Here is a 230686-nt window from a genome sequence, read left to right on the forward strand (position 1 = left end):
GGTGGCAAACTGGCCAAAGGCTTCATTGCGCATGTGTTCGGGCTCGTTCCAGGCGCGCGCCAGGTATTCCGAGACCCGGTACAGCACGGCGCCGGCCGGGCCGAGCGGCATCAGGACCCAGAAAAACACGCCAAACACATTGCGGTGGGTGGTGATCAGGGACTTTTCCACGGCAATGCGCGAAATTTCCGAGACATCCATGCCGACCGTGTCGATCTTGACCCATTCGGCCAGCAGGCGCCGCGCCTCGGCCTCATTGCCGGCCGACAGGGCCAGCTGGATGGAAGTGAAATAATGGCTATAGTGGCGAAAGCCCAGCGTCAGGTAGATGATGAGCACGTTCCAGGCAAAGGCCACCAGTTCCCAGCCCAGGTTCATGAACACCCAGTAGATGAGCGCGGTGGGGATCATAAGGCCGGCGATCAGCAGGAGCCAGCCCATGCGACCGTTGGCGGCATCACCGGCGTTGAACCAGCCTTCCATCTTCATGGCAAAGGCCTTGATCTCGGCATAAATCAGATTGTCTGCGCGCAGGGGCTTCAATTGCTCGATGAGGAGCGCGCAAAGAATGGAGAGAAATGTCATCAATGGTCCTTTTCGAGTGCTGCGAGACGGCGTCGCTCGCTACGATAGCGCAGAGCCAAGGCAGAATCAAACTTATTGGGGTAATTAACTGTAATTGCGCCCTGCCCGGCCCGCACCCGACTCAGCCGGCGCGCAGGAAGTGGAACAGGTTGCGCAGCATGCCGGCCGTGGCGCCCCAGATGAAAAAGCGCTCGAAGGGCATGGCATAAAAGCTGCGCCGGCCCGAGCCGTCCGGCAAGTCGACCGACAGGCGGCGGTGATTGGCCCCGCTCATCAGGAAGGCCAGCGGCACTTCAAACACTTCGGCCACTTCATTGGGGTCGGGGGCCAGCGTGAACGGTGGCTGGACCAGGGCCACCACGGGGGTGACGCGGTAGCCGGTGCCGGTGACGTAATCGGGCAAGGTGCCGATCACCTCGATATGGCTGCGCGCCAGCCCGATTTCTTCCTCGGTCTCGCGCAGCGCCGTGTCCACGGCCGACAGGTCGAAGGCTTCGGCACGCCCGCCGGGAAAGCTGATCTGGCCGGCATGATCGGTCAGGTGCGCCGTGCGCAGGGTCAGCAGCATGGTCAGCCCCTGCTCCCGCTCGACGAGGGGAATCAAGACCGAGGCCGCCGTGATCTCCTTGCGCGAAGAAAACCATTCCGGCTCGGTTTCCGGCTCCCACTGGGGCGGGCTGGCGAAACAGGCGCGCAAGGCGGCCGCCGTCATGCGCTCGGGCGCCAGCGGCGCTTCGCTGCCGTAGGCATCGATGGGAAGCTGTTCCGGATCGAAGGGTAGTTGTGCCAATTCTCTTGTCCTGTCAATAAAGCCGCATGCAATATCAGCCTGCCCTTATAAAAAAAGGCACCCGGGAGGATGCCTTTCTTGAGAGTCGCAGTCGCCGATATTACTTGGCAGCAGCGCTTGCGGCGCGGCGGTTTGGCAGCTTCTCTTTGATACGTGCCGACTTGCCCGAACGCTCGCGCAGGTAGTACAGCTTGGCACGGCGGACATCACCACGACGCTTGACTTCGATCGACGCGATCAGCGGGGAATACAGCTGGAAGGTACGCTCGACGCCTTCGCCGGACGAGATCTTGCGAACGATGAAGTTCGAGTTCAGGCCACGGTTACGACGGGAGATGACCACGCCTTCGTATGCCTGGGCGCGCTTGCGGGTGCCTTCGACGACGTTGACGTTGACGATGACGGTATCGCCTGGTGCAAAATCAGGAATCGTCTTGCCCAGACGGGCAATTTCTTCCTGCTCAAGTGCTTGAATCAGATTCATTTTATAACTCCAATAACCATCGTGCTGGCGCGCTGCCCGGCAAGCGGGTTGCCCAGTAGAGGATGGGGTTCTAACCACGCGGGCAACATGCCTGCGCTTCTTTACTGCCTTGCTACTGCTGCTGCGCAGGTTTGACCACACCTGCCAAAAACTGTTCATCGGCTTTCGTCAGCTGCCCGGCGCTGCGCGCACGGACCAGCAAATCGGGCCGCTTGCTGGCGGTCGCTTCGAGCATGCGCTCGCGCCGCCACTTGACAATCTCTGCATGGTTGCCGCCCATGAGTACTGGCGGCACGCCCACACCTTCATACATGTCGGGCCGGGTGTAATGGGGCGAATCGAGCAGGCCGTTGACAAAACTGTCTTCGAGCGCCGATGCGTCGTCACCGAGCACGCCCGGCAATTGCCGGATCAGCGCATCCATCAGCGCCATGGCCGGCAGTTCGCCGCCGGAAAGGACGAAATCGCCAAGGCTGATTTCCTCGTCAACACAGCGGTCCAGCAAGCGCTGGTCGACCGCTTCATAGCGACCGCACAGCAAGACCAGACCCGCCTCGTCCTTGAGCTGCATGACCTTGTCGTGGGTCAGCGGCTTGCCTTGCGGCGACATGAACAGGACGCGCGGCACCGGCAATTCTGCCATGACCTGGCGTTGCTTGGCCGCGGCAATGGCCGCTTCCAGCGGTCTGGCCAGCATCACCATCCCCGGGCCGCCGCCGTACGGGCGGTCATCCACGGTGCGGTGGTTGTCGGTCGTGAAATCGCGCGGATTCCAGGTCGACAGCTCCCAGCGCTTTTGCTCAAAGGCGCGCCGGGTGACCCCGGACTGCGTCAATGCGGCAAACATTTCGGGAAACAAGCTCACGACATCAAAGTGCATCGCAACCCCGCTGGGCAGACCCGGCCTTAATAATCGAGGCCCCAGTCCACCGTAATGGTCTTGCCCGCCTGGTCGACCGTCTTGACGAACTGGTCTACAAACGGGATCAGGCGCTCGGGCGCCTTGTCACCTTCCGCTGCCACCGGCGTGATCCGCAGAATCGATTGCGCGCCGTTGTGCATCATGTCGGTGACCTGACCGAGGGCTTCGCCCTGCAGGTTCACCACTGCCAGGCCGATCAGATCGGCCCAGTAAAATTCGTTGTCCTCGAGCTGGGGAAACTCGCTGCGCGGAACCGAGACAGCGGCACCCTTGAGCGCCTCCGCAGCATCGCGTCCCAGCACATCGACCAGCTGCGCCACGACGTCGCCGCCGTGAATTTTTGCAGTCCGTACCTTCACAGCCCGCAGGCCCGGTTTGTCGAGCCACCAGGTCTTGACGTTCAGCAGCGCATCCGCATCGGTCGAAAACGGGGTGACCCGAATCGAACCGGTGACCCCGAAGGGACCGGATACGTACCCGACTTGCGTCAGGTCGTCAGGGACTTGCACCCCGGATGCTGCCAAATCGCTCAAACCTGGTTCAGACGAATCAAGCAGCTGCTTTTGGCTGGCTGTTAACCAGACGGGCAACGGTTGGCGACAGTTGTGCGCCAACGCCTTGCCAGTAGGCCAGACGGTCAGCGGTAATACGCAGGCCAACTTCCTGGCCGGCGGCCATCGGGTTGTAGAAACCGATGCGCTCGATGAAGCGGCCGTCGCGGCGATTGCGCGAGTCCGTTGCAACGATGTTGAAGAACGGGCGCTTCTTGGCGCCTCCACGAGCTAAACGAATAACGACCATAATAATTCCAAAAAGTTGTGCTGGGCGGAAAAAGCCGACAATTATAGCGCGCTATGCCGCGCAGCAGCAAGCGTTAATGACAACAGGGCGCGCACATCGGGAAGAATCGACGATTATCGCCGATTTTGGCATTCCCCGCCACCGTCAATTCGCTGCCACAATGCTGCGGCCGCAGCGAATATGACCGATACTGCCCACTTTCATTCCATTAGCCGCTTACTGACTGCTCTTTCATGCCGACCATCCACAAAAACAAGACCTTTGCCACCTTCCTGGCCCTGACCCTGGGCGGGCTGGGCGTTCACCGTTTTTACTTGCGCGGGCCGTTTGACAAGCTGGGCATGCTGCATGCGGCCAGCGTGCCGGTGTCCGGCCTCGTCATTGGCCTGGCGCCGGACGTGCATGGCTTTTACCAGGTGCTGCCGGTATTGATATCGTACGTGGTGGGGTTTCTGGAAGCGCTGATTGTCGGATTGACACCCGACGAGAAATTTGATGCCAGCTTCAATGCCGGCTCAGGCAAGACCAGCGCATCGAGCTGGATTCTTGCAGTACTGCTGGTGACAACCATGTTGGTGGGAACCACCGCCCTGATTGCCACCATGTCACGCCTGAACGACCTGCTCTACACGAGCGGCTCGTTCGGCTGAACCGAACGGACCGCCCGCCAGAACGGATCTTAATGCGCGTGACGGCGTGAAGCGACGTCTTCGCGGGCACGGCTGGTTTTCTCGGCCATGCTGCTGAGATTAAAGCTGAAGCGGGCCGGCTGCGGCGCACCCAGCACCAGGTTGGCATCCCAGCTCACGCCGGTACGCATCTGAATCGGGGCCGGCAAGGCATCGACTTCGGCCTGGTTGATCCACGGTGCAATGCGGGCCACGACCGGTTTCAGGCGCGCCTTGATGGCAGGGGTGCCGATCCGGCCACGCTGGCCCCAGGCCACGATCAGCTGGTCGCTGGTCATGCCTTCGGTGTAGCGGTTGGTGTAGCCAACGTCGTAGCGCACCCCATGACGGTAAGCCATCATGAACTCTTCAAACAGCATGGCCAGGTCTTCCCGCGAATTCGATGGCGCCTTGGTCACGTCATCGATGTACAGCGAGTAGGCGTAGTCGTCATTGGCAATATCGGACTCGAAGAAGCTGCCGACCTGGGCTGCCGTATAGGCTTTCTGGGTCGCCGTCGCCGTGGCGCCCTGGTACAGCACCTGGCCGAGACCCCGCATTTCCGCCGAACGCAGCGGGAAGTTCGCTGCCAGGTAATCCGATGGCAGCGACAGTGCATTAATGCGTGGCACCACGTTCATCAGGATCGACTTGTTCGGGTCGAGCGCGCGCTCGGCCGGCGGGAAGAAGTCTGCCGCGTGGGCCAGCTCGTGATACATCAGGCGGCCCAGGCCAAACAGCAGCTGGCTTTCAGGCCGCACCACGCGCTCGGTGGGCGAATAGCTCTCGCGTGCGTAGTCGTTGTTGATGACCTGGCGGCCAACACCGGTAAAGTTGAGCTGCTCGGCAAAGGCTGCGCGGTAGTCCGGCACTTCCGTCACCACATCGCGTTCCTTGGCGTTGAGCCACAGGTAATCGGCGTCGAGGTAGATGGCGCCCGTGTGCGGCTGGTAGAAGCTTGGACGCACGTGCGAGCCGATCACGATCGCCGTCACGCTGCCGAGCATGCGGCGGAAGTCGCCCTTGGCATCCTGGTTGATCAGGAAGGACTCAAAGTTCTTGCCCAGGAAATCATGCGAGACCAGCACACGGCTCATCACCTGCGCCACGGTTGGGATATTGCCTTCGCCAACGGTGGTGGCCAGCAGCGGCAGCTTGCTGGCGGTGCACAGGTTGGTGGCACCGGTACTGTTATTGAAGAACAGCGACACGTCATAGGTGCAGCTGGCCAGCACGCCGGCAAACGGGCCACCGGCCACATACGGATGCACGCGGGCGGACTGCTCGAAAATATAGCCATCCGGACGCACTGCCTGGCGGTCAATGCTCACGATCACTTCATCGGAATCGACCCGGCCACTGCTGGTGGTCATGGTGGCGCGGAACTTGAGGGCCACGTCGGCAGGCGGCGTGTCGACCGGGGTGGGCGAGGCCGGGGACCTGAAGAACAGGACCTGCGGATCGCGCGTGTCCATGGTCACGTCGGGACCTGCAATTTTTTCCCACACAATCTTGCTCACTGTCTCGCCATTGAGCAGGACTGGCCAGGCACGCACGGATGTATCGGTGTTCACGCGCAGCGAGTGGTCGGCGCGCAGCGTGATGAAGCTGCCGGCAGGTGCCGCGGTGACGGCAATGCTGGTGGTGGCGCTGGAGGCGCGGCCATCGGTCAGAACTGCGTCGGCACGCAGCACCACCGTGCCGGTTTCGGCAGGCTCGAACGACACGGTCGGGTTGCGCGCCGCTGCCAGGGTCACGCTCGGACCACTGACCTGGGTCCACAGGACGCTGGCAATCGGTGCCGAGCAGCCGGACAGGGCAGCGGCGCCGGCGGTCTTGCCCGCCGCAACCGAGGCATCGGACACGATGGAGATGCACGGTGCCGGCGTGGGTGTAGGCGTCGGGGTGGGCGTTGGAGTTGGAGTGGGTGTCGGCGTACTGCCGCCGCCACCGCCACCACCGCCGCCACAAGCGGTCAGCAGCAGAGCCAGGGTCAGGGCAGCGGGCTTGCAGGCAACGCGAATGAGATGTTTCATGAAGTTATTCCCGAAAAAATGTTGAACTACAGGCGAACTCTGCCACAACGCATTATGAGCAGGCGCGCCGCAATCCGGCGATCAAGAGCGAAAGTGTTTCACTGGTTACATGTCGATTACAATAGCCCAACTTAGCCCCCCGCACGATTGACCAGGAGAAAAATAATGTTAAAACGTCACCATATGCTTGGATTGTTGTTTGTTAGCGTCATGACAAGTGCGGCAGCGGGCGACCAGCGCACCCAGTATGCATACGACACGCGCGAAGTGGCGGCGCGTTTTGCGGAAGACCGGGCCATTTGCGCGGAAGAGCGCAATCACGGCCAGCGCAAGAAATGCCTGCGCACCGCCGGCGCCGAGCGTGATCGCGCCATGGCACAGCTGCGCGCGCAGCATCGGCCGGGCCGGCAGCATGCCAGCGTGGGATGCCATGATTGCGCCCGCGTGACGGCAGTCAATGTCAGTGAGCAGCGCGGCGACAGCAATGCGCTGGGCGTGGTGGCCGGCGGCGCGGCCGGCGCCCTGCTGGGCAGCCAGATCGGTGATGGCTCGGGCAAGACGGCCGCGACGATTGCCGGCGCGGTGGGTGGCGCTTACCTGGGCAAGCGCATCCAGGAAAAATCGGGCCGCAGCAAGGTCTGGCAGGTGGAAGTCGAATACGAGAACGGACGTCGCCGTTCGTTCTCGTTTGATCGCGATCCGGGCATCGTGCGGGGCGATCGGGTGCGTAACGCAGGCACGTCCATCACCCGCATCTGAGCGGGACGGTCCAGCGGCAAGGCGCCGTCCACAAAAAAGCCCCCGGGTGATGCCGACCGGGGGCTTTTTGTTAGCTCATCTGGTCTACCGTCAGAACTGGTCTTCGGCCAGCGCCAGCACGCCGGCGCTGCCTTCGACGATGGCGGTGCGCATGCCGCTCGCCTGGGTCAGGATGTGGTCGGCAAAAAAGCGCGCGGTGGCGATCTTGGCCTTGTAGAAGGACGCATCGCCCTCGCCCGCATCAAGCTTGTTCTGTGCCACCAGTGCCGCGCGGGCCATCACCCAGCCGCCGAGCACGATACCGGCCAGCTTCAGGTACAGCACGCTGCCCGAGAACACGCCCTTGATATCGGACTTCATATTGGCTGCGGTGAATTCCACCACCGCCTCCAGCGCCGCGCTGCCTTCGGACAGGGCGCGGTGGATGGCCTTGAAGTCGTCACCGGCGGCCGCCGCCAGTTCGGCCTCGGTGGCACGCACCTGGGCGATGATGCCCTTGGCGACCGCGCCGCCGTCGCGTACCGTCTTGCGGCCGACCAGGTCATTGGCCTGGATGGCGGTGGTGCCTTCATAGATGGTCAGGATCTTGGCATCGCGGTAGTGCTGGGCAGCGCCGGTTTCCTCGATAAAGCCCATGCCGCCGTGGATCTGCACGCCGTCGCGCGTGACATCCTGCGACATCTCGGTGGACCAGCCCTTGATGATCGGTACCAGGTATTCGTACACGGCCAGATTGGCCTTGCGCGTCTCCGGGTCCGGATGGTGGTGGGCCACGTCGCTGATGCCGGCGCCCACATAAGCGAGGGCACGCGCCGCCTCGGTCTGCGAACGCATGGACATGAGCATGCGGCGCACGTCCGGATGATGGATGATGGAGACGGGACCTGCGGAACCGGCCAGGTCGCGCGACTGCACGCGGTCCTTGGCAAAGGCGACCGCCTGCTGGTAGGCGCGCTCGGCCAGGCCGATGCCCTGCATGCCCACGCCAAAGCGGGCCGCGTTCATCATGATGAACATGTATTCCAGGCCGCGGTTCTCTTCGCCCACCAGGGTGCCGATGGCGCCGCCGTGGTCGCCGAACTGCAGCACCGCCGTCGGGCTGGCCTTGATGCCCAGTTTGTGCTCGATCGAGACGCAGTGGGCGTCATTGCGCGCGCCCAGGGTGCCGTCGGCGTTGACCAGGAACTTGGGCACGATGAACAGCGAGATGCCTTTCACGCCCGGGGGCGCGTCCGGGGTGCGCGCCAGCACCAGGTGGACGATGTTCTCGGCCATGTCGTGTTCACCATAGGTGATGAAGATCTTGGTGCCGAACACCTTGTAGGTGCCGTCGTCCTGCGGCACCGCGCGGGTGCGCACGGCTGCCAGGTCGGAACCGGCCTGTGGCTCGGTCAGGTTCATGGTGCCGGTCCACTTGCCCGAGATGAGGGGCTCGAGGTAGGTCGCCTTTTGCGCGTCGGAGCCGGCCGTCAGGAGCGCTTCGATGGCGCCGTCCGACAGCAGCGCCACCAGCGCAAACGAGATCGAGGCGGCGTTGAGCATTTCGATGCAGGGCGTAGCCACCAGCTTGGGCAAGCCCTGGCCGCCAAAGTCCTGCGGGTGCTGCACACCCTGCCAGCCTGCTTCGGCAAAGCTCTTGAAGGCTTCCTTGAAGCCCTTGGCGGTGGTGACCTGGCCGTCGTGCCAGAAGCTCGGGTCCTTGTCGCTTGGCCAGTTCAGGGGCGCCACCACGGAGGTGCAGAATTTCGCATTTTCTTCCAGTACCGCTTCGACCGTGTCGGCGGTGGCGTCTTCGCAGCCCGGAAGCGCATTGACGGTGGACAGTCCGGCCAGTTCGTTCATCACGAACAGCATGTCTTTCAGTGGGGCTTTGTAGCTCACCTTGATCTCCTGGTCATTACAAAAAAAGCGCACTCACCGGAGGTGAAATGCGCCCTTGGGTATGATCGCCCGCTGCGGGCAATTAACCGAGTTGTTTTACGAGGTCGGGTACGACTTCGAACAGGTCGCCCACGATGCCGTAGTCGGCCACCGAAAAGATCGGCGCTTCCGGATCCTTGTTGATGGCGACGATGGTCTTCGAGTCCTTCATGCCGGCCAGGTGCTGGATGGCGCCCGAAATGCCGACCGCGATGTACAGGCTCGGAGCGACGATCTTGCCGGTCTGGCCAACCTGCCAGTCGTTGGGCACAAAGCCTGCGTCCACGGCCGCGCGCGAGGCGCCCATGGCCGCGCCCAGCTTGTCAGCCAGCGGCTCGAGGATCTTGAAGTTGTCGCCCGAACCCATGCCGCGGCCACCGGAGACGATGATCTTGGCGGCGGTCAGTTCCGGACGGTCCGACTTGGCCAGCTCGCGGCCGACAAAGCTCGACTTGCCCGAATCGGCAACGGCGGCCAGCGCTTCGGTGGCGGCCGAGCCGCCGGTGGCGGCAGCCGAATCGAAACCGGTGGTGCGCACGGTGATGACCTTGATCTTGTCCGACGACTGCACGGTGGCGATCGCGTTACCGGCATAGATGGGGCGCTCGAAGGTGTCGGGCGCATCGACCTTGGTGATTTCCGAGATCTGGGCCACGTCCAGCTTGGCGGCCACGCGCGGCAGGATGTTCTTGCCGTAGGCGGTGGCAGGCGCGAGGATGTGCGAGTAATTGGCGGCCACTGCCAGGATCTGCTCGGCCACGTTTTCGGCCAGGCCGTCGGCGTGGTGCGGGGCGTCGGCAACCAGTACCTTGGTCACGCCGGCGATCTGCGCCGCTTCCGCGGCAGCGGCGCCGCAGTTGCTGCCGGCGACCAGGATGTGGACTTCACCGCCGCACTGCGACGCTGCGGTAACGGTGTGGTGGGTGCTGCCCTTCAGGGAAGCGTTGTCGTGTTCTGCGATGACTAATGCGGCCATGATCAATCCTTAAATTAGAGTACTTTGGCTTCGGTCTTGAGCTTGGCAACCAGGGTCGCGGCGTCCGGGACCTTGATACCAGCGGAGCGCTTCGCAGGCTCGACCACCTTGAGTGTCTTCAGGCGCGGGGCAATGTCCACACCCAGGTCTTCCGGCTTGATCACTTCCAGCGGCTTTTTCTTGGCCTTCATGATGTTGGGCAGGGTGACGTAGCGCGGCTCGTTCAGGCGCAGGTCGGTGGTGATGATGGCCGGCAGCGACAGCGCCAGCGTTTCCAGGCCGCCGTCCACTTCGCGGGTGACGGTGACCTTGTCGCCTTCGAGCACAACCTTGGAGGCGAAGGTCGCCTGTGGCCAGCCCAGCAGCGCTGCCAGCATCTGGCCGGTCTGGTTGGAATCGTCGTCGATGGCCTGCTTGCCCAGGATGATCAGCTGTGGCTGCTCCTTGTCGGCCAACGCGCGGATCAGCTTGGCAACTGCCAGCGGCTCCAGCTCACTGGTCGTTTCCACCAGGATGCCGCGGTCGGCGCCAATGGCCATACCGGTGCGCAGGGTTTCCTGGGCTTGCGTCACGCCGCACGAGATCGCCACAACTTCGGTGACCTTGCCGGCTTCCTTCAGGCGCATCGCTTCTTCGAGGGCGATTTCGTCGAAGGGGTTCATCGACATTTTGACGTTGGCGATATCGACGCCGCTGCCATCGGACTTGACGCGGACTTTGACGTTGTAGTCGACTACGCGTTTGACGGGAACCAGGACTTTCATAGGTATGCCTTTGGGAAATGGAATAAGGTGACGTTACTAAAGTGGCCTAGATTATAAGAGCAAAATCGTTTCAGCACTAAATTAAAGCACGATCGTGCGATTTTTAGGTAGAGGAAATCCTCGAATCGTCGGCCATTTGAGTGGAAGTAACAGGAAGGCGAAGCGCGCGCTGGGGCACCCCGCCCGGGACAGGACAAGGCAGCGTTTTATTTGCGGCGCATCAAAAACGTGAATTCGTAACCGTTCTGGCTGTGGGCCAGCAAGGCATTGCCGGTCTGCTTGGCAAACGCCTGAAAGTCACGCACGGAACCGGAATCGGTGGCGACGATCTTGAGGACTTCGCCCGTCTCCATCTCGGCCAGGGCCTTCTTGGCCTTGAGAATTGGCAGGGGACAGTTGAGACCGCGGGCATCGAGTTCTTTGTGGAATTCCATGATTTCGCTGTCGAAAGTTGTTTCGCTCATCGAGTGCTCTACTGGGTTGGTTGTACTCACGCGCCCAATATACTCCAAATATAAATATATGACGCACCGCACCAATATTTAAGTTTTTTGTTGCATGATCACAACGACAATAGACATGTTGGAAAAGCCACGTTCTATTGGAGAATGAGGGTGTAAAAATGAACATCCCCGCGCGCGGCGGGGATGTTGGTACTGCAAAAACGACTTGTGGTTTACATGCGCTGCGCGACCCAGGCTGCAACGCCGGCCAGGGCGTCAGGCAGGCCGCTCGGGTCCGTACCGCCGGCCTGTGCCATGTCGGGACGTCCGCCACCCTTGCCGCCCACCTGCTGGGCCACAAAATTGACCAGTTCGCCCGCCTTGACCCGGGACGTGGCATCCGCCGTCACGCCCGCAATCAGGCTCACCTTGCCGCCGTCAACGCTGGCCAGCACGATGGCCGCGGTCTTGAGCTTGTCCTTGAGCTTATCCATGGTTTCGCGCAGGCGCGCCACGTCGGCGCCGTCCAGCGTGGCGGCCAGCACCTTGATGCCGTTCACGTCCACGGCCTGGGTCACGAGTTCATCACCCTGCCCCGACGCCAGCTTCGACTTGAGCGCGGCCAGTTCCTTTTCCAGCGACTTGACCTGATCCTGCACCTGGGCGATGCGGGTGGTCAGTTCTTCCGGATTGGTCTTGAGGGCGCCGGCCGCTTCCTGCAGGCGGCGGTTGAGCGACTGCACCAGCGCCAGCGCGCCCTCGCCCGTCACCGCTTCCACGCGCCGGATGCCGGCAGCCACGCCGCCTTCGCCCACAATCTTGAACAGGCCGATGTCGCCGGTGCGGGTCACGTGCACGCCGCCACACAGCTCCTTGGACGAGCCGATATCGAGCACGCGCACCTCGTCGCCGTATTTTTCGCCAAACAGCGCCATGGCGCCATGCTTGACGGCGTCGTCGAACGACATGTGCTGCGCCTTTGTTTCATGGTTCTGCAGGATTTCGCGGTTGACGATCGCTTCCACCTGGGCGATCTGCTCGGCCGTCAGCGGGGCATTGTGCGAAAAGTCGAAGCGGGTCTTGTCCGGATCGACCAGCGAGCCTTTTTGCGCCACGTGGCCGCCCAGTACTTCGCGCAGGGCCTTGTGCATCAGGTGCGTGGCCGAATGGTTGCGGATGGTGCGCGCGCGCTTGGCTTCGTCCACATTGGCGTCCACCGTGTCGCCCACCTTGAGCGTGCCGGAACGCAGCACGCCGTGGTGGCCATACACGTCGGCCTGCACCTTGAGCGTGTCTTCCACTTCAAACTGCGCGCCGGCGGACGTGAGCACGCCCTGGTCGCCCACCTGGCCGCCCGACTCGGCGTAGAACGGGGTGGTGTCCAGCACCACCATGCCGGCCTGACCGGCTTTCAGTTCCTGCACCGAGACACCGTCCGCGTACAGGGCTGTCACGTGGCTGCCGTGAACGAGCTTGTCGTAGCCGACAAACTTGTTCTTCTCGCCGCTGTATTCGACCTTGGCGATCGACTTGAACTTGCCGGCCGCGCGTGCGGTCTTTTGGTCTTCTTCCATGGCGGCCTTGAAGCCGGCTTCGTCGAGCGTGATGCCGCGTTCGCGGCAGATGTCGGCGGTCAGGTCGAGCGGGAAGCCATAGGTGCTGTAGAGCGTAAAGGCGGTGACGCCATCGAGCTTTTTGGCATCCTTTGCCAGCTGCGCTTCCAGGATCTTCATGCCGTTTTCCAGCGTCTCGCCAAAGCGCTCTTCCTCGGTCTTGAGCACCTGGGCCACGCGCTCGGCGGCGTCAGCCAGTTCAGGGTAGGCAGTGCCCATCTGCTCGTTCAGGTCCTGTACCAGCTTGTAGAAGAATGGCTTGGTCTGGCCCAGCTTGTGGCCGTGGCGCAGGGCGCGGCGGATAATGCGGCGCAGGACATAGCCATGGCTCTCGGGCGCCGGAATGATGCCGTCGACGATCATGAACGACGCGGCGCGGATATGGTCGGCGATCACGCGCAGCGACTTGTTTTCCAGGTCGGTGGCACCGGTTTCGCGGGCGGCAGCGTGGATCAATGCCTGGAACAGGTCGATCTCGTAATTGGAGTGCACGTGCTGCAGCACGGCGGCCAGGCGCTCCATGCCCATGCCGGTATCGACGCACGGCTTGGGCAGCTTGTGCATCACGCCTGCTTCGTCGCGGTTGAACTGCATGAACACCAGGTTCCATATCTCGATGAAGCGGTCGCCGTCTTCGTCGGGCGAACCGGGAGGGCCGCCGGCGATGTCGGCGCCGTGATCGTAGAACACTTCGGTGCACGGGCCGCACGGGCCGGTATCGGCCATCTGCCAGAAGTTGTCCGAGGCGTAGCGCGCGCCCTTGTTGTCGCCGATGCGGATGATGCGCTCTTTTGGCACGCCGATCTCGTTGGCCCAGATGTCGTAGGCTTCATCGTCTTCCTGGTACACGGTGACGGTCAGCTTTTCCGGCGGCAGGCCGTAGACCTGGGTGAGCAGCTCCCAGCAGTAGGCAATCGCATCGCGTTTGAAGTAGTCGCCAAAGCTGAAGTTACCGAGCATCTCGAAAAACGTGTGGTGGCGCGCGGTGTAGCCGACGTTTTCCAGATCATTGTGCTTGCCGCCGGCGCGTACGCAGCGCTGCACCGAGGTGGCGCGCGTATACGGGCGGCTGTCGGTGCCGGTGAACACATCCTTGAACTGGACCATGCCGCTGTTCGTCAACAACAAGGTGGGATCGTTACCCGGCACCAGGGAGCTGGAACGGACAATCGTATGGCCCTTCGATTCAAAGAATTTCAGGAATTTGTCGCGAATTTCGGATGATTTCATGTCGTTTGGGCGAGTGAGAGCAGCATGCTATAAAAAGACGATTATAGCCTAGTCGCCCGGCCCCATTGTAGAGGGCAGGCTCGCCATTTCAGCGCGGGCCGTGGGGGCCGATCAGGTCCAGCCGGTCGGTACACAGGCCGTCCACGCCCCACGCCACGATCGTGCGCGCGCGCGCCGGATCGTTGACGGTGTAGCAAAACAGCCCGAACCCGGCCTGCTTTACCTGCTGCGCCAGGGCCGGCGTCAGGAACTTGTGGTTGGTGTGGATGGCAACCGCGTCCAGGGCGCGGGCGTCGGTTTCCCAGCTGCCTTCGAGCCGGTCCACCAGCAGCGCGCGCGGCAGGCCGGGGGCGGCGGCGCGCGCGGCGGCCAGCGCCTCGCGGCTGAACGACGACAGCAGCGGCAGCAGCGCTGCGTCATCGCGGGCCAGCTCAGGGCCAAACATGGCGGCCGTGAGGCCCGCCACGACGGTGCCGGTCTGGCTGTCAAATCCCGGGGCCGGCTTGATTTCAATGTTCATCCAGATGCCGTGGGCACGGCAGGCAGCGGCAAAGTCGGCAAACAGGGGCACGGTCTCGCCGCGATAGCGCTCACCGAACCAGCTGCCGGCATCCATGGCCGCCAGTTCCCCGGCATCATAGTCAAACACATTGCCGGTGCCGGCCACGGTGCGGCCAAGGTAGGGGTCGTGCATCACCACCGGCACGCCGTCGCGCGCCAGCATGACGTCAAATTCCACGGCGTGAAAACCGTGTTCCAGGCCGCAGCGCAGGGCGGCCATGGTGTTTTCAGGGGCGAGCTTGCCGCCGCCCCGGTGCGCGAGGTAGGTTGGATAAGGCCACATGGCGGCACGATACCATCTTTACGCGGGCCCCGTCCGGAAGCGGCGCCGGTACTCGGCCGGGGTGTGGCCCACCAGGCGCTTGAACAGGGTGCTGAAGGTGGCCACGTCGCCGTAACCGACCTGTCCGGTCACCTGCGCCACCGCCAGCGTGGTCGATTCCAGCAGCAGCCGTGCCTTGTCCACACGCGCGCGCTGCAGGTAGCCAAGGGGCGTGGCGCCGGTGTCGTCCTTGAAGCGGCGCAGCAGGGTGCGCGGGCTGACATGGAAGCTGTCGGCCAGGCGCTGCAGATCGTAGGGCTCGGCCAGGCGATGGTCGATCCAGGCACGCACGCTGGCGCCAAAGCCGGCCGCCGGCGGCGCCATCATGCGCGCATCGATGTAGGGCGCCTGGCTGGTGCGGTTTTCGTCGAGCATGGCCATGCGCGCCACGGCGCGCAGCACCCGCGGCGGGGCCGACTGGCGCACCAGGTCCATGGCCAGGTCAAAGGCGGCGCTGAAGGAACCGGTGGTGGTCACGCCGCCATCGCTCACCAGCATGGCGGCCGCCTGCACGTCGGCATGCGGGAAACGCAGCGCCAGGTCGGGAGCGAACAGCCAGGAAGTGGTGGCGCGCCGGCCGTCGAGCAGGCCCGCCTCGCCCAGCAGAAAGGCGCCAACACAGGTCGCCGCAACCGGTATGCCGCGGGCGAACATGGCATCGAGGTAGGCCGCTTCCGCCGCCAGGTGGGTGAGCGGGCGCAGGCAGCTGGCGCGGTCGGCCAGTTCCATGCCGGGGACGACGAGCAGGTCGGCCTTGAGCCGGCGGCTGGCGCGCCGGGTGCCGATGCGAAAGCCACCGGCGGCAGCGACGCTCTCGCCCAGCATGCCGAGCACGGCTACCTGAAACAGCGGCCCCGCGTGGCCCAGCGCCGCGGCCACCCGGTTTGCCATGAGCAGGGTGTCGCACAGGCCGAACACTTCCATGCCCATGCAGCCTTCGTAAGCGAGAATGGCAATGTGTTTTGTCATCTGGCGATAATGCCATAGTTTATGGCGATAGCGCCACTTCATTGTGGCGCGTGGCAGGACCACAATGGCTTGTCGCCACTACCGGAATTTCACCGTGCAGATTACCCAGCTCCGCAACGCCACCATCATCGTCCACACGCGCCATCACCATGTGCTGGTCGACCCCATGCTTGCCCCGCGCGGCGCCCTGCCTCCGCTGCGCGTGTTTGACGGCAAGCGCCAGCGCAATCCGCTGGTGGACCTGCCGGAGGGCACCGAGGCCTTGCTCGACCAGGTCACGCACTGCCTGATCACGCACTGCCAGAAGGGCCACTTCGACCACCTGGACCGGGCCGGCAAGCGCTTCCTGCGCGAACGCCAGATTCCCATCATTTGCAGCGCGCACGATGCCCGGTACCTGCGCAGCCGGGGACTGAACGTGCAGCCGCTGCCGGCCGGCGCCGGCCCCCACCCTTTTCTGGGCGGCAGCATCGAGACGGTAGTCTGCACCCACGGACGGGGCCTGGTGGGCGCGCTGATGGAACACGGAGTAGGCTTTTTCCTTGATCTGCCGGGCGAGCCGACGCTGTATATCAGCGGCGACACCGTGCTCACGGAACAGGTACGCTCGGTCGTCATCGCACGCCAGCCCGCCATCTGCGTGGTGCCGGCCGGCGGAGCCCGGTTTGACCTGGGTGGCGAGATCATCATGGGTCCGCCCGACGTGATCGCGCTGGCGCGCCTGGCGCGCGGCACGGTCATGGCCAATCACCTGGAGGCACTGAGCCATTGCGCACCGACGCGCGCCCAGGTGCTGGCGCTGGCACAGGCGAACGCACTGGGCGGGCGCATCCTGGCACCGGCCGATGGCCAGACGCTACACTTCAACACCGTGGAGGCCTGTCATGCAGCTTAGCATTGTCTTGTTCGATGGTTTCACGGCGCTCGATGTGGTGGGCGGATATGAAGTGCTGCGCAACGTGCCGGGAGTGCAGGTGCAGTTCGTGGCCGCCGCCAGCGGCATTGTGGCATCCGACAGCGGCGCCCTCGGCATGATGGCCGCCAGCGCATTTGCGCAGGCGGCGCCGGCCGATATCCTGTACGTGCCGGGCGGGCCCGGCGTGCCTGGGGCGCTGGACGACGCTGCCCTGCTTGACTATGTGGCGCGCAGCGCGGCGCGGGCAGCGTGGATGTTTGGGGTGTGCAACGGGGTCGAGATCCTGGGCGCGGCCGGCTTGCTCAAGGGCCGCTCGGTCACCACCAATATGTTCAGCCGTAATGCCGTTGCAGCCTACGGCGCCACCGTCCTGCGCGAGCGCTATGTGCGTGACGGCCAGCTGGTGACCGGCGCCGGCGTGTCCAGCAGCATCGATGCAGCGCTGTACCTGGCAGGGCTGATCGCGGGCGACACGGTGGCGCGCACCATTCAGCTTGGCATCGAATACTACCCCGCACCGCCACACGGCAATGGCTGCCCGGATGAACAGCCCCTGCCCATCCGGGCCATCGTCGGGATGATTGAAAAGACGCGCGAAAAGCGGCTGGCGGCACGCCACATCCCGTATCCGCACGTCACGTCGGGCGCAGGATCGAAACCGGCGACACCAGATACATAAAGATGGCGCTGTTGGCCAGCACCGTGACCCAGAAGCGCGCGGCGAACGAGCGCTTGTGCGACTTGTGGCGCAGGAGTTGCTGGGCCACGACCGCGCCCGGCCAGCCACACGCCAGACCCATGAGGAGCAGCAGGTTCTCCGACGTGCGCCAGCGTCCGGCCTTGGCCGCTGCCTTGTCCACCGCATACATGGCAAAACACGCGGCGCTGGCCGCTGCATACAGGACCGCGAGCGCGGGCGGCACCGCCCACCAGTGCACGGCGGCGCCGAACATCGCAGCGAACAGGACAAGGGCGAGGACACGCATGGCGGCACGAATGATCTCAAAAGCACAGTCTATGTCCTGCAGGAAATAAAGTCCAAGGATTCTTGCGAAGCTGTCAGCAATCCCGGCGCTTCGTGCGGTGCCGAACAGATCACGCGGCGGCGTGCGCCTATTCTCCACCATCGGCATTGCTCATGTGGCAATGGCTGCTAACACTCATCCGTGGAGGTTTTATGGCTTTCGATCTTGGCAGCGTGCTGCAGCAGTACCTGAGCGGCGCCGCAAACATGAACAATGGCCGCGCGGTCGATGACTTCGACCAGGTGGCACAAAATGCCCCCCGTTCCACCATGGCCGAGGGTGTGACTGAGGCCCTGCGCTCGGACCAGACGCCACCCTTCCCGCAAATGGTCGGCCAGATGTTTGACCAGAGCGACGCGACCCAGCGCGCCGGCATGCTCAACCAGCTGCTGCGCGGCATCGGGCCAGGACTGCTGAGCTCTATCGCCGGGGGCGCACTGGGCAATATGTTCCGCGGCGATGCGCCGCCTGCCGTCACGCCGGAACAGGCGGCCGCCATGACCCCGGAACAGGTGCGTCAGATCGCGGAAAAGGCGGAGCAGGAAAACCCGGGCATTGTCGAGCGCATGGGCGACTTCTATGCCGAGCATCCAACACTGGTCAAATCCATCGGCGGCGCCGCGCTGGCGATCGTCCTGGGCCGCGTGGCCCAAAACATGCAGCGTCACTAATCACTAATCACTGAAGGAGTCATACATGGGCATTCTGAGCAATATTTTCCGCAAGATCTTCCCTTCCTCGCATCCGGCCGTGCAAAGCCCCAAGCCAGCCACCCCGGCCCCGTCGATGCAGTCGACCCAGGTCGCGCAGGCCGCTCCGGCACCCCAGCGCACCGCACCGCCGCCGGTAGCGCCGATGGAACAGGTAGACGTGGAAGCCATTCTCAACGGCATGCCGCAGGCGTCGAGCCTGAACTGGCGCACGTCGATCGTGGACCTGCTCAAGCTGCTCAACCTGGACAGCGACCTGGCGTCGCGCAAGGAACTGGCGGCCGAGCTTGACTACAAGGGTGACACCAGCGATTCGGCAACCATGAACATCTGGCTGCATCGCCAGGTCATGAACAAGCTCGCCGCCAACGGCGGCAAGGTGCCGGCTGACCTGCGCGACTAGGCGCCGTCCGCCACGCTGGGCGTGCCACATGCCGTACAAAAACGCGCGAAAGCAGTTTTGCGCGTTTTGCATTTACCGCAAGAATTGAAGAGGCGCGTACCGCAATGGGGGCAATAGTCCTGTTCCTCAGATTGCGCCGTGGGACGGGCGCACGCCGGGCAGGCAGCAGGTGCAGAGCCGGCGCCAGCGGCATCGCCGGCCTGCAGTGACAGGATGGCGAAGCGCCCCACCAGCACGGTGATGACGATGCCCACGATATAGCGTACATAACCGCTGTAGGCCGGCACATGTGGCACCAGCTCGACAAAAAACGTGAATGCGGCAAAAAAGATGTAGCCCCAGATAAATGGCCACCAGTGGCTGCCGCGTTTTTTGATGAACAGCCAGCAGGCCAGCAGCACCAGCGGCGCGGTGATGGCCAGCCGGTACAGGAAAGCCTGCATCTGCTGGTGCCAGCGGGCCTGTTCCAGGGCGGCCAGGGCCGCCCGCTCCAGGCTGCTCCAGTGACGGCTGGCCTGGTCGCGTTGCTCGATGGCCTGCAAGAGGGCTTGCTCCTGGGCCCGCACGGCGGCCAGGGTGGCCTGCTCGGCCGCGCGGACCTGGTCCAGTTCGCTGGTGCGGATCAGCAATTCCGACTCCTGGTCGGGACGGGCGGCGGCGTCGCGGGAGGCAAGCCACAGGTCAAAGTTTTGCCTGGCCAAAGTGGTGTTGGTTTTTGCAACGCCGAGTTTGTGGCGAGCCTGCTCCAGGTGCATGCGCACGCTCTGGACCCGGGCTTCGGCCAGGTGCAGCTGGTGCTGGGCATTGCTACTACGGGTCGGATCGGAAAATTGCTGCAGCGTCAGGGGTCGCTCCGCTTCCCACAGCTTGTCCAGCAATTTGCCGCCCAGTCCGATCAGGAAGGCGGCAAAGACGGCGGCCACGAGCCACAGCGCGGCCTGCACCCAAGTGTTTGTCAAGCGCAATAGTTGCCCCATGATTGCCTCCTGAAACGGGGGTTGAGAAGGAAATCATGCACGGGAACAGGGCCGGCGGTGTGCTGCTGGCGCAAGGCTGGCCGCTTTGCCGGCGAGCGGCAAGGGGCGCGCCATGCAGGCGGTCGTTCAGTGCGCCAGCGCCTGGCCAGGCGCCGAAGGAATGCATCCGTGAACTTTCTGTAACTGAGCTTTATCTAACAATACAAGTTGATGTTCCATTACATCGGGAAAAAAATATGAACACAGCAAAACCGGATCCGCTGCAAGCCCCCCTGGAACTATGGGGCGGGCTGGAATGCACAGTGAACCGCGTCGGCGACGAGTTTTACAGCCAGATCGAACGCAACGGCCATTGCCACCGGGGCGATGACATTGACCGCTTCGCGTCGCTCGGCATTCGCGCCATCCGCTACCCCATTCTGTGGGAACGCACCGCACCCGAGGGCCTGGACAAGGCCGACTGGAGCTGGCCGGACGAGCGCCTGCCGGCCCTGCGCGCCGCCGGCATCACCCCCATCGCCGGCCTGGTGCACCACGGCAGCGGCCCGCGCCACACCAGCCTGGTTGACCCCGGCTTTGCACAGGGACTGGCGGCCTACGCGCAGGCCGTTGCCACCCGTTATCCCTGGATTGAGTACTACACGCCCGTCAATGAGCCACTGACCACGGCCCGCTTCAGCGGCCTGTATGGTCTGTGGTACCCGCACGGGCGCGACGACCGCACCTTCATCCAGGCCCTGCTGGTGCAGTGCAAGGCCACCGTGCTGTCCATGCAGGCGGTGCGGCGCATCAATCCCAGCGCCAAGCTGGTCCAGACAGATGACCTGGGCAAGACGTACAGCACACCGGAGCTGCATGAAGCGGCCGACTTCTACAACGCGCGCCGCTGGCTGGCATGGGACCTGCTGTGTGGCAAGGTCGACGAGCAATACCCGATCTGGCCTTATCTCATCCGCTCCGGCATTGACCCGGCCGAGCTGCTTTGGTTCCGTGACAATCCCTGCCCGCCGGACATTATCGGCGTCAACTATTACGTGACAAGCGAGCGCTGGCTTGACCACCGCGCCGACCGCTATCCCGCCCATTTCCGCGGCAGCATTGGCGGCCAGCCTTGCGCCGACATTGAAACGGCGCGCGTGCTGGCCACGCCCACGGCCGGGATCGGCCCCCTGCTGCACGAAGTATGGGACCGCTACGGCATCCCGATTGCCGTCACCGAAGCGCATATCGATGCCAACCGCGAAGACCAGCTGCGCTGGCTGCTGGAAGTATGGGATGCCAGCGCCCGGGCCCGCCAGGCCGGGGTGGACGTGCGCGCCGTGACCGTGTGGTCGCTGCTCGGCTCCTTCGACTGGAACAGTCTGGTCACCACCAACAAGGGCTACTACGAGCCCGGTCCGTTCGACATCCGTTCGCCGCAGCCGCGCCCCACGGCGCTGGCGGCCATGATGCGCGAACTGGCCGGGGGCAAGCCACTGTCCCATCCCGTGCTGCGTGGCCAGGGCTGGTGGCGCCGTCCGGGCCGCTTCCTGTGCCCACCCATTGCCACCCCCGAAGCGCTCAGTTCCATCTCGGCCGACGGCCACCTGAGCGTGGGCACCCATGCCGCGCCCATCCTCATCACCGGCGCCACCGGTACCCTGGGCCGCGCCTTTGCCCGGGTGTGCAAGGGCCGCAACCTGGCCTACCGGCTCCTCAGCCGCAAGGACATGGATATAGCGGACCAGCACTCAGTGGAGCAAGCCATTGCCCAGTTCCAACCCTGGGCCATCATCAATGCCAGTGGCTACGTGCGCGTGGACGATGCCGAGCATGACGTGGAACGGTGCTTCCGCGAAAATGTCCAGGGGCCATCCGTGCTGGCCGCTGCCTGCGCCCGTCATGGCATCCATCTCACCACCTTTTCCAGCGATTTGGTGTTTGACGGCCAGCAAGACAGCCCTTACACGGAAAACGACAGCGTGGCCCCGCTCAATATCTATGGCCAGAGCAAGGCGGCGGCCGAGCAGATCGTGCTCGATCAGCACAGCGGCGCACTGGTGGTACGCACCAGCGCCTTTTTCGGGCCGTGGGACAGCCATAATTTTGTCACCATCGCCATCGACACGCTCGGACGCGGCGCACCGTTTACCGTGGCCAGCGACCTGACCGTGACCCCCACCTATGTGCCGGACCTGGTGCATGCCTGCCTGGACCTCATCATCGACCGCGAATGCGGCGTGTGGCATCTCACCAATGGCACCGCCCTCACCTGGGCGGCGCTGGCCGAGAGCGCAGCCCGGCAAGCGGGGGTGGACGCCAGCCGGCTCGAACTGCGCCGCGCCGCCGACTTTGGCTACCAGGCCCAGCGGCCCGTCTACAGCGCCCTGGGCAGCAACCGCGCCATCCTGCTGCCGCCCCTGGACACGGCCATTGCGCGCTTCCTGCACATGCGTGCGGAACCCGCGGAACTCGAAGAGCTCATCCACACCACGGAAACGCGCCAGGTGCCGGCCGAGCCGGAGCGCATGGTGGTGGCGCCCTGAGGATTGCGATCCTGCCGCCAGTTCCGGCCCCGACACACCCGCCTGCCCGGGTGTGGCCGGTGGCCGCTGGCACCCTGGCGTACTATAGAATGACACGGCTTAGCATCCATCCCGGGACAACTCGTGCAAGAGCAACACGCCTTTCCATTTCTGCGAGAAATACTGCTGTTTCTGGCCCTGGCCGGCATCCTGATTCCCCTGCTGGCTCGCCTGCGCGTGAACCAGGTGCTCGGCTTTCTGGCAGCCGGCGTGCTGCTCGGACCGTTCGGCCTGGGCTTGCTGGCCGGTGACCTGCCCTGGCTTTCCTACCTGACCTTTCCGAGGGAAGAAGGGGTGGTGGCCCTGGCCGAGCTGGGCGTGATCTTCCTGATGTTCATGATCGGCCTGGAACTGTCCGCGGCACGCCTGTGGTCCCTGCGGCGCTGGGTGTTTGGCGCCGGCAGCGCCCAGGTGCTGCTGTCGGCAGCCGCCATTGGCAGTGCCATCTGGTGGTTCACGGGCCGCCTCGACACGGCCATCATTCTTGGGCTGGTGCTGTCGCTCTCCTCGACCGCGGTCGTCATGCAGCTGCTGACGGCGCAGCACAGTACCGCCACGCCGCTGGGCCAGGCCGCGTTTTCCGTCCTCATGCTGCAGGACCTGGCCGTGGTACCCCTGCTGATCCTGGTGGGCGCCATGAGCGGCGGTGCCAGCGCCAGCCTGGGCGTGCTGGTGCTGGCCGCCATGGCCAAGGCAGCGCTGGCGATCGCCGTCATTTACCTCGTCGGTGGACGCGTGGTCCAGCCCATGTTCCGCGCCTTTGCCAGCCACCGTCAGCCCGACGTCTTCATGGCGCTGACCTTGCTCACCACGCTCGGCATTGCCGCGCTGTCGGCCGCAGCCGGCCTGTCGATGGCGCTGGGCGCCCTGATCGCCGGCGTCCTGCTGGCCGAAACCGAGTTCACCCACGAAGTCGAACTGATGATCGCGCCGTTCAAGGGCTTGCTGATGGGACTGTTTTTCATGACGGTGGGCATGGGCATGGACGTGCGCCAGATCGTGGCCCATCCGTGGCTGCTGCTCTCGGCCGTGCTGGCCCTGATCGGCGTCAAGGCCCTGATCGTGGCCATGCTGTTCCGGCTCGGCGGCCTGCCGTGGGGCCGCGCGGCCGAGGGCGGGCTGCTGCTCGGCCAGGGCGGCGAATTCGCATTTATCGTCATCGGCTACGCCACCCAGGGCGCGCTCATCGATACCAACCTGGGCCAGATGGTGCTGCTGGCTGTGGGCCTGAGCCTGTTTGCCACCCCGCCCCTGGCAAGACTGGGCCGCATCATCGGCGAGCGGCGCCAGGCGGCCGACGATGCCGCCGCCGCCCTGCGCGACCAGGCCGACCTGGAAGCGGCGCGCGGGCGCATCATCATTGCCGGCTTCGGCCGCGTGGGGCGCCAGCTGGCCAAGCTGCTGACGGAACAGGGCATCGCTTTCGTGGCCTTCGAGACCGAGGCGAGCCTGGTGGCACAGGCCCGCGCCGAGGGCTACCCCGTGTTTTTCGGCGACGCTTCGCGCCCGGAACTGCTGCGCCGCGTCGATGCCGGCAGTGCGCCGGCCATCCTGCTGACGATGGACCATGCAGCGTCGGCCGTTCATGCAGTGCGCGGGATTCGGCGCGAATTTCCGCAGGTAGCCCTGTATGCGCGTTCGCGCGATGAAAAGCACGCCTGCGACCTCAAGCTCGCCGGCGCCACCATCGTGGTGCCGGAAACGCTGGAGGCCGGCCTGCAGCTGTCTGCCTTTGCGCTCGAGGCGGGCGGCCTGGAGGTGGCGCATGTGGACCGCCTGATCGACGCCGAGCGCAAGCTGTTCCTGGCGCGCCTGTCGGAACAATCGGTCCGCGCCGCAGCGCAGTGATATGATGGCGCCGTGAAAACCATTGCTTCCCGCCTCCTGCTCACCTGCGCCTTGCTGCTGGCCGTCGTGGCGCGCGCGGAAGTGGTCAACGTCTACACCAGCGCTAACTTTGCGCCGCTCATGCTGGGCCACGGCGGCGGCCTGTATCCCGACCTGATCGCCCACCTCAACAAGCACTCCGGCAGCCTGCAATACAAATTGTTTTACCTGCCGCGCAAGCGCCTGCAGGTCAAGCTGGAAGACGGCAGCCTCGATGGCATCGTCATCGGCATGATGCCGGAATGGCTGGACGACCCTGACCAGAGCAAATACAAGTGGACGGCCCCCTTTGCGACCGACCGTTTCGCCCTGGTGTCGCTTGCCTCCAGGCCGGTCGACCCCAACCGCTCGGCCATCCTGGCACCGGGTACCATTGGCGTGACCACCGGGTACGTGTATCCGGGCCTGGACAGCTGGTTTGCGCGCGCGGGCCTCAAGCGCCTGGGCAGCGTGAGCGACGAAAAGAATATCGAAAAGCTGCTGCTGGGGCGCGTGGACTGCGTGCTGGTGGCCGAATCGATGGCGCGCTACTTCGTGCGCCGCCATCACCTGGGATGGAAGCTGCGGATCTACCCCATGCCCGGCGAACCGACCGAACGGCGCTTCCTGGTCCAGCAGCGCGACGCCCGTCTGTTCGAGCCGCTCAGCGCGGCCGTGCGCAAGCTGCGCGACGATCCGGCTTGGCGCCGCGCGGCAGCTGCCTACGACTAGGCGGCCGGCATCAGCGCGCCAGGATCTTGCGCGCCGCTTCCATGCCCCACCACGCCGCCTCTTCAAACACTGAAAATCCCGTCAGGTCGCTGTGGGCGAAGACGACCGGACCGTCCACTGCCCGCAGGGCCGCCAGTCCCGCGTTGCTGCGAAAGCCCGGCAGCGGAATGGCCATGGCATGGCCGCGCAGGGTGATCTCCACCCGCTCCACGTACAGGCCGAACTTCCAGCCGTAAGCCGCTTTCAGGTCGGCGCTGGCCAGCGCCACCAGATCGTCCGCACTGGCCGACTGCATCCAGCGCCGCGCCGCCAGGGGCGTGCGGTCCGACAGCGCCACATAACTGCTGAACACTGTCTTTTCCGGCGGCGTGACCCGGATATCCTGATGGGTGGAGACCACGTAGCCCAGGCCCGGCTCCTGGTACACCACGTTGTCCCAGGCCAGGGGCGCCTCGGGCAGCTCGGGCGGAAAGCGGCGCATCAGGAAGTTGGCCACCATCCAGGGCGCATACTGCGGCATGTCGCGCCGCGCATCGAAGCCGTACGCGCCCATGTCCTGCACCACGCGCGCCGCCACATGCAGCGGCATGGCGCACACCGCCTTCCTCGCCCGTACCAGGTAAGTGCGGGCCACGCCACCGTCCAGGGTAAAGCACAGCGCTTGCACGCCGCCGGCAGTGCGGCGCAGGCTGACCACGCTGCCCGCCTGGCGGCGCGCGCCAGAGCGCGCGGCCAGCTGCTCGGCCACCGGCTGCATGCCGCCCGGCCAGGTCAGCCACGCGCCCGGCTCGGCATTGGCGGCCTGCCCGCCGCGGCTGCAAAAATAGTGCAGGCCCGCCCAGGCCGACACCTGGTCATAGCGGCTGCCGTAATCGTCGCGGCAGCAGTAATTGAGATACCAGTGCAACGTCGGCGAGCGGTAGCCGCCCTGCTCCAGCCACTGCCTGAAGGTGATGCGGTCGAGCTGCGCCAGCGCCGCGTCGCTGGATGAATGCAGCGCCGGGAACACAAAGGCGCGCCTGCCATCGCTGCCGCGCAGCTGGCGCAGGCGCTCCACTTCGGCAAAAAAGCGCTGGTGCTCGGCCAGTTCATCCGGCCCCACGCCCTCGGCCGGCATGCCGCCTTCGTGCCACGCGCCCCGGAACAGCAGGCGCTCGTGGGGCCCGTGCAGCAGGAAGCGCTCGTCGTACACGGGCCGCTCGCCAAACGGATCGCGCGAAATGATGCCTAGGTCGAACAGCATTTCGCGCACGTGGGCCGACTCCTGCGACGGCAGCGGCAGGTAATGGGCGCCGGTGGGAAAGGCCAGGTCGCCAAAACTGCCGCCGGCCGCATTGCCAAACGGTTGCGGGCCGTCGACCATGACCACATTGCGCTGCCCTTCCTTGCCCAGCTTCCAGGCCGCCGTCAGTCCGGCCACGCCGGAGCCCAGGATCACCACATCGGCGTCGATCACACTTGATGGTGGCGGCAGCGGGCGGCGGTCGCGCAGGTAGTGGCCTTCATCGCGCCCCGGGTAATGCAGCGTGGGCGTGATCTCCTGCCAGCGATGCAGGCCCGCGCCCGACAATGCAGCGGTCCCCGCGGCGCCGGCCAGCGACAGGAAGGAGCGGCGGTCCATCAGCGGATCACCTGCTGCCAGTCCTGCTCGAATTCCTTGACCAGCGACTGCGTGTTGAGGCGGTTCGGCGCCATGGCGCGCGGCTGCATGTCAGGCGGGAAGGTGAACATTTCGCGCGTGGTTGCCTCATTCAGGAAGCGCATCGGCAGCCGGTAGCTTGCCGGCGGCGCAAAGGCATGCTCGGGTGAGGCCATGATGAACCCCCATTCGCCGAATGATGGCACATACACGTGATAAGGCCAGGTGCGCATGCCCACTTCGCGCAGCGTGGCGTCGATGGTCCAGAAGGCATTGGGCGCAAAGAACGGCGAGGTGGACTGCACCACCACCAGGCCCCGGGCCGCTACGTGGTTCTTCACCACCGAATAGAACGGCACCGAATACAGCTTGCCCAGCGCGAAACTGGACGGATCGGGGAAATCGATCAGGGCGACGTCGAACATCTCGCTCGTGTTCTTGAGCCACACCGCGGCGTCGGCGTTGACGACGGTGACGCGCTTGTCGGCAAAGGCGCCGCCATTGAGCCGGACCAGCTCCGGGCGCGTGCTGAAGACACCGGTCATGACGGGATCGAGGTCGACCACGGTAACGTGGCTCACGTTGGGATAGCGCAGCACTTCGCGCAGCGCCAGCCCGTCGCCGCCACCCATAATCAGCACGCGCCGCGCCCAGGGGAGCGACTGCAGCGCGGGATGGACCAGCGCCTCGTGATAGCGGTATTCGTCGCGCGAGGAAAACTGCAGGTTGCCATTGATGTAGAGGCGCGTGTCATCCTTCCAGCGCGTGATCACCAGCCGCTGGTACGGCGTGCTGGTGGCATACACGATCTGGTCGCCCATCAGGCCCTGCTCGCCCCACTGGACCAGCCGGTCCGACAGGATGAAGCCGAATACCAGCGTGGCCATGACGGCCGATGCCCGCAGCACGCGAGCGCCGCCATCCATCAGCTCATGGCGGAACACGTACAGCGTCCACATGCCCACGCCCACGTTGAGCATCCCGAACAAAAAGCCGGTACGGACCAGGCCCAGGGTAGGCGCGAGCACCAGCGGAAACAGCAGCGACACGGCCAGCGCGCCCAGGTAGTCAAAGGTGAGCACGCGGCTCACCACCTCGTTGAAGGACGTGTCGCGCGCGTTCAGGGCGCGCATCACGAGCGGCACTTCCATGCCCACCATGGCGCCGATCATGAAGACCAGTATGTATAACAGCGTGCGGAACGGTACTTCCATCCACGAAAACGTCATGAACAGGATGGCCGCCGACAGCCCGCCAATGAGGCCGACTGCCAGCTCGATGTCGACAAAGCGAGCCAGCACGTCTTTGTCGCTGACGTACTTGGACAGGTGGGCGCCCACGCCCATGGCAAACAGGTAGCAGCCGATGATGGTGGAAAACTGCATGATCGAGTCGCCCAGCAGGTAGCTCGACAGGGCAGCGGCGATCAGTTCATAGGCTAGGCCACAGGAGGCGACCACAAAGACGGAAAGTATAAGAATTCGTTTGGTCATGTCTCGTCTTTTGATCTAAGATTCCGTGGTGCTGTCATTTTGACTATCTTAACCGGGGAGGAACGCGTGCCCGCCATCCTAAACTATCTGCTCCACCTTGCAACAGCGGTCGCGCTGGTCATGATCTTTTTCGCGCTCTACACGCGCATGACCCCGTACGACGAAGTGAAGCTGATCCGCGAAGGCAACCACGCCGCTGCACTGTCCCTGGGCGGCACCCTGATCGGCTTTTCCCTGCCGCTGGCATCGGCCCTGCTCAACTACGGCGACTACTATCTGTTCCTGGGCTGGGGCGCAGGCGCCATGCTGATCCAGGTACTGGTCTTCCACGGCACCATGCGCCTGCTCAAAATGTCGAAGGACCAGATCGAATCGGACAACTCGGCCTTTGGCGTGCTGCTCGGCTCCATCTCGATTGCCATCGGCCTGGTCAACGCCGGTTCGGTATCCTGATCCTCGTTTCACCTTTTATATCTGCATACACAGGAGGTTCACCATGTCCATCGGCTCATTCATCAGAAAGCAGTTTATCGATGTCCTGCAGTGGAACGAGGAGACCGAGGGCGTGCTCGCCTGGCGCTTTCCGATGCAGGACTTTGAAATCCAGAACGGCGCCATCCTCAATGTGCGCGAGTCGCAGATTGCCGTCTTCGTCAACGAAGGCACCATCGCCGACGTCTTCGGGCCCGGCACCCACAAGCTCACCACCCAGACCCTGCCGGTGCTGACCAACCTGCGCAACTGGGACAAGTTCTTCGATTCGCCGTTCAAGTCCGACGTCTACTACTTCAGCACCCGCGTGCAGACCGGCCGCAAATGGGGCACGCCGCAGCCGATCACGATCCGCGACAAGGATTTCGACATGATCCGCGTGCGGGCCTTCGGCATGTTCTCGTACCGCGTGGCCGACCCGCGCAAATTCTTTACCGAACTCTCCGGCACGCGCGAAGTCTACACCCGCGACGACGTGGAAGAACAGCTGCGCGGCCTGCTCATGGCCACCATGGCCTCGTCGCTGGGTACGTCCAACGTGGCATTCCTGGACATGGCCGCCAACCAGGCCCTCATGGCCGAACAGGTCAAGGGCGACCTGGCCGAAGCCTTCCTGCGCTACGGCATCGGCCTTGACGAATTCAATGTCGCCAGCGTCAGCCTGCCGGAAGAACTTCAGTCGGCGCTCGACGAGCGCATCTCCGCCGGCATGAAGGGCGGGCTTTCCGCCGACAAGATGGGCGGGTTCACCAAGTTCCAGGTGGCCAGCAGCATTCCGCTGGCGGCGCAGAACGAAGGCGGTCTGGCCGGCATTGGGGCTGGCCTTGGCGCCGGCGCCATGATGGGCCAGGCCATGGCGCAGAGCCTGGGCGGCATGATGGGCCAGGGCCAGCCGGCCGCAGCCGCAGCCCCAGCGGCTCCGGCGGCGCCGGCCGAAGTGCCGATCGAGGAACGCCTGGCCAAGCTCAAGGGCCTGCTGGACAAGGGACTGATCTCGGCTGCCGATTACGACAGCACCAAGGCAGAACTGCTCAAGAAGCTGATCGGCTGACCGGCGCACGATGCAGACAGTTTCCTGCCCGAGCTGCGGCGCCCCGGTCGAATTCAAGTCGCACGCCTCCGTCATGGCGGTGTGCGAGTACTGCCGCGCGGCCGTCATCAAGGATGCCGACAGCGTCAAGGACATGGGCAAGCTCTCTGCGGTGCTGGAAGACTATTCGCCGTTCCAGGTCGGCACTGCCGGGAGCTACGGCACGCGCGGCTTCACCGTGGTTGGCCGTATCCAGCTGCGCTACGAACAGGGCATGTGGAATGAGTGGCATGTGCTGTTTGACGATGGCAGCAGCGGCTGGCTCAGTGATGCATCAGGCATGTACACCCTCACCTCTGCGCATCCGGCCCCGCCGGGCGTGCCGTCCTTTGACCAGCTTGCGCCGGGCAAGGTGTACAACATAGGCGGGCGGCAGTTTACTGCCGCCGACCGGCGCGAGGCGCAATGTATCGGCGGCCAGGGCGAGCTGCCGTTTCGCGTCGGGGATGGCTGGCGCGTACGTGCCGCCGACCTGCGCTCAGGCAGCGCCTTCCTCACGCTCGACTATACCGACGGCGACACGCCGCTCATGTACCACGGCGAGGCAGTCACCCTCGACCAGCTCAAGCTGCAGCTGCTGCGCGATGACGATGCCATCAAGGCCAGCGCGGGCCGCTATCGTGGCAAGCTCGATACCCTCGATTGCCCCAGCTGCGGCAGCGGCATCAGATACGTTCCCGGCGTGACCACGACCGTGGTGTGTCCGGCCTGCGCGGCGCAGCTGGACGCGGGCAATCCCAAGGTGCAGGTGCTGGAAGCGGGCCGCCGCGCCCTCACGCCCAAGTGGACGCTGGAACTGGGTGCATCGGCAGCCATCCAGGGTCAGAAATACACGCTGATCGGCGCCATGGTGCGCGCCGACGAAGAAGGCGAAGAGTGGAACGAGTACCTCCTGTTCAGCGCCAGGCGCGGCTTTCTGTGGCTGATCGAGAGCAGCGAAGGCTGGTTCCAGTCCAGTGTGCAGCCGGAGTGGCCACAGTGGCACTCCCTGCACGCTACCAGCGCAACGCTGCAAAACACCCGCTACGACAAGACTTATGACTACGAGAGCCGCGTGGTGCACGCGGCCGGTGCGTTCAACTGGCGCGTGGCTGCCGGCGACAAGGCGCACGTGTACGAGTTTGAAAGCGGCAGCAACTCGCTGGCGGCGGAACTGACGGCGGACGAACTGACGTGGTCGCGCTCGTCCCCGGTGTCCGAGAGCCAGGTGCAGGCCTGGTTCGGCAAGCGCGCGGCTCCCGGACGGGCACCGGCGCCGGCACAGGATGACCGCGGCAAACTGTATTCGACCCAGATGAAGTTTGTCTGGTGGATCCTGGGCCTGAACGCCATTCCGCTCCTGATTGCCTTTGGCGACACCTTCTTGCTCACCGTGGGCGCGCTGATTGCACTGTTTTATCCGGCCAAATCCCTCCAGGGCGACAAGGACTCCGAATGAATACCAAATACTTCCTGTACGCGCTGGCACTGACGATCGTGACGACCGTCATCAACTGGTCCAACGCGATCAGCCATATATCCAGCTCCGGCTCGGGCAGCAGCTACAACCGCACTGGCGGCAGCAGCACCGGCGGTGGCTTCTATGGAGGCGGCGGCCACAAATGACCGCAGGCGCGCACCGCCCTGCGGGCACCCACCTGCTGGCAGACTTTTACGGAGTCGACCCGGCCCGGCTGGTGGCCGCGAACGACATCGATGCGCTGCTGCGCGCGGGCGCGCTGGCCGCGGGCGCGCGCATCCTGCACAGCCACTTTCACAGCTTTGGCGAATCCCAGGGCGTGACCGGCGTGGTACTGCTGGCAGAATCCCACATCTCCATCCACACCTGGCCCGAATACGGCTTCGCCGCGGCCGACATTTTCATGTGCGGCGACGCCCAGCCACGCCTGGCGCTCGAGCTCATTGAACGCGTGCTCAAGCCCGCCTCGTCGATTGTGCAGCATATCGCGCGCGGCCGCGCCGTAATTCCAGGCCATATTCCGGAACCTGCGCCGCTATAATTGCTTCCTTTTGCCACCGCTTCCGCCAACATGACAACTGCTATGCAAGGCATGCCCAAGGCCCTTGGCCATATTCGTGTACTCGACCTCTCGCGCGTGCTCGCAGGCCCCTGGTGTTCACAGAACCTGGCCGATCTGGGCGCCGACGTGATCAAGATCGAGCGCCCCGGCGCGGGCGACGACACGCGCGCCTGGGGCCCGCCCTACGCCAGGGATGCCGAGGGCAAGGACACCAGCGAAGCGGCCTACTACCTGTCGGCCAACCGGGGCAAGCGTTCCGTCACGGTCGATATCGCCAGCAGCGAGGGCCAGGCCATCATCCGCGATCTGGCCAGGCATGCCGACGTGGTCCTGGAAAACTACAAGGTGGGACAGCTCAAGCGCTACGGCCTCGATTACGACTCGCTCAGGCAGGTCAAGCCGGACCTGGTGTACTGCTCGGTCACCGGCTTTGGCCAGGATGGCCCGTACGCGCACCGCGCAGGCTACGACTTCTTGATCCAGGGCATGGGCGGCCTGATGTCGGTGACCGGCGAGCGCGATGACCTGCCCGGCGGCGGTCCGCAAAAGGCGGGCGTGGCGCTGACCGACATCATGACCGGGATGTACGCCACTGTCGCCATCCTCGCCGCCCTCACCCACCGCGACCGCACCGGCACCGGCCAGTACATCGACATGGCGCTGCTCGACACCCAGGTGGCCATGCTGGCCAACATGGGCAGCAACTACCTCAACAGCGGCAAGCCGCCCAAGCGCTGGGGCAACGCGCACGCCAATATCGTCCCGTACCAGACTTTTGCCTGCGCCGATGGCTACATCATTGTCGCCACCGGCAACGATGGCCAGTACCAGAAATTCGTCGAAGCGGGAGAGCGCGCCGACCTGGCGTCCGACGAGCGCTTTGTGACCAATCCGCTGCGCGTAAAAAACCGGGAGGTCCTGGTGCCGCTGCTGGCGGAGATGGTCAAGACGCGCAGCCGCGACGAGTGGATCAGCAAACTCGAAGCTGTGGGCGTGCCGTGCGGGCCGATCAACGATATCGGTGAAGTGTTCGAGAACCCGCAGGTGAAAGCACGCGGTACTGCATTCGAGATGGATCACCCGGCAGCGGGCAAGGTCAAGCTGGTACGCAGCCCCATGAAGCTATCGGTCACGCCGGCGCAGGCCGAGCTGCCGCCACCGATGCTGGGCCAGCACACCGACGAAGTGCTGCGCGACGTGCTTGGCCGCAGCGGCGACGAGATCGCGGCCCTGCGCGAGAAGGGTGTGCTCTAGGGCTGCTGCAGGCCATCGCAATCAGCGGCTCTCCAGCGCGAGCAGCTGTTTGCGGCGCTCCGCGTTCTGCGGTTCCAGCTCCAGGCCGCGCCGGAAACTCCGGGCTGCCTCGTCGCGCTGGCCAAGCGCCAGATGGGCGGCGGCCAGGCCATCCATCATTCCCGCATCGGCCGGGTACAGGTGTACTCCCAGCGCGAAGATATGGCGCGCATCCTGCGCCTTGCCACGTTCCAGCAGCCCGCCGCCCCATTGGCTGATGGCGCGCGGTGCAAGCGTAAATGCCGGCTGGCGCGCCGTGATCCGGTTGTACGCGGCTATCGCATTGGCAAAGCCGGTGCGGCCCAGTTCCGCGGCCAGGCTTTCCAGTGTCGGCGCAGGGCTGGCCGCGAGACGGATATCAGTCACCATCAGGCGCGGCGGCACGCCATTGGCCACCGGTTTGTTCATCAGGAAGGCCTTGCCCGTCGGGTCGCCCTTCAGATAGGTGTCCAGGAAGCGCCGCACATAGCGCGCCGCCCAGCTGTACGCGAGCGTGGCCTCTTCCCGCGTGTACTGGTCAAACGATTCATCCGGGGCAAAGCGCAGCATGAAGGAATCAAAGTCCGAATGCGACATCGGGTTCATGGTCAGGATGTAGGTGTCGGCATGGACCATCTTGTTCAGCAGGCTGTAGCTGATGTTGAGACCATGTTTGTTGATCGTTTCGGCCGAATGCGGGCGCGCCCCCACATACAGCATGGGCGCCGTCAAGCGCTCCGGCAAGACATAGCGCGCGGCAGTACTGCTGCCGTCGACATACTGCGAATGCGCGCGAACGGAGCCGTCCAGGCTCACCACGGCGCCGATGCGGTCATCGCGCGCGGCAGCCAGCACGTTGGCCAGCCCTCCCCAGCTGTAACCCATCACGCCGATACGGGCCGCGTCCACATTCGGCAGCGAGCGCGCAAATCCCGCCAGGAAGGCCATGTCGGCGGCCTGCGCTTCCAGTCCGTCAAGGTCCTTGGTCATCGCACGCGACCTGGCACCCACCGACGGGCTGGCGATGACCACGTAACCATGGCTGGCCAGATACTCGCACAGGTCGGCATTATCCATGGCCGCCGTGCCGAAGCTGGGGCCGTAGACGACCGCCGGGAAGCGCCCCTGGCGCGCAGCAGCGTCGCGCGAGGCCGTCATGGCGGCGGCCAGGGCCTGCTGCGCCGGCGCAGCGCGGGGCCCGGCCGTTGCCATGTCCAGCTCCGCCTTGATGCGGCGCGCCTTGTCCGCCGCGCTGGCACTGAAGTCGTCTTCTGCGCCAAGCGTGTCGAAATAGTCGCGATATGCCATCGGCCTGCCTTGCGCAGCGGCGGGGTACCAGATCAAGGTTTGCACCGGCCTTGCGCGCTCACCTGTATATGGCTGGCCCGTGACCAGGTCCGTCGCGCTGCGGTAAGCGCGCGAGTAGTCGTACTGCTCCACCACCCGGAAGCCCACCGGATATTTCCCCGCCCCCGCCAGGCCCAGGGCTGCCGCGTGCGCGGCGCAGCACATCCCGGCCAGGATTAACAAAACCAGTTTGATCATGAATACCTCACTAGAAGCACAGCGATGGGAATGATGGCGGCTTACTTAGGCTCGCCTTTGGACGACCAGAACACGCTGGCGATCTTCCACTGCCCATCCTTGTTCTTCATCATCTGCCACGTTTCCAGGCCGTGGTTTTCGATTTTGCCGTCGAAGCGGAAGTCGAAATCGAACATCACCACGGCCGTGTTGTCATCCTGCGTGATGCGCACATTGTAGAAGCGCTCTTCGATCGTGCCTTTCTTTTCGCGGGCGATCATGGATGCAAACTGCGGGTAGCCTGCCGGATTGATGCCGTTGAAGTTGGCGTCCGCCTTGGCCTGGACATTCTTGATCGCCTGCGGCCGCGCCGGATTGGCAAACAGGATGTCGGACGAGATCATGAGCGACGACAGCAGATGCGCATCCCCGGTCTTCAAGGCCGTCTGGAAGTCCGTGATGACCTTGTTGATGGCCGCCGTGTCTTCGGGCGTACTGATGTATTTGCCGACAAAGGCCGGATCGGCGGCGCTGGCCAGAGGCGATAGCGAGATGGCAGTAGCCAGGAAGAGGGATTGAACGAGGGTGCGCATGGTGTCTCCTTATTGTTGGAAACACATACTAGCCCAGAAAATCAGAGAATTGCAACTACAAGGAAGTTATTTTTGCTAGGAGATAGCAAAAACAACTTCCCATCGCAAGAAGGCTAGCCGTAATCGGCTTCCAGCTCCGATCCCGCGTAGTTTTCAAACTCGGCAAAGAGCGTCTTCATGGCCGTGCGCGAGCGAATTTTCTGGATGACGGTGCAGTGGGTGCGGTAGGACGCGATGCGCTCGGCGATGACCGGCTGGTGCTGGGGCGGGATCTGCGCCATGAGCGCGGCCCAGCCCTCTTCAAAGTCCGGCTTGTTCTTGCGCACCGACTTGACCAGGCGCTCGAAGTCCTTCTGGCTTGAACGCGCAACGATCCGCCCGCCTCCCTCGATGGCGGAAATGATGGCCACGGCGATCACGCCCTCGGCGTTCAGGTCCGGATCGTTGATTGGCCCGGCATAATGATGGCGACGCAGCCAGCCGGCGGCACGCACGATCGCCTGCACTGCCTTGCGCTGGCGATGCTGGGTGGCGTAACGCTCAAAACCGGCCCAGTTCTGGGTCGGATCGGCGTAGCAGATGTCGACGAACAGCTCCTTGAGGCGCCGCTGCAGGTACACCGGGTCCTGGTCGTACTCGCCCACCAGCGAATCCTCGGGCAGTGCTGCGAGCTCGCGGATCATGCGAAAACCCGTCTGGAAGACGTGTTCGGCTCCCTGCTCGATCAGGTAGTGCATGGCCGCTTCGTCATCCTCGTCCGGCTCCAGGTCGTGGTCCAGGCCCAGCGACACGCAGCCCACCGTCAGGTAGTAGGCGCGCACGATGCCTTCGGCCGTTTTATCGTTGGTGAATTTTTCCGCCACCATGGCCGTGATGCCGGACAGTTCGTCGGCCATGATCACGGCGTGGTCTTCCACGTCGTGCCTGGCCAGGCAGCGAATTGCCAGCACCAGCCGTGGCAGGCGCTCGACGACGAGCGCGGGCAGCATGCCTTGCGACTCGTCCATCACGAAAAGATACCCGTGCCGATGCTCTTGCGCGCGCCGCGCTTGGGAATGGCGCTGCGCTGCGACGGCACCTGCTTGCGCAGGCGGTACAGCAGCTCCTTGGTCGAGCGCTGCAGGAATTTGGGTTCCTCGTCGGGATCGTCCGAGTATTCGGCGTCGGCCAGGTCGCCGCTATGGCGAAAGTCCGGGAACAGCTCGAACAGCGCGCGGTCCCAGCCATCTTCGCTGGCGCGCACCAGTTCCACCGCCAGCGGCACCACGTCGCTGTCGGACGACGACTGGGCGGTGATGTACTGGCCCTTGGCCAGCACTTCGCCGGCCAGTTCCAGCATCTCTTTTGGTGCCATCGAAAACAGGATGGCAAAGATGGTGGCCCCGTAATCGGTGGCCGAGGCTTCGGCCAGCAGCTCGTGGCGGCGCTCCACGTCGTCGGTGGAAAACACGATGCCGTGCACGTGCGCGAACAGCGACTCGGCCACGCGCTCGGGATCGTCCTCGATCATGTCGTCGGACCAGGTGGCGGCAAAGAACGCCAGGCTGTCGGCCCATGCCTTGGGCGGCACCAGCAGGGTGGCCAGCGAGGTTTTGCCGCCGTCAAAGCCGGCCAGGTGCAGCGCGGTGACCTGCGGCGCCAGCTGTCCCAGTACTTCAACCACGGCCAGGTCGCCATGCTGCTCCACTGCTTCCGAAAACGCCTGCTCGGCGTGATGCAGGGAGCCGGCCAGTACCAGTTCGCTGACCTGCTTGCTCAGTGCGGGAAGATTGGCTTTTTCACTCATCCTCAGTCCTCCTGGTCAAACATCTGCGCAAAGTCGTCGGACACGCCATCGTCGTCTTCCACGTCGTCGCCGTCATCGTTCTCGCCCAGCTGGTCGAAGGACTGGTCTTCCTCGTCCCACATGCGCGGGTTCTTGAAGAGGAAGGCGGTGATGATGGCCTGGCGCGCCAGATCGGGATGGTTTTCCGTCATGGCCGCGTACATGGCCGCGGCGTCGCCTTCGCAGGCTGCCATGGTGAATACCTTTTCCGGGTTGCCGCCATCGTATTCGCCGGCTTCTGCCAACAGGCCCTTGGCATTGCTGAAGGTGATGTGGTCCACCAGCGCAAAGCTCATCATGTTGACGTCTTCGATGCCGCCGCCGGCAGCGTACTCGCTCACCAGGGCCGACTGCATCATTTCGTAGTTCTTGCGGTTGGGCGGGTCGCCCAGGATGCCGTCGATCTGGCCGCCAAGCTCGCGCGACTGGTAGGCAAATTCGGGGTGTACTTTTCTCATGTCGTGTCCTGTAAATGGGTGCTGTTGCTGCTGGCCGGGACCGCGCTTACGCCGGCAGGCTCACGCCGTTCAAGGCAAACAGGGACCGCCACAATTCGAACGCCTCGGCCTCGGCATCGAGAATGATGCGGTGGTTGATGCTCTGGTTGTATTCGTCCCTCCTGGCCCGGTCGGACAGGATTTCGTAGGCCTTGGTGATGCTCTGGAAGCGCGCCTTGGCACCCGGCGCATCGTTGCGGTCGGGATGGTAGCGCATGGCCAGGGAACGGTAGATCTTCTTGATCTCGTCATCGCTGGCATTGGGCGCGACGCCGAGGACGGCGTATAAATTTTCCATTTCAGAAACTCCCGGTGACAGCAAAAAACAGTAAAGAGGGATTATCCTATAGAAAGCGCGGCGGCGGGTAGCGGCGCGGGGCGCCTGCCCCTGTAGGAGTGCCTCGCGTACGGTAAAATGCTGCGATCTGATCCTTTCTAGGCATTTACCTGATGAGCAACGACAAAAATAACGTCCCGGCACCGGCCAATGCGCCCTCGCCCAACTTCCTGCGGGCCATTGTCGAGAACGACCTGGCCGCCGGCACCCATGTGCGAGCCGGCCTGCCACCGGTGATCACGCGCTTTCCACCGGAGCCGAACGGCTATCTGCACGTGGGCCACGCCAAGTCGATCCACGTCAATTTTGGCCTGGCGCGCGACTATGGCGGGCGCTGCCACCTGCGCTTTGACGATACCAATCCGGAAAAGGAAGATACCGAATACGTCGATACCATCAAGGACAGCGTGAAGTGGCTCGGTTTCGACTGGGAGCAGGATGGCCAGTCGCATCTGTACTTCGCGAGCGACTATTTCGAGCAGCTCTATACCATGGCCGAGTACCTGATCACGTCCGGCCACGCCTATGTGGACAGCCAGAGTGCCGAGGACATGGCAAGGAACCGGGGCAATTTCGGCACGCCCGGCACCAATTCGCCCTTCCGCGACCGCCCGGCCGCGGAATCGCTGGCGCTGTTTCGCGCCATGCGCGCCGGTCAATTCAAGGACGGTGAGCACATCCTGCGCGCGAAGATCAGCGAAGACGGCATGGCCTCGCCCAACATGAACATGCGCGACCCGGCCATCTACCGCATCCGCCACGCGCACCACCACCGCACCGGCGACGCCTGGTGCATCTATCCGATGTATGACTACACCCATCCGATTTCGGACGCGCTGGAGAACATCACCCATTCGGTGTGCACGCTCGAATTCCAGGACCACCGCCCGTTCTACGACTGGCTGCTGGCGACCCTGGCCGAAGGCGGCTTCTTCAAGCAGCCGGTGCCGCGCCAGTACGAATTCGCGCGCCTGAACACCACCTACGTCGTCACCAGCAAGCGCAAGCTGCGCCAGCTGGTCGAGGAAGGCATCGTGTCGGGCTGGGACGATCCGCGCATGCCGACTCTGGTCGGCCTGCGCCGGCGCGGCTTCACGCCCGACTCGATCAAGCTGTTCTGCGACCGCACCGGCACCTCCAAGAGCGACGGCTGGATCGACATGAGCGTGCTCGAAGGCGCGCTGCGCGACGACCTCGATCCCAAGGCGCCGCGCGCCACCGCCGTGCTGCGGCCCCTCAAACTCATTATCGACAACTTCCCGGCCGACCTGTCGGTGCCGTGTTCGTGCCCCGTGCACCCGCACTTCCCCGAACGCGGCGAGCGTACTTTCCCGATCACGCGCGAATTGTGGATCGAGCAGGAAGACTTCATGGAAGTGCCGAGCAAGGGCTACTTCCGCTTCTACCCGCCCATTGGCGACGCGCCGGGCAGCCGCGTGCGCCTGCGCCACGGCTATGTGGCCGAATGCGTGGGCTACGACAAGGATGCCGACGGCAAGGTCAGCGCGGTCCACGTGAAGTATTTCGAGGACAGCAAGTCGGGCACCGAAGGCTCGAATGCGTACAAGGTCAAGGGCAACATCCACTGGGTGAGCGCGGCGACGGCCCTTGAAGCGGAAGTGCGCCTGTACGACCGCCTGTTCCTCGATCCGCATCCCGATGCAGGCGGCAAGGACTTCAAGACCGCCCTCAACCCTGCGGCGCTGGAAGTGGTGACGGCCTACCTGGAGCCGGGGATGAGCGCGGCCGAACCGGAACAGCGCTTCCAGTTCGAGCGCCATGGCTACTTTGTGGCCGACCGGGTCGATTCGGCACCGGGCAAACCGGTGTTCAACCGGGTCACAACGCTCAAGGACAGCTGGGGCAAATAGCTGACATACGGCGTCGCCAATGTGCGACGCTTTCGCCCTCACGATCCCGCTCCGGCCCGCGCTGCAGCGGGATTTTTTGATATTCATCAACTTAACAATATGCAAACCTAGCAGGACGGATAGGTAGGCGGTTAAGGTCCTATCGGTTAACTTAGATCAAACCATGCAGCGCCATTTGCGGCTACCGAAAGGATTGCAACGCGCAATGCGAACCCACCATTCCACGACCAAGAGCTTCTCGACCACACGGCCGGCCATGTGGATCGGGGTGCCCTTGTCGATCACGGTTGGCCTGGCGCTGTACGTGATGACGGCCGGCTCGATTGAAGCCGATTCGCGCCAGCGTTTTTCGGCCCACGCGCAAAACGCCCGCAACATCATTGTCGCGCGCATCAAGTCGTATACCGATGTCCTGCGCGGCACGGCCAGCCTGTTCCAGACCAGCTATCCGCTCACGCGCCGCCAGTTCCACGGTTACGTGCAGGGGCTGGAGCTGGCGCGCCACTTCCCTGCCATCGAAACGATCAACTTTGCCGAATTCGTCAAGGACGAGAACCGCGAAGCATTCGAGCGGCGTATCCGCAGCGAGCTCAATGCCGACATCGACGGCGTGACGCGCTTCGAGATTCGCCCGCCGGGCCGGCGTGCCGAATACAGCGTGCTGACGTTCATCGAGCCGATCGAACCGGGCAACAAGGCTATCGGTTTCGACCTGCAGGCCAACCCGCTGCAGCAGGTCAACCATGTGGCCTTGCGCGATGGCGGCCAGCTCATTTCCTCAGGCATGCCGGTTGCTGCCATGTCCGGCCGCAACCGCACCGGGCTGGCCATGCGCTTGCCCATCTATCTGCCGCACGCGCCCACCAGCACCGTCAAGGAACGGCGCGCAGCCTTTGTCGGCTCGGTCGGCATTGCCTTCAGCGTCGACAAGCTGGTGCTGGGCGTGATCGATGAAATGCCCGTCAAAAACGTGCGCATGACGCTGGTGGACAACGCCATTGGCGTGGACCGCAAACGGGGGCGCGTGCTGTTCGATACCCAACCAGGGCTGGCCGCGCGCCGCACCGGTGTCAACCTGCTCAGCGACCGTTTCAGCAGCACGCTGCCGATAGACTTCAATGGGCGCCAGTGGGATGCGACCTTCAGCATCGCTGCGCGCGACCTGTACACCGGCTTTGAGGAATTCGTGCCCTGGCTGGCGATGGCGGCCGGCTTTACCAGTTCGATGCTGCTGTACGCCCTGTTCCACGCGCTGACGTCGTCGCGCCGGCGCGCCATCAAGATGGCCAAGGGGATGACGCGCGAGCTGCGCGAAAGCCAGACCAAGCTGCAGCAGTCGCACCAGAACCTGCGGCGCCTGGCCGCGCATGCGGATCAGATCAAGGAAGGCGAACGCAAACGCATCGCACGCGAAATCCACGACGACCTGGGACAGAACCTGCTGGCACTGCGCATCGAGGCCGACATGCTGGCCACGCGCACCCGCGACAAGCACCCGCGCCTGCATGCGCGCGCGCGCGGCACGCTGCAGCAGATTGACGCGACCATCAAGAGCGTGCGCCAGATTATCAATGACCTGCGCCCGAATGTGCTGGACCTGGGCCTGTCGGCGGCGGTGGAGTGGCAGATCGCCGAGTTCCGGCGCCGGACCGGGATCGCCTGCGAGCTCATTGACGAGCCCAAGGACGTCACCCTCAACGACCATGCCGCCACGGCCTTTTTCCGCATCCTGCAAGAGTCGCTCAGCAACATCGTGCGTCATGCCCATGCCACGGCGGTGCGCGTGCAGCTGTGCTCCGACGGGCGCCAGCTCACCATGACCGTCACCGACAACGGCATCGGACTGGGAGCGCGCGAAAGGGGCAAGGCCGGCTCCTTTGGCCTGGTCGGCATCGAAGAACGCATCAGCATCCTGGGTGGTTCGTGTTCCATCAGCAGCGCCGACGGCGAAGGCACCACGGTGTGCGTGTCGGTGCCGCTGCAGGAACCCGGACGTGACGCCAGCTCCCCTCCGGCTGGCCCGTCCTCACGGCACCCGGCGCTTGTCTGACACCGTCTTTCGCATTGTCCTATACAGCGCCTGCGGCAGCAGCTGAAGCCGTCGTCAGCCCAGGCGTCATGGCTTAGGAATACGTGAAAGTGTTTGTTGAGTGAAATCAACAATGCCGGGACGCAACGGCGCAACATCCTCATCTAGTAACGCAAATCAATGCTTTTAGGAATTTGATTTCTTACTGGATACAGAAAGGAGCACGCCGAGCTGGGCTTTACCGTCATTCAAACAGGGATGTCTCACCACAAACTACACTCTACAAAGAGGAAAAATCATGAAAACCAATAACATCTTCGACGCCATCAATGCACTGAACCTGGAGCCAATCAAGACCAAACTGATGCACGCCGCGTCGGGCGAAGGCTGGAGTCGCGCCAAAGCCGATGCCATCGCCATCGAGTACTGCCGGTTTTTGTTTTTGATGCACAGTTATCCCCATGAGCAGGTGGCCCCCACGGTCGATGTCGATACCTTCTGGCATTACCACATCCTTGATACGATGAAGTATGCGGCCGATTGCGAACAGACCTTTGGCTACTTCCTGCACCACTATCCGTACGTTGGCCTCGACACCGATGAACAGGATGGCGCCGATGCGCGCGGCGGCAATCGCATGAAAGAACTGTACGAGCACACTTTCGGCGAGCCGTACATTCGCGCTGAAGCCTATGGCACTGATGCCGCCCAGGCCGCCAGTGCCTACTGCATGCTGCAACCAGGCATGAAGGCAGGGACCGATGGCGCGTACTGCATGCTGCAGCCGGGGTTGAAAGCCGGTACCGATGCAGCTTACTGCATGCTGCAGCCGAGCGTGAAAGCCGGTACCGACGCAGCGTATTGCATGCTGCAGCCACAGGCAAAACACGCTGGCGCCGAAGCTGCATACTGCATGCTGCAACCGGGCGTGAAAGCCGGCACCGACGCAGCCTATTGCATGCTGCAGCCGAGCGTGAAAGCCGGTAGCGACGCCGCTTATTGCATGCTGCAGCCACAAGTAAAACAAGCGGGAGTAAAACAAGCGGGGACCCGGATTGCTGACTGCATGCTGCAGCCACGGGTCAAAGCCGGCGCCGAGGCTGCTTACTGCATGCTGCAGCCACAAGTGAAACAAGGAGCCGCCACGGCTTACTGCATGCTGCAACCGCAAGTGCAGCAGGCAGGTACAGAGTCAGCCTATTGCATGCTGCAGCCGCAGGCTCGCGCACCGCAGCGCTGCGCAGCACCGATATTGCCGGCCTGATTGTCTCGCCTGGCCGGCGAGAGCCGGTTCGGGCACGCTACGACGCGCTCGCGTCATCAAACGCACTACGCCGTCTTGCCCCGCCTGCCTCCGGCAGGATGAAGGAGCAAGACGGCGTGTCACTTCAGCGTCCCACGGCGCGATCGCCGCCAGCCTGGAGCGGCTTAAGCCGCCACCGAGTGGAATGGTGTGACCTGCACACCCATCAAAGACTTCAGTTCCCGGATGCTGAATTCGCTCACTTCATGCATACGCAGCAAGATCGTGGCGCCGATTGGCAGCGTGCGGTGGCGAATCTTGCTGATGACCGGTGGCGCCACTTCCAGGGCGCGCGAGAGCGCTGCATCATTCTTGAGGTTCAGCCGCTCCATGATCGCGTCAAGAACGCGGTTGGGATCATAGGTTGCCTCTGTGGGCACATGTCTTGTCGTCATGACTACATTCTTTCAAAAATTCACATTCCGCAGCATGTTTGCCGCGGGCTCGTCGCTACCAGCAAAAACACCGCTCCCCTCACCTTTCAGGCACATTCGATACGGTCATCAAACGCGTCCGAACAGCTTCGGTAACATTGACATTTGCTTAAGCTGTGACATTCTCACACAAAATTGGTTTGTGTTTAAGTAAATTTTGATGTGTTTGTGTCGCGACACAGGAAATTTTCATAGCGGCGAGGAGGAAGTCGCATGCCAGCGTCGTGGCCAGACGGGTATAGGCGGTGGGAATTAGATAGAATTGCAGCGGCAGACACTGGACATCGGCCCGCATGAGGCGCCAGCCCAGCAAGGCCCGGATTTCTTCAGGCGACGGCGGCGGACGGCGGCCGGCCCGGCGCGCCACGAGCCGCGCTGCCATATAGGCGCGGACCTGTTCCTTGGTAGGTTGTGTGATGCGGTGTGGCATGGCAGGCTCTAGCACAAGTAAATAATCCGGGATGGACATTACTCACCATATGCCTGCGCAGAAATTGCCCTTTGAGGAAGCTCAATCGGACAATGGTGCGCCGCATCAAGCTTTTTGGCTGGCCATAAAAATGGTCTTGGCATCCTTGTGGGCGCGATCGATATTGCGCAGCGCTTCCTGCTCGTCGTGCTGCACGAAAAATTCCGCGTCCTGGGCCTTGACCACGAGCTTGATGGCGGCGGCATCGCTGAGATTGTATTTCTCCACGATCAGCGTCGTGACTTCATCCAGATATTCTTCGTAGGTCATCGTTGTTCCCATCGCATAGTCAAGCCCCTCATTCTACCAGTGCCATGGCCGTGAGCGATGTGCAGACATCGGGGTGCCGCAGGCGCACACCCAGTTCGCGCTTGATGCGCGCATTGCGCATGCGGCGCGATTCCGACATGAACGACAGCAGCATGGGCGATACTTGCAGGACCAGTTGCTCTCTCGCGACGCGCGGCGGACGCGCCATACCGAACGCATCAGCCACGGCATCGAAATAATCAGCCATCTTCATCTGCGTGTCATCGACCGCGTGGTACACCCGTCCAGGCCGCCCCTTGAACAAAGCTTGCACCACAATGCGGGCCAGGTCGTCGGCATGGATGTGGTTGGTGAAGACGTCTTCCTGCGCCAGCAAGGCAGGCGTGCCCTGCTGCAGACGGCGCAGCGGCAGGCGATCACGGGCATAAATGCCCGGCACGCGCAAAATGGCCAGCCTGGCCCCGCTGGCGCGCGCCCACTTGCGCAAGACCTGTTCCGCATCCACCCGGCGCATGGCGCGGGCATTGCGCGGCGCTACCGGGCGCGTTTCATCGATCAGCGCGCCGCCGCAGTCACCGTACACGCCCGTGGTACTCACATAAACCATGCGCGCGCCCTCAGGTAGAATGGCGCACAAGTTGCGCGTCCGCTGGTCCCGCACGCCTTCGGACTGGGGCGGCGCCAGGTGCACGACATGGTGCGCCAGGCCCGCCAGGCGCTTCAGCGTCGCCGGCCGGTCAAGGTCGGCCAGGATGGGAATGGCCCCTGCCGCCCGCAGCTCGGCGCAGCGCTCGGGCGAACTGGTGACGGCAACAATGCGGAAACGGTGGCGCAGCAGCGGCAGCAGGCGCATGCCCACATCGCCGCAGCCCAGCACCAGCAGGCGTGGCCGCTTGAGTGTATGTTTGATGTTGTTCATTTTGAGGATTGTATGACGTTCCAAGTTACTGTTCAGCCTAGCGGCCATCAATTTGACTGCGAAGCCGACGAAACCGTGCTGGCGGCGGCGATTCGGGCCGGCATCGGCCTGCCTTATGGCTGCAAGAACGGCGCCTGTGGATCGTGCAAGGGCAAGGTAGTGCAAGGGGCGGTGTCTCATCGCGCCCACCAGCAGCGCGCCCTGAGCGAAGACGAAAAGGCCCAGGGCTTTTCCCTGTTCTGCTGCGCCACCACGGCGGCCGACCTCGTGATCGAAGCGCGTGAAGTGGGCGGCAGCAGCGAGTACCCGGTGCGCAAGATGCCCTCGCGCGTGCTAGCCATGGAAAAAGTCGCGCCCGATGTGATCGTGCTCACCTTGCAGCTGCCGGCCAACGAAGCCCTTGCCTACCGCGCCGGACAGTATATCGAATTCATGCTGCGCGATGGCAAGCGGCGCAGCTACAGCATGGCCAACGCGCCCAGCCTGGACGCCCCGCTCACCCTGCATATCCGCTACATGGCGGGCGGCATGTTCACCGAACACGTGTTCAATACCATGAAGGAGCGCGACATCCTGCGCTTCGAAGGGCCGCACGGCAGCTTTTTCCTGCGCGAAGAGTCGGACAAGCCGATCGTGCTGCTGGCCTCGGGAACCGGCTTTGCGCCCATCAAGGCGCTGGTTGAGCACATGATCCACCTGCAGTCGACCCGGCCTGTCAGCCTGTACTGGGGCGGACGCCGCCCGCTCGACCTGTACATGAACAGCCTGTGCGAGCAGTGGGCAGCGACGCTGCCGAACTTGCGCTACATTCCCGTGGTCTCACATGCACTGCCGGACGACCAGTGGACCGGCCGTACCGGCTTTGTGCATGCCGCCGTCCTGCAGGACTTGCCCGACCTGTCCGGCCACCAGGTGTATGCCTGCGGCGCGCCGGTGGTGGTGGAATCGGCCCAGCGCGACTTTGTCGAGCGTTGTGGCCTGCCGCCGGAGGAATTCTTCGCCGATGCCTTTACCAGCGAAGCAGATCTGCACAACTAGCCCCGCCGCTAGCGGCGCCGCACCGTGCTGGCATCGAACTTGTCACGGTGCTTGCCGCTGATGCCGCTGTAGAACTGCTGGATTTCGGCCATGTCGGCAGTGATGTCGCCCGTGGTCACAAACATGCGCCCGATGCCGCCGCGTTTGCGCGCGTAATCCAGGTAGGCCATGGCAATGGGGACCCCGGCGCCATGGGCCATATGGTAGAAGCCGGTTTTCCAGTGGGTCACCTTGCCGCGCGTGCCCTCGGGCGCCACGATCACGGCCAGCCGTTCGCGTTCCTGGAAGGCCTTGATCGTGGTCTGCACCGTATTGTTCGATGCGCTGCGGTCGATGGGAATACCGCCCAGCCAGCGCGACAGCCAGCCGATCGGCCAGCTGAACAAGCTCGCTTTCGCCATCCAGTACACGCGCAGGCGCAGCTGGAAGCACAGCATGAGCGTGATTGGAAAGTCCCAGTTGCTGGTGTGCGGGGCGGCAATGAGCACATACTTGGGATAGGCCGCGATCTCGTCCGGCGACATGCCCTCCGTACGCCAGCCCGTGCTGCGCATGGCAAACCGTGACACGCCAAGCATCAGGCGATTGATCAGGGGCGTTTCAAAAATAGTCCGCTGCATTGCTGGTTCCGGTAAATATGCTTCCACAAGGCACTATTTTACCCCGCCTGCATATGCGAAACCGTTGTTTGCCAGCCCTGGCGGCCCTTATTTTGTCCGCCCGGCGAGCGCGGCGCGGAGCGGCAGGCAGACGCCACATCAGGCACAATGTCGTTCCTTCAAGAATTTTTCCGCGAATCTGCAATGTCCTTCATGTCGCCCACCAATGGCTTGCGCGTCTTGCGTAACCGCAATTTCGCCTGTTACCTGTCGGCGCGCGTCCTGGGTACCCTTGCAGTGCAGATGCAGAGTGTGGCCATTGGCTGGCAGGTGTACCAGATCACCGGCAGCCTGTTCGACCTCGGCTTGATTGGCCTGGCGCAATTTGCCCCCTTCCTCGTGTTGATCTTGCTGGCCGGCCATGTGGCCGACCGCTACAACCGGCGCACCATCATCATGCTGTGCCTGGCGGTACAGCTATTGTGCGCATTCCTGCTGCTGGCCTTTACCTACAGCGGTTCGCGCGTCGTCTGGCCCGTGTTCGCAGTGCTGGTGCTGTTTGGCAGCGCCCGGGCCTTCATGATGCCGGCTACCCAGGCCGTGCTGCGCAACATTGTGCCCATTGAGCAGTTCAGCGAAGCGGTGGCCCTCAGCTCTTCCGCCTTTCACGTGGCGGTGATTGCCGGCCCGATCCTGGGCGGTCTGCTGTACCTGGCCGGCCCCTCCACCGTGTACCTGGCTGCCGTGACACTGCTGGTGCTGTCGGTTGTGCTGATGGGTTGGACGCGGGCCGCACCCCAGGCGGTCAATACCGAGCCGGCCACCTGGCACACGGTGCTCGAAGGCCTGCGCTTTGTGTGGTCACGCCCCATCATGCTGGGCGCCATTTCGCTGGACCTGTTCGCGGTCCTGTTTGGCGGGGCCACCGCCTTGTTGCCTGCCTACGCGCGCGATGTGCTGCAAGTCGGTCCCACTGGCCTGGGCTTTCTGCGCACGGCACCGGGCGTGGGCGCGGCCATCTGTTCCATTGCCCTGGCTTTCTTTCCGCTGCAGCGGCGCGTGGGGGCATGGATGTTTGGCGGCGTGGCCGTGTTCGGACTGGCCACGCTCACGCTGGGCCTGACCGACAGCTTTGCCGTGGCGCTGGCGGCCCTGTTGCTGCTGGGAGCGGGTGACATGGTCAGCGTGTATGTCCGCCACCTGCTGGTCCAGTATGAAACGCCCGATGCAATCCGCGGCCGGGTCAGTGCCGTCAATGCGGTCTTCATTGGCGCTTCCAACGAACTGGGCGAATTTGAATCCGGTATCACGGCCGGCTGGTTCGGCCTGGTGCGCGCCATCGTCTTTGGCGGCGCCGCCACCCTGGCCGTGACGGCCATCTGGATGGTCAAGTTTCCGGTGCTGTCGAAGATGGATCGCTTTCCTCATCATGACAAGCCGCCGCTGTGACCCAGGCTGCGCTCCGCTTGAAACTGACCAGGAAGTATGAAAGGTGTAAGATCAAACCGTGCGCAATGTCGTTGCCAGCGCCGGCGCGGCAGTTTTGACTGCCGCGGCGCACACAGCGCCGGCCTGGAGCAATACCTTTATGAACAACCGGGAGTGAGCTTATGCAAATTAACATCAATACCGACAAGACGATCGAGCGTCACCAGGGCCTGGACGACCATGTGCAGTCAGTGGTTGCGGCTGCGGTGCAGCGTTTTGCCGATCACATCACTCGCGTCGAAGTTCACCTCAGTGACGAACTGAGCCAAAAGTCGGCTGACGGCGGCAATCGCTGCCTGCTTGAAGCTCGCGTGACGGGCTACCAGCCAATCGCCGTCAGCGCGCATGCCGAGTCGCTGCACCAGGCTATTTCTGGCGCGGCAGACAAGCTCAAGCGTGCAATCGACAGCGCCCTGGGCCGCCTGCACGACAAGCAGATGCATGCCACGCCAACCCTGGTGGCCGAGCCTGACGAAGTGAACGAGTAAGATCCGGGTATCCTGGCGGCCACGGCTGCCAGGTGGGGACCGGCAAGGCCCATGCCTGTTGACCGGATTGCCCCGTATTCCCCTGTTGCCCCATACTGCCCCTGCCTGACCTACACCCAGCCCTTGCCGGCCAGCTCGCGCAGGTAGCCCAGGCCCGCCAGCGACCGTGTACCGTACCAGGACAACATTTCGCCATCGACCAGATACACCGGCTTGCCAATCTGTTGTTCCAGCGCGTCCACATGTGCTTCCTGGAAGCGATAGGGCTCGGTGGACAGCAGCACGCAATCGAGCCCGGCCACCAAGGACTCGCTCCATGTAAACGCCGGATAGCGCGCACTGCCCAGCACTGGCGTGGTCCAGCCAATCTCGGCCAGCATGCGGGCAATATAGGTGTCGGCTGAAATGCTCATCCAGGGGTCTTTCCAGATGCAATAGAGCACCGTTGCCGGCCGGCCGCGGGGCGCCGCCTGCAGGCGCGCATACGCCTCCTCGAACCGGGCACACCATTGCTGCGCGGCCGGCTCGACGCAAAAAATGCCGCCAAGCAGGCGCGCCAGACCCAGATTGTCGCGCGGTGCCATGGGATGGGTCACGACCAGGTGGGGGACGAATTCGGCAAGCAAGTCCGCCGTCGGCTTTTCATTCTCATCGATATTGACGATGACGTGGGTGGGCGCCAGCTTGCGGATCTTGTCCACATTGACATCCTTGGTACCGCCGACCTTGGCAATGGCTTGCACCGTGTCACGCGGGTGGATGCAAAAGCCGGTACGGCCCACGATTTGCGGGGCCAGGCCAAAATCGCACAGCATCTCGGTAATGGAGGGCACCAGCGACACGATGCGCGCATGCGGGTCGGGAAGGTGGGTGGTGCCGAGGGCGTCGGTGAGGAGCATGGGATGGGAGCGTGGCGAGCGAAGCTGCCATTGGAACACTGTTATGATGCGATTGCCAAGTGGTCAGGGCGACAATCTACGAGTGAGGACAACTTTGGAACAGACAGGCATCTTTGCACAGTCCACGTATACCATCGACGATCTGCAATTGTTTCAGGACTGCGACCACGGGGCGCTGGCACCCCTGCTGGCCAACTGTGCCATCCTCCGGCTGGCCGATGGCGAATTGCTTGAAGACAGCGCCCGGGCGCGGCTGTTCATCGTCCTCTCGGGCGCACTGGCCGTCTCGGCCGATGTGGAGGCCGGCGCGGGCGACGGCGTAGCCAGCCGCATCTTGCCCGGCGAAAGCGCGGGCGAGCAGGCAGTGCTGGACGACAGCGCCAACCTGTCGGCCATGGCCGCCGTGGGCAGCACCGAACTGCTGGTCATTGACGCAGAACTGGTCTGGACGCTCATTGACAAGTCCGGTGGGCTGGCGCGCAACCTGCTGCGCATGCTGTCCTTCAGGGTACGCGCAGCCAATGCGCAGCTGCGCCGCGGCCAGAAGCTGGGCGAGTTCTACCGCAAGATGTCGATGAACGATGGCCTGACGGGCCTGTACAACCGCACCTGGCTGGCCGACATGCTGCCGAAGATGGTGGCCACCGCCCAGCGCGCCGGCACACCCCTGTCGCTGCTCATGATAGACCTCGACCACTTCAAAACGTTCAACGATACCCATGGCCACCTGACCGGCGACGATGCCCTGCGCGCGGCCGCCGGCGTGGTCGGCGTGGCCCTGCGCCCGTCCGACTTTGCCGTTCGCTACGGGGGCGAGGAAATGATGGTGCTGCTGCCCGAAACAAGCGAACTGCTGGCCGTGATGGTGGCCGAACGGCTGGTGGCGCGCATGCGCGAAACCATGATCTTCCCGGACATGCGCCAGCCCCTGCCCCACATCACGGCCTCGGTCGGGGTGGCCGTACTGGCCGAAGGCATGGATGATCTGGGCCTGATTGCCGCCGCCGATGCCGCCTTGTACCGCGCCAAGAATGGCGGGCGCGACCAGGTGGCGCTCTAGAACCCGCGCCGCAATTGCGCGCCAAGGTTGACAGCGGCGCCGGCCTTGGTCAGCATAGGCGCCGCGCGGCGGCATTTCCGCCCGGCGTACGCACCCACTGACCATTCATGAGCACGCATACCTTTCTCTGGCACGACTACGAAACCTTTGGCGCCCAGCCGCGCCGCGACCGGCCGGCCCAGTTTGCCGCCATCCGCACCGATGCCAGCCTCAACGAGATTGGCGAGCCGATCATGCTGTATTGCCAGCCGGCGCCCGATTTCCTGCCCGACCCGCAATCCTGCCTGATCACGGGGATCACGCCCCAGGCCTGCCTGGCGCAGGGCGTGCCCGAGCACGAATTTGCGCGCATCGTGGAGGCCGCCTTCAGCGAGCCGGGCACCATCGGCGTGGGCTACAACACGATCCGCTTCGACGATGAAGTCACGCGCTTCCTGTTCTGGCGTAACCTGATCGATCCCTACGCGCGCGAATGGCAAAACAATTGTGGACGCTGGGATTTGCTGGACGTCATCCGCATGACTTACGCGCTGCGCCCGGAAGGCATCGAGTGGCCGCGGCACGAAGACGGGCGTCCCAGCTTCAAGCTTGAACACCTGAGCCGGGCCAACGGCCTGGTGCACGAGGCGGCCCACGATGCCCTGTCCGATGTGCGCGCCACCATTGCGCTGGCACGCCTGATCCGCGACAAGCAGCCCAAGCTGTTCGATTTCTGCCTGGCCCTGCACAAGAAGGAGCGGGTCGCCACCGAGATTGGCATGCACCTGCCGGCGCCCCAGCGCCAGCCATTCCTGCACGTGACCGGCATGTTCCCGGCCGAATACGGCTGCATCGCTCTGGTCTATCCGCTGGGCACGCATCCGACCAACAAGAATGAAATCCTGGTGTGGGATTGCCGGCATGACCCCTCGGAACTGTTCGGTCTGGACGTGGAAACGATCCGCCTGCGCTTGTTCACCCGCTCGGCCGACTTGCCCGAGGGCGTGACGCGCCTGCCGATCAAGAGCATCCACCTGAACAAATCGCCAATGCTGGTGTCGAACCTGAAAACCCTGTCCGCCATCCAGGCCGAACGCTGGGCACTGGACCTGGAACAGTGCCGGGCCCACGCAGCGCTGGCGGCGGCGGGGCCGGACATGAGCCAGATCTGGGCGCAGGTTTACCAGCGCGCCGCCAGCGTGGAAGAGACCGATGTGGACGAAGACCTGTACGGCGGCTTTGTCAGCAATAACGACCGGCGCAAGCTGGCCTCGCTGCGCGCCGAGTCACCGGCGCAGCTGGCGGCGGCACGGCCATCGTTTGAAGACGAGCGCCTGGCGGAACTCGTGTTCCGCTATCGGGCACGCAACTTTCCCCACACGCTGACGCAGCAGGAAGCGCAGCAGTGGGACGCGCACCGCGCCGCGCGCCTGTTCGACGGCGCCGCCGGCGCACGCACCATCGAGCAGCTCTTTGCAGAGATCGACACCCTGTCCGAAGACGCGGACGAGCGCGCCGAAAACATCCTCGGTGAACTGTACGATTATGCGGAAATGATCGCCCCACCGAGATTGTGACGCCACCCTATGCCGGTGCTACAATCGTTGGCTTACCAACCAACCAAGATTGCCATGCGCTCATCTGCTCCCCTGTGGTTTGCTTCCCTTCTTGCCCTGTCGCCGCTGGTATCGGCCCAGGGAGGCAGCGCTCCCGCGGCGGCGCCGGTCATTGCGTCCGCGCCGCTTGCCTGCAAGGCCGGCCAGGCCATCAGCGAGGAAGGTTTCGTCAAGCTCGGCGGCATCGAGCAGTGGGTGACCATCAAGGGCAGTGACTGCCGCAATCCGGTCATCCTGTTCATCCATGGTGGCCCGGGCAATCCCAACACGCCCTACGCCAACCTGCCGTACAACGCGTGGGAAAAGGACTTCACGCTGGTGCAGTGGGACCAGCGCGGTGCCGGCCGCACGTTCACGCGCAACCCGGCCACGGCCGACGCCAAGCTCACGGTCGAGCAGATGGCAAAGGATGGCACCGAGCTGGCCGCCTTCCTGCAGACCCGCCTGGGTAAAAAGAAAGTGATCCTGTTCGGTGGTTCGTGGGGTTCGCTGCTGTCGGTACACATGGCCAAGATGCGCCCCGAGCTGTTCGGCGCCTACCTGGGCACGGGCCAGATGGTCAAGACACCGGACAACCAGCGTGACGGCTACAACAAGCTGCTGGGGCTGGCACGCGCGGCGGGCGATGGCCCGACCGTCACGGCGCTTGAAGCACTGGGCGACCCGCCCTGGGTCAGCCCGCGCAGCTTCGGCATCATGCGCCGCGCCTCGCGCAAATACGAGGCCATGAGCGCCGAGCCGACGCCCAAGGCCTGGTTTGCCCCGGCACCTGCCTATGCAAGCGAACAGGCGCAGGCGGAGTACGAGCGCGGCGAAGAGTATTCCTTCCTGCAGTTCGTGGGCATGAAGGGTGACGGCATGCTGTCCACGGTGGACCTGCCCAAGCTGGGCTACGACTTCCGCATGCCGGTATTTCTGGTGCAGGGCGAGCACGATCTGATCACGACGCCGGCGATGGCCAAAGGCTATTTTGACGGCATCAAGGCGCCGCACAAGGAATTCTTCCTGCTGCCACGCGTGGGCCACGATCCCAATCCTGCCATGGTGGCGGCCCAGTACGACATCCTCAAAAACAAGATTGCACCGCTGATGAAGTAAATGCCGCGGCGCTGGCGCCGGTCGTCAGTCGCGGTAGCGATTGATGGCGTCGCGGGTTTCCAGCGCCACGCGGCGCGCGGCGTCGGCAAAGTCTTCGGCACCTTGCGGGGCCGCATACAGGATGGCGCGCGAGGAATTGATCATCATGCCCGCGCCCGCTTTGCTCTTGCCGGAGCGCACGGTCGCTTCCACATCGCCGCCCTGGGCGCCCACGCCGGGCACCAGGAGCGGCATGTCGCCCACGATGGCGCGCACCTGCGCCAGTTCTTGCGGGAACGTGGCGCCGACCACCAGCGCGCATTGTCCATGCTGGTTCCACTGGCGGGCCACCAGCGCGGCCACGTGCTGGTACAGGGGCATGCCGCCCACATCGAGAAACTGCAGGTCCGAGCCGCCCGGGTTGGAGGTGCGGCACAGCACGATCACGCCGCGCTCGCGCCACTCCATGTACGGCTCCACGGAATCAAAGCCCATGTAGGGATTGACGGTCACGGCATCGGCCAGGTAGCGGTCGTAGGCTTCGCGCGCGTACTGGCGGGCGGTGGCGCCAATGTCGCCGCGCTTGGCGTCGAGGATGACGGGAATGTGGGGATAGCTGGCCTTGATGTAGGCACACAGCTGCTCGAGCTGGCGTTCCGCCCCGAGGGCGGCGAAATAGGCGATCTGCGGCTTGAACGAACAGGCCAGGTCCGCGGTCACATCGACGATGGCCTTGCAAAACTGGTAGATGCCATCGGGCTCGTTCTGGAACCGGGCCGGCATGCGCGTGACATCCGGGTCCAGACCCACGCACAGCAGCGATTGGTGGGAAGTCCAGGCGGCAGAGAGCTGGTCGATGAAGTTCACGGGGGCCTTTTTATCATGCATTTGACAGGCCGACATTGTACCCCGAGCCCATGCACGGTTGAAAAGACGCTTTCTACGCATTTCGGGTATATTTTGTTCATTCGACAACTTGTTACGGACAACCAATCATGACCACAACCGCTTTCTCGCGCTGGCCCCAGCTGTTCCTGGCCACGCTGTTCGCCACCCTGCTCTCCGGCTGCGGCTACAATGAATTCCAGACCAAGGATGAAGCCACCAAGGCTGCCTGGGGCGAAGTCGTCAACCAGTACCAGCGCCGCGCCGACCTGATTCCCAACCTGGTCAATACCGTCAAGGGCTATGCCGCCCACGAAAAGGAAACGCTGGAAGCGGTCACCCAGGCGCGCGCCGCCGCCACCAGTTTCCAGATCACGCCCGAAGTACTCAACGACCCGGCCGCCTTCCAGAAGTTCCAACAGGTGCAGGGCCAGCTGTCGAGCGCGCTGTCGCGCCTGATGGCCGTGTCCGAGGCCTATCCCAACCTCAAGGCCGACACCAGCTTTCGCGAACTGCAGTCGCAGCTCGAAGGCACGGAAAACCGCATCACGGTGGCCCGCCAGCGCTATATCACCACGGTCCAGGACTACAACGTGCAGGTGCGCAAGTTCCCGACCAATCTCACGGCGATGATGTTCGGTTATGAAATCAAGCCATCGTTTACCGTGGAAAACGAAGCCGCCATCTCGACCGCGCCTGCTGTCAACTTCGGCAAATAAGCCATGGCCATGCTGCGCACCCTGCTGACGCTGGCACTGGCCCTGGTGCTGATGGCCGGCGCCCGGGCCCAGGACCTGCAGAGCGTGCCGCCCCTGACCGGCCACCTGATGGACCAGGCCGGAATGCTGACGCCGGACGAGCGCGCCCGCCTGGAAGCCTTCCTCACCGAATACGACACCAGGACGGGCAGCCAGATTGCGGTGTTGACCATCAAGACCACGGCCCCGGAACAGATCGAGCAATTCAGTATCCGCGTGGCCGATGCCTGGAAGCTCGGGCGCAAGGGCATTGACGATGGCGTGCTGCTGATTGTGGCGCCGGATAACACCAGCGCCATGCGGCGCCTGCGCATCGAAGCCGGGCGCGGCGTCCAGGGTGTGCTCACCGATGCCCAATCGAAACGCATCCTGTCCGACGTGATTGCGCCCTACTTCCAGAATGAACAGTACTACGATGGCCTGTACTCGGGCGTGGCGGCCATTGCCCACCTGCTCAACAAGGAACAGTTCCCGGCACCACCGGTCCAGGCCCAGGTTCCCTATTCTCAGCAGCAAGGCGATGGCGGGGGCGGTTCCCTGCTCATCCCCCTGCTGGTGTTTGGCGCCATCATCGTGATGCGCATGTTCCGGCCGCGCCGTTCGCGCCTGGCAAGGGGTGGCTGGGGCAGCGGTGCTACCGGCTTCATCCTGGGAAGCGCACTGAGCGGCCTGGGACGGGGCGGTGGCGGCGGCTTTGGCGGCGGTGGTGGCTTTGGCGGCGGTGGCTTTTCCGGCGGTGGTGGCAGCTTTGACGGCGGCGGCGCCTCGGGAGACTGGTAATGAGCATGCATTTTTTTGACCGACTCAAGCGGCAATGGCGCCACTGGATGTCCACCACCAGCAAGGGCAAACAAGCGTTTTCCGACGACACCCTGGCCCGGCTCGGGCAGGCCATCGGCGCCGGCGAGCAGCGCCACCGGGGCGAACTGCGCCTGATTGTGGAGCATGCCATGCCGTCCGACGCCATCTGGGACGACATGAGCTGCCGCCAGAGAGCCATTGCCCTCTTTGCCGAGCATGGCGTGTGGGATACGGAAGACAATTGCGGCGTGCTCCTGTACATCAACCTGGCCGAGCACAAGGTGGAAATCGTGGTCGACCGGGCCATTGGCCGCAAGATCGACCATGGCACCTGGAAGCAGGTTTGCCAGGGCATGACCGAAGGCTTTGCCAGGGGCGAATTTAGCGCCAGCACCCTGGCGGCAGTCGAGCAGATCAACACACTGCTGGCCCAGCACTTCCCGGCCAGTGGTGCCCGTGCCAACGAGCTGCCTGACCATCCGATCGTGCTGTAAAAAAGCCAGCGTCGGGTCCGGCCTGTAGGTAGAATTCGCATTTCAATCAGTTGAAAGCAATGCATGAGACTTGAGAACAAAGTTGCCATCGTCACCGGGGCCACCCAGGGTATTGGCCTGGCGTGCGCGCGCCGCCTGTTGCAGGAGGGCGCACGGGTGATGCTGGTCGATATCAAGCCCGAGGGTGAGGACGCGGCGCGTGAACTGGGCGAGCAGGCCCGCTTCTTTGCGGCCGACGTCAGCCTGAAAGTGGACGTCGACGCCATGATGGCGGCCACGCTCGCCCAGTTCGGGCACGTCGATATCCTGGTCAACAATGCCGGCGTCACCCACGCCGCTGATTTCCTCGACCTGTCCGAAGACGACTTCGACCGCGTACTGCGCATCAACCTCAAGTCCATGTTCCTGTGCGGGCAGGCGGCCGCCCGCCACATGGTCAGCCAGGGCAGCGGTTGCATCATCAATATGTCGAGCGTCAACGCCGAACTGGCCATTCCCAACCAGGTGCCCTACGTGGTATCGAAGGGGGGCATCAACCAGCTGACCAAGGTCATGGCGCTCAACCTGGCGCCGCACGGCATCCGCGTCAACGGCGTCGGTCCCGGAACTATCCTGACGGAACTGGCGAAAAAGGCGGTGCTGGCCAGTGCGGAGGCGCGCCACACCATCCTGTCGCGCACGCCCGCCGGGCGCTGCGGCGAACCGGAGGAAATTGCTTCCGTAGTGGCCTTCCTGGCCAGCGAGGACGCGTCCTACATGACGGGCCAGACCATGTATGTGGACGGCGGCCGCATGGCCCTGAACTACACGGTGCCGGTCCACGAATGAGCGAAGATAGCAAGCAGGCGCTGCCGGCAGACGTCAACCCGCTGGAACTGGACCTGCAGTTCTGCTTTGCCTTGTATTCCGCCTCGCATGCGATGACGCGGCGCTACAAGCCACTGCTCGACAGGCTGAGCCTGACCTATCCGCAATACCTGGTCATGCTGGTGCTGTGGGAGCAGGACGGGATCCTGGTCAAGGACATCGGGTCACGCCTGTTTCTCGATTCCGGCACCCTGACGCCATTACTCAAGCGCCTGGAAGCCAATGGCCTGGTGACGCGCAACCGCGACCCGCAGGACGAGCGCCAGGTGCGCATCCTGCTCAGCGATGCGGGCCGGAAGCTGCGGGAACGTGCCGGTGTCATTCCCCAACAGGTGCTGTGTGCCAGCGGTGAAGAACTCGCATCGCTGTGCCTGTTGCGCGACGATCTGGCGCGGGTGCGGGACCGGCTGTTCAAGGCCAGCGAAGATGCGTCCTGATCCTTGCCACGCCACACATTACGGCAATCAAATTGTGCGCAATTAAATTGTGCGATCTTAAATTGTGATATATTTACTTCTCAATGCTTGTTCACCCACCTGCCGAGGAGTTTTCTATGACTACACTGTATACCGCCCACGCCACTGCCACCGGAGGCCGCGACGGCCGTGGCGTATCCGACAACAAGGCGCTTGATGTAGCCTTGTCCACCCCAAAGGAACTGGGCGGCGCCGGCGGCCCGGGAACCAACCCTGAGCAATTGTTTGCCGCTGGCTATGCAGCCTGCTTTCTGTCGGCCATGAAACTGGTTGGCGGCGCGCTGAAAACCCCGATTCCGGCAGACAGCAGCGTGAACGCCTCCGTTGGCATCGGCCCCAATGACAAGGGCGGGTTCGCCTTGAGCGTCAAACTGAATGTGACAACGCCTGGCATGGCCCCGGAGGCGGCCCAGGCGGTAGTCAACAAGGCACATGAAGTCTGCCCTTATTCGAATGCAACCCGGGGCAATATTGATGTGGAAATCGCCGTGAATCAGTAAGTTATACGGCGCATGAATGTCTGGTATCCGAAACAACAATTAGACATATATTTTGCTGCGCACCATAATAGTGCCTGTCTCCACTATTCTCCTCCAAGAAGATAGTTTAAGCCCGCTTTCACCAGCGGGCTTTTTTTTGGCTGATTTACCGCGCGTTCAGGTTCGGCAAAACAAGGAGTTTTTTGATCCATGTCATAGAGAAGACACACTGTTTCGCTAAACTTTGTTCCAGCTTCCATACACGCAACCGATATGCCTGATGGCAGTCAGGTGTGCCAGCCCCGGTGCGGCACACCACTCCGAATTTTCCGAATTGCGCGATTGCATCGCACCAAAAGCGAGCGCAATCGCGCCTGTGCTGCACCATTCCGGTTCCGCTTGTGCAGGTGATAAAAAAGCGGATTTCCCCTTGAAGACAGGCGCCGATCTAGTATCATGAATGCCCCGACGTCTTTCCGAACCCTTTTGCATTATTGCCAAGCGGAGTATTCGAATGAGTCAACATCTTCTTGAACCAGAAGCCCGGGAACATCATCATCACGCCGCGCCCGGCCGCCGCCATCATCCCGACGACGAGCAACTGATCCTCACCGAGTTCGATCCAGACAAGGTGATCGATCACCTCGAGCCTGAAGAATCGGCCATTGACCTCATCACCTTCGGCACGGTACGCGAGACCTGTCCCAAGTGCCAGCACGCCCACCTCAAGCTCGTGTTGCGCCAGCGCCGCGTGCGGCTTGCCCACCTGTTCTGCGCCGATTGCCTGAGCTGTTTCGATGCCCATTACAGCAATGGAAAGTCGGCGCTGACCATCTAGTACCGCGCCGCAAGTGGCGATTGCATGGTAAGGTGGCCGTTTTAGGCTGCCTCACCTTCATGTCTTCCCTGCTGAATCTTCTCGTGCTGGACGAGCGTCTGCGCCGCCAGCGCTTTTATGTTGCCCTCCTGCTGTTTACTGTCATCCTGATCGTCGGCTCCATTCCCGGTGCGCGTCAGGAAATTGGCGTGTTCGCCAGCGGCATCATTTTGCACAGCGTTGCCTATTCGACCCTGACCGTGCTGATGTTCACCGGCGTTCAGGGCAGCCGCAAGCGCCGCGCCATCGTGGCGTCCCTGGCCGTCATTGCCATGGGCGCACTCGACGAACTGGTCCAGAGCGCCCTGCCCTACCGGGTCGGCTCACTGGGCGACTGGCTGGTCGACAGCGTGGCAAGCCTGATCACGGCCGCCACCATGTGGGCACTGCTGCCCGTGCCCCAGCCGGCCGCGGGCGCATCGCGCAGCGACTGAGTACACGCGGCCGATCACCCCGGCCCCAGTGCCGGTTCAGCGCCAATCTCCCATCTTTGACAAGCCTCAAGTGACCCTCAGTCTGCTGGAACGCGGCTGGGCATCGACTCTCTTACTCGGGTGGCACGCGCGATTCTCACGCATGGCAAAAAACACCCAAACAATAAGGAGTTGATCATGAAGGGCATGAAACTTAGCGTGCTCCTGGCAGCCCTGCTGGCAATCGGCCTGGCAGGGTGCAGGTCCACCGGCATGACGGATGACAACGCGGCTTCCACCACGGTCTCCAGCGACAGCGACACACCCATGGCCAGCGGCAGCGGTACTGCGGCAGGCACTGGCACAACGGCGGGCACCTCCACAAGCGCTGGCACCGGCACCAGTGCAAGCAGCGGCGCGGGCACCTGGAGCGGCAGCACTGCCAGTGGCGCGACGGGAACGGCTGGCGGGGCGGGGAGCATGGCAGGCACCGGTACGGGCAGGGCTTCCGCGAGCACTGACCCGGCGCAGGCGTCCACCGCGCCTCCTCCCGGTATGGCACAAGCCTACGCTGCCGCGGCAACCGGTGCACCCAACAGCACCGTCACCAGTATAGAAGTGGTGCCGCGCCACAGCAGCGGCGCCGCTACGGCAGCCGGCGCCACAGCTGGCCAGGGCGCAGTCGGCGGTTCGTCCACCGCTGGCACTACGGGCGCTTCCGTCACGGGGGACAGGTCGTATCGCATCACCTTGCGCATGGACGACGGACGCACTCAGGTCATCACGCAAGACTGGGCACCGGCGTTCGGCACTGGTGAGCGGGTTCGCATGATAGATGGGGTGATCCGGCGCTGAGCATCTTCGAAGAGGTGCATTGAACTGGCAGCGATCACGCAATGCATGCCTCCTCGCACGCCGGTCATTCTGCCTTGTGCCATAGTGCCATAGTGCCATCGTGCCAGCGCCCCGTCCCGCTCGGGAAGTGGCCGGGTGCGCTGCGGGTTCCTATTTGGCCAGTTCGACCAAGGCTGCCGTGTACATCTGCAGGTTCAGCAGCAGCTGGCGCATGGTGATGAATTCATGCTCGGAGTGTCCCGTGTAGACCTTGCCCGGCATGGCCGGACCAAAGCTGACAGCGCTTGGAAACAGGCGCGAATTGGTGCCGCCGCCCACCGACACCGGCTGGGGATTCCTGACCCCGGTATAGTGCGAAAACACGGAAAGCAAGGTGGGCACCTGGGGCGCCGAAGCTTGCACCCATGGCTCGCTGATGTACAGCGCCAGCTTGTCGAGCGCCACGGCCCGCCGCTGCTGCCATGCGGCCAGCGCGGCGCGCAGCTGTGCTTCTACCTCGGCATTGCTCTTGCCGCGCGGGCGGCGCAGGTTGATGGTCAGCTCAGTGCCGTCGGGATGATCCTTGATCACCGTCGGGGCCAGGGTCATGGGCCCCATGAAGGGGTCGCGGTAAGCCACGCCGCCAAACTTTTCCGCGTGGATTCCGGTGCCGATCATGTCATTCAAGAACGTCACCAGGGTAGCGGCGGTGGTGGCGGGCCATGGCTGCACATCAAGGGCGGCCGCCAGCATGCTCACGGCATTCAGGCCATCCTGCGGCTTGGACGAGTGCGCCGATATGCCACGCGCCTCGATGCGCAGGTGGCCGCTGCCCTGGGGCGTGAAGGTGTAACGCATCCCGGCCTGGGCCGCCGCCCGGCGCCGAATCGCCGCCTCCAGCGGCGCTGGAACATTGGCCAGTACGGCCCTGGCGTCTTCCGGGATCTGGCTGCCGAAAAAGCCGCCGCCGAACTCACTGATATAAGCCCCGCTGTCAGGTAGCGGCAGGCGCGGCACGGTGAAGCGTATGCTGCCGTATCCTTTCTCGGCCGTGACGACGGGATACTCGGCATCAATGGTGATGTTGATTTGCGGCGGCACATGGGTCTTGAGGAACTCCGACAGCGGCGTCCAGTCTGACTCTTCGGCCATGTAAACATACAGCTCAAGGCGCTTGCTCAGCGCGATCTTCTGATCCTTGATGGCCTTCATTGCGTACATTGCCGTAGCGATGGGTCCCTTGTCGTCTTCCGTACCGCGACCGATCAGGCGTCCCGGTTCGCTGGTCCGATCAAGCACAAAGGGCGATTTCTTCCATTTGGTCGGATCCACCGGCTGGATGTCGCCGTGGGTAATGATGCCGACCCGCTCGCTGGCGGCACCGAGGCCGATGATCACAATGTAGCCGTGGTCGGCATAGTCCAGCCCAAGCCGGGCGGCATGGTCTTTCAGGTACTTTTTAAATCCCAGGTGCTGGGGATTGCTCTCAAACGGCACGTCTTTGTCGGCCACTGTATTGAAACTGACCATGGCCGCCAGGCTGTCGACCACGTCCTTGCGGTAAGTCGTCACGGCATGGCGCGCTGCCTTGATGGCTGCCGGTCCCGGAACCTGGGCAGCAGCAGGTGCGCCGGCGGCAGCGCCACCTTGAAGCAGGCACAGCAAGGCCGCGGCCACAAGGGGCTGGAAAAACGTTGAAGTAAGCTGCATGGGAATCGACCCTGGAACATGACCGCATGAGTCTAGCACTTATTGCCTCGCAACATTCCACCTGCGACACCGCCACCGATGCGGTATGGTGAGGTCTACAAGGAGCCCTGCATGCATGCAAAAACGGTAAAGCGCGTCCATCCCGCGATGCGCGACGACATTGGCGACCTGCTGACCCAGCGGCCGCTGCCCGGCCCGGACACCAGCCAGATCGATCCCTATCTGTTCTTGAACCATCACGGTCCCCAGGTGTATCCGCCCGATAACGACGGCTTGCCCTTCGGCCCCCATCCCCACCGGGGATTCGAGACAGTCACCTTTATCATCGATGGCGCCCTCATGCACAAGGACAGCGCAGGCCACGCCAGCACGATCGGTCCCGGCGGCGTGCAATGGATGACGGCCGGCAGCGGCCTGGTTCACGCGGAACTGTCGCCCCAATCCTTCATGCGCGACGGCGGGCCGCTGGAAATCCTGCAGCTGTGGGTCAATCTGCCGGCCCGCCTCAAGATGAGCGTGCCAAAGTACATGGGACTGCAAGCAGCAGACATACCGGAAATTGAGGAAGATGACGGCAGGGTGACCATCCGCCTGGTTGCCGGGCAATGGCAGCAACAGCACGGTCCCATCAGCTCGCTCACCGGGCATTTCATGAGCACCATCACCATGGCCCCGGGCGGGCAGTTGCGAATCGACGGCCTGGCCGCGCGCAATGTGCTGCTGTACGTGATCCGCGGCGCGGTCCATATTGGTCCGGACCGGGTCGGTGCCCTGCACCTGGCGGAACTTGGCAGCGAAGGCGGCCATATCAGCCTGTCCAGCGACGAGGGCGCCATGCTCCTGTTCGGCCATGCCAAACCGCTCGGCGAACCGGTGGTGGCGCACGGGCCGTTCGTGATGAATACGCGCGAAGAAATAGCGCAGGCCGTGGCGGACTACCAGGCGGGGCGCTTTGGCGCCGCCCCGGCCTGACGGGCAGCCGACGCCGGGCCGGGCAAAAGCGCGACCTGGATCAAACCAGGCCGTAGAACCAACCTCGTCCAGATCCATCGAACTCAGGCGATGCAAGCGCGCCTGCCGGCGCGCCCGCCGGAGCCATTCATGGATAACAGGAAGCTGATCTGCGTCGACCTCGATCACGCCCACCCCACCCTGCCCGAGGGCTGGGAATACCACCACTGCGCCAGCCTGCGTGAAGCCGCTACCTTGCTGCGCAGCGCGCACTTTCCGCTGGGCCTGCTGTGCCTTGGCGCGCGCAGCGACGCGGCCGTGCTGGGCCGCTTTCTGCGCCAGCACTGGCACACCCGCTGGGTGGCGCTGGCAGTGCCCGGGGTGCGCGACACGCCGCTGGCGGCGCTAATTGCCGAGCACTGCAGTGACTATTGCACCAGTGGCACCAGTGGCCCAGACCCGGCTACGCTGGCCCTGGTGCTCGGGCACGCCTGGGGCATGGCCAGCCTCGCCGCGGCGCCCCCTGCAGCCGTGCGCAGCACCGATCCGATGGTCGGCACCAGCGATGCCATGACGCTGCTGCGCTCCCAGGTGCGGCGCATGGCACAGGTGGCAGCGCCGGTGCTCATCTGGGGCGAGAGCGGCACCGGCAAGGAATTGGCAGCGCACGCCATCCACGGCCTGTCGGCGCGCGCGCGCGGCCCTTTTGTTCCCATCAATTGCGGCGCCATCCCCGCTGCACTAATCCAGTCCGAGCTGTTCGGCCACGCGCGCGGCGCATTTACCGGGGCCGCGCGTGACAAGGCTGGCCTGATTGAATCTGCAGCCGGCGGCACCTTGTTTCTCGACGAAATTGCGGATCTGCCGCGTGAATTGCAAGCCAATCTGTTGCGCTTTTTGCAGGAAAAGACGATCTACCGCATCGGTTCCACGCGCAGCATGGCGATCGATGTCCGCATCATTGCCGCCTCCCATGTCGACCTGCAGCAGGCCGTGCAAGCCGGCCAGTTCCGCGAAGACCTGTATTACCGCCTGAACGTCTTGCCACTCACCGTGCCACCCCTGCGCGCGCGGCGCGCGGACATCGTGGCGCTGGCCGAGCATGTCTTTGACAGTCACGCGGCAGATAAGGCGGCACGCCTGAAAGGCTTCAGCCAGGCCGCGCGCCAGGCCATGCGCGAGTATGACTGGCCCGGCAATGTGCGCGAGCTGATCAACCGGGTACGGCGCGCCATGGTACTGGCCGAGGGCAGGCTGGTGTACCCGGATGACCTGGGCCTGGGCGGCGACGCACCCCTCGCGGACACGGCCGCCCAGCTGCACGACAGGCGCAGCCTGGCCGAGCGCAGCGCCATCCTGGCCAGCCTGGCCAGAAGCGGCGGCAATGTGACACATGCCGCGCGCGAACTGGCCGTTTCGCGCATGACCCTGTATCGCCAGATGGCCAAGCACGGCATCGGGTCCTGAGTACCAGCGCGATCACTCCACCTGTCACAGCCATGCGACAAGCCGCAAACGTCACGATGCAGCCGCGCAGGCCCGCAGAGAACGGCCGGCAGCGGCGCTGTGCCGGCTGTTGCCGTCACAGGGGCGCGACAGTTGCCGACCAGGCGTGCAGGCAGCGTAGCGCCAGCGCCGCTCTGGCGCCACACCGGCACCGCTTTTGCCTGCCAAATCAAGCACTTGCCCCAGCCCGGCGACGCTGGCACCAAGTTTGCAGTAAGCCTCACAACCGGCCAGGCGTGCCGGATCAAGGTCAACCACATCAAACAAGGGGTACATATGAAACAAACCATTCTGGCCACCGCCATTGCCCTCGCGTTTTGCGCAGGGGCCCATGCCGATCCTGTGAATACGGCCACCAATCCTTCGGGCAGCAGCGGCGGCGCGCTCACCCAGACCGCCACCGCGACGGCCACCCAGAGCGGACCCGGGCCGCAGGCGAGCGACGATTCCGTGGCCACCCAGCTGTCCGATACCAGCAACGACAAAAGCAGCAACCAGAACAATAGTGCCGGCGATGCGCTGGGCATGGGACCGGGCGTGTCGGCGGCCAACAATGCCTCCACCGCCACTTCGAGCATGGACAACAGCTATAACACTTCCACTGCCACGGCCAGCAGCAGCCTGACCGGCATAGTCACCGGCAACGCCATCGACACCATCGGCAATACCGCCAGCCATGCGGGCAGCAACGGTGGCGGCAGCGGCGCAGGCGGCGCGGGCGCGGCCGGCCTGGGCGGCAACGCCACCGGCGTGGGCGGTAGCGGCGCGGCCGCCGCAGGCGCCGGCGGCGGCAGCGGCGCCGCCGGCGGCACCGGCACCAATGGCAGCGCGGCCAACGGCGGTCCGCTGGCCGCAGGCTCGACAGGCGGCAATGGCGGCGCCGGCGGCAACGGGGGCGCAGGCGGCATGGCGCTTGGCGGCAATGGCGGCGACGGCGGCACGCCCATCGGTGGCAATGGCGGCAACGGTGGTCCTTCGCTGGGCGGCACCGGCGGCACCGGCGGCAGCGGTGGCACAGGCGGCCTGGCATTGGGATCGACCGCCACGGGCAGCAACCAGGCCACTGGCGGGGCCGGCGGCACGCCCGGCACTGACATGGCGGCCGGGGCAGGTGGCGCCGGGACCACGGGCGACAGCAGCACCATGGCCGGCGACACCACGGTGGGCGACACCGGCGGCGGCGGCAGCGGGGAGGCCGGCGGCAGCGCCACCGGGGGCGCGGGCGGTGCGGGCGCGGCCACTTCCAGCAGCGGCGGAGCAGGCGCGGCTGCCACTGTGGGCGATGGCGGCAGCGCCGGCGCCGGTGCGGCAGGCGGCGGTGCCACTGGCGGCACCGCCAGCAACGGCTCGCCTACCGTCGGCAACGCCAGCGGCGGCGCGGGCGGCATGGGCGGCGCGGCCGGCAGCAATACCGGCGGCGGCGGTGGCGCCGGTGGAGCCAACGTGGCGGGCGCCGGCAGTGGTGGCAGCGGTGCTGCCGGCACCGGGGGCGCGGGCGGCACCAGCACGGTCGATGCCGGCACTTTCGACATGTCCAACACCATGAGCAATGTCGGCCAGTCGGCCGCGGGCATCATGGCGACGGTGCAAAACAATGGCTTCTCGTCGCTGATCCAGCAAAGCGTCAACGTGCAGTCCAACCTGAGCCTGGGCCGCTGATCCTGCGGCCGGCGCGGTGGCAGGCGCCGGCCGTAACATCCATTTTGCAAGGAGAAACCATGGCAGTTCCATCTACCCGCATGCGCCGTCCGCGCCTTGTGGCAGGCCTGATCTGCGCCATGCTGGGCGCGCCGCTGGCCGCGCGCGCGCCTGACCACGTTCAGTCAAGCCTGGGACCACCCATTACGGCCGGACAGCTCGCAACGGCGCGCGGCACTGGCGGCGTTAGCCTCAGCACCACCCTGGGCGGCGCCGTGACGGGCAATACGGCAAGCGAACTGGTCACAGGCGCCAACACGATCGCGGGCGGCGCCCTGGCCGGCGCCAGCGGCGTGCCGGTGGTCATTCAAAACACGGGCGCCAACGTACTGATCCAAAACGCCACCGTCATCAACCTGCAGCTGCAATGATGAGAAACCCGCTTCTCCTTGGCGCGCTCCTGGTGGCGGCCAGCCCTCCGGCGATGCCGCTTGAGCTGGCCGTGGGCGGCGCGCGCTTTCAGCTGCCCGTCGGCAGTGTGCAGGCGGCCCGTTTTGGCCACACGCTGCGCCAGCAATACGATTTCAGCTGTGGCTCGGCCGCGCTGGCCACCCTGCTCAGCTACCACTACGGCTATCCCATCTCGGAGCAGGAAGTGTTTGCGCACATGTACCAGCAAGGCGACCGGGCCAGCATCGGCAAGGCCGGCTTTTCGCTGCTCGACATGCAGCGCTTCCTCGCGGCGCGCGGCTTCAAGGCGGACGGCTTCCAGCTGCCGCTGGCCAGATTGGAGCAGGCAAGGCTGCCCGCCCTGGCCCTCGTTGCAGAGAAGGGCTATCGGCATTTCGTGGTCATCAAGGGCATCGCCGGCAACCGCGTGCTGCTGGGTGATCCCTCGCGCGGCACGCGGGCGCTTTCGGTGGCCGACTTCACCCGCATCTGGATCGGCAGCCTGCTGTTTGTCATTCACGGACCTGGCAGCGAGCGCGTGCGTTTTAATGACGCGGCCGACTGGCGCGCGGCCCCGGCGGCTCCCGTGGCGGCGACCGTGCCCCGCGACATGTTGCACAACACCACCCTGCCGCGCCACGGACCGGGTGACTTTTGACAGGAATTCCATGAAGTTACGCAATCATTTATGCATGGTGCGCTGCCTGCCAGGCCTGATCCTCACGCTGGTGGCGCTGCAAACGCCCGTGGCAGCTGCCACGCCGCACGACTGGCAGCCCGTTGCGGCAGCCCGCCTGGCCGCCCTGCGCGGCGGCTTTACCGTGGCGCCAGGCTTGCACCTTTCCTTCGGCATCGAACAGCGCGTGGCCATCAACGGGGTCATGGTAGCGCGCAGCGCATGGACGGTGCTGCACGGCCGCCAAGGACATCCGGGACCCGGCGCCCCGGCCATGCTGCTCGTGCAAAATGGCAGCACCCAGGCCATGCCGGCTGGGTTGGCGCCTGACGTGGGAGCCGGCATGCTCATCCAGAATACGCTCAGTGATCAGCACATTGGCAGCCAGACCACCATACACGCTGCCGTCAACAGCGCAACCCTGCTTGACGCAATCAATTTTCAAGGGCAGTTGAGCGACGCCCTGGCGCGCGCTGCAGCGGCGAACTGATGAGGGCCAGGATGATGCCCAAGCTGCCCCGGCAACTGCGCTACGCCGCGCTGGCAGCCCTGCTCCCTGTGTCGCTGGCACATGGCCAGACACCGGCAACGCCACCCGTGCAGGCCCAGCTTGCTGACCTCCAGCGCCAGCTGACCGAGCAGCGCGAACTGATCGATGCGCTGCGGCGGGACCTTGCCGGGCGCGCGGCGCCCCCCGTGCTACCCGACGCGCTGCAGGCCAGCCGGGGCACGGGCAAGCCGCCAGCCACGGACCCTGGCATCCAGGGGGCGCAGTCCTTGCCTTTGCCGTTCCCGGCAGCGCCCGCCCGCCCAGCTCTTGCCCTGGCCCAGGGGCCCCGGCAGGCTCGGCGCTCCCCGACCGCTGCCCCCCGGCCGCCCGCGGTGGCGCCCCTGTTCGAGCAGCCTGGTGTCCTCACGCCACAGGGCAAGCTTGTCCTGGAGCCGGCACTGCAGTTCGGGTATTCATCGAGCAACCGCGTGGCCCTGGTCGGTTACACCATCATTCCCGCCCTGCTGATCGGCCTGGTGGATGTGCGCGAAGTCAAGCGCAATACCACCACCGCCATTTTCGGCGCCCGCTATGGCGTCAGCAAGCGCCTCGAGGTGGAAGCCAAGCTGCCTTACGTGTATCGTTCCGACGCCACGGTCAGCCGCGAAATATTTACCGGCACGGCAGTGGAGAATGTATTTTCCACCAGTGGCAAGCATGTGGGCGACGCGGAAGCCGGCCTGCGCCTGCAGCTAAACCGGGGCGGGCCGAACCAGCCCTTTTACGTCGGCTCCCTGCGCTGGAAGTCGCGCACCGGGCGCGACCCCTTCAGTGTCGTCACCGATTGTGCGCGGCGCTGCATCGGCCCCAATGCCAGCGGTACCGGCCTGCCCCTGGACTTGCCAACCGGCTCGGGCTTTCACGCAATCCAGGCCGGCCTGACCTGGCTGTTTCCCTCCGATCCCGCCGTGTTCTTCGGCAGTGTCAGCTATCTGCATAACTTCCGGCGCAACAATGTCAGCCGCACGGTGCTGGGCGGAGAAAAGGAATTTCTGGGCGACGTCAAGGCCGGTGACATTGCCGGCTTCAATATCGGCGTGGGACTCGGCCTGAACGAGCAGGCGGCGCTGAGCCTGGGTTACGACCACAGCACCATTGGCCGAACCCGCCAGGACGGGGTGCCGGTCGCCGGTTCCGTGCGCACCCAGCTGGGCACGCTGCTGCTGGGCATGTCCTACCGCAGCAGCGAGCGGCGCAGCATCAACGTGTCGGTGGGCGCCGGGCTCACGCGCGATACGCCCGATGTCTCGCTCACCGTGCGCATGCCCACCAGCTTTTGACGCTGCCGCCCATTCCCGGCTACCATGGAAGCTCCTGGTCTCTATGGCGGCGCCACCATGCATCCTGTTCCCCTGGTCCACACCACGCGCGGCTATGCCGACACCGGCTATACCACCGAAAACGTGCACATGGGTTCGGTGGCCGTGGTCGATGCCGGCGGCAAGCTGCTCTGGTACGCGGGCGACCCGGACTTTCTCACCTTTACCCGTTCGGCGCTCAAGCCCTTCCAGGCACTGCCCTTCCTGCTCAGCGATGGGACGGCACGCATGGGCCTGACAAGCGGGGAACTGGCCCTCATGTGTGCCAGCCATTCGGCTGAAGAAAAACACTTGCAGGTGGTGCAATCGATCCTGTCCAAGACCGGCCTGGACGAAACCCATCTTGCCTGTGGCTGCCAGGTGCCGCTGTATTACGACAGCATGGGGGTCACGCCCCCGGTGCAGGCATGGCGTTCAGTCCACCACAACTGTTCCGGCAAGCACAGCGGTTTCCTTGCGTGGTGCCGCCTGCACGGCGTGCCCACCAGCGGCTATGTCCAGCGCGACCATCCGCTGCAGCAGGCAATCCGGCGCACGCTGGCCGCGGCCGTGGGCGTGCCGGAGTCAGCCATGCCGGTGGGCATGGATGGCTGCTCGGCGCCCAATTACGCCCTGCCCCTGTCCACCCTGGCACAGCTGTTTGCCCGCCTCGCAAGCGGCAGCAAGGATCCCGTACTGGGCCCGGCGATGGGCGAGCTGTACCAGGCCATGACGCGCTTCCCGGACCTGGTTTCGGGCGAAGGGCGCTGCGACCTGGCCTACATGCGGGCCGGCGAAGGCGACTGGGTCAGCAAGGTGGGGGCCGATGCGGTGCAAACCATCGGCGTGCGCTCCGCAGGCCTGGGCATTGCCATCAAGATTGCCGACGGTGGCGTGCGGGCGCTGCACGTGGCAACCTGCAGTGTGCTTGATCAGCTCGGGCTGCTGGGCCTGGAGCAGCGGGCGCAGCTGGAGTCCTTCCGCCAGCCACTGATCAAGAATGCCCGGGGCATGACGGTGGGCGATGTGCGGGCCGTGCTGCAACTTCAGCCAGCCTGAGCACCGGGCGGTGGGCACGCCTTACTGGGTTGCCAGCACCAGCGTTTCCTTGATTTCTTCCATGACCACATAGCTGCGCGACTGGGCCGCACCCGGCAATTCCAGCAGCATGTCGCCCAGCAATTTACGGTATTCAGCCATTTCGTGGATGCGCGCCTTGATCAGGTAATCAAAGTCGCCCGACACCAGGTGGCATTCCTGCACTTCGGGAATGCGCAGCACTTCGCGCCGGAACTGCTCAAAGGCCGAGGCTGATTTCTGGTTGAGCGTAATTTCCACGAACACCAGCAATTTGGCCCCCACGGCGGCGGGATCGACCCGCGCGTAATAGCCGCTGATCACCCCGTCGCGCTCCATGCGCTTGACCCGCTCGATGCAGGGGGTGACCGACAACCCCACCCGTTCCCCCAGCTCCTTCATCGAGATGCGGCCCTCCTGTTGCAGGATGTGCAGGATATGCCGATCGAGTTTATCGAGGGTACGGCTTGATTCTTTCTGGATTCTCATTAACTTCCACCAAATAGGCGAGCTTTTACGTGAACAAACACTGGTGAAAACCCAATAATATAGCCGATATTCTCGAAAATCCATCTAATTAAGGGGCAAGCATGCGTGTAGTGATTCTCGGTAGCGGCGTCATCGGCGTTACCAGCGCTTACTACCTGGCAAAAGCCGGCCATGAAGTGACGGTCATCGACCGCCAGCCGGCACCGGCGCTGGAGACCAGCTTTGCCAATGCGGGCCAGATTTCCCCTGGCTACGCTTCCCCGTGGGCCGCGCCCGGCATCCCGCTCAAGGCCATGAAATGGATGTTGCAGCGCCACTCGCCCCTGTCGATCACGCCGGACGGCACCGCCGCCCAGCTCAAGTGGATGTGGGCCATGCTGCGCAATTGCACGGCCGAACGCTACAGCGTGAACAAGGAACGCATGGTGCGCCTGGCCGAGTACAGCCGCGACTGCTTCAAGGAACTGCGCGACGAGGCCGGCATCAGCTATGAAAGCCGGCAGCGCGGCACCATGCAGTTGTTCCGTACGGAACAACAGTTTGCCAGCGCCGCCAAGGATATCAAGGTGCTCCAGGATTCCGGCGTTCCCTACGAACTGCTGACCCGCGACCAGCTGGGCAATGCCGAGCCGGCCCTGGCCTGGGTCAAGGACAAGCTGGTCGGTGCCCTGCGCTTGCCCAATGACGAGACCGGCGACTGCCAGCTGTTCACCACGCGCCTGGCCGCCATGGCAGAACAGCTTGGCGTGAAATTTCGCTACAACGTCGCCATCGACCGCCTGGCCGCCAGTGGCGGCAGCATAACGGGCGTGCATTGCGGCAGCGAACTGGTGCAGGGCGACGCGTATGTGGTGGCCCTGGGCGCGCATTCGACCACACTGCTCGGCTCGCTGGTCGACATCCCCGTCTATCCGATGAAAGGGTACTCGATCACCGTCCCCATCACGGATGCGTCCCGGGCGCCGGTCTCGACCATCCTGGACGAGAGCTACAAGATTGCCGTCACCCGCTTCGACGACCGCATCCGGGTCGGTGGCATGGCGGAAATTGCCGGCTTTGACCTGCGCCTGAACCCGCGCCGCCGTGCCACGCTGGAAATGGTGGTCAACGACCTGTTCCCCGGCGCCGGCGACACGGCCCAGGCCTCGTTCTGGACCGGCCTGCGTCCCATGACGCCGGACGGCACCCCCATCGTCGGCCGCACCCCGCTGAACAATCTGTTCCTCAATACCGGCCATGGCACGCTGGGCTGGACCATGTCCTGCGGCTCGGCCCAGATGCTGGCCGACCTGATGTCGGCCCGGCGCCCCGCCATTCCGTTCGACGACCTGTCGGTGAGCCGCTACGCCGGGCGCCGCCAGGGCGCCAGCCTGGACCTGGCCAACGCCTGATTTCCCAGCACCAGCGATCCCGGCGTGTCCGGGATTTTTTTCGCCCGCGCACGTGGTCCTTGCAATTCGCGCCCATTCGTGGAGAATCAGGCCAGCCTCTTACTGAACTGCGCAAGGAAGCCATGAAGCTTGTCCGTCACGCCCTTGCCTGCGCCATCCTTGCCAGTACCGCACTGGCCCCGGCCGCGGCCGGCTGCTCGCGTCCCATCAGTGTCCCGGTGGCAGCGAGCGGCCACAGCGTCACGATCAGCCGGAACGGCGTGGGCGGCCTGTTCCCGGAAATGCTGACGCTGGTGGGAGCCCGCGCCGGCTGCACCTTTGTCTGGTCAGTGGCGCCGCGTGTGCGCCAGGAAACCATGTTCGCCAGCGGCCAGGCCGACATCCTGGTGGCCGCCACCCAGGTCGAGCGTCGCGATCGGCACGGCATCTTCATTCCCATGTTTGAAACCCGGCCCGTCATGATCTCGGTCAATTCGACGCGCGCCCGCCTGCGCTCCATTGACGACCTGCTGGCGCGGCGCGACCTGCGCGTGGTCCTGGTACGCGGTTACGACTACGGCGATGCCTACCGCGCCATGCTGGCCACCCTGCAGGCGCAGGGCCGGGTCTACCTGCAGCCCGACCCGCAGACCGTGGCCCGCATGCTGGCCGGCTCGCTGGCCGACGTCACGATCATGCCGGCCAGTGTCTTCATTGCCGGCGCCAGCGATGATATACGTACCGCAGACCTGGTTCGCCGCCTGCGCGTGGAACCGCTGGTGGAGCTGCCGTGGATCAAAAGCGGCATCTACCTGTCGCGCACATCGCTGCGCGACGACGACCGCAGCGTGCTCGAACGCGAGCTCCGGGCATCGGTCAGGTCGGGCCTGTGGTGGCAGGCCATGCGGCGCTACTACCCGCGCGACACCCTCGCCCGCAGCACCCGGCCCATCGGCATCAGCCCTCCACCACGGTAATGGGCAGGTCGCGCCGCTGCACCGCCTCGTTGCCCGCATAGTCGGCCGCCAGGATGCGGATCACGTAGTCGCCCGGGGCCAGCTGCGCCGCGCTCCAGCTGCCGGCGCGCGCCGCGCCATCGCGCACCACGTTGGTCACCACGTACAAAAAGCGCGTACGCGCGCTGCCATACACGGTGATGCCGCTGTCCCTGGCATACGCCACCTGTACGCTCTCGCGGTCCGGCGGCAGCCGGTTGAATTCGATGTTCACCACCGGCTGCTCGTAGCCCGCCAGGGGCGTGCCATCTGCGCCCAGCAGCTGATACCCAACCCTGTACAGGCCAAGCTTGCGCCGCGCCGCGTTGCCGTCGGCCTGGTCATAGGCCTCCACCACAATCGACAGGGGTCCGGCACTGCGCGGCACCAGCAGGCGCTTGCCCGCCCGCGCCTTGAGCGTGGCGCCGCCCGCGTCGCGCAAGGTGACGGCATCGATGGTGGGAATCACGCTGTCGCGAAAGCCAGGCAGCGGCAGCATCTGGGCATTGGCCACCCTGCCCGCGGCGTGGTACACCAGGTGCACGTGGTACATGCTGTTGACGGTACCGAGCGAATCGCCCACCTCAAAGCGCGTGCCGCGCCGCACCCGCACCTGTTCCGGCTTGCCCTTGTCGTCCTTGACGATGGCAAACCGCGCCGGATCGAGCGCCGCATTGCTGGCAGTGCGCCCCACGCGCAGGTGGTAGTAGGTGAAATTATCGAAGCCAATCCCCTCGCCCACCGAATTGACGCCGCCCACGGGCAGCGGGCTGCTGACCTTTTCGCGCGACACCGACAGCACCGGCACGCCCATGGCGCCCTGGACGTCGAGGCCATTGTGGAAGTGATGCAGGGCCTCGCCGTCATAGCTGCCGCGCGCCTCGCCCACCACGCCCACCACTTCGTGCGCCCGGTCTTGCGGCGCCAGCGGCCACGGAAAGGGCGCGGCCGGTACCACCGGTGCCGGCCCCGCAATGCCCCCGGCGGCAGGACCGGGCCGCCCTGGCGCCACCTTGCGCACCAGGCGCGCACCGGCATCGGCCACAATCAGCGCACCGCGCCTGTCGAGCGCAATGCCCGCCGGCCGTGCCAGCCGCGCCGACCTGGCGTCGCCAACGTCGATGTCGATGCCGATCCCGGTCAGGCCGCCCAGCTGCCCTGCCGGCGAAATCTGCAGGATGCGTCCGCGCGCCATGTCGCCCACATACAGGTAGCCGTCGGCCGTCAGCGCCAGCGCAAGGGGCCGGCGCAGCAGGGGATCGTCCACATCGGGCACGCTGTGTGCCACCGTGGCCACCTGGCCGTCGCGTCCGATGCGGCGAATGGCGCCGTTCCTGATATCGGCCACATACAGCACGCCGTCGGCACTGCTGGCAATGGCCACCGGCGTATCGAACATGGCGGCAGCGGCCGGGCCATCGAGCTGGCCCGGCGTTCCGCTGCCGGCCACCGTGCTGACCATGCCATCGGTACCGATGCGGCGGATACGGTCGTTATAGGTGTCGGCCACATAGATATTGCCGGCCTTGTCCAGGGCCACGCCGATCGGCCCATTGAACTGTGCCTGCCCACCCGGCCCGTCGGCAAAGCCGGCGCTGCCCGTGCCTGCCAGGGTGGTCACCACGCCGGCGGGCGTGACCATGCGGATGGCATGATTGCCGGTATCGGCCACAATCAGGTTGCCGCGCGCGTCAAAGGCGATGCCCGATGGGGTATGGAAGCGCGCCGCCGCCCCGGTACCATCGGCAAAGCCCTCGATGCCGCCGGCCACGTCGGCCACCGCGGCGTCCGGCCCGATGCGACGAATCCGGTTCTGGTCCCCGGCGTCGGCCACATACACCACGCCGGCGGCGTCGAGCGCCACGCCGTAGGGGTCATCGAAGCCGCCTGCCAGATCGGTGATCCCGGCCTGCCAGCCCATGACAGTGGGCGGCGCCCTGTCCGCCAGGCGGGTCACTTTGGCCACCAGTGATGTTTGCGGGCGCGCGCCCAGGTACCAGACGGCGGCGCCTGCGACGGCCAGCGCCAGCACCACGGCGGCGACTTTTTTGTGCTGCAGCTTCACACGGCACCCCTGCTTGACTTGAGAGATGGGAGCTTACCGCATCGCCTGCTACACTACCAGCCAGCAGCTGTTCAACCCAATCGAAAGCAGCAATGCACACACACCCAATCAATGCCATGATCGCCGCGGCCAACGACGCGATCAACCGCGAAGACTTCGATGCGGCCATGGACTTTTATACCGACGACGCCACGCTGGTGGTGGTGCCGGGAAGGGCCGCCAACGGCAAGACCGAAATCCGCAAGGCCCTGGCGGCGCTGGCCGAGCACTTCCAGCACACGCTGTATGTCACCCAGGGCGACACGATCGTGATCGAAGCGGGCGACACGGCGCTGGTCATTGCCCAGACCAATGTGCGCGCCAACATGAAAAGCGCCTCGCCCAGCCTGGAAACGCGCAATGCCAATTATGTGTTCCGGCGTGGCGCAGACGACAAGTGGCGCTGCATGGTGGATAACTCCTACGGCGCGGCCCTGCTGGCACTGCCGCCGGTGTGAGAGGCTGCCGCGCCTGCCGCCTCAGGGACCGGTCTCCGGCAGAAAGGTCACCAGTTCGTCGCCCCGCTCGACCGATACGGGCTCGGTGCCCAGACAGCCGCGCACGCGGACCTGGCGCGGCGCCGCATTGGCCACCGGCACGGTGCGTATCCGCATGCGATGATGCAGCACGGTGCCCGAGGGTGAAATGAGGGAGGCCGAGGCAAGCGGCCCCTGCACATAGATTTCCACGTATTCCGGCTGGGCCGTCGCTGACAGCACATGGGTCAGGCCCAGGCTGTCGCCGGTGCCGAATTCTATCTTGCCACTGCCCCGTACCAGCGCATACTGGCGGCCGCCCACCGGCATGCCGCTATCCTCGTCAATAAGCTGGAATTGCCCGGCGTACACCTGCCCGGCAGTGCCGCGCTCGGGATGAGGGGGCAAGGGATTGGACAGTGCCCTGCCACTGTCCTTGATTACCTGGCTGCGCAGGACCTGGCTGGTGAGCAGGCGTGGTGGGGAATCGCAGCGGCAAATACACAAATCATTTTCCAGCGCTACATTGCGCCCGTTCCAGGTTTCCGGGATCCGGGGCCCGACACAGCCGATTTTCCCGGTGGTATTACATACGGGACAAGCGACCAGGTCGCCCTCGAGCGCGATGGCCGCCCCTTCGATATGGCTGGCGCTGCTGGCGGAAATCACGCGCCCGCCTGCACTGGTGGGTGCGCCCAGCGTGACAAAGTAGCGCCTCATGGTTCCCGGCCCGGAACGGGAGGTGGCCGCAGCAGCGGCAACAATGGATCAGCAAACATACAGTCTCCCCAATTGACTCAGCAAAAGGCCGAGATGCTAGGTTACGTGCTGCACTCTTTGAGTATTTGATATCGCTCAACTGTAGTCCAATACAAACTTGCGGCACCCGGATACGCCGGCGCGCCGCCCGTGGCACCAATTGTCCAACAGATCACTGGAAGAGAGCACGTCAGGCGAAACAGAATCAATCTGAGTCGCGGTAAATACAAATATTCTCTTTTCATGCACACTGCATGGCGCAAGCGCCGCAATCAGTGCTATCGTGGGCAATCAATTAAGCCATCAACAGTTACAAGGCGAATGCGCCCAACCCCCGCGCCGCTGTCCTCTGCCATTTATATGTTTGCCTGAACTTTTGCGTACAGCTAACAAACTCAAGAGAGATTGACGCGTGCATCAGCAAGACCGAAACGACACCAAAACCAGGCTCATCGTCGAGCAAGGCATTGCCTGCGACACCAGCCACGGCTCGGTGGCCGCATGGCGCTTCATGAGTTCGCAGGGCTTGCCCGAGCCCCTGATCCTGCGCGTGCTGTCCGAGCCATCACGCCGCCGTGCTACCGATAGTCACGCTGCCGCGTCCGGCACCAGCGCGTCGGACGGTGGTGCTCCCGCTCCGGGCCCGCCCGGGGCGCCGCCATAAATACTGCATAGCGTTAAGCACCACACGCATGCTGGCCGCGCCGCGGCGGATAATCATCTACTTGCTCATGACGAAGCCCCTGATGATTAATCTACATGAAACAGCCGCCATCATCGTCCACGGTGGCGTTGGCGGATTTGAACGCGACAGCGATGGCTGCGCCAGTGCAGCCGGCTGCGCCCGCGCGGAACTGGACCGTGGCAATGATGCACTGGCGGCAGCGATAGCCGCCGTAGTCGCCATGGAAGACGATGGCCGCTTCAATGCCGGCAGCGGCGCCATCCTGGGCCTGGATGGCGAAACCATCGAAATGGACGCGGCCGTCATGGACAGCCAGGGCCGTCTGGGGGCGGTGGCCTGTCTCCGCCGCGTCAAGAACCCGGTCCTGGTCGCGCGCGACGTGGCCGCCAGCCCCCACCGCATGCTGTGTGGCGAGGGCGCGCTGCGCTTTGCCCGGGTGGGCGGCCATGCCGACTATTACCAGCCGTCCGACAAGGCCGGCATTGTCCACCGCGCCCTGATCAGCGCCCTGGCCCCCGACGCCGGCCCGTTCGGCATGCTGTGGAATTACCAGCTGCCGCCGCCGGAACCGGTGCGCTACGCCTGCGACACGGTGGGCGCGGTCGTGCGCGACAGCAATGGCCATTTTGGCGTCGCCGCCTCTACCGGTGGCAGCGCGCCGGCCCTGTCCGGCCGGGTGGGCGATACGCCGCTGGTAGGCAGTGGATTTTATGCCGGCAAGGCTGGCGCCGTCACCGTCACCGGACAGGGAGAACAGATCATTCCGCACCTGCTCGCCCACACGGTCTACCAATGGCTGGCAGAAGGCGGGGCCATGGAAAATGCCCTGCAGCGCGGCCTCGGCCTGTTTGCCTCCGACCTGGATATCGGCATCATCGCCATTACGGCCGGCATGGCCGGCAGCGCCAGCCGGCGCGGCATGCCGGTCACCTTGCTCTGACGCCTTTGCTCTGAAGCAATAGCTGGCGCACGGCCCGGACTCGGCCCTGTTAAATATTAAACTCGCCTGCCAGCCCGCCGACACACGGTCGTTCGTAATCGTTGTCTTACACGAACACAGCTCCGCTGCCGATAGGTCAAGAATGTTGACACGGGCATAATAAGTTTTTCGATGTGAAATGACGATCCCATGCTTACTTCATGCCCTTACCAGCAGGACGGCAGCGCTACCCTGAATGCGCCCAGCCCGGTCCTGGCCAGCGGCAGCCCGTCGCGCACCCTGTACGAGCAGCTTGCCCACGGCATGGCCGAAGACTGCGAGCGGGACATTGACGCCTATCTCGAACGTCAGATTGGCGCCAGCCTGGCCCTGCCCTGCGACCTGCCGGAAAACCCCGCCGAGCTGGCCGGGTGGGCCGCACCGCGCAGCGCCGCCATTGGCAAGCTGTATCGCGACTATCTCGCCGAACGCAAGGCCGGCGCCCCGCGCCGCTATTTCTCCAACCGTGCGCACGCCCTGTACTTCCTGCGCTGCGTGGCGCCCACCAAGCTGGTCGATGGCGCCTGGCTGTTCAGCTGCCTGCGTCGCTGGCATGAAAACGAATTTCGCCCCCTGATCAAGACCTACGTCGAAGAGCTGGGCGACGGCCTGCCGGCCAAGAACCACGTCACGCTGTACCAGCGCCTGCTCGACACCCATGCCTGCAATGACTGGCATGATCTGGACGACGCCCACTTTGAACAGGGCGCCATCCAGCTGGCCCTGGCCTACGGGGGTGAGCGCTTCCTGCCCGAGATGGTGGGCTACAACCTGGGCTACGAACAGCTGCCCCTGCACCTGCTGATCACCTCGTACGAACTCAATGAGCTGGGCATCGACCCCTATTATTTTCAGCTGCACGTCACGGTGGACAATGCCGCCACCGGCCACGCGCATGACGCGGTGGACGCGCTGCAGCGGCTGATGGCGCGCGCGCGCGACCCCAGGGATTTCTACCGCCGTGTCAAGAATGGCTACCGCCTCAATGAGCTGGGCGCCAGCACCAATTCCGTCATCAACGACTTTGACCTTGAAACCGAGTTGGTGCGCATCATGGCCAGCAAGGCGGCAGTGGGCCAGGACATGCATGGCGACTATTGCCGCGTGGCCGGCAAGACCATCAATGCCTGGCTGGCCGACCAGTCGCAGATTCCGGAATTGCTGCGCGCCTTTGAGCGCACCGGCTGGATCAAGCGCGGGGCCCCGGCCGAGGAAAGCCGCTTCTGGCGCCTGATCCAGGGCGAACGTGCTGAAATGTTCGGCGTCTTTTCACCCTACGAGCAGCAGATCCTGTCGGACTGGATCAATACGCCGCAAGACGCTTCCGCCGCTGCCGTCACGACAAGAATTCCCTCGTTCCGCGCCCGCCAGCGTGCCCTGGAACCGGTGGCCGCCCCGCGCCCGGCGCCGCATGCACTGCGCACCCTGATCCGCTATCCCTACCAGGGCCTGGCCGGTGAGCACGCGGCCGAGGACGACCAGCTGCGCGCGCTGGAACAGGCCGTCGCCCTTGCCCCCACCAAGGCCGATGCCATGAACCTGCTGATTGAACAGATGTCCCCGGCGCGCCACCACAGCGCAGCAGGCCTGATGGCCACCCGCATGTTCGTGCGCCTGCTGGGTTGAGCCATGAGCGCAGCCGTCATCTCCATCGAAGAACACCGCATCGAGCAGGTGCTGCCCCAGGGCGCCGCCAGCGACGAGTGCAAGGCGGCGCTGGTCAAACTGGGCGTCGCGCTCAAGCAGCATGCCTATGAATTCACCACCGTCACGCCGCTGACGCACAAGCGTGTCAATGAGCGCGCCAGCGCCGCGCTGGCGCACGACCTGCCCGCCATCTTTGGCTGGAACCGTCCATTCCGGTATGCCGTCCCCGGCCCCTACATCCTGGACCTGATGCGCGCCGCCGGCGTGGTCGATGGCGATGCCGGCGAAGGCATGCAGCGCGCCACGGTGCGCGCTTCCACCCTGGGCGGCCAGCTGTACTTCCACTCAAGCTGGCCCACCACTGCCAGCGATTCCGTGTTTTTTGGCCCCGATACCTACCGCTTCGTGCGCGAACTGCGGCGCGCCCTGCCCGCGCTGGCGTCGTCCGTCAGGCGCGCCGTCGATATCGGCTGCGGCGCCGGTCCGGCAGCCATCGCCATCGCCCTGGCCTGTCCCGAGGCGACCGTGTTCGCCGCCGACATCAATCCCGCCGCCCTGGTGCTGGCCGAAGTCAATGCGCGCATCGCCGGCGCCGGCAACGTCGTCACCGTCAACAGCAATATGCTCAACAACGTCGACGGCCAGTTTGACCTGATTGTGGCCAACCCGCCCTACCTGGTCGACAGTGAGCAGCGCACCTACCGCCATGGCGGTGGCGACCTGGGCGCCGCGTTTTCGCTGGCCGTGGTCAGCGCCGCCATCGAGCGGCTCGCGCCCGGCGGCACGCTGCTGCTCTACACGGGCGTGGCCATGATTTCCAGCGCCGACCCGTTCCGGGTCAAGTTCGAGCCGCGCCTGCGCGAGGCAGGTTTCGAATGGACCTACGAGGAAATCGATCCCGACATCTTTGGCGAGGAACTCGATACCGACGCCTACGCCGGCGCCGACCGCATTGCCGCGGTCTGGCTGCGCGCCACCGCCCCGGGGGCAGCATGAGCGACGGCGCCGCTGGCAAACCCGGAAGCCTCCTGATCATCGGGGGCAGCGAAGACCGCGAGGATGCCCGTCATATCCTGGAGCGCTTCGTCACCCTGTGCGGAGGACCGGCCGGCCGCATCGCCGTCCTCACCGCCGCCAGCAAGATCGGTGAACTGGTGTGGCAGGACTACCAGAGGGCATTTGCACAACTCGGCGCGCATCACTGCGTGCCGATTCACATTGAAAGCCGCGCCGCCGCCAACCATCCTGCCATGGTGGCGGCCATCGACAGCGCCGACGGCATCTTCATGACCGGCGGCGACCAGAAGCGGCTGCTGTCGCTGGTGGGCGGCACCGCCGTGGCGCAGGCCCTGCATGCGGCCCTGGCCCGCGGCGCCTGCGTGGCCGGCACCAGCGCCGGCGCGTCGGCCATGTCGGACGCCATGCTCACCTACGGGCGCGCACGCCTCAAGCCGGTCAAGGGCACGGTCGGCATGGGCAAGGGCCTGGGCTTCCTGCACGGGGTGATCATTGACCAGCATTTTTCGCAGCGCCGCCGCCTGTCCCGCCTGCTGACCGTGGTGGCCCAGAACAGGAGCCTGATCGGCATAGGCATCGATGAAGATACGGCGCTGCTGATCGGCGCCGGCGAAGGCATCGAGATCATCGGCGCCGGCACCGTTACCGTGGTTGACGGGCGCTCCATGGTCACCGACATCGACAGCATCGACCCGCGCGCAGTACCGGAAATGCTCGACGTGCGCCTGCACATTTTGCCGGCAGGTAGGAGCCACCGCATTGCAGGCGGCGCACAACCCGGCGCGCTGAGCGACTTCCTTCACCTCGCTACCCGGATTGTCCAGCCATGAAAATCATCGAACAGCGCATCCTGCGCGGCCCCAATCTCTGGTCCAGGAAGCGCTGCCTGCAGACCGTGGTCGACATGGGCGAGCTGTCCGGCACGCTCAGCTGCGACCTGCCCGGCTTTGGCCACGATCTGCTCTCCACCTTTCCCGGCCTGCACCAGTTCGCAGCGCCCCTGGCCAACGGCAGTTTCGTGGCCGAGACGGTTGCCCAGGTCACGCTCGAACTGCAGCGCATGGCGGGCGCCGCGCCCGACCACCGCTTTGCCGCCATCATGCAGGGCAAGCAGCAGCAAGTCAAAATCATCGTCGCCTACCAGCTCGAAACGCTGGCGCAAAAGGCCTTTGCCATGGCGCTGGACGTGGTGGCCCGGCTGGCCCGGGGCGAGAACGTGGCGATCGAGGACGATCTGGCCGAGCTGACCGCACTGGCCCAGGGCTGCGCCGTGGACCCGCAAACGGCCGTGGTGGTCAACGCCGCCCTGGCGCGCGGCATTCCGGCCATCCGGACCGGGGGCGACAGCGGCCAGTTCCAGCTTGGCTGGGGTAGCCGCCAGCAGCGTCTTGATGGCAGCGGCGGCGTGATCTGCCTAGACGCCCTGTTCGGCGCCGGCGACGGCCGCATTCCCGTCATCGCCGTCACCGGCACCAACGGCAAGACCACCACGTCGCTGATGATCGCGCACTGCGCGCGCCTGGCGGGGCTGGGCACGGGCGTTACCACCACCGAAGGCATTTACATCAACGGCCAGCGCGTGATGGCCGGCGACTGCGCCGGTTTTCACTCGGCCCGCCTGCTGCTGTCTTCGCCGGAAGTCGACCTGGCGGTCCTGGAAACGGCCCGCGGCGGCATCCTGAAGCGCGGCCTGGCGTTTGACCGGTGCGCGGTGGCGGTGGTGCTGAACGTGTCAGCCGACCATCTGGGGCTGGACGGGGTGGAGACCGTGGACGACCTGGCACGGGTCAAGGCGGTGGTGGCCAGGAGCGCATCGGAAGCGGTGGTGCTCAATGCGGACGATCCATTTTGCATGGCCATGGAACCGGCGCTGGACGCGAGCGTTCAGCGCATCTATTTTTCCATGTGCGCCGACAGCGCCATCTTGCTGCGCCACCTGGACGGGGGCGGCCGCGCAGCCTGGTACCAGGACAGCACGCTGATGCTGGGCGATGGCGCGCGCCGCATCGAGCTGCTCAAGGCCAGCGCCATGCCGGCCGCCCTGCATGGCCACGCGCGCTTTAACGTAGCCAACGGCCTGGCGGCAGCGGCAGCCCTGTTGGCGGCGTCCTTCACGCCGGCGCAGACCGCTGCCGGCCTGGCCAGCTTTGTGTCGGACCAGGATAACAATCCGCTGCGCGCCAACCTGCACTACCGGCGCGGCATTGCGGTAATGGTGGACTATGCCCATAACCCTGCGGCCTACGCTGCCCTTGGCCAGTTGCGTTCCCTCGCGCGCGGGCGCTGCGTGGGCGTGGTCACCAGCCCGGGCGACCGGCGCGACGCCGACCTGCGCGCCATCGGCCGCGCCTGCGCCGGCGCATTCGACGAACTGTTTGCATACGAAGCCGATCCGCGCGGCCGGGAACCCGGCGCCACTGCGCAGTGCATCCTGGACGGCGCCCGCGACGGCGGCATGCACGGCGCCACAATGCACCCGATCACCAATGTGAGCGACGCCTTTGGCGCGGCCATGGCCAGCTGCGAAGCCGGCGACATGATCATCTTCGCGTGCGCCTCGATCGACACGGCCTTGCGCGAACTGGCCCGCTTCGACGATCAGCACGCCCTGCCCCGGCCCGCGCGCACCTACGTTCCCAGCCTGGCGCGCTAGGCGTGGCGCCAACGCGGCTGCCCCGAAAGTGCTAACCTGTCGGTTCACCTACCGCAAAGGAGCGCCATGAATATTCTGATCGTACTGACATCGCACGACCAGCTCGGCAGCACCGGCAAGAAGACCGGCTTCTGGCTCGAGGAATTCGCCGCGCCGTACTACGTGTTCCGCGACGCCGGCGCCAACGTCACCCTGGCCTCGCCCGCCGGCGGCCAGCCGCCGCTTGACCCCAAGAGTGACGCCGACGACGCCCAGACCGCGGCCACGCGCCGCTTCAAGGACGATCCCCAGGCCCAGGCCGCGCTGGCGAGCACCGAACGCCTCGACAAGATGGCGCTCGCCAGGTTCGACGCCGTGTTCTACCCGGGTGGCCACGGCCCGCTGTGGGACCTGGCAGAAGACCCGGCTTCCATCGGCCTGATCGAAGCGGCCCACGCCTCGGGCAAGCCGCTCGCCCTCGTGTGCCATGCACCGGGCGTGCTGCGCCATGCCAAGGGAGCGGGCGGCAAATTCCTGGTCAGCGGCAAAAAGGTCACAGGCTTTACCAACACCGAAGAACAAGCCGTGGGCCTGACCGACGTGGTGCCGTTCCTGGTCGAGGATATGCTCAAGAATAACGGCGGCCTGTATTCCAAGGGCCCGGACTGGGCATCCTACGTGCTCACCGACGGCAACCTGATCACGGGCCAGAACCCGGCATCGTCCGAAGAAGCCGCCAAGGCGGTACTGCACTTGCTGGCATAAGCATGGCGATCACGATCTCGCGCATCCTGCATGCAGGCTACGTGTTTACATGCGGCGAGACCGTGATCGCGTTCGACCCGATTGTCGAAAATCCCTTCAGCCGCAACTGCCATGCCTTCCCCGACGTGGCATTCGACCACGCGCAGATTGCCCGGCTGCGCCTGGCGGCGGTATTCATCTCGCATTACCACGACGACCACTGCTCGCTCGACAGCCTGGTGCACCTTGACCGCGCCACGCCCATCTACATGTACTGCCTGTTCGAGGAAATGTTCGACATGATCCGCGCGCTCGGCTTCACGCAGGTGCAGCAGGTGCGCACCAATGAGCCGATCCGCGTGGGCGCATTTGACGTCATTGCGCGCCAGGCGCTAGACGCCGACGTCGACTCCATGTTCCAGATCCAGGCCGAAGGCCTCAATATCCTCAACGTGGTCGACGCCTGGATCGACAGCGACTGCCTGGCGCGCTACGCCGACAGCGTGCGCTGGGACATGGTGCTGTGGCCATTCCAGACCATGCGCGAACTGGCGGTCCTGTCGCCCGGCCGCGCGCAGCCGGTGCCTGAGGCGCTGCCGGAAGAATGGTTCGAGCAGCTCGCCATGCTGGCCCCGCGCTATCTGGTGCCAAGTTCCTGCCAGTTCGTGCAGGAGCCATGGTCCTGGTACCGGCATGCCTACTTCCCGGTCAGCTACCGCCGCTTCGCGCGCGAGATGGCGGCAGCGCTGCCCGGCACGCAGGTGGTGCGGCTCAATCCCTCGGTGTCCGTCACGCTCGACCAGGACGGCGTGCGCCCCGCGCCGCCGCTGCCATGGGTGCAGCCGGTGGGTGAGCAGGATGTGGACTACCATTATGACCCGCTCCTTCCGGTGCCTTCCACCGCCAGCATCGCCCGTCGATTCGGGAAGCTGACCGACGACGAACAGGCACTGGTCGATGCATATTGCAGCGCGGGGCTGCTGGAAAAGTACCGCGCCATGCAACTGGACGAGGAAAGCTACTTTGCCCGGCCCCGCGTGTGGCAGCTGTCCGTATTCGACCACGAAGGCACCGCCAGACCATACTGGTACCGGGTCCATGGCGACATGATCACGTCCATCGCGCCCGGCAGCGCGGCGCCCGCGTGGACCACCGAGGTTCCCGCCGCCAAACTGCACGGGGCGCTGGCGCTGGGCGAATCGCTCACCACCATGTACATGCGCATCAACGGCGGCACGTTTGACGACGCCATCGAGGCCGACCTGCAGCACGCCGACCTGCTCGACGACCCACTGGTGCGCACCCTCTTCAACGACATCTTCGGCGCCTACCAGGCAGCCCAGCTGCGGCGCCTGCAAGGGGCGTAGGTGCTCACACTGCGGCGCGGCACCGTCGGCTACAATGGCATTTTCGACACAGCGCCATCAGCACGGCAGGGGCGGCACGTTGGCACCACTACAGCAAGGCTTTCTCCTCACACGCCACTGGCGCGACACGCCCGCGGGCACCGAAGTGGACCTGTGGCTGGCCACGGACGATGGGCCGCGCCACCTGCGCCTGCCGCTGCAGCAGTCGGTGGCATTCATCCCCGCTGAACACCAGGCCCAGGCCGAACAGCTCCTGCACGGTGAACGGGGTGTGGAATGCAAGCCGCTGGGCCTGCGCGACTTCCGGCAGCGCCCCGTCGTCGGCCTGTACTGCCGGCAGTACCGCCAGCTCCTGAAGATCGAGAAGCGCCTGCGCGAATACGGCATCGACGTATTCGAAGCGGACGTGCGCCCGCCCGAGCGCTACCTGATGGAGCGCTTCATCACCGCCCCCGTCTGGTTTGGCGGCACGCCTGCGCCTGACGGCAGCGGCATCCTGCTCGACGCCCACATCAAGCCCTGCCCCGGCTACCGGCCGCGCCTGACCATGGCGTCGCTCGACATTGAAACGACAGCCCATGGCGAACTGTATTCCATCGCGCTTGAGGGCTGCGGCCAGCGCGTGGTCTACATGCTCGGGCCACCGAACGGCAACGCTGCCACGGTCGACTTTGACCTGCAGTACTGCGACAGCCATCCGCAGCTGCTGCACCGGCTTAACGACTGGATGGCGCGGCACGACCCCGACTGCATCATCGGCTGGAACGTGATCCAGTTCGACCTGCGCGTGCTGCAAAAGCACGCCCAGCGCCACGACATTGCCCTGCTGCTGGGACGCGGCGGCAGTGCCATGGAGTGGCGCGAGCACGGCAGCAGGCAGCATTTTTTCGCCGCTGCCGCCGGCCGCCTGATCATCGACGGGATCGAGGCGCTGCGCTCGGCCACCTGGAGCTTTCCGTCATTTAGCCTGGAGAACGTGTCGCGGACCCTGCTGGGCGAAGGCAAGGCCATCGACAATCCGTATGACCGCATGGCCGAAATCGACCGCCGCTTCGCCGAAGACAAGCCGGCACTGGCGCGCTACAACCTCAAGGATTGCGAACTGGTCACCCGCATTTTCGCAAAGACCGAACTGCTCACCTTCCTGCTCGAGCGTGCCAGCGTGACCGGCCTTGCGGCCGACCGCAGCGGCGGCTCGGTGGCCGCGTTCGAGCATCTGTACATGCCCATGATGCACCGCCAGGGCTACGTGGCGCCGAATCTGGGCGATGTGCAGGGCGGCAACAGTCCCGGCGGATTTGTCATGGATTCGCAATCCGGCCTGTACGACTCGGTGCTGGTACTCGACTACAAGAGCCTGTACCCCTCCATCATCCGTACCTTCCTGATCGATCCGGTCGGCCTGATCGAAGGCACGCATGCGGCAAGCGAGACGGACACCGTGCCCGGCTTCATCGGGGCGCGCTTCTCGCGCCACAGGCACTGCCTGCCCGCCATCGTCACCCGGATCTGGCATGGGCGCGATGCCGCCAAGCGCGAGAACAACAAGCCGCTCTCGCAGGCGCTCAAGATCATCATGAATGCGTTTTACGGCGTGCTCGGTTCCAGCGGCTGCCGCTTTTTTGATCCGCGCCTGGCCACGTCCATCACCCTGCGCGGGCACGAAATCATGCACCACACGCGCCGGCTGATCGAGGCCCAGGGCTACCAGGTCATCTATGGCGATACCGATTCCACGTTTGTGTGGCTGCGGCATGCCCATTCGGATGAACAGGCCGCGGCGATTGGCCGCGCGCTGGTGGGGCACGTCAACGCCTGGTTCGACCAGTACGTGCAAGAGCAATTCAAGCTGAGCAATGCGCTGGAGCTGCAGTACGAAACCCACTACCGGCGCTTCCTGATGCCCACCATCCGCAACTCCGAAGAAGGCAGCAAGAAGCGCTACGCGGGGCTGGTGACGCGGCCCGATGGCAGCGACGACATGGTGTACAAGGGCCTGGAAACGGTACGCAGCGACTGGACGCCGCTGGCCAAGCAATTCCAGCAGGCGCTGTACCTGCGCATCTTCAAGGCCGAGCCCTATCAGGACTATGTGCGCGATTACGTCAAGCGCACCATCGCCGGCGAGTTTGACGACCTGCTGGTGTACCGCAAGCGCCTGCGCCGCTCCCTGGACGACTACGAACGCAATGTCCCGCCACAGGTGCGCGCGGCGCGCATTGCCGACGACTTCAACCGCGCCCACGGCCGTCCGCTGCAGTATCAAAATGGGGGCTGGATTCAGTACGTGATGACGGTGGCCGGTCCCGAACCGCTGGAAAACCGGCGCGCACCGATCGATTACGAGCATTACCTGAGCCGCCAGCTGCAGCCGGTCGCAGACGCGATCTTGCCGTTCGTGCGCGACGACTTCACCCGCCTCACCAGCGGCCAGCAATCGCTGTTCTAGCGCTAGCGCTGGTACTAGTAATAAACCACGTACTCGTTGTACGGCGGCGGGCTGATGCCGGCAAAACGCACGGCCTGCATCTGCTCGTCCCAGACAAACGGCTTGCCGGTGTAGGGATTGCGCAGTGCCGACGCCGCCACCTTGCCGGCCATCGCCGCCGGCTCCGGATCGTCACTGCGCAGCTGCGCCGTGAGCAGGGCTGCGCGCCGCAGCGCTTCCAGGTCGGCCACGCGGCTGGCAAAGAATACGACTTCATGCATGCGCGGCCCCGGCAGCGAGCGCCCCGCCAGGTTGTACAGCCAGCTGTCGACGACATCGTCGCCGTCCGTGCGCGCGCCCGCCAGAGCGCTTGCCGCCTGCGGCAGGCGTGCGTAGTCGGCGCCGAAGGCGTCGGCCGTGGCCACCAGCGCATCGGCATGCGGGTTGAGGGTATGCTGCACCTGGAACAGGCGGTCGTTGAGCTTTTCCAGCGGCGCCCACAAGCCGGCACGGTGCTTGTTCTTGACCACCATCACACTGCGCCGCAGCGTCTGGAACTCGCTTGCCGCATTGCGCAGAATCGCGCGTTCGGGCGCACTGAGCGCAGTGCGCCACGCCGGCGGGATGGCCTGCAGGCGCTGTTCGGGCGGCATGCTGCGCATCACCAGGCTCGACCACGTGAAATGGCGGTTGATGGCCACCGTCGCCGCCCGTTTGGCCGTGAAATTGTCGGACGAGGCCAGCACCATGCGCCAGAACGCCAGGTCGCGCTGCAGCAGGTCGGCCACGGCCTGCGCCTCGCCCTTGCCGGCCGTGATCCAGGCATGGACAAAGAACAGGCGCTGCATATCGAGCGCGGCGTTGTAGGGCGCCAGCGGCAGTTCCGGATCAAATGGCCGCGCTTCGCTCCAGGCGCCATGGTCGAGCAGCGCGAGATAGCGATCCAGTATCCACTGTTCAGAATTGACCCATGCCACGGCCTGCACCGGGTCCGCGTCCAGCGCTTCGGCGCAGTTGCCGTCGATCTGGCGGCAGGAGGCATACAGTGCCAGGAATGCCGGGGCCCGCTCCGGCGTAGCGCCGTCGAGCCCGTCCGGGAACACGCGCGCCGCGCCGTTGGCCTGGGCCTGCTGCTGCAGCCAGGTAAAGCGGGCCCTGCCGATAACGCGCGGGTCCTGGCCCTGGGGCGCGTCGATGCCCAGCAGATAGATGAAAGCGTTATCGGCCGGCGCCACCGTGGGCAGGCTCTGGCTGACCTGCTCCAGGCGCCGCGCCCCGGCCGAGGGCGCGCGGTCGTGCCAGTTGACAGCCAAGAACACGAGAGCAATCGCCAGCAGGGTCGCCAGCGCCGCGGCGAGAAACCAGGAAAGGATGTGTGGTACGGAGAGGGGCTTGGTCATGATCGTGATCGGTTCGGTTGTCAGGCGGCACGCCCTGCGCCTTGATCATACCGAACCTTGCACGCTGGCGGAAAGTATCGGCACCGCGCACGCAGCGCGATGCCGTCCCTGCCTATTTTTGCGAAGGCACGAATTCTTCCATCACGGCCTTGCGCAGGAGCGGCGGTGGCACCAGGCCCTGGGCCAGCACAAAGTCGTTAAAGGCAAGCCGGTTGAATTTGTCGCGCAGTGCCACCTGGGCCAGCTGGCGCGTTTCCATCAGGCGCTGATAGCCATAAAAATACGAGGTTGCCTGGCCCGGCGCACGGAAGGTGTAGCGCTGCACTTCCTGGGTTGCCATGCCTTCCGACAGGCCCACATCTTCCATCAGGACCGCCTTGGCCGCCTCGGGCGTCAGTTCGCCCTGGTTGACCATGGGGTCAAGGAAGGCGCGGGCCGCGCGCAGGGCCCGGTGCTGCAGGGCAAACAGCTGGCCGTCGAGCGGCTGGTAAGGCTGCATTTCCGCTTCCGCGTACAGGGCCCAGCCTTCCACGTTGACACTGTTAAAGGCAAACACGGCGCGCGCGGTCGAGACGCCCGTTTCTATCATCTTGGCGAACTGCAGTTCGTGCCCGGGACGCGCTTCGTGCGCCGTCAGCGTCCAGGCGCCGGCCTGGTGCGTGAAGTCGTCAAAGGTGAGCGTCTTGCCGGTGGCGTCCGGCGGCATGGCCGAGGTCAGCACGAACTCGCCGTACTCGCCCGTATTGCCCACCAGGCGCGGCGGATTCATGTGCGGCGCCGGCTGCTGCGCGTTTTCAGCGGGCGACGCCAGGCGGATCACGGCCTTGCGCGTGGGCAGCGTGACCACATGGTTCTTGCGTACCGCGTCTTCCAGCTGCGCGAGGCGCTCGGCATACAGCGGCATGACCTTGTCGGCGTCGAGCTGCTGCTTTTTCAGTTCGGCCATCACGGCGCGGTAGTCGGCATTGGGCAGCTTGCGTTCACGCGCCAGCAGGCCGGCCGTGATGTTCATCTGGTTGCGGATTTCGGCAAACGAGGTCAAGGCCTTGGACTTGAGTTCTTCGGGGCTGATATCGACGCCATACTCACGCAGGTTATTGGCATACACTTCCGGCGGCAGGCGATGATCGGTACGGGCGCGCGGCAGCACTTCCTTGCGGATCAGCTCATTGTAGGCGGCCAGCTGGGTCTCCAGCCTGGCAAACAGCGGTTCCCAGCCTGAGAGTTCACTCTTGGCCAGCAAGTCGCGCATGCCCTTGATGGTGACCGGGGCGCGCGCCAGCGACTGCTCCACCTGGCCCTTGAACGGTCCCAGCAGGTTCTTGTTCGCTTTCAGGCGCTCCTGCAGGCGCTCGTAGGCCAGCTCGGTAATGGGACGGTAGCCCTTGGCCGTGCCCGTGTATTTTTCCAGGCGGGCCAGCAAGGCGCGCTGGCGGTCCTTGGGAATGCGCGGGTCGAGCAGCTGGCGCGTGACGCCAAACATCATCCCGGTCAGGTCGATAAAGGGCATGAAATACTTGCGGTTCAGGGCGGCGGTATCGATGCTTTCCCTGGCCGAGGCAATCAGGATTTCCAGGTCCTGGCGTACCTTGGCGTCCTTTTCGCTTGCCAGCCGCTTTTCCAGCTCCGCGATCACGGCGCGCGTATCGCGCGTCATGGCGTCGTGCTGGTCACGCGACAGGTCGCTGATCTTGTCATCGTAGCCGTCAATACCAAGGCCGCTGGCCTGCTCGGGCGAATACTTGGCAGTGACGTTGAGCAGCAGTTTGGCATTGTCGTTACTGCGAGCGACCCAGGCCGGCTCGGCCGCCGACAGCGGGACCGACAGCAGGGCCAGCAGCAGTCCGCTGAACATGACGCGATAGTTTTTCATGCAGTTCCTTTAATGGCGTTGATGAAGCGATCACCAAGTATAGGGGCAATGGGCTTTCCGTTTCCACTGCCGATTGATGCATACACTCTCCACGAGCGCGCATTTGGCGGCGCCGAAAAAACTGTCATTGACGTGATGCGACACTTGTCGCACAATGGTGACATTCGTAGCAAGGCGGATCCATGACCATTCCCTCGATCACAGAACTGACCATCCTCAAGTCCTTATGGAAGCAGCACCCTCTTTCGGCGCGGGAAATCCATGCCCAGGTGGAGGCCGAGCTGGACTGGTCCTACTCGTCCACCCGCAAGACGCTTGAGCGCATGCTCGACAAGGGCTATGTGCGCCAGCAGCTCGTCCATGGCGTGCAGGTCTACGGCGCCGCGCTGGACAAAGTGGAAACCCTGGCCGCATTCGCCCACGACTTTGGCAAGCGGGTGATGGAAATGGATTTGCCGCTGCCGGTCAACATGTTCACTGGCAGTAAGCTCGTCGACGGCGCAGAACTGGCCCAGCTCGAGCAGCTGCTCAACGATTGGCCGGACGGCCGTGAAGGCGGCAAATGAGCCCGCTCGACCATTTCCTCATCCGGCTGCTGTTGGCCAGTGCAGGATGCCTGGCTGCCGGCCTTGGCGTGGCACTGCTGATGCTGCTGGTGCGGCGCCTGCCGCGCTTTGGACTGCAGCGCTCCACATGGCTGCTGGGGCAATTGACCATTGCCGCGGCCTTCCTGGTCATGCTGCTGCCGCACAGCGAGCGCCTGCGCCTGGTGCCACCGATCGAAATCGACGCGCCCGCCGCTGCCGGTGGCCAGTCTCCGCTTGCCGCGTCCAGCCCGGGGCCTGCCTCAACTGGCAAGGCGGCGGCCGCAGTCGCGGCGCAGCATCCCTGGCAGCTGCATGCCGCGCGCGCGTGGTTGGCCATTTACTTGCTGGGCCTTGCCTGGATGGTGCGCCGCCTGTTCCTGGCCCGGCAGATGCTGCATCGCCTGGCCCGTACCGGTTCTCCGGCCGGGTTGCCAGGCACGCTGGCGCCGGGGCTTGACGTGATTGAAGTGGACGCCCCCATTTCTCCCATGCTGTTCGGCCTGTTCCGTCCGTGCCTGCTGCTGCCGCGCCACCTGCACCAGTTCGATCCTGCCCAGCAAGCCATGATCGTGGAACACGAACTCACGCATCTGCGGCGGCGCGACCTGCACTGGATGAGCGCCGGGCTCGTGCTGGAAACACTGTTCTGGTTCAACCCCGTCATGCGCCTGCTGCGCTGCCGGCTGTCCTGGGCACAGGAGCTTGGCTGTGACCGCGACGTGCTGGCCGGCCGCGCGCCCGCACATCGGAAAACCTACGCCGCCGCCCTGCTCCTCCAGCTGCGGCTGCAGCACCGTCCCCTCCATGCAGCGCTGGCATTCGGCGGCGTCGATGCCAGCACGCTGGGCGCCAGGATTTCGCTCATGCGTGAGCCGGTCGCGGCAACTGACAGCCGCCGCACGCGCCTGGCTGCCGCCGGCGCGCTGGGACTGGTCCTTGCGGGCAGTCTTGCATTGCAGCCGGCGCTGTCACTGCCTGGTGCCGCCGCGCCGCAAGCGCTCAGCTGCACCGCTATCAGCGATGCGGCCAGCGGCGCCTGGCTGATGCACGCCGGACAATGCGATCAGCGCGTCACGCCCGCCTCCACCTTCAATATCCCGATCAGCCTGATGGGCTACGACAGTGGAGTGCTGGTCGACGCCCATGCGCCCGTCCTGCCCTTTGCGCCCGGCTACCCGGACTGGATTGCCTCCTGGCGCCAGCCGACCGCGCCCACAGGGTGGCTGAGCAACTCCGTGCTGTGGTACGCGCAACAGATCACGACCCGCCTCGGTGAGGCGCGCTTCGGGGACTACGTGAGCCGGTTTGGCTACGGCAATCAGGATGTCTCGGGCGACCCGGGCAAACGCAACGGCCTCACCATGTCCTGGGTCGGTTCCAGCCTTGCCATTTCTGCCGATGAACAGGTTCGCTTCCTGCGCGCCGTCGTCAATCGCCAGCTCCCGCTGTCACCGGCCGCGTACGACATGACGTCGCGCATCATGCCATCCCAGCGGCTTGCCAACGGCTGGACCGTGTATGGCAAGACCGGCACGGCTCCCTACGTGGGTCCCGATGGCAAGGACGACCCGGCGCTGCAGTACGGCTGGTACGTGGGATGGGCCAGCCAAGGTGCGCGCACCGTGGTCTTTGCACGCCTGGTGCTCACCAGGCGCCACGGTGACGACCATGCCGGACCCCGTCTGAAAAAAGCCTTCCTGGCTGAGTTGCCGCGCCACCTCGACGCCCTGTAGCCATTTACCGGTCCATGCCACGCCCCTGCCCCGGCAGGGGCGCCGCACCCGTTCGCCCGTCCTACTGACATCCAAAAGGAGTTCCCATGCTTTCCCGATCATTCCTCTCCCGTAGTGCCGCTGCTGCCGCCTGCCTGCTGTCCATCAACGCCCTTGCGGCCGAAGACAGTGCGAAGATCCGCACCATGGTCGACGCCATTGTGCAGCCGTTGATGGCGCAACAGGATATTCCCGGCATGGCCGTGGGAATTGCCGTTGGCGGCCAATCCTACGTCTTCAACTATGGCGTGGCCTCGAAGGAGCCGCTGGTACCGGTGCGCGACGCAACCATGTTCGAACTCGGTTCCATCAGCAAGCCCATTGCCGCCATCCTGGGATCGCATGCGCAGGCGAGCGGCAAGCTGTCGCTTGACGACCATCCCGGCCAATACATGGCGCAGCTCAAGGGAACTGCCATCGACAAGGCCAGCCTGCTGCACCTGGCCACCTACACGGCAGGCGGCTTGCCGCAGCAATTTCCCGATGACGTAGACGAGGCGCGGCTGCTCGCGTACTTCCAGAAGTGGAAGCCGGATGCCGAGCCTGGCGTGCAGCGCCGCTATTCCAATCCCAGCCTCGGCCTGTTCGGCCATCTCGTTGCCCTGGCAATGGGGGGCGACTATGCCGAGCTGACGGCAAAGCACGTGTTCACACCACTGGGATTTACCGGCACCTATTTTGCGGTGCCCGCTGCCGCCATGCCCAATTATGCCTGGGGCTACGACAGCAGGAACCGGCCCGTGCGCATGCATGCCGACGTGCTGGCAGGCCCCATCTACGGCGTGGTCGCTACCGCCTCGGACATGCTGCGCCTGGTGCAGGCCAACATCGATCCCGGAGCGCTGCCGGCGGCCACACGCCGCGCCATCGAAGGCACCCATGTCGGCTACTTCAAGGTGGGCCCCATGGTGCAGGGCCTGGGGTGGGAACAGTACCCCTATCCCTTGCCGCTGGCGACGCTGGTGGCCGGCAACTCCCCGGCCATGAACGCGCAGGCCAATCCGGCCCAGCACATCACGCCGCCGCGGCCGCCCCGCCCATCGGTCCTGTTCAGCAAAACGGGGGGCACCCGCGGCTTCAACAGCTACGTCGGGTTCGTGCCCGAGAAAAAGATCGGCGTCGTCCTGCTGGCCAACAAATCGTATGAAATGAAGGCGCGCATCACGGCTGCCCACGCGCTCCTGGAACAGCTCTCGAAAGCGCCCTAAGCGCGCAAGGCCAGGGGCAGGCCAGGAGGCGAATCCGGCTGCCCCCGGCTGGCGGCGTCAAGCTGGAACACACTGACCACGGTCGCGAGGGTGGCCGCCTGGTCCTGCATCGATCCTGCGGCCGCTGCTGCTTGTTCCACCAGCGCTGCGTTTTGCTGGGTAATGCCATCGATCTCGCCAATGGCCTGGTTGACCTGTTCGATGCCGCGCTCCTGCTCGGCACTGGCCACGCTGATTTCCTGCATGATCGCACTGACGCGCTGCACGCTGGCCATGATGTCGTCCATGGTCGCCCCTGCATCGCGCACCAGCACGCTGCCCTGCTCCACCGCCTCGGCCGAGGCCCCGACCAGCGCCTTGATTTCGCGCGCCGCGCTGTTGGAGCGCTGGGCCAGTGCCCGCACTTCAGAGGCAACCACGGCAAAGCCACGGCCCTGCTCGCCCGCACGGGCCGCTTCCACCGCGGCATTCAAGGCAAGGATATTGGTCTGGAACGCGATGCTTTCGATAACGCCGATGATGTCGCCGATACGGGCCGACGCCTGGTCAATCGCGCCCATGGTGGCCACCACCTGCGACACCACGGCGCCGCCCTTGGTCGCCACGGTCGAGGCTGAACCGGCAAGCTGCGTTGCCTGGCGCGCATTTTCTGTATTCTGGCGCACCGTGGCGGTCAGTTCTTCCATGGTCGAGGCGGTTTCTTCCAGCGAGCCGGCCTGCATTTCCGTGCGCGACGACAAGTCCATATTGCCTGACGCGATCTGGCCCGAGGCGGTGGCAATGGCGTCGGTACCCACCCGGACCTGGGACACAATCTGGTGCAGGCTGGTGCGCATATTGGACAGGGCCAGCAGCAGGCGCCCGGTTTCCGTGCCGGGATCGGCCTGATCATGGCCGGCATCGGCGCTCAGGTCGCCCCGGGCGATGCGGGCGGCAGAGGCGATGGCAGCGTCGAGCGGGCGCACAATGGCGCGGGTATTGACCATGGCCAGCGCCAGCGCCACCAGCATGGACAGCAGCGAGACGCCGATAATCTGCAGGCGGGCGCGCCCGGCCGTGCTGTCGGCCGCCACACCTGCCGCCGCCGAATTGCGCTCGATATGTTCGCTCAGCTCGCCCATGCTGTCTTCGAGCTTGCGAAAGCTGACCAGAAATGCCGGGTAGGCGGCCTGGGCGGCATCCTTGTCCACGGCGGCGCCCTTGATCATGGTGGCGGCACTGGCCAGATAGGCTTCGGCGTCCGGCAGCACGCGCGCCATATCCTGCTTGAGCACGGCGTCGTCGGTGTTGTCGTCCATGCTGGCCAGGCGCGCGCGCAGGAGCGCCGCATGCTCGGCGAAATCCTTGGCCGCTTCCTGCGCCTGCGCCTGGTCGCCATTGGTGGCGCCCAGCAGCGCGCCCAGCACGTCGCCGCGGATGGCATCGTGCATCATGTCCGCCTGCAGCTGGTCCTTGATGGCAGAACCGTTGCTGGCAATATCGTCCATTGCCCCGTTCAAGGCCCGGACTGCGTGGAAACCGATGAACCCGCAAATGGCCACGAACAAGAGCGTGGCGATATTGGACAGGAGCAGGCGCTTGCGAATGGAGGTCTGGTTCATGGCCGGCCTACAGCTTGAACGAGAGCCCGACGGTCAGGCTGGTCTCCGGCGTGCGATGGTTCAGTCCGCGTGAAAGTGCGGCATCGAGCTGGCAGTTGTTGGTAATCAGGTAGGCCGATCCCACGGTCAGGCTCGCTTCGGTGCCGCCCCTGGACGCGCGCGCCAGGCGCGGCGACGAGACTTCGACAAAGCTGCGCAGGCGGTCGGTCCAGGACTTGCCTGCCACCACCCCCAGGATGCCAAACACGGTGCCCTCGCCCCTGTCGTTGCCCTTGTCATAGCCCAGGCCCGGCATGATGCCGAACGACACATCGTTGGGCAGCTCCCATTCCGCGACCACGCGCAGTGACGGACGGGTCCCCTCGTCACGGAAAGCGCGGCTGCCCGTGGCCAGGTCTGCATGCAGCAGCACGCCCACCGACGGCAGGCTGTCACGGGCATCCATCGCATGCCACTTCAAGCCCAGCGAGGCGTCGGCATACCCGCGCTCGGTGCTGATGGCGCTGCCCACGGCGCTGCTGCGCTGGCGCACGGCGCCATCCGATTCCACGCGCAATTCCACATTGTCGGTAATGCCAAAACGGATCAAGGTGGGCGTGGACCAGACGGTGTCGCGGACGCCACCACGGCTGTCGCGCTCAAGCGCCACACTGCTTTCCACCTGCATGCGCCCCTTGCCTACCACATTGCTCGACTCGACAAAATCGGGGCGATCGGTGGCGATGGGTTCGGCATCGGCGGCGATGGCTGGCAAAGCGCACGCGCAAACGGTAGCGGCCAGGGCATGGCGCACAAAATGGAATGAAGAAATGGTCACGGCGACGCTCCGGAGATGGAAGGATGGGGACAGCTGACTGGTGTGAATCCATTCTCATGCAAAGCGCATGAGAAAGCCCTGAAAACTATCCGCTTGATAACGCCCGCATCGCGCGCCTGTGTCCACAGCGCAACAGAGAAAGTCAGCTGGCTGGCGCGCTGCCTTCCTCGTGCCGCTTGTCAGAGCGCACGGCGGCCAACGCCTCGGTCTTGATCAAGCCTTCGGCGGCCGCGTGGGCGGCGGCCGTGACGCTGTCGGCCGCCAGGACCAACTGGGCACCGCTGGCACTGACCTGCTCGGCCAGCTGGTCCACCGCGTCGACGCGGGCCGGGTCCGGGTTGACATTGCGAATGTAAATGACGCGCACCGACTTGGGGTGGCGCCTGAGGATTTCGGCATAGATTTCCGGGTCGCGTTCGCCGCTGTCGCCAATCAGGACGAAGGGCAGCGTCGGATAGGCATTGATGATGGCTTCGATCTTTTCCCGTTTATGATCGCGCGACATGTGGGGCTTGACCAGGGCGCGCAGGCTCAGCTCGCGCAGCATGAGCGGGCCCACGGGAATGCGCTGCAGGCGCAGGAAGGCCACCAGCGGGTCGTACAGATGCCAGGGACTGCTGGAGACATAAAACACGGGATTGGCTTCGTTGCCGCCAAGGCCTTCGTGCAGCGCCCGGTAAAAGGCGGCCACCCCCTTGAACGGCTTGCGCGTGAAGGGATTCGAGCGCGACAGCATCATGGCCATATTGATCTTGTTGGTCACGTTGGTCCACAGGACCGTGTCATCGATATCGCTGATGACACCGAATTTGGCGGACGCGGGCGGCACCAGGGCTTCGGCAACGGCACGCACGGGGGCCGCACCGGGATGGTCCGGCACAATTTCCAGCGCCACCGGATGCCAGCCGCTGCGCGCCAGCGGCGTGGCCAGGTCAATGTCGACCCGGAAATAGCCGCCCTGATCGGTCACAACATCGCGCTCGCTGCCTTCAAAGCGCGCCCGCACGGTGATGCCGCGCACCTGGTCCGATTCAAGGCGCTGGTAAAAGGCGGCAAAGTTGCGCCATGCGCTGTCCTGCTTGCCTTGCTCGGCGAACGGATTTTCATTCAGGACCCGGCCACGCACATGCAGCGTGGTGGCGTTGCCGTAGCCCATGTAGGGCACGATCATCAGCGACCGTTCCCGACCCAGCGACTTGCCAATGAAGCGCCAGGCGCGCCCTGCTGCGCTGCGAATATTATCGCGGTAATCCTGCGTATCTTCCATGGGCACTGCGGGGGCGGCCGCGGGCCGGGCGGCCGGACGGCCCCGCTCCAGCCACACCACGCCGGCGGGGGCCGGGAGCGCCTGCAGGGCTGCGGCGACCTCGGCATCGTCCTCGGGATTGACCGCTTGCCCCAACATGCTGACCGTGGCACCGGCCGCTTCCAGGCGCGCCAGAGCGTCCGCATCGGCAAGGGCCGGGTTGACGTAAATGGTTGTGCCGGCAGTGAGCGGATCGGCCAGCAAGGCTTGCAAGCCGGCGTGGGTAAGGACGAGAAAAGCCATGGCGCGGGTACCTGTCAGGAAAGCGTTGTATTGTTGACATTGTGCCGCAACGGTGTACGGATGCCAACGCAGCTGACGAGGTGGAGCGCCTGATGGCCGCGTGTTCATTCGCCCAAGAAAGATCGTCGGAGTTGTCCCACCCGCATCCGGTCGTGCGACCTACTTGCCGCGAGGGCAAGACGCCTTATGATGGCTGCAAGTCAGTGATTCACTGTTCACCAACCTGCTCGGCCAGCGGCCCAGAACTTTGCACTGGCGCGGCTGGTCCAACTACATGCTAGCCCTGTCTAGCCAGGAGAAGATGATGCGTAAAATGATATTTATGGCAGTTGCCGGTTACCTGTGGCGCAAATTCCAGGAGCGCGGTGTCCGGCGTACTGCCGGGCGGGCCATGCGCCGTCCGTACTGATCTGCTCAAGCTGGCCACCTTCGTGGCCAGCCCGCGCCTCGCCTGGCTTGTCCCTTGCGGGATCACACCCGCGCAACTGCCGGCTTGCGCCTGCGCGCCATTGCCAGCCCGGCCGCGCATGCACCGAGCAGCGCCAGCGAGCCTGGCTCGGGGACCGTGAAGTCATCCATGGCCCATTGCGTGCCACTGCTGTTGTAGATGGCCAGCGTGTCGATACCGGCCCAGCCAAGCTGAATCCAGACCGGCGTCATGGTGTCGATCACATACGATACGCTGGTGGAAACCACCAGTTGCCCATCGCGCCAGCCTTCAAACGCCAGTTCCTGATCCAGCCAGGCAGAAGTAAAGTAGGCTCCCACGAAGTGGAATCCACCGGTTTTGCCGATCATCACCGTGCCACCATCGCGGTTGTATGCGACGTTGCCGGGCGAAACCACGCCGGCCGCATAGCCGCTGTCCGGATACGTATCGGCCCGCAGGGCGCCCACATTATCCCAGGTAAATCCCGCATAGCCGTTGGCCACCACATCAGCCTCATCACCGGGCAAGTCATCAAAGGTGACCACGTCGGCTGATGCACTGAAGGAAGCGAGCATCAGCAAGACGGAGAGCATAGTTTTTTTCATGTTACATCCTCTATTCAAGAAAATCGGTCAGCGGGCCAGCGCCGCGACTTCAGCGTCGCTCAGCGCGCTGCCATAGATACGCAGCTCGTCCATGGAACCCTTGTAGGGCACATCCCACCAGTTCACACCGAGCGAAAAGACACCGCTGGCATTGGTAAAGATATTGGGAAAATTCGTGCCGCTAAATTTCTTCATGCCATCGACGTACACATTGATGGCGCCGTTGTTGACCGTGAAGGCCACATGCGACCAGCGTCCGACGGGGATGTTCATGCCCACGCCGGCGTCATACCAAGCCGTGCCCGACCACAGCATGGACGCGCCATTGACGAAGTCATGTCCCTTGGGCAGCAGGCTGATCCAGGCATCAGTGGAACGGGCGCCAAAGAAGGTGGTGGTAAAGGCGGTCAGCTGCGCCGGCTTGAGCCAGAGCGACACGGTGTAGGTATTGCTCGAGATCAGCCCGTTGGGAAGACGGATGCCGCTGCTGCCATCGAACACGGCGGCATTGCCCCGCATGCCAGCCTCGTAGCCGATACTGCCGCCGGCCGTATCAATCTTGCTGCCAATGACTGCGCCTGGCGCGAAAACGCCGGCGGAATCGGCCAGGTTGCCATCGAAAGCATAGTGCGCCAGCACCCCGCCGGCCCTGCGGACCGTGACGGCAAAGGTCTTGGTGGCGGTCGCGCCGCCCTTGGTAATGCGGGCTGTCAGCGTGAGGCTGACGTCGCTGTTGAGTGGCCGCGTCACCACGCCGGTATTGCTGACAATGGCTGGATTGGACGAAGTCCACGTGATGACCGTATCGCGGGCTGCGGACGTGGGCAAGGTCAGGTTGGCGCTGACTGCGGCGAGGTTGCCGAGATTCAGTTCGGTGTACACCGCGCTGACGACTTGCGCATCGGTACGGGGAATCAGGCGGCTGCCGAACACGGCCACGCCTTCACGCGAGAGCGCGGAGAACGTCATGACATAATTTTTCGCCGTTTCATCCCACTGGCGCAGGAAGGCGCCCTTGTAGGGCGATGGTGCGCCGGCAATGCGCAGCTCGACCTGGTTGGCGCCATTGAGGGTCCAGTTGCCCGCCACGGCGCCGCTGATGGCGCCATTGCTGCCCAGCTTGATGTAGCGCGACTTTTTGATATTGGCCGAAATATCCTTGCCATGATTGACCAGCAAATAGTCGCCGACGACGAATTCGGGCCGCACCGCGACCGCGCTTTCCTTGGCGTAGCGATAAGGGGCAACGACAGGCCAGCCGTCGGCATTCATCTGCATCAGGTGCGAACGGATTTCGTACTGTTCGCCACGGCCGGGAAAGCGCGCGTGGAACACGAGGAAGTGCTTGCCCGTTGCCGCATCGTAGTAGGCTGAATTATGGCCGGGCGACACGTAACCCGTACCGATGCCGGTGCCCACCTCGCCCAGCTTGCGCTCGAACAGGAAGTTACCCATCAACTTGACGCCGAAAGGCGCGATCGAGGCATCGTCAAACAAGGGCTTGGAAGGATCGGACTTGACGTTGGCCATATCATTGCCCTGGGCATCGAGATACGGGCCGTCCGGATTGAGCGAGCGCGCCACGCGCATATTGTAGCCACCGCCCGCGTCCAGGCCGCCGAACGAGGTGAACATGTAATAGTAATTGGTGGCGGGGCTGTACATGACAAAGGCGCCCTCGATCCGGCTGTGGTTGCCGCCCATCAAGCGCTTGCCATAACCCTGGCCTGGCAGGGGCATGCCGTTGGTCGGGTTCATCTTCATGATGAAAATGCCGCCCGAATAGGAGCCATATACCATCCACAGGCGCCCGGCGGTATCGGGGAAGACGTGGGGATCGACGGCGTTGGGATGCTTGAGCGCGTCGTAGATGGTGCCGTCGTGGCTGGGCTGCCCCCACATGCCGGAGCGCAGGATGATGCCCTTGTCCACATACGGGCCTTCAACGCTGTTAGCCACGGCAATACCGAGCGCCGAGCGCGGCGAATCGCCCTTGCAGGCGTTGTAATACATGTAGAACTTGCCGTCGGCCAGCTGGCGCACGTCGGCTGCCCACAGGGTATTGGACTGGGCCCAGGCAAATGTTTCCGACAGCTCCGTGAAGACATTGGCCGAGCCGTTGAGGAACAGGTGATTGGTGGCGGTCACACCCTCGCTGACCTGCTGCCAGTTCATCAGGTCGGTCGACTTGGCGGACTGCAAGTGGGAGCCGAACACATAAAACGCACTGCCGACCTTGATAATGGAAGGATCGTGAACAGACGCGTTCTTGAAGGTGATGGGGGTAAAGCCGGCCTGGGCGGCGGCGTTCAGGGAAAGCAGGGACGAGGCCAACAGCGCCCCCATCCCCCATAAGGTGGATAATTTTTGCATTGCATGTCTCCGTTATCGTTATCGATGGTCGTACCCGTTCATCGCGCAGCGCGGTGATGGGCGGGTCGCAGTGTTGTTGTCTACGGTCTGGCGATAGAGTGAAGAAATTTTTGCTTTTCCGCCAATCACTTTAAATTGGCGAGCGATGCTGATAACGGTATCGGGATTGCTTGCTCCGGCCCGTCGTGCGGGGCTGGCGGGTGGTTGGAAGCGGACCTTGCGGGTTTGTGTGGCCTCCTTTGGAGGAAATGAGGCATAGTCAAAACACCATCATCAGAAAGGCGCCATCATGAACAACAGTACAACTCCGCACAATGAAGACTTGAGCGAGCAGATCGAGCACGCCATCGAATCGGTGCTGGACCTTGCCAATCCGCCACATGAGCAGGACAGTGCCACCGGCGCGCCCTTCTCGCCTGAAACGACGCCGGCCGAAGAAATCCCGGCGGTGTCAGAAGCGGAACTGGAGCAGCAAGCGCTAGCGCATCCGGGCGCAGACGGGGATCCCTCGACGCCCGAGTAAGCCGGCGCCCGTTCAGATCGCACGGGCGACGGCGGCCAAGCTTTTCTGCGGCGAGCGAGCCAGGATCAGGCTCGTCGGGAGGCCTTGCTTGTCAGCTATACTGCCCGGTATGAAAACATCACTTCTTTGCGCACTGGTCGTGCTGGTGGCGGGCTGCTCCCCATCTGAGTATGGAGAACCGGGCCGCAGCACGGGCATGGTGGCCGAGCAGGGTCCGGGGGCCGGGCAAGCGCGGGGCACGGGCGCGACGAAGGCGGCCAAGCGGTTCCTTGCACTCAAGCATAGCGTCAGCCTGCTGGTTCCGGCGTCGTCATTGGCACGGCACTTCGGCACGATCCAGGCCGAGTGCCTCAAGCTTGGCTGCGAGATTATCAGTGCGTCGCAACAAGCGGACAGCGCCGGGCGCGAAGCCAGCGCCAACCTGACAGCGAGAGTGCCACCGGCTGCCTTTCCGGGATTTTTCAGCGGTATCCAGACGCATGGGAAGCTGCTGTCCCACCACAGCGAAAGCGCGGACAAGACGGCGGAGGTGATTGACGTCGAAGCGAGGATCAAGAATCTGGAGGCGCTCAAGGCGCGCGTGCTGGAACTGCTGGCGAAGAACACGGGCAACCTGAAGGACACGCTGGACGCGGAAAAGGTGCTGACCGATACCCAGGCGGCGCTGGACAGCATTCATGGTCAGCGCCGCATGCTCGCTGAGCAGACGGACATGATCCGGGTCGACATTGAACTGCGACCGCAGACGCCGGGCAGCTCCGGGAACTGGAGTGCGCCGGTAGCGCTGGCGGCGGCCGACGCGGGAAGCGTGCTGATGCAAAGTGTCGCGGCATTGCTGACGGCGGCGGTAGCCCTGCTGCCGTGGGTGGTGGTGCTGGGGCTGGTGGGTGTGCCGTTGCGGCGGATGTGGCGGCGGCGGCGGGCGGCGCAGCGGGCGGTGGACGTGGCGGATAGCTGAAGGGGACGGGGAACGAGATTTTGCTGGTGCATCCGGCAATCTCTGCTATACTATGCGGCTTCGTGAAAGCGAAGACCATCAGGAGAGGTGGATGAGTGGTTGAAGTCGCACGCCTGGAAAGCGTGTATAGGTTCATAGCCTATCGGGGGTTCGAATCCCCCTCTCTCCGCCAGAACAAATAAAAACGGCCACCCCTGCGGGTGGCCGTTTTTATTTGTTGGACGGAGAGAGGGGGATTCGAAAGCGGACGCCCTGCAGGGCGCCGCGGGGCCGCGGAACGTGGCCGAATCGCCCATCTGCCACCGCTTGCGGTGGCGCGCCGGAGGCGCAGGCGCGAAGCGCCAAAACATTTCCCGACGGATCTAACCCCAGCACAACGTGCAACGGCATGACGATGTGCGACAATTGACCTGCCACCGCTTGCTATGGCTTCTCACTCGCCTGGCGAAATATCGGGAAGGACTTCCAGTATGCTGCTCCCGATTTGCGCTTGTTTGCTACCTCCCCGAGGAACGTCGCTGAGCGCATGACACTCCGCGCTCCTTTCCAAGTGCAATCAGGCATCCATCAACTGTTCGGCGCAGTTGTCTTGCGCTTTCTATGGCAAGCGCACGCCGGCGCATTCGACAGAATGCTTAACCCTGCGCAACACTGCCGCGCAGCCAGCCGCCACCATTGCCCTATCTCGCAACCGTGCGAGCTAAGGAGAGCACATGGGGTACATCCTGCATGACGCAGATTCGTGGATCGGCGAGCCGCAGGTGGGCGACAAGGAATGCGTGGCGCTGATCAAGGTACTGGTGCCCGGCCTGATGCAGATCGGGACAATGAACTGGAAGCAAGGCGCACATGTCAAGAGCACGCCAAACCTCCTGCGCGGCACTGCGATCGCCACCTTTGTCAATGGCCGATATCCGAAAGGGCCGGTTCCTAAGCACGCATGCATTTTCCTCGCGCAAGCCGGCGCGGGGATCTGGGTCATGGACCAGTACCAGCGATCCGTTACAATCATTCGTAGGCTCATCCAGGTGCCCCGGGATAACGTTCGGAGCGCCGATGGATCCTGGCCACAGGCGAATAACAATGCCCAGGCCTTTTACGTAATCGAGCGGTGACCATGCGCCCTTACCCTTACGCCTTCGTCCTGTATGCCATCGGTATCGCCGCTGCATGTTGCTTGCCCGGGCGCGTGGCTGCAACAAACCTTGCTGCGGAATGCCCTGTGCGTATTCCAGCAGCATCCTTCACCGCCGGCAAACCGCCAGCCGGCTGGACCGGTTTCGTGCCGGCGCCTTTGCGCCTGACGGGGGCCGGGATGATGTCGGGACCGCCGGCATCCCTGCAATACCTGGTGCCCGACAAAGAGGGGCAGGAGATGCAGGCTTACGATTTTCCGAAAGGTGATGGCCAGCGTTGGCTCTGGTGCTCTTACAACGGTGGTGTGCAGCTTTCGCGACGCCTTGACGACAAGGCGACACACTGCACCATCGTCGAGAAACGGCGCGATAAAGAACTGCTCGGGGCCGCTGTTACCTGCCGCTGACCTCGTGTCCCGAGTGATCAAATCGTTGATTAAATGCGGCAAAATCACCCCAATTCGGCTTCAAACATGTTCGCAAGGCCTCGGGTTTACTAAGCGCCGTGTCGCGCCCTGCTGGTCCTCTATCGCGCCAGCATGAAAAACGGAATGCGGTCGTCCCTGCAGTCACGGCGAGGTCGCGTAACGTGGCCGAGTCGTCCATCTGCCGCCAATTGCGAAGTGCCAAAATATTCCCGATCGATGGATCAAGCCGCTTCAGAGCGCCGCACGCTCAATACAGGATCCGCCCATCCCCCAGCAAATGCACATGACATTTCCCGCCGGTCTTGTTGCAGTTTGTCATCAAGGCATTGCGAATGTCAGGGTTCCAGCCATTAAACCAGTTTGGGTGCGACGAGTGCCCGGCAGGCAGAGTCATCTGGATCGTAGTAAAGGATACGGATGATCGCTACGGGAAATGACGAGATTGGCGGCCAGGGATGGCTATATGATTCACACCCAAGAGGTAAATCGCACCGGACTGCATTATGGAAGTTCCGTAGCCCGTGGAGGTGGCCGCGGAAAGAAAGAAATTTAACGACTGACAGCCATAAAACCACATGCAAACAATACCTGAAGAGGAAGCACGTGCTCTCGTTAGCAAGCCGCTGTTTTGCGAAAATATCGGGGAATGGAATCCGCTAAAAATCCAGCCTGGCACCAGAATTTGCGGCAATGGCATCCTTGACGCGGACGGTCAGTCTGTACGTATGTTTGTCGAGTTATCGTACCGAAATTCCCCGCGCACTAAAATTACCAAATACGTATTTACTCTATTTAAGAGGCTCGCTCGCGGAAAAGAAAGAGTGTATCAACTTGAGGTTACGCAAACTCCGAAGCGCGTAAAGGATTTGCACAAATTGTCACATGAGCACGTGGGCGCGTTACGCGTAGATGGGGGTGCTAATTGGGACGATTGGGGCTATGATGAAGTCTTAGCACACTTCTGTGCCGCAACCAATATCACCTTCGTGCCGAAGCCCGCTCACCCGGACGACTTCCAGCTCAAGGGGAACTGATGATCTGCTCAAAAATATCCGAACTGATTGGCTTCGAGTGCCACCCGCTCAGCGATGACGGCAGCGTGGCGATGATCGACACGCCATTCGCCTTTGCGGATGGTGATGGGGTTCCTGTGTACGTGGAGAAGTTAGCTAACCAAGTGCGGTTCTTTGATGATGGTAATGTAATCCTTCATTTCAGGGGGCGTGGCGTCACACTTGATGATCATCGGCACACGCGATTTCTGCGAAACCTTGCAGAGCCAAATGGTGTTCAGCTGAACGCCATGGGTGAACTAGAGATTTGGGCAAAGGCTGATGAGGCTCCGGCAGCGTTTGCGCGCTACATGTCCACCTTGCTAGCAGTATGCGCATGGGAAGTTGATCAAACGGGCGCCTCTACTGACACGTCACTCTTTCTTGATGAAGTGACCATGTGCTTGCGTGCTTGGAAGCCTCATGCGTCTATCGGTGAGGGCGCGGACTACGTGGGCGTATCTGGTCAGGTCTACAAGATGGACCTTCAGCTTGATGGCCGTGCCGTGCTCGCGATTGGGACTCATCCAGCAACGGTCAGCACCGCCGCTAAAAAACTTTTGGACATTAGTGCTGCAACTGAAAACGCTGAGCTTGATGTGTTGGTCGTGATAGACGACCGCCAGGATGCTGAGCTTGCGAAGCGAGAAGGTTTGGTTCTCGATTCGGTCAGTAGCGTGCTGATGATGACAAGGCTAGAGCGGAACGCCAATACGCCCCGACTGCAATGACGGCGGGCTACAGGGCGTGTTGGCTTATCACCGTTTGTGCTCGGCATCAAACGTAAGTCCTGTGCAGGGGCGTCTGCACAGCGGACTTGCTAACCAGTGCACCGATTGGGAACAACTTCGGTAGGCGCTTTGCTTTTTCGAATCCAACGCCAAGCGGCCTCGTTTTACAGGCATCCTGCGATTTGTCTCCAGCTGGCCCTCGCACTCGAAATGCAGCAGCGTATCGCGCGACAAGGCCAGCAAAGCGACATTGCCGCCGATAGCAAGCGAATGCGGTACGCCCAGCTGACCGGAGAAAACGATCGGATCGTCGCAGGCCATGTGAAAAGCCGCAGGCCGTACGGAAGTTACCGGCCCATCGCCAGCATTAGCTACCACTTCAGTCGTTGCTCGCACGCGCGAATCCCCTGCCCTTCCAGGACCGAGCGCTCATGCTTCGCTAGCGCCAGCATCTGTCGTTGCAGTACCGCGCCATCCTTGACGACGCGGTTCCCCTCCTAACCAACTAGCGCATCAGGATGCTTCCTTCAACTGCTCGAGAATGGCCGGATTTTCCAAAGTCGAAATATCCTGCGTGATGGTCTCGCCCTTGGCCAGCACCCGCAACAGGCGGCGCATGATCTTGCCCGAACGTGTCTTGGGCAAGTTATCGCCAAAGCGGATTTCCTTCGGCTTGGCGATGGGCCCGATTTCCTTGGCCACCCAGTTGCGCAATTCCAGCGCCAGCGTTTTCGCCTCGTCCCCGGTCGGGCGCGCCTGCTTGAGCACGACGAAAGCGCAAATCGATTCGCCGGTGGTGTCGTCCGGCTTGCCCACCACGGCCGCCTCGGCCACGATGGGATTGGCGACCAGGGCCGACTCGATCTCCATGGTGCCCATGCGATGGCCGGACACATTGAGCACATCGTCAATGCGGCCGGTAATGGTGAAGTAGCCCGTATCCTTGTTGCGGATGGCGCCGTCGCCGGCCAGATACATGCGCCCGCCCAGTTCCTCCGGGAAGTAGCTGGTCTTGAAACGTTCCGGGTTGCCCCAGATGGTGCGAATCATGGATGGCCATGGGCGCTTGACGACGAGAATGCCGCCCTGCCCGTTCGGTACGTCCGCGCCAGCTTCGTCCACAATGGCAGTCATGATGCCCGGCAGCGGCAGCGTACACGAGCCCGGTACCATGGGGGTGGCGCCCGGCAGCGGGGTGATCATGTGGCCGCCCGTTTCCGTCTGCCAGAAGGTGTCCACAATGGGGCAGCGCTCCTGGCCCACATTCTTGTAGTACCACATCCATGCTTCCGGATTGATCGGCTCGCCGACGGAGCCGAGCAGGCGCAGGCTCGACAAATCGTAATTCTTGGGATGCACTTCCGGGTTCACGTCAGCGGCCTTGATCAGCGAGCGGATCGCGGTTGGGGCGGTGTAGAAGATCGTGACCTTGTGCTTGGCGATGGTGTCCCAGAAGCGGCCCGCGTTGGGATAGGTGGGAATGCCCTCAAACACGATCTGCGTGCCGCCCACCGCCAGCGGACCGTAGGCGATGTAGGTATGGCCAGTGACCCAGCCGATGTCGGCGGTGCACCAGAACACATCGCTTGGCTTGATGTCGAAGGTCCATTTCATGGTCAGTGCGGCCCACAGCAGGTAGCCGCCGGTCGAGTGCTGGACGCCCTTGGGGGTACCGGTGGAGCCGGACGTGTACAGGATAAACAGGGGGTGCTCGGCGCTCACCCATTCCGGCTCGCATTGCGCAGGCTGATGGTCGACCAGCTCGTGCAGCCACAGGTCGCGCCCAGCCGTGAGCGGGATGTCGCTGCCGGTGCGCCGGTAGACAATGACATCCTTGAGCGTGGTGCATCCGCCCAGGGCCAGGGCTTCGTCCACGATGGTTTTGAGCGGCAGGCGCTTGCCGCCCCGAAGCTGTTCGTCGGCTGTGATGACGGCCACGGCACCCGCGTCAATGATGCGCTCCTGCAGCGACTTGGCCGAGAAGCCGCCAAACACGACCGAATGGGTGGCGCCGATGCGTGCGCATGCCTGCATGGCCGCAACGCCTTCGACCGACATCGGCATGTAGATGATGACGCGGTCGCCTTTCTTGATGCCGCGCTCCTTGAGGCCATTGGCGAACTTGCAGACCTTGTCGTACAGCTCCTGGTAAGTAACGCGCGTGACCTGGCCGTCATCTGCCTCGAAGAGGATGGCGGTGCGCGCGGCGTTGCCGTCCTGGAGGTTGCGGTCCAGGCAGTTGTAGGAAGCGTTGAGTTCGCCGTCGCCGAACCACTTGTAAAACGGGGCATCGGTTTCGTCGAGCGTGGTGGTAAACGGCTTGTGCCAGTCCAGCGTGTCGCGCGCCAGGCGCGCCCAGAACGCTTCGTAGTCGCCTTCTGCCTCGGCGCATAATTTTTTATAAGCGTCCATGCCGGAAATAAGGGCATTGTTGACGAACTGCGCAGGGGGTGAGAAAACCCGGTTTTCCTGCATGCCGTGGTTTTCCTGGCTGGTGTCGGTGCTGGCCATGCTTGTCTCCATTAGTGTAATAATTTTGCTAACAAGATAGCGGTTGTCGCTTACTGCGCCCTTACAGACGCGTAATACCACTCACCCGCCATCGTACAACACGGTCGTGGCACTCAGGACCATAGAGCTTGGCGATTTTACCAATGTTTCCCCTCCCTGCTTGTGGTTTGAGCCAGATCAATGTCGCCACCCGAAGACTTGCTCAGCCGCAGTGCAACAAAGCTCGGGTAAAATGACGCATCGAAATTTTTGCCCTTCCTTCGGAGTTACCCATTTCATGTCTGACCCGCTGCACACTATTCCGCCGCACAAGCTCTCTCCCCTGAACAACCTGATCTTCATGAGCCGCTGGCTACAGCTGCCCTTGTATCTGGGCCTGATCCTGGCGCAGGGTGTTTACGTGTTCCATTTCTGGGTCGAACTGGTTGATCTGATCGGCGCGGCCATGGGCAATCCAGATTCCTTGCAGCACATTTTCGACGCGGTCACGGCGCCCAACGGCATCCGCCCTACCAAGTTAAATGAAGTGACCATCATGCTGGTGGTACTTGGCCTGATCGACGTGGTGATGATCTCGAATCTGCTCATCATGGTCATCGTGGGTGGCTACGAAACATTTGTCTCGCGCATGCACCTGGAAGGACACCCCGACCAGCCCGAGTGGCTCTCGCACGTCAATGCATCGGTTCTCAAGACCAAGCTGGCCATGGCCATCATCGGCATCTCCTCGATTCACCTGCTCAAGACCTTCATCAATGCCCACAGCTACACCGACAAGGTGCTGATCGCCCAGACCGTGATCCACATGGCGTTCCTGTTCTCGGCACTGGCCATTGCCTATACCGACCGCATCATGATTGGCACGCAGAACGCAACCAAGCCTCACTAACATCAGCACCAGCGAGAATCCCATGACCGTCATCAAGCAAGAAGACCTGATCGAATCCGTAGCCGCAGCGCTGCAATACATCAGCTACTACCACCCCGCTGATTACATCGCGCACCTGGCACGCGCGTACGACGCCGAGCAAAGCCCGGCCGCCAAGGATGCGATTGCCCAGATCCTGACCAATTCGCGCATGTGCGCCGAAGGCAAGCGGCCAATCTGCCAGGACACCGGCATCGTCAACGTGTTCCTGAAAATCGGCATGGGTGTGCGGTTTGAAGGCTTCACCGGCACCGTGACCGATGCCGTCAATGAAGGCGTGCGCCGCGCCTACAATTTTGATGACAACAAGCTGCGTGCCTCGATCGTGGCCGACCCGCACTTCGAGCGCAAGAACACCAAGGACAATACGCCGGCCGTGGTCCACATGGAACTGGTGGAAGGCAATACCGTGGACGTGAAGGTGGCGGCCAAGGGTGGCGGCTCGGAAAACAAGACCAAGTTCGTCATGCTCAATCCATCCGATTCCCTGATTGACTGGGTCATGAAGACGGTGCCGCTGATGGGCGCCGGCTGGTGCCCGCCTGGCATGCTGGGCATTGGCATTGGCGGCACGGCCGAGAAAGCCATGTTGATGGCCAAGGAAGTGCTGATGGATGACATCGACATGTACGAGCTCAAGCAGCGCGGCCCGCAGAACAAGATGGAAGAATTGCGCATCGAGCTGTGCGACCGCATCAATGCGCTGGGGATCGGCGCCCAGGGTCTGGGTGGCTTGACCACGGTGCTCGATGTGAAGATCATGATGCATCCGACGCACGCCGCGTCCAAACCCGTGGCCATGATCCCCAATTGCGCGGCCACGCGCCACGGCCACTTTGTGCTCGATGGCTCCGGCCCTGCCTACATGGAGCCGCCTGCCCTGTCGACCTGGCCGGACGTGCACTGGACGCCGGACACGGAAAAGTCGCGCCGCGTGAACCTCGATACGCTGACGAAAGAAGAGGTCGCCTCGTGGAAGCCGGGCCAGACCCTGCTCCTGAACGGCAAGATGCTGACCGGCCGCGACGCCGCGCACAAGCGCATCCAGGACATGCTGGCCAAGGGCGAACAGCTGCCCGTGGACTTTACCAACCGCGTCATTTATTACGTTGGCCCGGTCGATCCGGTGCGCGACGAAGCGGTTGGCCCGGCAGGCCCGACCACGGCCACGCGCATGGACAAGTTCACCGACATGATGCTCGAGAAAACCGGCTTGATCGCCATGATTGGCAAGGCAGAACGGGGTCCGGCGGCCATTGAATCGATCCAGAAGCACAAGTCGGCCTACCTGATGGCCGTCGGCGGCGCCGCTTACCTGGTGTCCAAGGCCATCAAGAGCGCCAAGGTGCTGGGTTTCCACGACATGGGCATGGAAGCGATTTACGAGTTTGAAGTCACCGACATGCCGGTCACGGTGGCGGTTGATGCCAGCGGCACCTCGGTCCACACCACCGGGCCGAAGGAATGGGCGGCGCGCATCGAGGCGCTCAACGTTCCCGTCATCACTGCCTGATCCATGCAACCCGTCCCTGCCATGACTGCCGACGCGCCTATCGGCGTGTTTGATTCCGGCGTGGGCGGGCTGTCGGTGCTGCGCCATATCCGGGCGCAGCTGCCGCAAGAGCACCTGGTGTATTTTGCCGATTCCGGTTTCGCGCCCTATGGCGCCAAGCCGGAACGGGTGGTGGCCGAGCGCTCGCTGGCCGTTGCGCAGTTCTTGCTGGAACAGGGCGCCAAGGCACTGGTCGTGGCCTGCAATACCGCCACCATCGCCGCCGTCAAATTGCTGCGCGCAAGGTATCCGGAGCTGCCGATCGTGGGCGTTGAACCCGGGTTGAAACCGGCCGCGGCCGCCAGCCGCAACGGCAAGGTGGCCGTGCTGGCAACCGATGTCACGCTCGCCGGTGAAAAGTTCCTGTCCCTGCGCGACCAGATCAGCAGCGCCAGCGATGCCGAATTTTTCTTGCGCGGCTGCCCTGGCCTGGTGGAATTGATCGAAGCTGGCGAACTCGACAGTGCCAGAACGCGCGCCCTGCTCGAAGGCTACCTGCTGCCCTTGCTGGACCAGGGGGCGGACACGGTGGTGTTGGGGTGTACCCACTATCCATTCGTGCAGGCATTGATTGCCGACATTGCCGCCCAGGCCGGCAAGCCTGACACCGTGCTGGTCGATACGGGGCAGGCCGTGGCGCGCCAGCTGGCGCGGCTCCTTGCTGCCGCCGGACGCGAGCGCGAGGGCGGGGGCCTGGCGCGCCTGGATGTGTTCACCACCGGCAGCGCGACGGCGCTCGCTGCCGCGTTGCACCGTCTGCTGGGGCTGGCGCCGGCGGTGTCGGCGGTCGACATCGGGCATATTCCGCTGGTGCCTGCCGCAAACTAGCATTTAGATTTGCAAGGTCGCGAAGAAGTTTGTATAATCGCTAGCTGTCTCGGAAGCATCGTGACAAATGCAGTAAATCAGTGGTGGCTGTAGCTCAGTTGGTAGAGTCCAGGATTGTGATTCCTGTTGTCGTGGGTTCGAGCCCCATCAGCCACCCCAAAGAATTCGCAGAACACATGACGGTTACACGCTTCGGCCTGTAGCCGTTTTTGTTTGTAGGGTGGTCCGCGGGCCCTGCCCGGCCTAGGATGCTGGAGTGGGCACAGGCGCACCAGCCGGCAGCCTGAGGCCGGCCAGGCGCCAGGTCGCAAATCCCGAGCGCACCATCACGAGGCCCAGGCGCTGCTCATTGGGCTCGCCCTTGTTGCCTATGTAGGCAATGTAAGTATTTACTCCCTCACGTTCGCCCACCCAGTCCTTCTCCGCGGCGCCGGCTTCGGCATCTGCTTCCGCTTCACCCTGATCGCGCCCCGTGTTGAATTTGCCGTGATTCATCATGCGCATGACAATGTCTGGCTGCACCAGGCCATCAACCAGCCGCCCCACCAGCGCGTCGCCGATGACACGGCCCACCATGGCCACCATGTCCCCCTGGTCGCGCTGGCCGCCATCGCGCGCCAGGATGGATGCTTTGACGCTCTCGCGCAGGCGCGGATAGTCCACCCGCTCATTGAATGCGGCAGCATCCATCTCTTTGGCGGCAGTCTGCAATTGCCGCAGAGCCAGCAGGGGCGACCAGTACCAGAAGGCGGCGAGCAGAAGCAGCAGCACCGGCACAATCATGACCAGGCGATTGTTGGAATTGGCCTGCATATCAAAACTTTCGATCATGTAGAAAGATGCAAGTATAACCATTACTGTGGATGGCGCGGCCAGCCCGGGCCAGCTGGCGTAAAATCACCGTCATTTCCCTCACCTGGCACCACGCATGAGCTATGACCTGATGGTATTCGACCCCGCCGCCGCGCCCGCCAAAAAGCGTGGCCCTTTCCTGGACTGGTATGACGCGCAGGCGGAGTGGAAAGAGGAGCACGACTATGACGACCCGGCCAACAGCACACCGGGCCTGCGTGGATTTTTTGCTGACATTGCCGCCGAATTCCCCCCGCAGCAGGAAGAGGATGGCCCCGGCACTGACTTCACCATCGGCAGCGCCCTCATCTACATGACGTTTGAATGGGATCGTATCGACCAGGCCCACGAGACCGTATTTCGCCTGGCGGCCAAGCACCAGCTGGGCTTTTTCGATGTCAGTTCGGACCTGGCTGAAACCTGGCTGCCGGATAACAAGGGTGGCCTGTACATTGCCCACTCCGACTGATGCCGGACAGGCTGGCAGGCATCTGTTGGCCGCATGCGGCAACGGTTGGCCACGCAACGGTTACCACGCCCTTCATCTACGGCAGCTTCAGCCGCGGGCATGGCAACGACGGCATAGCCACGTGCGACCTTGTTGGCGCCGGGAAGTATCGCAACGGCGCCGGGCGCTGGTGGTGCCGCACCCACCAGCACTACTGGGGAACGAAGGCAGACCTGGCGGCGCTGGCCGCCACCGCCGTCAAACGCTGCGTCCGGCACAGCGCCCCCATGCACTACGTGCGCGATCCGCTGATCGTGGCCCCGGGCCCGCATGCGCGTATCAGCATCGCTGCATGCGGGCAGGCGCTGCGCGTGCAAGTGGATGACGAGCCGCCCAGTGTTCAGCATGCCATTGCCATTGCCTATGATCCGGCCAGCAAGTTGTTCGACGCGCAGGATATCGTCCAGGTCAATGTCACGCCGCCAATGGTGGCCGCCCTCGCCACGCCCCAGCCGCAGGGCTGTGTCTGCTGCAGCAGGTGCGGCCATCCCCACCTGGATTTGGGCGACTTCGCCGCACGCCCGCACAGACGCCACTATTGCGGGCATTGCGGCAACGACACGACACACAGCAAGACGGCCATTGTGTCGACTCCCCTCCTGCCTCTGATTGCCTATTACCGTGGGGCACTTAACATTCCCTGTTCAATCGTGCCAAGCAATAACATGCTATAACGGTATCAAGTCAACAGGAGAACATCATGGATATCGATGAACGTCGCGTGCAGGAACGCCGCCAGGACGAGCAGACCGCCGCGCAGATTACGGAAGCAGCAGCGCTGCAGCGCGCTTTCGGCAGTGATGCGGCCCAGCGGTTCCTGAAGCTGCGCGGCATAGGCGACCAGCTGGCGCAGGACCTGCTCCTGGAAAACTACGACCGCCGCCAGCAAGCGCGGCGCGAGCGCCTGGCTGCGGCCAGCTGACGTCTGGCCTGGGCCTAAGCCGCAGCGGGCGCGGCCGAGAGGCGCGCGCGCCATCCATGCAGCAGCCACGCGGCCCAGGCTGACAAGATGGCGCCCAGCAGCAAGACCAGCCGTGTATCAAACAAGGTGAGCACGGAGCCTGCCAGGGCCATGAGGATATTGGCCAGGCAGAAAGTCGTCGACAGCAAGCCCATCACGGCGCCCTGCCCCAGCGCAGAAAACTGCTCCGCACACCAACCCGGCACAACGGCGTTGTAATAGGCGTTGGGAATCCCAAACAGGATAATCGCGCACAAACCCACATACAGGTTACCCAGGGCCAAGGCGGCGACGGTCAGCGCCGCCGCCAGGGCGTAGTGACTGGCGCGCACCAAAGGCGGCCGGGTGCTGGGGGCACCGGCGAACAGGGCCGCGAAAGTCATCACGGCGCACAGGCCTGCCGTCCACCATGCGATGCCGATGGTGCCGTAGCCCCCCGTTTCCACCAGCCACAGCGGATAGAATTCGTAAAACGCCGTGACACCGCAGGTATAGGCCAGCTGAACGATAAACAGCAGCCGCAGCTGTGGGTGGCGCACGAGGTTCAATGAATGCTGGTCGCGCGCCACTTCCCACCATGATGTGGTTGCGGTGGACGGCGTTTCGCGCGGCAGGACTGCAGCCACGGTCGCGGCACTGAGCAGCAAGGCACTGGCGGCGATCCAGAATGGCACGGTGATGCCGAACCCCACGGTGGCCCCGGCCAGCAGCGGCCCGGCCAGCCAGCCCAGGTAAAAGGCACTGTTAAGCCAGGAAAGTGCGCGCAGGCGCAATTCGCCCTGAAGACGCTCGGACAGCATGGCGCGCGCAACGGCGCCATTGCCTTCCATGAGGCCGGTGGCAAAGCGCGCGGCAATGAGGAGCGGATACGATTCCAGCGCCAGTGCGCCCACCGTGGCGGCATGGCCGGCCGCCGCGCCCAGGGCCGTCATGATGAGCACCGGACGGCGGCCATAGCGGTCTGACAGCGGGCCCAGCAACGCCGAGCCGATCAGCAGCCCGAGCGGATTGATGGTCAGGGCCAGGCCGAACAGCAATTTGGGCGGCAAGCCGAGAAAGGAATTCATGCCATTTGGCGCGCCGGCGGCAAACAGCGGTGGCAAGATCGGATATGGCAAGGAAGCGCCAATTGTGGCGAACAGGCCCAGCAGGCAGGCGATGGCAATCAGGAGACGGTTCTGCATCCCCCGATTATCTTACGCGGGTTGCAATTTGTATATTGCTGCCGGGTGCCGCAGGAAAATCTTATAGATACGCGATCGGACACTGGTCGATCCCCTGGCGGGCTGCATTGATGCGCTGGGCGCATAGTTCGTAGCGAATGCCGTGCTCAAAATCGATGGGCACCACTTTTCCGAACGGCAGCACCACTTCGCGCTTGTCCTGGCGCCGCGATTGCAGAGCCCCGACATCGGCCGGAATGGTCATGGCGGCATGGAGATCGTTACGGTCAGCGTGCTGGGTACGGTCCACATGAACCGTGACGTCGATCTCTGCCGCCACCCCGCCAGGCACGGCGCGCAGGGCGCCGAAACGCCGCTTGGCATCGAGTACGCCCCATCTGCAGGTGCCGCCCGGCTCGCATTGCTTGATCTGCGACAGCGGAAAGTATTCCGTGCTGCCGGCTAGCTTGTCCATCGGCCAGGCCGTGCGCACACCGTCGCGCTTGCCGGTCATGGCGTGATCGAAGGTCAGGCTATTGACGATGGAGACAGCCGGTGCGCCTGAGGGGGCAGTCGGGGCAACCCCGGCGCACCCGGCAACTGTCAGCAATGCCGCAAGGGCGAAGAGAGAAAAAGAGCGCATGGTAGCTTCCTGTCCAGCTGATGGGATCGACAACCAGGAAAGCGTAACATTGTCACGCGTCAAGCAGCGCGCGGCTGGGAGGCGGACGCCGGGCGAGCCGGCGGCCTTGAGAAACCCGTGCGCTAGCGCCTAAAGACCTAGTCGAGCTTCCAGGAATAATCGACCTTGGTCCAGGTCGCGGCCGGGGCACCGTCCTTGGTGCCCGGCTTGAATTTGCACGCCGAAATGGATTTCATCGCAGCCTTGTCCAGATTCTTAAACCCGCTCGATTTCTCAAGCTTGGATTCAGCCACTGAACCGTCCGGATTGACCAGGAAAGACATGGACGTGGTGCCCTGTTCTTCATTCATGAGCGAGGCTTTCGGATAGTCCGCCTTGCACTTGCTGGAATCAAACACTGCCGCCACTTCGGCAGCGCTTGCAGCACCAGCCACTGCTACCAGAGCAATGGCCATCAGGCCCCTGGCATAACGCGAATAAGTACCCATTGCATTTCCCTCCTCAGCTACGGCTAACTACTGTTAAAGCATCAAAATTCTTCCCACTCGTCATTCACGGTAGCCACCTTCTTTGGCTGCCGCGGTGGCGTAGCGGCGGCCGCTGCCACGCGCTTGGGGGCAGCGCGCGGCGCACGCGCAGCGCTTCTGGGCAGGGCGGCCGGCTTGCGCGGGGCTTCCTGCACGGCTTCCTGCTCGGCCACGGGAGCGCTCTGGGCCAGCTCACCTTCGACCAGCTTGAACACGCTCACGACATGGGCCAGTTCGCCGGCCTGGTCTTGCAGGCTCTGGGCCGCCGCGGCAGCCTGTTCCACCAGCGACGCATTTTGCTGGGTCATGCTGTCCATTTCGATGATTGACAGGTTGACCTGTTCAATACCTGCGCTTTGTTCCTGGCTGGCGTTGGAGATTTCGCTCATGATGTCGGTGACGCGGCGCACGCTGGCCACCACTTCATCCATCGTCACGCCGGCCTGGCCGACCAGCTTGCTGCCGCGCTCGACTTTTTCGACCGAGTCGCCGATCAGGGTCTTGATTTCCTTGGCGGCGGCAGCGCTGCGCTGGGCCAGGTTGCGCACTTCCGAAGCGACGACGGCAAAGCCACGGCCCTGTTCACCGGCACGGGCCGCTTCCACGGCAGCGTTCAACGCGAGGATATTGGTCTGGAAGGCAATGCCATCGATCACGCCGATGATGTCGACAATCTTGTTGGCCGATGTATTGATCGATCCCATGGTATCGACCACTTGCGCAACCACTTCACCACCCTTGCGTGCCACTTCCGAGGCAGTCGCGGCCAGCAAGTTCGCTTCACGGGCGTTGTCGGCATTTTGTTTGACGGTGGAGGTCAGCTCTTCCATGGCGGAGGCCGTTTTTTCCAGCGAGCTGGCCTGCATCTCGGTACGCGAGGAAAGGTCGAGGTTGCCGGCCGCGATCTCGCGCGATGCCGTACCAATGGTTTCCGTACCGTGCCGGACCTGGCCGACGATGTCTTTCAGGCTGTTGCGCATTTCGCGCACTTCCATCAGCAGGCTGCCCTTGCCGGCATTGGTGGTGTCGATCGAGATCGACAGGTCGCCCTGGGCAATGCTGCTGGCAATCCGGGCCGTGTAGTCGGGTTCGCCACCGAGTTGCTTGATCAGCTTGCGGGTGATGACCACGGCCGCGGCCAGGCCAACCAGCACGGCGAAAATGGCGAAAGCGAGCATGGCGTTGCGGGCGGTCTGGTATTCCCCTGCGGCAGCTTGCGCAGCCTGGGCAGTCTGCTTTTCTTCCAGCACGGCCAGCTGCTCGAGTGCTGCCATCCATTTTTTCTGGTGGGGACGAATTTCGCGGATCAAGACCTTGGTGGCCGCTTCAGCATTGCCCGCCATCCACAGTTCGGAAGCCTTGGCAATGGCCGGCATGGCCGCCCCTTCATGCTCCTTGATTTGCTTGAGCAACTCCTTTTCCTGCGGCGTCGTGGCCGCCTCCTTGGCAAATTTCTCCGACAGCTTCTGCTGGGCCGCGCCGTATGCCGCCGCCAGGTCATTGACCCGCTTCATTTCGGGCGCCATGTCATCCGGCTCCGACAACAGGGTCAGGATGCGCAAGGAGGTGATGCGGTCGGCCACGTTGTTACGCATTTCAACCACCAGCCGATTGACCACGTTGTTCACGCCCACCACATTGTCGAGCCGATCCTGGATCAAGCGCATGTTGTAGATGCCGATGCTGGTGACAGCCACCAGGAAAAACAGCACGAGGCTGAAACCGAGTCCAAGCCGGGTCCCGACTTTCATGTTGGAGAGGTTCATAATGTGTCTTTATTAAGAAACAATTGGTGGAATGGAAGACGGATCTGCAGCGAAACAGTGCGCGCGGATATTTCTTTCAGGATAAATCAAATACATCCCAACACCGGGAAAAGTGCCGTCTTTGAAACAAATTGTTTCACCAGAACAACACTTCACCCGCTGGTGCGGTGCAGAAAATCAACGATATGAAGAAGTATAGTGCGGATTCTTGCCGTACGGCAAGGATTAATCCAATTGGGCACGCTCGCGCATGCGCGCGAAGGCTTCAAGCAGGAGGCGGGGGTCGGCGGAGGCGAGTTTCTTAGGGTCGGACAGGATTTGACGGTAGGTGCGGGCCCCGGGCAAGCCCGCCATGAGGCCGAGCATGTGACGGGTGATCGAGTTCAGCTTCAAACCACGGGCCCCGTGCAAGGCCAGCTGTGCATCAATGTAGGGAATCATTGCCTGCAGCACTTCCTCACGCGTCTTGACGGCACTGTCGTCGCCATAGAAGCGCTGGTCATAGGTGGCCATCACGTAAGGGTTGTGATAAGCCTCTCGTCCGAGCATGACACCGTCCACGTGCTGCAAGTGAGCGGCCACTTCGTCGTCCGTCTTGATGCCGCCGTTGATGATGATTTCCAGCTCAGGGAACTCGCGCTTGAGCTGGTAGGCAACTTCATATTTCAGGGGCGGGATCTCGCGGTTTTCCTTCGGTGACAAGCCCTTGAGGATGGCATTGCGGGCGTGGACGATGAAGGTCGTGCAGCCGGCGGCGGCAATGGTGCCGACAAAATCACGCACGAAACCGTAGTCCTCATTGCGGTCGATGCCAATGCGGTGCTTGACCGTGACATCGATGGACACTGCATCACGCATGGCCTTGACGCAGTCGGCCACCAGTTGCGGCTCGGCCATGAGGCAGGCGCCGAATGCCCCTTTTTGCACACGTTCGGACGGGCAGCCGCAATTGAGGTTGATTTCATCGTAACCCCACTCTTGTCCCAGCTTTGCACTTTTTGCAAGATCCGCAGGGTCGCTGCCGCCCAGCTGCAAGGCGACGGGATGCTCTTCCTCGTTGAAACGCAAGTGCCGCTCCACGTCGCCATACACGAGGGCTCCGGTCGTGACCATTTCGGTGTACAACCAGGTGTGACGCGTGATCTGGCGATGGAAGACGCGGCAGTGGCGGTCCGTCCAGTCCATCATGGGGGCGACGGACAGGCGGCGGCTGCCGGGATTACTTGGTTTCATGGCAAAGTCTTGTCAACAACAGGCGGTCAGGCGGGGCCGTTATTTTACCCTGCCTTGCGCCGCGCCGGGAAAGTGCGATGGCCACTGCAGTCCTGGGCGGCATGGTTGCTGCATGGGGCGCTAATGCTCGGCACCACAGCTGCCGCGAAAAGGCAGGCCGGCGCACCCATCTGGCTGCATGGTGGGAAGGTCATGACGGCCAGCGCGCCTGCAGCCAGTGCGGTGTCCCCAATCCTTGTGACCAGGCTGGCGTTCAACCCGGCACACTCTGCCTTGGCGGCCACACTGTCCAGCCGTGTCCGTTGTCGTCAGGCGCGTCAATCGCACCCCACGTCTCAGGCGCAGCGGCATGCGTTCGCTAAAACCGCGGACGCAAAAAAAACCGCCGCGCCTGGAAAGGCAACGGCGGTTTTTTTGTGGGGTTCGCAGGACGATCAGCCCTCGCGGTTGGCCTTCTTGCGCTCGTGCTCTTTGAGGAAGCGCTTGCGCAGGCGGATCGACTTTGGCGTGATCTCGACCAGCTCATCGTCGGCGATGAATTCGACCGCGTACTCGAGCGACATCTGGATCGGCGGCACCAGGCGCACGGCTTCGTCGGTACCCGACGAGCGCACGTTGGTCAGCTGCTTGCCCTTGATCGGATTGACGACCAGGTCATTGTCACGCGAGTGAATGCCGATGATCATGCCTTCGTACACCGGGTCGTTGTGGACCACGAACATGCGGCCACGGTCCTGCAGCTTCCAGATCGCGTAGGCAACGGCAGCGCCGTCATCCTGCGAGATCAGCACGCCGTTGCGGCGGCCGGCCATCTCACCCTTGCTGTTGTCCACTGGCGCGTATTCGTCGAATACGTGGCTCATCAGGCCGGTGCCGCGGGTCAGGGTCATGAATTCGCCCTGGAAGCCGATCAGGCCACGCGCCGGGATCTTGTACTCGAGGCGAACGCGGCCCTTGCCGTCCGATTCCATGTTTTGCAGGTCGCCACGGCGGCGGCCCAGTTCTTCCATCACGCCGCCCTGGTTGGCTTCTTCCACGTCGACCGACAGTTGCTCGAACGGCTCGTGGCGCACGCCATCGACCATCTTGAACACCACGCGAGGACGCGACACGGCCAGCTCGAAGCCTTCACGGCGCATGTTTTCGATCAGGATGGTCAGGTGCAGCTCACCGCGGCCCGAGACTTCGAAAATCGTGTCGTCGTCGGTTGGTGCCACGCGCAGGGCCACGTTGGCTTTCAGTTCGCGGTCCAGGCGGTCGCGCAGCTGGCGGCTGGTCACGAATTTGCCTTCGCGGCCGGCCAGTGGCGAATTGTTGACCATGAAGTTCATGGTCAGGGTTGGCTCGTCCACGGTCAGCATGGGCAGCGCTTCCGGGGTGTCCGGCTGGCAGATGGTCGAACCGATGCCGATTTCGTCGATACCGTTGATCAGGACGATGTCGCCGGCAACAGCTTCGTCCACCAACACGCGCTCGAGGCCCTTGAAGTTCAGAACCTGGTTGATGCGGCCCTTGATCGGGGTCGAATCAGGACCATTGAGCACGATGACGTCCTGGCCGGTCTTGACGCGGCCGCGGTTGATACGGCCAATGCCGATCTTGCCCACGTACGAGGAATAGTCGAGCGAGGTGACCTGCATCTGCAGCGGGCCGTCCGGATTGTCGTCACGCACTGGGACGTGCTTGAGGATGGCTTCAAACAGGGGGGTCATGTCGCCTTCGCGCACTTCCGAATCGAGGGAGGCGTAACCGTTCAGGGCCGATGCGAACACGACCGGGAAATCGAGCTGCTCGTCGGTGGCGCCGAGCTTGTCGAACAGTTCGAAGGTCTGGTTGATCGCCCAGTCAGCGCGCGCGCCCGGACGGTCGATCTTGTTGACCACGACGATGGGCTTCAGACCCAGCGCCAGTGCCTTGCGCGTCACGAAACGCGTCTGTGGCATCGGGCCTTCCTGGGCATCGACCAGCAGCAGTACCGAGTCGACCATCGACAGCACGCGCTCGACTTCGCCGCCGAAGTCGGCGTGACCCGGGGTGTCGACGATGTTGATGTGGGTACCGTTGTACTCGACGGCGCAGTTCTTCGACAGAATCGTAATGCCGCGCTCTTTCTCGAGATCGTTCGAATCCATCACGCGGGTCTCGACCTGCTGGTTTTCACGGAAGGTACCGGACTGGCGCAGCAGCTTGTCCACAAGCGTGGTTTTGCCGTGGTCAACGTGGGCGATAATGGCGATGTTACGAATTGCGCGTTTAGAATTTGACATGGTCGTAAGGAACTGAAATATACGTCGTGTACGAAGGTGTACGGGTATTGCTCAAACCGGGAACCCACTAGTATAGCACGCTTATGACGCCTCCAGAATGGTGGCCGAGGGGAAATCCGTGGAAATTCAAGAGCTTGCTGATTTTTTGCCACAGGCGGCAGGCGGGAATGACCCGCCAGCGTGGAAGCGTGCAGATTACGGGGGAAGAATGACAGGCTTGTGACCGGCGCAAGGAAACTGGTCTGGCGCCGGGGCAGGTCAAGCGCCCGCGCAGACAAGCGCCAGAGCAGGACCAGCGCCCGGGCAGACAAGCGCCAGGGCAGGACCAGGGCCCGCGCAGACAAGCGTCAGGGCAGGACCAGCGCCCGCGCAGACAAGCGCCAGGGCAGGACCAGGGCCCGCGCAGGACAAGTGTCGAGGCAGGTCAAGCGCCCGGGCAAGTCAGTTTCCCGCGGACCCCGCGCCTTGCAGCGGCGTGGCACCGCCTCGCAGCCTGAAAACCCGGCCAGACCATCGCGCAAGAAAGCAGTGTGAGCCGGTGCCACACCAGGACCGTCACTGCCGGCGACGGAGCGGCGTGGGCCCGCAAGCGCCCCTCGCACGACAGGGCTGCGGCGTGCGGGACCGTCAGCCGGCAGTTGCTACAGCCAACCGGCCGCAGCGTTCAGGGCTGCACGCTGTTCACGGGTATTTTGCGCGGCGCCGCCTCCTGGGTTTTCGGTATGCGAATCTTGAGCACGCCATGGTTGAGCTCTGCCGTAGCCTGGGCGCCGTCAAGCTCGCGCGACAGGGCAAAGGTGCGCTCGTAATGCTGATGCCCGACCTCGATGTAACGCCCTTCCATTTGCTGTGGAATGTCGAGCGCCATGGCCCCTTCGATGGTCAGGCTCTGACTGTCGAGCCGCAGGTTGAGATTGTCCCGCGTGACACCGGGCATGTCTGCCAGCAAGGTAATGCCCTGGGCATCTTCGATGACATCGACTGGCGGACGTAACACGCCCGCCGTCCGCCCTGCCAATTGGCCGCTCTGCGAACCGGTGCCGGTTTGCACCGCGCCCACGCCTGACGCGCCCCCTTGCTCAAATCCACGGTAGGCTTGACCGCCATTACCGGGGCCGCCATCCCCCGTGATAGCCGCTGCATCGCCACCGCCACTGGACCCGGCACCGGCACTGCCGGCCTGCGCGCCGCCAGCCATGCCTTCGCTGCCTTTGGCAAGTGGTTCCTGCGGACCCTGGGTGCCGCCCTGATTGCTGCCCTGATTGCCCCCCTGATTGCCGCCGCCCTGATTGCCTTGCTGGTGCGGAGTGCCCGTCTGATTATTGGTTTGCATGATCCCCTCCTTTCAATGCACAGAAATCTGGCGCGGCTGAGCCGACTGGCGGCGCGCGACGCTGACATGCAGGACGCCATCGCGGTAAGCGGCATTGACCGCTTCCGGATCAATCTGCTCAGGCAGGTTGATGACGCGCTTGAAGCGGCCTGCGAAACGTTCGTTGATTTGGACCGTGGCGCGTTCGCCCTGGGCGGACAGGTCGTCGGCCCGTTCTCCTGCAATGGTCAGCACGCCGTGCTCAAGCTGCACATCAATGGAAGCAGGATCGAGGCCTGGCATGAACACATAGACCTCGATGCTCTGGGGCGTACTGCCCAGGTTCAAGGCCGGGAAACTGCCGCGCGCCACCCCGCGAATGCTTGGCTCAAGGTCCAGCGTCTGCTGCAGCTCACGCTGAATGCGGTCCATCTGGGCAAATATATCGCCCGGGAACATTGATCGGAACATCATGGCGCCCTCCCTATTGTCTGTCCTAAAACTCGTTGGACAAGCAGAGGTGCGCAGGGTTCACTCAAAATGCGCGGGCAGCCGCTTTGGCGGCCCGGCGTGGGAAGGCAGCCCCTGCCGCAGGGCTAGCGGTGATTACGCCTTGGTGGCGATCAGGCGTTCAGGCGCCAGGATGGCGTATTCCTGCAGCAAACCGGTGCCCAGCAGTTTGGCACCGTGGTACACGCGCACCCGGCCCAACTCGGCCGGCACGGTGACGGCTTCCTTGCCGAGCGCCAGACGCTGGCCCTGCAGGAAGCGCTTGGCCAGTTCGTCGGTCAGCGCCAGCGAGGGAAAAGTCGACAGCAGCGCGTCCACCGGCGCGAGCAGCTGCACCGGCGCGGCGTGCGCACCGATTGTCTCCAGCGTGACCATGCCGTCCATGGTCAGCGCGCCCACCTGCGTGCGGCGCAGCGCATTCAGGTGCGCGCCGCAGCCAAGCGCATGGCCGATGTCTTCACCGAGCACGCGGATGTAGGTACCCTTGCTGCAGGTGACGGAAAGCTTGAGAAATGGCGCCTCGTACGCCACCAGTTCCAGTGAATGGATCGTTACCGGGCGCGCTTCGCGCTCGAGCGTGATGCCCTCGCGCGCGTATTCGTAGTATGCCTTGCCATCGCGCTTGAGGGCCGAGTACATCGGCGGCACCTGCATGATGGGACCGCGGAACTGCGGCAGCACCGCTTCGATCTGCTCGCGCGTGACATTCACCTCGGCCGTGGCGATGGTCTCGCCTTCGGTGTCGCCGGTATTGGTCGTCACTCCCAGGTGGACCGTGGCAAGATAGGTCTTGTCGGCTTCCAGCAGGTCTTGCGAAAACTTGGTGGCCTCGCCAAAGCACAGCGGCAGCAAACCGGTCGCGAACGGATCGAGGGTGCCGGTGTGGCCCGCCTTTTTCGCATTCATGAAGCGCTTGGCCTTGATCAGCGCGTCATTGGACGACAGGCCCACCGGCTTGTCGAGCAGCAGGACGCCGTCCACGCAATCGCGGACCTTCTTCACGTGAGCGTGCTTCATCGTGATTTATTCTGCCTCAGGCTTGCTGTCGTCAGCTGCGGGGTCGGCCTCGGCATCGGCCGCGCGCGTGGCGTTGGCCTGGTCGATCAGGAGCGACATTTCCATGCCGCGCGAGGTCGAGGTGTCATGCACGAAGTGCAGTTGCGGCAGCGTGTGGATGTGCAGACGCTTGCCCAGTTCCTTGCGAATGAAGCCGGCAGCTGCCGTCAGGCCTGCCACGGTACTCTTGACCGACTCCTTGTCGTCCTTGAGCATGGTGAAGAACACCTTGGCGTGCGCGTAATCGGGCGTGACCTGCACCTCGGTGATGGTGATCATCCCGATGCGCGGATCCTTCAAGCCGTAAGCGATGATTTCGGCCAGATCGCGCTGGATCTGGTCTGCCACGCGAAGGCCGCGGGCCGGCATGGTTTTGCTGTGTTTGACCATAATGTGACTATCCTACTCTTATAATTTTCGCGGGTCCAAAAACGAAGCGCCTTCCGGAGAAGGCGCCTCTTGTCGTCCCTGCGCTGTACCTGATTACAGGGTACGGGCGATTTCCTGGACTTCGAACACTTCGAGCACGTCGCCGACGACGATATCGTTGTAGTTCTTGAGCGACAGGCCGCACTCCAGACCAGCGCGTACTTCTTTCGCGTCGTCCTTGAAGCGCTTGAGCGAATCGATCTCGCCGGTCCACACCACGATATTGTTGCGCAGCAGGCGTACCGACGACGAGCGCTTGACCACACCATCGGTGACCAGGCAACCGGCAATCGCGCCCACCTTCGACACCAGGATGACCTGGCGAATCTCGACCGCACCGGTAATGGTCTCGCGCTTTTCCGGCGCCAGCATGCCCGACAGTGCGGCGCGGATCTCGTCGATCGCGTCGTAAATGATGTTGTAGTAGCGGATGTCCACGCCGTTCGACTCGGCCAGCTTGCGCGCCTGGGCATCAGCACGGGCGTTAAAGCCGATGATGACTGCCTTCGATGCCACGGCCAGGTTGACGTCGGACTCGGTAATGCCACCGACAGCGGCATGCACCACCTGCACCCGTACCTCGGAGGTCGAGAGCTTCTGCAGCGAGCCAACCAGCGCTTCCTGCGAACCCTGCACGTCGGTCTTGATGATGACCGGCAGGTTCTTGACTTCGCCTTCGCCCATGTTGTCGAACATGTTCTCCAGCTTGGCCGCCTGCTGCTTGGCCAGCTTCACGTCGCGGAATTTACCTTGACGGAACAGACCGATTTCACGCGCCTTGCGCTCGTCGGCCATGACCATGACTTCTTCGCCGGCGGCCGGCACTTCGGTCAGGCCCTGGATCTCGACCGGGATCGACGGACCGGCTTCGGTCACCGACTTGCCATTCTCGTCCAGCATGGCGCGCACGCGGCCATACGAGGAGCCGGCCAGCACCACGTCGCCGCGGCGCAGGGTACCCGACTGCACCAGGATGGTCGCAACCGGTCCCTTGCCCTTGTCCAGGCGTCCTTCGACCACCAGGCCACGGGCCGGGGCGTCGACCGGTGCTTTCAGTTCCAGCACTTCGGCCTGCAGCAGTACCTGCTCGAGCAGCGCGTCGATACCGGCGCCAGTCTTGGCGGACACCGGCACGAATGGCGACTCGCCACCGTATTCTTCCGGCACCACCTGTTCGGCGATCAGTTCCTGCGTCACGCGGTCCACGTTGCCGCCCGGCTTGTCGATCTTGTTGATCGCGACAACCAGCGGCACGCCTGCGGCCTTGGCGTGGGCAATGGCTTCCTTCGTCTGCGGCATCACGCCGTCGTCGGCAGCCACCACCAGGATGACAATGTCGGTCGCCTTGGCACCACGGGCACGCATGGCGGTAAATGCCTCGTGACCCGGGGTATCGAGGAAGGTGATGATGCCGCGCGGCGTCTCGACGTGGTAGGCGCCGATATGCTGCGTAATGCCACCAGCTTCGCCCGACGCCACCTTGGCGCGGCGGATGTAGTCCAGCAGCGAGGTCTTGCCGTGGTCGACGTGACCCATGACGGTGACCACCGGTGCGCGTGGCGAAGACTCGAAGTGAGCGTGCTCACCCTGGTCTGCCAGCAGTGCTTCCGGATCGTCCAGTTCAGCGGCAAAGGCCTTGTGGCCCATTTCCTCGACCAGAATCATGGCCGTTTCCTGGTCCAGCACCTGGTTAATGGTGCACATCTGGCCCAGTTTCATGAGCTGCTTGATCACTTCGGACGCCTTGACCGACATCTTGTGCGCCAGTTCGGCGACGGTGATCGTCTCGGGAACGTGCACGTCCTTGACGACAGCTTCGGTCGGCGCCTGGAAATTGGTTTCGCGGTCGTCGTTATGCGACGAACGGCGGCCACCCTTGGCACCGCCACGCCAGCCGTCACGGCCAGCCGGCGAACCGGTGTTACCACGTGGCTTGATGCCGCCACCTGGCGCGCCGCGCTTCTTGGCGTCGTCCGACCAGGTCGACGAGACATTGGCCGACTTGATCGACTTCTTGTCCGCGCCCATCGGCTTCTTGTCAGCGGCCGGCTTGTCGCCCGGCTTCTTGTCGGCAGGCTTGTGCAGCGTGCCTTCAGCCACCTTGGGCTTGACGGCGGCAACGGGCGGGGCGACCGGCTCGGGCGCCTTGATCGCACGGCGTGGCGCATTCATCATGGCCTTGATCTGGGCCACTTCGTCAGCGACGGCCTTGCGTGCCTTTTCATTGGCGGCGGCGCGGTCGGCAGCTTCCTTGGCAGCGGCAGCAGCCTTTTTCTTGGCTTCCTCGGCGGCGGCTTTCTTGGCTTCGTCGTCGGCGGCAGCACCGGCGGTGGCGGCAGCGGCGGCGGCGCGCTTGGCTTCGTCGGCTGCGGCCTTCTTGGCATCAAGGTCGGCCTGCTTGGCCTGGGCTTCCTTCTCGGCGTCGAGCTTGGCCAGGCGCTCCTGCTTTTCACGCAGGTCCGCTTCCTGGCGGGCGATCAGTTCGGCCTGGCGGCGCGCTTCTTCTTCGCGCCGTGCCACTTCGGCAGCATCGATCACCGGCGCTGCAGGAGCGGCCGGCGGCGGCGGCGCGACAGGTTCGTCGCGCTGCACGAAGGTGCGCACTTTCTTGACTGCGACCTGGATCGTGCGCGACTTGCCGGAGGCATCGGCCTGCTTGATCTCGGTCGTTTCCTTACGCGTCAGCGTAATTTTCTTTTTCTCGCCCTCGCCGGCCGCACCGTGGGTACGGCGCAGGTGGTTCAATAACTTATCCTTATCATCTTTCGACAATGGATCTGACGTCGAGCTTTTCTCGACGCCGGCAGAACGCAGCTGCGTCAGCAGCAAGTCTGCAGGCATCTTCAGTTCGGTGGCAAATTGGGCTACGTTGTTACTCGCCATTCAGTCCTCTTTTCTTGGTGTCGCGACAGATGATAAAGATACTCAAATTAAGCCTTGGCCAGTTCCGCCAGGCTCCAGGCTTTCGCCTGCAACGCCTTGGCACGCTCGTCATACTTCGAGTCGACCAGCTTCATCTCGTCGTCGGTCACGTCATTAAACTCATTTTGAATCAGTTCGCGGGCACGCTCGGTCGACAGGGCCAAAATGGCGCCAAATTCGTCGTAAGCCAGGGCGGAAAACGCTTCCACACTCTTGATGCCGGCCAGGCCAAGCTTGCCCGCGGTAGTGCGGTCCATGCCTTCCAGGTTCACCAGCGCCTCGTCCATGCCTTCCAGGCCTTCTTCCGAGGCGATAGCTTCGGTCACCAGGGCGTCGCGGGCGCGGGTACGCAGTTCGTTGACGGTGTCTTCGTCGAACGATTCGATGTCGAGCATTTCCGAAATCGGCACATAGGCGATTTCTTCCAGGCTGGCGAATCCTTCTTCCACCAGGATGTCGGCCACTTCCTGGTCGACGTCCAGCTTTTCCATGAACAGGGCACGTACGGCAGCCGTTTCCAGCGCCGATTTGTTTTCCGATTCTTCGGCCGTCATGATGTTGATCTTCCAGCCGGTCAGCTCGGCGGCCAGGCGCACGTTCTGGCCTGAACGGCCGATCGCGATGGCCAGGTTCTCTTCATCGACGACGACATCCATCGCATGCTTTTCTTCGTCGACCATGATCGACGAGACATTGGCCGGGGCCAGGGCGCCGATCACGAACTGCGCCGGGTCGTCCGACCACAGCACGATGTCGACCCGTTCGCCGCCCAGCTCACCGGTCACGGCCTGCACGCGCGAACCACGCATGCCCACGCAGGTGCCGATCGGATCGATGCGCTTGTCCGCCGTGTAGACGGCGATCTTGGCGCGCACGCCGGCGTCACGGGCAGCCGATTTGATTTCCAGCAGGCCCTGCTCGATTTCCGGCACTTCCAGCTCGAACAGCTTCATGATGAATTCAGGCGCGGTGCGCGACAGGATCACCTGCGGGCCGCGCATGTTGCGGTCGATGCGCAGGATGAAGGCACGCACACGGTCGCCGATACGCAGGTTCTCTTTCGGGATCATCTGGTCACGCGGCAGGCGTGCTTCGATCTTGCCCGATTCGACAATCGCGTCGCCACGCTCCATGCGCTTGATGGTGCCGGTCACGAGCGAGTCGCCGCGCTCGAGGAAATCGACCAGGATCTGTTCGCGCTCGGCGTCGCGCACACGCTGCAGCACTACCTGCTTGGTGTCCTGCGCGAAGCGGCGGCCAAATTCCACCGACTCGATCGGCTCTTCGATGTACTCGTCCACTTCGATGTCAGGAATGGTCTCCTTGGCTTCGAAGTGCAGGATTTCCTGGTCTGGCAGCTGCAGGCCGGCTTCGTCCGGCACCACGTGCCAGCGGCGGAAAGACTCGAACTCGCCCGAGTCGCGGTCAATCGAGACGCGAATGTCGACCTCGCCCTCGTAGCGCTTCTTCGTCGCTTGCGCGAGTGCGAATTCGAGCGCCCCGAAGACGACATCTTTATCGACATTTTTTTCGCGCGCCAGCGCGTCAACCAATAATAAAACTTCGCGGCTCATGCTTTGCGTCCCTTAAAATCCACTTGCGGCACCAGGCGTGCCTTATCCAAGTCGGCGAGCGTAAATTCCAACAGCGCCGGACCATCCTTACTTTCAAATTCCAATGCGAGATTGTCGCCTTGCGGGGCCTGCAAGATGCCCGTGAAGGTTTTCCGGTTCGCAGAACCGGGCATTGCCACCTTGAGCTTGACGGTGCATTCGCAACCCTCGAAGCGTGCAAAGTCGGACAATGTGCGCACCGGGCGATCCAGCCCCGGCGACGAAATCTCGAGCCGCTCATAATTCACGTTTTCGACCGTCAGCACATGCGACAGCTGGTGGCTGACGGTGGCGCAGTCTTCGACAGTGATCGGGCCTTTTTCGGCCGCGTCGGCAGCAGTGAAATCGATGTATACGCGCAAAATCCCGCGCTCGCCCCGTTCGACATCAACGAGTTCGTAGCCCAGGCCACTGACTGTCTTGGCGATCAAATCAAACTGCTGCAAACACATTCTCCAAAAACGATTTACCAAAAAAAAAATGGGCATCTGCCCATCTTCTATATTCTGAAACCAGATGAAGCGTTTGAAGCAGACTCAGGCTGCTCGAAACTTTATCAGGCTGCAGATTATAACGCGTTATGCCATCGACGCGCAATCCGATACGCCAGAATGACAGGCAAACAACACTTTACTTTAAGGCAAAAGCAAGCGAACAAACGCTTGCTTTTACCCCTCGGCAATTAACCGCGTCGACCACGGCGCGGCATGCCACTGTCGGACACGCGCGGCCCCTGCGGGCGGCGGCTGCCACCGGCATTGCCGAAACCGAAGGTGGTCTGCAGCGGGTCAGGCTGGCGCGGGCCGGCTGGCTTGCCGCCCGGACGGCCGGAACGCTGGCCTCCAGGACCGCTCATGCCACCACCGCCGCCCATACCGGGACCGCGCGGGCCCTTGCCGCGCGCGGCGCCGCCGCGGCCTTGCGGGGGGCCGAACGGGTCGGCGTTGCGATTGGCGTCCACGCGGTCGATGCGGTTGCCGTCGGCGCGCTTGTCTTCGTCGGGACGGGCGGGGCGGGGGCCGGCGCCGCGTGCATCCTTGCCGGCGCTCTTGCCCGCACCCTTTTTCTCGACACCGAAAGCGGCCAGCAGGTCACGCACGGTATTTTCTTCCATCTCTTCCCAGCGGCCGCGCTTCAAGCCACTTGGCAGCGTCATGGCGCCGTAGCGGGTGCGGATCAGGCGCGACACGGTCAGGCCGACGGCCTCGAACATGCGCCGCACTTCGCGATTGCGGCCCTCGCCAATGACCACGCGGTACCATTTGTTGACGCCTTCACCGCCGCCATCGGCGATCTTGGTGAAGTTGGCCATGCCGTCGTCGAGCTCCACCCCGGCCAGCAGCTTCTGGCGCATGCCTTCTTCCAGCTCGCCCAGGGTACGCACGGCATATTCGCGGTCGATGTTGTAACGCGGGTGCATCAGGCGGTTGGCCAGGTCACCGGAAGTGGTAAACAGCAGCAGGCCCTCGGTATTGAAGTCGAGGCGGCCCACGGCCAGCCATTTGCCCGCCTTCATGGTGGGCAGGCCGTCAAATACCGACGGACGGCCTTCCGGATCATCGTGGCTGACGATTTCGCCGGCCGGCTTGTGGTACACCAGCACGCGCGGCGGCTTGCTCGAGACCTTGCGGTGAATCAGCTTGCCGTTGATGCGTACCGCGTCGCTTGGCAGGATGCGCTGGCCGATGTGGGCCGGTTCGCCATTGACCGAGACACGGCCGGCAATGATCAGGTCTTCCATGTCGCGGCGCGAACCGAGGCCCGCTTCGGCCAGCACCTTGTGCAGCTTGGGCGCGTCGTCGTCGGAAGTCAGGTCGCGGCGCACGGCCTTTTGCGGGCCGGCGCGGCCGCCGTCGTTGGCGTCAAAAGCATCCGACGTCACGAAAGAAAACGCCGCATCGGCGTCGGACTGGCCGCCCTTCTTGTGATGCTGCAGGCCGGGATTGCCCTTCTTGTTCTTCTTGGGGCGGTTGCGCTGCTCGGCGCTGCGCTCGGGACGTGGACCGCGCTCCGGACGGGCGGCCTGCTCGGCGGGGGCACCTTCTGCCACTACCGGCGCGTCGCCTTCAGGACGCTCCTGCTTGCGTGCTTCCCGCATGCCGCGCTGCTCGCGCATCTGGCGCGGACCACGCGGCACGCGCGAACCGCGCTCCTGGCGTGGCTGCTGCTCGCCGCCGGCCACTGCCGGGGCAGCGTCCGGCCCTGGCACCGGTGCTGCCACCGGTGCATCGGCCCGCGCCGCAGCCGGCGCGCCATCGGTCTGCACCGGGGCGACCTTGGGAGCGCGCGGCTTGCGGGCCGGCGCTTCAGGCGTCACAGCGCCCTCTGCTGCGGCCTGTTCGCCTTCGGCCGGCGCGGCCTTGCGTGCGCGCGGCTTTTTCGGGGCTGCGGGCTCGGCACCAGCAGAAGGCGCCTCGCCTTCGGCGACGGTTTTTTTCGCGGCGCGTTTTGGCCTGGCCGCGGCAGGCGCTTCGGCGGCGCCGCTGTCCCCTGCGGGAGCGTCGCCTGGCTGCGCGGTCTGCGCCCTGGTGCGGCGCTTTGGCTTGGCGGCTGCCTCGTCCTGGCCGGCCACGTCGGCGGCGCTTGTCTCTGTCGGTTTAGTTGGATTCATTGTTCGTTTCTTGGTTGTGCTGACCTGGCGCAGCGTCAACCGATGTTTCTGGCGCAGGGTCGGGTGTAGGTACTTCTACCTCTGGTATTGCTGCTTCTGATACTTCTACTACTGGTTCGGGTGGGGCGGACGCCGCCTCCGGCGGTGCCGGCGCAGCTGCGTCAGCGTCTGCCTGGGCCGCAGCCTTGTCAAAATTTTCCTGCAATGCCGCCTCCAGCGCTTCCATTTCGAGGCCGCTTTGCATTTCGCTGATTTGCTGCAAGGGCGGCAGCTGGGACAGCGAATTCAAGCCCAGATCGTCGAGGAACTGCTTGGTGGTACCCAGCAAAGCCGGCCGCCCGATCACTTCACGGTGGCCGATGACATCGATCCAGCCGCGGTCTTCCAGCATCTTGATCGTCTGCGAATTGACCGTCACGCCGCGGATTTCTTCGATGTCGCCACGGGTGACAGGCTGACGGTAGGCGATGATGGCCAGTGTTTCCAGCGTTGCCCGCGAATATTTCTGCGGTTTTTCAGGACTCAGGCGGTCCAGGTACTGCTTCATTTCAGGGCGGCTCTGGAAGCGCCAGCCGGTGGCCAGGCTCACCACTTCGATGCCGCGGTCTTGCCAGTCCTGCCGCAATTGTTCCAGCATGATCTTGATCGTGTCGCCACCGACGCCGACACCCATCGGCTTGCCGTTGTCGTCCACGTCGACAAACAGCTTTTTCAGGCTGTGGATCGAGAGCGGCTCGCGCGCGCAGAGCAAAGCGGTTTCGAGGACTCGCTTGGCCTCATCAGTATTCATAAGATGTCGTGTGCGGACCTACATGTAAAAACCAATCAACGAATGGCAGCGGCGTCCAAAACGACGCCGGCATGCACACAACACGTTGAAACTGGAATCCGTCGCCCGGACGATGCGCGCTGGGCGGGAATGTTACCGTGGCGGGATCCGAACCCGCTCACAAGCGGCCGGCGACGCCAGCGAATCGGCACGCCCAGCTGCCAAGCCGTTGATTTTCAAGCAAAACCCCGATTCACCACGCCAGGCGGCAGGGCGAACGAAGAGCTTCGTTGAGGTCAACTGTCGTCATTGTACCTGATAAAACAGGCAAAGGGAGAAACGGCCTTACTGGCAGCCCGGCTCAAGACCCCTGCTGATCGGCCAGCTTCTCGGCCAGGATGGCCGACACCCCCACAAACGCCGGGTATTTGGCAGTAATGATATAGGTCGGCACCTGCGACAGGTAGTGGACGAAGCGGCCCTTGTGCTCGAAGCGGGCGCGAAACGGCGAGCGGGCAAAGTAGTCGCCCAGCCGCGGCACGATGCCGCCGCCTATATAGATGCCGCCCTGGGCGCCCAGGGTGATGGCCAGGTTGCCCGCCACGGTGCCGAGCATGCCGCAAAACGTATCGATTGCGCGCATGCACAGGGGCGATTCGCCGGCCAGCGCGCGGCGCGAGATTTCGGGCGCGTCCAGGCCCTCGTCCGCCACGCCTTCGTGACTGGCAATGGCGCGGTACAGCAGCACGATACCGTCACCGGACAGGAAGCGCTCGGCCGAGACATGGTCAAACTCACGCCAGGCGTAGGTCAGGATCGCCACCTCCAGCTCATTGGCCGGGGAAAACGTCACATGGCCACCCTCGCTGAGCAGCGCTGTCCAGCTTGACTTGCAGGGGATCAGGCCGGATACGCCCAGCCCGGTACCGGCACCGACCAGGCCCAGCGGGGTATTGGGCACCGGCGCGCCGCCGCCAACCTGCACCTTCTGGTCGTCGGCCAGGTGCGGCAAGGCGCGCGCAAGGGCAGTAAAGTCGTTGGCCACGACCAGCGTGGCGAAGCCGCACGCCTGGCGCAGCGCCTCGATGGAAAACTCCCAGTGATGATTGGTCATGCGCACCGTGTCGCCCGTGATCGGGTTGGCAATGGCCAGGGCGGCGTGCCGCAAGGGCAGCGTGAGCTGCGCCTGCACGGCGGGCAGCGCCAGATAGGCCTGGAGGGCGGCGGCGATGGTCGGGTAGTCGTCGCAGGCCAGCACCTCGATCGCTTCAAACCGGCCGGCTGCAAATTCAAGCGCAAAGCGGGCATTGGTACCGCCAATATCGGCCAGCAGGCGTGGGCCGTGCGCGTGGAAAGCGCTGGAGGGTGGCAAAGCGGCGGCGGCGGTCGATGAAGTCATGGCGGCATGTGATCAGGAAACCAGCCAAGCTTAATAGATAGCGGCTCGTATAGGCAAGCACTTTTGTAGTTTAAGTACAAAAATACGGTTTGCCACGTGAAATCACCGCAGAGAGACCGAAAATCACATCAGTAGTCTGGCTACCCTACCTCCTCACTGCGCACTATTGTGGTGCGCTTTCCATGCATCCAGCCCCCCTTGCAGGGGCCGCGCCCGATGGAAGCCGTGCGCCAGGAACTGCTTGGCCACCTGGGCCGCCGTGACATCATTGGGACAGCTGCAATAGACCACGATGTGGCGCTCCTTGTCGACACCGACCAGCATGCCGTCGGCCTCGCAGCTGTCGAAGAAGGCGGCGCCGGGAATGGCCTCCTCCAGCTGGCGTGCGGTGGCGCTACGGGCATCGATGATGAGCGGTTCATGCCCTGCCGCGATCAGGGAAAGCAGCTCCGGCACGCCGATGCGCGCGATGGCCATGGCGCGGCGCACCCGGCGCCGTTCGAGATACTTGTAGAGCACGAAGATGCCCAGCAAGGCTGCCAGGCCCAGCACCGCGGTGGTGCCCATGGCGCTCAGGAAAGTCAGCACCCGGTCCACGCTCTTGTGAAACAGTGCGCCCAGAGCCACGCCAGTACTGCTCCACAGCACGCTGCCGCTCCCGCTAAAGGCAAGAAAGCGGGGCTTGCTGACGCCAAGGGCGCCCGACATCGGCGCGGCGACGATATTAAAGCCAGGGATGAACTTGGACACGATCAGTGCCTTGACGCCGAAGCGGGCGAACTTGTCTTCCGTCTGGCTGACACAGGAGTCCGGGGACAGGGAAATCTTGCACAGCAGGCGAAGGATGCGGGTGCCGTAGAAGCGCCCGGCGTGAAACCAGAACAGGTCGGCGATCAGGCACGCCAGCACCGCCACGCCCACGCAGGCAAGCGGACTGATGCCGCCGGACATGGCCAGCGCGCCGGACACGATCAGGATCGGAAACGCGGGAATGGGCAGGCCGCCCTGCTCCACCAGCACGATGGCAAAGACGATCAAGACACCATACAGCTGCAGCAGTTCGGTCAGGTTGGGCATCCGTTCATCTTAGCCCAAATCCGGGGATCGCCCCGAGCAGGGCCCGGGTGTAGGGGTGGCGCGGCTGGCGGTACAGCTGGTCAGACTGCGCCACCTCGACCACTGCGCCCTGGTGCATCACCATCACTTCGTCGGCCATGTACCTGACCACCGCCAGGTCGTGCGAGATGAAGAGGTAGCTCATGCCGTATTCGTCCTGCAGGTCTTGCAGCAGGTTGAGCACCTGCGCCTGCACCGACACGTCGAGCGCGGATACAGATTCGTCGCACACCAGGATCTCCGGCCGCATGGTCAGGCAGCGCGCAATGGCGATGCGCTGGCGCTGGCCGCCCGAGAATTCATGCGGGTAGCGCTGCAGCGCGGCAGCGGGCAACCCTACCTTGTCAAGCAGCGTTCTTGCCATGGCCAGCCGCTCGCCATCGCCGCTGCCGATGGCGTGGATGCGCATCGGTTCGAGCAGGATCTGGCCCACCGTGAAGCGCGGGTTGAGCGAAGCATAGGGATTCTGGAAGATGATCTGGATGCGCCGCTTGTACGGCATGAATTCGCGCTCGGACATGGACAGCAGGTCGCGCCCTTCGAACATGGCCGTGCCGGCGCTGGCCTGGTGCAGGCGCAGCAGCGTCAGGCCCACCGTGGTCTTGCCCGAACCGGATTCGCCCACGATGCCGAGAGTTCGGCCGCGCGCCAGCGTAAACGATACATCCTGCACGGCCTTCAATTCGCGCCTGCCGAACCAGCCCTGGCGCACGAAAAAGCTCTTGGACAGACCTTTCACCACCAGTAGCGGCGCCGCATCGGCGGGCGTGCCGCGTGCGCGCTGTGCGCCACCCAAGGGCAGCGCTTCGCCAATCACCGGCAGCCGCATGGGCCGCAGGTCCAGGCGCGGGCGGCACTGCAGCAACGCGCGGGTGTATTCATCGGCCGGGGCCCCCAGCACCTGCGCCGCCGGCCCCTGCTCGCGCACTTCGCCGTGGCGCATCACCACCACGTGATCGGCAATATCGCCCACCAGCGCCAGGTCGTGGGTGATGAACAGGATCGACATGCCGTGCTTTTTCTGCAGGCTGGCAAGGAGCTCCACAATCTGCTTCTGGATCGTGACGTCGAGCGCCGTGGTTGGCTCGTCCGCGATCAGCAGCTGCGGCTCGCATGCGATGGCCATGGCGATCATCACGCGCTGCTGCTGGCCGCCCGACAGCTCGCCGGGATAGGCATCGACCTTGCGGCCCGGGTCGGGAATGCCCACTTCATCGAGCAGCGCCAGGGTGCGTTGGCGGGCCTGCCGTTCACTCATGCCCAGGTGGCGGCGCAGCACTTCGCCAATCTGGTAGCCAACCGTCAGGACCGGATTGAGCGACGACATCGGCTCCTGGAAAATCATGGCGATCTGCTTGCCGCACAGGCGCCGGCGCTCGGCGCGCGAGAGCTGCAGCAGCTCCTGCCCGGCGAACATGACACTGGCGCCCGGGCCGATCACGGTGCTTGCCGGCGGCAGCAGATCCATGATGGCGAGCGAGGTCACCGACTTGCCGCTACCCGACTCGCCCACCAGCGCCACCGTGGCATTGGCCGGCACGTCGAACGATATGCCCTTGACCGCCGGCGCCACGGTGGTCTTGTCGACCCTGAAGCCGATGTGCAGATGGCGAACGTGGAGCAGCATGGCGGCCTACTTGAGTGTGGGATCGAGCGCGTCGCGCAGCGCATCGGTCAGGGTGGAGAAGGCAGTCACCAGCACTGCCATGGACCCGGCGGCGGCCGCGAGCTGCCACCACTTGCCGAGAATGAGTTCGTGCTGCGCCTCATTGAGCATGCTGCCCCACGAGACCACGCCCACCGGCACGCCGAAGCCGAGGAACGACAAAATCACTTCGGCCTTGATGAAGCCGACGATCAGGATCGACAGCTGCACCAGCGCCACATGGCTGACATTGGGCAGGATGTGGGAAAACATGCGGCGCCAGTGCGAGGCGCCGATGGCCTGCGCCGCCAGCACATACTCGCGCGCCTTGTGCTTCATGTACTCGGCGCGCACCAGGCGGTAGGGCCCCGTCCATCCGGTCAGGCCCAGGATCAGCACAATGGTCGCCACCCCTTTTTGCTGCAGGACCGCGGCCACGGTCAGGATCATCAGGATCGCGGGAATGGAGGTGAAGACGCTGTAGAACCAGGTGAACAGGTCGTCCACCGCGCCGCCCGAGTATCCGGCCAGGGCGCCGAACAAGGTACCCAGCGTTACCGCCACCAGGGCTGCGGCGAGGCCCACCACCACCGAGGTCTGCGCACCCTTGATGGTTTTCTTGACGATGTCGTGCCCCCACTTGTCGGCGCCGAAGGCAAGCGTCTGGCGCCGCACGGGCGGCACCGCCCTGCCCTGCTTTTCCAGCTGGGCCGAGATGGCGGCGATGTCGGCGGCCAGCGGATCGAAACGATTCGGCAGCACTGCGCGTGGGGACGCCGGTGCCCCCTGGCGCAGCGCCGCGCCGGCGGCGAACGTGGGCGGCGCGTAATTAACCGCCACTTCTTCTTCCCAGTCGGCAGCGACGAGGCCGGCCGCGGACAGGCCCACCAGCGCCAGCATCAAGGCCACGACGCACAGGGCAAGCATGGCCACACGGTCGGCGCGCAGGCGGCGCCACGCCAGGTACCAGAGGCCGTGCGAGGCGCTGTCCATCATGCCAGCTTGATGCGCGGATCGACGGCCTGGTACAGCAGGTCGGTCAGCAGATTGAACAGCATGGTGGCAGCGGCCACGTAGATCGTGATCGCCTTGATGACCGGAAAGTCGCTGCGCTCGACCGCCAGCATGACTTCGCGCCCGATGCCGGGAATGCCGAAAAACCGCTCCAGCAGGAAGGCGCCTATCAAGAGCGCGGGCAGGCTCGCCATGACGTGGGTGATGATGGGGATGGCCGCATTGCGCAGCACATGGACCCACATCACGCGCCGCTCGGACAGGCCCTTGGCACGCGCGGTACGCACATAATCCTGGCTCACTTCATCGAGCACGAAGGCGCGGTACAGGCGCACCGTGGGCGCCAGCGACACCGCCAGGCCAATCAGGATGGGCAGCGCCGCGTAGTGCAGCAGGTTGCGCGCCAGGCTGTCGCCCCAGCCCTGCACCGGGAACAGGCCCATGCGGTAGGCCAGGAAATACTGGAACACGATAATGTAGACCAGGATGCTGACCGACATGCCGACCGTACACAGCACCATCACGGCGCGGTCGGTCAGCGAGCCGCGCACAAAGGCGAGCGCCAGCGCCAGCGCCACGCCAATCACGGTTTCCAGAATGGTCAGCGGCACCAGCACGGTCAGCGACGGTCCCAGGCGGGTCGCCATGATGTGCGCCACCGGCTCGCCCGTGCTCCAGGAATTGCCAAAGTCAAAGGTAAGGATTTGCTTGACGAAGATCCACAGCTGCACATGCCATGGCTGGTCCATGCCCAACTGGCGCCGGATGTTGTCGATTTCCTGCGCGCTGGACATTTTCCCGGCCAACAGATAGGCCGGGTCGCCGCCGACGAAGTTAAACAGGACGAACACCAGCAGCACGACACCTGCCATGGTGGGCACCATTTGCCAGAGTCGGCGCAAAATGTAAGCGAGCATGTTCCCCCTGCCAATAAGTGAGCTTACCTTACCTTAATTGTGGCAAGGTCGGGCGCACAAAGCTGGGGCCGGGCAAGCATGGTGGCAACAAAAAACCCGGCGGCGCCGGGTCTGTTTGATCTGCTTACGATTCCGGACGCAGGCGCCGCTGCAGCACGGCATCGGCCAGATTTTCCAGCACCTTGACGCTGCTGTCCCAGTCAATGCAGCCGTCGGTGACGGACTGGCCATACACCAGTTCCTTGCCGGGGATTAGGTCCTGGCGGCCGGCCACCAGGTGCGACTCCACCATCACGCCCACGATGCGCCCTTCGCCATTGGCCACCTGGGCGGCAATATCGGCGCACACGGGAATCTGGTTCTCGGGCTTCTTGGAACTGTTGGCGTGCGACGCGTCAATCATGAGGCGCGATGCCAGGCCCTGGGCGGCAATCTGCTGGCAGGCCTGCTCCACGCTGGCGGCATCGTAATTCGGTGTCTTGCCGCCGCGCAGGATGATGTGGCAATCTTCATTGCCATTGGTCGATACGATGGCCGAGTGCCCGCCCTTGGTGACGGACAGGAAGTGGTGGGGCTGCGAGGCGGCCTTGATCGCTTCCACCGCAATCTTGATGTTACCGTCGGTGCCGTTCTTGAATCCCACGGGGCACGACAGGCCGGACGCCAGTTCGCGGTGCACCTGGGATTCGGTGGTGCGGGCACCGATGGCGCCCCAGCTGATCAGGTCGGCAATGTACTGGGGGCTGATCACGTCCAGGAACTCGGTGCCGGCCGGCAGGCCCAGTTCGTTAATGTCGCGCAGCAGCTCGCGCGCCATGCGCAGGCCATCGTTGATGCGAAAACTGTTGTCCATGTAGGGATCGTTGATCAAGCCCTTCCAGCCCACCGTGGTGCGCGGCTTTTCAAAGTAGACCCGCATCACGATCTCAAGTTCCCCGGCAAAGCGGCGGCGCTGCTCGACCAGGCGGCGCGCGTATTCCATGGCGGCCTTGGTATCGTGGATCGAGCACGGGCCGATCACCACCATCAGGCGGTCGTCCTGGCCGTGCAGGATACGGTGCAGTGCCACCCGGCCGGCGGCAGCGGTCTGCTCGGCTGCTTCGCCGCAGGCAAACTCGCGGATCAGGTGCGAGGGCGGGGTCAGTTCCTTCATCTCCCGGATGCGTAAGTCGTCGGTGCGGGGCATGGTGTTCTCCAAAATGTAAAAATGCGGCAAAAAAAAACCGCCATCGCTGGCGGTTTTTCAGGAATTCTGCTGGATCTCGTTGCTACGTGAACCTGCCGCTACTCCACCGCCTTGGGGCTGGAATGGCTAAAGTAAAAATAGCAGGTAAAAAAAATGGCGCTGTACATGGGTGCTCCGAGATGTGCAAACGACTATAACACAGAATTGCTGCACGCTGGCAAGGGGGCCGCCAGATGAGGCCGGCCCTACGGAAGAGGCCGTGGTTGCGGGCTCCCCACAAAGGGGGCGCCGTGGCCGACGCATTTGAGGCAGATCATCCGGACCGTGGAAGCGAATGCAAAACTCGATTGCTCAAGCCCCCGCAATGGGCGCTTCCCTAACGACCTGGAGCATCGACATGACAGAGAAACGACTGAACCTTGCCTTGCGCACGCTATTTGCCGGCGGCGCGGCGCTGGGCGCCACTTTCATGGCCCTGCCCGCCATCGCCCAGCAGGAGACCGAACCGGCCATGCAGCGCGTGGAAATAACCGGCTCTTCCATCCGGCGCCTGGCCGCGCAAAGCGCGCTGCCCATCACTTCGCTGCGCGCCGACGACTTCGCCAAGCAGGGCCTGGCCACGGCGCAGGAGGTATTGGCCACCATCCCCATGAACCAGACGTCCACCGGTGCCAGCCAGTCGGTGGGGGCCGGTACCGGCGGGCGCACCACGGCTGACCTGCGCGGCCTGGGGGGTGACACGACCCTGGTGCTGCTCAACGGCCGGCGCCTGGCCAACCACCCCTTCTTTGCCGACACGGTGGACCTCAACATCATTCCCGTGGCGGCGCTGGACCGGGTGGAAGTGCTGCGCGACGGCGCTTCCGCCATCTACGGCACCGATGCCATTGGCGGCGTGGTCAACTTCATCACCAAGCGCTCGTACCGGGGCATGGCGGCCACGGTGGAGGCCTTTGTGCCGCAGGCGTCCGGCGGGGGCGATGAGCAGCGCGTCAATGTGGTGGGCGGCTGGGGCGACCTCGCCACCGACGGCTGGAACCTGCTGGCCGTGGCCGACTACCATCGCCAGTCAGCCCTGCGCTCGGTGGACCGGCCGTTTTCCAGCACCGGCGTGCGGCCCGGGCGGGGCGTATCGCAAACGAGCGGCACGCCCTTCCCCGCCAACTTTTTCGCCGCCCCGCTCAATGACGACGATCCCGGCATATCGGGCAATCCCGGTTTCTTCACGGGCTGTGCGCCGCCGGCGTCCGTACCCAGCACCACCAACCAGACCTGCCGCTTCGACTTCACGCGCTACATCGACAATATCCCCCTCACCACCCAGCACTCATTTTTGGGACGCTTGACGCGCAAATTTGGTGGCAACCATACGGGCAGCGTGGAATACATGCACAGCCGCAGCATCAATGAGTCGCGCGTGGCGCCGCCACCGCTGGCCGGCATCGGCCTGACCATGACGGCCAGCGGCCCGTTCTATCCCGGCGCCGGCATCACACCGGCCTTTCCGGGCCTGGCAGGACAGGACCTGGACATCAGCTGGCGACCGCTGGTCACGGGCCAGCGCATCCAGGAAGACACCAGCCTGTCGGACCGCCTGCTGGCCAGTATGGAAGGCATGATTGGCAACTGGGATTACAGCAGCGCGCTCAGTTATTCAGTGGGACGGGCCCGCAGTGACTTCACCGGCGGCTACGTGATCGACCAGCGCATCATCGACGGGGTCGCATCCGGACTGCTCAATCCCTTTGGCGAACAGACTGCAGCCGGCCAGACCTGGCTGCAAAATTCCCTGCTGCTGGGCGAGTTCTTGAAAGGCAAAATCAACAGTTCGGCCATCGATTTCAAGGCCAGCCGCGATATCCGCCAGATGGCTGGCGGCCCGCTCGGGTTTGCCATTGGTGCAGAAGTGCGCCATGACAAGGCCACGTACACCGTGGACCGCGCACTGGCCAGCCAGGCTTCCAGCTCCGGCTATGCCGATGCCCTGGACCAGCGCGGCAGCCGCACCATTCGCGCCATCTTCACCGAGTTCAATGTCCCCATCATCAAGGACCTGGAAGTGAACCTGGCCGGCCGCTACGACTATTACACTGACGTCGGCGGCAACTTCAACCCGAAAGTGGCGGTGCGCTGGCAAATGTCCCCGCGCGTGCTGCTGCGCGGCTCCTACAACGAAGGCTTCCGCGCGCCCACCCTGTACGACATCAACGGGCCGCAAACCGTCACCAATACGGCCCAGCCCTTCGATGACCCGGTGCTGTGCCCGGGTGGCACGCCGGTACCGGGCGCCAACCCCAGCCTGGCGTGCGACCAGCAGCAAAACATCCGCGAAGGCGGCAACCCCAACGTGCAGCCGGAAACCTCGCGCACCTACTCGGCCGGCATCGTGTTGGAACCCATGCGCAACGTCACCGCCTCGGCAGACTTCTGGGATATCCGGCTCAAGGATCAGATCAACGCCATTGCGGAGCAGACCCTGTTCGAGAATTACCAGCGCTATCAGCACCTGTTTTTCTACAATGCAGCTGGCACGCGGCTCGATTACGTGCTGTCGGAAACGAGCAACCTCGGCGAAGTGCGCACCCGTGGTGTCGATCTGAGCCTGCTGTGGCGCATTCCCCGCAATCAGTTCGGCAATATGTCGCTGGCCGTGGATGGCACCTACGTGGACAAATACGACTACCAGAACGAACGCAACGGCCCGTTCACGGAAAATGCGGGCCGCTATGCGGACGAACGCCCGGTATTTCGCTGGCGCCACAATGCCACCCTGGCGTGGAACATGGCACCGTACACGCTCACGCTGGCAAACCGCTACATGTCCGGCTACGACGACCAGAACAATGTGGCTCCCGCATTCGAGCAGCGGGTGGACCCGTATTCCACGTGGTCGCTGGCCGGCACCTACACGGGCAACAGGAGCATGGAGCTGACGCTTGGCGTAAAAAACCTGTTTGACGAAGACCCGCCCTATACCAACCAGGGCACCACCTTCCAGCAGGGATACGACCCCCGCTACACCGATCCTCTGGGACGCACCTTTTACATCAGGGCGACCTACAAGTTTTAGGCAGCATCGCGCGGGGGCATGTGGCATGAGCGCGGCCGAGCTTCACCACAGGGCGGCGCATGCGGGGCGCACATTGAAAAAGGCGCCACCCGGGCGCCTTCCTGTTCGCGGCGCGCTTACGCCGTTCCGCCCACCGTGACGTCTTCAATCCGCAAGGTGGGTTGGCCAACGCCCACCGGGACGCTCTGGCCTTCCTTGCCGCACACGCCCACACCGGAATCGAGGCGCATGTCGTTGCCAATCATCGAGACGCGATTGAGCACATCGGGACCATTGCCAATCAGGGTAGCGCCCTTGACCGGGTAGCTGATCTTGCCGTTTTCAATCATGTACGCCTCGGTGGCGGAAAACACGAACTTGCCGTTCGTGATATCGACCTGGCCGCCGCCGAAGTTCACCGCATACAAGCCGTTCTTGACCGAGGCCAGGATTTCTTCCGGATCCTTGTCACCGCCCAGCATGTAGGTATTGGTCATGCGCGGCATCGGCAGGTGGGCAAACGACTCGCGCCGTGCATTGCCCGTCACCGGCATGTTCATCAGGCGCGCATTCATGGTGTCCTGGATATACCCCTTCAGGATGCCATCCTCGATCAGCGTGGTGCACTGGGTTGGATTGCCTTCGTCATCGATATTGAGCGAACCGCGGCGGTCCGACAGGGTGCCGTCATCGACCACCGTCACGCCCTTGGCGGCCACGCGCTGGCCGATGCGGCCCGAGAACGCGGACGAGCCCTTGCGATTGAAGTCGCCTTCCAGTCCATGGCCAATGGCTTCGTGCAGCAGCACGCCCGGCCAGCCCGGTCCCAGCACGATGGTCATGGGGCCGGCCGGCACGGGCCGCGCGTCCAGGTTCACCACGGCCGTGTTGACCGCTTCGGTCGCATACTTATCCAGCAGTTCATCGCTGAAGTAGCCATAGCTGTAGCGCCCGCCACCGCCTGACGAGCCCATTTCGCGCCTGCCATTCTGTTCCACGATCACCGTCACCGACACCCGCACCAGCGGCCGGATGTCCGCCGCCAGTACCCCGTCGCTGCGCACCACCAGCACCACATCGTATTCGCCGGCCAGGCCCGCCATGACCTGCACCACGCGCGGGTCTTTCTTGCGCGCCATTTTTTCCACGCGCTCGAGCAACTGCACCTTGGCCGTCGCGTCGAGCGAGGCCAGGGGATCGTTGGGCAGGTACAGCGAGCGTCCGCCCACTTCGCGCATGCTGCTGGCGACCTGGATGCTGCCGGCACCGGCGCGGGCAATGGTGCGCGTGGCGCTGGCCGCATCCATCAGCGCGCTTTCCGAAATCTCGTCGGAATAGGCAAACGCCGTCTTGTCGCCGGAAATGGCGCGCACGCCCACGCCCTGGTCAATACTGAAACTGCCCGTCTTGACAATGCCTTCTTCCAGGCTCCAGCCTTCACTCTTGGTGAACTGGAAATACAAATCCGCGTAGTCCACCTGGTGCGTAAACATGGTGCCCAGCGTCTTGAGCAGCTTGCCTTCATCGAGGCCAAACGGCGTGAGCAGCACCTCGCGTGCCACCGCCAGGGAGGAAAGATTCGGTTCGAAAGGTTTCATGGGCAGGCTCTTTCAGATGTGAACTGGCATTGTGCCATATTCAAAAATTTCTCACGCGCGAGGGAAGGCCTGCTACAGTTTCCGGTGCTTGAGTGCCGGCAAGTTTTCCCGCACCTGGGCCAGGTAGGCGGCATCGATCTGGCCGCTCACCACGCCCTCGCCCTCGGCCAGCACGGCCTTGACCTCGCCCCACGGGTCGATCAGCATGCTGTGGCCAAAGGTGCGGCGGCCATTGACGTGGGTGCCCCCCTGGGCAGATGCCAGCACGTAACACTGGTTTTCAATGGCCCGCGCCCGCAGCAGCACTTCCCAGTGCGCCATTCCGGTCGTATGGGTAAAGGCGGCGGTGACGATCATGAGCGTGCACTCGCCCATGGCCCGGAACAGCTCGGGAAAGCGCAGGTCGTAGCACACGGCCAGTCCCACGCGGCCAAAGGGCGCATCGAACATGACCACCGACTCGCCCGGGACGATGGTGCGCGCCTCGTCGTAGTGCTCGCTGCCCTTGGTGAAGCCAAACAGGTGAATCTTGTCGTAGCGGCTGACCGGCTTGCCGGACGGATCGAATACCAGGGTCGTGTTCATGACCTTGTTTGCATCCGGCGACACCAGCGGCAAGGTCCCGCCGATCAGCCACACGCCATGTTCGCGCGCCATCTGCGCCATGGCATCCTGGATCGGCCCTTGCCCGGGGTGCTCGGCACGGGCCACCTTGTCGCTGTCGGTCATGCCCATGATGGGCCAGTATTCCGGCAGGGTGACCAGGGCCGCGCCGTTGGCCGCCGCCTCGGCCACCAGGCGGCGCGCCGTGGCCAGGTTGTCTTCCACATGGGGAGAACTGATCATTTGTACCGCTGCAACTGTCGTCATGGAACGCTGGCCTCCTTCGGTTTGACGGGAGCTGGCCTGCCCTTGCCGGCCAGCTTGGTGACGACCGGCGTCTTCCACGGTCCGGTCACCTGCATTTCGTAAGTAAGCGCGCGCATCACCGGCTCGCGCAGGAACAGCTGGGCCAGGAAGCTGCCCACCCCCACCACCGGATTGACCGCCAGCGCGTACACCAGCGGCCCGGTGCCGAGGTTAAATTCCGGGATCACCACCACATGCAGGTTGGCCGTCTCATTGGCAATGTCCACCGAGCCATCCATGAGCACGGTTGCCGCCACGCCCCACATGCGCAAGTTGTCCGTGCGCAGCACCCCGCGCGTGATGGCGGCATTGGCGCTGATGCCGTCAAAGGCCAGCCCTTCGGAAAACACATCGTGGAAATCAAGCTTGAGAATGCGCGGCAGCATCTGCAGGCTGAGCACCCCCAGCAGCTTGGCCGCGCCCGGATCCTTCTTGAGGAACTGGCCGCTGGCGAGCTTCAACTCAATTTTGCCCGACAGCGAAGGAATGTCCAGCGAATACGGCAAACCGTTCCACGCAATGTCGCCCGTCATCTTGCCCTTGCCGCGCTTGAGCGTATCCGGAAAGCCGAAACGCTCGAGCATGCGCCCCGCGTCTTCGATCTCCATGCTGAAATTGAGCCCGGTACTGCTCACCCCATCGCGCAGGGCCCATTTGCCGGTGCTGGTCAGGACGCCGTCGGGATTGGCCAGCAGCAAACGGTTGATGCGCCACTCGCGTCCCCCTGCTGCCTGCACATTGTTGGCCGCCAGTTCCAGCCGCCCCAGCTGCTTGTTGAACAGCTCGAAGCGCTCGGCCACGATATCGAGGGCCGGAATGCTCGACGCCGGACTCTTGCTGCTTTCCAGGAGATCCTTGACGCCGGCCTTGGACGACTCGGGGATGATGAGCGAGGCCAGGCGCGCCGTCACCTTGCCCAGGCCCTGCCCGGCGGGCCCTTCATTCCAGGTCACGTGGCCCGACACCTGGCGCGAATCGATACTGGCTTGCCAGGTCCGGGCCTGGTGCGAAGCGCCCACCACCACCGTGTCGAGCTTGCGGTCCAGGATGATGAGCTCGCTGGCGCGCGCCGCCATCACGTCCGGCACCACGTACTGCGCCATGTTGGCCCCGCCTCCCGCGCCCTCGGCCCGGGGCCCGGCAGCGGCGCTGACGCGGCTGCCCAGCTCGAGCCACTGGTCGACATTGAGCAGCTTCATGTTGGCGTTGATGGTCAAGCCTTCTTCCGGCTCCGGCGCCGGGGCATTCACGCCCAGGCCGCCGCTGGTGACGCGCCAGGCACCCTTGCCCACCCGCTGGCGCAGGTAGCGCGCCGCCATGGTGCTGCCCAGGTTGATGCGGATTTCATCGCGCGCCACCGGCTCGGCCGTGCCGGCGCCCGACCCCTGCAGCCCGGTAAGGGCAAAGTGCAGCGGCAGCGCTTCGGCCGCCGCCTTGTTGAGCGGGGCTGGAAATGCCAGCCCCAGACCGGCCAGGGTCGAGTCGATCACCACCTGCGGCAAGCCATCCCTGACCGTGATGGCGCCCGTATAGCGCGCGCCGCCGCTGATGCGCGAGGCCACCGGCGCCATGGCCGCGCCCGGGTATTGGCGGGCAATGCCCTCGGCCGAGACGGCGCCCGACAGGCGAATCTGCACCCCGCCCTCGCGTGAAGAGCCGCCCGTCAGGGCCAGCGGGCCGCCCAGGAAGCTCGCGCCCATGCCCGACAGCGTCACACCGCGCTCCGTGAAATCGAGCTTGCCGATTGCCGCGTGCAGCGGCGGCAGGTCGGGAAACAGCATCACCTCGTTGTTCATCAGTTGCAGCGCACCCTGGACCCGGCTGTCCTTCATGTGGGTGAGCGGCAACTGCATTTTCAGCGCCAGGCGCGCCGGCCCCGTGGCCCGCACCTGTTCCGTGAAGCGCCCGGTCCACGTGCCTACCGGGCTGGCATCGATATAGCGCAAAAATTCCTGCAGGGGAGCGGAGGCGCCGCCCTCGATGCTGAGCACGCGGTTCGGGTCGGCCAGGTCCGGCACGGCCAGCTTCACTTTGGCCAGCGTCACTCCCAGCGAGCGGGCCGAGTCGATCTCGAACTGCATGCGCGTGCGCTCGAACGCAAACGTACCCTCGATGTCATGGGCCAGCGGCCACTGGGGCGACACGCCGTCGGCGCCAAACTGCGCCGGCGCATAATTGAGGCGCGCCCCGCTCATGCGGCCGGCGACGCGAAATTCGCCGCTGCCTGGCTCGCGAAAGGGAAAGCGCGCCAGGTCGCCGCGCAGGCGCAGCGTGGCATCATTGACCACGCCGTCTTCGATGGCCGTGGTCAGCCAGGCGGCCAGATGGGGGGGCGTGGCCAGTGGCAGCAGGCGCCCCAGCTGCCCGAGCTGGACACCGTCAAAAGTGCCGGCCATGTCAATCACCCCGGCCGGCTTGCCGGGCTGGGCCACCAGCGGCATCTGGTGCCTGCCGCTGAGCGAACCCTTGATCGCGCCTTGCACGAAGTGCATGCTCTCCAGGTGCAGCAACAGCTGGTCCTGGGGCGCGAAACTCCAGCGCGCCTGCAGCTTCATGTCGTCGAACGGCATGCTCGGCTCGGCAAACCAGGCCGGCAGATGCAGCACCAGAGCGCGCGAATCGAGCACCACGCGCCCGCCCTTTTCGCTGGCGTCGATGCTGCCGGACAGGTTCTCGAAGCCGGGAATGGCTGGCACCGCAGCCGTCGCCGCCCGGCTGGCCGTACGCGCCTGCGCCAGGCGCGCCGGCTGCGGGCGCATGGCCAGGCCAGCGAGCGTGCCCTTGATCCGGTAGGCGCTGATATCGGGGTAGCGCCCTTTCCAGCTGGCCGTAAAGTCCGACAGCTGGCCGCGCGGGGCAAAATCGGCCAGCATGCTGCGCTGCGGGCTCGACAGGGGCAGCTGCCCGGCCAGGCGGGCCAGCGTTTCCAGGTCAAGCTGGCGCGCCGACAGGTAAAACTCTTCCGGCTTGGCGCCCTTGGCCGGCACATAGGCTTCCACGATGGTGGTGGGCGCCAGCGCCAGCCCGCCCGTGGTCTGCAGCGAGAAGTCGCTCAGCATCACGGTGTGGCCAAACGTGCCAAAGGCCGGCTTGCCGCCATTGGCGCCGTTGGCAAAGGTTTCACTGGCCGACATGCGGCCCTGCACCCGGGTCAGTTCCAGCGGCGGCAAATCCTTGCCCAGCCGCGCGGCCACGTCGACCAGGCGCAGGTCGGCGGTGAAACTGGCCAGCTTGGCGCGGTCCAGCGTCAGCCAGGCCCGCACCGAACCCTTGCCGCGGATGACCTCGAACGGATAATTCACATAAGCCTTCCACGCCGCCACATCGGTATTGCGCAGGTCGGCGTACATCTCACCGCTCCACTGGCGCACATCCGACATCGCCACCCCGAAATGCGGGTGGCTGAAGTCAGCCCGCAAGTCGAGCGGACCGGACAAGCTGGCCGGGGGCGTGGCCCGCAGCGCCAGCCGGTGGTGGTTCCAGCGGTTGAGCATGAGCAGGTCGACCTTTTCCAGGGTCAGCTGGGGCGCCCCGCGCCGCTCGTCGCTCCAGCGGATGCGCCCGTCCCGGATCGATACTTCACGCTGGCTCAGCAGCCAGTCCGACCCCTGGCCGTCGCCGCCCTTGGGGTCGAGCACAATGCCGGCCACCGACACCCGTCCGGCGGCATCGCGCCGCACGTCCAGGTCCGGGCGAATGATTTCCAGGGCGTCGAAACGGGGCTTGGCCGCCACCAGCGACCACCATGACAGCGTGGCCGACACGCTCGGCAGGCTCAGCACCTGGCGGCCCTGCCGATCGCGCAGGATCACGTCGCCCAGGAACAGGTTGGGCCGCAGACCCTGCCAGGATGCATAAATGCGGGCAATCGAGACCTGGCTGCCCAGCGCCCGGCTGGCATGGCGCTCGATGTCAGGCTTGTAATAATCGATGTTGGGCAAGATGGCGTAGCGCAGCATCAGGAACACGATGGCGAACAGAAAATACAGGGCCAGCGCCAGCTTGACGGTAAATCCCAGCACGTGATGCGAAGCCCGGTTGGCCAGCCGATACGCGGCCCGCACCCGGTGCCAGCGCTGCGCCAGGTGCAGGTCGGGCAGGTGATGGGGAGCCTGGGTGTCTGGTTTGTGCATCAATACGCTAATAAAGGGCTCGCCGCGGCAACAAGAGGGACATGCGCGTGCGCCGGGGGCGGCGCGCCGGGGCAATTCTACCGCATCGGGGCCCATGGACGAGCCACTTTAGCCAAGGAATTGTTTCTATGTGTTAATGACCGACGTGACCGGGGCCCCGCTCCGGGCGCCAGCTGCGCGGCCGCACTTGCATCCCCGGCGGCGCCCCCTTACTATCAGGCGCATCAGGACCGCAGCCAGCCGGCCCGCGGCCGCCCATGACCCAACCAGAGCCGCCATGACCGCCACCTCCCTTACCGCCTGCTCGCGCTTTTACCAACGCTGGCTGGCCGCCGATGCCGCGCGCGCGGCCCAGATCGACGAACTGGTGCGCTCGCCCCTGTCCAGCCTGGACCTGGAGGCGGCCCTGGAACGGCAGCGCGCGGCTGCCAGTCCGCCCCTGCCCCTGCCGCGCGCCATGCGGCGCCTGCGCAACCTGCTGGTGTGCGGCCTGATCCGGCGCGACCTTGACGGCCAGGCCGACCTGGCCGAAGTGGTGGCGGCCATGACCGGCTTTGCCGACTTTGCCATCCGCACCCAGCTGGCCGCCCTCATGGCCGAGATGGTGGCCAGCCATGGCACCCCGATGGGACACGAGTCAAGCCTGCCCCAGGAAATGATGGTGCTGGCCATGGGCAAGCAGGGTGGCGGCGAACTGAATGTCTCGTCCGACATCGACCTCATCTTCGTGTACCCGGAAGATGGCGAGACGCGCGTGGCCGACGCCGCCCAGCGCCAGCTGTCGAACCATGAATTCTTCACGCGCCTGGGCAAAAAGCTGATTGCCGCCCTGTCCGAGATCATCGAAGATGGCTTTACCTTCCGGGTCGACATGGCGCTGCGGCCCAACGGCGCATCCGGCCCGCTCGTGGCCAGCCTGAACATGGTGGAGGAATACCTGATTGTCCAGGGACGCGAATGGGAGCGCTACGCCTGGGTCAAGGCGCGCGCCGTGACCGGCACCGAGGCCGACATTGCCGCCCTCGACGCCATCGTGCGCCCCTTTGTCTTTCGCCGCTACCTGGACTTTGGCGTGATCGACGCCATCCGCAACATGCACGCCCAGATCCGCGCCGAGGTGGGGCGCCAGGAACGCCTGCACCCGGACCGCAGCAACAACGTCAAGCTCGGACGGGGCGGCATCCGCGAAATTGAATTTTTGGCCCAGGTCTTCCAGCTCATTCGCGGCGGACGCGACGCCGCCCTGCGCGAGCGCTCCACCCGCGCCACCTTGCGCGTGCTGGCCGAGAAGGACTTGCTGCCGGCCGAGACGGTCGAGCGCCTGCTGGCCGCCTATACCTTCCTGCGCAACCTGGAACACCGCCTCCAATACATCGATGACGCCCAGACCCACACGGTGCCTGCCGGCGAGGCCGAACGGGCCACCCTGGCGCGCATGATGCAGCTGCCCGACAGCGCCACCCTGCTGGCGCGCCTGGACCAGGAGCGCGCCTTCGTGGCCGCCCAGTTCGACGCCATTTTCAGCGACAAGGCCAAGGGCGAGGGCGAGGCCGACGACGTCGATCCGCAAAGTTCGCACGCCCTGGCCGACTTGGACCGGCAGGAAGCGATCCAGGACCGCATGGCGCAGCTGGCCTTTGACGACCCGGCCGCCGCGGCTCGGCGCCTGATGGCGACCTGGCAGAGTCCGCGCATCCAGGCCCTGCCCGAAGCCTCGCGCACCCGCCTGCTGGCCCTGGTCAATGCCGCCCTGCCCCTGATCGCCCGGACCGCGGCCGATCCCGGCGCCGGCAGTGCCAGCGCCACCCTCGGCCGCCTGCTCGACTTTTTTGAAGCCATCGCGCGCCGGTCGGCCTACCTGTCGCTGCTGACCGAATACCCGCACACGCTCGAGCGCGTGATCCGCATGATGTACGCCAGCGGCTGGGCCGCGACCTTCCTGACCAAGCACCCCATCGTGCTAGACGAACTGCTCGACGACGGCATGCGCCACACCCTGCCCGATTACGGCCAGCTGGCCATCGACCTGCGGGCCCAGCTGGCCGAAAGCGAGGGCGACACCGAGCGCCAGATGGACATCCTGCGCGAAGCCCACCACGCCCAGCAGTTCCGCCTGCTGGCCATGGACCTGGCCGGCGACCTGTCGGTGGAAAAGCTGGCCGACCACTTGTCGCTGCTGGCCGACATCATCGTCGCCGCCACCATCGACGCGGCCTGGAACACCGTGGCCACGCGCCACCGCGAGGTGCCGCGCTTTGCCGTCATTGCTTACGGCAAGCTGGGTGGCAAGGAACTGGGCTATGTGTCCGACCTCGACGTCATCTTCCTGTTCGACGACGACGACCAGGAAGCGCCGGGAAACTACGCGCGGCTGGCGCAGCGCTTCATTACCTGGATGACCGCGACCACCTCGGCCGGCATGCTGTTTGACATCGATACCGCGCTGCGCCCGGACGGCGCCAGCGGCATGCTGGTGTCGTCGGTGCAAGCCTTTGAGCGCTACCAGGACAATGCGGCCTGGCTGTGGGAACACCAGGCGCTGACCCGGGCGCGCTTTTGTGCCGGTGACGCCGCCATCGGCGAGCGCTTCGAAGCCATCCGCGCGCGCGTATTGCGCAAGGACCGCGCCGCCAAGGAAGAGGAGCTGAAACAGGAAGTGCGCAAGATGCGGCGCAAGATGCGCGAAGCCTACCCCAACCGCACCGCCCAGTTCGATCTCAAGCACGACGAGGGCGGCATGATCGACATTGAATTCATCGTCCAGTACCTGGTGCTGCGCCACGCGGCCCAGTACCCGCAGCTCACCATCAATATCGGCAATATTGCGCTGCTGCGCATGTTCGGCGAACTGGGGCTGATCGATGCCGCGCTGGCGCTGGCCGTGGGCGACGCTTACCGCACCTTGCGCCGCCTGCAGCACCAGCTGCGCCTGCAGGGGCGCGACAATGCCCGGATCGACCCGGCCAAGGTGGAGCAGCACGCCGCCGCCGTGCGCGCCTTGTGGGATGCCTGCCTGGGCCCGGACATGGCCTAGTCACGCCGCCTCCCGCGCGCCGGCGCGTGCCAGCGAAGCGCGGCCCGGCGCCGGGCTCGGGGCGGGGGCGCCTTCCCCGCCTATGTCCTCGTTTTTGCTCGCCCCTCGCTTGCGCGCCGCAAAAAAAAACCGCACACCAGGCAGGCATGCGGTTTTGGGTGCCGGCGGAAGCGGCTGTCGCCGCCCCGCTTCAGCCAGTCATCAGAACGAGTACTCAGCCGCAACCTTGATCGAACGTGGACGCAGCGCGTAACCGCCGCGCAGGTCAACCGGTGCCGACGTCTTCAAGGCATTGCGCACGTTGACGGTTAGGCGCGTATTCTTGAACCCCGAGTACACGAAGTTCAGGTCGGTCCGCATGGACGCAGCCGTGTAGCATGGCAGGTCGTCGGTTGGTTTGACGTTCTTGATGCAGCCGGCTTCGTTCCAGCGTGCCTCGTCGGTCTCGTCGAAGTTCAGTTCGGTGCGCGACGTACGGTTGATGCGCACGCTCGTGGCGAACGTGCCCTTCTTCCACACCGCCGACAGCACATTGGTGTACTTCGGATTGCCGCGCAGACCAATCGTGTTCGGGCGGAAAGCACCGGCATCGATGTCCCACTCCTGCAGCTTGAGCGCGATGGTCGACATCAGGCCTACGGTCAGGGTGCCGTTGGCGCCCATGTTCAGGCGCCCCGACAGATCCAGGTCGATGCCCGAGGTGAGGGTCTTGCCGAAGTTCTCATAGCTCAACAGCAGCGACTGGATATTACCGTTGGTAAATGCCAGGTTGGCGCCGGGGCTGAGCACGTTGGCGCGATCGGCCAGGCGGCGGTCGGTATCGCTGACGGGGTTGCGCACGATGAACTGGCTGTACGGCGCATTGTCTTCACGCTGCAGAACATAGCTGACCGGGCGGTAGGCAATCTCGTCTTCGCGCTCGATGCGGTAGTAATCCATCGCAAAATTCACGTTCTTGACTGGCTCGGCGACAAAGCCCAGCGTCAGGCTCTTCGAGGTTTCAGGCTTGAGCGACGAGCTCGACGAAATCATGGCCGGCACCGACGTCAGGCAGCCCGAGTTGTAGGCCACGGTGGCGTCCGAACGGTCGGTGCTGGTGCCCGTCGCCAGAATGTCGCGGATGCGGGTGGCGGTATCGCAGCGCTTGGGGTCGAGCGTGCTGTTGAAAAAGCCGGTCAGGCCAACCTTGCCCAGCGTTTCCGGAATGTTCGGGGCGCGGAAGCCGCCGGCCACCGTACCACGCAGCAACACCTTCGGCGTGACGGTGTAGCGCACGCCCACTTTTGGCGAGACGTGGCCGTCAAAGCCGTCGGCCTTGTCGGCGCGCAGCGCAGCATTGACCACCAGCTTCTTGGTCACTGGCGCATCCAGTTCCAGGAACACGGCCGACAGATCGCGCTGGCCGTCGATGAACAGCGAACCGCGGCCGATGATTTCAGCGTTGACCACGTTGTCGGTCGACTTGATGTACATCGATTCGCGGCGGAACTCGCCACCGATGGCGAACGACAGCGGACCACCCGCCAGGGTCATGACTTCGCCGGTCAGCTTGCCGTCCACGAAATCCTGGGAAATCTTGGCATCGGTGCCGATGACGGGGAACATGCGGTCCAGCAGTTCCTGGCTGTTCGGGCCGCCAATGACATACTCACCGGAAGACACGGCTGCCGGGAAACGGTCGCGGTGGGCGCCATGATCGCGCGATTCCGCATCGCCACCGACGCGGCCAGCTGCCACTTCCCACTCAAAGCCAAAGCGCTCGATCGGGCCATTGATGCCGGCCATCACGCGGTACTGGTTCGCTTCGGACGGCGACTTCCACATGTCGAGGTTGTCCATGAAGCGGTAATCGATACCCACCGGGAACGAGTACGGGTTGGCAGGATTGCCTACTGCCAGCTTGGGCTTGGCAACCGATTCCGACCGCTTCAGGTAGCCGTTGAACCAGTTGGTTGGCGAACCGGCAGCGTTGGCGTACGGCAGCGAGCGGTATTCTGTTTTCGTGGTCGAGTAGGCAACTTCGGCAAAGCCGCGCATTTCCGAACCAAGCTTGAATTTGGCCTGGCTGAAGAAATTCAGGCGCTCGGCGCTGTCGGAGGACTGGGTGATGCCGGTCAGGTCGCTGGTGCACAGGCCGGCGGTGTTGACGCGGCTGGCAGGGCAGCTGGCCACGGCGGTGCGGATGGCGGCACGGGTGCCGGCGCGCGGCTCGTTCAGGTTGCCGGGGAAGGAAAACAGGCTGGGGTCGCCGAACGCAGGGCTCACATACTTCTTGTGCCAGGCCGGGTAGCTGCCAATAATTTCGTTCTGCATGTAGCCGTGGCGCTTATAGGCTTCCAGGTTGGCGAACACGTTGAAGCCATCCGCTTCCAGGTTACCGAAGCCGCCCACCAGGCCGGCGGTCTGCTGGCCGCCAAACTTGTGGCTCTGCGGACGCTCGATGCTGCCCGACACGCCGATACCCTGGTAGGTGCTGCGGGTGATGATGTTGATCACGCCCGACATCGCATCGGAACCATAAATGGCCGAGGCGCCATCCTTGAGCACTTCGACGCGCTCGATCACGTCGGCGGGAATCGAGTCGACGTTGACGAAGACATCCTGGCCACCATCGGCAAACGCGTAGTTCGAGACGCGCCGGCCATTGACCAGCACCAGCGTGGCGCCCTTGCCCAGGCCGCGCATGGAGGCGCCCGAGGCGCCGCGCGCAAAGCTGGTGGCGCTGCCGTCGTCGCGCAGGGTGCCGGTGTCGAACGAGGTCAGCGTGTCGAGCACCTGGCGCACGGTCGTCGCGCCGGTGGCCTTGATCTCTTCGCGGCGCAGGACCGTCACCGGCGAAGCGGTTTCGGAATCGATGCGCTTGATGTTCGAACCGGTCACGACCACTTTCTGGATCGGCGCGGTGTCGGCTTGTGCCAGTGCGTACTGCGAAGTGGCCAGCGTCATCGCCACGGCAAGAACGCTTTTCTTCAGGATGAATTGCTTAGTCAAAGGTAGCTCCGTTGTCGGCGTCCCTTGTAAGGACGCCTGTCTTTTATAGTGATAGTGGTTGGTAAGCCTGTGCGGACACGAAGTTCGCGTTTCCGGATCCACCCCGCTGGACTGCTTCACGGCAAACTGGCCATCGTTTCAATTGCATGGCGAGCGACCGTGCGCCCTCTGGGCCGACATGGAAGTTTTTATGGTAGCCGATGGCATATGCATACGACCACCCCTTCGCGCCACGTCGATATGAGTTTGCCAAAAAGTGTTGTTATTCTGCATTTTCGAACAGCGCTGCGTTACCAATCCGGGGTCTGCCATGCATACTGCATAGACAACTTGTCAGACCCGTGGCTCGCTCCGAGCGTTAAAGCACGGCGACAATTTGGATTTGTCATGTCAAGAACGATGCTGTGTCGGATGGAAACTTGGTGCACGGCATTGCTTTTGTGCACCGGGGACCCGAGAGATTGCTAACGCGACCACCAGTATTGACGGGCACCGTTTGATGAAACTGCATCGATTTACGTATCCGTCAAGTGGCACGCGTTACGAATGCGGGAAATGTTGTTTCTTGACCGTAAAGATTGCGTATGGATTGACATCAAATTGCAATAATGTTGTGATACTGCACGGTGAAAATTGTACATATAAACAATTCCCCCATAGGCTTCACAGCCGTTTAAGCTAAATATTGAAAAGGAAATAGGAATGGATAACAAAGCACTCGGTCACTCAGTGGTGCGTCGCACCGCTGTAGCGATCGCTGCCAGCTTGCTGGTTGCATCCGTCTCGTACGCTCAGCAAGCTGAGGGTTCGATCTACGGTAAGGCCGCCGCCGGCCAGAAGATCACCATTACCAGCGTTGACACCAACAGCACGCGCCAGATCGTGGCCGATGCCAATGGTTCGTTTACGCAAGCCAAGCTCCCACCAGGCAACTACACCGTCACCAGCAATGGCGTGACACGTGAAGTCACCGTTGCCATTGGTACCGGTACCCAGGTGATCCTTGCCGGTTCCGACACCCCGCAGCGCGTGGTCATTTCGCGCAAGCGCAACCCGATTGACGTGTCCAGCGTCGAGACCACCACCGTGTTCACCGCCGAGCAAATGCGCGCGCTGCCAGTGGCACGTGACGTGAACGCTATCGCTACCCTGGCACCAGGCGTGGTCAAGGGCGACGGCGACCTCGGTAACGGCGGCCTGCCTGCATTCGCCGGCGCTTCGGTAGCGGAAAACGGCTACTACATCAACGGCTTTGACGTCACTAACATTCGTACCTTCCTTTCCTATGCCAACCTGCCGTTTGACGCCATCGGCTCGCAGCAGGTCAAGGTCGGCGGCTATGGCGCCGAATACGGCCGTTCGCTCGGTGGCGTGATTTCGATCTCCACCAAGCGCGGCACCAACACCTGGCAAGGCGGCGCATCGCTGTACTGGTCGCCTGAAGCACTGCAAGGACGCGGCCGCAATGTTGTTGACCTTGATCCAGCCCATAATGACCAGGTCACTGGCGAAGCTGGCTATACGGTCTATAACCGTTTTAACCGCGACACCGACCTGACAGCTAACGTCTATGCCGGTGGCCCGATCATCAAGGACAAGCTGTTCGTGTTTGGCGTGATTGAGGGCCGCCGTGATAGCTGGGATCGTTTTGATCAGACGGGCAGCACCAAGAACCTGTCGAATCAGCCAAACGGCATGATCAAGGTAGACTTTACCCCTAACGATGCACATCGTTTCGAATTTACTGGCATCACCAACAAGACTAAACGGGAAGTGCTTGATTACACGCTGCCCGCAGGACGCTATGCAACGAGCCACGTCGGCCAAGGTGCAGCCAGCACCATCACCGGCGGCGGCCATACACTGATCGCGAAATACACCGGCTACCTCACCGATAATCTCACGCTGTCCGTGTTGGGCGGCAAGGTCGAGGACATGGTAACGAAGACAGTTGGTGCGCGCGAGCAGGGCCAGGATTGCCCAGTTGTCTACGACCTGGGCCTGGTCCCACTTGGTTGCTGGGCCTTTGACAATTTCCCAGGTTCGGTACGCGACTTCACCCGTCCTGACGACAAAGACACCCGTAAAGCGTTCCGCGTCGACGCAGACTACGTTCTGGGTAACCATACGCTGCGCGCTGGCGTCGATAACCAGGAATTTGCTTCCTTGGCAGCAGGCACCCTGACTTACTCGGGTGGCGTTTACTGGCGTTATTTCCAGGCGAACTCGGCCGGCACGGTCAATGGCGTTGTTGGCGCAGTAGCTCCTAACGGCATTTATGTGCGCCGCCGCGACGGCTTCTCGACTTCCGGCGAGTTCAAGGTCGAGAACAAGGCATATTACCTGGAAGATACCTACAAGGGAATCAAGAACGTTACCCTGTATGGTGGTCTGCGGTGGGAATCGTTCGACAACAAGAATGGCGATGGCGTCAGCTTCGTCAAGGCTGACAACCTGTTCGCACCGCGCCTGGGCGCAGCTTGGGACGTGAACGGTGATGCGTCGATGAAAGTGTATGCGAATGCCGGTCGCTATTATATTCCGGTCGCTGCCAACACCAACATCCGTGCCACCCGTGGCGAGGCTTCGTCAACCCGCTTCTTCTCGTTTAACGGCAAGGATCCACGCACTGGCGCTCCGCTGAATCTGGGTTCTGAAATCGGCGTTGCCAGCATCGTTGGTGACGGTAGCCTGGCCGATCCAGCAACGATTGCTGACACAAATCTGCAGCCAATGTCACAAGACGAGTTCATCTTGGGCCTGCAAAAGAACATCGCCAAAGGCTGGACGGTGGGCGTCAAGGGTACGCACCGTAAGGTCAACAACGGCATGGACGACTACTGCTCGCACTTGGCCTTTGAGAACTATGCTGAAGACAAAGGCTTCACCAACTTCGATTCGGGCACCATGGCCGGCTGTATTCTCGTTAATCCTGGCCAGGATGTTACGCTGAATGTCGACCTGGAAAATAATGGCACACTCAAGCCAGTGACTTTCCCGGCAAGCTATATTGGTCTGGGGCAGTACACCCGCAAGTATGATGCTATCGAGTTCTCCGCTGACCGTCCATTTGACGGCAAGTGGAACCTGAACGCTTCATACACCTGGTCGCGTACCAAGGGTACCGCGGAAGGCTATGTCAATTCGGTCATCAACCAGGAAGACGCCGGCGTTTCGCAGGACTTCGACTTCCCATCGCTCGATGACGGCGCAGACGGCTACACCTCCAACGACCGCACGCATGTGTTCAAGGTCTATGGTAACTACATGCTCAACGACACACTGCGTGTGGGCATGAACGGCACGGTTTCTTCGGGTCGCCCAACCAGCTGCATCGGTTTTGTTCCTCACACTGCAGCGGACTACTCCGATGCACGTAACTACACCACTGCATCCTCGTACTACTGCCTGAATAATCAGGGTCAGTCAGTCCTGGGGCAGCGCGGTACGGCTGGCCGTACCCCATGGAACGGCACGCTGGACATGAACGTCGCTTATATGCCTAAGCTGGCCAAAGGCCGCCTGACGCTGCAGATGGATGTGTTTAACGTATTCGACTCGCAGCAAGTTAGCGAGTGGAATGAGACGCGCGATTACAGCCGCGCAACGACGTCTGCCACCGAAGGCAAGTTGAACCCGAACTACCAGCGTCCGACGCAGTTCCAGTCGCCACGGACGGTGCGTGTCACGGCACGTTACGAGTTCTAAAGTCTCGCTCTCCGCACTTGAAAGGCCGCCTTCGGGCGGTCTTTTTTTATGTGCGCCCATGCTGGGCGCACATAAAAAAACGCCCCGAAGGGCGTTTTACATGTTCCTGCTTGCAGCGAATTACTTCGCGTTCATCAGCGCCACAGTCGTGTCGAGCATGCGGTTCGAGAAACCCCACTCATTGTCGTACCACGACGATACCTTCACCAGGCGGCCCGATACCTTGGTCAGGGTCGAGTCAAAGTTCGACGAGGCCGGGTTGTGGTTGAAGTCGATCGATACCAGCGGCTCGGTCTGGTAGGTCAGCACTTCCTTCATGTCACCTTCGGCTGCAGCTTTCATCAGGGCATTGACTTCCTCGACCGTCGTATCGCGCTTGGCGATGAAGGTCAGGTCCACCAGCGACACATTGATGGTCGGCACGCGCACTGCAAAGCCGTCCAGCTTGCCGTTCAGCTCCGGCAGCACCAGGCCCACCGCGGCAGCCGCGCCGGTCTTGGTCGGGATCATGCTCTGGGTGGCCGAGCGGGCGCGGCGCATGTCTTCATGCATCACGTCCGACAGCACCTGGTCGTTGGTGTACGCGTGCACGGTGGTCATCAGGCCGCTTTCCACGCCGATGGCATCGTTGAGTGGCTTGACCAGCGGAGCCAGGCAATTGGTGGTGCACGACGCGTTGGAAATCACCGTGTCCGATGCCTTGAGCACCGACTGGTTGACGCCGTAGACGATGGTGGCGTCCACGTCCTTGCCGCCCGGCGCCGAGATGATGACTTTCTTGGCGCCGCCCTTCAGGTGAGCCGAGGCTTTTTCCTTGGTGGTGAAAAAGCCCGTGCATTCCAGTACCACGTCCACGCCCAGCTCGCCCCAGGGAATGTCAGCAGGGTTACGCTGCGCGAATACGCGGATCGGGTCGCCGTTGACGATCATGTTGTCGCCATCGACCGTGACGGTGCCGGGAAACTTGCCGTGCGCCGTGTCATAGCGGGTCAGGTGCGCGTTTGACTTGGCGTCGCCCAGGTCGTTGATGGCCACGATCTGGATGTCCTGCTTCTTGCCGCCTTCGTAGAAAGCGCGCAGCACATTGCGGCCGATACGGCCATAACCGTTGATTGCAACTTTGATCGTCATACTTTTTGCTCCTGATTGATAGAAAAAGGGGACTCGCTATATTTTGTTCAGGCCGCCAGAACCAGCTTGGCCTTGGCCACGACGTTCTCGACCGTGAAACCGAAGTGCTTGAACAGCACCGGTGCCGGGGCCGATTCACCGAAGGTATCGATGCCAACCACGGCGCCCTCCAGGCCGACGTATTTATACCAAAAATCGGTCACGCCGGCTTCAATGGCCACCCGCGGCACGCCACGCGTGAGCACGCTCGCCTTGTAAGCGGCGTCCTGGCGGTCGAACACGTCGGTCGACGGCATCGACACCACGCGCACGGCCACGCCTTCGGCCGTGAGGGCGGCAGCAGCCTTCATGGCCAGCTCGACTTCCGAACCGGTGGCCATCAGGATCACCTTGGCATTGGCCGCGTCCTGCAGCACGTAGCCGCCGCGGGCGATGTCGGCGATCTGCGCATCATTGCGCTCCATGTACGGCAAGTTCTGGCGCGAGAAAATCAGGGTCGACGGGCCGTCCTTGCGGCGCACGGCAGCGCCCCAGGCCGCGGCCGACTCGACCGTGTCGCACGGGCGCCAGTTGTCCAGGTTCGGGATCAGGCGCAGCGACGAGACATGCTCGATCGACTGGTGGGTCGGACCGTCTTCGCCCAGGCCGATCGAGTCGTGCGTGAATACAAAGATGGAACGCAGCTTCATGAGCGCGGCCATGCGCAGCGCATTGCGGCTGTAGTCCGAAAAAGTGAGGAAGGTGGCGCCAAACGGGATGAAGCCGCCGTGCAGGGCGATGCCGTTCATGATGGCGCTCATGCCGAATTCGCGCACGCCATAGTTGACATGGTTGCCGGGCTTGCCCGAACGCAGGGCCACGCATTCCTTCCAATTGGTCAGGTTGGAGCTGGTCAGGTCGGCCGAGCCGCCCAAAAATTCCGGCAGCGATGGCGCCAGGGCCTGGATCGCGTTCTGGCTTGCCTTGCGCGTGGCAATGGTTTCCTTCTTCTCGACGCAGGACGCGATGGCGTCCGCGACCAGCTGCTCGAAGTTGGCCGGCAGCTCACCGTTCATGCGGCGCTCCAGTTCCGCGGCCTCTTGCGGGAATTGCGCGCGGTAGGCGCTGAACTGCTCGTTCCACTTCGCCTCGCGCGCGGCACCGGCGGCCTTGGCATCCCAGGCGCTGTAGACGTCGGCCGGGATCTCGAATGGCACTGAGGTCCACAGCAGGTGCTCGCGCACGGCTGCCACTTCCTTGTCGCCGAGGGCCGCGCCATGGACCTTGTCACCGCCCTGCAGGTTGGGCGAGCCCTTGCCGATGATGGTCTTGCAGCAGATCAGGGTTGGCTTGTCGGCCAGCTTGGCCTGGGCAATGGCAGCGTCCACCGCAGCCACGTCATGCCCATCCACATCGCGGATCACATTCCAGTTGTACGATTCAAAGCGCTTGGGCGTGTCGTCGGTGAACCAGCCTTCCACCTTGCCGTCGATCGAGATGCCATTGTCGTCGTACAGGGCGATCAGCTTTTTCAGGCCCAGGGTGCCGGCCAGTGCGCACACCTCATGCGAAATGCCTTCCATCAGGCAGCCATCGCCCAGGAAGGCGTAGGTGTAGTGGTCCACCACCTCGTGGCCTGGCTTATTGAATTGCGCTGCCAGCAGGTATTCCGACAAGGCCATGCCGACCGCGTTGGCAATGCCCTGGCCCAGCGGGCCGGTGGTGGTCTCGACACCGGGCGTGATGTCCACTTCCGGGTGGCCCGGGGTCTTCGAATGCATCTGGCGGAAGGCGCGGATGTCGTCCATGGTCAGCGCATAGCCCGACAGGTGCAACAAGGCGTAATGCAGCATCGAGCCATGGCCGTTCGAGAGCAGGAAACGGTCGCGGTTGATCCACTTTGGATTGGCCGGATTGTGCTGGTAGTGCCCGGCCCACAGCGCCACGGCAATGTCGGCCATGCCCATCGGCATGCCTGGATGGCCTGAATTGGCCTGTTGTACAGCGTCCATTGCCAGCGCGCGGATCGCGTTGGCCATCAAGGTGGTAGGGAGCGTCGAGTTCATGGGTAGCTAAGGGTCTGTGGGAATGGGAGTGCGGCGGCGTTGCAGGGATTACTGAGCCAACTATTTTACCAGACAAGGGGGCAGCCTATTAGAATGCGGCATTGTTTCGCCTTCGCCCTCTGCCCTATGCCACGCTTTTACTGCTCCTTGCCCCTCGCCCCAGGCCTGCCCCTCGATCTGCCCGACGCCGTGGCCCACCATGTGCACGTGCTGCGCTTGCAGCCTGGGGCCATGCTGACCTTGTTCAATGGCGAAGGCGGCGAATATGCGGCCGAATTATTGAGCGTGGATAAGAAGCGCGCCCGGGCCCTGCTGGGCGCCCACGTGGCGCGCGAAGCCGAGCTGCCGTTTGCCCTAACGCTGGCTCAGGCCCTGCCGGAAGCATCCAAGATGGACTGGATCATTGAAAAGGCAGTGGAACTAGGCGTGACAAGCATCGCCCCGCTGGCAGCTCAGCGCTGCGTGGTGCGTCTGTCAGGCGAACGGGCCGCAAAGCGCCTGGCGCACTGGCAGGGCGTGATCGTCGCGGCGAGCGAACAGAGCGGGCGCAACCGCCTTGCGCAGCTCGCGCCGGTGGAAAGTTTCGGCAGCTTCATTGCCACCCCGGGCGCGCAACGCCGCATCCTGCTCTCGCCGCGCGCCGGCACCTCACTGGCGGCATGGGCGCAGACGCAGCAGCCACACGCGCTTACCATAATGATCGGACCGGAGGGAGGCTTCACGGCGCAGGAAGAAGAGGAGGCCGTCGCGGCCGGCGCGCTGGCGCTGTCGATGGGACCGCGGGTGCTGCGCACAGAAACGGCCGGCATGGCGGCAACTGCCACGCTGGCGGCCCTGTGGGGCCAGGCTCAGCCCGCAGCCTGACCGGGCCCGGGTCCTTCAGGACGCGGCGGGCGAGCGCCTGGCCTCGTTGCGCTTTGCAGGGGACGAAAAAAAACCGCAGCGGCGATTAAGCCGTGCGGTTTTTTTTTGCGCACGCCTGCAAGCCTTGCGGCAAGCAGGCATGGAGCACGATCAGAACTTGCGGTCGTAGCTCAGCTGCAGACGCGCCGAACGCGGCGCGGTGGCGCTCAGTGGCGTCTCGTAGATGCTGTTGACGCGGGTGCCGGTGTTGTACGCCTCTGTCACGTTCTGGATGGTCTGACGGTTCGTTACATTGAACACGTCGAGCTTGAGCATCAAGCCTTTGACCATTTCTGGACGATAAGCAACGTTCAAGTCCAGGCGCATATCCGTTGGCAGGTTGCCGACAGTGCCACGCGGGGTGAGCACGTTCTGGGTGCGGTCAGCGCCGTAGCAGTAGAAGCTCTGGTTCGAGTAGTTTGGCGAATCGCCAGGGGCTGGCGCCGAACCGATGCAGCTGCGCGGACGGCCCGAAGCGACCAACAAGTTACCGCCGACCATGATCTGCTTGGTCACCTCGTAGAAGCCATAAGCCTTCAACTGATGCTTGCGATCATTTGGCAGGCGACCATAGGCGCCAACCATCAGCTCAGGGTAATCCCACACGGACGTCACGGCAACGTCAGCCTGCCCATTGTCAGAGCGGACCTGGCCTTCGGTATTACCGATGTTCTTCGACCAGGTGTAATTCACCTTACCATACCAGCCGTTGCGGAACGGATGCTCGGCGAACAGGTCGACAGCGGTGTACTTGCGCACTGGTTTTTCGAAGCCCTGCTCTTGAGCAGTCAGGAACACCTTGGTCAAGTTGGTACCGGTGCCGGCGAAGTCAACATAGAACGTGTTGTCACGGCCTGGGTTAAAGGTCTGACAGGTGTTGCCCCACAACGGATTGCTCAAGTACGAAGTGATGCCATTGCGGTCGGCAAAGTCTTCGAATGGACGCACATCGCAGAAGTCGTCGATGGTTGACTTGAGCTGGCGATGGGTTGCTTTGGCGCCGAAGTTCAGGTTAGGCGAGAAAGCCTTTTCAAAACCGATCGTCAATTCATCCTGATACGACGGCTTCATGTCCAGCGCCGCCAGGGTCGCCACTACCTTGTCCTGGCCAAACTCGTTGTTGCCGCTCAGCGGTTCGGTCAACTGTGTCAGGCCGGTCGGAGCGCCATTGGCGTCGATGCCGGTGTAGGTGTAGTACTGATCGGTGTAGGTCGAACGGCCAGCGCCGCGCACCGCGATGTGGGTCGGGATCGGCACCGAGTAACGGCCGGCAGTACCGAATACCTTGAAGCTCGAATCGCCGTTCACATCCCATGCCACGGCCAGGCGCGGGTTGATCTGGGCCTTCATGTCCAGGAACGTGGTCTTGCTGTCATTCTGGTTTTTGAAGCCTTCGCGGCGGATACCGGCCGTGATCAGGACATCCTTGGTGATCTGATACTTGTCCTCGATGTAGAACGCGCTTTGCTCGCCATACGAGGTGGTCACGGTCGAGAACAAGCGCTTGGATACGTAGTAGCCATCGGTGCCATAACCGCCGCCGCTGGCAGGCGCAGGGATGGTACCGCCTGTGGCGTCGATCGGCGCATTCGGGGTATCGGTGCGGAAGTACGCCCAGGTGCCCCCACCGGCCTTGAATTCACCGGCGTTAAGCGAGGTGACCTTGTTCTGGTCGACGCCTGCGCGGATCGTGTGGTTGTTCCACTTGTATTCCAGGTCCAGACGATTCGACTTGACAATGTCTTTCGAACCAGGCGCCAGGATGTTGCCGGTCAGCGCCTGCGGATTGGCCACTGGCACCGGTGCATCGGCAGGGGTCGAGACGGTCGAGAACAGGTTCGGGTTGTAGCCGGTAAACTCATTCTCGTGTTTCGCTTCACTGCGGCCGGTCAGGGCCGTGAAGGTCAGGTCGTCGGTCAGATTGCCGGTGTACTTGAGCATCAGGACGTCGCCGCCGTTGTTGTCCACGTTGGTACGCACGGCCGACGAAGTGACAGTGCCGACGCGCTTGCGCGTGTCGTAGTCAAAGCCGCTGTCCTGGTTGGACACTTCCGGCGTATCACCTAACGCGGTAAATTCCAGACGGTGGTTTTCGGCAATGTTCCAGTCCAGCTTACCCATGTAGCGCTTAATATCGGTCTGGCGATCGCGCCAGCCGTTGCGGGCATTCGAGGTGCCGACGCGGAAGCCATTTACCAGGCCTTCGTCGGTTTTAATGGCCTCACCAGCGAGGAAGAAGAACAGCTTGTCCTGGATGATCGGACCGCCCACGTAAGCGCCATAGGTCTTGGTCTCGAGCGTGTTTTCAGCACGCGCCAGACGCAAGGTGCCGTCGGTGGTCGCGTTGGAAGGCGCACCCGTCTTGGCGTAGTAGAAATCGATAGGATCTGCGCGCCACGACCTTGGTGCCCAGGTCACGTTGGCGCCGGCTTCCCAGGTGTTGGTGCCGCTCTTGGTAATGATGTTGACCACGCCGCCGACCGAACGGCCGAACTCGGCGCCGAAGCCGCCGGTAAGGACCTGCGCTTCCTGGATCGCGCCGAACGGCAGCTGCGAGGCACCCAGTCCGGTCAGTGGATTGACGACCGGAAAACCGTTGATATAGTACGAGTTCTCTGAAGCGGCGCCGCCACCGAAGGAAGCACCGCCCGAGAAGCGCGAGTCGGCGCGGGTGGTGTTCGGTGCCAACTGGATAATCGACTCAACGTTGCGGCCAATTGGCAGCGCTGCCAGCTGACGGGCGTTGAAGGAAGCACCATTGTTGGTGCTCGACACATCAATGGTCCGGCGGACGGCAGAAATTTCCACGCGTTGAACACCACTATCGGTACTGACGAAGACAGCTTCACTGCCTTGACCGAGACGGGCGTCGACTTCCGACGTCGCGACGACGGCTTCGCCTTTCATCTGCTTGACTGTGTAGGTGCCCGTAGGCAGCGACGTGGCCTGGAACCGGCCCTGGGCGTCCGGGGTGATGGTACGGCGGATGCCGATCTGATTGTTTTCAATCACGATCCGGACATCGGCGCCAGGGGCGACCTTGCCGAAAATGGTGCCGGTCGCGTTCGATTGCGCCATTGCAGCCGGGGTAACGGCCGCACCCAGTGCACCCGCGCTGAAAGCAATGGCCAGGGCGCGGACTAAAACGGTTTTTCTCAACATGTGTTTTCCTAATTTAATTATGCGTTTCGGTAGATCTGCTTGGGTAAAGTTACCTTGTACAATCTCCGTGTCTCTCACATCCACACAGGGATTACGAAAAGCCACCTCGTGGGTGTTTGCGTCGAATATTGTCTACGAAATAAATAATATTCAAGTTGCACATGGAACCATACGGCTTCTATATATGTCAAACCTGTCATAATTTTATTACGCAAAGAAACAACACTCGGGCCGCAATCTGTATCAAAAGGCAGGTAAAGATACATATAAGGCGCAGTGCGGTGCGTCGTGTTGGGTTTGGCGTTCGTGCACGACCCGCCTGTATCCACCTGCATATTCCCCTCGTACCCCCGACACGGTAAAATGGCCGACCTGCATGGATCGGCCCTGCCCAGTACACCCTTTTCGAAATCAACCCTATGCTGAGAATTAACCAGATCAAGCTTCCCCTTGATCATCCGCCGTCGGCTCTCAAGGAAGCCATCCTGGCCCGCCTCCACATCGCCGACGCCGAATTGATTGACTTCACAGTGTTTAAACGCAGTTACGATGCGCGCAAAAAAAACGCCATCGTGCTGATTTATTCTGTCGACGTCATGGTGAGCAATGAAGCCTTGGCGCTGCAGGCCGTTGGACACGGCGACACGAATGTGATGCCCTCGCCTGATACCAGCTACAAGTTCGTCGCCGGCGGCCAGCAACCACAAGGGCACGACCGCAACGAGCGCCCGATCGTGATCGGCACCGGTCCCTGCGGCCTGTTCGTGGCGCTCATCCTGGCCCAGATGGGCCTGCGGCCCCTGATCCTCGAGCGCGGCAAGGTCGTACGGGAACGCACGGTCGACACCTTCGGCTTCTGGCGCAAGCGCGAACTCAATCCCGAGTCGAATGTGCAGTTTGGCGAAGGGGGCGCCGGCACCTTTTCCGACGGCAAGCTCTACAGCCAGATCAAGGACCCCAAGCATTACGGACGCAAGGTGCTGACCGAATTCGTCAAGGCAGGCGCGCCGGAAGAAATCATGTACGTGAGCAAGCCGCACATTGGCACGTTCCGCCTGGTCAAAATGGTGGAACAGATGCGCGAGAACATCATCGCCCTGGGTGGCGAATACCGTTTTTCCAGCAAGGTGGTCGACATCGACGTGGAAGGCAGCGGCAGTGCGCGCCAGATCCGGGGCGTGATGCTCGAGAGCGGCGAACACATCGCCAGCCGTCACGTCGTCATGGCCATTGGCCACAGTGCGCGCGACACCTTCGAAATGCTGCACGCGCGGGGCGTCTACGTGGAAGCCAAGCCATTTTCGATCGGATTCCGGGTTGAGCATCCGCAGTCGCTGATTGACGTGTGCCGCTTCGGCCCCAACGCCGGCAACAAGATCCTGGGCGCGGCCGACTACAAGCTGGTCCACCATGCCAGCAGTGGCCGGTCCGTGTACAGCTTTTGCATGTGTCCGGGTGGCACGGTGGTATCGGCCGCATCGGAGCCGGGGCGGGTGGTCACCAATGGCATGAGCCAATATTCGCGCAACGAGCGCAATGCCAACAGCGCCATCGTGGTGGGCATTACCCCTGAGCAGGACTATCCGGGTCACCCGCTGGCCGGCATTGCCCTGCAACGACGGCTGGAAGAAGGCGCTTTTGTGCTCGGCGGCAGCACCTACGACGCGCCCGGGCAGCTGATGGGCGACTTCGTCAAGGGCCGCGCCTCGCGCGCGCTGGGCAGCGTGATTCCTTCGCTCAAGCCGGCGGTGCACCTGACGGATCTGGCGGGCGCGCTGCCAGAGTACGCGATTGCTGCGCTGCGTGAAGCCTTCCCAGCGTTCGACAAGCAGATCAAGGGTTACTACCAGGAAGACGCGCTGTTGACGGGCGTGGAAACGCGGACCTCTTCGCCGATCCGCATCAAGCGCAATGACGCGGACCTCCAGAGCCTCAATACGCGCGGCCTGTTCCCGGCCGGTGAAGGTGCCGGCTACGCTGGCGGCATCCTGTCGGCGGCCGTGGACGGCATCAAGGTTGCCGAAGCGGTCGCGCTGTCACTGGCAGGCCGCGCGACATAACGTTTCCCCCGAACATTTCCTTCCACCAGGGTCAGACCACTTAAACGCTTAAAAATCAATTGCCTCACGCCAGGGTCAGACCACTAAATCGAGCCAAAAGCAACGGTTTCCGATTACAGACACCCGTATTTATGCCTAATTCAACAATGATTTAGTATGGGAAATTGCGATGTTGAATCTATTAAACACATTTTTATTCGCCTTGCATATGGTCACTTCCGACGCGCCATGAGGCATTTGGATTGGGTTGAATTTTCTTTGCAATAGGCGGAGCGGCACCGACTTTTTACCGGCCACTGCTCCGCAATTGCCAACATTGAATGGATTGTTGCAATTTTGCGTTTTAAGTGGTCTGACCCTGGCATAAGGAAATTGATTTTTCCCCTTTTAAGTGGTCTGACCCTGGTATAGGGAAAGTATTTTCCGCAGCGCAGCGGCGCTACAACCAGCCAGATTTCCTGAACCGGTAATACAGGTAGCCGCACAGCCCAAACATGAAGCTGATCGCCAGCGGGTAGCCCCAGCGCGATTTCAGCTCGGGCATGAATTCAAAGTTCATGCCCCACACGCCCGCGAACGCCGTGAACACGGCGAAAATCGCCGCCCACGCCGCCAGCCGCTTGTTCACTTCTCCTTCGTCAATGGCCACCATCGACAGGTTGACCTGGATCGCCGTGGAGATGGTTTCGCGGATCGTATCGAGCGAAGAACTGATGCGGTACAGGTGATCTTGCACATCGCGAAAATATTCCTGGGTGTCGAAGCAGAAGGCGGGCACCCGTCCGCCATGCAGCTTGCCCACCGCGTCGAGCATGGGCGCGACGGCATGGCGCAGCACCAGCACCTTGCGCTTGAGTTCATACAGGCGCTCGATGTTGGCCCGCTGTGAACCTTTGATGAAGATGCGGTCCTCGATTTTCTCCAGCTCCGATTCCAGCATGTCGACCACCGGAAAATAGCGGTCGACGACGGCGTCCATCAGCGCGTACAGCACGAACGACGATCCCTTGCCCAACAGGTGCGGCTCGCGTTCGGCGCGCGCACGCACGCCCAGAAAGCCGCGGTTGACGTTGTTGCGCGATGAGAGCACATAGTTCTCGGCCACGAAAATATCGACTTCGCCCACATTCAGCTCGTCGCCGGCCAGCTCCACCGAATGAATGACGACAAACAGCGACTCGCCATATTCTTCAATCTTGGGCCGCTGATTGCCACGCATGGCGTCTTCCACCGCCAGTTCGTGCAGGTCGAATTCTTCCTTCATCACGGCCAGTTCGTCCGGCTCCGGCTCGCGCAGGGCGACCCAGACAAAGGTCCCCGGCATGGCGAGGTAATCGCTGATGGCTTCGACCGTAATGTCCGACAGTTTTTTGCCTTCCTGGTAGGCGACGCAGTTGATCAACATAGGGGTCCGTGGTGTAAAGCTGGCGGGAAGCATCGGTGCACGCGCAGTTGCCCGCACCAGTGCAGGCGCAAGCTTACACCAGCAGGCGCAGTTCTACTCGTCCTTGGCGCCATCAATCCCCAGTTCAGCGATCTTGCGCGTGATGGTATTGCGCCCTATCCCCAGCCGCACGGCCGCGTCGTTCTTGCGCCCGTGCGTGTGCTTGAGCGCTGTCTTGATCAGCGCCGACTCGAACTGGCGCCCCAGCGTGTCCATGATGTCCGACTGGCCAAGGGCCAGCATGCCCGCTGCCTGCAGTTCCAGCAGCCCCACCCAGCCTTCGGCGCCCTCCCCCGCCACGCGCCGCGGTGCCGGCACCCCGGGCCCGGCCGGCAGCGGCGCCGCCTCCGGCGCCGCTGCCGCGCCTTCCTGCCCCTGGGTCAGTTCGAACGGCATGTCCTTCACTTCCACCGTCTGGCCCGGCGCCATCACGGTGATCCAGTTGCACAGGTTTTCCAGCTGGCGTACGTTGCCCGGCAAATCCAGGCTGGCCAGGAACTGCATGGCAGCCTCGCTCATGCGCTTGGTCTCCACGCCCAGCTGGCGCGCGCTCTGCACCAGGAAGTGGCGCACCAGGATGGGGATGTCTTCGCGCCGCTCCCGCAAACTGGGCAGGCGCAGGCGTATCACGTTCAGGCGATGGAACAGGTCTTCCCGAAACAGGCCGTCGCGCACGCGCTGCTCCAGGTTCTGGTGGGTGGCCGTGATGACGCGCACATTGGCCTTCATGGGCTGGTGCCCGCCCACACGGTAGAAGTGGCCGTCCGACAGCACCCGCAGCAGGCGTGTCTGCAGGTCGAACGGCATGTCCCCGATCTCGTCCAGAAACAGGGTGCCGTTTTCAGCCTGCTCGAAGCGCCCGCGGCGCGTGGTCTGGGCCCCGGTGAACGCGCCGCGCTCATGGCCGAACAATTCGGACTCCAGCAGGTCCTTGGGGATGGCTGCCGTATTGAGCGCGATGAAGGGCTGCTGGTTGCGCGGACTGTGCTTGTGCAGCGCGCGCGCCACCAGCTCCTTGCCGGTGCCCGACTCACCCGTGATCAGGACCGTGACGTTGGACTGCGAAAGGCGCCCGATGGCGCGAAACACTTCCTGCATGGCCGGCGCCTGGCCCAGGATTTCGGGGGTGTCCGCGGGACCGGATTCGACACTGGTTTCGCGCAGGCTCTCTTCCAGTGCGCGCCGGATCAGTTCCACCGCCTTGTCGATGTCAAACGGCTTGGCCAGGTATTCAAAGGCGCCGCCCTGGAACGCGGCCACGGCCGAATCAAGGTCGGAAAAGGCGGTGATGATGATGACCGGCAGGCCGGGGTGGGCGCTCTTGACGGTCTGCAGCAGGTCGAGCCCCGATTCGCCGGGCATGCGGATGTCCGACACCAGCACTTGCGGGGTTTCGCCCTCGAGCGCCGTCATGACGTCGCGCACATTGGAAAAGCTGCGGGTGGCCAGGTTCTCGCGCGCCAGGGCTTTTTCCAGCACCCAGCGGATCGAGGCGTCGTCATCGACTATCCAGATTGGTTTCATGTATGCGTGCTTTTCTTGGTGAATGACGATGTACACGGACTGCGATCCTGGACCCTGCCCGCGCGCCTCGCATCACGGCAGCGGCAGCAGGATCCTGAAATCGGTCAGTCCGGGCCGGCTTTCGCACTCGATCACACCCATGTGCTGCTGCACGAAGGTTTGCGCCAGTGTCAGCCCCAGGCCGCTGCCGCCATCCCGGCCCGATACCAGCGGGTAGAAAATGCGGTCGCGGATCTGGGGCGAAATGCCAGGTCCATTGTCAATGATATGCAAGTCTAATGCCAGCCCGTAGCGCACCTTGGCCAGCGTCACCTGGCGCGCCACGCGGGTGCGGAAAATGATCTCGGCGTCACCGGCGGCGATGCGTTCGCACAGGGCCTGGGCGGCGTTGTGCGCGATATTGAGCACGGTCTGGATCAGCTGCTCCTTGTCGCCCCTGAATTCGGGAATCGAGGCGTCGTAATCGCGCCGGATGGTCAGCCCGCTGGGGAACTCGGCCAGCATCAGGCTGCGCACGCGCTCGCACACTTCATGGATATTGACGTCGCCGACAATGTGCGGCCGGCGGTGCGGCGCCAGCAGGCGGTCCACCAGGGTCTGCAGCCGGTCCGCTTCCTTGATGATGACCTGGGTGTATTCACGCAGCGCCGTCAGGTGCAGCGGCGGCAGTTCCAGTTCGAGCAGCTGGGCCGCGCCGCGGATGCCGCCCAGCGGGTTCTTGATTTCGTGGGCCAGGTTGCGCACCAGTTCCTTGTTGACCTGGCTCTGGTCGAGGATGCGCTCTTCGCGATCGAGCTTCAACTGCTGCACGTTCTCGCGCAGTTCGATCACCAAACCGATGTCCTGGCCGTCACCGGTGGCCGAGACGATGCTGTGCACATGCAGCGGCGCCTTGCCATTGCGTTCCAGCGTCAGGTCCTGGCGCAGGTCCGCATACTGGTGGGCCAGCGCCTGGGTGCACAGGCTGTCAAGTTCGTGGGAATTGGCAAACACGCTTGCCAGCGGCTGGCGCAGCAGTGCGCGGCTCGATACTTCCAGCAGGTTCTCGGCCGCCGCATTGGCATACAGGATCAAGCCATCGGCCCCCAGCAGCAGCACGCTCGAGGCCAGCAGGTCCAGCCCCGCCACCTGCGCCAGGTCAAGCGGCGCGGTGTCGTTCATTTGATGGCCGCGATTTCGCGCTGCAGCGCCTCGATGTTCTTTTCCGAGCGGCCGATGGCCTCGCGCAGGTTGGCCACCCGTTCCAGGTACTTGGCGTAATTGCGCTCGCTGCCAAGACGGTCTGGCTCGCCGCCCTTGAATTCGGTCTTGAGATCCTGGAGGCGCTTTTCTTCGGCGCGCATTTCTTCCAGCAGGATCTCGCGCCGGTCATTGTCGCGCGCCCTTTGCTGCGACGTGTCCACGCGCGGGAAGTCGGACGGCGTGGCCGCCGGCGCGGCCGCGCGTGGCGGCGCCGAAGCACGGCGCGCGCCGCCCGACGGCGCGGGAATGCTGCTGGCGATGTCGAGCGACTTGCAGCCCGGCTTGTACCGGTCGGTCAGTTCGCGCGTGCCGCTGGCGTCGACGCACAGGTAGATCTGGGCCTGGGCCGGCAGCTGCGCCAGGGCCAGGCCGAATGCGGCCACGATGGCCAACAGGCGCGCAGCGGACGGTCGCGAAGCAGATGGGCTAGTCAGTGTGGTCTCCATGGCATGCATCACGGTTTGTCCGTGCAGAAAGTAAGTTCAACCCGAATATACAACATCCAATGCAAAACGCGGGGAAAGCCGTTGCTTTCCCCGCGTTTTTTACACGGTGCTTACACTTACGATAGCAGCCCGATATCAGGTGCTAACGCATTGGCAATCACCTTGTCCCTTACAGCGAATAGTACATGTCGAATTCGGCCGGATGGGTGGTCATGCGCATGCGTTGTACGTCCTGCATCTTCAGTTCAATGTAGGCATCGATCATGCTGTCGCTGAACACGCCGCCGCGGGTCAGGAATTCGCGGTCCTTGTTGAGTGCATCGAGTGCTTCTTCCAGCGAGGCGCACACCGTCGGGATCAGCGCGTCTTCTTCCGGCGGCAGGTGGTACAGGTCTTTCGACGCTGCCTCGCCCGGGTGGATCTTGTTGGCGATGCCATCGAGGCCAGCCATCAGCAGCGCGGCGAAGCACAGGTACACATTGGCCAGCGGGTCCGGGAAACGGGTTTCGATACGGCGGCCCTTTGGATTGGCCACGTGCGGAATACGGATCGAGGCGGAGCGGTTGCGTGCCGAGTAGGCCAGCTTGACCGGTGCTTCAAAGCCGGGCACCAGGCGCTTGTACGAGTTGGTGCCCGGGTTGGTGATGGCGTTCAGGGCGCGCGCATGCTTGATGATGCCGCCGATGTAGAACAGTGCATCTTCCGACAGGCCGGCATAGCCGTCGCCGGCGAACAGGTTCTTGCCGTCTTTCCAGATCGACTGGTGCACGTGCATGCCCGAACCGTTGTCGCCAACGATAGGCTTGGGCATGAAGGTGGCGGTCTTGCCGTAGCTGTGGGCCACGTTCCAGATCACGTACTTCATGTTCTGGGTCCAGTCGGCGCGTTCGACCAGGGTCGAGAACTTGGTGCCGATTTCGTTCTGGCCGGCGCCGGCCACTTCGTGGTGGTGCACTTCAACCGGGATGCCCATCGCTTCGAGGATCAGGCACATTTCCGAACGCATGTCCTGGAACGAGTCGACCGGTGGCACCGGGAAGTAGCCGCCCTTGACGGTTGGACGGTGGCCGCTGTTGCCGCCTTCGATCTTCTTGTCGGTGGCCCAGGACGATTCGTCCGAATCGATCTTGACGAAGCAGCCAGACATGTCGATCTTCCAGCGCACGGAATCGAAAATGAAGAATTCCGGCTCAGGACCGAAGAAGGCGGTGTCGCCAATGCCGGTCGACTTGAGGTAGGCTTCGGCGCGCTTGGCGATCGAGCGCGGATCGCGGTCGTAGCCCTTGCCGTCGGAAGGCTCGATGACGTCGCACTGCATGAACAGCGTGGTCTCTTCCATGAACGGGTCGATATTGGCGGTGTTCGGGTCTGGCATCAGGATCATGTCCGATGCTTCAATGCCCTTCCAGCCGGCGATCGAGGAACCGTCAAACGCATGGCCCGACTCGAACTTGTCCAGGTCGAAGTGGGAAATCGGCACGGTCACGTGCTGTTCTTTACCACGGGTGTCGGCGAAGCGGAAATCAACGAACTTGACTTCGTTGTCTTTTGCCATTTTCAAGACTTCTGCGGCGGTCATTGCCATGCGTTACTCTCCTAATTGAAATGGGGGGCTTGCCGACGTGCGACAAAACTCAAGGGGGATGATAGCAGAAAGCATGCCAGCCAAAAAAGCATGCCCTTATAGCCACTTGATCGTTGAACCTGCCCGCAATTGACCCTAAACTCCAGTATTCCTGATTTGATATCGATCTTTCGCGATATCAACAGGTGCACTGTCATGGTGCGGAAATAAGAGAATGCACTCTTTTGATGCAGAATGCACGAAAATGGCGAAAACGCATCCGGATGGTGCGCGCAGACGTTTCACAATCACCACGGAGCCTGACATGAGCAACATTGAACACATTCTGGACGCCGCCAGGCAGCGTGCGGCCGGCGCCTATGCCGGTGCGGTCACGCCGCAGGAAGCATTCACGCTGGTCCAGCAAGACCGGCGCGTCAAGCTGATCGACGTGCGCACCAATGCCGAGCGCGACTGGGTCGGGCGCGTCTGCCTGCCCGAGGCGCAGCACGGCGCGGTGCAATGGTTTACCTATCCCGGCAATGTCCCCAACGCCGACTTCATGCGCCAGCTTGAAAGTGTGGCCGGGAAGGATGACGTGCTGCTGTTCCTGTGCCGCTCCGGCGTGCGCTCGCGCCACGCGGCCACCCTGGCCACCGAGCATGGCTATGCCAACAGCTACGATATCCTGGAAGGGTTCGAAGGGGACAAGGACCAGCTGGGCCATCGCAAGAGCGTGGGCGGCTGGTGCCATGCAGGCTTGCCCTGGAATGGGGCCTGATCAGGCCGGCGCGGCGTCTTTCGCAGCGGCCGCAGCGTCACCGGCCGCCAGCACGCCCTTGACCCGCTGGCGCACGAAGTTGATGTGGCTGCGCAGGCCGTACAGGCCGTCGGCAAAGGCCAGCGGAATGGAAATCTGGTTGACCAGTTCCTCGATCTCGTCGAGGCGCTGAAGCAGTCCCTTGGCCAGCTCCGGATGGCCGGCCGCCTGCGCCGCCTCCAGTTCCTGCTCCACCGTGCGCAGCTGGCCATACCAGCGGTAGACGCGCGAGCGGATGCGCCACACGTACAAGGGCGGCACCACCTTTGACAGGGGCAGCAGCAACGCCGCCAGCGCCACCACCACAACCCACATGCGGTCGAGGAAATTGGCCATCCAAAAGCTCATGTAGCGCTGCAGCAGCGGCGGTCCATCCTTGTAGAACTTGGCGGCGTCGCGCGACACGGGAATTTCGGTATACCGCTCGGTCGGGAACTGGCCCTGCTGCTGGAACCAGCCGGTGCCGCCGTGGATGTCGGTAGCCGCCTGTACGAACAGGTCCACCAGGGCCGGATGGAGCTGCTCGCGCGCCACCAGCGTGGCGGTGGGCGCGATGAGGTGGTAATCCTGGGCCGGCAAGTCGCGTCCCACATCGACGATCCCGCGCGGCAGGACCACGTGCGACAGGAATGGCAGGCGCCGTGCATAGGCTTCAGCCTGGTCAAAGTTGAACAGGCGGATGCCGGGCGTTTGCAGCAGCATCTGCACCATCAGCGCCTCCGGTCCCGACGAAAACACCAGTCCGTCGATGCTGCCGTCGAGCAGGGCCATCGTGCCCGGGGTGTTTTCGAGCGCGCCAAGGGTGACCTCATCGGGCTCAATTCCGTTCAGGTCCAGAATCTTGCGAAACAGCTGCGGCACACCGGTGCCTTCCGGCCCCACATTGATTTTCAAGCCCTTGAGGTCCTTGATCTGCGCTGCCTTGACCGGCTCGCGCAGGAACAGCCAGACCGGCTCGGTGAACAGGCTGCCCAGCGACACCAGGTCCTGCAGCCGGGGGTCGGCGCCGCCCCGTCCATCACTCGATCCGCTCTGGACAAAGGCGATATCGACCTTCCCCTCCTGCAGGCGCTGCAGATTTTCCTGCGAACCGAGCGAGCGCACCAGTGTCACCTTGATGCCATGCCGGCCCAGCGCGGCCGCGTATTTCTTGCCCAGCTCTTCATAGGCGCTGTTTTCCTGACCCGTGGCCAGCGTGACGTGGCGCGGCGGGGTGGGATCGACCAGCACATAGGCCAGCAGGCACAGGGCGGCGATGATGAGGATAGTGGGACCGGTCGCGGCGACCAGGTCCCGGAACGAGAACTGGGTGAACTTCCGGATTTTCGACATGGCGCGTTGCAATGGTTTCATGGAGCGGGACAATGCCAACAAACCGGCCAATATGCAAGCTGCACGTGCAGCGCCAGGCCCGGGGCACGGTCCGTGGACACTTGCAGCCTGCGTGAGCGCAGAAGATCCCAGCTGTTGGCGGGCCGGGCGCGATGTGGTATTTTAGGCAATCCTGCATCACACAGAGAAGCCGCGCATGCATTCACCGGTATTTCGACCCGCCACGAAAAGTGACATTCCCGCTATCGTGGCCATGCTGGCCGATGACCCGCTCGGGGCCCGGCGCGAAAGTCCCGCCCAGCCTCTTCCCTCCTCGTACTACGCTGCATACAGCGCAATCAGCGCGGATCCAAACAATGAGCTCATCGTGTGTACGATAGAAGATCGGGTTGTCGGCGTGATGCAGCTGACCTTCATCCCCTATCTCACGTACCGGGGCTCGTGGCGGGCGCTGATTGAAGGGGTGCGTATCGCATCGTCTGAACGCAATAGCGGCGTGGGGACGCGCATGTTTGAGCATGCGATTGCGCGCGCCAACGCGCGCCGCTGCGTGATGCTGCAGCTAACAACCGACAGGGAGCGGCCGGATGCCTTACGCTTTTATGAAAAGCTGGGCTTTGTCGCGTCGCATCACGGCATGAAGCTGAAACTGGCGCCCTAGGATTGCGCACCAGGCGGCAGCCGTCCCTGCCCCGAGGGCCGGCTGCCGGAACGTCAGCGCACGCAGGTCTGGCCGTTCGGCTTGGCCGGCGGCTCGATCAGCGGCATCAGCGACGGCGCCAGCACGGTCAGCAACTGCACCGGCAGGGCGCTGGTGAAGTCGTAGTCGGCCGATTTCGGACCCTGCACATACGCCGTCATGCTGCCGAAGAAGCGCTCGCCGATATTGAAGACAAAGGTCGCCGACCGGTTCACATAGCGCGACTCGATCAGGCGGCCGCCGGCGCCGTAGACTTCAAAGCGCTGGTCGCCGGTGCCGGTCTTGCCGCCGACTGCGATGATCGAACCATCCTTGAGCTGGAAGGCAGTCTTGACGCGCTTGGCGGTACCCTCGGCCACCACGCCGCGGATGGCATCGGCCACCGCGCGCGCCACGTCAGGCGAGAGGACCTGCTCGCCCGCCGGCGGCTTGGCATGCCGCACCAGCGTTTCGTAAGGTGTGCCCTTGGCAAAGTGCAGCGAATCGATGCGCTCGACCGGCTTGCGCACGCCATTGTTGACGATAATGCCCATCATCTCGGCCAACGATGCCGGCCGGTCTGCCGACGCCCCCAGGGTCGTGGCATACGAGGGCACCAGCGAATCGAAGGGATAACCCATCTTCTTCCACTGCGCGTGGACCTTGAGGAAGGCTTCCACTTCCAACAGGCCGGCAATGCGGCGATCCTGGGCATGCTTGCGGTGCGTGTTGAACAGCCAGGCGTAGACCAGCTGGCGCTCCTTGACGCTGGCCGCCACCACGTCGGCGAAATTGGCCTTGTCATGGCTGCGCAGGTAACCGACCAGCCACAATTCCAGCGGATGAATGGTGGCCACGTAACCGCGGTCGGCCAGCGACATGGCGGCCGGCGAATACTGCTCGTACATGCGGGCAATGCGCTCTTCCGGCACCTCGTTGGCCGATGGCAGATTGTCGTGGATGAAGGCGCTGAACTGCTGCAGCGTCGCCTCCGGCCGCACCGTGCGGTGTACCGCCGCCAGGCGCGTCGGCGTGGGGCGCAGGCTGGCCAGCAGCACTTTTTCCGACTCGGCCGCGTTCTTGCCGCGGTACTTGTTATAAAAGCGCGTCAGGAACTCGCGGCCTTCACGGTCGGCAAAGCGGGCCAGGTATTCGGCCCGGCGCGGGTCGTCCGCGTCCTGCAGCAGGGCCGCCGACGAACCGGGGAGCTGGAACATGTAGTAACGCACCACATCGCGCATCATGCGCACGAATACGAGGTTGGTCGAACTCTTGAGCGCGTCGCGTACCGACATGATCTTGCGGTCATCGAGCTTGCTGAAGTTGCCAAAGGTGTGCAGGCCGCCGCCGGTGAAAAAGCCTTCGTGGGGGCTGGCCGAATATTTACGGTCCAGCGCGGCCGCGAGCATGGAAGGCAAGTCGCGCGGCCCATCTTTTGGCAGGTCCGAAAAGTATGCCATGGCCCACTGGGTCATCAAGTCCTTGGGGTCGACCACGGTCTTCCTGATCTCGGCCACCTCCATGCCGGAAAAACGCTTGTGCAGCTGGTCGACGATGTCGAGGTAGGTGACGAGCGCGCGCAGCTTGGCGGTGGAGCCGAGATCGAGCTTGGCGCCCTCATTGATATCGAGCGGCTGGTCGTAGTTATCGGTCTGCACGCGCAGATAGTTCACGTTTTCGCCGCGCTCCATCAGCGTGAAGCTGTACACCACGGCAGCCGGATCGCCGTTGCCGAGCATGCCCTTGCCGGTCAGGCCGGCCGCTTCGGCGGCGGCGGCGTCGCGCAGCTTGCGCAGCATGGCCGTCACGGCCTGCTGGGCGTCCGAATCGAGCGTGCTCACCACCGACAGGTCGAGGCGGTCCAGATTGTACAGCCGGCTCTCGCCGAGCAGGCTGCCCAGGTGAGTACGGACCGCATTGGCGGCCTTGCGCGAGACGAAGCTGTTGGCCGCGGGCGGGGCCACGCCGGAGGCCGTCGATGGCGAGAGCTTGACCTTGAGCGCAGCGTCGCGCAGTTGCGGCGAAATCACGCTGGCCGCGGCCAGCACGCGCAGGTGGGTGTTGGTCAGCGCTTCCAGGTCGTCGTCGCCGGCGCCCAGGTAATGCGCCGGACGGCGCTGGGCGATCATCAGCGAGAGCGCCTGCTTGTAGGTGAGGGCGGCATCGGGCGTGGTCACGTCGCCCTGGAGCACCTTGTTCATGGACGCGAAATCGCGCCCGTACCAGACCCACATGCCGTCGCCGATGCCGTTAACTTCGCCATAGCCCGACTTGGCCGACAGCGGTACGGTGTTGAGATAGTCGACCACGATCTGGCGCCGCGCCATGGTGGTGTCCTCGCCATACTGATAGGCGCGCAGGGTGGCCGACGCCATCTGGCGCAGCTTTTCCGACAGCGAGCTGGTACGGCCGTCGGGCGAATGGCGGTATTTTTCGATCTGGGTCGCCAGCGTGCTGCCGCCGGCCGAACGGCGGTCTTCGCCGGGGATGAACATTTGCAGGCTCTTGTCAAACACGGCCTTGCTGAAGCGGTCCCATTCCACCGCCGGATTGCGCTTGGGGTACTTGGTATCGAGCAGCTCGCGGTTTTCAATGAACAGCAGGCTCTTGACCAGCAGCGCCGGGGTTTCTGCGAAGCTGGCGTAGTAGCGCTCCGGGTACAGCGATGAGAACAGGGGCTGCGCCTTGCAGTCGAGGATGGTCAGGCCAACCTTGGTCTTTTCGCGATAGGTGGCAAACAGGCCGCGGTCGGCCAGTTCCACCATCTTGGGCGAAATGCGGGCCTGGGCGGCGATCTCGTAGTCGCGCGTTTTCAGCTTTTCAAGATAGTCCGGCATATTGGCGTAGCCCAGCCGCTCATCGTAAGGACTGTCGGACGGAAAGCGGATTGCAGGGGACGGCCCCGGCTCGACCTTGTAACTGATCTTCTTGGCCATGCGCGCAAAGAACTTGGCCTGCATGGTCGAGGTGCGCGCCTCGTGCACGCCCCACACCACCACCACCGACAGCAACGCGAGCAGGATCAGCGCCAGCACCAGCTTGATGCGGCCGCGTTTTTTCTTCGGCGGGGTGGGCGCCGAATCCTGTTCCGGGGAGTGTGCTTCAGTATGTTCCAACATGCCTTCACCTTTTTCTTGCGGTCCCTCGGGCACCAGCGACAGGTGGGGATGCGGGTAATGGAGACCGGAATCGCCGGCCTCGCGGTTAATATTTGTCGACGCTCTGGCGCGCAACCTGCGCACCACGTTTGCTAAACCTGGCCGTCGGGATCGACGCTTACTTTCCATGATGGCTCAACTGGTCTGACGCAATCGCCCCTGCCATGTACCGCACAACCTTTGCCATCTGTGCTTCGGACCGCGCTGTGACGGGGTAGTCAATCGTATCGCTTTGTTTATTCAAATTGGCACTGGATGGCAACGAAGCGTCCAGTACACACAGGACTACCATTGCACCACATCGCACCCGCCGACACGAAGCCGTGTTCAAGAAAAGTTGATCACGGGCTTTAATTTTCGCAAAAAAACAACGGCAGAGTGCGGCGCACGGAAGGCGCATGGCAATTCATGTCATGGCGCTCTCAATCAGGCCGGCGCACCGTGCGCCGGCAGTGGCGCGTACTCGGCGCCGGCGCCGTCCAGGTGACTGCACAGCTGCGCGAACGCCGCCGCCGTTTGCACCGGATCGCCCTTGACGCCAAATTCGATATGGGCACGCGCACCGCCCTCGCCCACATGCGGCAGGCTGAAGGCCTTGACCTGCGGGTAGCGCGCCTCGACAGCCGCCATCCATGGCGCCAGGGCCGACTCGTGGATGCCGTACACCAGCATCGACTGCTCGGCGCGCGCCACCAGGTGGAACTGGTCGCGGTACAGGTGATCGAGCACCCATGCCATCATCGGGCCGGCCATGACGGGAAAGCCGGGCAGGAAATGATGGGTGCCGACGCTAAAGCCCGCAATCCGGTTATAGCTGTTCGGGATCAGCGTGGCGCCTTCGGGAAACACGGCCATCTGGCGGCGCTGCTGGTGTTCGGCGCATGCGAGGTCGGCGGCCAGCCCGGCCGCGCGCGCCATCTCGCTGATGCGCTCATCGATATTGGCGCATGCCTCAGGATGCAGGGCCAGCGGCAGGCCGGCCGCGTGCGCCGCGCACTGGCGCGTGTGATCGTCCGGCGTGGCGCCGATGCCGCCGCAGCAGAACACCACGTCGCCGCTGGCCATGGACTGGCGCAACGTGGCGGTGATGCGCTGCGGGTCGTCGCCAATGATCTGGACCCAGGCCAGTTGCAGGCCGCGCGCGGCGAGCAGCTCCAGCAGGTGCGGCAGATGCCGGTCCTGGCGCTTGCCCGACAGGATCTCGTCGCCGATGATAATGAGGCCAAAGGTCTTTGCTGCTACCGGCATGGTCGATCCTTCAGGCGGGAAGTGGCTGGGCGGGACTGGCCTGGGCGCGCAATTCCTCGAGCGCCTGCAGGCAGTAGTACTGGTACCACAGGCCGGTGAAGATGAACACCATCGTAAACAGCCACACCGACAACGCCGCGAGGATGGGAAACAGCAGCACCGACACGATGGCGCCGCCCACCCAGGCCAGGCCGGGCAAGGCGCCGGCGGCGCCGGAAACCATCCCGATCAGCATCAGGGGGCGGCGATGGGCGCGCACGATGGTTGCCATTTCCTGGGCACTGGCGTGGTCGGCCAGGGCGTCATAAGCCATCACGCGCGAGGTGAGCCAGCCCCACAGCAGCACCTGGGCCAGCACCGCCAGCGGCGCGAACGCATACAGCGGCAGCGAGAGCAGCCACAGCGGCACGAATACCAGGTAGCCGGTGAGGTTGATCATGACGCTGCCCATGAAACTGCCGCCGCGCTTCATTTCCAGCTTGGGATACTGGCGCGCGCTGACGTGGCGCACGATGGGCGGCATCCCCGCCACGCCCATGAAAATCATGGACGTGACGATCATCAGGGGCAGCAGCACCAGCATCGACAGCAGCGGCACGATGATCGCCTTGAGCACGCCCATGCCGGAAAAGCCGAGGAAAGTACTGCTGGCGCCATAGCCGTTGTAGGACGCAAACAGGGTGGCCACGTAATCGCGGAACGGCTCATAGCCGAAATACAGCAGCAAGCCCCACAGCACCAGCGACAGCAGGAAGGGAAGGATCGACAGGCGCAGCATGGGGCCGGTGAACTGGGAACGCAGGGCGCGGCCATAGGCGGTGAGGACGGGGCGCGCGGTGGAAGGGGTCATGGGCAAAAATGTGTCGAAAAATGCAATAAACGCCAGCATAATCGAAAACCGGGGCGGACGCTGGCCGTGCTCGCTCCCGGTGGCAAGGCTGGGCATGATCGACTACAATTGCCGATCAACCAATCAGCAAGGAAGAACACATGTCCATGATCACTACCGATAGCGGCCTGCAGTACGAAGACATCACCGTAGGCGAAGGCGCCGAGGCCAAGGCTGGCCAGCACGTCACCGTGCACTACACTGGCTGGCTGCGCAACGACGACGGCAGCACGGGCGCCAAGTTCGATTCGAGCAAGGACCGCAATGACCCGTTCCAGTTCTCGCTCGGTGGCGGCCAGGTCATCCGCGGCTGGGATGAAGGCGTGCAGGGCATGAAAGTGGGGGGCGCGCGGCGTCTGACGATTCCGGCCAGCCTTGGTTATGGCGCGCGTGGCGCGGGCGGCGTGATTCCGCCGAACGCGACGCTGATTTTCGACGTCGAGCTGCTGGCAGTGTAGGCGGTGCGGGCCGTACCCATCGTCCTGATGGCGCTGCTGCCGGCAGCGCTGGGCGGGTGTACGGTGCTGGCCGTAGGCGGCGCGGTGGTCGGGGCGGGCGTTGTCGCCGTCAAGACGGGCGTCGCCGTCGGCAAAGGTGCGGTGGCCGTGGCCACCTACCCCTTCCGCGACAGCGAAGAAGAAAAGGCCGAGAAGCGGCGCCAGGAAGAAGCGGACCGCCGGCAGAACAACTGAGGCCGCAATTTCCCACACCACATCCCTGACCTCAATCAATTTCCTCCCACCAGGGTCAGACCACTTAAACGTCAAAAAATCAATTTCCTCCAGCCAGGGTCAGACCACTTAAAACCCACCAGGGTCAGACCACTTAAACGTCAAAAAATCAATTTCCTCCAGCCAGGGTCAGACCACTTAAAACCGGCAAAAGCAACTTTCAAAATCCTTTTTAGATCATCGAGCAAATCGGCGAATAAGATTTGCTGCCGGGCCCTCTCCGGTGCTGGATTCGAGGATTGAATTTCGTTACAGACCTTCATCGATCCCAATGATTTTATCCAGCACGTTCGACGGCTGGCAATTTAGTTCGAAAAATTAAAATTCCCCGGCAACTGCTTGCTGTGTCGGCAATTTCCGCGGCCAGATCGCGGCCGAAAACGTTACTTTGGCCGCGCTTAAGTGGTCTGACCCTGGCTGGAGGAAATTGATTTTTGAAGGTTTAAGTGGTCTGACCCTGGCATTGGGAAATTGATTTTCGACTGTTTAAGTGGTCTGACCCTGGCATGGGGAAACTGATGGCCGGCGCTGGGCGGGATTGGGGTCAGTCCCAGTCGCCCATCAGCGCCAGCAAGACCAGCTTTTCGAATTCCGGTGCGAAGCGCTTGATGATGTTGTCCGGATCCTGCACCAGGGCGTCGTCGGTAACGATGCCGAACTGTACCCCGCCGTTGTAGCTCAGGATCGATACGCCTATGCCGATATCGCCCGACTGCGGCACCCAGAACATGCACTGGTCGAGCTGGCTGCCGGCGATATACAGCGGCTGCTGCGGCCCCGGCACATTGCTCATCACGGCCGTGGCCTTGCGCGCGAAATAATTCTGGATTTCGTTTTGCACCTGCCTGGGCGTCGCCCCCAACACGCCCAGCACCGACATCGCCACCAGCGCGGTATAACTGCCTTTGAGCTCATTCATGCGGTGCCGCACTTCGAACAGCCGCGCCACCGGGTTTTCCAGCCCCACCGGCAACACCAGCGGCACCAGCCCGAAGGCGTTGCCCAGCTTTTGCTGGCGGCTCGATTTGCGCAGGTTCACCGGCACCATCACGCGTACATCGCAGTCATGCGCGACGTCGTCGCCCTTGCCCTTCAGATATGCGCGCAAAGCCCCGGCCACGCTGGCCATGAGCACGTCGTTGATCGAGCAGCCATAGGCCTTGCTGATGGCCTTGACTTCCGCCAGCGGCAGCGGCTCGCTCCAGGACACGTGCTTCCTGCCGTTCGGCTTGCCCTTCAGGCGCGTGGGCGTATCCTCTTCCATCGTGGTGAGCTTGACCGCATCCATGGCCAGCTGGCCCGCGGTCTGCCCGATGGCGGTGATCTGCCCCGGCAGCTTGTCCAGGTCCGTCATCATCGTCATCGATTTGATGAAGACGTTGGACGACAGGTCGATCGCCTTGATCGAGGCCGCCGTCACCGGCAGCATGATCTGCTCCCACGGGTTTTCTTCCGCCGCCGCGGCCGCACGGGGCGAGGGCGAATGGTCTTTTTCATCCGGCGTCTTGTCGAACATGGACATGAACACCCCCACCAGCGCCACGCCATCGGCAATGCAGTGGTGGATGCGGATGATCAGGGCCTGGCGCAGCTTGCCGTCTTCGCCCCGGCAGTTGTCGACCAGGTGCATTTGCCACAGCGGCTTTTCGGGATTGAGCGGCTCCTGCGACAGCTTGCCCACCAGTGCCTGCAGTGCCGGCTTGTTGCTGGCCCCGCCCTTGCCGGAGGCCAGCGCCGTGTGGATGACGTGGTCATCCAGGTCCACTTCCTGCTCTTGCCACCAGGACCCGGACAGGTCGCTCACCACCCGGCTGCGAAACCGCTTGTACACCAGGAAGCGCGATTCAAGCGCTTGCTTGAGCCCGGTCACGCTCACCGGCTTGCTCAGCATGGACACGCCCACGATCATCATCAGGTTGCCGTCGGAATCCATCCTCAGCCAGGCCGTATCGACCGTCGACATCTTCTTGCGGCTAAATCCGGACCGGGGCTTCGACAACATGGAGCGTCTCCTCTAAAGAACTGCTATGGATCTATTATTGCGCGCAATATGGCAGTTGTTGCGCTAAGATTCTAGGCACATTACTCTAGCGACAATATCCGAGCAACATTTTTTAGCCAACAGGAGATTTTATGAGTTTGCAAGAACAATTCGACCAGGCCCAGGCCGATTCCAAGAACCTGTCCGAGCGTCCCGACAACATGACCTTGTTGAAGATTTATGCGCTCTACAAGCAGGCCTCGGCCGGCGATGTCGACGGCAAGCGCCCCGGCTTTACCGACATGGTCGGGCGCGCCAAGTACGATGCCTGGGATGGCCTCAAGGGCATCAGCAAGGAAGACGCCATGCAGCAGTACATTGACCTGATCGAGGAACTGAAGGGCTGATCAGGCCCCGGCCTCAGGCGGAACCGAACACCTTCTTCATGTTCTCTTCCACCTTGGACTGGATCATTGGCGCCATGGCGCTCATCAGGAAGCCGAGACGGATGAACATCTCGGCTTTTTTCTTTTCCAGCGTCAGCTGGCCCTGCACGCCGCTGCGCTCGAAGTGCAGGGTATCGCCTTCCCATTCGCACGCCAGGCCATATTCTTCGGAAATGCTGTCGGCCACCTTTTGCGCCGCTTCGCGCGCTTTTTTCGGCGTCAGTTTGTGTTCGTGAATGATGCTGATGTCTGCCATGTGATGCTTTCCAAAGTCGATTGGCGACATGATACCACCGCCTCTGCTCGCTCTATAATGACGGCTTGTCATCTCCATCATGCTTCCCATGTCCGATATTGATCTGATTGCCGCCATCCTGTTTGGTCTGGCGCTGGCTCATACCTTCGCCACCAAGACCTTTGAACGCCTGGCCGACCGCTTTCCGCGCCACGCCGGCCTGTTTCACTTCATGGGCGAGGTGGAGGTGGTGTTCGGCCTGTGGGCCATGGTGCTGATCGTGGCCATGGCGCTGGTGGCAGGCGGGGCCCAGGCCATTCAGTATGCCGAGACGCGCACCTACACCGAACCCCTGTTCGTGTTTGTCATCATGGTGGTGGCGGCCTCGCGCCCGGTGCTCGAGACCATTCGCGCCCTGGTCGACACGGTGGCGCGCGTGGTGCCGCTGCGTACCGCGCTCGTGCGTGTATGGCTGTGCCTGGCCCTGGTGCCATTGCTGGGCTCCTTCATCACGGAGCCGGCCGCCATGACGCTGGCCGCACTCATGCTCGCACCCCTGGTGTTCCGCCAGGACCAGGGAATGCCGGAATGGCTCAAGTATGCAGCACTGGGGGTGCTGTTCGTGAATGTGTCGATCGGCGGCACCCTGACCTCGTTCGCCGCGCCACCGGTGCTGATGGTGGCCAAGACCTGGGGCTGGAGCAGCGCCTTCATGGCCGCCACTTTCGGCTGGAAGGCGGCCCTGGCCGTGCTGGTCAATGCCACCGCCGTCACCTGGCTGCTGCGTGCTCACATTCGCGATACCCTGCCTGCCCCGGACGCGTCGCTGTTGCCGGTGCCGCTGGCAGTCGCTGCCATCCACCTCATGTTCCTGGCCTCGGTGGTCCTGTTTGCCCACCACCCGGTCATCTTCCTGGGCCTGTTCATGTTTTTCCTCGGCTTTACCAAGGCCTACGAGCAGTACCAGACCCGGCTCATCCTCAAGGAAGGCTTGCTGGTGGGCTTCTTCCTGGCCGGGCTGGTGGTGCTGGGCGGGATGCAGCGCTGGTGGCTGCAGCCCATCGTGTCCGGCCTGGAGCCGACCGCCCTGTTTTTCGGCGCCACCGCGCTCACGGCCATTACCGACAATGCCGCCCTGACCTATCTTGGCTCCCTCATCGCCGGCATGAGCGATCAGGCCAAATACATGCTGGTGGCCGGCGCCGTGGCCGGCGGCGGCCTGACCGTGATTGCCAATGCCCCCAATCCGGCCGGCGTGTCGCTGCTGCGCGACGGCTTCAGCGACGAATCGATCGGCGTGGGTGGCCTGCTGCTGGGCGCCCTGCCGCCCACCCTGGTGGCCATGCTGGCCCTGTACCTGCTCTGAACGGCCGTCGCCCTTTCGTGGCCCAGCCGGCGCCCCGCCCGAGGGCCAAGCGCTGACATTGAGGCACGTGCGGGCCGGCCACCTTCTGGATCGGTCGGGCCACTGCGGCCCAATGCGGGCCACCGCGGCGCGGCGCCCGCATTTGCTTATGTGGATTGTATCTAAGCCTGATTTGTGGGAAAAAGCGAATTGCCTTAAAATACAGTGCTTTGCTGTTGTTGGCGGAGGGTCCATCCTCCTGCGCGGCACCCTTTCACTGATAGGACTGTTATGACCCACGTTGTCACCGAATCGTGCATCAGCTGTCGTTACACCGATTGCGTCGATGTATGCCCGGTAGATTGTTTCCGGGAAGGCCCGAATTTTCTGGCGATCGATCCTGACGAGTGCATCGACTGCGCCGTCTGCGTGGCCGAATGCCCCGTCAACGCCATTTACGCGGAAGAAGACGTGCCGGGCGACCAGCAGCAGTTTATCAAGATCAACGTTGACCTGGCCCGCGTCTGGCCATCCATTACCAAGACCAAGCCAGCACTGCCGGAAGCGGAGCAGTGGAAGGACGTCAAGGACAAGCTGGACCAGCTGGTTCGCTGATTCTCCAGCCAGCGGCGCCCCGGGCGCCGGCCGGCCAGCGCGGCCTGTTGCCTAACCGGCGCCGCATGACCATTCTCTGGGAGCAGGCGCATGTCGATCGACCCTTCCCATAACGCCGGCAACCTTGCTGCCAACAGCAGCTTCGCCGGCGCCATCGACACCGATGCCGTCATCATCGGCGCCGGCCCCGTCGGCCTGTTCCAGGTGTTTGAACTGGGTTTGCTCGAGATCCGCGCCCATGTCATCGATTCGCTCGGCGCCCCCGGCGGCCAGTGCATGGAACTGTACCCCGACAAGCCCATCTACGACATCCCGGCCCTGCCCTTGTGCACGGGCCAGGAGCTTACCGACAACTTGCTGCGCCAGATCGCGCCCTTCGCGCCTGCCTTCCACCTGAATCAGGAAGTCACGCTCGTGCAGCGCCGTGAAGACGGGCGGTTCAACGTCGAGACTTCAGCAGGCACCCGCTTCATTGCCACCACCATTTTCATTGCCGCCGGCGTGGGCGCCTTCCAGCCCCGCACCTTCAAGGTGGAAGGCATCGATGCCTTTGAAGGCAGCCAGCTGCATTACCGCGTGCGCGACCCGGCCCAGTTCGCTGGCAAGCACCTGCTCATCTGTGGCGGCGGCGACTCGGCGCTGGACTGGGCCATCAGCCTGGCCGGCAAGGCGGCCAGCGTGACATTGCTGCACCGCCGCGAAACTTTCACCGCCGCCCCCGCCTCCGTGGCCAAGGCGCGCGCGCTGGCCGAAGCCGGACAGCTCCATCTGCTCACCGGCCAGGTCAGCGCTTTCGAGGCGGACGGCGGCACGCTGAGGGCCGTGACGGTCAGCGCAAGCGATGGCAGCACGCGCCGCGTGGCGCTGGACATGATCGTGGCGCTGTTCGGCCTGTCGCCGCGCCTGGGGCCGATTGCCGATTGGGGCCTGGACCTGGAACGCCGCCAGGTACGGGTGCAAAGCACGGAAAAGTTCGAAACGAATGTGCCCGGCATCTTCGCCGTGGGCGACATCAATACCTACCCGGGCAAGAAAAAGCTGATCCTGTGCGGCTTTCACGAGGCGGCGCTGGCCGCCTACGGCGCCGCACCCTATATTTTCCCCGGCAAGAAAATCCACATGCAGTACACCACCACCTCCCCTTCCTTGCACAAGATCCTCGGCGTGGACACACCCGAACCCGGCCAGCCCGACTAAATCGGGAACTGACATCGTTCAGTAAGCTGAAAGCAACAAGTGCACGGGCGTGCCACCCATTTTTTCTATGCGTGCGGTAGGTCCCTAACGCACTGCAGCATTGTGTGTTAAAACTGCTTCGCGATCACGGATTCTTGTACAGAAATCAAACGGTGTTCTTTTCCCCGTTAGCTCATTTCTAACAGGAACTCAAAATTGCAAATACCCCTTTTAAATAGCCTATAATTAATCAGCGCACCTGCAAACGATTGCACGGTCCAGATTATCTTGAAGGAATATGTATGCTTTACCAACTGCACGAGATGCAACGCTCATTCCTGACTCCGCTGATGCAGTGGGCTGACGCCTCATCCAAATTATTTTCCAATCCGGTGTCGCCGCTGGCGCACACGCCTTTTGCGCAGCGCATTGCCGCCGGATATGAACTCATGTATCGCCTGGGCAAGGAGTACGAAAAGCCGGCCTTCGATATCAAGTCGACCGAGATTGCCGGCGACAAAGTGGGCATCATCGAATACGCCGCCCTCGAAAAGCCCTTCTGCCGCCTGCTGCACTTCAAGAAGGACATGACGGACAAGGCTTTCGCCAAACTCGCGCAGCCGCGCGTGCTGCTGGTGGCGCCCCTGTCAGGCCACCACTCGACCCTGCTGCGCGATACCGTGCGCGCCCTGTTGCCGGACCACGACGTGTACATCACCGACTGGATCGACGCGCGCATGGTGCCGCTGGCGGCCGGCCCTTTCCACCTGGACGACTACATCTACTACGTTCAGGACTTCATCCGCCATCTGTCGCCGGACCTGCACGTCATCTCCGTATGTCAGCCGACAGTGCCGGTGCTCGCTGCGATCTCGCTCATGGCCAGCAACAATGAGCCGAACATGCCGAAGACGATGACGATGATGGGCGGCCCGATCGATCCGCGCCGTTCGCCGACGGCCGTCAATGACCTGGCCATCGAAAAGAGTTTTTCGTGGTTCGAGAACACCGTGATCTACGCGGTACCGGGCAACTACCCGGCTGCCGGGCGCCGGGTGTACCCTGGCTTCCTGCAGCACGCCGGCTTCATCGCCATGAACCCTGGGCGCCACGCCCAGAGCCACCGCGAGTTCTACATGCACCTGGTGCGCGGTGACGACGAACCGGCAGAAGGCCACCGCCGCTTCTACGACGAATACAACGCCGTGCTCGACATGCCGGCCGAGTACTACCTCGACACCATCAAGACCGTGTTCCAGGACTTTGCGCTGCCCAGAGGCACGTGGACCGTGGGCGGACAGCTGGTGCGCCCGCAAGACATCACCAACGTGGCCCTGTTTACGGTCGAGGGTGAGCTGGACGACATTTCCGGCGCGGGCCAGACCCAGGCCGCGCACGACCTGTGCACCGGCATCCCGGCCGAGATGCAGCAAGACTTTGTCGCACCGGGCTGCGGCCACTACGGCATTTTCTCGGGCCGCCGCTGGCGCGAAGTGATCTGCCCCAAGATTGGCGAGTTCATCAAAAAGCACGGCTGATCCCGTCTTGCCAAAGCGGCGCCCCGGCAACGGCAGCGCCGCTTTTTTTCGCCCATGCCCCTCAATCAATTTCCCAAAACCAGGGTCAGACCACTTAAACGCACCAAAATCAATTTCCTATAGCCAGGGTCAGACCACTTAAACGCACCGAAATCAATTTCCTATAGCCAGGGTCAGACCACTTAAATGCGTTTTTGTGAATTTTGAACGTCTTACATATTCACGTTGGGAATACCTGAATCCCTAGTCCACATCTATGCCGATTGCTGGAACGTATGACGGCCGTTTGCGCCTGCGCTTGCTGCCGATCTGCTGATCTGCCGCTGATCTGCTGCTGCGACCTGGGCCGACTATAATGTCGCTTTCCGCAACCACCGCACCGCCGTGACTCGCTCCCTCGCTGACCAGGTCGAAGACCTTCTGCCGCAAACCCAGTGCACCAAGTGCGGGTATGCCGCCTGCCGCCCATACGCGGAAGCGATCGCCGAAGGCACGGCCGATATCAACCAGTGCCCGCCCGGCGGCCTTGAGGGCGTGGCACGCCTGGCCAAGCTGCTCGGCCGCGCCGTCATCCCCATCAATCCGGTCAACGGCATCGAACGCCCCCGCCCCGTCGCCTTTATTGACGAAGCCCTGTGCATTGGCTGCACCCTGTGCATCCAGGCCTGCCCGGTCGATGCGATCCTGGGCGCCTCCAAACAGATGCACACGATCCTGCCAAGCCTGTGCACCGGCTGCGACCTGTGCGTGGCCCCCTGCCCGGTCGACTGCATCTCGATGATGCCGGTCACGGGCGAGCGCACCGGCTGGGATGCATGGTCCCAGGAGCAGGCCGACGCCGCCCGCGCCCGCCACGATTTCCGCACCATGCGCCTGGAGCGCGAACGCGCCGAAAATGATGCGCGCCTGGCGGCCAAGGCGGTGGCCAAGATGAAGGAAGTGACAGCCGAAGCGAGCAACACGCCGGCAGAACTGGCCGAAAAAGAACGCAAACGCGCCATCATTGCCGCAGCCATCGAGCGCGCACGCCTGAAAGCGCAGGGACAATGAATCCAGCCAAACGCCGCGAGATTTTCGAGCGCTTCCGCCTTGCCAATCCAAGCCCCAAGACGGAGCTGGAGTACAGCACGCCGTTCGAGCTCCTGATTGCCGTGCTGCTGTCGGCCCAGGCCACTGACGTGGGTGTGAACAAGGCCACGCGCAAGCTCTACCCGGTGGCCAATACGCCGCAGGCGATCCTCGACCTGGGCCTCGATGGACTGAAGGAGTACATCAGCACCATTGGACTGTATCCGACCAAGGCCAAAAACGTGATGGCGACCTGCCAGATCCTGGTGGAGCAGCACGGGGGCGAAGTTCCGCGCGAGCGCGACGCGCTCGAAGCATTGCCAGGCGTGGGCCGCAAGACGGCGAACGTGGTCCTCAACACCGCCTTTGGCGAAATAGCGATGGCGGTGGACACGCATATCTTCCGCGTTTCCAACCGTACCAATATCGCGCCCGGGAAGAACGTGGTGGAGGTGGAGCAGAAGCTGCTCAAGTTCGTGCCAAAGGAATTTTTGCTCGATGCGCACCACTGGCTGATCCTGCACGGCCGCTACACCTGCATCGCGCGCAAGCCGCTGTGCTGGAATTGCATCATCAATGACCTGTGCGAATATAAGGCGAAGACGCCAGCGCCGGACGGTATCCAGCTTCCTGCTGCGGGTGTGTGAACATCGACTGAGGACGGAGACGACATGGACATGAAACGCATCAATGCCGGCAAGCTGCGCGCCATTGGCTACGACGCCAGGGAACGCATCCTGCGGGTGGAACTGGACGACGGCACGGCGATCGATTATTCCGGCGTGGGCCAGGAAGTGTGGCGCAAGCTCTCCACCTCGGCCGCTGCGTGGAGCTACTACCGCGACAATATCGAAGAAGAATTTACCGGCAAGCGCGGCAAGGTGCAGTCCCGCGGCGACCGCGCGGCCCTGGACGAGCTGTTCAAGCCAGCGGCCGACAGCGACAGCTGATCGGCCTACAGCGCAGATCAAGTCGGCGTGTCGACGTCGTCCCACGGCGCGTGCTCGAAGCGCACCAGCCAGTTCAGCGCGCGATGGCGCTCTATCAGCACGTCGGCATCCACGCCGTCGGCCTCGCCCTGCTTCTTCAGGCGCTTCTGGCGCACATGCCAGTGCAGGCGGTAATGCAGGTCCAGCGCATCAAGGATCTCGCTGGCGCCGCGCAGCTGCGGACCACGCATGCTGATCAGGGTGGCCGCCGTGGACGCGCTGTCGCACGGCGCATCCGGGAACGGCAGCTCATCGACCAGACCAAGCGCCCACTCCAGCAGGTACAGGCTTTCGTAGCGCCAGATCAGCTGGGCGCAATCGTTCTGCGACGGCGCTTCCTGATCGAGGAACTCGCGCTCCTGGTCGGACAGGTAATCGTCGGCCAGCGGCATCTTGTTCATCAACAGTTCAGCGCTCATCGGCTCGCCGGAGGCCACCGAGTCGGCGCGCAGGGCGACCATGAGGAGCGCGCGTGCACGGCCCACCGCTTCATCATTGGTCCGCAGTACCAGTTCGGATTCGCCCACCAGCGGCGGCAGCGTGGCCGGCACCGTGATGCCGCGCTGCTCCAGCAGCGCCACCGTGCGCGCCTTGCGTGCCAGCGCTTGATCCGGGTGCGGCAGTGTTGCATCGGGCGCGCGCGTGCCATTCTGGCCCGACACCAGGATACGGCCCTGCGGGTCAAGCACATGGCCCGCCGGCGTGAATACGATGGCATTGGCGGCCATGGCCCAGGCCTGGAACGCTTCCTTGTCTGCCGCGGCCACACCCATGCTGATGTGATGCTGCACGCGCTGCACTTGCAGGATGACGTGGTACTTATCCTGGCTCATCTTGCCGTCGCCGCGGCCGAAAATGTAGCTGCAAAAGCCGTTCAGGTGTTCCAGCAGGTCGGGATCGGACAAGTCGCGCCGCGCATGCAGCAGATGCGGAAACTGGGGCGCAGGGATTTCAACCAGCGTGCTGTAGACGTTGTACAGCACCGTCTCGCCAACGGGTTCGGGAACGGCGGCGGGCGCGGGCTGCTTGCGGCCGAAAATCGAATTCAGAATTCCCATCTTGCCTTCCTAAGTGATAAACAGCGTGATCAAACCAGCACGAGGTTATCACGGTGGATCAGTTCCGGCCCGTCCAGAAAGCCCAGGATGGCTTCTATTTCTGCCGATGGCTTGCGCATGATGCGGCGCGCCTCGGTGCTGCTGTAGTTGCTGATGCCGCGCGCAATCGCAGTGCCGTCTTCGGCCAGGCAGGTAATGACGGCGCCACGCCCGAATTCCCCCTTCACGTCGATGACGCCGATGGGCAGCAGCGACTTGCCTTCGCGCGTGAGCTTGGCCACCGCGCCTGCGTCCAGCACCACCGTGCCGGCCGTGTGCAAATGGTCGGCCATCCACTGCTTGCGCGCGGTGAAACGGCCGGTCTGCGCGGTAAGCTCGGTGCCTATCGCCTCGCCATTGGCAAGACGCGTGAGCACGTCGCTGTCGCGCCCCCACGCGATGATGGTGTGCGCGCCCGAGCGCGCCGCGCGCTTCGCAGCCAGGATCTTGGTGAGCATGCCGCCGCGCCCGATGCTGCTGCCGGCGCCGCCGGCCATCGCTTCGAGCGCCGGGTCGCCGGCCTTGCCGTGCGCGATCAGGACCGCCGCCGGATCCTTGCGCGGGTCGGCCGAGAACAGGCCATGCTGGTCGGTGAGGATAATGAGCGCGTCCGCTTCAATCAGATTGGCCACCAGCGCGCCAAGCGTGTCGTTGTCGCCGAACTTGATTTCGTCGGTGACGACGGTGTCGTTCTCGTTGATGATGGGGACCACGCCCAGTCGCAGCAAGGTGGTGAGCGTGGAGCGGGCGTTGAGGTAGCGTTCGCGGTCGGCCAGGTCGGCGTGCGTGAGCAGCACCTGGGCCGTGCCCAGGCCATGGGCGCGAAAGCTGGTTTCGTAAATTTGCGCCAGGCCCATCTGGCCGACGGCGGCGCAGGCCTGCAGTTCGTGGATGTCGGTGGGACGCTGCTCGAAGCCCAGGCGCAGCATGCCTTCGGCAATGGCGCCGGAGCTGACCAGCACCACTTCCTTGCCCAGGGCGCGCAGCGCGGCAATCTGGGCGGCCCAGCGGGCAATGGCGCGGTGATCGAGCCCGCGCCCGTCATTGGTGACCAGCGAGGACCCTACCTTGATAATGATGCGGCTTGCAGTGTGTATGACAGATTTCATCGGCGCCTAAGGATTTCAGCGCGGGCGCAGGGCGAGCAGCAACACGCCAGCTATGACCTCCAGCCCGCAGACAACTAACAATAAACCCTGGGGCAGGCCGACAGCAAAAGCGGCCACCAATCGGCCGGCCGGCTGCGCCAGGATGAACCATGCTGTGATATCGCCGAGGATTGGCTGGTCGCCGTGCCTTGCCGCCAACAGCGCCAGGGCCGCGGTAGCGAGCCTGACGCCGACATAGATGGCGAAGAACTGGCTGTAGCCGTTCACGCCAACCAGTAGCATACCTAACATTGTCGCAATGCGGTCAGGGTCCAGCAGCGCCACCATGGCCGCCATGGAACTGCCGATCGCGATCACCCGCAGCAGCGCCGCGCGCTGCTCGAGCCGTGGCTGGAGCGCAGCCACTTAATCGATGATCTTGAAGCGCGGATCGTCCGGGTCGATCGACGCGATACCGCGGGCTTCTTCCGTCATTTGCGTCTCTTCGGCGCGGTGCTCGCTGTTGCGCTTGGCCTCGAGGTGCAGGTAGATGGCGTTGACCAGCTCCTGGCAGCCTTCGCGGTTGAGGGCCGAAATTTCAAACACAGGACCCTTCCAGGCCATGCGCTTGATGAAGTCCTTGACGATCTTCTTGCGCTCTCCTTCAGGCACCACGTCGAGCTTGTTGAGCACCAGCCAGCGCGGCTTGTCCAGCAGCGCTTCGTCGTACTTTTCCAGCTCCTTGATCAGGGCCTTGGCTTCCTTGACCGGGTCGACATTGGTCTCGAACGGCGCCAGGTCGACGATGTGCAGCAGCAGGCCGGTACGCTGCAGGTGGCGCAGGAACTGGTGGCCCAGGCCCGCGCCTTCGGACGCGCCTTCGATCAGGCCGGGAATGTCGGCAATGACAAAGCTCTTTTCGTGCGACACGCGCACCACGCCCAGGTTCGGGTGCAAGGTGGTGAACGGATAGTCGGCGATCTTCGGCTTGGCGTTGGACACGGCCGTGATGAAGGTCGATTTGCCGGCATTGGGCATGCCCAGCAGCCCCACGTCGGCCAGCACCTTGAGCTCCAGGCGCAGTTCGCGCCGTTCGCCTTCCTTGCCCTCGGTTTTCTGGCGCGGTGCGCGGTTGGTGGAGGACTTGAAGTGGATATTGCCCCAGCCGCCCTCGCCGCCCTTGGCCAGCAGTTCGCGCTGGCCGTGTTCGGTCAGGTCGGCGATGATTTCGCCATTGTTGTTGTCGATGATGAGCGTACCGACGGGCATGCGCATTTCGATGTCGTCCGCACCCTTGCCGTAGCAATCGGCACCGCGGCCGGGTTCGCCATCCTTGCCCTTGTGGACCTTGGAGTAGCGGAAGTCGACCAGGGTGTTGATGTTGCGGTCGGCCACGGCCCAGATGGAGCCGCCCTTGCCGCCGTCGCCGCCGTCGGGCCCGCCGAACGGGCGGAACTTTTCGCGGCAGAACGAGGCGCAGCCATTGCCGCCATCGCCACCGATGACTTCGATTTTTGCTTCGTCGATAAACTTCATATTTTGTGCCGCCTAAAAACTAAAAAGGCTCTACCTTGGGCAGAGCCTTTCGATGGAAGGCTTGCGCCTTACAAAGGATGCGCCAAGCGCATTATATTACTTTACGCTGCTGCAGCTTCTGCAACTTCGTTAGGGACAACGGTGACGAACTGCTTCGAACCGATGCCCTTGACGACAAACTTGACCTTGCCGTCGACCAGCGCGAACAGGGTGTGGTCCTTGCCGGTACCGACATTGGCGCCTGCGCGCACCGGGGTACCACGCTGGCGAATGATGATGCCGCCGGCGTTGATCGTCTGGCCGCCATACACCTTCACGCCAAGGCGCTTTGACTCTGAATCACGGCCATTTCGCGTTGTGCCGCCGCCTTTTTTGTGTGCCATTTAAATACTCCTTGATGACTTTTACTGATTAACCGGGCAAACAGCAATTAGCCGTTGATCGATACGATTTGGATTTCGGTGAAATTCTGGCGATGGCCCTGATGCTTCTGGTAGTGCTTACGACGACGCATCTTGAAAATCTTCACTTTATCGTGACGACCGTGTGCCACAACAGTTACCAGTACCTTTGCACCTTCGACCAATGGCGCACCAAACTTGATGGTGTCGCCCGCGCCTACTGCGAGAACTTGATCGATGGTGATTTCGGAACCAATGTCTGCCGGTATCTGTTCTACTTTAAGTTTTTCGCCAGCGACAACTTTATACTGTTTGCCACCGGTTTTTATGACCGCGTACATGATATGAAACCTCATCAAATGTTGAAAGATTTCCCTGGGCTGAACCCGGGGAACCGCAAATTATACACGGGATCGATTTTCTGGTCAAAAGAGATGCACAGGGCGGTCAGTTCGTGGTATGTCGACAACTTGCACGGCAAAGCCCCCCAAGCGCCCCTAACTGTCGCCGTAGGGGCCGCCGTACGAGCGCCGGATGCGCTCGATCACCCCTTTCCTGCGCAGGCGCTCGATGGCTGCATCGAGGCGCCGCACATCGCCTGCCGTCATGGTCTGCTTGTTAAGCATCAAGTGGATGGGGGCGTCCACCAGGCCGAAAGGCAGGGCCGCCACCTTGATGCCGCCACTGGCCGCGGCATGGATCACGCTGGCCTGGTCGCCCAGGATCAGCACTGCCCTGCCCGCCGCCAGCATCTTGATGCCATCGGGGAATTCGTTGAACTGGGACAGGCGATTGTCACTCTTGAGCTCGGCCATGTGCGCATGATAATCCTGCCCATACCAGCCGATGCGCGGTGCCAGGACGGTCAGCCGCTCGCGCATGACATCGGAAAAGCTTTTCACATGCATGTAGCGGCTGGCAATGGCGGCAGGGGCAAACAGGCGCACTTTTTCAGTGCGGTAGGGAAGACTGAAGAAGGCGGTGCGGCTGCGCTCCGGGGTGCGCGAGGCGCCCGCCATCATGTCCACCTTGCCGATTTCGAACAGATGGGTATTGCGCATCGGCGGCATGCGGGCCAGTTCGACCAGGGTGCAGCCGGCCTCGCGCACGATGGCCCGGCTGAGCTCCACATCCATGCCCGTGTACCTGCCGCGCTCATCCACATAATTGTAGGGCGCCCACTCGCCGCTGGTAATGGTGATGGGCTTGCTGCATCCTTCATCGGCCCGCGCCATTGTGCATAGCAGCATGGCGGCCATGGCGGCCAGCCCGGCATGCACAGCCAACATTCTTCGCTTCATCAGGTCAGGTCCGGTCATTTGCACAGCATTCACAGAGGTGGCGATAATTTACGCTATGGCATTCAAATAATGCAACGGTTTTGTGCGCGCGTGCTCCCAAACTCGGCAGCGCGACAGGGCATGTCGTATAATCGCCGCACCCAACGTCTATAGCAGGTTCGCCTTGTCCGCCGCCACTTCCACCGCTCCCAAAAATAATATTACCGAAACGATCGCGCCCGACATGGCTGCGGTCAATACGGTCATTCGTGATCGCCTGCATTCCGAAGTGAGCCTGGTCAACCAGATTGCCGACTACATCATCAGCGCCGGTGGCAAGCGCATCCGCCCCGTGCTGGTGCTGCTGGTGGCCAACGCCTACAGCTACAAGGGCACGGCGCACCACGAACTGGCCGCGGTGGTGGAATTCATTCACACCGCCACGTTGCTGCACGATGATGTGGTGGACGAATCCTCGCTGCGGCGCGGGCGCGCCACCGCCAACGCCCTGTTCGGCAATGCGGCATCGGTGCTGGTGGGCGACTTCCTGTATTCGCGCGCCTTCCAGATGATGGTGGGCTTGAACAATATGCGCGTCATGCAGATCCTGTCGGACGCCACCAACGTGATTGCAGAAGGCGAAGTGCTGCAGCTGCTCAATATGCACGATCCGGATGTGAGCCAGGAAAGCTACCTCAAGGTCATCCGCTCCAAGACGGCCAAGCTGTTTGAAGCGGCAGCCGAGCTGGGCGCACTCATTGCCGGCGCCAGCGATGCGCAAGTCAGTGCCGCCGGCGAATACGGCCGGTCGCTGGGCACGGCGTTCCAGCTCATCGATGACGTGCTCGACTACGCCGGCGACGCCAGCGCGATTGGCAAGAACGTGGGCGACGACCTGCGCGAAGGCAAGCCCACCCTGCCCCTGATCTACCTGATGGAACATGGCACGCCCGAGCAGCGCCAGTTGGTGCGCGACTGCATCGAGCAGGGCGACGAGCAGCATTTCGATGCCATTCTGGCCGCCATCACCACCAGCGGCGCACTGGACTACACCCGCCGCGAAGCGGAAGCGGCCGCCCGCCGGGCTGCCGCTGCCGTGGCCGGTCTGCCCGACAGTGCCTTCAAGGACAGCTTGCTGCAGTTGTGCAGCTTCGCCGTGGACCGCAACCACTAGGCATTTCAGCGGGCGCCAAACACCGGCGCAAAGAGCGGCGCCAGCAGCGTGTTGCCATACTCGCTGAGGTGGTTGTCGTCAAAGTACACCGGGCGTGCGCCGAGCGTGCCATAGCAGCGCCCGCCGCGGCACAGGCTGGCCGTGGGGTTGAGCACCTTCACCCCGCAGCGCCGCACTGCGTCATCCTGAGCTTGCCATACCCAGGCATTGCGCGCCCGGTAATCGTCCAGCCCGATCGACACTTCCCCGTCCAGACCCAGGCTCATGCGCCGTGACGCCGAGCGCGGCACGTGGCGCCCCATTTCCGGCACCGGCCGCACCAGATACACCGGCCGTCCGCCGGCGGCGGCCTCGCAGGCAGTGTCGACGATCCGGGCTGCAAACTCGCGTAGCAGTGCCGGCGTGGCGCTTGCCTGGGGCGTGGAAAAATAAGCCACTGGCGCCGGCGCCCGATCGTGGCGCCCATTGGTGCCCAGCGCCGCACCGGCGTAGCGCGAAGCAATCACCAGCGGTACCGATGCCGGGGTCGCCGCAATGCGGCTGCGCACCCAGTCGTTAAAGGCCGTGCATTGATAGGTGGCAGGGAGGCGGGCCAGGTAAGCGGGGTGCATTTTCATGCCCGGCAGATAAGGACAGCCGCTATAGGACAGCAGGGTAACGTCCGCGCCGGCGCGCCGGGCAGCCTCGCTCATGGCACTGACCAGGACCGAGGCATGGCTGTCGCCCACCAGCAAGGCACGGGTGCCTGGTGCGGGCGCGCCGAACCGGCAGGCGGGCGACACGGTGCCGGTGGCCGGATGACAATCGGCGCGGCGCGGATTGACATTGCTGGATTCCGCGGCAGCGAGCTCGACATTGGCCGGGAACCGGCCCGGCACGCCCCCCGCCCGCCACGCATACAGGGCAGGACCTGCAGCGAGCAATATGCCGGCTGTCACGATCATGACTTCGCGCATGCGGGCGCCTCCCAGGATGGTCTTGGCATGCCTTTCCACCGTGATATAGGATAAGTGCCCCAGCAGCAGCGTGGCGAGCATGCCGCCGGCGATTGCCATCGGCATTGTTTCCATCTCGGCATACACCAGGCCGACGCAAATGGGCCAGTGCCACAGATACAGGGAATAGGAGCGATCGCCCAGCCATTGCGCGGCGCGGTTGCTGGTCAGGAACGAGGCACGGTTGGCCAATATCACCAGCATGGCGGCCAGCACCGGCAACAGCGCCAGGTAGCCGGGCCAGGCGGCGTGCTTGTCGAGCACGGCCACTGCCAGGACGATCAGCAGCAGGCCGGCGCGCTCCATCCAGCCCCGCGCCGCCTCGCTCAGGGTGATCCGCTGGCCCAGCAAGAACACCAGGCCCCCGGCCAGCATTTCCCAGGCCCGGGTATGGAGCAGGAAAAACGCGGCGCCTGGATCAGACTTGGTCACGATGATCGACGCGGCCAGCGACACGGCGCAGCCCGCCAGCAATAGCCACAGCTGCACCGTACGGCCCGGCTTGATGCGCCAGGCAGCCCACATCACCACTGGCAAGAGCATGTAAAACTGCCACTCGACCGACAGCGACCAGGTGTGCAGGAGCCACTTTTCCTGGGACGCCGTATCGAAATAGCCCGCTTCCAGGAAATAGGCGAAGTTGCTGAGGAAGCCAAGGCTGTACCCGGCGTGGGCGCCCAGCTGCCGGTAGTCCGGCGGCAGCAGCACGAACCAGCCAAGGGCAACCAGGGCCAGACACAGCACGGCGAGGGCCGGAATGATGCGGCGCGCGCGTGCCATGTAGAAATCGAACAGGGAAAAATTGCCGCGTTCAAGCCCGCGCAGGACAATGCCCGTCATCAGGAAACCGGAAATGACAAAGAACAGGTCCACGCCCACGAATCCGCCCGCAAAGCCCGGCACGCCGAAGTGATACAGGATGACGGCGGCAACCGCCCAGGCACGCAAGCCGTTGATATCGACGCGAAACTGTCTGGCGTCCTTGTGGGCAGCTGGAAAAGGGTGGGACATCGTGACACCGTGGCAAGAAAACCAACATTGTAGGGTTTGTGCGGCACCGCAGCAATGTCAACTCGTCAATACAGAGGGGAAGCTTTTATCGAAAGATGGGTCTAGAATGGATGGACACGGGGTGTGGCTCAGCCTGGTAGAGCGCTGCGTTCGGGACGCAGAGGCCGGAGGTTCGAATCCTCTCACCCCGACCACAGGGCCGCGCTTCCTCACGCAAACAGCAGCAATCCCGCCAGTCCCCCCAGCGCGCAATAGGCAAACGTGACCAATGCCGTCTGGCGCAATATCTCCCCCTCGCGCCCGACCAGATCGACTGTGGCGCTGGCAGCGACGATATTGTGCGGGCAAATGATGTTGCCAACGGCCGCGCCAAATCCCTGCGCCGCCCCCGCGCCCAGCACGGACAGGCCAAGCCGGCGCGCCGTTTCCACCTGGAACTCGGTCAGCAGGATGTTGGACGCCGTTGCCGAGCCGGTCACGAAGGTACCCAGCACACCAATTGCCGGGGCAAACAGCGGCCACATGGTGCCGGCACTGGCGGCAGCGGTGGCGGCCAGCGTATCGATCATGCCGGCATGCACCATTACCCGGGACAGGCCGAGCATTGCCAGCAGGGCCGCGCACACCGGCAACAGGCGCAGGGCGACCGCCGTCATGACCGAGGTCAGCATGGATAAGGGGGTCCGGGTGAGGAGCGCTGACAATAAAAAGCTGGCCAGCAGCATCGTCCCGGGATGATAGAGCACCTGCATGCTCGCGCTAAATGGCGAGAACGACCAGGACAGCACGACAGAGGAGAGCTGGGCCTTGATACTCGGGAGCAAACGCGTGCCGAGCACCAAGGCAATCAACAGCAGGTACGGCGCGCCCGCCCGCAGCAGTGCCTTGCCGCTCCCTGGCGCTTCCGTTTGCGTCGGCGCGCCGCGCACGAGCCGGAGCACACCGGCAAACAGCAATGCGCCCAGCAAGGCGCCACCCAGGGTGGGCAGCTCGGGGCCGACGAAACGCGCCAGCAGATAGTAAGGCAGCAGGAAACAGTTCGCTGCAAAGAGTGCCCATCCCCACAGTGGCGCCGAGCGCACCCCGCCGGGCAGAGCGCGCGCGGCCAGCAGCATCACCGCCAGTGGCATGATCCACCCCAGCAGCACGTGGTAGGACGCGGTCGCGCCGGCCAGTTCCAGGGCGCTGAAGCCGGTTGCAGCGACCTGGGGCAGGACCGGTGTGCCGACGGCGCCGAAGGAAACGCCGACAGCGTGCCCGATCAGCGCAATGCTCACGGCGGCGACACGCCCGAACCCTGCGCTGACCAGGAAGGGGGCGGCCAGCGCCACCGACGTGCCGAACCCGGCAGCACCCTCGATAAACAGCACAAAAAACCACGCGACCAGCAGCGCCATGATGCGCGGGTCGCCCGTGACCCGGCCCAGCGCCTGACGCAGCACATCCATGCCACCGTTACGCGTTTGCAATTCATGGATGCACAGCGCGGGGAAAATAATCCACAGGATGGTGATGGCAATGAGACTTGCCTCGGCCAGCGCGCCGCCGACACTGCCGAACCTGCCCATGTGCGGCATGACGGTAGTGCCAAGTCCGAACTGCCACCACGCGAGCCACACAGCGACAGCCAGACCGGCAAAGCCGGCCCGCGCGGCAGAGGCACGCATGCCGATCATCAGTGCCAGCACAACCAGGATGGGTAGCGAGGCCAGCATGTCAGGCGCCTGCGTGCGCCTGGCGCGTCATCATTCGGGTGCATGCGGCGCGGCCGGCATGAAAACCGTATTCCCTCAGCATACGTTCCTCTCCTTGTTCCCCAACCCGTGCACGGTGCCTGGCCCGATTGTCCCATGTCTCGTGCCACCGTGGTGCAAAGGGAGTCTGCAGGCTGCATCGGCCAAGCGGACCTTCGTGCAGACAGTGAGGCGCCGAAGTTCCCGTGCACCCCGGCGAATTGCGCTGGATTTAGCCGGCAACATGAAAACGTCAATCTCGGACAGTGCGCGTGAAGAACGACAGGACGGCATGCATGTCTTTGACGTAGCATGGCCGCCTCAGTCTCATGGGAGAGTGCAATGACCAATGCCTACGCGGCGCCGCGCGCCAGCTTGTTGCCGGCGGGGCAGGCGCCGGTGCCATCGTTCTGGACATTCAATGGCCGGATCGGCCGCCTGCGCTACCTCGCTTACCTGACCGGCGCGCATACGGCCGTCGCGCTCATCATTGGCATGTTTGGCCTGTACCTGCGCGCGGCCCATCCGGCCAGCGCTTTCTACATGCCCATGATTGAAAGGGGCGCCGGCCTGGCCCTGTCGGTCACGTATTCCTTCCTGTTCGCGCGCCGCCGCCTGCAGGACATGGACGCGCCGTGGGGCTGGTCCCTCCTCACGCTGATTCCGTTTGTCCACATTGTGGCCGGTTTCATCCTGCTGTTTCCACCGGGCAGTGACGGCCCGAACCGCCATGGCCCGCCACCGGCCCCGAACTCGGCGGGCGTCTATCTTGCCGCAGCCACCGCGCCGCTTGTGGCCCTGGCCGGCATGCTCGCTGCCATCCTGATCCCGTATTTCAATCCGTATTAGCAGGCGCTCTCGCCAACTCACTCGCGCATGACCTTGTCGGGCGTCATGGGCAAACTGCGCACCCGACGGCCGACCGCGTGATAAATGGCATTGGCCACCGCCGCCGCCACGCCGATCTGCCCGATCTCGCCCACGCCCTTGGCCCCCAGCTGGCTGACCACCTGGTCATTGGCCTCGGCGAAAATGACGTCGATGTCGTGGATATCGGCGTTCACGCTCACGTGGTAATCGGCCAAATTGTCGTTCATGATTTTGCCGAGCCGGTGGTCGGTCAGGGTTTCTTCATGCAACGCTTGGCTGATCCCCCACACCACCCCGCCAATGATCTGGCTGCGCGCCGCCATGGGGTTGATGATGCGGCCGGCGTCCACCGCGCTGACCACGCGCGTGACGCGCACCGTGCCAAAATCGTCATCCACCCGCACTTCGCAGAATACGGCTGAATGGGTGGCGCGCACGAATTTGCGCTGCTTGAGGGCCGCCGGCAGCAGCATGAATTTTTCTTCGACCTGGTCCAGCCCCGAAAGGCGCACGATGTCGGCCAGCGCCACCGACCGTTGCGGATGCGCGGCCACGCGCAGCTGGCCGCCGCACCATTCCATGTCGGCCAGTCTGGCCTTGCCCAGCGGGGTGCCAGGCAGCTGGCGGGCCAGCGCGAACAGGCGCTTCTTCAGCTTGTTGCATGCGCTTTCCACCGCCGAGCCGACCGTGGAGACATGCGACGAGCCGCCCTCCACCGGGGCCACCGGCAGCGTGGAGTCGCCCAGCTGGAACTGCACCTGCTCCAGCGGCATTCCCATGGTGGCCGCCGCAATCATGGCCATGGCGGTATAGGTGCCGGTACCGATATCGCTGGCCGCGCTGCTCACCACCAGGCGGCCCTCGGCGTCGAGCCTGGCGCTGGCGCGTGCAAACAGCTGCAGCGCATCCCACATGCCGGTCGCCATGCCCCAGCCAACCCACTCGCGGCCCTCGCGCATGGAACGCGGCGCCAGCGGGCGCTTGTCCCAGCCAAAGCGCGCCGCGCCCAGTTCGTAACAGCTGCGCAGCGTCTTGCTCGAGTAAGGCTTGCCGCTGCTCGGGTCAAGCTCCGCGTAGTTTTTCAGGCGCAGTGCCAGCGGGTCCATATTGAGCTGGTACGACAGTTCATCCATGGCCACTTCCAGGGCATGCAGGCCGTGCGCTGCCCCTGGTCCGCGCATGTCCATGGGACTGTGGCGGTCGAGCGGCACCAGCTTGTAATCGAGCTTGATATGATCGCAGGCGTACAGCATGCCGGACCAGTTGACCACCACTTCCACGTGGTCTTCGATGCGCGAGGTTTCGCTGGCCGCTTCGTGCAGGATGGCCTGCAGGGCGCCGTCCGGGTTGGCCGCCAGCCGCACGCGCTGCAGGTTTTCGGCCCGATGGCCGAAGGTGAACATCTGCTGGCGCGTCATCACGACCCGCACCGAGCAGGCATGCTTGAGCGAGGCCATGACCGCCAGCGGCAGGTTGTGCTGCGGGCGCAGGCCCGATCCGAAGGCGCCGCCCACAAAGGGATTGCGTACCGTGACCTTGTCGCGCGCCAGGCCAAATACATGCGAGACATACCAGCGGCTGTTCTGTGAACCCTGGGTCTTGTCGTAAATGGTCAGGTGGCCGTCGCTGGCGCGAATGACAGTGGTGGCAAACAGCTCCATGGGGTTGTGATGTTCGGCCCCGCTGTAGTAGCTGCCATCGACCTTGAACGGTGCCTTCTGAAACATCTCGTCCGGCTTGCCCTTTGGCTTGGGCGGTGGCGCGAAGCCCACCCGCATGCCCCTGGGATTGCGCTGGCGGTGCAGCTGCGACAGCAGGTCGGTTTCATGCGCTTCGGCTGCCACTTCCACCGTCACCAGGGCCGCGCCATGGCGCGCCGCCTCGAAGGTCGACGCCAGGACCAGTGCCACCGGCTGGCCGCTGTAGATGATCTGGTCGTCGTACAAGGGGCGGAAGGGTGAGCCCGGAGGCGCGGTCATGTCCTTGTAAAACAGGTCGAAGCGGCTGATGCGGGGCCGGTTCTCATGCGTCATCACGTCCACCACGCCCGGCACGGCCAGGGCCGCATCCACGCCAAGGTGGCGCAGGCGGCCCTTGGCAACGGGGCTGTTGACAATCACGCCGTACAGCATACCGTCGGCCGGATATTCGGCCGCGTAGCCCGCCTGGCCGGTGACCTTGGCACGGCCATCAATGCGCTGCACAGGGGTGCCGATGGCCACCTCGCCGGTTCCCGCTTCGGCCACCGGCGTGCGCAGCGCTGCAATCAGATCACTCATGCTGTTCTCCCGCGTCGGTGTTGTCGATGGTGCCGTTCAGGGCCTGTTCCAGGGCGCGCACAACGGCGCGGCGCGCCATGCTGAGCTTGAAAGCGTTGTCGCGCTGGGGCACCGCGCCTGCAAGCAGCAGGTCGGCCACCTTTTCAAAGTTGGGCAGGGTGGCCGTCTCGCCAATGAGCGCCAGTTCGGCCGCGCGCATCCTCCACGGCTTGTGGGCCACGCCCCCCAGGGCCACGCGCGCATCGCGCACGATGCCGTCAGCGCCTACGTCCAGGGCCGCCGCCGCCGACACCAGCGCAAAGGCGTACGAGGCGCGGTCGCGGAACTTGAGATACACCGAATTGTTCACGAAGCGCGACGCATCGGGCAGCGCAATGTGCGTGATCAGTTCATCGGCAGCGAGCGTGCTGTCCTGCTCCGGATGGTCGCCAGGCAGGCGATGGAAGTCTTGAAAGGCAATCGCGCGTGCGCCGCGCACCGACCTTACATGCACCACCGCGTCCAGCGCCGCCAGCGCCACGCACATGTCCGAAGGATGGGTGGCGATGCAATGTTCGCTCGCGCCCAGGATGGCGTGATAGCGCGTCAGCCCGCCAATGGCCGCGCAGCCGCTGCCTGGCGAGCGCTTGTTGCAGGCGACAGCGGTATCGTAAAAATAGTGGCAGCGCGTGCGCTGCAGCAGGTTGCCGCCGTTGGTTGCCATGTTGCGGATCTGGGGCGAGGCCCCGGCCAGGATGGCCGCCGTCAGCAGCGGGTAGCGCTCGCGCACCAGAAGGTGGTAGGCCGTATCGGCATTGTGCGCCGTCGCGCCCAGGCGCAGTCCACCAGCGCCATCGTCCTCGATGGCCGCCAGGGGCAGGCCGGCGACATGGGCCAGCGCCGGGGGGCGCATCACACCGGCCTTCATCAGGTCCAGCAGGTTGGTGCCGCCTGCAACGGCCTTGGTGTGTTCATTGAGGGCGCCGGTGGCCGCGTCCACCGAATCGCAGGCTTGCCAGGAAAATGGATTCATGCCGGCACCGTGCCAGGAACGTGTGGGCGGTCGGGATTGTCGTGCCGCTGCGGCAGCTGCATGACCTGTGTCACAGCCTGCACGATCTGCGGATAGGCGCCACAGCGGCAGATATTGCCGCTCATGAGTTCACGTACCTCGGCCGCGCTGGACGCCTGCCCTTCCTTGATCAGGCCCACTGCGGAGCACAGCTGCCCGGGCGTGCAATAGCCGCACTGGAAAGCGTCGCAGGCGATAAAGGCGCGCTGCAGCGGGTGCAGTTCTTCACTCTGGGCCAGGCCCTCCACGGTAACGATCTCGCGGCCCTGGTTCATCAGCGCCAGCGTCAGGCAGGCGTTCACGCGCCGTCCGTCCACCAGCACCGTGCAGGCCCCGCACTGGCCATGATCGCAGCCCTTCTTGGTGCCGGTCAGCGAAAGCTGTTCGCGCAGCAGGTCGAGCAGGCTGACCCAGCTCTCCACTTGCAGTTGCCGGGGCTGGCCATTGACGGTCAGGCTGACCGGATAGGTGGGGCAGGATGGGCTTGTCATGGTCACGGGTCGGGTGTCCTAGGGTTGGGAGCGTACCGGGAGGCGCGCTTTCTGAGGGTTCGGCAGGCTTTCCAGTGCGCCGGTGTGGGTCACCAGCAGCTCGGCGGCCACGCCGTTCTTCACGGCGGTCAGCTCGGCGAGAATCGAGATCGCGATTTCGGCCGGCGTCTTGCTGCCGATGTACAGGCCAATGGGCGCATGCAGGCGCGCTATCTGGGCGTCGGTCAGGTCAAAATATTTCAGGCGCGCGCGGCGCTTGGCGTTGTTGACACGCGAGCCGATGGCGCCCACGTAGAACGCTTCCGAGCGCAGCGCTTCCATGAGCGCCAGATCATCGAGCTTGGGGTCATGGGTGAGCGCCACCACGGCGCTGCGCGCGTCGAGCGCGGCATCGGTGATCACGTCGTCCGGCATGGCGTGCAGCAGGCTGACGCCGGGAACATCCCATTCGGCGCGATACTCTTCGCGCGGATCGCACACCGTGACCGCGTAGTCCATGCCGGTGGCAATCTGCGCCAGAAAGCGCGACAGCGGTCCGGCACCGATGATAAACAGGCGCCAGCGTGGCCCGTGAATGGTAATGAGCGCCTCGCCGGTCCTGGTCTGGACAGCGCCAGGCGCGGCCGCCGACAGCGTGACCTGGCCGCTGCGCAGATCGAGCCGGCGCGCCAGCAATTCGTGCCGGTCCAGTCGCGAGAGCAGTTCGTCCATGGCGCTGGCGGCCGACAGTGGTTCCACCGCCAGCTCGATGGTGCCGCCGCAGGGTAGTCCGAAGCGGTGGGCATCATCGGCGCTGATGCCGAAGGTGAGGATTTCAGGCACGCTGCGCGTGATGCCATGGACGCGTACCCGTTCGATGAGTTCATCTTCAATACAGCCGCCCGATACCGATCCGATCACGCGCCCGTCATCGCGGATGGCCAGCATGGCGCCAATCGGGCGCGGACTCGATCCCCAGGTGCGCACCACCGTCACCAGCTCGCAGCGGTGCCCGGCGCCCAGCCAGCCGTGGGCGGTCCTGATTACGTCGAAGTCGATACTGTCCATGACAGACATCATACAAAAAAAACAAGCAAGCGTGACGGACGTTAGCATTGCGTGTGCGTGTAGACTGGGAATGGCGCGATGACAAAGGAGGGGCAGATGGCGATTACGGGGATTTTGCTGGCTGCCGGCCGTGGGCGGCGCTTCGATGCGACAGGTAAGCAGCACAAGCTCCTGGCGGCCCTGCCGGACGGACAAACCGTGGCCGGGGCCAGTGCACGGGCGCTGCGTTCTGCCCTGCCGCAGGTCATCGCGGTGGTGGCCGAGGACGGCCCGCTGGCCAGGGTGCTCGCGCAGCACGGGTGCGCGGTAACGGTGTGCGCCGACGCCGGCAGCGGCATGGCGGCCTCGCTGACGCACGCCCTGCGCCGTGCCCCTGGCGACGCCAGTGGATGGGTGATCGCCCTGGCCGACATGCCCCATGTGCAGGCGCTCACCGTTGCCCGCCTGGCCGAGGCAGTCGAAGCCGGTGCGGATATCGCCGTGCCGGTGTACCGGGGACAGCGCGGCAACCCAGTCGCCTTCAGTGCCCACCATGCCGCAAGGCTGCTGGACCTGACCGGCGACCAGGGTGCGCGGGCCCTGCTGCGCACCTGGCCCGTGCTGGAAGTGGACACCAATGATCCAGGGATCCTGCGCGATATCGATTATCCGGAGGACCTGGCAGCATCGGCGTTCATTCAGCGTGGAGAAGATGCGGACCACCCCGGGGCGGAACAGTCCTGACAGGCGGCGCCTGAGTACCCCACGCCTGCTCCCAAGCGTCCATCAGCACCGCCCGGGCGGCGCTCCAGTGCCCGGGCCTTGCACGCGCGTGGCCAAGTTATTCAGCCACGTCCAGGCCCACGTTGATGGCCGCATAAGCGCGCTGCACGGCAATGGCCTCGCGGCTGCCCACGCCATATAGTTCCTGCGCTGCTGCCAGGACCTTGCTGCGCGCATCGGCATAGTTGGTCGACGAGGTGAACTTGGTGCTCAGGGCCTTGAACCAGATGCGAAATGCCTTGTCGCTGCCAATGCCCGTCATCGCCAGCGGCGCCTTGGTCAGGTAGCGGCTGTGGTAGTCGCTGCTGGACACGGCGCTGGAGCCTTGCGACAGGAAGTAGAACATGCGGTTATTCGGACCGCTGCTGTAGTGGACATCCAGACGCTTGAGCGAGCGGCTCCAGGCGTCGGCGCTGCGGCCATCCTTGCTCGGCTTGTACATGTAGCGCAGCGGGATGCCGTCCCTGGCGATCTCCTTGCCGGTCATCCAGTCGTTGCCAGTGCTGGGGATGATGGTGCCGGTACCGCCGGCGCGCGCATAGGCCTCGGTGACTTCGCCGCCAATATCCGAATGCGACTCATTGAGGCCGCCCGATTCGCCGCGGTAGGCCAGGTTGGACGTGGCCGCAGTGACACCGTGCGACATTTCGTGGCCGATCACGTCGATCGAACCGAGGTCGGTGAAATAGGTGCCGCCATCGCCGATGAACATGCACTTGCAGCCGTCGCTGTAGTACGCATTATCGTAGGCAGTGTTGACGTGGACGGCGATGTAGGTGGCAGTATTCTGGCCATCCAGCGACTGCCAGCCGAGCGTGTTCTTGTACATGTCGTAGGTATTCATCAAGCCCCACATGGCATTGACGGCAGCGGTCTGCCCGTTGGCGTTGGTGGTGCTGCTGCCGGCGATGTACTGCTTGCCATCACCCCACGTATTGGTGGCATTGGTGTACACGGCACCGGCCGACGAGGTGTGATTGGCGTTGGTGATGGCCATGCCGCCGTACAGGCCGCGGGCCCCGCGCGAGGGGTCGATCATCGAATAGGTCGAGCCGGACAGGGTGGTGTTGAGCGGCACGCTGCCGTTGTACTGGCTAAGTCCCGTGCCTGCGACGGTCTGCAGCGCGTCCCACTGCTCGATCACGGCGCCGGTCCTGGCGTTGACGATGGTGTCGCGGAAGACGCGCTGCTGACCCTTTTGCGTACGCGTCTTGACCAGGTACGCCAGCACGTACCGGTCCACCACTTCCTCCACATCGAGGGCATTGAGTTCGCTCTCGGCCTTGCGTGCCGCCGAAGGCAGGCGCACATCCTTCATGATCGGGTAGACCAGCAGTTCGGCGCTGGGCGGATCGATCGCAGTACCATTCGGGGCGCTGGCAGAGGCCAGCGCAATGGCCTTGCCACTGCTGATGGCAGGAGTGACATCGAGGTCGCCCTGGCGGCCAAGCCCGGCGCGGCGGTCGGAGGCGGACTCGCTGACGATCTTGCCACGCGCTCCCGTCACCACCACAGATTCGGAGCCGTACACGCGCACACCCTTGTAGGTGTGGTTGAAGCGGGCAATGCTGGTGCCGGCTTCCCCGGGATGGCGCGACGCCATGGCAAAGCCATGATGGCTGCTCAGAGCGTTGCGCGCGCGCTGCGACATGAGTGTGCTGATGACGGATGCATTTTCGGCAGCGGACTGCGACACCGGTCCACCCATCAGCGGCGCCGCAGCATGTGCGGATGGAGCAGCCAGCAGTGGCAAGGCGGCCATTGACGCGGCCAGCAAGGACGTTTGCAATTTCATGTGATCTCCAGGAAGAGTGCTGCTGTGGATGGGCGCCGGTACTGCAGGCGTTGCGTCGCGGTGCGCAAAAGTCAGGCTAGCTCTGCCATGGGAAGGGGTCAACCATCCACTGCAAATGAGACACGTCCGGCATTGTTGACTTAAATTGCTAAATTTTTGACAAGGACAATCGGTTCAGGTAGCCGCTCAGGCGGCGGCAAGCCTACATTCGGCCGGGGCGTGGCACTTTTTTCATGGAAATTTTGATTACTATCGGGAAATCGCATATCCCTTATTTTTGCCGGTGATGGGCACTGGAAAGATATTCACCTGGCTTATGCGAGGCATCACAAATCAAAATTTTCTTTATGGGCGAATCACTTCTATACTTCACTTCATCAACAAATGTATAGACAGGGAAATGCAAATGACTACCGCCACTTACCACTCGACTTCGTCACTGCGTAGCTACCTGCGCGATGTCGGCGTGGCAGCGCGCAACCTGGCCCGCGCGTTGTTTGCTGCGCAGGAACGCCAGTTTGTGCCGCAGGACGCGGTCGTCAAGCCTGCCGTGTCGGAGCGCGCCCGTGCCCGCAACCACATGCGCCTGATTCGTATGGCCAATGACTACCAGGACATGCAGCCAAGCCTGGCAGCTGAACTGCGCCAACTCGCTTCGCGGGGCTGAGCATGGAATTTGTTGCATATCTGCCTGGCGCGATCACGGCCGGCTGGATGGCTTACCGCCTGGTCGACCTGGTGCGCAATGGCGCCAGGCCTGCCCGCGACGAGCCGAACGCCTGAAGGGCTCCATCCAAAGCCTGTCACAACATCGGCCACGCGCCGATGTTGTTGTATTTACCGCCCGTTAATATTCTTTTCCTTCACTGTTTCGGCTGTCACTGCCTGCGCTAGAATGCGCTCTTGCAACAGCAGGCCAACCACCGAGACAACATGCGATTCCTTGCCCTTCCCTTTCTTTCCGCCTTGTGGCTTACCCCTGCCGCGGCTGTTACCCCCATTACCCTTGACCAGGCCATGGCTCACCCGGACTGGATCGGCACGCCGGTCGAATCGGCCTGGTGGAGCTGGGACGGCAAGCAGATTTTCTATAAACAGAAGCGCACGCAGTCGCAGCTGCGCGACATCTACCAGGCCGTGCCAGGCCAGCCGCGTCTGGTCGCCGACACGGAGCTGGGCCGGCTCGATAGCGAACGCGTGGTCTACAACCGCGACCGAACCCGCAGCGTCATGTTGCGCAATGGCGACCTGTTCGAGCGCGACCTCAAGACAGGTGAGCTGGTCCAGATCACGCGCGGCAGCACCGGCCTGGCCGCGCCCCAGTATTCCGCCGATGGCCGCAGCGTGCAATTTCGCGTCAATCATGAGTGGCTCAGCTGGAACCGCGCCGACCGCCTGATTTCGCCCGTGGCCCAGGTGCGCGCCACCAAGGACCCCGCGGCCGCGCCAGACGACGACGCCCTGCGCGAGATGCAATTGCGCCTGATCTCCACCCTCAAGCGCCAGAAGGAAGAGCGCGACGCCACGCGCGACCGGGCCGAGGAAGAACGCCGCGCCGATCCCACCCGCGCCCCCGCTCCCATCTACCTGGGCGACAAGCTCACCATCGATGCCAGCGCCCTGTCGCCCGACGGGCGCTTTTTGATCCTGGTGACCAGTCCCGTGACCGCCGAGAAAGGCCGCATCGGCAAGCTGCCGCGCTACGTGACCGAATCGGGCTATGAAGAGTTTGAAGACCAGCGCCCGCGCGTGGGCCGCAACATGCCGCAAGGGCAGACGCTCAAGCTGATCAACCTCGCCACGCGCAAGGTCACCGACCTGGCATACGACAGCCTGCCCGGCATCAGCACCGATCCGCTGGCCGCGCTGCGCCAGGCGCAGAAGCTGCCCCCGCAAAAAGGCCAGCGCGTGCTGCGCATCGATGACGAAACCGGATCGCTCCAATGGAACGCCAGCGGCACCGGCCTCGCCGTCCTGCTGCGCGCGGTGGACAACAAGGACCGCTGGATTGCCACGGTCGACCTTGACGCGGCCACGCTCAAGCCGGTCCACCGCGCCACCGACCCGGCCTGGATCAATTCGAGCAACAACGAATTCGGCTGGCTGCCAGATAACAGCACCTTGTGGTATCTGTCCGAGGAAAGCGGCTACTCGCACCTGTACACGCGCGGTGCCGATGGCCGCGCACGGCCACTGACCCGGGGCAAATGGGAAGCTACCAACATCACCTGGACCGGCGACGGCAGCAGTGCCTACATGCTGTGCAATCCCGACAACCCGGGAACCTACGAAGTGTGCGCCGTGAGCACCCGCGACGCGGCACTGCGCAAGGTCACTGCCCTGCAGGGTGTGGAGCAGTTTGCCCTGTCGCCGGACGAGAAGCGCCTGCTGGTGCATTACTCGTCAAGCTACATGCCGACCCAGTTGGCCACGGTGAGCACTGCCGGCGGCGCGGCCACCATGCTGACCGACACCCGCACAGCAGAATTCAAACAGCGCCAGTGGATCGAGCCGCAGTTTGTGGCCGTTCCCTCGACCCACGGTGCCGGCGTCGTCTGGGCCAAGCTGTATCGCCCCGCCGTGCTGGAGCCGGGCAGGAAGTACCCGATCGTGATGTTCGTCCATGGCGCCGGCTATTTGCAGAACGTGAGCAAGCGCTATCCCGTGTACTTCCGCGAGCAGATGTTCCACAACCTGCTGGTGGAGAAAGGCTACATCGTGCTGGACATGGACTACCGCGCATCCAAGGGCTACGGGCGTGACTGGCGCACGGCCATCTACCGCCAGATGGGATTCCCGGAGCTGGAAGACTATGTCGATGGCGTGAACTGGATGGCCGCCAATCACCAGGGCGACCTGAAAAACGTCGGCGTGTACGGCGGCAGCTACGGTGGCTTCATGACCTTCATGGCGCTCATGCGCAAGCCCGAGATGTTCAAGGCCGGTGCCGCCCTGCGTCCTGTTACCGACTGGACCACCTATAACCACGAGTACACGGCCAACATCCTCAACACGCCGGACCTGGACCCGGAAGCCTACCGCAAGTCCTCGCCCATCGAATACGCGGACAAGCTGCAGGGGCATCTCCTGATCTCGCACGGCATGGTGGACGATAACGTGTTCTATCAGGACTCGGTGCGTCTCGCCCAGCGCCTGATCGAGCTGAAAAAGGATCACTGGGAACTGGCCAGCTACCCGCTGGAGAAGCATTCCTTCGTGCAGCCTGAGAGCTGGTACGACCAGTACCGCCGCATCTACCAGCTGTTCGAGCGCACGCTCAAGCCATAAAAAAAAACGTCGTCCGGTGTCTTCGCTGGACGACGTTCTTGCCGGCGGCGCCTGGCGCGCGGATTACCCCTCCAGCAGATCGAGCAGTGTCAGGGCCACCACCTTGGTCGCCTTGCGCAGGTCATCGAGCGCCAGCCGCTCGTCCGCCTTTTTCGCATTCGACTCCGGCACCGTGCGCGGTCCGGCGCCATACAGCACGGCCGGAATGCCATGTTCGCCATACAGGCGCGCATCGGCATACAGCGGCGTGCCCTGCGCGGTGATTTCTTCGCCCATGATCTCGCGGCCGTTCTTTTGCAGGCTGGCCACCAGCTTGTCCGAACCCGGCAGCGGGCGCAGTGCGTGCGACAGCAGCAGGCGCCGGATCTCAAGGCGAATGCCGGGCAGCCCGCTCACCGCGTCTTCGATCAGCTTGCGCACCTGCGCTTCCACCTGCACCGGGTCTTCATCGGGAATCATGCGGCGGTCCATCTTCATGACCACCCTGCCAGGCACCACGTTCGTATTGGTGCCGCCGTCGATGCGGCCAACGAGCATGGTGGGAGAATCAATACCGGCCACGCTGGACTTGATCTTCTTCAGTTCCGGCAGCTGGCCGTAAATCGCGTTGAGGATTTTGGTGGCTGCCTGCAGCGCATCGTGGCCCGTTTCCGGCATGGCGCCGTGACCCGACTTGCCATGCACCGTAATCTCCAGCTGCAGGCAGGCGTTGTGCGCCGTGACGATGTTGTAGCTAAAGCCCGCGGCGATCACCAGGTCCGGCTTGGTCAGCTTCTGTTCGAGCAGCCAGCCGGGACCCAGCAGGCCGCCGAATTCCTCATCGTACGTGAAGTGCAGTTCCAGACCTCCCTTGAGCGTCACGCCCAGCGCCTCGAGCGCACGCACCGCAAAAATATAGGTGGAAAAATCGCACTTGGACACCGCTGCGGCGCGGCCGTAGATATAGCCGTCTTCGATTTCGCCGCCATACGGAGCATGGGTCCAGCCTTCGCCTGGCGGCACCACGTCGCCGTGGGCATTGAGCGCGATCGTGGGGCCGCCCTCTGCATAGGGGCGACGGATGATGAGATTGGTGATGCTCTGCATGCCATAGTCGCGTACCGCCTGTTCGGGTACCGCGTGCTGTTCGGCGGTCCAGCCAAAGGCCTCCACCATCTGCGCCACCTGCTGCGCGTGCGGCGCATTATTGCCCGGCGGGGTATCGGTGGGCGTCTGGATCACGCGCTGCAGGAACGCGACCTGCTCGTCAAAGTGCGCATCAATCCAGGCAGTCAATCGTTCACGGTTGTGCATGTCAATCCTTGTTACTGTTGTTTGGCGCCGGCTTCAAACCAGGCGCCTACCTGGGCGCGTTCGGCGTCGGTCATGTTGGTCATGTTCGCCAGCGGCATGGCCTTGAGCTGGACGGTCTGCTGATAGATTTTTGCGGCATTCTGGGCGATGGACGCCCCATCATGCAGCATCACCCCGGCCGGTGCGCTGGCAAAGCCGGGCTGCGTGGGCTTGTCGGCGTGGCAGCTGGCGCAGCGCTGGGTCATGATGGACTGGATCTTTGCAAACTCCGCCTCCGGGTTGGCCACTGCCACCGCAGCCACCGGCGCTTTTGGCGCCAGCACAATGGCCAGGCCAAGCAGCAGTGCCACACCGGCGACGGGATAGCGCCACTCCACGCGGCCCTTGTGGCGCAGGTTGAAGAAGTGGCGGATCAACACGCCGGCGGCCATGATCACGGCCAGCACCGCCCACGCGTGCTCGTGGCGGTACGTCATCGCGTAGTGATTGCTGATCATGATGAACAGTACCGGCAGCGTGAAGTAGTTGTTGTGCACACTGCGCTGCTTGGCCTTCTGACCGTGAACCGGATCGGGCACCTGGCCGGCGCTCATGGCGGCCACCATCTTGCGCTGTCCAGGAATAATCAGCATCAGCACATTGGCCACCATCATGGTACCGATCATGGCGCCCACGTGAATGTAGGCCGCGCGCCCGCTCAGGTATTTATTGAGCACATAGGCGCTCGCGGTCAGGAACAGGAAGATCACGATGCCGAACGCCAGGTCATGCTTGCCCAGTTTGGAGCGGCACAGCAGATCGTACACGGTCCACCCCACCACCAGGCTGCCGATGCCAATGCCCACTGCCTGCAAGGTGGACAGGTCAGCGACTGCCTTGTCGACCATCATGGCCTGGGCGTTGAAGTAGTAGACGATGGTGAGCAGCGCGAATCCCGACAGCCAGGTGGAATACGCCTCCCATTTGAACCAGTGCAGTTCCCCGGGCAGCTCCGGCGGCGCATTGAGGTACTTTTGCGGGTTGTAGAAGCCGCCGCCGTGCACGGCCCACAGCTCGCCCGACACGCCCTTCCTTGCCAGCTCGGAGCCCGGCGCCGGCGGACGGATGGTGTTGTCGAGCCAGACAAAGTAGAACGAGGCGCCAATCCAGGCGATACCGGTGATCACGTGCAGCCAGCGCACGATGAGGTTGAGCCATTCCAGTCCGTAGGGGACCAGGTATCCAAACACTTCCATGGGGTTCCTTGTTGCGCGAGCAGCGAAAATAGGGATGCGATTTTATGCAAGATAGCGTGATTCCACTCCTGCAACATGAAAAATCGCGTATATTCGACATACTTCGTTTCATATACCCCACAGTATGGCCAGCATCCCCCAACACCTCGACCTGCACCTGATCCGCATCCTGTACCTGCTGCTGGTGGAAAAGAACGTGTCGCGCGTGGCGCTCAAGCTCAACCAGCCCCAGCCGTCGATATCGGCGTCCCTGCGCAAGCTGCGCGAACTGACGGGCGACCCATTGCTGGTGCGCGGCGCGCGCGGCATGGTGCCGACCCAGCATGGCGAAAGCCTGCTCAAGCCGGCCAAGCGCATCCTTGACGAGACTGAAAGCCTGTTTGTCAAGAAGTCGCCCTTCATGCCGCAGGAAGAAGCGCGCACCTTCCACATCGCCGCGCCCGACTACCTGGACAGCCAGTTCCTGCCCAATGTCGTGGCGGCGCTGCGCCGTGGCTCGCCCAACAGCCGGGTGGTGATCCACAGCCTGGGGCCGGGCGTTGACTATATCCGCATGCTCTCGGACGGCGACATGGACCTGGTCATCGCCAACTGGGACGAGCCGCCCGCCCACCTGCACATTTCCAAGCTGTTTGAAGACCCCATCATCTGCGCCATGCGCGCCGACGCCCCGTATGCCAAGCGCACCGATGCCCAGGCCATGACCATGGACGACTATCTGAGCCTGCCGCACGTGGCCCCATCGCAGATGCTGCCCGGGTACCACGGCGTGATCGATGCCTACCTGGAGCGCCAGGGCCTGCAGCGCAAGGTGGCGGTGGAATCGGCCTACTTTGGCCTGATTCCCTACATGCTCACCCAGACCGACCTGGTGCTCACGACCGGCCGCCAGTTCATCCGGTTCTATGAAAAATCGCTGCCCCTGAAGATCTTCACGGTGCCGGTCAAGTTCCCGCCCATGCGCTTTTACCAGCTGTGGCACGAACGCGTGCACCAGGCGCCGGAACACAAGTGGCTGCGCGACCAGGTCAGCGCTGCGGCCAAGGCACTGATACAGCGATAACAGATATCAGTGGCGCCATATGAACAGACGCGCAGGTGGCGCTATCATCCACAGCTTGCATGATCGGATACCTCCATGACCACTCTTTCGGATTTGAACAGCGCTGACACAGCGGCCTTTGTCGACACCCTGCGCGGGATTTACGAGCACTCGCCCTGGATTCCCGAGCGCGCCGCGGCGCAGCGGCCGTTCGCCAGTGTCACCGCGCTCAAGTTCGCACTGCAGACAGTGGTCGACCAGGCCAGCATGGAGGAACAGCTCGGCCTGATCCGCGCCCACCCGGAACTGGCCGGCAAGGCGGCCATCGCCGGCGAGCTCACGCAGGAATCTACCCAGGAACAGGCCAAGTCCGGCCTGAACCTGTGCAGCGCCGAAGAATACGCGGTACTGCACAAGCTAAACAGCGACTACAACACCAAATTCGGCTTCCCGTTCATCCTCGCGGTCAAGGGGCCCGATGGCAAGGGACTCACGCGCCAGGGCATCATCGATACCTTTTCGCGCCGCTTCAGGCACCATCCTCAGGCCGAGATGGCCGAGTGCCTGCGCCAGATCCATCGCATTGCCGAACTACGCCTGAACGACCTGCTCCAGGTCACCCATGATTTCGGTCCCCTGGTCATGGAATGGGCCGACATCATCGGCGCCTGGAGCGAAGCTGACGACGGCCTCACCTGCTCGTACATGACGCAGGTCCACCAGCGCACAGCCGGCCAGCTGGCGGCGTGGATGCGCGAGGCCGGCATGGAAGTCCAGATTGACGCGGTGGGCAATGTCTGCGGCCGCTACGAGGCTGCCGACCCGGCCGCCAAGACGCTGATGACCGGCTCCCACTACGATACTGTCAGGGACGCCGGCAAGTACGACGGTCGGCTCGGCATCCTGCTGCCGATTGCCATCGTGCGCCACCTGCACACGCGCGGCGAACGGCTGCCCTTCCACCTGGAGGCGATCGGCTTTGCGGAAGAAGAAGGCGTGCGGTTCAGGAGCACCTTCCTGGGCAGTAACGCAATCACAGGCCGCTTCGACATGGCGCTTCTTGAGCGCGCCGACGCCATCGGCATCACCATGCGCGAGGCGCTCAAGGCAGCTGGCCACAGGGTCGCCGCAATCGCCGACATCGCGCGCCGGCCCGAGGACATTGCCGCCTTCGTCGAGATCCACATCGAACAGGGTCCGGTGCTGCTCGAGCGCGGCCTGGCTGCCGGCGTCGTGACCGCCATTGCCGGCAGCTCGCGCTACCTGGTCGAACTGACCGGCCTGGCCGGCCACGCCGGCACCACCCCCATGGCCATGCGCCAGGACGCCGCCGCGGCGGCCGCCGACATCGTCCTGCTGGTCGAGCAGCGCTGCGCACAAGTGCCGTCGCTGGTGGGCACGGTCGGGCAGCTGGAGGTGCCCAACGGCTCGGTCAACGTCATCCCCGGTCACTGCCGGCTCTCGCTGGACATCCGCTCCGGCGACGACAGCGTGCGCCTGGCTGCGGTACGCGATATCCTGGGCGGCATCAGTGCCATTTGCGCGCGCCGGCATGTTGACGTCGTGTTGGAACAAATTGTCTCGGCTTCGGCGGCACCGTGCGCCCCGTGGCTCATGGACCAGCTGGGCGCGGCGGTAAGCCGTCGTGGCCTGCCCCGCTTCGACCTCGCATCCGGCGCCGGGCACGACGCCATGGCCATGGCCGCACTGACCGACATCGCCATGCTGTTCGTCCGCTGCGGTAACGGTGGCATCAGCCATCACCGGCTTGAAACCATTAGTCTTGACGACGCCGAAACGGCGGGTCACATCATGCTCGACTTCCTGCGCTCTTTCGTGCCCTCCTAGGCTTCCTGCCCGCGAATCAGTATGCTATCTTTCGGAGGAAGATACTCACTGTGAAGCCATGGCAAACGAACTTCCCGCCGACATGCAAGGCAGCCTCGGAGCCGAGCTGCTCGCCCTGGCTGTCGCCAACAGCGGCACCGGCGTGTGGGACCGTGACGTGCCTGGCGGCCGCATCGTCTACTCCAGCGCATGGAAGGCGATGTTCGGCTATGGCGACGACGACATCAGCGACCGTATCGAAGACAGCTACCTGCGGGTGCACCCGGACGATCTGGCCGGGGTGCAGGCCACCATCAGCGCGCACTTCGACAACCAGGTCGACAACTACGCCGTCGAGCACCGCGTACTGTGCAAGGATGGCAGCTACAAGTGGGTGATCAGCCGTGGCAAGGTGGTGTCGCGCGATGCCGACGGCAAGCCGCTGCGCATGACGGGAGTCACCACCGACATCTCCAGCACGGTCGCATTGTCCGAAAAGCTGCGCGATTGCGCCGACCTGCTCACGCGCCTGACCGATGAAGTACCTGGCCTGGTCTACCAGTTCAAGATGGCACCGGACGGCAGTGCGCATTATTCATACGCCAGCGCCGGCATCGAAGCCATTTTCGGCATCACCGCGCAGGCAGCGTCGGCCGACGCCTCCCTCGTGGAAGGCGTGATCCACCCCGACGATATCGACACTTACCGCAGCACCCTGGCGCACTCGCGCGTAGGACTGGAACGCTGGCGGCTGCAGTTCCGGGTCATCCTGCCGGACCTGGGCGAAGGCTGGCGCGAAGTCGAAGCGACGCCGCGCAGGCTGGACGACGGCAGCACCGTTTGGCACGGCTTTGTTTCCGACATCACCCCGCACAAGCTGCTGGAACAGCAGCTCAAGGATGCGGCGGCCACGGATTTTCTCACCGGTTTGCCCAACCGGCGCCACATCATGGCGCGCATGGAGCAGGAACTGGCGCGCGTGCAGCGCGAGGCCGGGGCCACGGCTTCGGTGCTGATGTTCGACCTGGATCACTTCAAGGCCATCAACGACCAGCATGGCCACGCGGTGGGCGACGCAGTGCTGTGCCACTTCGCGGCCATATTGCAGCAGGAGCTGCGGCGTGCCGATTCCGCCGGGCGCATCGGCGGCGAGGAATTTGCGCTGATCCTGTCGGGTGCCGACATTTCCGACGCCTTCAACTTTGCCGACCGGGTGCGAGCGCGCCTGGCCGAAACGCCGCTGCTGGTCGGCGCCACCTCCCTTGCCGTGAGCGTCAGTGTGGGATTAAGCGCCATGCGTGCATGGGATCGCAGCGTGGCCAGCGCCCTGTCGCGCGCCGATGCCGCCCTCTACCAGGCAAAAGAAAGCGGCCGCAACCAGGTCAAGGTCGGCCTCTAGCCCCAAAAAAAGTCCACGGCCCCCGGAACTTATGCAAATACTTTCCCTAAACCAGGGTCAGACCACCAATCGTATAGACAATTAGTGGTCTGACCCTGGCACGAGGAAATTGATTTTGGCCCGTTTAAGTGGTCTGACCCTGGCAATAGGAAATTGAAACGAGACTATAAGGACGTTAAGGCGTCAAGATGACCTTGCGGCATTCGTCTTCCTTCTGGTCAAACATCTTGTAGCCCTCCGCCGCCTGTGACAGAGGCAGGCGATGCGAGATGATTTCGTTGGGATGCAGCTTGCCTTCCTCGATCGCTTCCAGCAGCTCGGGCATGTATTTCTGTACGTGGGTCTGCCCGGTCTTGAAGGACAAGCCTTTTTCAAATACGTCGCCAAACAGGAAGCCGTGGATGAATCCCGCATACAGACCCGGCACGCTGATGGTGCCGCCTCGGCGCGTGGCGGCAATGCACTGGCGCAGGGTCTTGCCACTGCTGCCTTCGAGCTTCATGTTGGTCATCACCGTTTCGACCGTGCTGCCCTTGGCTTCGAAACCGACAGCGTCGATCGATGCATCCACGCCCCGGTAGTCGGTGTTCTCGACGATGTATTCGGCTGCATCCACCTCGTCGAAGTTGACGGGGATGACGCCATACTTTTCACGTGCGAACTCCAGGCGAAACGGATGGTGGTCGACCATGAAGATCTTTTCAATGCCCAGCATGCGCGCCGAAGCAGCAGCCATCTGTCCAACCGGGCCTGCACCGAAAATCGCCAGACTGCCGCCCTGCCCCACACCGGTGTTGACCACAGCCTGGTAACCCGTTGGCAGGATGTCGGACAGGAACAGCACCTGTTCGTCGGTGAGGGTGATGGGGATCTTGATCGGCCCCACGTTCGCCTTGGGCACACGCACGTATTCGGCCTGGCCGCCCGGAATGCCGCCGTACAGGTGGCTGAAGCCGAACAGCGCCGCGCCCGAGCGCAGCTTCTTCTTGTTCATGATGGAGCCGCGGTCCGGATTGGTCTTCTCGCAGGCGGCAAACGCTTCCATGTCGCAGAAAAAGCAGGTGCCGCAAGCGATCACGAAGGGCACCACGACACGGTCGCCCTTCTGCAGCGCGGTCACGTTGGGGCCGGCGTCCACCACCTCACCCATGAACTCGTGACCGAGGATGTCGCCGCTTTCCATGGCGGGGATCTTGCCGCGGTACATGTGCAGGTCCGAGCCGCAGATGGCAGTGGCGGTGACCTTGAGCAAGATGTCATCCGGTTCCTGCAGAATCGGATCAGGTACGGTGTCAACCTTGACGTCGTGGCTGCCGTGATAGGTAAGTGCGCGCATGTGATGTCCCCTTTTAGAAAGATATCAGGCTAACAAGCTCGGCAGCGCGCACGAATCAGCACAGCGCGGGCCTCACGGTAGGACTGCGCTGACGAGATTTCTGGTGCGGAACTTACACGAATTTACGTGGTGATCACCCTTGCCCTGTCGAGCATTGCGTGCAGTAGAACATTGCAGCCTGCTTCGAGATGATCTGCCTTGGCGTCTTCGATCTCGTTATGGCTGATGCCATCCTTGCAGGGGACGAAGATCATGCCGGATGGGGCCAGGCGCGCTGCGTAAATGGCGTCATGGCCGGCGCCCGAGACGACATCCATGGTGGTGTAGCCCAGCTTTTCGGTCGCGGCCCGCACCGCGCCCACGCAGTCGGGATGGAAGGGGCATGGCGGATAGTAGGACACGCGTTCAATAGTGATGGCAAGACCCGAGTCGGCACGCGTCTTCTCGATAAAGGCCAGCATCTCCTCGTGCATCGTGTTGAGCAGTTCATCGTTCACATTGCGCAGGTCGATGCTGAACTTGACCTCACCCGGAATCACGTTGCGGCTGTTGGGGAATACCTGCACCATGCCGACCGTGCCCCGTCCGTAGGGCGGATAGCGGTTTGCGATCTGCACCACTTCCTGCATGATGCGCGTGGCCACCTGCAGCGCGTCCTTGCGCAAGCCCATGGGCGTGGGCCCCGCATGCGCTTCCATGCCGGTCACCACGCAGTCGTACCACGACAGTCCCATCACGGCCGGAACCACGCCAATGACCTTGTCGGCGTCTTCCAGCACCGGACCCTGCTCGATATGCGTCTCAAAATAGGCGCCAATCGGGTGCTGCCCGGGCACCTGTTCACCCATGTAGCCGATGCGCGCCAGTTCGCCGCGCACGGTCTTGCCTTCCGTGTCCCGGGCAGCGTACGCAGTCTCCAGGCTGAAAGCCCCGCAAAACACGCCCGACCCCATCATCACCGGCACAAAGCGCGAGCCCTCCTCATTGGTCCAGAAAGCCACTTCCAGCGGCGCCTCGGTTTCGATGCCCCTGTCGTTGAGGGTGCGGACAACTTCCAGGCCCGCGAGAACGCCATAGTTGCCATCGAATTTCCCGCCAGTTGGCTGGGTGTCGATATGACTGCCCGTCATCACCGGTGGCAGCGAAGGGTCGCGACCTTCGCGCCGCATGAACACATTGCCGATCTGGTCGACCGTGATCGACAGCCCCGCTTCCCTGGCCCAGCCAACCACCAGGTCGCGCCCCTGCTTGTCCAGGTCCGTGAGGGCCAGCCGTTTGACGCCGCCTTTTGGCGTGGCGCCGATCTTTGCCAGTTCCATCAGCGAAGCCCACAGGCGTTCGCCGTTAATGCGCAAGTCGTTCATAAGTCCTCTGCAGGGTTCAGGCGTGAATTTTCGTGAATGCGGGGCGGTCGATATGCTTGCCGGCGCCTTGCACCGCGCGCAGATCGCCACGTTCGAATACCACCTTGCCGGCCGAGAGGGTGTACGTAGGGATGCCCTTCACGGTGCGCCCTTCAAACACGTTGAAGCCGCCCTTGGCAAACTGCGTCCTGGCCGAGATGGTGCGCGTGCCGTCCGGGTCCCAGACCACGATGTCGGCGTCCGCACCCACCGCGATCACGCCCTTGCGTGGGTACATATTGAAAATCTGCGCGGCGTTGGTGGATGTGACTTTGACAAATTCCGAGGGCGTCAGCTTGCCGGTGTTGACGCCGGCGTCCCACACCACCGACATGCGGTCTTCCACGCCGCCGCAGCCATTCGGGATTTTCGTGAAGTCGTCCTTGCCGGCCGCCTTTTGCTCTGCACAGAAGGTGCAATGGTCGGTGGCGGTGGTGTGCAGGTTCCCGCCCTGCAGCCCCTGCCACAGCGCGGCCTGATGGTGCTTGCCGCGAAACGGTGGACTCATGACGTGGCCGCGCGCGTATTCGAGGTCCGGGCTGCGGTACACGCTGTCGTCAATGACCAGGTGGCCGGCCAGCGCCTCACCATACACGCGCTGACCCTTGGCGCGGGCACGGGCGATATTATCGAGCGACTCCGCGCAGGACACGTGTACGATGTACAGCGGCGTGCCAAGCACGTTGGCAATGGCAATGGCCCGGTTGGCCGCCTCGGCCTCCACTTCCGGTGGACGCGACAGGGGATGCGCGGCAGGACCGGTGATACCCTTGCGCAGCAGGTCCTGCTGCAGCTGGAATACCAGCTCGCCGTTCTCTGCGTGTACCGTGGGGATGGCGCCCAGCTCCAGCGCGCGGGTAAAACTCTTTACCAGCGTTTCGTCGTCCGCCATGATCGCATTCTTGTACGCCATGAAGTGCTTGAAGCTGTTGACACCGTGCTCGCGCACCAGCGTCCCCATGTCGGCGTGTACCGAATCGTCCCACCACGTGACCGCCACGTGGAAAGTGTAGTCGCCAGCCGACTTGGCAGCCCAGCCGCGCCAGGTGTGGTACGCCTCGAGCAGCGGCTGCTGCGGGTCCGGTATGACGAAATCCATGATGGTCGTGGTACCGCCGGCCAGGCCGGCGGCGGTCCCGGTAAAGAAGTCGTCAGCCGTCACGGTGCCCATGAAGGGCAGCTGCATGTGGGTGTGGGTATCGATCCCGCCGGGAATCACATACTGGCCGCTGGCGTCAATCACCGTGGCACCGCTGGAACTGAGCTGCTCGCCCACCGCCACCACCTTGCCGTCGGCGATCAGTACATCAGCCTTGAACGCGCAATCGGCATTGACGACCGTGCCGCCGCGAATAATCGTAGTCATGAATTTCGTCTCCAGATGATTGATCAGGCCGGGCGCATTACCGGTACCGCCCTGCCCTTCATGAGAACCCCGTACACCACCGCTGAAATGGCGATGCCGACGAACCATGCATAGGTATACAGCGTCTTGAACACGTCGCCGACATCCTGGAAAGAGGCCGGGAAGGCGGCGTTGAGGAAGCCGGGAATATTGGGCAGCACACCGGCCGCGAAAGCGATGATCGCCGCCATGTTCCAGCCGCTGGCATAGGAATAGGCGCCATCTTCCACATACAGCTGGGCGACATCGAGTTCGGTCCTGCGCACCAGGTAGTAGTCCACAATCAGCACCCCGGCAATGGGACCAAGCAGCGCAGAGTAGCCAATCAGCCAGGTGAAGATGTAGCCCTGGGTCGATTCCAGGATTTTCCAGGGCATCATCACGAGGGCGATGCCGGCCGTGATATAGCCACCCGTGCGATACGAAATGTGGCGCGGCGACAAGGCCGAGAAATCATAGGCCGGGCCCACCAGGTTGGCAGCCAGGTTCACCGACACGGTATCGATCAGCAGCACAATGAGGGCGATCAGCACGGCCGCGCCGGTCATGCGGCTGGCCAGGTCCACCGGGTCCCAGATCGCCTTGCCGTACAAGACCACGGTGGCCGACGTGACGATCACGGCCAGCATGGCCAGCAGGCCCATTGGCACCGGCAGTCCGACCGACTGGCCGATGATCTGGTCGCGCTGGGTCCTGGCAAAGCGCGTGAAGTCCGGGATGTTCAGCGCCAGCGTGGCCCAGAAGCCGACCATGGCGGTGAGCGACGGCCAGAAGGTACTCCAGAACTGGCCGGCTTTTGCGCCGCCCTCCACGAACTGGGACGGCTGGTCCAGCAGCGGGCCAAAGCCGCCCGCCTTGTTGTACACCCAGCCAAGCAGCACGAAGCAGATCAGGATCTTGAGCGGCGCGGTCCAGGTTTCGAGCTTGCGGATCGACTCCATGCCGTGCACGATGTACCAGAACTGGATGGCCCAGAAGGCGAGAAAGCACGCCAGCTGCGCGCCGTTGATGCCCAGGCCGGCGATCCGGTCGCCACCGATCTCGCCACCCATCATCACACCGAGCAGGGTGTAGATCATGCTGCCGCCAAACCAGGTCTGGATGCCGTACCAGCCGCAGGCGACGATGGCGCGCATGAGCGCCGGCAGCTTGGCGCCGGCGGTGCCGAACGAAGCGCGGGCCAGCACCGCGTATGGAATGCCGTACTTGGTTCCGGCGTGGCCGATCAGGAGCATCGGCACCAGCACGATGGTGTTAGCAATGAACACCGTGATCACGGCCTGGTAGGCGGACATGCTGCCTTCGATCAAGCTGGCCGACAGGGTATAGGCCGGGATACACATCACCATCCCCACCCACAGCGCCGCGAAGTGATACCAGAGCCAGGTGCGCTGGGCCGCCGTGGTGGGCGCGAGGTCTTCGTTCCAGAGTTGCGTTTTTGCTGACAGGTCCGTGCTCACAGATCGATCTCCAGGAAAAGTGGTCCGCCGAAGCTTTGTATCTGAACTGACGACTGGCCTCAGCCTACCACTTCAGCTCGCGGATTGCGCGGATCCTGGGTCCAGTTCATGTAATTTTTGCCTGTCTGTTGCGGCACCATGGTAATGCACGCCTCCACCGGGCAGGTAATCTCGCACAGGTTGCAGCCGACGCACTCCGATTTGATGACTTCATAGGTGCGCACGCCGCTGGCCGCATCGATCAGCTGCGCGATCGACTGGTGCGAGGTGTCTTCGCAGGCGACGTAGCATTTGCCGCACTTGATGCACTTGTCCTGGTCGATCTGCGCAATGACGGCATAGTTCATGTCCAGGTATTTCCAGTCGGTGGTGTTGGGTACGGCCTTGCGCGAAAATTCCGCAATGCTCTGGTAGCCCTTCTCGTCCATCCAGCGCGACAGGCCATCCTTCATCTCCTGCACGATCCGAAAGCCATGCAGCATGGCGGCGGTACACACCTGCACCGAACCGGCGCCCAGGGCGATGAATTCGGCCGCGTCGCGCCAGTTGCCAATGCCGCCAATGCCGGAAATCGGCAACCCCGCCGTGACCGGGTCGCGCGCAATCTCGGCCACCATGTTCAAGGCGATGGGCTTGACGGCCGAGCCGCAATAGCCACCGTGGGTGCTGGCATTGCCTACCACCGGGAACGCCACCATGCGATCCAGATCCAGGTGGGTGATGGAATTGATGGTATTGATCAGCGAGACCGCATCGGCACCACCGGCCAGGGCCGCGCGCGCCGGTGCCCGCACGTCGGTGATGTTGGGCGTGAGCTTGACGATGACGGGCAGGCGCGAATGCTTCTTGCACCACGCCGTGACCATTTGCACATACTCGGGCACCTGGCCAACTGCCGCGCCCATGCCCCGCTCCGGCATGCCGTGCGGGCAGCCGAAATTGAGCTCGATTCCATCGGCGCCGGTCGCCTCCACCTTGGGCAAAATCTCGGCCCACAGCTTTTCCTCGCATGGCAGCATGAGCGACACGATCATGGCGCGGTCCGGCCAGTCGCGCTTGACCTGGGTGATCTCCATCAGGTTGATTTCGAGGCTGCGGTCGGTGATCAGCTCAATGTTATTAAAGCCGAGCACTTCGCGGTTCTTGCCGTAGTGCGCGGAGTAGCGCGAGGACACATTGACCGCCGGTGGATCCTCGCCCAGCGTTTTCCACACCACGCCGCCCCAACCCGCCTCAAAAGCGCGCACCACGTTGTAGGCCTTGTCGGTCGGCGGCGCGGAGGCCAGCCAGAAGGGGTTGGGCGATTTGATGCCGCAAAAGTCGATGCTCAGGTCAGCCATTATGCAGCCCCCACTGTGGATTGGATATCGTTATGAATGGCGATTGCCGCCAGCTTCCCGTGCTGCACCGCCTGCACCGTCAGGTCCTGCCCGGGTGCCACGCAGTCGCCCCCCGCATAGATGCCTGGCAGCGCCGTGCGGAAGTGGCCGTCGACGTTGATCTTGTCGCCGCTGCGGGTGATGTGACGCGCCATCTCGTCCGACAGGCCCACCGCATCCATGCTCTGGCCAATGGCCTTGAACACCGCATCGGCCGCGATCTCGATAAAGCTGCCCATGCCGGTCAGGCGGCCGTCGATCATGCGCGTCTCTTCAAAACGCATGCCGCATACGCGGCCGGCGTCGTCCAGCAGCACGTCGAGCGGCGCGGCCCAGGTTTTGATGCGCACCTGGTTCATCTTGGCGATATCCTGCTCGTGATGCGTTGCAGTCATGGATTCGTAACCGCGGCGGTAGACCAGCGTCACGTCTTCTGCCCCCATGCGCTTGATCTGCACCGCCATGTCGATGGCCGTATTGCCGGCCCCGATCACGATGGCGCGGCGCGGCACCGGCAGCGATGCCAGGTCGCTCGCCTGGCGTAGATGTGCGATGTAGTCCACCGCTGCCATCAGTCCCGGCGCATCTTCGCCGGTCAGGCCAAGCTGGCGGCTCGCATTCAGGCCCAGACCCAGGAACACGGCATCGTACCGGGCATGCAGGTCCTGAAGATGAAGGTTCACACCCAGCGTGTGGCCATGGCGCACCTCGATGCCGCCAATGGAAAGCAGGAACGCCACTTCCT

At 63.6% G+C, this 230686-nt stretch carries 198 protein-coding genes, 3 tRNA genes and 2 pseudogenes (2 of these 203 cut by a window edge); 97 read left to right on the forward strand and 106 right to left on the reverse strand.

The genetic code is table 11. The features are described from left to right. The 6 genes from KY495_RS02495 to rpsP form a co-directional block, all read right to left on the reverse strand. Positions 1-585, reverse strand: the 5' portion of a protein-coding gene (locus KY495_RS02495) for a CobD/CbiB family protein (protein ID WP_219882203.1). Its footprint begins 384 nt before the window's first position; 585 of the gene's 969 nt are visible here — the first part of the coding sequence; its start codon is at positions 583-585; its stop codon lies off the left edge, out of view. A gap of 121 nt (positions 586-706) precedes the next feature. Further along, positions 707-1375 (reverse strand): CoA pyrophosphatase, encoded by a 669-nt coding sequence (locus KY495_RS02500; protein ID WP_229518468.1) that lies wholly within the window; start codon positions 1373-1375, stop codon positions 707-709. A 100-nt stretch (positions 1376-1475) separates the two neighbouring features. After that, the gene (gene rplS, locus KY495_RS02505; protein ID WP_219882204.1) at positions 1476-1859 is read right to left on the reverse strand and encodes a 50S ribosomal protein L19; all 384 of its coding nucleotides are present in this window, start codon (positions 1857-1859) and stop codon (positions 1476-1478) included. A gap of 112 nt (positions 1860-1971) precedes the next feature. After that, the gene (gene trmD / locus KY495_RS02510) at positions 1972-2739 is read right to left on the reverse strand and encodes a tRNA (guanosine(37)-N1)-methyltransferase TrmD (protein WP_219882205.1); all 768 of its coding nucleotides are present in this window, start codon (positions 2737-2739) and stop codon (positions 1972-1974) included. Between the two features lie 26 nt (positions 2740-2765). Then, complete coding sequence (gene rimM / locus KY495_RS02515) at positions 2766-3290, reverse strand: ribosome maturation factor RimM (RefSeq protein ID WP_219882206.1); 525 nt, start codon at positions 3288-3290, stop codon at positions 2766-2768. Between the two features lie 40 nt (positions 3291-3330). Further along, positions 3331-3582 carry a 30S ribosomal protein S16 gene (rpsP, locus tag KY495_RS02520; protein WP_219882207.1) on the reverse strand — a complete coding sequence of 84 codons (252 nt, stop codon included), beginning with the start codon at positions 3580-3582 and terminating at the stop codon, positions 3331-3333. 233 nt (positions 3583-3815) lie between these two features. On the opposite strand from rpsP, the gene KY495_RS02525 reads away from it, so the two are divergent. Continuing rightward, positions 3816-4232, forward strand: coding sequence for an NINE protein (locus KY495_RS02525; RefSeq protein WP_219882208.1), 417 nt, complete (start codon positions 3816-3818; stop codon positions 4230-4232). Positions 4233-4261: 29 nt separating this feature from the next. On the opposite strand, the gene KY495_RS02530 is transcribed toward KY495_RS02525, so the two are convergent. Continuing rightward, positions 4262-6286 carry a hypothetical protein gene (locus KY495_RS02530; protein ID WP_219882209.1) on the reverse strand — a complete coding sequence of 675 codons (2025 nt, stop codon included), beginning with the start codon at positions 6284-6286 and terminating at the stop codon, positions 4262-4264. A gap of 165 nt (positions 6287-6451) precedes the next feature. Between KY495_RS02530 and KY495_RS02535 the strand changes: the two genes are divergently transcribed. Further along, positions 6452-7045 (forward strand): glycine zipper 2TM domain-containing protein, encoded by a 594-nt coding sequence (locus tag KY495_RS02535; protein ID WP_219882210.1) that lies wholly within the window; start codon positions 6452-6454, stop codon positions 7043-7045. Positions 7046-7135: 90 nt separating this feature from the next. Here the strand turns inward: KY495_RS02535 and KY495_RS02540 are convergent, their stop codons facing one another. From KY495_RS02540 to KY495_RS02570, 7 genes are all read right to left on the reverse strand, one after another. Further along, positions 7136-8926, reverse strand: a complete 1791-nt coding sequence (locus KY495_RS02540) for an acyl-CoA dehydrogenase (RefSeq protein WP_219882211.1) — start codon at positions 8924-8926, stop codon at positions 7136-7138. An 82-nt stretch (positions 8927-9008) separates the two neighbouring features. Continuing rightward, complete coding sequence (locus KY495_RS02545; protein ID WP_219882212.1) at positions 9009-9941, reverse strand: electron transfer flavoprotein subunit alpha/FixB family protein; 933 nt, start codon at positions 9939-9941, stop codon at positions 9009-9011. Positions 9942-9955: 14 nt separating this feature from the next. Next, positions 9956-10705, reverse strand: a complete 750-nt coding sequence (locus KY495_RS02550; RefSeq protein WP_219882213.1) for an electron transfer flavoprotein subunit beta/FixA family protein — start codon at positions 10703-10705, stop codon at positions 9956-9958. 206 nt (positions 10706-10911) lie between these two features. After that, positions 10912-11139, reverse strand: a complete 228-nt coding sequence (locus KY495_RS02555) for a sulfurtransferase TusA family protein (protein WP_219884024.1) — start codon at positions 11137-11139, stop codon at positions 10912-10914. A 242-nt stretch (positions 11140-11381) separates the two neighbouring features. Next, positions 11382-13991: an alanine--tRNA ligase gene (gene alaS / locus KY495_RS02560; protein ID WP_219882214.1), complete on the reverse strand. Its 2610-nt coding sequence runs from the start codon at positions 13989-13991 to the stop codon at positions 11382-11384. An 88-nt stretch (positions 13992-14079) separates the two neighbouring features. Then, positions 14080-14835: a glycerophosphodiester phosphodiesterase gene (gene ugpQ, locus KY495_RS02565; protein ID WP_219882215.1), complete on the reverse strand. Its 756-nt coding sequence runs from the start codon at positions 14833-14835 to the stop codon at positions 14080-14082. Positions 14836-14853: 18 nt separating this feature from the next. Further along, the gene (locus KY495_RS02570; RefSeq protein WP_219882216.1) at positions 14854-15843 is read right to left on the reverse strand and encodes a GlxA family transcriptional regulator; all 990 of its coding nucleotides are present in this window, start codon (positions 15841-15843) and stop codon (positions 14854-14856) included. A gap of 94 nt (positions 15844-15937) precedes the next feature. Here KY495_RS02570 and KY495_RS02575 point away from each other — a divergent pair, with 94 nt between their 5' ends. Together KY495_RS02575 and KY495_RS02580 are read left to right on the forward strand one after the other, a co-directional pair. Then, positions 15938-16738, forward strand: a complete 801-nt coding sequence (locus KY495_RS02575) for an MBL fold metallo-hydrolase (RefSeq protein ID WP_219882217.1) — start codon at positions 15938-15940, stop codon at positions 16736-16738. Then, on the forward strand, positions 16728-17438 hold the full coding sequence (locus tag KY495_RS02580) for a DJ-1/PfpI family protein (protein WP_219882218.1): 711 nt from the start codon (positions 16728-16730) through the stop codon (positions 17436-17438). Before KY495_RS02575 ends, KY495_RS02580 begins: the two co-directional genes overlap by 11 nt. Here KY495_RS02580 and KY495_RS02585 read toward each other — a convergent pair. After that, a complete protein-coding gene (locus KY495_RS02585) occupies positions 17395-17892 on the reverse strand; it encodes a DUF1294 domain-containing protein (protein WP_229518469.1) in 498 nt (165 codons plus the stop codon). The two genes, KY495_RS02580 and KY495_RS02585, sit on opposite strands and share 44 nt — an antisense overlap. Positions 17893-17936: 44 nt before the next feature. Here KY495_RS02585 and KY495_RS02590 point away from each other — a divergent pair, with 44 nt between their 5' ends. Beyond that, positions 17937-18455 (forward strand): hypothetical protein, encoded by a 519-nt coding sequence (locus KY495_RS02590; protein ID WP_229518470.1) that lies wholly within the window; start codon positions 17937-17939, stop codon positions 18453-18455. A gap of 25 nt (positions 18456-18480) precedes the next feature. Continuing rightward, on the forward strand, positions 18481-18897 hold the full coding sequence (locus KY495_RS02595) for a DUF3597 domain-containing protein (protein WP_219882219.1): 417 nt from the start codon (positions 18481-18483) through the stop codon (positions 18895-18897). Here KY495_RS02595 and KY495_RS02600 read toward each other — a convergent pair. Beyond that, on the reverse strand, positions 18894-19874 hold the full coding sequence (locus tag KY495_RS02600) for a serine endopeptidase (protein ID WP_219882220.1): 981 nt from the start codon (positions 19872-19874) through the stop codon (positions 18894-18896). The two genes, KY495_RS02595 and KY495_RS02600, sit on opposite strands and share 4 nt — an antisense overlap. Before the next feature lie 236 nt (positions 19875-20110). Here KY495_RS02600 and KY495_RS02605 point away from each other — a divergent pair, with 236 nt between their 5' ends. The 3 genes from KY495_RS02605 (at position 20111) to KY495_RS02615 (ending at position 25036) form a co-directional block, all read left to right on the forward strand. Beyond that, positions 20111-22399 (forward strand): family 1 glycosylhydrolase, encoded by a 2289-nt coding sequence (locus KY495_RS02605; protein WP_219882221.1) that lies wholly within the window; start codon positions 20111-20113, stop codon positions 22397-22399. 123 nt (positions 22400-22522) lie between these two features. Further along, positions 22523-24286, forward strand: a complete 1764-nt coding sequence (locus KY495_RS02610) for a cation:proton antiporter (protein WP_219882222.1) — start codon at positions 22523-22525, stop codon at positions 24284-24286. Positions 24287-24298: 12 nt separating this feature from the next. Further along, complete coding sequence (locus KY495_RS02615; RefSeq protein WP_219882223.1) at positions 24299-25036, forward strand: ABC transporter substrate-binding protein; 738 nt, start codon at positions 24299-24301, stop codon at positions 25034-25036. A gap of 10 nt (positions 25037-25046) precedes the next feature. On the opposite strand, the gene KY495_RS02620 is transcribed toward KY495_RS02615, so the two are convergent. Next, positions 25047-26657 (reverse strand): NAD(P)/FAD-dependent oxidoreductase, encoded by a 1611-nt coding sequence (locus tag KY495_RS02620; RefSeq protein ID WP_219882224.1) that lies wholly within the window; start codon positions 26655-26657, stop codon positions 25047-25049. Beyond that, positions 26657-28168 carry a polyamine aminopropyltransferase gene (locus KY495_RS02625; RefSeq protein WP_219882225.1) on the reverse strand — a complete coding sequence of 504 codons (1512 nt, stop codon included), beginning with the start codon at positions 28166-28168 and terminating at the stop codon, positions 26657-26659. Before KY495_RS02625 ends, KY495_RS02620 begins: the two co-directional genes overlap by 1 nt. A gap of 66 nt (positions 28169-28234) precedes the next feature. Between KY495_RS02625 and KY495_RS02630 the strand changes: the two genes are divergently transcribed. From KY495_RS02630 to KY495_RS02655, 6 genes are read left to right on the forward strand one after another with little or no spacing between them, the layout of a single operon-like run. Further along, entirely contained in the window at positions 28235-28621 is a 387-nt protein-coding gene (locus KY495_RS02630) for a DUF350 domain-containing protein (protein WP_219882226.1), read from the forward strand. Positions 28622-28664: 43 nt separating this feature from the next. Continuing rightward, on the forward strand, positions 28665-29711 hold the full coding sequence (locus KY495_RS02635) for an SPFH domain-containing protein (RefSeq protein WP_219882227.1): 1047 nt from the start codon (positions 28665-28667) through the stop codon (positions 29709-29711). 10 nt (positions 29712-29721) lie between these two features. Beyond that, positions 29722-31188, forward strand: a complete 1467-nt coding sequence (locus KY495_RS02640) for a DUF4178 domain-containing protein (protein ID WP_219882228.1) — start codon at positions 29722-29724, stop codon at positions 31186-31188. Next, positions 31185-31355: a hypothetical protein gene (locus KY495_RS02645; RefSeq protein ID WP_219882229.1), complete on the forward strand. Its 171-nt coding sequence runs from the start codon at positions 31185-31187 to the stop codon at positions 31353-31355. The genes KY495_RS02640 and KY495_RS02645 overlap by 4 nt, the downstream gene beginning before the upstream one ends. Then, the gene (gene speD / locus KY495_RS02650) at positions 31352-31750 is read left to right on the forward strand and encodes an adenosylmethionine decarboxylase (protein ID WP_219882230.1); all 399 of its coding nucleotides are present in this window, start codon (positions 31352-31354) and stop codon (positions 31748-31750) included. Before KY495_RS02645 ends, speD begins: the two co-directional genes overlap by 4 nt. Before the next feature lie 30 nt (positions 31751-31780). Next, a complete protein-coding gene (locus KY495_RS02655) occupies positions 31781-33025 on the forward strand; it encodes a CaiB/BaiF CoA-transferase family protein (protein ID WP_229518471.1) in 1245 nt (414 codons plus the stop codon). Positions 33026-33046: 21 nt separating this feature from the next. Here the strand turns inward: KY495_RS02655 and KY495_RS02660 are convergent, their stop codons facing one another. From KY495_RS02660 to KY495_RS02685, 6 genes are all read right to left on the reverse strand, one after another. Next, positions 33047-34588 (reverse strand): dienelactone hydrolase family protein, encoded by a 1542-nt coding sequence (locus KY495_RS02660; RefSeq protein WP_219882231.1) that lies wholly within the window; start codon positions 34586-34588, stop codon positions 33047-33049. A 41-nt stretch (positions 34589-34629) separates the two neighbouring features. Continuing rightward, a complete protein-coding gene (locus KY495_RS02665; RefSeq protein ID WP_219882232.1) occupies positions 34630-35160 on the reverse strand; it encodes a nuclear transport factor 2 family protein in 531 nt (176 codons plus the stop codon). Positions 35161-35273: 113 nt separating this feature from the next. Further along, positions 35274-36149 (reverse strand): hypothetical protein, encoded by an 876-nt coding sequence (locus KY495_RS02670; RefSeq protein WP_219884031.1) that lies wholly within the window; start codon positions 36147-36149, stop codon positions 35274-35276. A gap of 17 nt (positions 36150-36166) precedes the next feature. Next, positions 36167-36946 (reverse strand): hypothetical protein, encoded by a 780-nt coding sequence (locus KY495_RS02675; RefSeq protein WP_219882233.1) that lies wholly within the window; start codon positions 36944-36946, stop codon positions 36167-36169. A 2-nt stretch (positions 36947-36948) separates the two neighbouring features. Beyond that, complete coding sequence (locus KY495_RS02680; RefSeq protein WP_219882234.1) at positions 36949-37443, reverse strand: hypothetical protein; 495 nt, start codon at positions 37441-37443, stop codon at positions 36949-36951. Positions 37444-37489: 46 nt separating this feature from the next. Further along, entirely contained in the window at positions 37490-37780 is a 291-nt protein-coding gene (locus KY495_RS02685; RefSeq protein ID WP_219882235.1) for a J domain-containing protein, read from the reverse strand. Between the two features lie 152 nt (positions 37781-37932). Here KY495_RS02685 and KY495_RS02690 point away from each other — a divergent pair, with 152 nt between their 5' ends. The 3 genes from KY495_RS02690 to KY495_RS02700 all read left to right on the forward strand — a co-directional run bounded on the left by KY495_RS02690 (position 37933) and on the right by KY495_RS02700 (position 42983). Beyond that, positions 37933-39690: a glutamine--tRNA ligase/YqeY domain fusion protein gene (locus KY495_RS02690; RefSeq protein WP_219882236.1), complete on the forward strand. Its 1758-nt coding sequence runs from the start codon at positions 37933-37935 to the stop codon at positions 39688-39690. Between the two features lie 205 nt (positions 39691-39895). Next, entirely contained in the window at positions 39896-41740 is a 1845-nt protein-coding gene (locus KY495_RS02695) for a CHASE domain-containing protein (RefSeq protein ID WP_229518472.1), read from the forward strand. A gap of 277 nt (positions 41741-42017) precedes the next feature. Beyond that, complete coding sequence (locus KY495_RS02700) at positions 42018-42983, forward strand: hypothetical protein (RefSeq protein WP_219882237.1); 966 nt, start codon at positions 42018-42020, stop codon at positions 42981-42983. Positions 42984-43147: 164 nt separating this feature from the next. Here the strand turns inward: KY495_RS02700 and KY495_RS02705 are convergent, their stop codons facing one another. The 4 genes from KY495_RS02705 to KY495_RS02720 form a co-directional block, all read right to left on the reverse strand. Continuing rightward, on the reverse strand, positions 43148-43417 hold the full coding sequence (locus KY495_RS02705) for a hypothetical protein (protein WP_219882238.1): 270 nt from the start codon (positions 43415-43417) through the stop codon (positions 43148-43150). A 148-nt stretch (positions 43418-43565) separates the two neighbouring features. Next, positions 43566-43925, reverse strand: coding sequence for a hypothetical protein (locus tag KY495_RS02710; RefSeq protein WP_219882239.1), 360 nt, complete (start codon positions 43923-43925; stop codon positions 43566-43568). 66 nt (positions 43926-43991) lie between these two features. Further along, positions 43992-44195, reverse strand: coding sequence for a hypothetical protein (locus tag KY495_RS02715; protein WP_219882240.1), 204 nt, complete (start codon positions 44193-44195; stop codon positions 43992-43994). A 28-nt stretch (positions 44196-44223) separates the two neighbouring features. After that, on the reverse strand, positions 44224-45114 hold the full coding sequence (locus tag KY495_RS02720) for an SDR family oxidoreductase (protein ID WP_219882241.1): 891 nt from the start codon (positions 45112-45114) through the stop codon (positions 44224-44226). A 12-nt stretch (positions 45115-45126) separates the two neighbouring features. Here KY495_RS02720 and KY495_RS02725 point away from each other — a divergent pair, with 12 nt between their 5' ends. After that, positions 45127-46152, forward strand: coding sequence for a CDP-6-deoxy-delta-3,4-glucoseen reductase (locus KY495_RS02725; protein ID WP_219882242.1), 1026 nt, complete (start codon positions 45127-45129; stop codon positions 46150-46152). Between the two features lie 8 nt (positions 46153-46160). On the opposite strand, the gene KY495_RS02730 is transcribed toward KY495_RS02725, so the two are convergent. Next, the gene (locus KY495_RS02730) at positions 46161-46772 is read right to left on the reverse strand and encodes a lysophospholipid acyltransferase family protein (protein ID WP_219882243.1); all 612 of its coding nucleotides are present in this window, start codon (positions 46770-46772) and stop codon (positions 46161-46163) included. Positions 46773-46955: 183 nt separating this feature from the next. Here KY495_RS02730 and KY495_RS02735 point away from each other — a divergent pair, with 183 nt between their 5' ends. Together KY495_RS02735 and KY495_RS02740 are read left to right on the forward strand one after the other, a co-directional pair. Further along, on the forward strand, positions 46956-48200 hold the full coding sequence (locus KY495_RS02735) for an MFS transporter (RefSeq protein ID WP_219882244.1): 1245 nt from the start codon (positions 46956-46958) through the stop codon (positions 48198-48200). Positions 48201-48361: 161 nt separating this feature from the next. Then, positions 48362-48727: an HPF/RaiA family ribosome-associated protein gene (locus KY495_RS02740; protein WP_219882245.1), complete on the forward strand. Its 366-nt coding sequence runs from the start codon at positions 48362-48364 to the stop codon at positions 48725-48727. Between the two features lie 110 nt (positions 48728-48837). Here KY495_RS02740 and KY495_RS02745 read toward each other — a convergent pair whose 3' ends face one another. Then, on the reverse strand, positions 48838-49626 hold the full coding sequence (locus KY495_RS02745; protein ID WP_219882246.1) for a helical backbone metal receptor: 789 nt from the start codon (positions 49624-49626) through the stop codon (positions 48838-48840). A 94-nt stretch (positions 49627-49720) separates the two neighbouring features. Between KY495_RS02745 and KY495_RS02750 the strand changes: the two genes are divergently transcribed. The 3 genes from KY495_RS02750 (at position 49721) to KY495_RS02760 (ending at position 53379) form a co-directional block, all read left to right on the forward strand. Further along, complete coding sequence (locus KY495_RS02750) at positions 49721-50686, forward strand: GGDEF domain-containing protein (protein ID WP_229518473.1); 966 nt, start codon at positions 49721-49723, stop codon at positions 50684-50686. A gap of 107 nt (positions 50687-50793) precedes the next feature. Further along, entirely contained in the window at positions 50794-52242 is a 1449-nt protein-coding gene (sbcB, locus tag KY495_RS02755) for an exodeoxyribonuclease I (protein ID WP_219882247.1), read from the forward strand. 54 nt (positions 52243-52296) lie between these two features. Next, on the forward strand, positions 52297-53379 hold the full coding sequence (locus KY495_RS02760; RefSeq protein WP_219882248.1) for an alpha/beta fold hydrolase: 1083 nt from the start codon (positions 52297-52299) through the stop codon (positions 53377-53379). A gap of 24 nt (positions 53380-53403) precedes the next feature. Here KY495_RS02760 and pyrF read toward each other — a convergent pair whose 3' ends face one another. Continuing rightward, on the reverse strand, positions 53404-54225 hold the full coding sequence (gene pyrF, locus KY495_RS02765; RefSeq protein WP_219884037.1) for an orotidine-5'-phosphate decarboxylase: 822 nt from the start codon (positions 54223-54225) through the stop codon (positions 53404-53406). Positions 54226-54353: 128 nt separating this feature from the next. Between pyrF and KY495_RS02770 the strand changes: the two genes are divergently transcribed. The 9 genes from KY495_RS02770 (at position 54354) to KY495_RS02810 (ending at position 60263) form a co-directional block, all read left to right on the forward strand. Then, positions 54354-54962: a LemA family protein gene (locus KY495_RS02770; RefSeq protein ID WP_219882249.1), complete on the forward strand. Its 609-nt coding sequence runs from the start codon at positions 54354-54356 to the stop codon at positions 54960-54962. 3 nt (positions 54963-54965) lie between these two features. After that, positions 54966-55781 carry a YgcG family protein gene (locus KY495_RS02775; RefSeq protein WP_219882250.1) on the forward strand — a complete coding sequence of 272 codons (816 nt, stop codon included), beginning with the start codon at positions 54966-54968 and terminating at the stop codon, positions 55779-55781. Continuing rightward, positions 55781-56296, forward strand: a complete 516-nt coding sequence (locus tag KY495_RS02780; RefSeq protein WP_307728234.1) for a TPM domain-containing protein — start codon at positions 55781-55783, stop codon at positions 56294-56296. Before KY495_RS02775 ends, KY495_RS02780 begins: the two co-directional genes overlap by 1 nt. A gap of 63 nt (positions 56297-56359) precedes the next feature. Next, entirely contained in the window at positions 56360-57124 is a 765-nt protein-coding gene (locus KY495_RS02785; protein ID WP_219882251.1) for an SDR family NAD(P)-dependent oxidoreductase, read from the forward strand. After that, complete coding sequence (locus KY495_RS02790) at positions 57121-57600, forward strand: MarR family winged helix-turn-helix transcriptional regulator (RefSeq protein WP_219882252.1); 480 nt, start codon at positions 57121-57123, stop codon at positions 57598-57600. Before KY495_RS02785 ends, KY495_RS02790 begins: the two co-directional genes overlap by 4 nt. A 116-nt stretch (positions 57601-57716) precedes the next feature. Next, positions 57717-58139: an organic hydroperoxide resistance protein gene (locus tag KY495_RS02795; RefSeq protein ID WP_219882253.1), complete on the forward strand. Its 423-nt coding sequence runs from the start codon at positions 57717-57719 to the stop codon at positions 58137-58139. 493 nt (positions 58140-58632) lie between these two features. Further along, positions 58633-58956, forward strand: coding sequence for a hypothetical protein (locus tag KY495_RS02800; RefSeq protein ID WP_219882254.1), 324 nt, complete (start codon positions 58633-58635; stop codon positions 58954-58956). A 59-nt stretch (positions 58957-59015) separates the two neighbouring features. Further along, positions 59016-59429 (forward strand): VanZ family protein, encoded by a 414-nt coding sequence (locus tag KY495_RS02805; protein ID WP_219882255.1) that lies wholly within the window; start codon positions 59016-59018, stop codon positions 59427-59429. Positions 59430-59606: 177 nt separating this feature from the next. Next, on the forward strand, positions 59607-60263 hold the full coding sequence (locus KY495_RS02810; protein ID WP_219882256.1) for a hypothetical protein: 657 nt from the start codon (positions 59607-59609) through the stop codon (positions 60261-60263). Positions 60264-60413: 150 nt separating this feature from the next. Here KY495_RS02810 and KY495_RS02815 read toward each other — a convergent pair whose 3' ends face one another. Continuing rightward, on the reverse strand, positions 60414-61952 hold the full coding sequence (locus KY495_RS02815; protein ID WP_219882257.1) for a dipeptidase: 1539 nt from the start codon (positions 61950-61952) through the stop codon (positions 60414-60416). Between the two features lie 111 nt (positions 61953-62063). Between KY495_RS02815 and KY495_RS02820 the strand changes: the two genes are divergently transcribed. From KY495_RS02820 to KY495_RS02855, 8 genes are all read left to right on the forward strand, one after another. Beyond that, the gene (locus KY495_RS02820; protein WP_219882258.1) at positions 62064-62924 is read left to right on the forward strand and encodes a pirin family protein; all 861 of its coding nucleotides are present in this window, start codon (positions 62064-62066) and stop codon (positions 62922-62924) included. A 129-nt stretch (positions 62925-63053) separates the two neighbouring features. Continuing rightward, positions 63054-64370 (forward strand): sigma-54 dependent transcriptional regulator, encoded by a 1317-nt coding sequence (locus KY495_RS02825; RefSeq protein ID WP_219882259.1) that lies wholly within the window; start codon positions 63054-63056, stop codon positions 64368-64370. A 315-nt stretch (positions 64371-64685) separates the two neighbouring features. Beyond that, a complete protein-coding gene (locus KY495_RS02830) occupies positions 64686-66068 on the forward strand; it encodes a hypothetical protein (protein ID WP_219882260.1) in 1383 nt (460 codons plus the stop codon). A gap of 59 nt (positions 66069-66127) precedes the next feature. Further along, positions 66128-66478 carry a hypothetical protein gene (locus KY495_RS02835; protein WP_229518474.1) on the forward strand — a complete coding sequence of 117 codons (351 nt, stop codon included), beginning with the start codon at positions 66128-66130 and terminating at the stop codon, positions 66476-66478. Beyond that, positions 66478-67155 carry a C39 family peptidase gene (locus KY495_RS02840; protein ID WP_219884042.1) on the forward strand — a complete coding sequence of 226 codons (678 nt, stop codon included), beginning with the start codon at positions 66478-66480 and terminating at the stop codon, positions 67153-67155. The genes KY495_RS02835 and KY495_RS02840 overlap by 1 nt, the downstream gene beginning before the upstream one ends. 10 nt (positions 67156-67165) lie before the next feature. Then, the gene (locus KY495_RS02845; RefSeq protein ID WP_219882261.1) at positions 67166-67663 is read left to right on the forward strand and encodes a hypothetical protein; all 498 of its coding nucleotides are present in this window, start codon (positions 67166-67168) and stop codon (positions 67661-67663) included. Then, positions 67663-69003, forward strand: coding sequence for an autotransporter outer membrane beta-barrel domain-containing protein (locus KY495_RS02850; RefSeq protein WP_229518476.1), 1341 nt, complete (start codon positions 67663-67665; stop codon positions 69001-69003). Before KY495_RS02845 ends, KY495_RS02850 begins: the two co-directional genes overlap by 1 nt. Positions 69004-69027: 24 nt before the next feature. After that, the gene (locus tag KY495_RS02855; protein WP_229518477.1) at positions 69028-70080 is read left to right on the forward strand and encodes an asparaginase; all 1053 of its coding nucleotides are present in this window, start codon (positions 69028-69030) and stop codon (positions 70078-70080) included. 21 nt (positions 70081-70101) lie between these two features. Here KY495_RS02855 and KY495_RS02860 read toward each other — a convergent pair whose 3' ends face one another. Continuing rightward, positions 70102-70587 (reverse strand): Lrp/AsnC ligand binding domain-containing protein, encoded by a 486-nt coding sequence (locus tag KY495_RS02860; protein ID WP_219882262.1) that lies wholly within the window; start codon positions 70585-70587, stop codon positions 70102-70104. A 101-nt stretch (positions 70588-70688) separates the two neighbouring features. On the opposite strand from KY495_RS02860, the gene KY495_RS02865 reads away from it, so the two are divergent. Both KY495_RS02865 and KY495_RS02870 read left to right on the forward strand, forming a co-directional pair. After that, complete coding sequence (locus KY495_RS02865) at positions 70689-71978, forward strand: D-amino acid dehydrogenase (RefSeq protein ID WP_219882263.1); 1290 nt, start codon at positions 70689-70691, stop codon at positions 71976-71978. Positions 71979-72100: 122 nt separating this feature from the next. Continuing rightward, positions 72101-72934 (forward strand): ABC transporter substrate-binding protein, encoded by an 834-nt coding sequence (locus KY495_RS02870; protein ID WP_219882264.1) that lies wholly within the window; start codon positions 72101-72103, stop codon positions 72932-72934. Here the strand turns inward: KY495_RS02870 and KY495_RS02875 are convergent. Beyond that, on the reverse strand, positions 72915-75017 hold the full coding sequence (locus KY495_RS02875; protein ID WP_219882265.1) for a gluconolaconase: 2103 nt from the start codon (positions 75015-75017) through the stop codon (positions 72915-72917). The genes KY495_RS02870 and KY495_RS02875 overlap by 20 nt on opposite strands. Before the next feature lie 92 nt (positions 75018-75109). Between KY495_RS02875 and KY495_RS02880 the strand changes: the two genes are divergently transcribed. Beyond that, entirely contained in the window at positions 75110-75514 is a 405-nt protein-coding gene (locus KY495_RS02880) for an SgcJ/EcaC family oxidoreductase (protein ID WP_219882266.1), read from the forward strand. A gap of 21 nt (positions 75515-75535) precedes the next feature. Here KY495_RS02880 and KY495_RS02885 read toward each other — a convergent pair whose 3' ends face one another. Next, positions 75536-76252, reverse strand: coding sequence for a PAAR domain-containing protein (locus KY495_RS02885; RefSeq protein ID WP_219882267.1), 717 nt, complete (start codon positions 76250-76252; stop codon positions 75536-75538). A 451-nt stretch (positions 76253-76703) separates the two neighbouring features. Between KY495_RS02885 and KY495_RS02890 the strand changes: the two genes are divergently transcribed. The 9 genes from KY495_RS02890 (at position 76704) to KY495_RS02930 (ending at position 87811) form a co-directional block, all read left to right on the forward strand. After that, positions 76704-76955, forward strand: coding sequence for a hypothetical protein (locus KY495_RS02890; protein ID WP_219882268.1), 252 nt, complete (start codon positions 76704-76706; stop codon positions 76953-76955). Between the two features lie 82 nt (positions 76956-77037). Beyond that, positions 77038-77916 (forward strand): isoaspartyl peptidase/L-asparaginase, encoded by an 879-nt coding sequence (locus KY495_RS02895; RefSeq protein ID WP_219882269.1) that lies wholly within the window; start codon positions 77038-77040, stop codon positions 77914-77916. 189 nt (positions 77917-78105) lie between these two features. Further along, positions 78106-79581 (forward strand): iron-containing redox enzyme family protein, encoded by a 1476-nt coding sequence (locus KY495_RS02900; protein WP_229518478.1) that lies wholly within the window; start codon positions 78106-78108, stop codon positions 79579-79581. 3 nt (positions 79582-79584) lie between these two features. Further along, entirely contained in the window at positions 79585-80598 is a 1014-nt protein-coding gene (locus tag KY495_RS02905) for a class I SAM-dependent methyltransferase (protein WP_219882270.1), read from the forward strand. Then, complete coding sequence (locus KY495_RS02910; RefSeq protein WP_219882271.1) at positions 80595-81449, forward strand: cyanophycinase; 855 nt, start codon at positions 80595-80597, stop codon at positions 81447-81449. Before KY495_RS02905 ends, KY495_RS02910 begins: the two co-directional genes overlap by 4 nt. Then, positions 81446-83272: a Mur ligase family protein gene (locus KY495_RS02915; protein WP_219882272.1), complete on the forward strand. Its 1827-nt coding sequence runs from the start codon at positions 81446-81448 to the stop codon at positions 83270-83272. Before KY495_RS02910 ends, KY495_RS02915 begins: the two co-directional genes overlap by 4 nt. Positions 83273-83338: 66 nt before the next feature. Further along, positions 83339-84016 carry a type 1 glutamine amidotransferase domain-containing protein gene (locus tag KY495_RS02920; protein WP_219882273.1) on the forward strand — a complete coding sequence of 226 codons (678 nt, stop codon included), beginning with the start codon at positions 83339-83341 and terminating at the stop codon, positions 84014-84016. A 2-nt stretch (positions 84017-84018) separates the two neighbouring features. Then, a complete protein-coding gene (locus tag KY495_RS02925) occupies positions 84019-85362 on the forward strand; it encodes an MBL fold metallo-hydrolase (RefSeq protein WP_219882274.1) in 1344 nt (447 codons plus the stop codon). 79 nt (positions 85363-85441) lie between these two features. After that, the gene (locus KY495_RS02930; protein ID WP_229518479.1) at positions 85442-87811 is read left to right on the forward strand and encodes a DNA polymerase II; all 2370 of its coding nucleotides are present in this window, start codon (positions 85442-85444) and stop codon (positions 87809-87811) included. A 14-nt stretch (positions 87812-87825) separates the two neighbouring features. Here KY495_RS02930 and KY495_RS02935 read toward each other — a convergent pair whose 3' ends face one another. Together KY495_RS02935 and KY495_RS02940 are read right to left on the reverse strand one after the other, a co-directional pair. Then, complete coding sequence (locus tag KY495_RS02935) at positions 87826-89190, reverse strand: hypothetical protein (protein WP_219882276.1); 1365 nt, start codon at positions 89188-89190, stop codon at positions 87826-87828. 112 nt (positions 89191-89302) lie between these two features. Further along, a complete protein-coding gene (locus tag KY495_RS02940; protein WP_219882277.1) occupies positions 89303-91063 on the reverse strand; it encodes a DUF885 domain-containing protein in 1761 nt (586 codons plus the stop codon). A gap of 182 nt (positions 91064-91245) precedes the next feature. On the opposite strand from KY495_RS02940, the gene KY495_RS02945 reads away from it, so the two are divergent. From KY495_RS02945 to ampC, 4 genes and pseudogenes are all read left to right on the forward strand, one after another. Next, complete coding sequence (locus tag KY495_RS02945) at positions 91246-91629, forward strand: BlaI/MecI/CopY family transcriptional regulator (RefSeq protein WP_219882278.1); 384 nt, start codon at positions 91246-91248, stop codon at positions 91627-91629. After that, positions 91626-92498, forward strand: a pseudogene (locus KY495_RS24340) (M56 family metallopeptidase); the annotation flags it as partial. The gene KY495_RS02945 and the pseudogene KY495_RS24340, both read left to right, overlap by 4 nt. Positions 92499-92513: 15 nt before the next feature. Continuing rightward, entirely contained in the window at positions 92514-93383 is an 870-nt protein-coding gene (blaOXA, locus tag KY495_RS24345; RefSeq protein ID WP_374041004.1) for a class D beta-lactamase, read from the forward strand. Between the two features lie 86 nt (positions 93384-93469). Further along, a complete protein-coding gene (gene ampC, locus KY495_RS02955; protein ID WP_219882280.1) occupies positions 93470-94630 on the forward strand; it encodes a class C beta-lactamase in 1161 nt (386 codons plus the stop codon). On the opposite strand, the gene KY495_RS24265 is transcribed toward ampC, so the two are convergent. The 5 genes from KY495_RS24265 to KY495_RS24270 all read right to left on the reverse strand — a co-directional run bounded on the left by KY495_RS24265 (position 94627) and on the right by KY495_RS24270 (position 102005). Continuing rightward, entirely contained in the window at positions 94627-96231 is a 1605-nt protein-coding gene (locus KY495_RS24265; protein ID WP_219882281.1) for a methyl-accepting chemotaxis protein, read from the reverse strand. The two genes, ampC and KY495_RS24265, sit on opposite strands and share 4 nt — an antisense overlap. A 7-nt stretch (positions 96232-96238) precedes the next feature. After that, positions 96239-97048 carry a transporter gene (locus KY495_RS02965; protein ID WP_229518480.1) on the reverse strand — a complete coding sequence of 270 codons (810 nt, stop codon included), beginning with the start codon at positions 97046-97048 and terminating at the stop codon, positions 96239-96241. 142 nt (positions 97049-97190) lie between these two features. Then, complete coding sequence (locus KY495_RS02970) at positions 97191-98597, reverse strand: App1 family protein (protein ID WP_219882282.1); 1407 nt, start codon at positions 98595-98597, stop codon at positions 97191-97193. Positions 98598-99068: 471 nt separating this feature from the next. Next, positions 99069-99632 (reverse strand): PEP-CTERM sorting domain-containing protein, encoded by a 564-nt coding sequence (locus KY495_RS02975; protein WP_219882283.1) that lies wholly within the window; start codon positions 99630-99632, stop codon positions 99069-99071. Between the two features lie 27 nt (positions 99633-99659). Next, positions 99660-102005, reverse strand: a complete 2346-nt coding sequence (locus KY495_RS24270; RefSeq protein WP_219882284.1) for a family 43 glycosylhydrolase — start codon at positions 102003-102005, stop codon at positions 99660-99662. Positions 102006-102294: 289 nt separating this feature from the next. Between KY495_RS24270 and KY495_RS02985 the strand changes: the two genes are divergently transcribed. From KY495_RS02985 to KY495_RS03015, 7 genes are all read left to right on the forward strand, one after another. After that, complete coding sequence (locus KY495_RS02985) at positions 102295-102528, forward strand: hypothetical protein (RefSeq protein WP_219882285.1); 234 nt, start codon at positions 102295-102297, stop codon at positions 102526-102528. Between the two features lie 109 nt (positions 102529-102637). Next, positions 102638-103486, forward strand: a complete 849-nt coding sequence (locus tag KY495_RS02990) for a DUF4349 domain-containing protein (RefSeq protein ID WP_219882286.1) — start codon at positions 102638-102640, stop codon at positions 103484-103486. An 81-nt stretch (positions 103487-103567) separates the two neighbouring features. Then, positions 103568-103658: transfer RNA gene (locus KY495_RS02995), tRNA-Ser, on the forward strand. 541 nt (positions 103659-104199) lie between these two features. After that, positions 104200-104601 (forward strand): BPSL0067 family protein, encoded by a 402-nt coding sequence (locus tag KY495_RS03000; RefSeq protein WP_219882287.1) that lies wholly within the window; start codon positions 104200-104202, stop codon positions 104599-104601. Positions 104602-104603: 2 nt separating this feature from the next. After that, positions 104604-105029 (forward strand): STY0301 family protein, encoded by a 426-nt coding sequence (locus KY495_RS03005; RefSeq protein ID WP_219882288.1) that lies wholly within the window; start codon positions 104604-104606, stop codon positions 105027-105029. 596 nt (positions 105030-105625) lie between these two features. Further along, on the forward strand, positions 105626-106084 hold the full coding sequence (locus KY495_RS03010; RefSeq protein WP_219882289.1) for a hypothetical protein: 459 nt from the start codon (positions 105626-105628) through the stop codon (positions 106082-106084). Further along, positions 106084-106833, forward strand: coding sequence for a DUF1828 domain-containing protein (locus tag KY495_RS03015; RefSeq protein WP_219882290.1), 750 nt, complete (start codon positions 106084-106086; stop codon positions 106831-106833). Before KY495_RS03010 ends, KY495_RS03015 begins: the two co-directional genes overlap by 1 nt. 27 nt (positions 106834-106860) lie before the next feature. Here the strand turns inward: KY495_RS03015 and KY495_RS03020 are convergent, their stop codons facing one another. Further along, the gene (locus tag KY495_RS03020) at positions 106861-107154 is read right to left on the reverse strand and encodes a hypothetical protein (RefSeq protein WP_219882291.1); all 294 of its coding nucleotides are present in this window, start codon (positions 107152-107154) and stop codon (positions 106861-106863) included. A gap of 192 nt (positions 107155-107346) precedes the next feature. Continuing rightward, entirely contained in the window at positions 107347-109344 is a 1998-nt protein-coding gene (gene acs, locus KY495_RS03025) for an acetate--CoA ligase (RefSeq protein WP_219882292.1), read from the reverse strand. 277 nt (positions 109345-109621) lie between these two features. Here acs and KY495_RS03030 point away from each other — a divergent pair, with 277 nt between their 5' ends. From KY495_RS03030 to KY495_RS03045, 4 genes are all read left to right on the forward strand, one after another. After that, a complete protein-coding gene (locus KY495_RS03030; protein WP_219882293.1) occupies positions 109622-110233 on the forward strand; it encodes a TIGR00645 family protein in 612 nt (203 codons plus the stop codon). A 22-nt stretch (positions 110234-110255) separates the two neighbouring features. Next, positions 110256-111785, forward strand: a complete 1530-nt coding sequence (locus KY495_RS03035; RefSeq protein WP_219882294.1) for a fumarate hydratase — start codon at positions 110256-110258, stop codon at positions 111783-111785. 3 nt (positions 111786-111788) lie between these two features. Then, positions 111789-112652 carry a glutamate racemase gene (gene murI / locus KY495_RS03040; RefSeq protein ID WP_229518481.1) on the forward strand — a complete coding sequence of 288 codons (864 nt, stop codon included), beginning with the start codon at positions 111789-111791 and terminating at the stop codon, positions 112650-112652. Positions 112653-112735: 83 nt separating this feature from the next. Continuing rightward, positions 112736-112811, forward strand: a tRNA-His gene (locus tag KY495_RS03045). A gap of 84 nt (positions 112812-112895) precedes the next feature. Here the strand turns inward: KY495_RS03045 and KY495_RS03050 are convergent. Further along, positions 112896-113483, reverse strand: a complete 588-nt coding sequence (locus KY495_RS03050) for a DUF2939 domain-containing protein (RefSeq protein ID WP_219882295.1) — start codon at positions 113481-113483, stop codon at positions 112896-112898. 97 nt (positions 113484-113580) lie between these two features. Here KY495_RS03050 and KY495_RS03055 point away from each other — a divergent pair, with 97 nt between their 5' ends. Genes KY495_RS03055 through KY495_RS03065 form a run of 3 tightly spaced genes read left to right on the forward strand, consistent with a single transcriptional unit; the run spans position 113581 to position 114934 of the window. After that, positions 113581-113973 carry a hypothetical protein gene (locus KY495_RS03055; RefSeq protein ID WP_219882296.1) on the forward strand — a complete coding sequence of 131 codons (393 nt, stop codon included), beginning with the start codon at positions 113581-113583 and terminating at the stop codon, positions 113971-113973. Next, positions 113973-114686, forward strand: coding sequence for a hypothetical protein (locus KY495_RS03060; RefSeq protein WP_219882297.1), 714 nt, complete (start codon positions 113973-113975; stop codon positions 114684-114686). The genes KY495_RS03055 and KY495_RS03060 overlap by 1 nt, the downstream gene beginning before the upstream one ends. 26 nt (positions 114687-114712) lie before the next feature. After that, positions 114713-114934, forward strand: coding sequence for a hypothetical protein (locus KY495_RS03065; protein WP_219882298.1), 222 nt, complete (start codon positions 114713-114715; stop codon positions 114932-114934). Positions 114935-114948: 14 nt separating this feature from the next. On the opposite strand, the gene KY495_RS03070 is transcribed toward KY495_RS03065, so the two are convergent. The 21 genes from KY495_RS03070 to aroG form a co-directional block, all read right to left on the reverse strand. After that, complete coding sequence (locus KY495_RS03070; protein ID WP_219882299.1) at positions 114949-116157, reverse strand: MFS transporter; 1209 nt, start codon at positions 116155-116157, stop codon at positions 114949-114951. A gap of 61 nt (positions 116158-116218) precedes the next feature. Continuing rightward, positions 116219-116779: a hypothetical protein gene (locus KY495_RS03075; protein ID WP_219882300.1), complete on the reverse strand. Its 561-nt coding sequence runs from the start codon at positions 116777-116779 to the stop codon at positions 116219-116221. Positions 116780-116916: 137 nt separating this feature from the next. Next, entirely contained in the window at positions 116917-117234 is a 318-nt protein-coding gene (locus tag KY495_RS03080) for an energy transducer TonB (protein WP_374041005.1), read from the reverse strand. A gap of 74 nt (positions 117235-117308) precedes the next feature. Beyond that, positions 117309-119072 (reverse strand): methyl-accepting chemotaxis protein, encoded by a 1764-nt coding sequence (locus KY495_RS03085; protein ID WP_229518482.1) that lies wholly within the window; start codon positions 119070-119072, stop codon positions 117309-117311. A 225-nt stretch (positions 119073-119297) separates the two neighbouring features. Then, positions 119298-120305 (reverse strand): tRNA dihydrouridine(20/20a) synthase DusA, encoded by a 1008-nt coding sequence (gene dusA / locus KY495_RS03090; RefSeq protein ID WP_219882302.1) that lies wholly within the window; start codon positions 120303-120305, stop codon positions 119298-119300. A gap of 434 nt (positions 120306-120739) precedes the next feature. After that, positions 120740-122572 (reverse strand): translational GTPase TypA, encoded by a 1833-nt coding sequence (typA, locus tag KY495_RS03095; protein WP_219882303.1) that lies wholly within the window; start codon positions 122570-122572, stop codon positions 120740-120742. 664 nt (positions 122573-123236) lie between these two features. Continuing rightward, on the reverse strand, positions 123237-123905 hold the full coding sequence (locus KY495_RS03100; RefSeq protein WP_229518483.1) for an Hsp20/alpha crystallin family protein: 669 nt from the start codon (positions 123903-123905) through the stop codon (positions 123237-123239). Positions 123906-123917: 12 nt separating this feature from the next. Beyond that, positions 123918-124355: an Hsp20/alpha crystallin family protein gene (locus KY495_RS03105; RefSeq protein WP_219884055.1), complete on the reverse strand. Its 438-nt coding sequence runs from the start codon at positions 124353-124355 to the stop codon at positions 123918-123920. Positions 124356-124490: 135 nt separating this feature from the next. Beyond that, positions 124491-125411, reverse strand: a complete 921-nt coding sequence (gene truB, locus KY495_RS03110; RefSeq protein ID WP_219882304.1) for a tRNA pseudouridine(55) synthase TruB — start codon at positions 125409-125411, stop codon at positions 124491-124493. A 6-nt stretch (positions 125412-125417) separates the two neighbouring features. Beyond that, positions 125418-125840 carry a 30S ribosome-binding factor RbfA gene (gene rbfA, locus KY495_RS03115; RefSeq protein WP_219882305.1) on the reverse strand — a complete coding sequence of 141 codons (423 nt, stop codon included), beginning with the start codon at positions 125838-125840 and terminating at the stop codon, positions 125418-125420. A gap of 93 nt (positions 125841-125933) precedes the next feature. Beyond that, positions 125934-128762: a translation initiation factor IF-2 gene (gene infB / locus KY495_RS03120; RefSeq protein WP_219882306.1), complete on the reverse strand. Its 2829-nt coding sequence runs from the start codon at positions 128760-128762 to the stop codon at positions 125934-125936. 47 nt (positions 128763-128809) lie between these two features. Beyond that, on the reverse strand, positions 128810-130375 hold the full coding sequence (gene nusA, locus KY495_RS03125; protein ID WP_219882307.1) for a transcription termination factor NusA: 1566 nt from the start codon (positions 130373-130375) through the stop codon (positions 128810-128812). Then, positions 130372-130866, reverse strand: a complete 495-nt coding sequence (rimP, locus tag KY495_RS03130; protein ID WP_374041006.1) for a ribosome maturation factor RimP — start codon at positions 130864-130866, stop codon at positions 130372-130374. Before rimP ends, nusA begins: the two co-directional genes overlap by 4 nt. Positions 130867-131096: 230 nt before the next feature. Next, entirely contained in the window at positions 131097-133025 is a 1929-nt protein-coding gene (gene rluB / locus KY495_RS03135; protein ID WP_219882309.1) for a 23S rRNA pseudouridine(2605) synthase RluB, read from the reverse strand. Then, the gene (gene scpB / locus KY495_RS03140) at positions 133012-133815 is read right to left on the reverse strand and encodes an SMC-Scp complex subunit ScpB (protein ID WP_219882310.1); all 804 of its coding nucleotides are present in this window, start codon (positions 133813-133815) and stop codon (positions 133012-133014) included. The genes rluB and scpB overlap by 14 nt, the downstream gene beginning before the upstream one ends. Positions 133816-134155: 340 nt before the next feature. Then, positions 134156-135193 carry a glucokinase gene (locus KY495_RS03145; RefSeq protein WP_219882311.1) on the reverse strand — a complete coding sequence of 346 codons (1038 nt, stop codon included), beginning with the start codon at positions 135191-135193 and terminating at the stop codon, positions 134156-134158. Positions 135194-135346: 153 nt separating this feature from the next. Next, entirely contained in the window at positions 135347-136270 is a 924-nt protein-coding gene (locus KY495_RS03150) for a DedA family protein/thiosulfate sulfurtransferase GlpE (RefSeq protein WP_219882312.1), read from the reverse strand. 4 nt (positions 136271-136274) lie between these two features. Beyond that, the gene (locus KY495_RS03155; protein WP_219882313.1) at positions 136275-137936 is read right to left on the reverse strand and encodes an ABC transporter ATP-binding protein; all 1662 of its coding nucleotides are present in this window, start codon (positions 137934-137936) and stop codon (positions 136275-136277) included. A gap of 6 nt (positions 137937-137942) precedes the next feature. Beyond that, entirely contained in the window at positions 137943-138950 is a 1008-nt protein-coding gene (locus KY495_RS03160) for an ABC transporter permease (protein ID WP_374040986.1), read from the reverse strand. Further along, the gene (locus KY495_RS03165; RefSeq protein WP_219882314.1) at positions 138947-139885 is read right to left on the reverse strand and encodes an ABC transporter permease; all 939 of its coding nucleotides are present in this window, start codon (positions 139883-139885) and stop codon (positions 138947-138949) included. Before KY495_RS03165 ends, KY495_RS03160 begins: the two co-directional genes overlap by 4 nt. A gap of 124 nt (positions 139886-140009) precedes the next feature. After that, a complete protein-coding gene (gene aroG, locus KY495_RS03170) occupies positions 140010-141071 on the reverse strand; it encodes a 3-deoxy-7-phosphoheptulonate synthase AroG (protein ID WP_219882315.1) in 1062 nt (353 codons plus the stop codon). A gap of 397 nt (positions 141072-141468) precedes the next feature. Between aroG and KY495_RS03175 the strand changes: the two genes are divergently transcribed. Next, the gene (locus tag KY495_RS03175) at positions 141469-144141 is read left to right on the forward strand and encodes a TonB-dependent receptor (RefSeq protein ID WP_219882316.1); all 2673 of its coding nucleotides are present in this window, start codon (positions 141469-141471) and stop codon (positions 144139-144141) included. Between the two features lie 116 nt (positions 144142-144257). Here the strand turns inward: KY495_RS03175 and tldD are convergent, their stop codons facing one another. From tldD to KY495_RS03190, 3 genes are all read right to left on the reverse strand, one after another. Then, positions 144258-145718: a metalloprotease TldD gene (gene tldD, locus KY495_RS03180; RefSeq protein ID WP_219882317.1), complete on the reverse strand. Its 1461-nt coding sequence runs from the start codon at positions 145716-145718 to the stop codon at positions 144258-144260. A gap of 72 nt (positions 145719-145790) precedes the next feature. Further along, positions 145791-146588 (reverse strand): carbon-nitrogen hydrolase family protein, encoded by a 798-nt coding sequence (locus KY495_RS03185; RefSeq protein ID WP_219882318.1) that lies wholly within the window; start codon positions 146586-146588, stop codon positions 145791-145793. Further along, complete coding sequence (locus KY495_RS03190; protein ID WP_219882319.1) at positions 146585-150760, reverse strand: YhdP family protein; 4176 nt, start codon at positions 150758-150760, stop codon at positions 146585-146587. The genes KY495_RS03185 and KY495_RS03190 overlap by 4 nt, the downstream gene beginning before the upstream one ends. A 136-nt stretch (positions 150761-150896) precedes the next feature. Here KY495_RS03190 and glnE point away from each other — a divergent pair, with 136 nt between their 5' ends. Further along, positions 150897-153794, forward strand: coding sequence for a bifunctional [glutamate--ammonia ligase]-adenylyl-L-tyrosine phosphorylase/[glutamate--ammonia-ligase] adenylyltransferase (glnE, locus tag KY495_RS03195; protein ID WP_219884057.1), 2898 nt, complete (start codon positions 150897-150899; stop codon positions 153792-153794). A 201-nt stretch (positions 153795-153995) separates the two neighbouring features. On the opposite strand, the gene KY495_RS03200 is transcribed toward glnE, so the two are convergent. After that, positions 153996-156785, reverse strand: a complete 2790-nt coding sequence (locus KY495_RS03200) for a TonB-dependent siderophore receptor (RefSeq protein WP_219882320.1) — start codon at positions 156783-156785, stop codon at positions 153996-153998. A 702-nt stretch (positions 156786-157487) separates the two neighbouring features. Between KY495_RS03200 and KY495_RS03205 the strand changes: the two genes are divergently transcribed. Next, complete coding sequence (locus KY495_RS03205; protein WP_219882321.1) at positions 157488-160493, forward strand: TonB-dependent receptor; 3006 nt, start codon at positions 157488-157490, stop codon at positions 160491-160493. Positions 160494-160613: 120 nt separating this feature from the next. On the opposite strand, the gene gap is transcribed toward KY495_RS03205, so the two are convergent. After that, positions 160614-161624, reverse strand: coding sequence for a type I glyceraldehyde-3-phosphate dehydrogenase (gap, locus tag KY495_RS03210; RefSeq protein ID WP_219882322.1), 1011 nt, complete (start codon positions 161622-161624; stop codon positions 160614-160616). Between the two features lie 47 nt (positions 161625-161671). Then, the gene (tkt, locus tag KY495_RS03215) at positions 161672-163669 is read right to left on the reverse strand and encodes a transketolase (RefSeq protein ID WP_219882323.1); all 1998 of its coding nucleotides are present in this window, start codon (positions 163667-163669) and stop codon (positions 161672-161674) included. 126 nt (positions 163670-163795) lie between these two features. Between tkt and KY495_RS03220 the strand changes: the two genes are divergently transcribed. Beyond that, the gene (locus tag KY495_RS03220; protein ID WP_219882324.1) at positions 163796-164533 is read left to right on the forward strand and encodes a 16S rRNA (uracil(1498)-N(3))-methyltransferase; all 738 of its coding nucleotides are present in this window, start codon (positions 163796-163798) and stop codon (positions 164531-164533) included. 150 nt (positions 164534-164683) lie between these two features. On the opposite strand, the gene KY495_RS03225 is transcribed toward KY495_RS03220, so the two are convergent. Continuing rightward, positions 164684-167734, reverse strand: a complete 3051-nt coding sequence (locus tag KY495_RS03225) for a TonB-dependent receptor (protein WP_219882325.1) — start codon at positions 167732-167734, stop codon at positions 164684-164686. A gap of 419 nt (positions 167735-168153) precedes the next feature. Here KY495_RS03225 and KY495_RS03230 point away from each other — a divergent pair, with 419 nt between their 5' ends. Next, positions 168154-169794, forward strand: coding sequence for an NAD(P)/FAD-dependent oxidoreductase (locus tag KY495_RS03230; RefSeq protein WP_219882326.1), 1641 nt, complete (start codon positions 168154-168156; stop codon positions 169792-169794). A gap of 439 nt (positions 169795-170233) precedes the next feature. Here KY495_RS03230 and corA read toward each other — a convergent pair whose 3' ends face one another. From corA to glnA, 5 genes are all read right to left on the reverse strand, one after another. Next, entirely contained in the window at positions 170234-171199 is a 966-nt protein-coding gene (corA, locus tag KY495_RS03235; RefSeq protein ID WP_219882327.1) for a magnesium/cobalt transporter CorA, read from the reverse strand. A gap of 93 nt (positions 171200-171292) precedes the next feature. Next, positions 171293-172762, reverse strand: a complete 1470-nt coding sequence (ntrC, locus tag KY495_RS03240) for a nitrogen regulation protein NR(I) (protein ID WP_219882328.1) — start codon at positions 172760-172762, stop codon at positions 171293-171295. Between the two features lie 72 nt (positions 172763-172834). Next, positions 172835-173923 (reverse strand): nitrogen regulation protein NR(II), encoded by a 1089-nt coding sequence (gene glnL / locus KY495_RS03245; protein ID WP_219882329.1) that lies wholly within the window; start codon positions 173921-173923, stop codon positions 172835-172837. Then, positions 173920-174450 (reverse strand): DUF4124 domain-containing protein, encoded by a 531-nt coding sequence (locus tag KY495_RS03250; RefSeq protein ID WP_219882330.1) that lies wholly within the window; start codon positions 174448-174450, stop codon positions 173920-173922. Before KY495_RS03250 ends, glnL begins: the two co-directional genes overlap by 4 nt. A 169-nt stretch (positions 174451-174619) precedes the next feature. Then, a complete protein-coding gene (glnA, locus tag KY495_RS03255) occupies positions 174620-176035 on the reverse strand; it encodes a type I glutamate--ammonia ligase (RefSeq protein WP_219882331.1) in 1416 nt (471 codons plus the stop codon). Positions 176036-176339: 304 nt separating this feature from the next. On the opposite strand from glnA, the gene KY495_RS03260 reads away from it, so the two are divergent. Next, entirely contained in the window at positions 176340-176795 is a 456-nt protein-coding gene (locus tag KY495_RS03260) for a rhodanese-like domain-containing protein (protein ID WP_219882332.1), read from the forward strand. Here KY495_RS03260 and KY495_RS03265 read toward each other — a convergent pair whose 3' ends face one another. Next, a complete protein-coding gene (locus tag KY495_RS03265; RefSeq protein WP_219884058.1) occupies positions 176796-178166 on the reverse strand; it encodes a TAXI family TRAP transporter solute-binding subunit in 1371 nt (456 codons plus the stop codon). Between the two features lie 196 nt (positions 178167-178362). On the opposite strand from KY495_RS03265, the gene KY495_RS03270 reads away from it, so the two are divergent. Next, entirely contained in the window at positions 178363-178827 is a 465-nt protein-coding gene (locus tag KY495_RS03270) for a GNAT family N-acetyltransferase (protein ID WP_219882333.1), read from the forward strand. Between the two features lie 53 nt (positions 178828-178880). Here KY495_RS03270 and KY495_RS03275 read toward each other — a convergent pair whose 3' ends face one another. The 3 genes from KY495_RS03275 to KY495_RS03285 form a co-directional block, all read right to left on the reverse strand. Further along, positions 178881-181964: a transglycosylase domain-containing protein gene (locus tag KY495_RS03275; protein WP_219882334.1), complete on the reverse strand. Its 3084-nt coding sequence runs from the start codon at positions 181962-181964 to the stop codon at positions 178881-178883. A 465-nt stretch (positions 181965-182429) separates the two neighbouring features. Next, positions 182430-183251, reverse strand: a complete 822-nt coding sequence (locus KY495_RS03280; protein WP_219882335.1) for a molybdopterin-binding protein — start codon at positions 183249-183251, stop codon at positions 182430-182432. 10 nt (positions 183252-183261) lie between these two features. Further along, on the reverse strand, positions 183262-184101 hold the full coding sequence (locus KY495_RS03285) for an EI24 domain-containing protein (protein WP_219882336.1): 840 nt from the start codon (positions 184099-184101) through the stop codon (positions 183262-183264). A 140-nt stretch (positions 184102-184241) separates the two neighbouring features. Between KY495_RS03285 and KY495_RS03290 the strand changes: the two genes are divergently transcribed. Both KY495_RS03290 and KY495_RS03295 read left to right on the forward strand, forming a co-directional pair. Continuing rightward, positions 184242-184598 (forward strand): FKBP-type peptidyl-prolyl cis-trans isomerase, encoded by a 357-nt coding sequence (locus KY495_RS03290; RefSeq protein WP_219882337.1) that lies wholly within the window; start codon positions 184242-184244, stop codon positions 184596-184598. Positions 184599-184601: 3 nt separating this feature from the next. Then, complete coding sequence (locus tag KY495_RS03295; RefSeq protein ID WP_219882338.1) at positions 184602-184832, forward strand: hypothetical protein; 231 nt, start codon at positions 184602-184604, stop codon at positions 184830-184832. A 583-nt stretch (positions 184833-185415) separates the two neighbouring features. Here the strand turns inward: KY495_RS03295 and KY495_RS03300 are convergent. After that, positions 185416-186873: a wax ester/triacylglycerol synthase family O-acyltransferase gene (locus KY495_RS03300; protein ID WP_229518486.1), complete on the reverse strand. Its 1458-nt coding sequence runs from the start codon at positions 186871-186873 to the stop codon at positions 185416-185418. A 131-nt stretch (positions 186874-187004) separates the two neighbouring features. On the opposite strand from KY495_RS03300, the gene KY495_RS03305 reads away from it, so the two are divergent. Further along, complete coding sequence (locus KY495_RS03305; protein ID WP_219882339.1) at positions 187005-187259, forward strand: acyl-CoA-binding protein; 255 nt, start codon at positions 187005-187007, stop codon at positions 187257-187259. 13 nt (positions 187260-187272) lie between these two features. Here the strand turns inward: KY495_RS03305 and KY495_RS03310 are convergent, their stop codons facing one another. After that, a complete protein-coding gene (locus tag KY495_RS03310) occupies positions 187273-187554 on the reverse strand; it encodes a polyhydroxyalkanoic acid system family protein (RefSeq protein WP_219882340.1) in 282 nt (93 codons plus the stop codon). 88 nt (positions 187555-187642) lie between these two features. Here KY495_RS03310 and KY495_RS03315 point away from each other — a divergent pair, with 88 nt between their 5' ends. The 7 genes and pseudogenes from KY495_RS03315 (at position 187643) to KY495_RS03345 (ending at position 194225) form a co-directional block, all read left to right on the forward strand. Beyond that, positions 187643-188899, forward strand: coding sequence for a putative Na+/H+ antiporter (locus tag KY495_RS03315; protein ID WP_219882341.1), 1257 nt, complete (start codon positions 187643-187645; stop codon positions 188897-188899). A 270-nt stretch (positions 188900-189169) separates the two neighbouring features. Then, positions 189170-189493: a ferredoxin FdxA gene (fdxA, locus tag KY495_RS03320; RefSeq protein WP_219882342.1), complete on the forward strand. Its 324-nt coding sequence runs from the start codon at positions 189170-189172 to the stop codon at positions 189491-189493. Positions 189494-189583: 90 nt separating this feature from the next. Next, positions 189584-190690, forward strand: a complete 1107-nt coding sequence (locus tag KY495_RS03325; RefSeq protein WP_219882343.1) for an NAD(P)/FAD-dependent oxidoreductase — start codon at positions 189584-189586, stop codon at positions 190688-190690. Positions 190691-190971: 281 nt separating this feature from the next. Next, on the forward strand, positions 190972-192207 hold the full coding sequence (locus tag KY495_RS03330; protein ID WP_219882344.1) for a polyhydroxyalkanoate depolymerase: 1236 nt from the start codon (positions 190972-190974) through the stop codon (positions 192205-192207). A 363-nt stretch (positions 192208-192570) separates the two neighbouring features. Continuing rightward, positions 192571-193257: pseudogene (gene rsxB / locus KY495_RS03335) on the forward strand (electron transport complex subunit RsxB); the annotation flags it as partial. Beyond that, complete coding sequence (gene nth / locus KY495_RS03340; RefSeq protein WP_219882346.1) at positions 193254-193922, forward strand: endonuclease III; 669 nt, start codon at positions 193254-193256, stop codon at positions 193920-193922. The pseudogene rsxB and the gene nth, both read left to right, overlap by 4 nt. 24 nt (positions 193923-193946) lie before the next feature. Beyond that, the gene (locus KY495_RS03345) at positions 193947-194225 is read left to right on the forward strand and encodes a KTSC domain-containing protein (RefSeq protein WP_219882347.1); all 279 of its coding nucleotides are present in this window, start codon (positions 193947-193949) and stop codon (positions 194223-194225) included. 17 nt (positions 194226-194242) lie between these two features. Here the strand turns inward: KY495_RS03345 and KY495_RS03350 are convergent, their stop codons facing one another. From KY495_RS03350 to KY495_RS03380, 7 genes are all read right to left on the reverse strand, one after another. After that, positions 194243-195322, reverse strand: a complete 1080-nt coding sequence (locus KY495_RS03350) for a DUF4272 domain-containing protein (RefSeq protein ID WP_219882348.1) — start codon at positions 195320-195322, stop codon at positions 194243-194245. A gap of 29 nt (positions 195323-195351) precedes the next feature. Beyond that, on the reverse strand, positions 195352-196470 hold the full coding sequence (proB, locus tag KY495_RS03355; protein ID WP_219882349.1) for a glutamate 5-kinase: 1119 nt from the start codon (positions 196468-196470) through the stop codon (positions 195352-195354). Between the two features lie 15 nt (positions 196471-196485). Continuing rightward, positions 196486-196875 (reverse strand): hypothetical protein, encoded by a 390-nt coding sequence (locus KY495_RS03360; protein ID WP_219882350.1) that lies wholly within the window; start codon positions 196873-196875, stop codon positions 196486-196488. Continuing rightward, the gene (gene obgE, locus KY495_RS03365; protein WP_219882351.1) at positions 196876-197985 is read right to left on the reverse strand and encodes a GTPase ObgE; all 1110 of its coding nucleotides are present in this window, start codon (positions 197983-197985) and stop codon (positions 196876-196878) included. 101 nt (positions 197986-198086) lie between these two features. Further along, complete coding sequence (gene rpmA / locus KY495_RS03370) at positions 198087-198368, reverse strand: 50S ribosomal protein L27 (RefSeq protein ID WP_219882352.1); 282 nt, start codon at positions 198366-198368, stop codon at positions 198087-198089. Between the two features lie 47 nt (positions 198369-198415). Beyond that, positions 198416-198727 (reverse strand): 50S ribosomal protein L21, encoded by a 312-nt coding sequence (gene rplU, locus KY495_RS03375; RefSeq protein WP_026172134.1) that lies wholly within the window; start codon positions 198725-198727, stop codon positions 198416-198418. A 156-nt stretch (positions 198728-198883) separates the two neighbouring features. Further along, positions 198884-199675, reverse strand: coding sequence for an ABC transporter substrate-binding protein (locus tag KY495_RS03380; protein ID WP_219882353.1), 792 nt, complete (start codon positions 199673-199675; stop codon positions 198884-198886). A 175-nt stretch (positions 199676-199850) separates the two neighbouring features. Between KY495_RS03380 and ispB the strand changes: the two genes are divergently transcribed. Further along, on the forward strand, positions 199851-200840 hold the full coding sequence (ispB, locus tag KY495_RS03385; protein ID WP_219882354.1) for an octaprenyl diphosphate synthase: 990 nt from the start codon (positions 199851-199853) through the stop codon (positions 200838-200840). Between the two features lie 5 nt (positions 200841-200845). Here the strand turns inward: ispB and KY495_RS03390 are convergent, their stop codons facing one another. Continuing rightward, entirely contained in the window at positions 200846-202846 is a 2001-nt protein-coding gene (locus KY495_RS03390; protein ID WP_219882355.1) for an acyltransferase family protein, read from the reverse strand. Positions 202847-202963: 117 nt separating this feature from the next. On the opposite strand from KY495_RS03390, the gene KY495_RS03395 reads away from it, so the two are divergent. After that, positions 202964-203040, forward strand: a tRNA-Pro gene (locus KY495_RS03395). Positions 203041-203055: 15 nt separating this feature from the next. On the opposite strand, the gene KY495_RS03400 is transcribed toward KY495_RS03395, so the two are convergent. Next, a complete protein-coding gene (locus tag KY495_RS03400; protein WP_219882356.1) occupies positions 203056-204561 on the reverse strand; it encodes an L-lactate permease in 1506 nt (501 codons plus the stop codon). A 360-nt stretch (positions 204562-204921) separates the two neighbouring features. Between KY495_RS03400 and KY495_RS03405 the strand changes: the two genes are divergently transcribed. Beyond that, positions 204922-205428, forward strand: a complete 507-nt coding sequence (locus tag KY495_RS03405; RefSeq protein WP_219882357.1) for a DUF805 domain-containing protein — start codon at positions 204922-204924, stop codon at positions 205426-205428. Between the two features lie 17 nt (positions 205429-205445). On the opposite strand, the gene KY495_RS03410 is transcribed toward KY495_RS03405, so the two are convergent. Genes KY495_RS03410 through KY495_RS03425 form a run of 4 tightly spaced genes read right to left on the reverse strand, consistent with a single transcriptional unit; the run spans position 205446 to position 210317 of the window. Beyond that, positions 205446-207728 carry a xanthine dehydrogenase family protein molybdopterin-binding subunit gene (locus tag KY495_RS03410; protein ID WP_219882358.1) on the reverse strand — a complete coding sequence of 761 codons (2283 nt, stop codon included), beginning with the start codon at positions 207726-207728 and terminating at the stop codon, positions 205446-205448. Beyond that, positions 207721-208740: a xanthine dehydrogenase family protein subunit M gene (locus KY495_RS03415; RefSeq protein WP_219882359.1), complete on the reverse strand. Its 1020-nt coding sequence runs from the start codon at positions 208738-208740 to the stop codon at positions 207721-207723. Before KY495_RS03415 ends, KY495_RS03410 begins: the two co-directional genes overlap by 8 nt. Next, a complete protein-coding gene (locus KY495_RS03420; protein WP_219882360.1) occupies positions 208737-209270 on the reverse strand; it encodes a (2Fe-2S)-binding protein in 534 nt (177 codons plus the stop codon). The genes KY495_RS03415 and KY495_RS03420 overlap by 4 nt, the downstream gene beginning before the upstream one ends. A gap of 18 nt (positions 209271-209288) precedes the next feature. Then, on the reverse strand, positions 209289-210317 hold the full coding sequence (locus KY495_RS03425; RefSeq protein ID WP_219882361.1) for an XdhC family protein: 1029 nt from the start codon (positions 210315-210317) through the stop codon (positions 209289-209291). A gap of 96 nt (positions 210318-210413) precedes the next feature. Here KY495_RS03425 and KY495_RS03430 point away from each other — a divergent pair, with 96 nt between their 5' ends. Continuing rightward, complete coding sequence (locus tag KY495_RS03430) at positions 210414-211040, forward strand: NTP transferase domain-containing protein (protein WP_219882362.1); 627 nt, start codon at positions 210414-210416, stop codon at positions 211038-211040. 97 nt (positions 211041-211137) lie between these two features. Here KY495_RS03430 and KY495_RS03435 read toward each other — a convergent pair whose 3' ends face one another. Continuing rightward, a complete protein-coding gene (locus KY495_RS03435) occupies positions 211138-212874 on the reverse strand; it encodes a M4 family metallopeptidase (protein ID WP_219882363.1) in 1737 nt (578 codons plus the stop codon). 406 nt (positions 212875-213280) lie between these two features. Here KY495_RS03435 and KY495_RS03440 point away from each other — a divergent pair, with 406 nt between their 5' ends. Next, positions 213281-213541, forward strand: a complete 261-nt coding sequence (locus KY495_RS03440) for a hypothetical protein (RefSeq protein ID WP_219882364.1) — start codon at positions 213281-213283, stop codon at positions 213539-213541. Positions 213542-213891: 350 nt separating this feature from the next. Next, positions 213892-216162, forward strand: a complete 2271-nt coding sequence (locus KY495_RS03445; RefSeq protein WP_219882365.1) for a prolyl oligopeptidase family serine peptidase — start codon at positions 213892-213894, stop codon at positions 216160-216162. A gap of 63 nt (positions 216163-216225) precedes the next feature. Here the strand turns inward: KY495_RS03445 and KY495_RS03450 are convergent, their stop codons facing one another. Both KY495_RS03450 and KY495_RS03455 read right to left on the reverse strand, forming a co-directional pair. After that, on the reverse strand, positions 216226-217455 hold the full coding sequence (locus KY495_RS03450) for a M20/M25/M40 family metallo-hydrolase (protein WP_219882366.1): 1230 nt from the start codon (positions 217453-217455) through the stop codon (positions 216226-216228). Between the two features lie 11 nt (positions 217456-217466). Next, positions 217467-218690 (reverse strand): urate hydroxylase PuuD, encoded by a 1224-nt coding sequence (locus KY495_RS03455; protein ID WP_219882367.1) that lies wholly within the window; start codon positions 218688-218690, stop codon positions 217467-217469. A gap of 124 nt (positions 218691-218814) precedes the next feature. Between KY495_RS03455 and KY495_RS03460 the strand changes: the two genes are divergently transcribed. The 3 genes from KY495_RS03460 to KY495_RS03470 all read left to right on the forward strand — a co-directional run bounded on the left by KY495_RS03460 (position 218815) and on the right by KY495_RS03470 (position 222958). After that, positions 218815-219753 carry a LysR substrate-binding domain-containing protein gene (locus KY495_RS03460; protein WP_219882368.1) on the forward strand — a complete coding sequence of 313 codons (939 nt, stop codon included), beginning with the start codon at positions 218815-218817 and terminating at the stop codon, positions 219751-219753. Positions 219754-219828: 75 nt separating this feature from the next. Further along, on the forward strand, positions 219829-221580 hold the full coding sequence (locus KY495_RS03465; RefSeq protein WP_219882369.1) for an allantoate amidohydrolase: 1752 nt from the start codon (positions 219829-219831) through the stop codon (positions 221578-221580). Between the two features lie 58 nt (positions 221581-221638). After that, positions 221639-222958, forward strand: coding sequence for a sensor domain-containing diguanylate cyclase (locus KY495_RS03470; protein WP_229518487.1), 1320 nt, complete (start codon positions 221639-221641; stop codon positions 222956-222958). Positions 222959-223133: 175 nt separating this feature from the next. Here the strand turns inward: KY495_RS03470 and KY495_RS03475 are convergent, their stop codons facing one another. The 6 genes from KY495_RS03475 to KY495_RS03500 form a co-directional block, all read right to left on the reverse strand. Then, the gene (locus KY495_RS03475; protein WP_219882370.1) at positions 223134-224294 is read right to left on the reverse strand and encodes a zinc-dependent alcohol dehydrogenase; all 1161 of its coding nucleotides are present in this window, start codon (positions 224292-224294) and stop codon (positions 223134-223136) included. Positions 224295-224416: 122 nt separating this feature from the next. After that, the gene (locus KY495_RS03480) at positions 224417-225658 is read right to left on the reverse strand and encodes a Zn-dependent hydrolase (protein ID WP_219882371.1); all 1242 of its coding nucleotides are present in this window, start codon (positions 225656-225658) and stop codon (positions 224417-224419) included. A 16-nt stretch (positions 225659-225674) separates the two neighbouring features. After that, entirely contained in the window at positions 225675-227063 is a 1389-nt protein-coding gene (hydA, locus tag KY495_RS03485; RefSeq protein ID WP_219882372.1) for a dihydropyrimidinase, read from the reverse strand. Positions 227064-227086: 23 nt separating this feature from the next. Then, positions 227087-228562: an NCS1 family nucleobase:cation symporter-1 gene (locus KY495_RS03490; RefSeq protein ID WP_219882373.1), complete on the reverse strand. Its 1476-nt coding sequence runs from the start codon at positions 228560-228562 to the stop codon at positions 227087-227089. Positions 228563-228621: 59 nt separating this feature from the next. Next, on the reverse strand, positions 228622-229902 hold the full coding sequence (gene preA / locus KY495_RS03495) for an NAD-dependent dihydropyrimidine dehydrogenase subunit PreA (RefSeq protein ID WP_219882374.1): 1281 nt from the start codon (positions 229900-229902) through the stop codon (positions 228622-228624). Beyond that, positions 229902-230686, reverse strand: the 3' portion of a protein-coding gene (locus tag KY495_RS03500; protein ID WP_219882375.1) for an NAD(P)-dependent oxidoreductase. It continues 583 nt past the right edge of the window; only the last 785 of its 1368 coding nucleotides appear in the window; its start codon lies off the right edge, out of view — the gene reads right to left on this strand; it ends in the stop codon at positions 229902-229904. Before KY495_RS03500 ends, preA begins: the two co-directional genes overlap by 1 nt.

This window comes from Massilia sp. PAMC28688, assembly GCF_019443445.1.
Classification (GTDB): Bacteria; Pseudomonadota; Gammaproteobacteria; order Burkholderiales; family Burkholderiaceae_D; genus Telluria_A.

Coding starts and splice junctions, on each gene's coding strand:
- rplS (WP_219882204.1), bottom strand. CDS start 1,859: ATGAATCTGATTCAAGCACTTGAGCAGGAAGAAATTGCCCGTCTGGGC.
- trmD (WP_219882205.1), bottom strand. CDS start 2,739: ATGCACTTTGATGTCGTGAGCTTGTTTCCCGAAATGTTTGCCGCATTG.
- rpsP (WP_219882207.1), bottom strand. CDS start 3,582: ATGGTCGTTATTCGTTTAGCTCGTGGAGGCGCCAAGAAGCGCCCGTTC.
- KY495_RS02525 (WP_219882208.1), top strand. CDS start 3,816: ATGCCGACCATCCACAAAAACAAGACCTTTGCCACCTTCCTGGCCCTG.
- KY495_RS02530 (WP_219882209.1), bottom strand. CDS start 6,286: ATGAAACATCTCATTCGCGTTGCCTGCAAGCCCGCTGCCCTGACCCTG.
- KY495_RS02535 (WP_219882210.1), top strand. CDS start 6,452: ATGTTAAAACGTCACCATATGCTTGGATTGTTGTTTGTTAGCGTCATG.
- KY495_RS02545 (WP_219882212.1), bottom strand. CDS start 9,941: ATGGCCGCATTAGTCATCGCAGAACACGACAACGCTTCCCTGAAGGGC.
- KY495_RS02550 (WP_219882213.1), bottom strand. CDS start 10,705: ATGAAAGTCCTGGTTCCCGTCAAACGCGTAGTCGACTACAACGTCAAA.
- KY495_RS02555 (WP_219884024.1), bottom strand. CDS start 11,139: ATGGAATTCCACAAAGAACTCGATGCCCGCGGTCTCAACTGTCCCCTG.
- alaS (WP_219882214.1), bottom strand. CDS start 13,991: ATGAAATCATCCGAAATTCGCGACAAATTCCTGAAATTCTTTGAATCG.
- ugpQ (WP_219882215.1), bottom strand. CDS start 14,835: ATGTGGCCTTATCCAACCTACCTCGCGCACCGGGGCGGCGGCAAGCTC.
- KY495_RS02570 (WP_219882216.1), bottom strand. CDS start 15,843: ATGACAAAACACATTGCCATTCTCGCTTACGAAGGCTGCATGGGCATG.
- KY495_RS02580 (WP_219882218.1), top strand. CDS start 16,728: ATGCAGCTTAGCATTGTCTTGTTCGATGGTTTCACGGCGCTCGATGTG.
- KY495_RS02585 (WP_229518469.1), bottom strand. CDS start 17,892: ATGCCGATGGTGGAGAATAGGCGCACGCCGCCGCGTGATCTGTTCGGC.
- KY495_RS02590 (WP_229518470.1), top strand. CDS start 17,937: ATGGCTTTCGATCTTGGCAGCGTGCTGCAGCAGTACCTGAGCGGCGCC.
- KY495_RS02595 (WP_219882219.1), top strand. CDS start 18,481: ATGGGCATTCTGAGCAATATTTTCCGCAAGATCTTCCCTTCCTCGCAT.
- KY495_RS02600 (WP_219882220.1), bottom strand. CDS start 19,874: ATGGGGCAACTATTGCGCTTGACAAACACTTGGGTGCAGGCCGCGCTG.
- KY495_RS02605 (WP_219882221.1), top strand. CDS start 20,111: ATGAACACAGCAAAACCGGATCCGCTGCAAGCCCCCCTGGAACTATGG.
- KY495_RS02620 (WP_219882224.1), bottom strand. CDS start 26,657: ATGGACCGCCGCTCCTTCCTGTCGCTGGCCGGCGCCGCGGGGACCGCT.
- KY495_RS02625 (WP_219882225.1), bottom strand. CDS start 28,168: ATGACCAAACGAATTCTTATACTTTCCGTCTTTGTGGTCGCCTCCTGT.
- KY495_RS02635 (WP_219882227.1), top strand. CDS start 28,665: ATGTCCATCGGCTCATTCATCAGAAAGCAGTTTATCGATGTCCTGCAG.
- KY495_RS02640 (WP_219882228.1), top strand. CDS start 29,722: ATGCAGACAGTTTCCTGCCCGAGCTGCGGCGCCCCGGTCGAATTCAAG.
- KY495_RS02645 (WP_219882229.1), top strand. CDS start 31,185: ATGAATACCAAATACTTCCTGTACGCGCTGGCACTGACGATCGTGACG.
- speD (WP_219882230.1), top strand. CDS start 31,352: ATGACCGCAGGCGCGCACCGCCCTGCGGGCACCCACCTGCTGGCAGAC.
- KY495_RS02655 (WP_229518471.1), top strand. CDS start 31,781: ATGACAACTGCTATGCAAGGCATGCCCAAGGCCCTTGGCCATATTCGT.
- KY495_RS02660 (WP_219882231.1), bottom strand. CDS start 34,588: ATGATCAAACTGGTTTTGTTAATCCTGGCCGGGATGTGCTGCGCCGCG.
- KY495_RS02665 (WP_219882232.1), bottom strand. CDS start 35,160: ATGCGCACCCTCGTTCAATCCCTCTTCCTGGCTACTGCCATCTCGCTA.
- KY495_RS02670 (WP_219884031.1), bottom strand. CDS start 36,149: ATGCTGCCCGCGCTCGTCGTCGAGCGCCTGCCACGGCTGGTGCTGGCA.
- KY495_RS02675 (WP_219882233.1), bottom strand. CDS start 36,946: ATGAGTGAAAAAGCCAATCTTCCCGCACTGAGCAAGCAGGTCAGCGAA.
- KY495_RS02680 (WP_219882234.1), bottom strand. CDS start 37,443: ATGAGAAAAGTACACCCCGAATTTGCCTACCAGTCGCGCGAGCTTGGC.
- KY495_RS02685 (WP_219882235.1), bottom strand. CDS start 37,780: ATGGAAAATTTATACGCCGTCCTCGGCGTCGCGCCCAATGCCAGCGAT.
- KY495_RS02690 (WP_219882236.1), top strand. CDS start 37,933: ATGAGCAACGACAAAAATAACGTCCCGGCACCGGCCAATGCGCCCTCG.
- KY495_RS02695 (WP_229518472.1), top strand. CDS start 39,896: ATGCGAACCCACCATTCCACGACCAAGAGCTTCTCGACCACACGGCCG.
- KY495_RS02700 (WP_219882237.1), top strand. CDS start 42,018: ATGAAAACCAATAACATCTTCGACGCCATCAATGCACTGAACCTGGAG.
- KY495_RS02705 (WP_219882238.1), bottom strand. CDS start 43,417: ATGACGACAAGACATGTGCCCACAGAGGCAACCTATGATCCCAACCGC.
- KY495_RS02710 (WP_219882239.1), bottom strand. CDS start 43,925: ATGTCCATCCCGGATTATTTACTTGTGCTAGAGCCTGCCATGCCACAC.
- KY495_RS02715 (WP_219882240.1), bottom strand. CDS start 44,195: ATGACCTACGAAGAATATCTGGATGAAGTCACGACGCTGATCGTGGAG.
- KY495_RS02720 (WP_219882241.1), bottom strand. CDS start 45,114: ATGAACAACATCAAACATACACTCAAGCGGCCACGCCTGCTGGTGCTG.
- KY495_RS02725 (WP_219882242.1), top strand. CDS start 45,127: ATGACGTTCCAAGTTACTGTTCAGCCTAGCGGCCATCAATTTGACTGC.
- KY495_RS02730 (WP_219882243.1), bottom strand. CDS start 46,772: ATGCAGCGGACTATTTTTGAAACGCCCCTGATCAATCGCCTGATGCTT.
- KY495_RS02735 (WP_219882244.1), top strand. CDS start 46,956: ATGTCCTTCATGTCGCCCACCAATGGCTTGCGCGTCTTGCGTAACCGC.
- KY495_RS02740 (WP_219882245.1), top strand. CDS start 48,362: ATGCAAATTAACATCAATACCGACAAGACGATCGAGCGTCACCAGGGC.
- KY495_RS02745 (WP_219882246.1), bottom strand. CDS start 49,626: ATGCTCCTCACCGACGCCCTCGGCACCACCCACCTTCCCGACCCGCAT.
- sbcB (WP_219882247.1), top strand. CDS start 50,794: ATGAGCACGCATACCTTTCTCTGGCACGACTACGAAACCTTTGGCGCC.
- KY495_RS02760 (WP_219882248.1), top strand. CDS start 52,297: ATGCGCTCATCTGCTCCCCTGTGGTTTGCTTCCCTTCTTGCCCTGTCG.
- KY495_RS02770 (WP_219882249.1), top strand. CDS start 54,354: ATGACCACAACCGCTTTCTCGCGCTGGCCCCAGCTGTTCCTGGCCACG.
- KY495_RS02775 (WP_219882250.1), top strand. CDS start 54,966: ATGGCCATGCTGCGCACCCTGCTGACGCTGGCACTGGCCCTGGTGCTG.
- KY495_RS02780 (WP_307728234.1), top strand. CDS start 55,781: ATGAGCATGCATTTTTTTGACCGACTCAAGCGGCAATGGCGCCACTGG.
- KY495_RS02785 (WP_219882251.1), top strand. CDS start 56,360: ATGAGACTTGAGAACAAAGTTGCCATCGTCACCGGGGCCACCCAGGGT.
- KY495_RS02790 (WP_219882252.1), top strand. CDS start 57,121: ATGAGCGAAGATAGCAAGCAGGCGCTGCCGGCAGACGTCAACCCGCTG.
- KY495_RS02795 (WP_219882253.1), top strand. CDS start 57,717: ATGACTACACTGTATACCGCCCACGCCACTGCCACCGGAGGCCGCGAC.
- KY495_RS02800 (WP_219882254.1), top strand. CDS start 58,633: ATGAGTCAACATCTTCTTGAACCAGAAGCCCGGGAACATCATCATCAC.
- KY495_RS02805 (WP_219882255.1), top strand. CDS start 59,016: ATGTCTTCCCTGCTGAATCTTCTCGTGCTGGACGAGCGTCTGCGCCGC.
- KY495_RS02810 (WP_219882256.1), top strand. CDS start 59,607: ATGAAGGGCATGAAACTTAGCGTGCTCCTGGCAGCCCTGCTGGCAATC.
- KY495_RS02815 (WP_219882257.1), bottom strand. CDS start 61,952: ATGCAGCTTACTTCAACGTTTTTCCAGCCCCTTGTGGCCGCGGCCTTG.
- KY495_RS02820 (WP_219882258.1), top strand. CDS start 62,064: ATGCATGCAAAAACGGTAAAGCGCGTCCATCCCGCGATGCGCGACGAC.
- KY495_RS02825 (WP_219882259.1), top strand. CDS start 63,054: ATGGATAACAGGAAGCTGATCTGCGTCGACCTCGATCACGCCCACCCC.
- KY495_RS02830 (WP_219882260.1), top strand. CDS start 64,686: ATGAAACAAACCATTCTGGCCACCGCCATTGCCCTCGCGTTTTGCGCA.
- KY495_RS02835 (WP_229518474.1), top strand. CDS start 66,128: ATGGCAGTTCCATCTACCCGCATGCGCCGTCCGCGCCTTGTGGCAGGC.
- KY495_RS02840 (WP_219884042.1), top strand. CDS start 66,478: ATGAGAAACCCGCTTCTCCTTGGCGCGCTCCTGGTGGCGGCCAGCCCT.
- KY495_RS02845 (WP_219882261.1), top strand. CDS start 67,166: ATGAAGTTACGCAATCATTTATGCATGGTGCGCTGCCTGCCAGGCCTG.
- KY495_RS02850 (WP_229518476.1), top strand. CDS start 67,663: ATGAGGGCCAGGATGATGCCCAAGCTGCCCCGGCAACTGCGCTACGCC.
- KY495_RS02855 (WP_229518477.1), top strand. CDS start 69,028: ATGGAAGCTCCTGGTCTCTATGGCGGCGCCACCATGCATCCTGTTCCC.
- KY495_RS02860 (WP_219882262.1), bottom strand. CDS start 70,587: ATGAGAATCCAGAAAGAATCAAGCCGTACCCTCGATAAACTCGATCGG.
- KY495_RS02865 (WP_219882263.1), top strand. CDS start 70,689: ATGCGTGTAGTGATTCTCGGTAGCGGCGTCATCGGCGTTACCAGCGCT.
- KY495_RS02870 (WP_219882264.1), top strand. CDS start 72,101: ATGAAGCTTGTCCGTCACGCCCTTGCCTGCGCCATCCTTGCCAGTACC.
- KY495_RS02880 (WP_219882266.1), top strand. CDS start 75,110: ATGCACACACACCCAATCAATGCCATGATCGCCGCGGCCAACGACGCG.
- KY495_RS02885 (WP_219882267.1), bottom strand. CDS start 76,252: ATGAGGCGCTACTTTGTCACGCTGGGCGCACCCACCAGTGCAGGCGGG.
- KY495_RS02895 (WP_219882269.1), top strand. CDS start 77,038: ATGATTAATCTACATGAAACAGCCGCCATCATCGTCCACGGTGGCGTT.
- KY495_RS02900 (WP_229518478.1), top strand. CDS start 78,106: ATGCTTACTTCATGCCCTTACCAGCAGGACGGCAGCGCTACCCTGAAT.
- KY495_RS02905 (WP_219882270.1), top strand. CDS start 79,585: ATGAGCGCAGCCGTCATCTCCATCGAAGAACACCGCATCGAGCAGGTG.
- KY495_RS02910 (WP_219882271.1), top strand. CDS start 80,595: ATGAGCGACGGCGCCGCTGGCAAACCCGGAAGCCTCCTGATCATCGGG.
- KY495_RS02915 (WP_219882272.1), top strand. CDS start 81,446: ATGAAAATCATCGAACAGCGCATCCTGCGCGGCCCCAATCTCTGGTCC.
- KY495_RS02920 (WP_219882273.1), top strand. CDS start 83,339: ATGAATATTCTGATCGTACTGACATCGCACGACCAGCTCGGCAGCACC.
- KY495_RS02925 (WP_219882274.1), top strand. CDS start 84,019: ATGGCGATCACGATCTCGCGCATCCTGCATGCAGGCTACGTGTTTACA.
- KY495_RS02935 (WP_219882276.1), bottom strand. CDS start 89,190: ATGACCAAGCCCCTCTCCGTACCACACATCCTTTCCTGGTTTCTCGCC.
- KY495_RS02940 (WP_219882277.1), bottom strand. CDS start 91,063: ATGAAAAACTATCGCGTCATGTTCAGCGGACTGCTGCTGGCCCTGCTG.
- KY495_RS02945 (WP_219882278.1), top strand. CDS start 91,246: ATGACCATTCCCTCGATCACAGAACTGACCATCCTCAAGTCCTTATGG.
- blaOXA (WP_374041004.1), top strand. CDS start 92,514: ATGCGTGAGCCGGTCGCGGCAACTGACAGCCGCCGCACGCGCCTGGCT.
- ampC (WP_219882280.1), top strand. CDS start 93,470: ATGCTTTCCCGATCATTCCTCTCCCGTAGTGCCGCTGCTGCCGCCTGC.
- KY495_RS24265 (WP_219882281.1), bottom strand. CDS start 96,231: ATGAACCAGACCTCCATTCGCAAGCGCCTGCTCCTGTCCAATATCGCC.
- KY495_RS02970 (WP_219882282.1), bottom strand. CDS start 98,597: ATGGCTTTTCTCGTCCTTACCCACGCCGGCTTGCAAGCCTTGCTGGCC.
- KY495_RS02975 (WP_219882283.1), bottom strand. CDS start 99,632: ATGAAAAAAACTATGCTCTCCGTCTTGCTGATGCTCGCTTCCTTCAGT.
- KY495_RS24270 (WP_219882284.1), bottom strand. CDS start 102,005: ATGCAAAAATTATCCACCTTATGGGGGATGGGGGCGCTGTTGGCCTCG.
- KY495_RS02985 (WP_219882285.1), top strand. CDS start 102,295: ATGAACAACAGTACAACTCCGCACAATGAAGACTTGAGCGAGCAGATC.
- KY495_RS02990 (WP_219882286.1), top strand. CDS start 102,638: ATGAAAACATCACTTCTTTGCGCACTGGTCGTGCTGGTGGCGGGCTGC.
- KY495_RS03000 (WP_219882287.1), top strand. CDS start 104,200: ATGGGGTACATCCTGCATGACGCAGATTCGTGGATCGGCGAGCCGCAG.
- KY495_RS03005 (WP_219882288.1), top strand. CDS start 104,604: ATGCGCCCTTACCCTTACGCCTTCGTCCTGTATGCCATCGGTATCGCC.
- KY495_RS03010 (WP_219882289.1), top strand. CDS start 105,626: ATGCAAACAATACCTGAAGAGGAAGCACGTGCTCTCGTTAGCAAGCCG.
- KY495_RS03015 (WP_219882290.1), top strand. CDS start 106,084: ATGATCTGCTCAAAAATATCCGAACTGATTGGCTTCGAGTGCCACCCG.
- KY495_RS03020 (WP_219882291.1), bottom strand. CDS start 107,154: ATGGCCTGCGACGATCCGATCGTTTTCTCCGGTCAGCTGGGCGTACCG.
- acs (WP_219882292.1), bottom strand. CDS start 109,344: ATGGCCAGCACCGACACCAGCCAGGAAAACCACGGCATGCAGGAAAAC.
- KY495_RS03030 (WP_219882293.1), top strand. CDS start 109,622: ATGTCTGACCCGCTGCACACTATTCCGCCGCACAAGCTCTCTCCCCTG.
- KY495_RS03035 (WP_219882294.1), top strand. CDS start 110,256: ATGACCGTCATCAAGCAAGAAGACCTGATCGAATCCGTAGCCGCAGCG.
- murI (WP_229518481.1), top strand. CDS start 111,789: ATGCAACCCGTCCCTGCCATGACTGCCGACGCGCCTATCGGCGTGTTT.
- KY495_RS03050 (WP_219882295.1), bottom strand. CDS start 113,483: ATGATCGAAAGTTTTGATATGCAGGCCAATTCCAACAATCGCCTGGTC.
- KY495_RS03055 (WP_219882296.1), top strand. CDS start 113,581: ATGAGCTATGACCTGATGGTATTCGACCCCGCCGCCGCGCCCGCCAAA.
- KY495_RS03060 (WP_219882297.1), top strand. CDS start 113,973: ATGCCGGACAGGCTGGCAGGCATCTGTTGGCCGCATGCGGCAACGGTT.
- KY495_RS03065 (WP_219882298.1), top strand. CDS start 114,713: ATGGATATCGATGAACGTCGCGTGCAGGAACGCCGCCAGGACGAGCAG.
- KY495_RS03070 (WP_219882299.1), bottom strand. CDS start 116,157: ATGCAGAACCGTCTCCTGATTGCCATCGCCTGCCTGCTGGGCCTGTTC.
- KY495_RS03075 (WP_219882300.1), bottom strand. CDS start 116,779: ATGCGCTCTTTTTCTCTCTTCGCCCTTGCGGCATTGCTGACAGTTGCC.
- KY495_RS03080 (WP_374041005.1), bottom strand. CDS start 117,234: ATGGCCATTGCTCTGGTAGCAGTGGCTGGTGCTGCAAGCGCTGCCGAA.
- KY495_RS03085 (WP_229518482.1), bottom strand. CDS start 119,072: ATGAACCTCTCCAACATGAAAGTCGGGACCCGGCTTGGACTCGGTTTC.
- dusA (WP_219882302.1), bottom strand. CDS start 120,305: ATGAAACCAAGTAATCCCGGCAGCCGCCGCCTGTCCGTCGCCCCCATG.
- typA (WP_219882303.1), bottom strand. CDS start 122,572: ATGTCAAATTCTAAACGCGCAATTCGTAACATCGCCATTATCGCCCAC.
- KY495_RS03100 (WP_229518483.1), bottom strand. CDS start 123,905: ATGCAAACCAATAATCAGACGGGCACTCCGCACCAGCAAGGCAATCAG.
- KY495_RS03105 (WP_219884055.1), bottom strand. CDS start 124,355: ATGTTCCGATCAATGTTCCCGGGCGATATATTTGCCCAGATGGACCGC.
- truB (WP_219882304.1), bottom strand. CDS start 125,411: ATGAAGCACGCTCACGTGAAGAAGGTCCGCGATTGCGTGGACGGCGTC.
- rbfA (WP_219882305.1), bottom strand. CDS start 125,840: ATGGTCAAACACAGCAAAACCATGCCGGCCCGCGGCCTTCGCGTGGCA.
- infB (WP_219882306.1), bottom strand. CDS start 128,762: ATGGCGAGTAACAACGTAGCCCAATTTGCCACCGAACTGAAGATGCCT.
- nusA (WP_219882307.1), bottom strand. CDS start 130,375: ATGAGCCGCGAAGTTTTATTATTGGTTGACGCGCTGGCGCGCGAAAAA.
- rimP (WP_374041006.1), bottom strand. CDS start 130,866: ATGTGTTTGCAGCAGTTTGATTTGATCGCCAAGACAGTCAGTGGCCTG.
- rluB (WP_219882309.1), bottom strand. CDS start 133,025: ATGAATCCAACTAAACCGACAGAGACAAGCGCCGCCGACGTGGCCGGC.
- scpB (WP_219882310.1), bottom strand. CDS start 133,815: ATGAATACTGATGAGGCCAAGCGAGTCCTCGAAACCGCTTTGCTCTGC.
- KY495_RS03145 (WP_219882311.1), bottom strand. CDS start 135,193: ATGACTTCATCGACCGCCGCCGCCGCTTTGCCACCCTCCAGCGCTTTC.
- KY495_RS03150 (WP_219882312.1), bottom strand. CDS start 136,270: ATGCCCAACCTGACCGAACTGCTGCAGCTGTATGGTGTCTTGATCGTC.
- KY495_RS03155 (WP_219882313.1), bottom strand. CDS start 137,936: ATGCTGCTCCACGTTCGCCATCTGCACATCGGCTTCAGGGTCGACAAG.
- KY495_RS03160 (WP_374040986.1), bottom strand. CDS start 138,950: ATGATGGACAGCGCCTCGCACGGCCTCTGGTACCTGGCGTGGCGCCGC.
- KY495_RS03165 (WP_219882314.1), bottom strand. CDS start 139,885: ATGCTCGCTTACATTTTGCGCCGACTCTGGCAAATGGTGCCCACCATG.
- aroG (WP_219882315.1), bottom strand. CDS start 141,071: ATGCCCCGCACCGACGACTTACGCATCCGGGAGATGAAGGAACTGACC.
- KY495_RS03175 (WP_219882316.1), top strand. CDS start 141,469: ATGACAGAGAAACGACTGAACCTTGCCTTGCGCACGCTATTTGCCGGC.
- tldD (WP_219882317.1), bottom strand. CDS start 145,718: ATGAAACCTTTCGAACCGAATCTTTCCTCCCTGGCGGTGGCACGCGAG.
- KY495_RS03185 (WP_219882318.1), bottom strand. CDS start 146,588: ATGACGACAGTTGCAGCGGTACAAATGATCAGTTCTCCCCATGTGGAA.
- KY495_RS03190 (WP_219882319.1), bottom strand. CDS start 150,760: ATGCACAAACCAGACACCCAGGCTCCCCATCACCTGCCCGACCTGCAC.
- glnE (WP_219884057.1), top strand. CDS start 150,897: ATGACCGACGTGACCGGGGCCCCGCTCCGGGCGCCAGCTGCGCGGCCG.
- KY495_RS03205 (WP_219882321.1), top strand. CDS start 157,488: ATGGATAACAAAGCACTCGGTCACTCAGTGGTGCGTCGCACCGCTGTA.
- gap (WP_219882322.1), bottom strand. CDS start 161,624: ATGACGATCAAAGTTGCAATCAACGGTTATGGCCGTATCGGCCGCAAT.
- tkt (WP_219882323.1), bottom strand. CDS start 163,669: ATGAACTCGACGCTCCCTACCACCTTGATGGCCAACGCGATCCGCGCG.
- KY495_RS03220 (WP_219882324.1), top strand. CDS start 163,796: ATGCCACGCTTTTACTGCTCCTTGCCCCTCGCCCCAGGCCTGCCCCTC.
- KY495_RS03225 (WP_219882325.1), bottom strand. CDS start 167,734: ATGTTGAGAAAAACCGTTTTAGTCCGCGCCCTGGCCATTGCTTTCAGC.
- KY495_RS03230 (WP_219882326.1), top strand. CDS start 168,154: ATGCTGAGAATTAACCAGATCAAGCTTCCCCTTGATCATCCGCCGTCG.
- corA (WP_219882327.1), bottom strand. CDS start 171,199: ATGTTGATCAACTGCGTCGCCTACCAGGAAGGCAAAAAACTGTCGGAC.
- ntrC (WP_219882328.1), bottom strand. CDS start 172,762: ATGAAACCAATCTGGATAGTCGATGACGACGCCTCGATCCGCTGGGTG.
- glnL (WP_219882329.1), bottom strand. CDS start 173,923: ATGAACGACACCGCGCCGCTTGACCTGGCGCAGGTGGCGGGGCTGGAC.
- KY495_RS03250 (WP_219882330.1), bottom strand. CDS start 174,450: ATGGAGACCACACTGACTAGCCCATCTGCTTCGCGACCGTCCGCTGCG.
- glnA (WP_219882331.1), bottom strand. CDS start 176,035: ATGGCAATGACCGCCGCAGAAGTCTTGAAAATGGCAAAAGACAACGAA.
- KY495_RS03260 (WP_219882332.1), top strand. CDS start 176,340: ATGAGCAACATTGAACACATTCTGGACGCCGCCAGGCAGCGTGCGGCC.
- KY495_RS03265 (WP_219884058.1), bottom strand. CDS start 178,166: ATGTCGAAAATCCGGAAGTTCACCCAGTTCTCGTTCCGGGACCTGGTC.
- KY495_RS03270 (WP_219882333.1), top strand. CDS start 178,363: ATGCATTCACCGGTATTTCGACCCGCCACGAAAAGTGACATTCCCGCT.
- KY495_RS03275 (WP_219882334.1), bottom strand. CDS start 181,964: ATGTTGGAACATACTGAAGCACACTCCCCGGAACAGGATTCGGCGCCC.
- KY495_RS03280 (WP_219882335.1), bottom strand. CDS start 183,251: ATGCCGGTAGCAGCAAAGACCTTTGGCCTCATTATCATCGGCGACGAG.
- KY495_RS03285 (WP_219882336.1), bottom strand. CDS start 184,101: ATGACCCCTTCCACCGCGCGCCCCGTCCTCACCGCCTATGGCCGCGCC.
- KY495_RS03290 (WP_219882337.1), top strand. CDS start 184,242: ATGTCCATGATCACTACCGATAGCGGCCTGCAGTACGAAGACATCACC.
- KY495_RS03300 (WP_229518486.1), bottom strand. CDS start 186,873: ATGTTGTCGAAGCCCCGGTCCGGATTTAGCCGCAAGAAGATGTCGACG.
- KY495_RS03305 (WP_219882339.1), top strand. CDS start 187,005: ATGAGTTTGCAAGAACAATTCGACCAGGCCCAGGCCGATTCCAAGAAC.
- KY495_RS03310 (WP_219882340.1), bottom strand. CDS start 187,554: ATGGCAGACATCAGCATCATTCACGAACACAAACTGACGCCGAAAAAA.
- KY495_RS03315 (WP_219882341.1), top strand. CDS start 187,643: ATGTCCGATATTGATCTGATTGCCGCCATCCTGTTTGGTCTGGCGCTG.
- fdxA (WP_219882342.1), top strand. CDS start 189,170: ATGACCCACGTTGTCACCGAATCGTGCATCAGCTGTCGTTACACCGAT.
- KY495_RS03325 (WP_219882343.1), top strand. CDS start 189,584: ATGTCGATCGACCCTTCCCATAACGCCGGCAACCTTGCTGCCAACAGC.
- KY495_RS03330 (WP_219882344.1), top strand. CDS start 190,972: ATGCTTTACCAACTGCACGAGATGCAACGCTCATTCCTGACTCCGCTG.
- nth (WP_219882346.1), top strand. CDS start 193,254: ATGAATCCAGCCAAACGCCGCGAGATTTTCGAGCGCTTCCGCCTTGCC.
- KY495_RS03345 (WP_219882347.1), top strand. CDS start 193,947: ATGGACATGAAACGCATCAATGCCGGCAAGCTGCGCGCCATTGGCTAC.
- KY495_RS03350 (WP_219882348.1), bottom strand. CDS start 195,322: ATGGGAATTCTGAATTCGATTTTCGGCCGCAAGCAGCCCGCGCCCGCC.
- proB (WP_219882349.1), bottom strand. CDS start 196,470: ATGAAATCTGTCATACACACTGCAAGCCGCATCATTATCAAGGTAGGG.
- obgE (WP_219882351.1), bottom strand. CDS start 197,985: ATGAAGTTTATCGACGAAGCAAAAATCGAAGTCATCGGTGGCGATGGC.
- rpmA (WP_219882352.1), bottom strand. CDS start 198,368: ATGGCACACAAAAAAGGCGGCGGCACAACGCGAAATGGCCGTGATTCA.
- rplU (WP_026172134.1), bottom strand. CDS start 198,727: ATGTACGCGGTCATAAAAACCGGTGGCAAACAGTATAAAGTTGTCGCT.
- KY495_RS03380 (WP_219882353.1), bottom strand. CDS start 199,675: ATGTTGGCTGTGCATGCCGGGCTGGCCGCCATGGCCGCCATGCTGCTA.
- KY495_RS03390 (WP_219882355.1), bottom strand. CDS start 202,846: ATGTCCCACCCTTTTCCAGCTGCCCACAAGGACGCCAGACAGTTTCGC.
- KY495_RS03400 (WP_219882356.1), bottom strand. CDS start 204,561: ATGCTGGCCTCGCTACCCATCCTGGTTGTGCTGGCACTGATGATCGGC.
- KY495_RS03405 (WP_219882357.1), top strand. CDS start 204,922: ATGACCAATGCCTACGCGGCGCCGCGCGCCAGCTTGTTGCCGGCGGGG.
- KY495_RS03410 (WP_219882358.1), bottom strand. CDS start 207,728: ATGAGTGATCTGATTGCAGCGCTGCGCACGCCGGTGGCCGAAGCGGGA.
- KY495_RS03415 (WP_219882359.1), bottom strand. CDS start 208,740: ATGAATCCATTTTCCTGGCAAGCCTGCGATTCGGTGGACGCGGCCACC.
- KY495_RS03420 (WP_219882360.1), bottom strand. CDS start 209,270: ATGACAAGCCCATCCTGCCCCACCTATCCGGTCAGCCTGACCGTCAAT.
- KY495_RS03425 (WP_219882361.1), bottom strand. CDS start 210,317: ATGGACAGTATCGACTTCGACGTAATCAGGACCGCCCACGGCTGGCTG.
- KY495_RS03430 (WP_219882362.1), top strand. CDS start 210,414: ATGGCGATTACGGGGATTTTGCTGGCTGCCGGCCGTGGGCGGCGCTTC.
- KY495_RS03435 (WP_219882363.1), bottom strand. CDS start 212,874: ATGAAATTGCAAACGTCCTTGCTGGCCGCGTCAATGGCCGCCTTGCCA.
- KY495_RS03440 (WP_219882364.1), top strand. CDS start 213,281: ATGACTACCGCCACTTACCACTCGACTTCGTCACTGCGTAGCTACCTG.
- KY495_RS03445 (WP_219882365.1), top strand. CDS start 213,892: ATGGCTCACCCGGACTGGATCGGCACGCCGGTCGAATCGGCCTGGTGG.
- KY495_RS03450 (WP_219882366.1), bottom strand. CDS start 217,455: ATGCACAACCGTGAACGATTGACTGCCTGGATTGATGCGCACTTTGAC.
- KY495_RS03455 (WP_219882367.1), bottom strand. CDS start 218,690: ATGGAAGTGTTTGGATACCTGGTCCCCTACGGACTGGAATGGCTCAAC.
- KY495_RS03460 (WP_219882368.1), top strand. CDS start 218,815: ATGGCCAGCATCCCCCAACACCTCGACCTGCACCTGATCCGCATCCTG.
- KY495_RS03465 (WP_219882369.1), top strand. CDS start 219,829: ATGACCACTCTTTCGGATTTGAACAGCGCTGACACAGCGGCCTTTGTC.
- KY495_RS03470 (WP_229518487.1), top strand. CDS start 221,639: ATGGCAAACGAACTTCCCGCCGACATGCAAGGCAGCCTCGGAGCCGAG.
- KY495_RS03475 (WP_219882370.1), bottom strand. CDS start 224,294: ATGCGCGCACTTACCTATCACGGCAGCCACGACGTCAAGGTTGACACC.
- KY495_RS03480 (WP_219882371.1), bottom strand. CDS start 225,658: ATGAACGACTTGCGCATTAACGGCGAACGCCTGTGGGCTTCGCTGATG.
- hydA (WP_219882372.1), bottom strand. CDS start 227,063: ATGACTACGATTATTCGCGGCGGCACGGTCGTCAATGCCGATTGCGCG.
- preA (WP_219882374.1), bottom strand. CDS start 229,902: ATGGCTGACCTGAGCATCGACTTTTGCGGCATCAAATCGCCCAACCCC.